Genomic DNA, 209,902 nt, shown 5'->3' on the forward strand with positions numbered 1-209,902 from the left:
CGACACGTGCTGCGTGTGCGTATTGACAACCTAATGAATAATCTATTCGTACAGCAACAGTCTTCTGATTACCTCACTGTCACCGACTTTCACGCCCGACAGACACTCGCCGCAGGGTTATCGTGGCAGAACACGTACAGTGTTGCATGGGAACCACTACCGTCGGTGCGCCAGCGAAGTCGTTCCAGCCGCTTCGTGTGGTCGTGGAGCGCGGCGCGACAGCCGCCGGCATCGCTGTCATCGTGAACACGATACTGCTCGTCGTCGGCGACCGCTTCGTCGATATCCCGGCTGGCTTCGACCCGCTCGAAATCGGGTCGGTCGTCGTCGCGTCCGCCGTCGGCGCGCTCGCAGCGACCGCCGTCTACATCGTCCTCGACAGGGTCGTCGACGACCCAGACCGCGTGTTCACGGCCGTCGCAGCGGTCGTACTCGCACTCTCGTTGCTGCCCGTGTTCTTCGTCGCGCCGACGATGGCCGCTGGCGTCGGAGCGGGCGTCATCGCGCTGCTGGCCCTCATGCACGTCGCGGTCGCGGTGTCGAGCGTCGGGGTATTGACCCACGGTGAGATATTCGACCGAGCCCAGCCGTGAGCACACGGACAGACGGCGAAACCGATGGCGACTGGACGGATTGTGCATGGGTTGCACAATTCACACCGGTTGCACTGAATATCTCTTTCTCCATACATTCGATTGCCTTCGGGTCGACGTTGATAGGTCCACTGGGGGAGCGCTACGGTCGGGACGCGGACGTTGGCGGGCCGGTCCGTCCGACGTCACAGTCATCGATTCGAGCGTCGTTTGGGGGAACGATTCCACCGGACCCGTCGCAGAACGAAGGTGCCTCTGACGCTTCGCGGCACGTCGAGAGCGGGGGTGGTCGAGCTGGCATCGTTGTCCAGCGACCTCGAAGCCGCCACCAGCGGTTTCGTCACGGATAGCGGACAGCAGACTCGTACTCGTCGACGTGCCCGAATATCTTTCTGTGGCCGAGTCCTGCAGGGTGCGGTGAGTCGTTTTCGCCGTCCAGTTGCTACTCGGTTTCGCCGTCCAGTTGCTACTCGGTTTCGCCGTCCAGTTGCTACTCGGTTTCGCCGTCCAGTTGCTACTCGGAGGACTCCGAGACGGGGTCTGCTTCGACTGCAACTGCGCCACGCTGGTACGAATCGAGGCACTCGCTCGCCCACTCCAACACGGCTGGGTCGGTCGTCTCCAACAACGCCCGTGGCTCTCCCTCTTCGTCGACACCGACCTGCACCGTGTCGTCGAGTACTCCCAGGTAGAAGGGGACTGGCTCGTCTGTCTGGTACACCTCGAACCGGCCCGTCTCGACCATCTCGGTCGTCAACGGCGCGAAATCCGGGTCCTCGAACAACGTCTCGACGACCCCCTTGGTGACGACGAACTCGGCGCGGGCGTCGCCGTTGACGATCTTTTGGTGTGCCGCCTCCATCGCGTGGAGGCCAGTCAACGGGAGCAGTATCCTGTCGACCGACGACTCCCGCAGTCCACTGACGTGTTCGTTCACCATCGCCCACGGATTGCCGGGTTCGGCGACGGTGAGCGACGCGTCACGGAGCAACGAGAGGTCGACGTCGAACGTCTCACGGGTCGTCCACTGCAAAAAGGGCTGTAACCGCTGCACTGTCTCGACGGTCTCTTCGAGGTCGCGGAAGCGTTCGATGACCAGTTCTACGCCCGGTTCGACTCTGTACTCTCTGTTCTCCTGTCGAATCCAACCTCGGTCGAGTAGCGCCTCGACGTTCCGTGTAACGGTCGTTCGTGAGGCAGCGAGTTCGGTCCGAAGGTCGTCCCTGCTCGCTCCATCGAACTCGTCGATGACTTCGAGGATGCGGACTCTGTTCGTCGACCGCGAGAGAAATCCGATTTCTTCGATGATGGCGCTCCTGTCGTCCATACCAATAGTCCCCGACTCTACTGTACCGCAGTCAATCATATCAGTCCACGGGCTACCCTGAATTTCGAGGGAATTGGTGCGAGTTACTGTACAACTACTGGACGGCGAGTCGACGTTGCGAAAGAAGAGTGAGAACGTCGCCGTTCAGTCCGAGTCGTCGTCGTCAGTTCCCATGTTCCCGGGCATCTGCGGCAGTGCATCGTCGAAGTGGACGTTCGAGAGACCTTCTTTCGGGCCTTCGGAGACTTTGTCACCGGTCCCGTCGGCCAGTGCTTCCGTCACCGGGTCGACGAGCGAGCCGTTGGGGTCTGCTGGACTGCTGGCGCCGTCGGCCGCACCCCAGTAGTTCTGGGTCGCGTTCACAGTCGCACCCGCGTCGTTGTAGACACCGTAGTCGGTGTTGTTGACGAACGCGTTCTGGTGGATGGCGACGCCTTCGGCCATCGGCGGCGTCTCACATCTGTCTCTCCAAAGGGTGGCCGTACTGGCGACGTTGACGCCGTTGGTGTTCTCCGTGAACAGGTTCTGCCGGACGGTCAAATTGACCGCGTGGTGGGCCCAGAGACCGTCGTCGTTGTTCTGGAAGACGTTCTGGCGGACTTGGAGCGACGCGTCGTCTTCCAACAGTGCGCGGACACCTTTGGCGTTGTCCACGAACGTATTGCCGTCGAGGGTCACGTCCCACTCGGTTCCCCAGGCCGACCCAGCGACCTGAACGCCAGTGAACGAGTTGTTCTCGATGGTGCTGTTGCTGACGGTCACGTCGCTCGATTCGAGGTTGATGCCCCACTGACCGTCACGGGCCGTGACGTCCTCGACGCTCCCGTTCTCGACGGACAAGAACCGGATGCCGAACGACCAATCCGTGACCGTCACGTCGCGGACCGTCACGTTCTGCCACTCGTCGGGCGTCCCGCTCGGCGGGCCGATGGCGGTCTCGGGACCGCTTGCATCGTCGTCACCGTCGATGGTGTGGCCGTTCCCGTCGAAGGTCACGTCGCTGGCGGCGATTTCGATGCAGGTCTCTGCGGTACTGTTCGTGATGTCGGTCGTGAGTTCGTACTGTCCTGGCTCGTCGATGACTCGACACGAAGTCACCTCGGTAGCGTCCACAGTCGACGTGTCCGTCGATAGGTCGGTGGAGGGCGTGCCGACGGTGGCGTCGGGGGAGACGCCAACACCGGCCGCAGCGAGGGGACTCAGGACGAGCAATCCGGCGATTGCGAGTATCAGTGTGTGTCGTCGAAGCATGTGTCGACAGCGTAACTTCTCCCAGCGGTGTCATTGTTACCAGTGTGGTAAGCCGCGTCAACGGTCGGAACAGTACGTAAACCCGGACCGTCGACGCTTGCGCAGCGTTCGCCGCCGAGGGCCCCCGACGTGCCAGACTCCCGACCGTCCCGGTACCGCTGTGCGGCCGAACCAATCGAACTCGGTCGGTCAAAAAAGTCTTCGACGGTCGACTTCCTCGCTACTGCTCGCGGCTACGCCGCTCGCAATTACGCGGTTCTCGCTCGCTACGCTCGCTCCGAACCGCGCTATCCTTCGAACCCATCTTCGAACTTGAACGTCCCGTTGCGCTGGACGATTTCGCCGTCGACCTCGATGTACGAATCCTCGCTCATGTCGACGATCATGTCGACGTGGACGGCGGACTCGTTCTGTTCGTTGCCCTCGCCGACGGTCGCATCGTAGGCGCGGCCGACGGCCATGTGGACGGTGTCGCCCATCTTCTCGTCGAAGAGCATGTTGTACGTGAACACGTCGATGTCGCGGTTCATGCCGATGCCGAGTTCGCCGAGTCGCTTCGCGCCCTCGTCGGATTCGAGGACGTTCTTCAGCGTCTCCTCGTTCTTCTCGGCCTCGTACTCGACGACCTCGCCGCCTTCGAAGACGAGGCGGACACCGGTGACCTCGCGGCCCTGGTGGTACAGCGGCTTGTCGAAGAGGACCTCGCCCTCGACCGAGTCCGGAACCGGCGCGGTGAACACTTCACCGCCGGGCAGGTTGTTCTTGCCCGTGTCGTTCAGCGTCGGGTTGTCCTTGACGGACATGGTCACGTCGGTGGTGTCCCCGGAGACGATGCGGACCTCGTCGGCTCCGTCGAGAATCTCGACCATCTGCTGCTGGAACGCGCCCTGTTCGTCCCAGTCCTTGTTGACGGCGTCCCAGACGAAGTTCTCGTAGCCTTCGGTGCTCATCTCGGCGAGTTGCGCGTTGGCACCGGCGGGGTACTGTGTGAGCACCCACGTCTTCGAGAGTCGCTCGTTCAGGAGCGGGCGGCGGGCCTTCTCGTAGTCGGCGAGGACCTTCGGGTCGATGTCCGACTTCTCGGTCATGTTCGCGCCGGCGCGGATGGCGATGTAGCAGTCCATCTCCTCGAACAGGGCCATCTCGTGGCTCGGCAGGTCGAAGTCGGTGTCGTCGCTGTTGCGCAGGTACGCCCGCTTGAAGCGGTCGCCCGTCCGCTGGCTGATGGCGAGCGGATTCGCGCCCACGTCGGCACACTCCTCGAACAGCGCCGTCACCAGGTCCTCCGCGACGGGGTGGGCGTCGATGACGACGTTGTCCCCTTCGCTGAGTTCCGCGGAGTGGCTGGCGACAATCTGTGCGTGTTCACGAACTCGTGGGTCCATGTCTCAGAAGTCGTCGTGGGGGTCGTTTACCGGTTTCGAAAGGCGAGGGCTTTCGTTCACGGGTTTCTGGCTGACAGAAGTGTTCTCCGGAGCGTATCGCGGTAGCATCTGACACACGTCCACCGCGTTTTTGTACACTACCTTCGATTGTCACCGCAATGCCCTCTACAGACTCCCCGACCGCGGTCTTCTTCGACCTCGACGGGACCGTCGTCGAGTTCACGCGAAGCTACGGCGACGTGCTCGTCGAGACGTTCGAGGCACACACCGACGACCGTCCCGTCGAACTCGCCGAAGCGTACAACGAACACTTTTTCGCCCGCTTCGACGCGGTCGAACCCGAGCCAGTCCTCGGCGCGATGCGCGACGCCGTCGCCGAGACCGGTCACGACCTCGACCCGGAAGCCCTGCGTGACACCCTCCACGAGAAAGAACTCGACATGACGGCTGTCTCCGACGAGGCGCGTGCCCTGTTCGACGAACTCGCAGAACGCCACCACCTCGGCGTCCTCACGAACGGCGTGCCCGAGTGGCAGCGCAGTAAACTCGCACACCACGGCCTGACCGACCGGTTCGAGACGTTCGTGGCGTCCTACGAAGCTGGGGCGCACAAGCCGGATTCCGCGCCGTACGACCTCGCCCGCGAACGCGCACCCGACGAGATTTCGCGGTTCGTGATGGTCGGCGACGACTACGAACCGGACGTACAGGGCGCGAGAGATGCTGGATTCGAGGCGATACATCTGGACCGTGGAGTGGAGTCGGTCGTCGTGCCAGACATCGAGTCCTTGGGGCTGTTGCGGGATTTCTGAGGGTATCGAACGTGGTAGTCGAAGTCGGTGGCGGATAGGTGGTTCAGCACTTTCTGCGACAGACTTAGAGCGCTGGGTCTATCGGTGGACAACGCAGAGGGGTCACACCTCAGGCGGACTTCGCTTTCGCTCGTCTATACCCAGTTACGGAGAAATACAGGCCGATAGCTATCGTGAACAGCCACAGTGGGTCTGTGAACAGGTCGGTGAGGTACGCTACTGGGGGTTCACCGATAACCGAAGCGATGAGGACGCCAATGATGGCGAGAACGGCGATAAAACAACATCCGATAAGTGCCGTGTCGTGGAGGGCAGACCGACGGTTCATGCAGAATATCTATCGAGATAGCTCATACCTCTTGTGCCGTTAGACTCGCACTCTCGGTCTGTCACTCAGTCGAACCCACTAACCAGCGTCGCCAGCCACTGCGCCGGGTCGCCTTTCTCCCGAACCTCCACCGCCTCGACCCACTTCACCCACTGGAACCCGCGCCTGCCGGGCGCGACCAACCGCACCGGAAAGCCGTGCCCGTGCGCCAGTCGCTCGCCGTCGACGTGGGTCGCCAGCAGGGCGTCACGGGCTTCCTCCACGGGCAAACTCCACCGGTAGCCAGTCACGGACCGGAAGCGCACCCACTTCGCCCCTTCGTCAGCCGCAGCCGCATCCAGCAAGTCGCCCACTCTCACGCCCTGCCAGTCGTGGTCGGAGTACCAGCCGCTCGTGCAGTCGAGCAGTGCGCGCTCGGTGTTGCCATCGTCGCTGCCGGGCAGGTCAGCATACGCGAGTTCGAGCGGCGAGTCGACCCGACCACGAACCGACAGTCGCCAGTCGTCCACCTCGACCGGCGCGGGGTCGTCGGCGACCCAGCTCGTCACCGGGAAGGCGTTCCCGTCGTCGCTGCCGTCCTCGCGCGACCCGGTGAACCGCCGCGAGGGGACGAGCGCCTGCCCGACGCTTTGCTGGAGTCGCCAGACGACCGCCCCGCCGACGAGCAGGCCGCCCAGTTTGAGTGCTTCACGGCGGTCCCGCACCGTTTCGCGGTCGGGCAGGCGAAAGCGCGCCAGCAGGTGGACCGCGAGTACCGGAAGCAAGAGCGCGCCGAGGTAGCCGTGGAGCACGAGCAGCGTGAACCCAGGAATCGGCGAGTCGACACCCAGAATCCACAACACGCCAGTTCCGAGCGCCGCCAGTGCCAGCACCGACAGCAGGACCGACACCGCGATAGTCCGGTTCCAGCTTCCGGTTACGCGTCGCCACACCCGCCGGAGTTTCACCCCCACGAGGGCCACGAGGACCACACCACCGACGCCGTGGACGACGAAGAGCCAGCCGTCGTCCGGGCGGGCAATCAGGCTCCAGACGCCAGTGATGGCCTCGACGAGGACCACAGCGAGGATGGCCGCGTCGACGACGCTCGGCGTCGGGACGACAGACTGGCGAGTCATCGACGGGAGCTATGGACCGGACAGAAATGAGCCTACGGGCGAACCGGATTCACAAGTGGCCGAAACCAGGGAGTCGGGTCAGCAGTCGTTGACCTTGTCGAGTTCTGCCTCCCCGGCGTCGCGCTCCTGTTTGGCTTCGAGGGGATTGCCCTCGTCGTACGCTGTCGCGGCCTGCTCGAAGTGGTCCGAGGCAGCGACGAGGTGGTCGGTCTGGCAGTGGGCGCGGTCGAGGTGTTTGGTCACCTCTGTCGGCGCGTCGGCCGGGATGGCGTCGAATTCGCTGTTGGCGGTGGTGAAGTGCGCTTTCGCCTTGCCGATGGCTGCTTTCGCCTGGTCGCCTTCCCGTGCGTCGATGTGGTCGTTCGCCGCCACGAGGTCTTCACGGCCGAGCAACACCGCCTCGTAGCCGGTCGCCAGCCCGAGGAAGCTGTCGACGCTCACGGAGAGCGACGAGAGCGGCCCCTCGATTCGCTCGTACTCCACGGCGTCGAGCGCGGCCAGTCGGTCTTTGTCCATCGCGTTCGCCGCCTCGGTGGCGGTCGTGACGCGCGCTTCGGCCTCGGCGACTGTCGACTTCGCGTCGCGGACCATGGTGAGCGCTTCGCCGTACTGCTCGGCTTTGACGGTCGTCTGAATCTCGTCCAGCCGTGCTGCGGGGTCGGCGTCTTGGAACGTCCCGAGCACACGTGCGAGGGAGTCCATGACGGTCGCGAGATTGCGAAGTGTCTCGATGTCTTTTTTCTGATCGGCGGTCGCCGTCCCCGCCGCGGCGTCGAGTTCGCTCCGTGCCGACTCGACGACTGCGAGCGTCGCCTCGACGTCGTACTCGACCGCAGTCGGGTCGTTCTGGAGTTGTTCTTCGGTCTCGGAGAGTTTGTACCCGACCCGATTGAGCGAGCCCACGGCCTCTTTAATGTGTGAGTCGGCCTGTGCTGCGCCTGATTCGGTCGCTTTCTCCTCGCCCTCGGCGGTACTGTCGCCGCCGTCGTTGCCTGCGTTGCTGCCACCCGAGCCGCCACCATCGCTCCCACCGGAACCATCGTCGGGGCCATCGCCTGTGGGTGTTTCCTGACACCCGGCGAGTGCGCCCACCGACCCGACGAGAGCGACCCGGAGGTAGTCGCGTCGCTTCATGGAGCGAACTACGGCTGGACGTACATGACGCTTTGGGCCAGTTACAGGAGTACAGACACGACGCCGAACAACACCAGCACCCCCAGCACGTCACAGGTGTTCGTGACGACCGGGATGACCACGTCGTCGGGGTCGAGCCCCAGCCGATAGGCCACGTACGTCGCCGCGAGCGTGATGACGACGGCGAGGACGGCCAGCACTGCACCGGAGACGAACGCCACCGTCACGACCGTCGTCGGGCCGAGTTCTGCCCCGACGGTCAGACTCGTCAACACCCACGCACCAGCCCCGACGAGGGGAAAGAGCGACAGCGCGAGCGCGACCGTGGCGAGTGCGTTCCCCACCAGCGTGTCGTCGGTCAGGTCGAATTCGACCGTCCCGAGGTGGACCGCCGTCGAGAGTCGCGCCGCGAGGATAGAGCCGAGGTTGCCCGCGGTCCCGATGGTCACCGGCACGAGCACGAGGAGCGACGGGTTCTGGAGCAAGGTGTCCTCGATGCTCCCGAGGACCAGTCCAGACGCGATTTCGACGGTCGAGAGCGCGAGCAACAGCGGGAGCATGGCGCGCGAGATGTCGCGGACGGTCCACTGCTCCGGCATCTACCACCCTCCGAGACCCAGCACGATTTCGACCGCGAGCAGGAGGAAGGCGACCCCGAACAGGTCACCCGTGGTCGTCACCAGCGGGCCGACCAGTGTGTCCGGGTTGTACCCGCGCCGGTAGCCCGCGAAGACGACGCCGACGACGGCGACGGTCAGTGCGATTCCGGAGAGAACGCCCGCGAGTGCCGCGATGGCCAGCAGGACGAGGAGGGGCGCGACTTCGCCCGACGGAAGCAGTGTGAGAACGAGGTAGACAGCAGTCGCCGCAAAGAGGCTCACGAAGACGCCGTTGGCCAGCGCGGCCGCGACGGCCCCGCGAAGTCGGTCGTCGGTGAAGTCGACGTACGGGTCGACCAGCCCCTGATGGAGCCCGGTCGACAGGCGTGCACCGAGCGAGCCGTAGACGTTCCCGCGCGTGGCCAACAGTGCGGGCACCAGCACGAGCAGGCCGTCGACCTGCCCCAGCTGGTCCCGCATCCCACCGAGGACGACGCCAGCGACGAGGCCACCGACGACGCTCGCCGACAGCGCCGGCACCGCCTCGCGGAAGGCGTCCCGTGCCACGTCGGGGATGCTCATGTCTCTCGAATTGCAGGCTGATGGGATAAAAGGAGGCGTCCCGGGTTTTTTGCCCGTCGCTCCGCGACTCTCTCGCATGAACGCGGACGACCGCCGAGCCATCGCGGACGTACTGCGAGAACGTGCCCGGTCGATGCGCGAGACGGCCGTGGCGGGGTTCGACCCGGCTCCCGAACTCGACCCGCTGGTCACCGAGCCCGCGTTCTATCAGCCACAGTCGTTCCCGGAAAGCGTCGCCGACCAGTTGAACCGACTCGCTGGCTGTGCGGGCATGGTCGTCGTCGACGATGGGTGCGCCCTCTGTACCCAGTTGGGCTACAAAGACGGCTGGATAACGCCGGGGGGCGCACAGGACGAGGGCGAGACACTTGCCGAGACGGCCGTTCGTGAGACACGCGAAGAGACGAACGTCGAGACCGCCATCACGGGTATCTGCTACCACCGCGACTTCGCCATCGACTACGGGCACGACGAACTGATTCGCGTACCGCTCGTCGTGTTCGTGGGCGAGAAACTCGGTGGCCGGCGCGCGACGCCCGCCCACCGCGTACCGAGCGGCGAGCCGGAGATAACCGACGTGGCGTGGTTCGGGCCGGACGAACTCCCCGAGGACCTGCAGGACAGAGAGCGTATTCGGGAAATACTGGAGTGATACTCTGGTCCAATCACCGGTTATTCTGGTTAGGATGACTGAAATTCCGGAAACCGATACGCTCACCACGTTTTATGAATCACCTCGAAAAAACCCGGGTGATGACTCGCCGTCTCTCACTTCGCGCCGTCGAAGCCGCGTGTTTCGTCGTCGCCGCACTCACTGCTGTTCTCAGTCTCCGAGACCCCGTTCTCGGCTATCCACCCCTCACGTGGGGGACCTTCCCGTTCGCGTTAGCCGCGCTCGCGACTGGGTTCGCCGCCAGCGGGGCTGTCTCGCTCCGTGATAGACAGGTCGAACGTGCAGCGGGCGCGCTGCTCGGGCTGAGCGGTGTCTTCGTCTACACGCTGATTCGGCGGCACTGGTACGAGACGGCGGTGCTGGCGGCGCTCGGCTGTGGCCTCCTGCTCGCGGTCGTGGTCTACCGAGCGGGCGGCGTCGAGGAGTTTCTGCCCGAGGACGTGGTCGGACTCCTCGCCCACCGAGGCGAGGGGCAGGAAGAGTAGGCTTGGATACCGTTACTCCACGTCGTTCTCGCCATCCTCACGAACCGCTCAGTGGCTGTCCGCTACGGTCTGTACTGATAGCAAACGGACGCCGATACCGCCTCCCGAAGACTTACTCTCTCCCGAGCGAATCCGCCGGTAGTGAGCGACCCGCACTTTCTCCTGACGAACGACGACGGTATCGACGGCGACGGGCTGGCTGCCCTGCGAGACGAACTACTCGACCTCGGCGACGTGACGGTCGTCGCGCCCGCCGACAACCAGTCCGGCGTCGGTCGGAAACGCTCGAAGTACACCACCCGCCGAGAACACGAGTGGGGCTACGCCATCGGCGGCACCCCGGCGGACTGCGTGGCCTACGGTCTCCGTGGATTGGACACGGAGTTCGACGTGGTCGTCTCCGGCTGTAACCACGGCCCGAACATGGGCGCGTACGTCCTCGGCCGCTCGGGGACCGTCGGTGCGGCGATGGAGGCCGCCTTTCTCGGGACGCCTGCACTGGCCGTCTCGGCGTACCACAACGTCGAGTTCTTCACGCACCCGCCGGAGGAGTACGACTTCTCGACGCCCGCCAGAATCGCCTGCGACCTCCTCGCCGACTGCCTCGCGACGGACGTGTTCGACCGCGTCGACGTGCTGAACGTGAACGCCCCCTGTGACGCGGCCGACCCCCTGCTGCGCATCACGCACACCGACGGCGACTTCGACGTGCGGGTCGAGCACAGCCACCCCGACGAGGTCGACGACGACATCGGGTTCGAGGTTAGCGATGGCGAAGAACTCGTGCGCCTCTGGGACAAGTTCTGGCCACACGTCGAGGGGTACGCGAACCCGCTGCCCGACGTGGACGCGGTCCGCGAGCGCTACCCGGTCGGGAGCGACCGCCGGGCCGTGTTGGACGGGGAAGCGAGTGTCTCACCGCTCTCTGCGCCCAGAGAACCGACACACCACGAGAAGTTGGACGCTATCGTGGAACAGATGAACGCGCGGTAGTCGCGTCGACAGCTTCGTTCCTCACTTCTCCAGTACCGCCTTGTAGTACACGCCAGAATCGTTGTACCTGACAGTCTCGACCGACCACGGCGTCCCGACACACGCGTCTCGGAGTCGCTCCGGTGACACCAGCAGGAAGTGTAACGTCCGCCCGACCAGTCGCTCCTGGTCGCGCTCGTACTCGAAGTGGAACGCGCGGTGAGCGACGCCCCCACGCGGGTCCGGCCGGTAGCCGAGCATCTCGTCTGCGTCGTCGAGTTCGCTCGGGTCGTAAGTGTCGACGATGGCCGTCGCATCGCTCGTCGTCACACGGGCGAACTCGGCGAGCAAGGACCGGATACCCGCGATGGACCCACCGAGGCTCAACTGTGTCCCGTTCGCCAGCAGACTCGAAAATTCGTCGTCGGGGTAGGGCATCTCGAACATGTCTGCGACCTGTGCGTCTTCGACGCCGCGCTCGCGGGCGGTTTCGACCGCGCCGGGACTCACGTCGAAGGCGGTGACAGGCACGTCGTGGCGCTGGTAGAACAGCGCGTACTGGCTGCTGCCACAACCCACGTCGAGGACCGGGCCGTCGAGCGATAGGAGTAGTTCCGCCTGTTCGTCGGCCATCTCGTCCGTGTCGCGGAAGTAGTTCGCCTCGATGTGGCCGTCGGTGGTGTCCGCACCGTCGACGTAGCGACAGTCGCCGCGCAGGCCGCCGCGCTGGTAGTCGCGCATCGCCACTCCCAGTGGGTCTGCTATCATGGGCCTAGACGTTCTTTGCCACATTCCATAACTCTGCAATGATTGGTGGTACCACCTAGCGTCGATGCCAGGGTGTCGGGTTGCTTCTCGGTGGGTTGGGTTCCTCACGGGCCGATGTCACACTCGCTGCGAGCGATATGGTCTCGTTAGTGCGGACAACTATCACACGTATTTATTTACAAACAAGAAAATTAAACGTCAAATCAGGATGATAAAATTACTCAAAATCTCCGGTTTCCTCGGACTGGCGACGATGATGCTCGTCGGCCTCTACATGGGGATGCAACTCGAAAGTGGCAGCGGCGACGCACTTTGGCTGGTTCCGGGACACGCCCACCTCGGCGTCCTCTCGATTCTCGCCATCGTGACCGGGTTCGCCATCGACGCGTTCGGGGTGGTCGGGCAGATTCGACAGGCAGTCACGGGGACCTACCTGCTCGGACAGTGGGGACTGCCGCTGGCCGTCTGGGGGGTTGCATACACCGAAAACCCGATTATCGGAATGTCTATCATGCTGTGGGGAACGCTCCTCGTCGTCTCGATGCTGCTGATGGCGTATCAGGCCGACACGGTCGACCACGAGGGTCGCGACCGAATCGCGGCCAGTGCCCCGGCGGACGACTGACCAGCAGCGACACGAGTACCCGTCACTGCGCCTTCTCCCTCCCACCGAGTCCGAGAACTCCGACGAGAGCCAGCGAGCCCACGAGCGATGCCAACAGTACGGCGAACGCGGCACGGAAGCCCGCGGTGTCGGAGACGATACCGACCGTCGCCGGGGCGACCGCGCCGACGCCCATGATGGCGGTTCGGACCACGCCGAGCGCGCCACCGGCCACCTCGTCGGGGACGAGTTCGACGAGATACGCGCCGCGGACCGGCCGGAAGCCGTGGCTGCCGAGGCCGAAAGCGACGACTGCGCCGCCGAGGACGAGGACGCCGGACTCCGGAACCGCGACGGCGACGGTCAACCCGAGCGTCGCCAGTGCGAGGGTCCCACCCGTGACGGCCAACCGGCCGACTCGGTCGCTCATCTCGCCGGTGACGACCTGTACGAGGCTCACGAGGAACAGTGCCGAGTAGATGGCTCCGGCGGTCGTCGCCGACAAGTTCCCTGCCTGCTGGAGGTACAGCGGGAGGAACGCCACCGCGCCGTTGTAGGTGAACGAGAACAGCACCGTCACGCCGACGAAGATGAGGAACCACCGGTCGGCGAAGAGGGTCCGATACGCGGCGAGGCCGCCAGCACCATCGTCGCCGTCTGCCCCATCGTCGGGCAGTCGCCGTGGTACTCGCCACGCGAACAACAGTGCCAGCACGATTCCGGAGAGTCCGCCAGCGAGGAATACCTCGTGCCAGCCCGGCGTATCGCCCGCGAGTGCCCAGACGATAGCTGCCGGAGCGACCACGCCACCGAACGCGCCGAAGGTGTCCATGACGCCGAGTGCCCGGCCCGTCCGGTCGCGGTACACCCGCGAGAGCAACCGGACCGAGACGGTCTTGTGCGCGCCCGTGCCGACACCGACGACGACCATCGCGGCGACGAGGACGGCGAAGGGGAGCGAGACCGAGAGGAAGAACGCGCCGAGAGCGGCCAGCACTGCGCCGGCGGTGACGACACGGACGCCGCCGATTCGGTCCGCGAGCGCGCCGGAGGGGAACTGCATCGCGGCGTAGGCCAGCATCAGCGCGGTGAACGCACTCCCGACGACGGCGTTCGAGACACCGTAGGTGTCCCTGAGCGTCCCGAACAGTGGTGGAAACGCGTATCGGAGGAACTTCGCGAGGAACCAGATGAGTGCGGTCAGACAGAGCGCGTCGAAGCGCGCGAGTCGTGCTCGCACGTGTGATTACCCGAACGGACCGCCGCCGCCGCCGAGGCCGCCCATGCCACCGCCGCCACCGCCTTGCTTCTGCATCTTCTTCATCATGCGCTGCATGTCGCCGTCCATGCCGCCCTGGAACTGCTTCAGGGTGCGCTCCATCATCTTGTGCTGCTGGAGCAGTTCACGCACCTTCTCCTCGGGCTGGCCGGAGCCACGCGAGATGCGCTCGACCTGTTTCTGGCCGATGCCACGCGGGTTCTCCATCTCGCCGTCGGTCATGGAGTCCATGATGACCTCGAAGCTGCGCATGCGCTCTTGGGTCACGTCCATCGCGTTGTCGGGCAACTGGTCCTTGATGCCGCCGCCGAAGCCGGGAATCATGTCGAGGACCTGGTCCAGTGGACCCATGTTGTTCATGGCGTCCATCTGCTTTTTCATGTCCTTCAGGGTGAAGTTCCCCTTCATCATGTCCTCGGGGTCCCAGTCGTCCTCCTCGTCCTCCTGGGTCTCCTGCATCGCGATTTCGACGCGGTTGACCAGCGACTTCAGGTCGCCCATGCCGAGCAGTCGGGAGATGAACCCTTCCGGCTCGAAGCGTTCGATGTCGCGGACCTCCTCACCGGTCCCGAGGAAGGCGATGGACGAATCTGTCTCGTTGACAGCGGCGAGTGCGCCACCACCTTTCGCGGTACCGTCGAGCTTCGTGATGACGACGCCGTTGATGCCGATGGCCTCCTCGAACTTCTGGGCCTGTTCCTTCGCGGACTGACCCATCGCCGCGTCGATGACGAGCAGGTTCTTGTCGGGGTTGGCGACGCCTTCGATGCGCTCGATTTGGTCGATGAGTTCCTGATTCAGGCCGTCACGACCGGCGGTGTCCACGATGCGGATGTCGGCGTCTTTCGTCGCCTCCATCCCGTCACGGACGATTTCGAGTGGGTCCTCGGCGTCGTCGTCGCCGTAGAAGTCGACCTCGGCGCGACGTGCCATCTCTTTCGACTGGTCGTACGCACCGGGCCGGTCCGTGTCAGTCTGGATGATGGCCGGGCGCATCCCCTTCTTCGAGAACCACCACGCTATTTTGGCCGCGCTCGTGGTCTTCCCTGACCCGTACAGGCCAGCGAGTAGGATAGTCTGTCCTTCGAGCGGGAGTTCGGTCGACTCGCCGACGAGTCCGACCAGTTCCTCGTAGACGATGCGGAGAACGAAGTCACGCGCCGGCGTGCCTTTCGGCGGCTCCTCTTCCAGCGCGCGCTGTTTGATGTTCTCGGAGAGTTCCATCACCAGGGAGACGTCGACGTCCGCCTGCAACAGCGAGCGCTGAATCTCCTTGACGATCTCCTCGACGTCCTCCTTCGAGATTCGGGACTTCCCGCTGAGCTTGTCGAGGGTGCTCCGCAGGGATTCCCCCAAGTCGTCGAGTACCATTAGTTATGCTCCGTTAGTAGAGTGAGGCGTTAAAGCCTTTTTCTCGATTACGGGCCCTATCTCGCGGTCGACCCCGGTTCCAGCGACGACTGCTGGTACTGCGCGACTGCTCGCGGGGCGGCGATAGTCCAGCCGCCGAAAACAGTCCCGAACAGCAGAATCACCGGGATAGAGGGGCTGAACAGGTACACGACCGCCCAGAGGAAGCCGGCGGGGAGGCCGACGACGAGGGCGGTTCTGAGCGACACACCGCCCGCAGGTCTCGCGAAGTGCCACGCGAGGCCGCCGCCGACCGACGCCCCGAGCCACTGGACGACGGTCCACGCGGTCCCCTCCGGCCCGGTGATGGCGAAAACTGCGGCGATTGCCGCGACGACGGCCCCGAGACCGAACACTCGTTTCGGGTCGTCGAGCCAGATGGCGACGCCGAGGAACCCGACACCGACGACGATGCCGACGAGCACGTCGGCCAGGAAGTGAACACCGAGGACCAGTCTGGTCGCCGCGACCAGCACGACGCCTGCGGCCGCGGCCAGCCACCGCGCCCGAGCGGTGCCGACCGTGAGAACCGACGCGAGTGCTCCGAAGACGACTGTCGTTCCGAGGGCGTGCCCGCTCGGGAACGCGTAGCCGGTCCCGGTCACGAGGTTCGCGACGGGCCCAGCGACAGTCGGTGGAACCCACTCGGGTATCGTCACCGAGCCCGCACCTCCCGGCCGTGGGGCGCGATAGACGTGCTTCAGCAGGTCGATGGTGGCGAACGCGCCGTAGGTCGTCGCGACGGCAAACGCGCCACTCTTCGGAGTTCGAACCAGCGACTTCGTGGGGCCGGCCAGATAGACCGCAGAGACGACGATGACGAGGAACCACGGGTCGCCCGCCTGTGTGAGGACCCCAGCGAGAATCTGTACGGCGAGTCGTATCTGTGGGACAGAGAGCCCGAGTGACCGGTCGACCGCGAGGGTCTGCAGCACGAACGTGAGTACCAGTCCGAGAACCAGCGCGACGGCGACGAGTAGTCGCCCCGTCCGACGGCCGGTACTACCGCCTTCTGGGCGCTCCATACCCGGCTGTAGGGGTCTGTCGTAGTTGTATGCGTTGACGTGATGGATACCAATCAAATACGCTTATGGTATGTTATGACGTAGCACAACTTGTGGCGTCGTGCCACGATACCTGTCATCCCACGGGTCGTGTGTTCTTTGCCAGACCACGGCCAACCCGCTGAGTCCCCGTTTCAGTCGCCGAACCAAAACTCGTTGCAGCGGACGCTTTTGTCGCTCCCATCCCATGGTTCACACATGCCAGAGACTGGCCCAGTGGTCGGCGAACAAGCCGTTCTGGACGTAGCACTCGCTCGCTGACAGACTATCTCCACCTGAAACGGTGGCCTTTCGGCTCGACGTCGAATCGTGACGCAACCAGCAGTGAGAAACAGCCTGAAAGAAGATGGGACGAGGGTTTCGTCTCGAACTTATTCCTCGGTCTCGTCGCCGAGGAGTCGCTCGACCATCACGTCGGGGTCGAACCGTTCGAGGTCGTCGTAGGCCTGGCCGACACCGAGGAACAGGATGGGTTTTCCGGTGACGTGCGCGATGGAGATGGCCGCCCCGCCGTTCGAGTCGGCGTCGGCCTTCGTGAGGATGGCCCCGTCGATGGTGGCCGCCTCGTCGAACTTCTTCGCGCGCTGGACCGCGTCCTGCCCGGCGACGGCCTCGTCGACGAACAGCGTCATGTCCGGGCCGACGACCCGGCCAATCTTCTCTAGCTGGTCCATCAGACCCTCGTTCGTGTGCAGGCGGCCTGCCGTGTCGCCCAGCACGATGTCGATGTCGTGCGCCTCGGCGTACTCGACGGCGTCGTAGATGACCGCCGCCGGGTCACCGCCCTGTTCGTGGGCGATGAGCTTCTTGTCGAGGTTGTCGGCGTGCTCGCGAATCTGTTCGTTCGCGCCGGCACGGTAGGTGTCACCGTTGGCCAGCACGGTCGACAGCCCGCGGTCTTCGAAGTACTGCGCCAGCTTCGCGATGCTGGTCGTCTTCCCGACGCCGTTGACACCGGTAAAGACGATGACGAGGGGCTTGTCGCCCTCGGCGATACGCTGGTCGAAGTCGAACTGCCCGACCGAAATCACGTCGTACAGCGCGTCGCGCAGTGCGTCCTCGACGATGGTGCCGGTCGAGGTCGTGAATCCACGGCGTTCGCCGACGAGGTCGGCTTTGACCTTGTCGAGGATTTCTTCGGCGACGCTCATCTCCACGTCGGCCTCCAGCAGCGCCATCTCCAGCTCCCAGAGGGGGCCTTCGAGGTCGTCCTCTTCGATGACGACCTTCCCGGTCGCTGCCGCCTTCAGCTTCGACCCGAAGCCGGTGGACTTGCTCGACGAGGTGTCGTCGTCCTCGTCTTCGGCCGGCGATTCGGTCGCCGCGTCCGCGGCGTCGGCTTCGACCGGCTGCACGTCGTCCTCGTCTTCGAGTCGGTCGGTCGGCGCTGCCTCGGCGTGTCCCGGTTCGGTCTCGTCGACCCGAGGGTCCGCACTGGGGACTGCGTCGGTGTCGGCCGATGCTGGTTCCTCGTGCGTCGGCTCGCTCGCGCCAGCACTCGCGGCTGGCGGCCCGCTGTCGCCCGATTCTGGGTCGGCGTCGTGGACGGGTTCCGGTTCCGACTCGATGTCGGACTCGACTGCGTCTGTGTCGGCCGCTGCATCGGCCGCTACAGGCTCCGTCTCTGCGTCGACCGCTTCCGCGTCAGCCGCGTCCGCCTCGGCCTCGACGTCGTCACCCTCGGCTTCTTCGGCTTTCTCTTCGGCCGTCTCCTCGACGTCCTTGCGGAAGTTCCCCAGCTTCTTCTTCAGGCTGTCGAACATCTATCTACTCGTCGTCGCCTTCTTCCTCCTGCATCTGCTGCATCTGCTGCATCTGCTGTTGCATCTGCTGCTGTTGCATCTGCTGCATCTGCTCTTCGAGCTGGCTGCTCTCGCCTTCGAGCTCGGAAATCTCCTCCTCGACGCCCGCGATGCGGTCGTCGATGGAGTCCTGTTTGTTGTCCAGCGTGTCGATGGCGCTCTCGTGGTCCTGCTCGGCTGCGTAGCCGCCACCGAGACCGACGACGACCTCGTCGATGTCCTGCACCTCGGCGCGAACGTACGCGTCGCCGCCGATGGGGACTTGCACGGTCGAGCCGGTTTCGAGCGTTTCGAGTGCCTCTTTGGCCTCGTCCATCTCGGACTGCTCGTCGCGAAGGTCCTCGATTTCGCCTTCGAGTTCCTCGATTTCGGCCTGAATCGCCTGAATCTCCTGCTGGAGCTGCTGGGCCTGACCACCGCCGCCTCCACCCATCATTGTGCTTCGACCTCCTCGACCTCGATCTGCGTGCGCTTGAGGTTGTGCTTGCTGCCGAAGGTCGCGAACGTGTGCTCACGTGCGACGTCCTCGTTCTCGGCTTCGATGGTGGTCTCGAACGGGCTCATCCCGTCTCGTGTTTTGTACTTCCCGCGGACAGTAAACTGACTCATGCGTCTGTCTCGGAGAGCGAGATGGAAGAATCTTCCCTTATCGGACCTCGCCGAAGGCGTTTTTACTGTCCGTTCAGCTCCCCGAATACGGTCGTCTCACCCGGCTGTCGCGGTGTGCTGGGAGAAAAGGCTCGTAGAAGACCGACTGCTCGTCGGAACCGACGGCGTCGAGGCCGCGGAAAACGTAGAATCGCGCGCTCAGTCGATGAGACCGAGCGCGTCCTCGATGCGGCCGAGTTCTGGCCCGGTGGTCTCCTCGCCAGCGACGTAGCCGTTGTCGTTGACGACGAGGCCGGAGCCGACCAGCGGCGCACCGTAGTTGATGGTCCCCACGTCGGCGGGAACGCCGAGGTGGTCCTCCAGGAAGTCCAGTTCTTCGTCGGTGGACTTCGGGTGACAGAGGACGCCCTTGTTCGTGGCGACCGCGGCGGTGCCGACCGTCCGGACACCTGCGAGGTCGCCGCGTTCGACAGGGACACCGAGGGTGTCCTCGACGATGTCGACGGCCTCGTCGGAGAGGTCCGGGTGGGCGTACGCGCCGGTGTCGTTGGCGAGTATGATGTTGCCGGCGGCGTTACGCCGACCGGGCAACTCGCCGACGGGCAGGTCGACCACGTCGGCGATGCGCTCTCGCTCTCGCTCGGTGACGCGGCTGGTCACGACCAGCCCGTTCGAGTTTCCGGCAACGAGCGCGCCCACGGTGGACGAGCCGGCGATGGTCGTCGGAATCGCGGGTACTTCCAGTTCGTCGGCCATGGCGTCGCGGACGGACTCCTCGATGTCTGGTCTGCAGAGGAAACAGACATCGGTGGCCCGCGCGAAGACGCCGACGTACGGCGACCCGGCGAACGCGGTTCGTAGCACGTTACTCCGCGTGTTCGGCTTCCACGACGACCTCGCCCTCTTCGTCGAAGCGGGCGGCCCGGACGCGAAGCTTGCTCGGGGGCTTCTTGCGACCGCGCGACCAGATGGCCTCGTTGATGGAGGGGTCCAGTCGGACCTGCTCGGACTCGACCTTGAAGTGCTGGGCGAGGTGCTCACGGATGAGCGTCATCGCCTTGTCGGCGCGCTTGTGCTTCGGTTCCGCGGTGGCGTCACGGAGCGGGACGGTGACGACGCGCTCCTCGAAATCGCTGGAACTCATTATTCGTCGGTGTCGTTACGCCGCCAGTTTCGGCGCTTGTGGTTGCGCTGGACTTCCATGTCGGTCTTGAGCATGACCCACGCTGGGACACGGCTGTTCTGACGCTCCAGTTTGGAGAGTCGCTTTTTCTTGGCCTTCGATTTCTTACCCATAGTGGACGGAGATATCCTTGCCGGGCTTAAAATGTTGTTCTTTTCGACCCGGGACTGTGCCCGAGACGCTTGCTCACTGCTCGCACGCGGTGCGTGTCTTCTTGCACCGGCTAACAGCTTTGGCAGGTTAGTTTCCCGTCTCCGTCGCCTCTTTCCGGTGAACGATGACCGACGAAAGTGACACGCCCACGTGGACGCGTCGTGCAATCCTCGCCGGGGCCGCCGGCACCGTGGCGACGACGGCCGCAATCGACACGGTCACCGCACAGAGCAGTCGGCAGTTCGTCTTCGAGGAACCGAGCGACTTCTCGGGTGAGTACGAGGGGAGCTGGCTCGTCGTGGTCGACCAGACCGACGGCGACGCGAGCGCGGCCGACCAGTGTCGCGACACCACCTGGAGCCCAGACGAGCGCCGGACCTACGAGGCCGTCCTCACGACGCGACTCGCCCAGAACCCCGAAGACTCGAACGGGGCCGAGGTGACCGTCGTGAGTAGCGCGACCGACGACGACATCCAGCCGGGCACCGTCTACACCATCAGCTCGGCGACGGAGTGCAGTTCGGGCTACGTCACGGTCGACGCAGAGTTCGTCCCCGACGAACAGGCTCCCTACGGGACCGAAACGACGGTACCGACCGACCCGGGTGCGGGTTCCGGACCGATACCCGGATTCACGGGCGCAGGGGCGTTGGCGGCCGTCGCGGGGCTCGCAGGCCTCGCTCGCTGGCGAGACTGACACGTATCGACTCCGGCAAGGAACGCTCAAACGGGCGTTTCAGGTAAGCGAGTCGATATACTCGCTGGACGCCTCTGGTCGCACATGCGAAGCTGGAACCGACGGGACGTACTCGCGCTGGCGGGTGCGCTCTCTCTCCCTGCCCTCACCGGCTGTCTCGGGGCCGGTGGCAACGGCGTGACACCGGGACTGCTCGTCTCTAACCTTTCCCGCGATACGGACCCGACCGTCTCGGCCGACGACCTCCGTGCACAGGTCAGGGCGAACACCGCGTTCGCGCTCGATCTCCACCAGTCACAGGTCGACGCGGACGACACTGGGAACCTGTTCCTCTCACCCATCAGCGTCTCGCTCGCGATGGCGATGGTGTGGGCTGGCGCTCGCGGTGAGACGGAGACGCAAATCGCCGAAACGCTCCACTACCTCGGCGACCAGTCCGACCTTCACACGACGTTCAACCGACTCGACCTCGCACTCGAACCGCCGGAAGACGCCGAGGACGACGCGTTCCGGCTCGACCTCGTCAACGCGCTCTGGGGGCAGGAGTCGTACCCCTTCTCGGACGACTATCTCGACACCCTCGCGGTGAACTACGGGGCTGGACTCCGGACGCTCGACTTCGCGACGGCCCCCGAAAACGCGCGTGAGACCATCAACGAGTGGGTCGCCGAGCAGACCGAGGACCGTATCGAAGACCTGCTCGCCGAGGGGACCATCGACGACGGGACACGCCTCGTCGCCACCAACGCGGTCTACTTCAAAGCGAAGTGGGCCCACACCTTCTCGGCGGGCACCACTACCGACGGGGCGTTCACCGCCATCGATGGGAGCGAAGCCGACGTGCCACTGATGCGCCAGACCGCGCCGTTCCCCTACGCCGATGTCGATGGGACGCAAGTCGTCGAACTCCCGTACGTCGGCGAAGACGTGAGCATGGTCGTCGTATTGCCACCCGAGGGCGAGTTCGCCTCGTTCGAACGGTCGCTGGACGCCGACGGCCTGCACGGACTGTTCGACGCACTCGAACTGAGCAGCGGGACCGTCGTCCTCCCGCGGTTCACGTTCGGCTCGAAAGTCGGCCTGAACCAGACACTCGCAGACCTCGGGATGCCCGACGCCTTCGACCACAACCGTGCGGACTTCAGCGGGATGGTCGAGGACGGCACCCAGCAAGACCTCGCTATCACCGACGTGGCACATCAGGGCTTCGTCGCGGTCGACGAAGAGGGAACCGAGGCGGCCGCGGCGACCGGCGTCGTCGGCGGTGTCACCTCGATGCCCCTGGAAGAGTTCGAGTTCGTCGCCGACCGACCGTTCCTGTTCGCCATTCGTCATCGCGAGACGGATTCGGTGCTGTTCCTCGGCAGAATCGTCGATGCCGCGACGGCGCAATGAGCAGGCCGGTGAAAAGTGTGCTTAGAGCGGAAATCGTTCGACCGTCTCGTACTTCGGCCCGTCGGGTGTCAGCGTACTCTTCGTGAGGTTGACGCACTCGACACGCATCTCGCCAGCGTCGGGGTCGCCCTCTGTCACACACTCCTGTACCATCTCTTTCCCCCCAGAATGTTCCATCCGAGCGACGGTGAGGTGTGGCGTGAAATCGTGGCCTTCGGCATCGAAGCCGATGGCGGTCGTCTCCGCCTCGATTCCCTCGTGTAGCGTGACCATCTCTTCGGTCCCATCGCGGACGCCGAGCCAGACGACGTTGATGTAGTTGAGCGACGGGAACACGCCCAACCCGCCGAACTCGGCGTCGAAGGGGTCGACATCGGCGTGCTCGACACCGCGTTCGATGGCCTCGACGACTGCGGGCAGTCGGGCTTCGCTGACCTCGCCGAGGAACTTGAGTGTCACGTGTGTCTGCGTCGGGTCGGTGAAGTTCAGGCCGGTCGCGTCGTCGAGACACTCTTGGACCGACTCGACCTCCGTCGCGAGGGCGTCGGGGAGGTCGATACTGACAAACAATCGCATGGATTACCAGTCGACGGACTGTAACTTGAACCTGTCTTCCGTTCAATCGAGAGACGGAGGCGCGATGACGTGAATCGACGACGACCGCCGATGGGCCGTCGCAGGGTCGCATGGCGTCTGAAACGGTCAACCTTAACCGTCCGCACACCCAACCGCGATTTATGACTGACCGCGAGCGAGACCACGAATTCTCCGAGGGGCAAGGCTTCTCCGAACCCTACGACGAGTTCGACCTCGACCCACCCGAACTCGGTGTCGACCCATCGAAGGTCGACCCCGTCGACTCGCGCGTCCTCACGGACCTGCTCGACCGGGAGAACGTCGACGCGGATGCGGTCGACGCGAACGAACTCGTGGACGTGGGCCTGAACTACATGAACATCAACCGGCACGAACAGGCCGCGGACACGTTCGAACGCGCCGCCCGCTTCGCCAGCGAGGACCCGGTGAAGCAGGAAGCGTGGGTGAACAAAGGCGTCGCCCACGCCGAGATGGAAGAGTGGGACCAGGCCATCGGGGCGTATCAGGAAGCACTCAAAATCGACGAGGACGGCGACCACGCGGCCGACGCGCACACGAACATGGCGTACGCCCTATGGGAGTCCGGCGACGTGTCGCTGGCGCTCGAACACGCGGAACGCGCCGTCGAAATCGACCCGCGCTTCCCACAGGCGTGGTACAACCGCGGCTTCTTCCTGCAAGAGCGCGGCCTCTCCGAGGAAGCGGTCAACGCCTTCGACAACGCGGTCCGCCTCGGGATGCGTACCCCCGACCTGCTCGAAGAGAAGGCCCGCGCGCTCGAAGAACTCGGCCGTGACGAGGAAGCCGAGAAACTCGCCGACGAAGCCGAAGAACTCCGCAAGCGTGCGGAGGAAGAGATGATTCAGGAATGATAGTCAACGAGCGAGAGACCAAAGAGGGCCTGCTCGTCTCCGTCTGCGACGACGACGTGCTCGGCGAGACGTTCGAGGAGGGCCAGATTTCGCTCACCGTCAACGAGGAGTTCTACGGCGGCGACGAAGTGGACGAAGACAGCGCCGTCGATAGTCTCCGCCGGGCGAGCGTGGCCAACATCGTCGGCAAGCGCTCGGTCGACGTGGCGGTCGAAGCGGGTATCATCGACGAGGCGAGCGTGCTGGCCATCGAAGACACGCTGCACGCGCAGTTGCTGCGGTTGGGCTGACCGTTCTCTCTGTCCTACAGTTCGAATCGGTAGGTGTCCCATCCGGGCGTCACGGTTACGTCGTCCGCTACCTGTTCGCCCCACGAGAGCGTCGTCTGTATCTCGTCACTGTGGGTCCGTCCGACGAGTTCCAACGTCGCCGCGTCGTCGAGCAGCGGGTCGGCAACGAACATGGTGGCCTGTTTTCGGTCGGTTCCGAACCATCGCCACGTCCGTTGGTCGTTGGATTCAGGGGAAAAGACGCCCACCCCGAACGTCGGTTCTGGCGACGCGCCGACGTCGTAGACTTGCACAGTGTCGCCCTCTGCGTCCCTGAAAACGAGCGTATCGCACGCCACGGCCAGTCGCCTGCTGTCTGCTGGCCCGGGAGTCGGTGCGTCGGAAAAGTCGAGGATGAGTTGTGTCGAGCCGTTCGTAACCCGGCGCGTGGGACCGGTCGCCAGTGTCTCGTCGACGATATCGAGGTACGTGTCTCCGTACGACTCGCCGGGTTCTAGCTGCGTCTCCTCGTGCCACTCGTTGAACGATGTTACGAGTACGGCGTTCAGCTCCGGTTCGTACATGCGCCGTGTGTCCCGACAACAGCGACGGAACCGTTCGGGAGAGCGTTCGAGAACCGGGTTCCCCGCATCGGGACGGATCGCACGGTCGTCGAACCCTGGCAGGACGGCCGGGACGAAGTCGGTCTCACCGGCCCGAGTCGCGCGATACCACTGCGACTGCTGCTCGAACGTCAGGTCCGCGTAGGAACGCTCGGCCGTCACCGTCTCGTCGGCATAGACGGCCGAGTAGTCGGTCACGCCGTCGAAGGGTCCGTAGTCGAAGGTGGCTGGTTGCTCGACAATCGGGGAGTCAGCCAGGACGTACACCCCGTCGCCTACGGCGTCCCGAGCCATCTGGATTGCCCGCTCGACGTCGCCGTGAAATGCCTGGGCAATCCAGAGGTAGACGACCGGTCGGCCGTCGATGCGAAGGTAGTTCGGTTCGTCGAAGTACGTCTCGGCGAGGTAGGCGAAGTCGTCCGCGAGTTGCCGTCGCTCGCCAGGGTCGTCGAAGTCGACGGGTATCGTCTCGAACCGTCCAGTCGGTTCGTAGAGGATGGAGAACACGACGTCGCGCCACCGCGCGGCATCGAGGACGGACTCTCGTAGGGTCTCGTCGGAGTACGACTCTGGTCCCCACCAGCTAACCGAGAACCAGTCGATTCCATGTGTGGTCGCCCACTCGACGTGCTGGTTCACTACTGCCTCGTCAGCCGAGTCGTACTCGCCGAGGATCGGAGAACTGCGGTAGCCACTCGACCAGTGCGGTGGCTGCCCGCCGTACCAGGGGTAGTAGTGCGCTCCCACGAGTGCGTCGGTCGCAGTCGGTGGTGGGGTCCGTGTGGTCGTCCCTGTCGACGTATCCGTCCCACGGACCGCCGTCTTCGTAGTGGTGGTCGACGGAGCGGGAGTCGCAGTCGTCGAGGCCCGGGTCGGCCCCAGCGTCGGTGATTCTGTCGTGTCAGTCGACCGCTGCTCGGTCGTCACCGTCGAGTCGTTCGAGGGACCAGACGAACAGCCACCGAGTACACCGAGGCCCAGTGACGAAACCGCCCCGAGGAACCGACGACGGGGTGTCGAGTCGTTCACGAGGCGGCTGTTCAGTCGCTTGGTTGAAACGTTTTCGGGCAGGTCGATACCATCTACCGGTTCCCACCCGACGAAACCGGTTCTGGTTTCGAGAGCCGTCGATACCGAAGGACAGTTGGGCCTCTGGCCCCGAATACCCTACAATGAGCACGCAGACGACCGACCCCCTCGACGTCGAACGCATCCGCGAGGACTTCCCCGTCCTCCAGCGCAGTTTCGACGGGACGGACCTCGTCTACCTCGACAACGCGGCGACGACGCAGACGCCGGAGCAGGTGGTCGACGCCATCGCGGACTACTACTACAACTACAACGCGAACGTCCACCGCGGCATTCACAACCTGAGTCAGGAAGCCTCCATCGCCTACGAGGAGGCCCACGACCGCGTCGCCGAGTTCATCGGCGCGAACGGCCGTGAGGAGATCGTCTTCACGAAGAACACGACCGAGGCGATGAACCTCGTCGCGTACTCGTGGGGACTGAACGAACTCGGGCCCGGCGACGAAATCGTCCTGACCGAGATGGAACACCACGCCTCGCTCGTCACGTGGCAGCAAATCGGGAAGCAGACCGGGGCCGAGGTGAAGTACATCCCGGTCGACGAGTCGGGCCAGTTGGACATGGACGCCGCGGAAGAACTCATCACGGACGACACCGCGATGCTCTCGGCCGTCCACGTCTCGAACACGCTCGGGACGGTCAACCCGGTGTCGGACCTCGTCGACCTCGCGCACGACCACGACGCCCTCGCCTTCGTCGACGGGGCACAGGCCGTCCCGACGCGGCCGGTCGACGTGCAGGCCATCGACGCCGACTTCTACGCCTTCTCCGGGCACAAGATGGTCGGGCCGACCGGCATCGGCGTGCTGTACGGGAAAGAGCACGTCCTCGACGAGATGGACCCGTACCTCTACGGCGGGGACATGATCAAGAAAGTCACCTTCGAGGAGTCGAAGTGGAACGACCTTCCGTGGAAGTTCGAGGCGGGCACGCCCAGCATCGCGCAGGGCATCGCCCTCGACGCCGCTATCGACTACCTCGACGACATCGGCATGGAGCGCGTGCAGGCCCACGAGGAGATGCTGGCAGAGTACGCCTACGACCGTCTCGACGAGTTCGGTGACGTGGACATCTACGGACCGACGCCCGAGCAGGGCCGCGGCGGCCTCGTCGCGTTCAACCTCGGCGAAGTCCACGCCCACGACCTCGCCTCCATCGTCAACGACTACGGCGTGGCCATCCGTGCGGGCGACCACTGCACGCAACCGCTGCACGACAAACTGGGCGTCGCCGCGAGCGCCCGCGCGTCGTTCTACATCTACAACACTCGCGACGAGGTCGACGCGCTCATCGACGCCCTCGGTGAAGCCCGCGACCTGTTCGCCTGAATCGGTACGATTTGCTGCACCGACGGCAACTGTTTTCACCTGTCCGGCCGGTCGTCGCACATGGACCACACCGCCATCGCCGAGCGCGCCGAGACGTACTTCGGCGGCCTCTCGCCAACACACGACTGGCACCACGTCGAGCGCGTCGTCGCCAACGCGGAGCGACTCGCCCTCGACACCGACCGAGCCGTCGACGAAGACGTGCTGGTCGCGGCCGCGTGGCTCCACGATATCGGTCGCAAGCGCGAGGCCGCAGGCGAGATTACAGACCACGCCGAGTGGGGTGCGACGGAGGCCCGAGAACTGCTCCCCGAGTTCGGGGCTGACGCGGCGACAATCGACACCGTGGCGCACTGCATCCGCGCCCACCGGTTCTCGAACGACGTGACGCCCGAAACCACCGAGGCAAAACTGCTCTGTGACGCCGACAACCTCGACGCCATCGGGGCGGTCGGGTTGGCCCGGACGTTCTCTCACGCCGGCGAACACGGCCGGCCCATCCACGACCCCGACCTCCCGCCAGAAGCCGACGACTCTGCGGCCGGCGAGACCTCGATAAACCACGTCCACGCGAAGCTGCTCCGAATCGAAGACCGGATGTACACGGCTGCAGGCCGTGCGATGGCCGCGGAGCGACACGCCTTCCTCGAAACGTTCGTCGAGCGCTTCGAGCGCGAAGTCGCCGGCGAGCGGTGAGTCACCCGGCGCTTGCACGCCGAAACCACTACCACGCTGCCCGAACACTGCCAGACATGGACTCGTCGCTCGAACGGCACTTGCTGGCACTCCAGTTCCTCCTGCTCGGGCTGCTCGTCGTCTCCTTCGCCCGGTACGCCGCAGGCCTGCCTGCGACTGGTATCGGTGCGGTCGACGCGCTGGCGTTCGCCGGGGCCGCCGTCGGTGTCCTGGGGATGCTCGGGGCGCACTGGGCGGGCGACGACACAGACGATTCAGCTGCCTCCGACCACTCTGACGACGCAGCCACTGGTGAAGCCGATGGAGCCGCGGAGGAGCAGTCTGAGCGCAGCGAACGCCTGATTCCGTCGACGGAACACGAACCGGCTACGACCCACGAGACCGAGCGAGTCGAGCGCACCGAGTACGAACCGGGACCGTCAGCCGACGAGGATTCCGACTGACACACGCAATGATGCCGACCGAATAACTCAGCCGTCGTCTGCGAGCCAGCGGGCGAGGCCGAGGGTCCCGCCGGCCGCGGCGACTGTCGCGAGGACGCCGAAGCCGGGCGTCGACCCACCCTCGTCGCCGTCGCTCCCGGTCGCCGAGGAGTCGGTATTCGTGGCTTCCGTCGTCGCGTCGCCGCCGTCGGCCGAATCGCTGTCTGTGGTTGCGGTCCCGTCGCTGGTCCCGCCGTCGCTATCGCTTCCGTCGTCGGGTTCGCTGGTCGTCTCGACGACGGGCTTAGGACGAGCCTCCATCGTTGGCGCTGGTTCGCCGTCACTCGACGGTTCGGCGAACACGAACAGCTGTCCGCCCTCGCCCTCGTTGTTCTCGTCCCGAGAGAGACTCGGGTCGTAGTAGCTCGCACCGACCACGCCGTCGTGGATGGGTTTCGCCGACCAGAACGAGGTCGTCTCAGCGTCGCTCCACACGCCGAGGACCTGCGGTTCAGCGAGGTCTGATACGTCGTACACCGCGACGCCGCCCGCGTACCACGAGGCGTACAGACGGTCGTCTCGCACACCGAGGTTGTGTGCGGTCGCGTTCGAATCTGGCCCGGCCGGCGTCTGGATGATGCTCTCTCTGGTCTCACCGTCGCGTGACCACAGCTCGATACCGCCGGGACCACCGTCGAGGTCGGTCTCGTCGTTGTCCCACGCTTCCTTCCCGACGAACACGGCGCTCGCGTCGCCGTTTGGCAGGACGTAGTGACTGTTCCCCGGCAGTTCGAAGAACTCCGGATTGAGGCCTTGGGCCGAACTTATCTCGGAGAGGTACGCCACGTCGTGGCCACCGAGGCGCGTAATGGCGCTCGGATTCGCCGGGTCGGACACGTCGACCAGCCACGTGCCCGCGTCCCAGTACGCGACGTACAGCACGTCGTCCTGCACGAAGATGTCGTGGGTCTGTTGGAAGTTGCTCCCGACGCGCTCCCAGTCGCTGTTCGACTGCGTCGCCGACCAGTCAGCGACCTTCGTCGGGTCGTCGTCGCGTACGTCCCAGATGATGGTCGGGGACCCGGGCGTGCTCCCGCCGGTCAGGTAGACGTAGCCGTCCGCGAGGAAGCAGTTGTGTATCCCGTGGTTCGTCCGCTGGAAGGCGACACGCTCCGGGGAGGCAGGGTCGGAGACATCGTAGAGGAAGAAGCCGACGAGGTCGCTTCGGCCGGTGCCACTGTTCGGCCCGGCGACGAGCAGTCGGTCCTCGTCGTACTTCACGTCGAAGATGTCGAGCATCGGTCCCTCGCCGTTGACCGTGAGGTCGCGCTCTTCGGCGAGGACGGACGGGTTCTCTGGGTCGCTCACGTCGACGACGGCGAAACCGTCCTGCGTGGCGCAGAAGACCGTCTCGCCGGACTCGTCGGTGACGACCTCACAGACGCCGTCCAGTTCGATGCTGGCGGTCGCGTCGAGCGACGGCGGCGTTCGGGCCGCCGGGGTCGTCGAGGCAGGTGCGGGGTGTTGGTCGGTCGCGCTGCCGGTAGCGGCGACTGCCGATGCGGCCGTCGCCGTCGCCGTGAGGGCGAGTCCACTGAGAACCTGTCGCCGGGTCGGGACGAGCCGGTCGGTGGCGGAGTTGGGGACCATGCTACTTCGTGACGGTCGTCGAGACTATAGTCATTTATCAAATATCTGTTTTACCAACCTCGGCCGGTGTGCGGTGAGTGCCCCGAAACGTGCCCATCGTCGGGGTGATTCGCCACCGCTTCACACGCTGCGGAACGTTTTTCCGCTGCACAACCGTAGCGGCCCACAACAATGGGAATGGGCTCGGACATGTACCGGCAGCAGATTCTCGACCACTACAAGAACCCGCGGAACTACGGTGAACTGAAAGAGCCGACGTTCACGCACGTGGGCGAGAATCCGATGTGCGGCGACGAGATTACGATGGACGTACAACTCGCTGACGACGGCGAGACCATCGAAGCGGTCGCCTTCCGCGGGGATGGCTGTGCCATCTCGCAGGCGTCTGCGAGCATGCTCTCCGGCGAACTCCACGGGAAGACGCTCTCCGAACTCGCCGAGATGGACCGCGACGACGTCGTCGACATGCTCGGCGTCGAAATCTCGCCGATGCGCATTAAGTGCGCCGTCCTCGCCGAGAAGGTGGCACAGGATGGCGCGGAGATGTACCAGGGCGAACTCGAACTGGAGAAGACGACGACGGAAGACGACGACGACTGACTCCGTTCCCGTCGCGGTTTTTCCTGCTGTCGTGCGTTCCCACCTCCCGGGAGCGTCGTCTCTGCGTTCGGTCGTCTCGGCGATTTCACTCTCCTCCTTGGCCGATGCCAACGCCCCTCAATAATCAACAGAATTATGTTAATTGGCGTCTGTTAGCTGTTCGTATGTCTGGAACGGTGGCTTCAGAACCGGTGGCAGCAGAGGACGACAAGAGCGAAATCGTGGCCGCGGTCGCGTCACTCATCATTCCGGGGTTGGGACAGTTCTACCTCGGGGACACGCAGCGTGGACTCATCTGGTTCGGCGCGACCGTCGCGTGGAGCATGCTGAGTTTCGTGATGACGTTCTTCCTCATCGGCATCCTGATGTTCTTCGCCCTGCCCCTGTTCAACATCGGGGCGGCGGTCGACGCGTACATGCAGGGGTCGAAGTGACGGAGAACGGGTCGAAGAAACGAAATTAAAACCGCTGCTGCCGCCCGGGGTGGGCGGTGTGGTGGTGTTTTTGATGGTGGTGTTTCGGTGGTGGAGTCAGACCAGAATCGACCGGACACGGTCGACGAGCGCGCGCACGGGACTGTCTTGTGTCGGTCTCGCTCGGGGGCCGCTGGCGTGTCGCCGGTCGCTCGTAGTTTGGTCGTCGAGTATCGTCTCGTATCGCTGTCGGAGTGCCTGAACCTGTGTCTCGCGGGCAGCGAGGTCGCGTTCGAGGTCGGCGATTCTGTCTCTGAGGGCGTCGGGGTCCTGCTCGGCTCCGTCGAGCTGCTGGGTCACGTACCCCGAGTCACTGGGTGGATGGTGGGTGTCTCGGGCCACGTTCGTCCTTCGGTTGCGACACACAAGAAACGGTGGCAGACCCTCGAACGACGGGCGTCAGACTACTGTGAATGAATTAACGTAACTCAAATTTTACAACCGTTTTCGTCTCGAATCCGGTCCTTTCTCTCGTCTCACTCCTCCCCGGCGAGATGAGCCAGCACGCCGTCGGTGTCGCCAGGGACGGCTTCCGGGTCGGCACCCGCGGCGGCCGCGGCGTCGGGGTCCTTCAGCAGGTGGCCAGTAGTGAGGCAGACGACGCGCTCGTCGGCGTCGACTGCGCCGGATTCGCGGAGTTTGCGCAGGCCGGCGACGCTGGCGGCGGAGGCGGGTTCGACGCCGACGCCTTCGCCCGCGAGGTCGCGCTGGGCCGCGGTAATCTCCTCGTCGCTCACGGCGACGGCGGTGCCGCCGGTCTCGCGGATGCCCGGCAGGGCCTTCGGCGCATTGACCGGGTTGCCGATGCGGATGGCCGTGGCGATGGTCTCGACCTCGTCCCAGCGCGTCGTGTCCTCGGCCCCGTTCTCGATGGCTTCGACCATCGGGGCCGCGCCTTCGGCCTGCACGCCGGTCAGCTTCGGCACGTCCTCGGGATCGAGTTCGTCCGCCTGCACGAGTTCGCGGAAGCACTTGTACAGCGCCGCGGTGTTGCCCGCGTTGCCGACGGGGAGGACGATACGGTCCGGGTAAGTTCCATAATCTTCCAGATGCGCTTCCAGAATCTCCAGCCCGATGGTCTTCTGGCCCTCCAGTCGGAAGGGATTGAGCGAGTTGAGCAGATACGCCTCGCCCCGACCTGCGAGGTCCTGCACGATGTCGAGGCAGGTGTCGAAGTTCCCGTCGACTTCGAGGATTCGCGCGCCGTGCAGGGCGGCCTGTGCGACCTTCCCAGCGGCGACTTTTCCGGCGGGCAGGAGGACGAGCGTTTCGAGGCCGGCACGCGAGCCATAGGCCGCGAGCGCGGCACTCGTGTTGCCTGTCGAGGCACAGGCGAGGCGGTCGACGCCGAGTTCCTGTGCGACGCGGACACCCATCGTCATGCCGCGGTCTTTGAACGACCCGGTCGGGTTCATCCCCTCGTGCTTGACGCGGAGGCTCTCGACACCCACGTCTGCTTCCAATCGAGGCACTTCGTACAGCGGCGTGTCGCCTTCGGGGAGCGTGACGCCCACCTCGAAGGGCAGTGCCGCAGAATAGCGCCAGACGCCACGACCCTCGAAGTCGTCGAAGGTCGGCAAGTCGGCGTAGCGGGCTTCCAGCAAGCCGTCGCAGTCACAGGTGTAGCGGACCTCGTCGAAGGGGGCGTACGTCTCGCCGCACTCGATACAGGCCAGCCAGACGCCGTCTGCGGCCTCGTCGGGTTCGGCCGGGGCGTCGGCGGTCAACGTGAGAGCACTCATTATCGGCGGATTGGCCTACGTGGGGAAAAAGCCGAAGGTTCCTGCGAACCCTGCCGTGGTGGGCTGTGACACGATTTTGGCACTCAGGCCGTGCCGTCGAAGCCCTCGATGACCTCGTGGACGTGTTCGACCCACTGGTCCAGTGAGTCGTGGAGCAACTGCTTCGCCTCCGGCAGCGACTCGGCGGTGTACTGGTACACGTAGCCGCCGGAGTCGAGCAGTCGTCGTTCGCGCGTGGCGAGGCCGCGTTCGAGGAGCGTCGACAGCGACCGATTCACGTTCGAGCGGTCACGTTCGAGCTGGTTCGCCAGTTCCTCGACCGTACTGCCCGGCTGGTCGATGAGCAGCAGATACGTCCGCGTCTCGTGTTCGTGGATGCCGAAGACGCAGCTCATGACCTCCCGAAAGTTCGGGTTGGGCTGCTCGATGAGGTCCCCGAGGTCCTCCGGCGTCGCGTCTGCCATACGCGAGAGAGGGGGACCGTCGACCTAAAGACTATTCCCCGACGGCAATGTAGCCCTGCTTCTCGATGCACAGTCGCATCTCGGCTTCCGTCTCGTGTTTGTGCAGGGTCGTCGGCGTGTCGCAGTAGAAGATTTTCCCGTCGTGACGCAGCGTCACGTCGTGTTCGGACCCGAGCAGTTCGGTCGTGATAACGACGCGACGACCGTCTTTCAGCGCGGACAGTATCTCGTCGGCGTCGAGTTCGCCCGCTTTCGCTCGGAGTGGTTCCGGCATCGTGTGTCGGGTCGTACTGCGAAGCGTCACCACCTCATTGTTTCGACTCGACCTATCAGGGTAACCGATTGGTTAGTTGGGGAGTGCACGGATTTCGCCCACCCGCAACAGGGATATCGACCTCACAGCGCGTATATACGGCCATGGTAGAAACTACGACTCCCACAGCGACTGAACTGTCCACGAAGATGAAACAGTGGCAAGGTGGCGTCGTTGCAGGGCTGGTCGGTGGAGCCCTCTTCGGCATCCTGCTCACCTTCGAGATGCGCCCGGCTATCGAGAGTGCCATACCGGCACTGTTCGGTCTCTCCGGTGGACTCTGGGGCTGGATCGTCCACATGTCCATCGCGGCCGTCCTCGGCGTGGTCTTCGCGGCCATCCTGACGAAGATGCCGACCGTCGGCAGGGACATGCAGAAAAACGTCGCGGTCGGCCTGGCCTACGGCTTCGTCCTGTGGGTCGTGCTGGCCGTCTTCGTTATGCCCGTCTGGCTCGACGCCGTCGGGTTCGCCGGCGCGCCCGTGGTGCCCAACGTGAACTACACCAGCCTCCTCGGTCACCTCGTCTACGGCGCGGCCGTCGGCGCGGTGTACCCGCTGGTGACCTACGCGAACATGGGCACCGAGGCCCGGACTGGGACGCAACCGCAGTAAGCTGGCTGCGACCCACTACCCCCGTTTTTCGAGACACACGAAACCGTTACCTCGTGCTGGCGATGCTACCTCGTGCCGGCGATGCTGGTACAGACTCGCGCTAGCTGGCTGAGCGCAGCAGTCGGCACGCGCGCCTCGTCCTTAGCCGCGACAGGTATCGTTTTCTGGATGCACTCGATAGCGACGAGTATGGGCTCCACCGAGCAGGGAGATGCGTCGGCCGACGCGGAAACACGCTGGGTCGTCCAGTGGTCCGAACCGTATGGCGACAATCAGGTGAAGCGGGTCGTCGACACCGAGGACGACGCCGAGGCCGTCGTCGAATCGTGGAAGGAACAGTACGAACCGGTCGAGGACGAACCGGGTCTCTACCGGGTCGAACTGGGCGGAGAGGTGTACTTCACGAAAGTTGAGGTCCCCTACGGCCCGCTGCCCGAGGACGAATAGCAGAAACAGTCGGTCAGTAGCCGTTGACGAGCGTCGACATGAGCGCCTTCTGGGCGTGCAGGCGGTTTTCGGCCTGTTGCCAGACGACCGAGTGCTCGCCTTCGACGGTCTCGTCGTCGACTTCTTCGCCGCGGTGTGCCGGCAGGCAGTGCATGACGTAGGCGTCGCTGTCGGCCAGCAGGTCACCGTTTAGCTGGTAGCCGTCGAACGCCGCGAGTTTCTCGTCGCGCTCGGCCTCCTGTCCCATGCTGACCCACACGTCGGTGTACACCACGTCGGCGTCCGCGACCGCTACTTCGGGGTCAGTGGTCGTCTCGACAGTGCCAGTGTACGACTCGGCCGTCTCCAGCGTCTCGTCGTCGAGTTCGTAGCCTTCGGGCGTCGCCACGGTGAGGTCGACACCAGCCATCGCACAGCCGACGGCGAACGATTGGGCGACGTTGTTGCCGTCGCCGACCCAGGCCGCCTTGACGCCGTCTAAGCCGCCGAACAGTTCCTTCATCGTGAGCAGGTCGGCGAGCGTCTGGCACGGGTGGGCATCATCGGTCAGTCCGTTGACGACCGGCACGTCGGCGTAGGCCGCGAGTTCTTCGAGGTCCGAGTGGTCGAACAGACGCGCCATGATGACGTCGACGTAGCCAGAGAGTGCGCGCGAGGTGTCCTTCAGCGGCTCACCGCGGCCGAGTTGTGTGTCGTCCGGGCCGAGGAAGATGGCGTGGCCGCCCAGTTGCGTCATCCCCGTCTCGAAGGAGACGCGGGTGCGCGTCGATGGCTTCTCGAACAGCATCGCCATCGTCTTGCCCGCGAGGTCGGCGTGGCTCTCGCCCGCGCCCAGTTGGTGCTTGTACGTGCTCGCCAGGTCGAGGACCGATTCGAGGCCCTCCGGCGAGAGGTCGTCGACGGTCAGGAAGTGATTCGGTGGCTGTGCAGGCATCGGTGTTGAAGTGTCGGTGTTGGTGCTCATTGCAGGTCGCCGCAGACGGTTTCGAGGACCGCGACGGCGCGGTCGTACTCGGACAGTGCGAGACGTTCGTCAGGCGCGTGGTCGAGGTCCGAGTCGCCCGGGCCGTAGGTGGCCATCGGGCAGTCCCACGCGCCAGCGAACAGGTTCATGTCGGCAGTGCCGGTCTTTCTGAGGAGGCGCGGGTCGCCCCCTCGCTTGCGGATGGCCACGCGGAACGCCCGGCCGACCGAACTCCGCGGGCTGACCATCACGGGCTGAATCTCGTCCGTCCACTCGATGGTGCCCTCGCCGAGCATGCCTTCGACTGTCTCGCGAATTTCGTCGGGAGTGGTCCCCGGCGGGAGGCGGAACTGAACGTCGGCTTTCGCAGACATCGAGAGACCGTCGTCGGCGACGCCGCCCTCGAACCCGACCGGTTTCGCGGTCACGGACTCGAAGACCGACTCGTCTTCGGCCGACTCGAAGGCCGCCGCGACCTCGTCCCACCACGCCATCGCGTGCTGGATGGCGTTCGTGTCCGGGCGCGAGGTGTGGCCGGAGGCCGTCTCGATGCGGTAGGTTCCAGAGACGAGGCCGCGGTAGCCGAGCGTCACGGCGTCCCAACTCGACGGCTCGCCGTTGATGACGCTCTCGGGAGCCTCGCGGTCCTCGACGAGGAAGCGCGCCCCGCGCGAGTCGGTCTCCTCGCCGACGACGCCGACGAAGGAGACGCCCGTGTTCACCGCGGCGACCGCCATCGCACACAGCGGCCCGGTGGCGTCGACGCTGCCGCGACCCCAGAGGACCGATTCGCCGTCCTCGCGCTCTTCGACTCTGACCGGGATGTCGCCCGGCACGGTGTCGATGTGCGAGGTGAGCAAGACCGAATCGTCGGCCGGAGCGCGCACGTTGCCCACTTCGTCGAGGTACGCCTCGCGGCCGTTGTCCTCGAAGAAGTTCTTCAGGTAGGTGGCCGCACCCTGCTCTTCGCCCGAGGGCGACGGGATGGACACCATCTCCACGAGCAGTTTGCGAGCGGCTTCCTCGCTAACTTTCGTCGTCGTCGTCACACTCATTTGCCTCCCTCCTCCAGTATTGCAGCCATCGCGTCGACCACCGCGTCGGCGTGGTCGCGCGTGAACGTCAGCGGCGGCAGGAAACGCACGACGCGGCGACCCGCCGGAAGTGCCAGAATCTGGTGCTTCAGCGCGAGGTCGCGCAGCATCGCGTTCGCGCCGCGACCCACGTCGACGCCGACGAGCAGGCCACGGCCGCGTACGTCGTTCACGGGCAGTTCGTCCAGACGCTGCTGGAAGTACTGACCGACCTGTCTCGCGTTCGTCGGTAGGTCGGCCTCCACGAGTACGTCGAGCGTCGCGGCGGCCGCCGCCGAGACGACCGGCCCGCCGGAGAACGTCGACCCGTGCGGTCCGGCGTCCTCGGCGACCCAGTCGTTCACGAGCGTGGTGCCCATCGGCAGCCCCGAGGCGAGGCCCTTCGCGTTCGTCAAGATGTCGGGGACGACGCCCACGTCTTCGCAGGCCCAGAACGTCCCGGTCCGCCCGAGACCGGTCTGGACCTCGTCGAAGATGAGTGCCGCGCCGTGGTCCCCGGTCGCTTCACGTGCGGTCTGCAGGAACGACGTGGTGCCGGGGTTGACGCCACCTTCGCCCTGCACGGGTTCCATGATGACCGCCGCGGTGTCGTCGTCGATTGCCTCGCGCAGTGCGGCGTCGTCACCGTAGTCGACGAACTCCACGTCCGCGAGCAGCGGTTCGAACGGCGTGCGGTACTTCGGTTTCCACGTCGCCGACAGCGCGCCCATCGTGCGGCCGTGGAAGCCCTTCTTCGTGGCGACGATTTTCGTGTTGCCGGTGGCGCTCCGGGCGAACTTCAGCGCCGCCTCGTTGGACTCCGTTCCCGAATTGCAGAGCCAGACGTTGTCGAGGCCGGGCGGTGCGACGGCTGCCAGTTTGTCGTACACTGCGTCCTGTGCGCTCGTCGGATACGACGCCTGCACGAACAGCAGGTCCGACACCTGCTCTTGCACCGCCGAGACCACGTCCGGGTGACAGTGACCGACCGGCGTGCAGGCGTAGCTGGCACCGGCGTCGAGGTACTGCGTGTCCTCCTCGTCGTAGAGGAACACGTCCTCGCCGCGGGCGAGGCGGATGGGTTTGCGCCCGTAGACGAAGCCGTTGGGCATCAGGCGGACACCTCCGGTTCGGTGTCTTCGTTGCCATCCAGTGCCGCGGGCAGAATCGTCGTCCCGTCGCCTGCCAGTGCCGATTGAATCGGTTCGGCCGCGTTGGCGCTGGCGACGACGACCGACGACGCACCGCCAGTCAGCGCCTCCTTCGCCGCCATGACTTTCTTCGTCATGAAGCCTTCCGCGGCGGTTTCGAGCGCATCCCAGTCGGTGGCTGTCTCGACCGCGTCGATGCGCGTCGATTCGTCGTCGGGGTCGGCGTAGACGCCCGAAACGTCCGTCAGGACGACGAGGTCCGCACCGAGTGCGCCCGCGACGGCGGCCGCGGCCCGGTCGGCGTCGGCGTTCACCGGCGTATAGCCACCCTCGCGCTCCTCGCCCAGCATCGGGACGGTCACGACTGGCGTGTAGCCGCCGGACAGCAGGGTGTCGAGGAGGTCCGCGTTCACTGACTCTATCTTGCCGGAGTGGTCGCCGCGTTTGATCTTCTTCTTCCCGTCTTCGAGGACTCTGACGGCCGACTTGCGCTTGCCCGCCAGGAGCTGGCCGTCGACCCCAGAGAGGCCGACCGCGTTCACGCCCTGATTCTGCAGGCCGGCGACGAGGTCCGTGTTTAGCTTCCCGGGCATGACCATCTCGAAGACCTCCATCGTCTCGGCGTCGGTGAACCGCCCGACGACGCCAGAGGGCGTCTCGACGTAGGTCGGTTCCATGCCGAGACGTTCGAGCGTCTCGTCGACCGCAGTCGAACCGCCGTGAACCACGACGACCTGTTCGCCCGAGTCGACGAGGTCTTTCACGTCGGCGAGTGCGCCTTCGGGGTCGACCGCGCGGGCACCGCCGATTTTGACTACTGTGGTCATTTACGGACTCCCCACGGGGTGCAGCCCCATGAATTCGAGACCGGCCGTCTCCTCGAAGCCGAGGGCGACGTTCGTCGCGTGAATCGCCTGCCCGGCCGAGCCTTTCATCATGTTGTCGATGGCAGAGAAGACGACGACGCGCTTGTTTTTCGCATCTATCTCGAACCCCACGTCGGCGTAGTTCGTCCCCGCGAGCGCCTTCGGTTCGGGGTAGCGATACGACCCGGAGCCACCGGCGACGAGGCGAACGAACGGTTCCTCCTCGTAGGTACCACGATAGGCCGTCCAGAGGTCCCTCTTCGTGACTTTTGAACCTGGGAACACGTGACACGTCGCGCTCGCGCCGCGAACCATGTCCACGGCGTGGCAGGTAAAGGAGACATCGAGGCCGAGCCACTGCTCGATTTCCGCCTCGTGGCGGTGGCCGGTCGGCGCGTAAGGGCGCACGACGCCCGAGCGCTCGGCGTGGCTGGACGCCTCGCCGCCGCCCGCGCCGCCCTCGCTGCTGCCGACTTTCACGTCGACGACGACCTGCGCGCCGTCAAGAACGCCTGCGTCGGCCAGCGGTTTCAGGCCGAGGATGGTGGCTGTCGCGTTGCACCCGCCGGAGGCGATGAGGTTCGCGCCCGGCAGGTTCTCGCGGTTCACCTCGACCAGTCCGTACTCTGCCTGTTCGAGCTTCTCTGGGCAGGTGTGCCCGCCGTACCAGTCGTCGTACTGTTGCTCGGTCGCGAGTCTGAAGTCTGCCGAGAGGTCGACGACGGTGTCCGAAGCCTCTTGGAACGACTCGATGTGTTCCATCGTGACGCCGTGGGGCGTCGCCGCGAACAGCACGTCGACCGATTCGAGGTCGTCCGGTTCGGTGAAGCGAATCTCGCTCCCGCGCATGTTAGGGTGGATGCTCCCGATGGACTTGCCAGCGTACTGGCGACTCGTCACCTGCGTCACGTCGAAGTTCGGGTGGCCGAGGAGCAGGCGAAGCAGTTCGCCGCCGGTGAAGCCGGAGCCGCCGACGACGGTGGCTGTCTTGGTCACCGCTTCCTCGGCGGTCGTGTCGGCGACGGCCATCAGGCGGTCACCTCGGCTGTCGTGTCTGTACCCGACCCGTCACCGACGACCGATTCCAGCCAGTCGACGACGGCAGCAGGCACGTCCACGCTCACGCAGTCGTTCAGCGACTTGAACTCGACCGTGTGGTTCACCTCGTGGACCGTATAGCCCTCTTCAGTCTCCATCAGGTCGATTCCGAGCAGGCCGCCGCCGACGGCGGCCGACGCTTTCTCGACCAGTTCGAGTGCTTCGTCGTCCAGCTCGAACTCCGCGGTTTCGGCACCCTTCGCCGCGTTCGTCAGCCAGTGTTCCGAGGAGCGGACCATCGCCGCGACCGGTTCGCCGTCGGTGGCGAGGACGCGGATGTCGCGGTCCGGCTTGGCGACGAACTCCTGCACGTAGAACACCTTGTGCTCGTAGTGCCCGAGCGTCGCCTTGTGCTCCAGGATGGCCTCTGCGGCGCTCCTGCTCTCGATTTTAGCCATGAGTCTGCCCCACGAGCCGACGACCGGCTTGAGGACGCAGGGGTAGCCGAACGACTCGATGGCTTCCAGCGCCGCGTCCGTCGTGAAGGCGACTTTCGTCGCCGGCGTCGGGACGCCTGCCTTCGCCAGCGCGAGGCTGTTCTTCGCCTTGTCCGCACAGATGTCGGCGGTCGTCGGCGAGTTCACGACCGGGATACCCCACGCCTCACAGAACTGCGTGGCGTAGAGGCTCCGCGAGGTCGCCAGACAGCGGTCGAGAACCACGTCGAGGCCCTCGAACTCGGCCGGCGGTTCGGTCAGGTCGAACTGCAGTTTGCGAACGTCGAGCTTGACCACGTCGTGGCCGCGCTCGCGCAACTCCGCAAGCAGGAGTTTCTCGTCCCGGCGGATGCGGGAGTAGAGGATGCCTACGTTCACGGCTACTCCCCCCAGTCCTCTTCGAGCTCGGGTGCCACGTCGAGGACCGGCGGGTTGGTCTCTAGCACTTCGAGTTCCGCGCCACAGGTGGTACAATCGACTATCTCTCCAGCTTCCAGACTGTCGTGCAGGGTCACGTCCGCCCCACACTCGACGCATTCTGTCATCACCTGTATGAGGGCGACGAAATCACTTAAGAGTTTCGAACTTACCAAATAATTTACAAAAGCACTGATGGCTCTAACTGGTTGTTAGGGGGTTATGAAGCACCAATCCGATTCTTCGTGTCGGATTGTAACTAATTTCGTCCTCGGGTGAGGACTGGTGGTTGTGGCTGTCGTGGTGGCAGCCGTGGACTGTGGAATTTAGACATAGGACGTCACCTCGTCGGTCAACGACGCGTGGGCGTCGTCGAGCGCGGTCTGTTTCGCTTCGAGCGCCTCGATGTCGGTCGAGAGCGACGATTCGGCCGCTTCGAGCGCGTCGCGGACCGCGGCGGGCGCGGGGCCACCGGCCGAGTCGCGCATCTTCACGCTCTCAGCGGGGTCGAGCGCCGCCTCGACGGCCGACGCGTCGACGTAGGAGTCGAGCGACTCGCCGAGGACCTCGTTCGACGCGGCATCGAGCGCGTCGAAGTCCCCACCGAGTTCGCCCGCCTTCGCAACGAGTTCGTGCGCGGTACGGAACGGGATGCCCTCCATGGCCAGCAGGTCGGCCACGCCGGTCGCGGTCGAGAAGTTCGACCCGGCCGCCTCGGCCAGCGCCTCCTCGTTCCAGGTCGCGGTCGCGATACCGCCCGCGGCCACGCCGGTCGCCTCGGTCACGGCGTCGACCGCGTCCCAGACGTGCGGCGTCGCGTTCTGCAGGTCGCGGTTGTACGCGCGCGGCAGACCTTTGAGCGTGGTCAGCAGCCCAGTGAGCCCACCGGTCGCGTCGCCCGCGACCGAGCGGACGAGTTCGAACGTATCGGGGTTCTTCTTCTGGGGCATGATGGACGAGGTCGACGAGTAGTCGTCCGAGAGTTCGAGGGAGCCCTGATTCGAGAACAGGACAACGTCCTCAGCCAGTCCCGAGAGCGTCGTCGCGAGGTTCGCCATCGCGGACGCGACTTCGACGAGGAAGTCACGCGCCGATGCGGCGTCCATCGAGTTCGTCATCACGCCGTCGAAGCCGAGCAACTCGGCCGTGCGGTCGCGGTCCACGTCGAACGGAGTGCCCGCGAAGGCGGCCCCGCCGAGCGGACTCTGATTGACGCGCGAGAAGGCATCGAGTAGACGAGCCGTATCGCGAGCCAGTGCCTGCTCGTACGAACAGAGGTAGTGCCCGACCGTCGTCGGCTGGGCGTGTTGCAGGTGCGTGAATCCGGGCATCACCGTCTCGGCGTGCTCGGTCGCACTCGACAGGAGCGCGGCGCGCAGGTCGCAGACGGCCTCGACCGCTTCGAGTACGTCCTCGCGCAGGCGGAGGCGAATACACGTCGCCACCTCGTCGTTGCGCGAGCGGGCGGTGTGCATCTTGCCGCCGGACTCGCCGATTTGTTCGATGACCGCCGTCTCGATGGCCTCGTGCACGTCCTCGCCGTCGGGCAGGGACGCGTGGCCTTCGATTTCGACGACGTTCAGCGCCTGCAGGATTTTTCCTGCGGTCTCGTCCTCGACGATGCCCTGTTCGGCGAGCATCACGACGTGGGCGCGGTCGACCGCGAGGTCGGCCTCGAAGATGCGCGCGTCGTCCTCGAGCGAGGAGAGGAAGCCGCGGGCGGGGCCGCCGCTGAAGCGGTCACCGCGAACGGCCGTCTGCTCCCCGTCGAGTCCAGTCATCTCAGTCGTCTGCGTGGAGTTCGACATCTGACTCCTCCTCTGTGACGTTCTCGGTCACCGCGTTGGCGAGGCGCGACTGGAAGCCGTGGTACTTGGCCACACCCGTCGCGTCCTCCTGCTCGATGCCGTCGACCGTCTCCGTGTTGAACGAGGCGGCCGACTCGGAGTAGACTGCGTACTCGGACTCGCGGCCGACCGGACGGACCGTGCCGCCCTGCAGTTTGACCGTCACCGAACCGGTGACCGTCTGCTGGCTCTGGGCGATGTAGGCGTTGAGCGAGTCCATCAGGGGTGCGTCGACGAGGCCCTCGTATGCCTTCTGCGCCCACTGGTTCTCGATTTGGGGCTTGAAGTCGCGCTCGTCCTTCGTGAACACGAGTTGTTCCAGCGCCTCGTGCGCGGTGAGGAGCACCGTCGCGGCCGGGTGCTCGTAGTTCTCGCGGACCTTTAGCCCGAGCATGCGGTCTTCCATCATGTCTGTGCGGCCGACGCCGTACTCGCCCGCGAGTTCGTTCAGGTACTCGATGAGTGCGACCGGCTCCATCTCCTCGCCGTCGACGGCGACGGGGTAGCCCTGTTCGAAGTCGATAGTGAGCGTGGTCGTTTCGCTACCGGGCGCGGTCGTCCACTCGTAGATGTCCTCCGGCGGTTCGTAGCTCGGGTCTTCGAGGTCCTTGCCCTCGACCGAACGACTCCAGAGGTTCGTGTCGATGGACCAGTCGCCTTCGTTGCCGCCCTCGACGGGCAGGCCCTTCTCGGCGGCGTACTCCTGCTCCCAGTTACGGGTCAGGCCGAGTTCACGAACCGGCGCGATGACCTCCAAATCGGAGCCGCGCCAGACCGTCTCGAAACGAAGCTGGTCGTTGCCCTTGCCCGTGCAGCCGTGGGCGATGCCGGAGCAGCCCTGTTCCTGTGCGACCTCCAAAATCGCCTTCGCGATGACCGGACGGGCCATCGCGGTCCCGAGCGGGTAGCCCTGATACGTCGCGTTCGCGGTCACGGAGTCCATGCAGAGTGCCGCGAACTCGGCCTTCGCGTCGACGATGTAGTGTTCGAGACCGAGTGCCTCGGCGGTCTCTTTCGCCTCGACGAACTCGGCTTCCGGCTGCCCCACGTCGACCGTGACGCCGATGACCTCGTCGTATCCGTACTCCTCTTTGAGGAGTGGGACGCAAATCGTGGTGTCCAACCCGCCCGAGAAGGCGAGTGCGACCGTTCCCTTACCGTTCGATGCTGTCGTGCTGTCCGATGTGTGCTGTGTCATTCTGTGTCTATGTGACTGACGGACGGATGTCCGCCGTGTTGAGTTGCAAACTGTGCGCCGCGACGGTGAGAAGTTAAGTAGGCCCTATCGGGCCGGTCGTCGTCGCGGTCGTCGGACAGCAACACCGCTCGCGGAGAACGAAGGCGCGAGGTGACTGCGGTGTTGCTTCATCGTACTCACTCATAGAACCACCCTCCTATTAAAACCTTGTGGGACAGCAAATGTTACAGGTGTGTGAATCTCTCACTCGATGTGTGTTGGAACTGGTTTTATGTCCATTGAGTTGCGTGGTAATCGTATGTTCGACAACCGTGGCGACATGGACGTGGAGTCCTTGTTACAAATCGTCGTCGTCCTCGTCGTCGTCTGGCTCGTGCTGGAAATCGTCGGCGAACTCCTCGGCGTCCTCGGGTGGTTACTCGGCCCGTTCAAGCCGTTACTCGGGTTGGCCATCATCGCACTCATCGTGCTGTGGCTAATGGACCGCATCTGAACGACCGAGCGACGAACCGCCGCAGTCACGCTTCGATTGGCTGCTAGCCCCGCGACTATCGATTCGACGTTAGTACATTTTCCTCGGAGCTTCTTCGCTGTCCGTTCACTTCGACAATCGCCTCTGTGTCAGCGCGTCACCGTCGTCGCGACCGACTTCGAACCGGTATCCTCATCCCGCTCACCCTGTAGCATTCGACCGTGTACAGCCTGAACGTCCCCGTCCCCGGTCGGGTCTCGCGCATCGCCAGCGACCTCCGCCCGGCGATGTTCGGGTTCCAGAACATCCGCACCGACCACACCCTGCTCGCGAAGCGACTCGGCGACCCCGACCACTTCGACGGCCGCGAACACGAAGTTCGGCGCGCACTGCGCGGCCAGCCGAGTTTCGAAGTACAGGTCACCGGCATCGAGTGCTTTGAGCGACCGACGAAGGGCCCTGCTCCCGTGGTCTACCTCGCCGTCGAGAGTCCAGAACTCGTCCGACTGCACGAGTCGCTCTGCGAGGAGTTCGGCACGGCCACCGGCCTCGAAGGCGAGGACTACGTTCCACACGTGACGCTCGCACGCGACGGAGACGTGGAGACGGCGCGACGACTCGCCGAGCGCGACATCGAACCGGTGACGTGGACCGTGACGGAACTGGAGATTTTCGACGCGCGGTATCGCGAAGTCGCGGCGCGAATCAGCCTGCCCGCGTGAGGTAGTTGTCCATCGCACCGGGGCCACAACCAGAAAGAACCTAGATACTTTTGAGCCGTTACTCCCAACGCTACGACATGCTCTCCCGCGAGAACGCCGTCATCGGGTCGTGCATCCTCATCGCTGGTCTCATCGTGTACGTGACCGGTGTCAGCGCGAGCGGCATCGTGTCGCCCCGAACCGCTGTCTTGCTGTTCGTCGGCGTCGTGCTCCCGTCGCTGGTGAACGGGTATCTGGACAATCGGACTCGGCAGTCCGAGAACTGAGAGCGATTTTGCAGGCTACGGCTGCGGCGGCGGCCCGTCGTACCGATCCATGTCCTGGTAGAAGTTCATCATCGCGAACTTCAGTTTCTCCGGCCCGATGTCGATCATCTCGTCGCGCTCTTCTTTCGGGAAGGTCCCGTGGACGCTGTACTTGCCCATGTCCGAGCGACTCTGTTTGGTGTAGCGCTCGTCGAGCAGGATTCTGACGCCGATGTCTTCGGGCGACCGGATGACTCGCCCGAGTGCCTGTCGCGTCTTCCTGACCGTGGGAATCTCCACGGCGTACTGCCAGCCGGGGTCGTCCACGTTGGGACGGTCGAACGCCTTCCCGTAGGCCTGTTGCACTGCCTCGGCCCGGTCGTCAAGGTGCGGATACGGCACGCCGAGCACGACCACGGTAGTCGCGTCGTCGCCGTCGAAACTCACGCCTTCGGCGAGCGTGCCCCAGAGTGACGTGAGCAGGACGCCGTCGTCGTCGCTGGTGAAGTCCTCGCGCAAGTCTTCCGCCGAGACGCCAGCCTCGTCGAGGTAGACGGTCGCGTCGCCCTGCTGGCGGAGTCGCTGGGCGTAGCGCTCGGCCTCGGCGTAGTTCGGTGTAAACACGAGCGTGTTCCCGGGCGTGAACCGTACCGCGTCGTGGAGCGCGTTGCCCACTTCCTCCTGCACCTGCGGGTCGTCGCGCGCGCTGGAGAACAGCGCAGAAGTCGAGACGGCGTACGTCCGGCGGTTCTCCGGCGGGAACTGGAGTCCATACGCCATGTTCACCGGGTTCGTCAGCCCGAGGACGTCCTCGGTCACGTCGAACGGTCGCAGCGTCGCGCTCATCAGCACCGTGGCGTGGACTTCCTCGAACAGTTCGCGGGTGACCTCCTGCGGGATGCAGGTGTACAACTCGGCGCGCCCGTACACCTCGTCGGTGCCCTGGTCGCGCCGGACCGAGACGACCGGATGCAGGCCTTCGTCGGTCCCCTCGCGCATCCACGCGCCGACGAACACGGCCGCTTGCAGGGTCTGACACTCCTGTCGCGTCGTCGTCTCGCCGTTCTTGTACGCCTCTTCGTACTGGTCGTCGAGGTCTTTGCCGAGCATCACCGCCGCCTCCAAATCGGACTTGTAGCCCGACCCCTCGTACCGCTGGAGGAAGCCGATGGTCAGGTCGTCTCGGCCGGACTCGTTGGTGACCGCCACGTCCTCCCAGTTGTCGCCGACGCGCTCGCGCTCGCCGAAGCCGAACGAGTCTTCGTACGTCTCGACCAGTTCGTCGCGGAACGGCCGCAGGACGTTCGCGGCGCGCAGTGCACGTGAGTCGTCGGCCTCCTCCAGTTCGTCCAGCGCCTGATTCAGCGTCTGCTCGGTGAGCGTGCGCGTCGCGTGGTCCCGCGCCGCGCTCTCGACGTTGTGCGCCTCGTCGAACACCGTGATGACGTCTTCGGGGTCGCGGCCCAGCCACCGGAAGAACTGCTCGCGAATCATCGGGTCGAGCAGGTGGTGGTAGTTGGCGACGACGAGGTCGACGCCCTCCATGCCTTCCTTCAGGAGTTCGTAGCCGCACATCGTGCGCGCCTCGGCGAAGTCGTACACGTCGTCGGGCGTGCGCACGTCGTCGAACAGCCAGTCGTAGAACTCGTCGACGTTCCCGACGAGGTTCTGTTTGTAGTACTCACAGACGTTCTTCTCGTCGGTGATGGACTCGACACGCTGGGCCACGGAGTCGAGTTCGTCGACGACGGCTTCGCGGGCTTCGACCGCCCGGTCCTCGCCGTCTTGCGCGTCGGAGAGCAGTTGTCGCTCGCGCTCTCGCAACTGGGCTTCCTCCTGTCTCGCGTCGACGAGTTCGCGGGTGTTGTCCCGCAGGACCTGACACTCCTCGTAGCCCACGTCGATGTGGCACATCGCGGCCTTCCCCTTGAACACGACGGAGCGAATCGGCTCCTGTCGGGTGATGGCGCGCGCTTCCTGCACGAACTGGCGCATCTGCTGGTGGACGTCGGTCGTGATGACGACCGCCTTGTCTGCATCGCGTGCGTACTCCAGCGCGGGTACGAGCGCCGACAACGTCTTGCCCGTCCCGCAGGCCCCCTCGAACAGGACGTCTTGCCCCCGTTCGAGCGAGGTGTGGATACGGTCCATCGCCTCGCCCTGATTCTCGTAGGGCTCGTCGTAGGGGAAGAATCGGAGATACGCGTCTACCTCGGACACATCGTTTCGTACCGCGTTCTCGCTAAAAAGGGTTCGCCTGCTGTCTGCGGTACAATCGGTGCGGACATTTCGGTCGCTTCCTGCATATCCTGCCGTCAATCCCTGACAGGTTCGATATCGATATAGAGGCTGTATCGTTCTCCTTCGCTAGGTACGAAGTCGCGATTCGAATCTTCTGGAAGGTTTTGCTCATATATCGTGAGCGTACCAGCAACTGAATCAGTACCAAGTTCGAATACGATGAAGACGAGTTCTGTGTCGTGGCCCTCAAATGAATGAACTTCGTTCAGCGTCGTCTCGAACACGACCGAGCGAGATGAATGCTGGTGACTCTCGTTTTCTCGGTCGTCTATCTCGATTTCCAGAGAAGCGCCGTCTATCTCTTCGGCGAGATTCTCTACGAGCAGTTCTTCGAGAACGAGTCTTCCAGCGTCGACCTCGAACCCGGCGGCATCAGTACGGTCGGGATATTCGAGGCTGAAACGCCACCCCACGTCCTCCCCCGGGCCAGGACCGAAGTCGGTTGTTTCTTCTTTCCAAGCCTGTGTCTGGATTTGCACCGAATTCATCTCTCTGTTATCGGACTTCCTTCGTTTCTCCGTGCGTAGTTATTATCGTCTTTTCCTGTTCCTACTGAATCCGAAATCACGCGAAAGTGCTCGTTCAGCCTCGCGTCGCCGTCTTTTCCCGACTCGCCTGTACACTCCCTGCCGCAGCCATAAGGTACCACGGCACATACCTCTCCCTGATGCCCATTCCCGGCTACGACCTCGACGACATCGAGGAACACCTGCGCCAGCGAATCGACGACAAAGAACTCCGCGAACTGCTCACAGAGGAAGAGTGGAAGCGCCATGAGGAGGGCGAAGACCTCGTCGACTTGCTCGACGAGGAGGACATCGAGCGGTTGCTCGTGAGTGGCGACGACGGCGAAAACTGAGTCGCGAAGAACGAGCAGTAGACTGCTGATTACCCGTCGAGTCCGGCCATCGGCGAGTCGAGCATCTCCGGTTCGATGTAGACCTTCTTGATGGCCTCGTCGTGTTCTTGCAGTTCGTGTTCGATAGCCGTGATGGTGTCGTCGATGTCTTCAGTATCCATGTCCGCGTCGAAGGCCACGTCCGCGGTCACGATGAGGCGGTTGGGGCCAAAGTAGACCGTCCGGAAGTCTTCGACCTTCTGGACGCCCGTGTGGTCTCGGACGATTTTCCGGAGCGGATTCTCCTCGTCCTCGGGCAGCGACTCACCGAGCAGCAGGCGTTTGTTCTCCCACGCCAGCGCGACGGCGAAGCCCATCAGCATGAGGCCGATGAGGAACGCTGAGACGGCGTCGTAGATGCCGTCGCCGGTCACGCGCGTCAGGTAGACACCGAACAGGGCGATACCGGCACCGGCCATCGCGATAGTGTCCTCGGTCAGCGCGGTGAGCGTCGTCACGTCGCTGGTCTTCTTGAACGCCTCGCGGAAGGTCTCCCAACCGTGTCGTTCCATCTGTATCTTCATCGCCTTGTACGCCTTCGCGAGGGCCCACGCCTCGAAGACGATGGCACCGATGAGGACCGCGTAGTTCACCCAGATGCCGGGGAAGGTGAAGCCGAGCAACGTCTCCGAGCGGAGTTCGGGTGGTTTCGGGTGCATGATGGCGTGGTAGCCGTGCTTGGCGGACTCCCAGCCCGCGATACCGAACAGGAGGACGCTCACGAGGAACGAGTAGAAGAACTGTGCTTTCCCGTAGCCGAACGGGTGACTACGCGTCGATTCCTTGCCCGAATACCGGATACCGACGAGCAGGAACACCTGGTTCCCGGTGTCGGAGATGGAGTGATACGTTTCGGACAACATTGCCGGACTTCCGGTGATGGTCCAACCGAAGAACTTCAGAATCGCAATCGCGCCGTTGGCGAACAACGCCGCGAGGACGACCGACTTGCTTGAGGCCATTGAAAAGGCACGCGCAGGCCAGCAAAAAAGCGTTTCCGTTCTACTACGCTGACACGTACTCCCAAGTCGACCCGTCTTCGCCCGGACCAGACACGCCGGGGAGTCGCGGGAGACGCGGGCGCAGGAAGTCCCACCACGCCTCGGCGTCGTCGTAGCCAGCACGATATTTCGGGTACACTTCCTGTTTGAACGCTTCGGCGGTGACGACGCCCTCTTCAGAGAGATGCTCCCACGCGGCGCGCACCGCGTCGCGTCGCCAGTCGATCATCATCTCGCTCACGCCGGGGACGTCCATCCTGGTGACGGCCTCGTCGACGGCTTGCTCGCGAGCCTCTTCCGGGTCGAGCGAGCCACCCACGCCTGGTGTGCCGACCGGCGCGAAGTACGCCGTAAGTGTGGTGTCGCTGTCTGTCAGTTCTTTGGCCTGCAACTCGCCGTCTGCGACGAGGTCGTCGAGCAAGCCGACGGCGATATCGGGGTCGATGTCGGTCTCTGCGGCGACCTCGCGTGCCGTCCGCGGCGCGGCGTCGTCGAACGTGGCGAGGACGACGGCGTCGGCGACGCGGCGTGCACCCTCGTGGCGCTCGCGCTCTTTGGACATGCTAGACCCTTCAGGAGGCGAGACCAAATCGGTTTTTGTTCGACGAAAATCACGTCACCCCTCGTCGCGTAGCCAGCGGCATGCTCGTCATCTGCTCCGACACCCACGCTGCAGACGGGTCTGCCATCACTGGCCGCACGCGCGACGCCATCGAGGAAGCCGACCTCGTCGTCCACGCGGGCGACTTCACGACGGTCGACTCGCTTGCGGCCTTCCGCGAGTCGGCCGACCGATTCCTCGCAGTCCACGGCAACGCAGACCGACCTGCCGTACAGGAACGCCTCCCGACGGCACGCGTCTTCGACTACGGCGGCGTCCAGTTCGCACTCACACATCGGCGAAACGGCGGCGACACCGGACTCCGGATGTTCGGGCGCGAGGGGGGCGCACAGGTCGTCGTCTCCGGGCACACCCACCGCCCGCGCTTCGTCGAGACGCCGGACGTGGCGCTACTCAACCCGGGCAGTCACGCCGACCCGCGAGGGAACCGACCGGGGCACGCAGAGCTAACGGTCACAGACGACGGACTCAGTGGGAAACTCGTCGAACCGGACGGGACGGTGTTCGAACGATTCACCGTCCAGTCGGCTAGGCGCGCGTGAGACTCCGAAATAATGAGCGAGATTCAGGGCTAGAGTCGGTGTCTCATGCCAGACTCAGGTCCCCGGGTCGTGTATCACAGCAGTGGAGGGCCGAAGTCACCGGGGCGCGTCTGTACAGAGGACACCCGGTTCAAAGTAGATACCGTAAGCTCAAACAGGTATTTTAGTGAGCTGACAGCCGGAAGCGGCGGAACCGCCGTCTGCGGCCGTGCAGAATCGACAGACAGTGTCTACCGCTGTTCCGTGTACCAGTAAGCGAACCCGGCCGTGAGGACGAGCGCGCCGCCGAGGAAGAACGCGATACCCGGCGAGATGGCGGTCGCGGCGTCGACGGTCGACCCGGCAGCCTGCGTGGTCGTGTCGATGGTCGTCGTCACGGTCTCGGTCGTGTTGTTCGGGTTGTTGGCGACTGGCGGTTCACTCGGTCCTGGTGCGGGGCCACCGGCGGGGGACTTGCTCCCACCACCGAAGAGGCCACCGTCGCCGAACAGTTCCTGGACGCCCAGCGCGCCCACGGCGAGCAGTCCGAACGCGCCCAGTAGCCGCGAGAGCGCGGCCTTCAACCCGGTCGACTCTTCGGAGCCGCCGGCGAACACCACGAGGGGCTGGTTCGACGGTGCGTACACCTTCATCTCGCGTCCCTTCGCGGAGTAGGCGGTGTCGACGACTTCGATTATCTCGGCGCTTTCGAGCTTTTCGAGGTGATACTGTGTGTTCTGGAGCGACGTATCGACGCGGTCTGCGAGCTGCGACGGTGTCGCCGGCTCGTCGTGGAGCGCGGTCAGTAATTCGCGGGCGGTAGACGACGAGAGGGCTCCGATTAAATCGTCGGCATCGTCGCTGTCGAGGCCGATAACGCGGGGTTCCGCGTCCTCGGCCGCCGACGTGTCTGGAGTGGAGGGCAACAGGTCGGCCATACGAGAGGCTAGTCATCGGTTGGCATGAAGGTTTGTATATGTTTCGCGTACCCACCCGGCGAAAGCCCTAATAACGGTCGACAAGCACGTATTGGTATGCAGACACTGCTTCCGGCGCAGCTCGGCGGGCTCTTCGACGACCCGTTCACCCTCGCCGTCGTCGGCTTCTTGCTCGCCCTCATCTTCTTCTTCTACCTGATGTTCCGGCGGACGATGCTGAGTTTCCGCGAGGGCATACAGAAGGGCTCCGGCAAAAAGTAAGAACCGCCGACCACTGCCCGTTCTGCCCGATGCTGGCCCGCTCGCGTCAGCTACAGCGCCGACTCGACGCGGTCTGCGACGCTCACTACGTCGTCCTCGTCGACGTTCCAGTGCGTACAGAACCGCACGATTTGTTCGCCGAACTTCGAGCCGAGTACGTCCACGTCCTCGCACGCGGCCAGCAGGCCGTCGGCGTCGAGACCGGACTCGGCGGTGTGGACCAGCACGATGTTCGTCTCGGGTTCGGGCACGCGCAGGCCCGACACGCCGTCGAGTTCGGCAGCCAGCGTCTTCGCGTTCGCGTGGTCGTCGGCCAGTCGCTCCACGTTCGAGAGTGCTTCGAGCCCTGGCGCAGCGATGATGCCCGCCTGTCGCATCCCGCCGCCGAACAGCTTCCGGGTTCGGCGGGCGCGCTGAATGAACTCTTCGGGTCCGGCGAGGATAGAGCCGACCGGCGCACCCAGCCCCTTCGAGAGGCAGAACATCACCGAGTCGACCGCTTCGGTCATCTCGGCGACCGGCACGTCGTGGGCCACTGCTGCGTTGCACACCCTCGCGCCGTCTAAGTGGACCGGCACGTCGTGTTCGTGCGCTGCCTCGGCCGCCGCCGCGATGTCCTCGGGTGCGATGGCGATGCCGCCCTTCGAGTTGTGCGTGTTCTCCAGCGTGAGCAGTCCCGTGCCCGGCCGGTGGAGGTCTTCGGCGACGTAGCCCTCGTGAATCTGCGCTGGTGTCGGAATCCCTCGCTCACCGCCGTCGAGCGTGCGAACCTGCAAGGTCGATAGCTGGGCCATCCCACCCAGTTCCCACTTCACGACGTGGCTTTCGCGCTCGGTCAGGACCTCCTGCCCGCGCTCGGTGTGCGTGCGAACCGCGATTTGGTTGCCCATCGTCCCGGACGGAACGTACAGCGCGGCCTCCTTGCCGACGAGGTCGGCCGCCTCGGCTTCGAGTTCGTTCACCGTCGGGTCTTCGCCGTACACGTCGTCGCCGACTGTGGCGTTCATCGCGGCTTCACGCATCGCCTCGTCGGGCTTCGTGACCGTGTCACTGCGTAGGTCGAGCATAATCGTGGATTCTGTGGCGGACGAGAAATAGGCGGTGGTCGCCGTTTTCTGAGTGGGTTCTGGTTGCTGTTTCTGTCGTCGATGTTGTCGGTGTCGAGCAGCAGTTTACGAACCACGACGGTACATGACCGCACTGCCGTCCTCCCCTGCTCCCCGCGTCCACAACCTCCCCATCCGATTCGCCAGACATCACTACGTTCTGTCTGGCTCATCCCTCGCGCGACTACGGCTCGCAGTCTTCGACATGCTCGCCAGCGCGCGCCAAACGGCTTGTTCGGTTTCCGTTGCCGCCCCCGTCCCGTCAACGATTTACACCCTACCGACGAAGCCTCTCGTATGAAGATTGAGTACGACCGCGACACCTGCATCGGGATGTTCCAGTGTACCGCCGAGTGGGAAGGGTTCGAGCGCGACGAGGACGCCGGGAAAGCGGTTCTCGTCGACGGTGAGGAGACGGAGGAGGACGTGTTCGTCCGTGAAGTGCCAGAGGACGCGGAACTCGACGCGAAGTTCGCGGCACGAACCTGTCCGGTCGACGCCATCGTGGTGTACGACGACGACGGCGAGCAGCTCATCCCTTAAATACCCTCGGCCCCTCATCAATTAGGCCGAATATACGCGCGTCAGCGCCCGAGAACCGGAAAAACGTGCGAAGTTCTTTACGTTCCGCCACGCAAGCGATATCCATGACTTCAGGGACGCGGGTCTTGCTCGTCGATGGGGACGACGGCAGGGCAACAAAGACGGCCGAGGAACTCTCGGCAGGTGGATTCAGCGTCGACACCGTCGACTCCGTCGATAGCGCACTCGCGGCAGTCGGTGACGAGCGCCCGGGCTGTCTCGTGAGCGAACTGACGCTGGACGACGGCACAGGACTGGATTTACTCGAAACCATTCGAGCGGTTCACGGCGACCTCCCCTTCGTCCTGTGTACGGCCGACGGCGACGAGGCCGTCGCGGAGCGAGCGGTCACCGCAGCGGTCGACGGCTACGTCCGACGCGAGGACGACTGGACCGAGCGACTCACCACACGAGTCGACGCCGTCGGCACGACCGAGGCCGAGCGGCCGCCGCTCGACCCACTGAAAGAGCGGGCACTCGACGAGTCGCCCGTCGGTATCACCATCGCGGACGCGAGCGCACCCGACCTCCCGCTCGTCTACACGAACGACGCGTTCGAACGACTCACGGGCTACAGCCGTGAGGACGTCATCGGGCGCAACTGCCGATTCCTGCAGGGAGCGGATTCGGACCCGGCCGCCGTCGACGAGATTCGTGACGCCATCGAGACCGAGTCTTCGGTCTCGGTCGAACTCGTGAACTACACCCAAGACGGCGAGCGCTTCTGGAATCGCGTCGACCTCGCGCCCCTGCGCGACGACTCGGGCGAAGTGACACACTTCGTCGGCTTCCAAACCGACGTGAGCGAGCGCGTCGACGCCGAACGGACGGCCGAACACCGTGCGGCCCAACTCGCCGCCGAGCGACAGGGGCTCCAGCACCTCCTCGAACGTGTCGACGGCCTCATCCAGCAGACCGCCGGGTCGCTCGTCGAGGCGACGACTCGCCCCGAAATCGAGCGCAAGATGTGCGAACTGCTCGCCGACACCGACCCGTTCGTCTGTGCGTGGAGTGGCGAACCCGACCTCGCGGACGGAAGCCTCCAGCCGAACGCGGTCGTCGGTGGTGAGCGAGACGGCGAGACGCTACAAATCGACGGAAGTGACGACCCCATCGAGCGCGCACTCGAAACCGGCGAGGTCCAAATTGGGTCGAAAGACGACCTCGCAGACGTGGCGTGGCACGAATCCCGGTGTGGCGAGGAGTTCGCCGGGGTCGCGGCGATTCCTCTGACCTATCGTGACGCCCGCTACGGCGTTCTCGTGGTGTACACGCCCACCCCGTCCGTCCTCGACGGTCGCGAAACGACCATCCTCGCCGCCCTCGGGCGGATGGTCGCGACGGCTATCTCGGCCGCCGAGACGCGCCGGACACTCACCACGGACAACTTCGTCCAACTCTCGTTCACCATCTCGGACCGGTCGGTGTTCTTCGTCGACATCGCCGAGCGAGCCGACGCGAGTCTGACCTACGCTGGGTCGGTGTACCGTGAAGGCGACTCGCTGGGCATGTTCTTCACCGTCGAGACCGACGACCCGCACCGCGTGGTCGACCTCGCCGAGGAGAACGAGAGCGTCCGCGAGACCAAGATAATCACGGAGAACGAGGGTGTGAGTCTCATCGAGTTCACGGTCGCCAACACCGGCTTGCTCTCGACCCTCGTCGAGTACGGCTCGGACGTGAAAGGCATCTCCGCCGAACCGGGGAACGCGACCATCGACCTCGAACTCCCCCGCGAGGCCAACGCCCGGACCATCGTCGAACACGTCGAAGCGCAGTTTGACGGCGTCGCCCTCGCGGCCTACCGCGAACGCGAGCGACCCGCGACGACGAAACAGGAGTTCATCGCGGCTACCGAGGACCGTCTCACCGACCGCCAGTTGACTGCGCTTCAGCGTGCGTACTTCGGCGACTTCTTCGAGTGGCCCCGCCCGACCAGCGGCGACGACCTCGCGGAGTCCATGGGTATCGCCCGTTCGACCTATCACCAGCACCTTCGGGCGGCCGAGCGCAAACTCGTCGGCGAGTTCTTCGACCGCTCCTAAGCGTTAGTCACGGTTCCGCAACCTATTGTTTCGCCGAGAAAAAAGTTATGCGACTCGCTAGCAACACATCTCTTACACGCTATGTCGACAGACGACCGACACTCCCGCGTCCGCGAGTGGGCAGAACTGCTCGGTGAGACGGTTCCAGCATCGGCCACGAACCGCATGTGGGCCGCCCGGCCGTCGGGCGACCGCGAAAACTGACCGGTCGTTCCGCGATTACGCGATCTTGTCGTACTGCTCGGAGAGCTTCTCTGCAGCCTCGCCGAGCTGGTCACGCTCCAGTTCGGAGAGGTCCCACTCGACGATTTCTTCGACACCGCTACTGCCGAGCTTGACGGGGACACCGAGGCCCACGTCGTTCTGGCCGAACTCGCCCTGCAGCTTGACCGAGGCGGGCAGCACTGCGCCCGTGTCGTTGAGGATGGCCTCGACCATGTGAGCGACGCCGGTCGCCGGACCCCACTGGGTCGCGCCCTTGCGCTCGATGACGTTCATCGCGCTCTCTTTCAGGTCGCCCAGAATCTCCTCCTTCTCGTCGTCGGAGAAGGCGGGGTCGCGGCCGTCGACGCGAACCTTCGAGAAGACGGGGACCTGCGCGTCGCCGTGCTCGCCCAGAATCGTCGCCTCGACGTTCTTGACAGGGGCGTCGAAGCGCTCGGAGAGGACGTAGCGGAAGCGTGCCGAGTCGAGTCGGCCACCGAAGCCGATGACCTTGTTCCGGTCGCGGTCGCCCGTCTCGTACAGGTGCCGGTTGAGCAGGTCGACCGGGTTCGATGTCGTCAGCGTGATGAAGTCGTCGTTGTGCTCGGCGAGCGAGGACCCGATGTCCTCCATGATGGGCGCGTTGTCGCCCGCGAGGTCGATGCGGGTCTGGCCGGGCTGGCGCGGGATGCCGGCCGTGATGACGACGACGTCCGAGCCGGCGGTGTCGGCGTAGGTGCCCTGCCGGACTCTCGTGTTCGAGTCGTACGCGATGCCGTGGTTGGTGTCCGCGGCCTGCCCGACTGTTACGTCTTCTTGGTCCGGAATGTCCACGAAGACGAGTTCGTCGACCACGTCACGAAGCGCGAGGTTGTAGCCTGCGGCGGCTCCGACCGTGCCGGCCGCGCCGACTACGCTAACTTTCGCCATAACGTGCGAACGTCCTCCCGGTAGCTCGTTAAACGTGTCGAAGTCGGCAGTGGTCTCGGTGGATATGCGTCGGGTTACGGTCGCCTGAGTCCGCTTCCGTGGTGACTGGCGTGTTGAAAGCGGTCCGTTTTCGCCCCTAGGCACATTACCACGCCGCGAATCGTCGCCCGTATGGCCCTCCTCGATAGACGACGCTTCCTCCAGGCGACGTTCGCAGCGGGACTGTCGGGTCTCGCTGGGTGCACGAGCAGTCTTCCCGACCTCCCCGGCGGCGGTGGGACGCCCGGCTACACGGACTGGGTGCGAAATCACCACGACACCGAGGGGCGGGGTGTCCGAACGGGCGTACACGCCATCGACCACACCGCCTTTCGAGCGAACGAACAGCACTTCTCGGCCGAGACGTACCAGCACTACGAGGACACTACTGGGCCGCACTTCGACGGCCTTGCGCACGACTCTCTCGACACGACTGCCGTGCCCCTCCCCTCGGGCACTGGCGTCTTCACCGGGTCGTTCGACGCCGACGCGGTCGCCAGCCGTCTCGGGTCGACGTGGTCCGAAGGCACCACACACGAGGGCTTCGACATCTACACCGCCGAACACCAGATGCGGTCGGGGCTCGCGCTCGCCGACGGAACTGCCATCGTCCGGAGTACCCCGCAACAGGCGGCGATGAAGGCTCTCATCGACGTCGGTACCGGCTCGGGTCCACGGGCGTACGAGGAGAACGACGACTTCGCCACACTGACCGACGAACTCGGCGAGTCGGCGATGGTCGAGGGCGTCGTCCGCGACCGGGTGCAGATGGCCGAACCCCAACGCCGACGCTTTCAAAACGCAGTCGCAGACGGCTACACCTTCGACCTGCACGGCGAGACCTACGACGCACGCCTCGTCGTCGTGTTCGACGAGGCAGCGAACGCCGCGACCGAGCCGGTTCGACAGTACGTCGAGTCGGACCAGTCGAATCGGCGGAACCCGGTCGTCTCGGCGTCGGAGTTCTCGCTCTCGAAGTCGGGTCGCGTCGTCGTCGCCACTGGCAGCGGGAAGACGAGCGAGGTCTTCCTCTGAGCCGTCCGCAGGCTTTTCCTCTGTGACGGTCGTCTGTCCCGACATGAGCGAGTTCGACAAGGAAGCGGAGCGCGAGAAGTTGCGACAGAAGTTCGCCGAGGAGGAGAAAGACCGCCAGTCGACACAGCGGATGAGCGAACTCCTCTTGCAGGGCGCGACGATGACGAACAAGCACTGTGACACCTGCGGTGACCCCATCTTCCGCTACGACGGGCAGGCGTTCTGTCCGAGTTGTCAGGCTGCGGGCCAGCAGGCACAGCAACAACAAGTTGCCGAGCAAGGACAGCAGCAGGCGCAGGAGCAGGCGACACAGCAGGCAACCCAGCCCCAGCAGTCCGAGCCGGCCGAGGAACCCGCCGAAACCGACGCAGACGAGGAAACGGCCGTGACCGAGTCGACTGCCGGCGCGACCGACCAGCGACCGGCACAGCCCGACGCTGGTGTCCGACGTGCCGAGCCATCCCGGACCGACGAACCTCGCGGTGGCCGTGGGACGTCCGACAGCCGAGGCGACGCCAGCACCCCGGAACAGGCCCGCCGTGGAACTGACGCCTACGACACTCGCGACGTTCGTGACGCCCGTGACGCCCGTGCCGACGCCTCGCGACTCGCCGGTGAGTTCGGCGAAGCCGAAGCCTCCATCGCCGAAACTATCCGCTACTTCAGCGACGCAGCCGCGAACACGGACGACCCGGCCCGCGCTCGTGAGTACCTCGCGACGGTCAAGGAAGCGGCACAGGCACTGTCTGCCCTCCGCCGGTAACCGTGCCGTCTCGCAGTCCCCGTGACGACGCCCACACCGCTGTGCGATTCGGCGTCGCCATCTTCCTCGCCCACTTCGTCCTCCGCGTGCTCGAGTCGACGACTGGGTTCGGCCTGTACGCGGGGCAGTCGTTGGGCCAGGTCGGCAGTTCCGCCGCGCTCGTCGCCCTGTTCACCGCCGTGCTCGTCTACAGCGGCTTGCGAGTCGCCCCACGCCTCGGCTGAGACAGTCGCGGTGTTCGTGTCGCAGCCTCGTGTCTCGTCAGCCGGCCACTCAATGCTCTTCGTCGGTCCACCCGAACCACTGGACGAACGTCATCACGAACCAGACCATCCACAGGGTGAACGCGACCAGTCCCGCACCGTATCGGATGCTCGGCGCGACGTCGAGGAGTTGTCCACCGAGAAGAATCGCTATCGTCACCACGAGTCCGGGGGCGGTTCGCCGAATCGCCCCGCGGACCGCGTCGCTCACGGTTCGTACTGACTCCCGATGACCTCGCGGATGCGTTCAGCGGTCACCGCGCCGACCCCGTCGACTTCCAGCAGGTCGTCCTCGTTCGCGCACATGACTTCTTCGACGGTGCCGAAGTGGGCCATGAGCGAGCGGGCGGTGACGGGGCCGATGTCGGCGATAGCGCTCACGACGTACTCCTGTTGCTCGGCGAGCGTCTTCTTCGACTTGCCGCCGTGGACCGAAATCGCGCGGTCGTTCGTCTCCTGCTCGCGGCCTGCGATGACCGCCAGCAGGTCGCGGGTGTCGGCCTCGCTCTCGGTCCGGAGGACGCTCACGCCGAAGTCCACAGCCAAGGACGCGAGCGCGCCCCGGACCGCATTCGGGTGGATGTCGCGCGTCCCGACCAGACTCTCCTCGCCTTCGACGATGAGGATTGGTCGGGCGTAGTGACTCGCCATGTCGCGGACCTGTTCGAACACGGAGCGCTCGCTGCCGACGAGGGTGTCGAGGAAGTCCTCGACCGACTTTCGCTCGACGGCGACGCGGTCGGAGAGCACGTAGTCGCCGACGGCGAGCGTTTCGAGCCGGGTCGTCACGTCCTCGCGCGTCGAGAGGTCGCGCGGAATCGAGGAGTCCATCTCGCGCTGGTCGATGACGATTTCGACCGTGTCGTCGTCGGGCCGTTCGGCTTTGGCGACGACGCCGTCGGCTTCGTTCTCGGCGGACTGGTCGGCGGTGCTCTCGCCGGTGGTCGCTGTCTCGTCGTCGGCGTCTTCGCTCGCTTCGTTCTCGTCGGCTTCGTCGTCCTCGTCGCTCGCGGCGAAGTCCTGCAAGCCAGGTTGCGTGTCCTGTGCGGCGCTCGCCGCACTGCCCCCGTCTCCGCCTCCGCTCTCGCCGTCACCAGCGAAGTCGGCCAGTGCCGACTGACTGTCGTCGAGTTGTTCCTCGACGTTCTTGGCGACGCCTTTCAGCTTCCGGAGTTCGGACTCCATCTGCTTCTCCTTACGACGAGAAATCCAGAAGTACGCCTCGTCGCGCGTATCCTCGGCCATCAGCACGACGACGCGACCCTCGTCCTGTCGGCCGGTTCGGCCTTTGCGCTGAATTGAGCGAATCGCGGTCGGGACGGGTTCGTAGAACAGCACGAGGTCGACTTCGGGCACGTCCAGCCCCTCCTCGGCGACGGAGGTGGAGACGAGCACTTCGAACTCGCCAGCTTTGAACTGCTCCAGCGTCTCCTGTTGCTGTTTCTGGGTCATCCCGTCGGAGCCTTCCTTGTCGCCCTGCCCGACGAAGCGCCGGGTGTCAAAGTGGTTCGAGAGGAACTCGGTCAGTGCCTCGGCGGTGTCGCGCGACTCGGTGAAGACGATGATTCGCTCGCCGTCTTCGATACCGAGCGTCTGGGCCAGGAGGATGCGTGCCTCTCGATATTTCGGGTGAATGTCGTCGAAGTTCTCGGTTCGGCGGATGGCCTCTCTGACCTTCGGTTCTGAGACCATACGCTGACTGGCCTTCGATGCGCCAGAGGCCCGCGCGGCGTTTTCCTGTCGCTCGAAGTATCTGCGAGTGGCTTCGACGCTCTGGGTCTCGACGTATGTCACGGCCGTCCGCAGTTTGCGAATCTCCGCGAGCAGGCTCATGCCCTTGAAGCCCGCCGACTGGTCGTTGTCAATCATCTTGCGCAACTGCGCCTGTATCTTCTGAACCTGTTTTTCGGAGAGGTCCGGCGATGTCGCGCGAGTCACGCCGATTTCCTTGAGTTTGCCGAGGCGGTCGGCGATGACCTCGTTTATCGCGTCACGAATTTCGATGACCTCCTCGGGGAGTTGTATCTTCGTCCACTCGACCTCCGTGTCGTGGGTGTACTCGGACACGTCGGCGTCGTCCTCGGTCATCACCTCGACCTCGATTAGCCCGAGGTTCTCACACACCTCCAGAATCTCCTCTTCGTCGCCGCCGGGCGACGCGCTCATGCCGGTCACGAGCGGGTCGGCGGCGTCCTGGTGGTACCGTTCTGCGATGTAGTTGTAGGCGTAGTCGCCGGTCGCGCGGTGACACTCGTCGAAGGTGATGTGTGTCACGTCGCGCAGCGAGATTCTGCCACCGACGAGGTCGTTCTCGATGACCTGCGGCGTCGCCATGACGATGGTCGCGTCTTCCCAGAGCGCGGCACGGTCGTCGGGGCGTACGTCGCCGGTGAATACGACGACTTCCTCGTCGTCGAGTTTCATCGCCTCGCGGTAGAACTCCGCGTGCTGTTGCACGAGCGGCTTCGTCGGCGCGAGCAACAGCGACTTCCCGCCAACTTCGTGCAGCCGTCTGGCGGTCACGAGCAGACTCACGGTCGTCTTGCCCAGTCCGGTCGGCAGACAGACGAGGGTGTGGTCGTCGGCGGCGGTCCCCGCCAACTGCAACTGGTAGAGCCGTCGCTGGAGGAAGTTCGGCGTGAGCAGCGGGTGCTCGACGGAGGCCTCGTCGGTGGCAGCCATCGCCCCACAGTTGTGCGGCCTGCCGGTTAAGGGTTCGGCGACCGGAGTGTAAGTAAAATACGCCTCGTCGAGCGAGTTCGCTTTAAGTTGTCTGACGCGGGCGCGCACCGCCGCTACCCGCGGCTGGTCACTTGTGAAAGAGCACCGGCCGCGTATCCACGGCCGGCGAAGCCCCGCGACGACGGGGGAGATGGGGGGAGTGGGGGGGTCCGTCGTCGCGGAGCGTCCGCCACGACGGAGTCCGAGCGGCCGTTCGGCCGCACGTCGTCGGGATATCCGACAGTCGCCGTGGCTGCCGGTGGTGTGATTTGGTCGATATTAAGTCTACCGAGTTTGACCGAAATTTTTGCGGGAAGTGAACGCGTCGTGGGCCGCTCGGTCTCAGTCGAGTGCTTCGAGGACGAGTTCCAGCACGAGTTCTTCGTCGCCGACGACTGCTGCGACGACGGCCAATACGAGCAGTACGACCAGTGCCGCGACGATGAGTTCGAGCAGTGTCATACCATCCGGTACGTGGTCGGTATCGATACAGAATGTTTGGCCAAGATACCTAGCCCGTCGCTATCAGACCGGTAGCGACAGCACTTCGGTGAGGTAGAGTGCGCCTGCGGCGGCGACCGACGCTGCGATCGGAATCGAGAGGTTGTCGTCGATGACGTAGGTGGCGACGACCGGTTTCACGCCGTCGGCCAGCGTCGCCGCCAGTGCGGCTGCGACCGCCGCCACCGGCGGCAGGAACGGTAGCGCGAACGCCAGCGAGACGAGGAACATCGCGGCGAGCACGCGAAACTGCTTCACGGAGCGTAACTCGCCGGTCGAAAGCAGGCCGCTGATGGGGTCACCGATGGTCAGCATGTACATCGCCGGAATCGCGACGTTCGGCTCGAAGAAGAGTCCCGCGACCGTCCCACCGATGATGTACAGCGCGTAGCCGGCGAGGTTGTCCTGCTCGTACTCGCGAGTGAGTTTGTCGAAGATGACCCAGTCCAGTCCGACGAACAGCCGCACAGCTTCGAGGACGAGCGCACAGGCCATGGCGACGACCAGTATCCCCTGTACCCACGACCACGGGAGGGTCGGGAAGCCGGGCTGCTGGCCGAGTAGGTAGGCCGTCGGCAGTATCGCCCCGCTCGCGTGCACGATGCGGCGCTCGACCTCGCTTCGCATCTCAGAGGTCGTCGAAGCTCCGGTCGCCGCTACGGAGGTCGGTCAGCACGTCGACGAGGTCGTCGGTGTCGACGCGCACCTGTTCGGTCGAGTCGCGTTCACGGATGGTCGCCGTACCGGCCGGGTCGGCGTCGAAGGTGACACAGAACGGCGTGCCGACCTCGTCCTGCCGGCGGTAGCGCCGACCGATGGAACCGGAGTCGTCGTAGGCGACCGAGAGACCGGCCGCGCGCAGGTCACTCGCGAGTGCCTGGGCTTCGTCGGCCACGTCGTCACCCATCGGGAACACACCGACGACTGTCGGTGCGACTTCGGGTTCGAGCGCGAGGTAGGTCCGTTCCTCACCCGCAACTTCGTCCTCGCGGTAGGCGTGGTGGACGACGGTGTACAGCGCCCGGCCGACACCGAACGACGGTTCGACGACGTGTGGCGTGATGTGCTCACCGGCTTCGGTCACTTCGTCGACGCTGAAGCCGACCTTCTCGGTCGGGAGTTCGTACGATTCGCCGTCGACTTCGACTTCGACCGTGTCGCCGTCGAAGGCGGTCCGGTCGCGCTCGGCGAGCGTCTGGAGCGCCTCCGAGATGTCGGCGGCTTTGCCGCCGAACTCCGGGCCGAGGTAGGCCATGTCCGGGTCGACCGTCGCGCGCTCGACCGTCTTCGGCTCGTCGTACTGCTTGAATATCGTGTAGTCTTCGTTGCTGTGCTCGGCGTGCTTCGAGAGGTCGTAGTCGCCGCGGTAGGCGAAGCCGGCGAGTTCGATCCAGTCACCGTCGATCTGCCCTTCTGCGTCCCAACAGTCCGCCGCGTAGTGGGCGCGCTCGCCAGCGAGATGCTGACGGAAGCGGAACCGGTCCATGTCGACGCCGACGCGGTCGTACCACTGCTTGGCGAGACCGAGGTAGTAGGCGACCCACTCGTTGGCGATGGTGCCGTCCTCGACGGCGTCGCCGATGCGCATCGTCGTCGGCTCACCGCCATCGGCCTCCTGCATCTCGGCGGAGTACAGTGGCGCCTCCACGTCGGAGACGGCGGAGAGGTCCGGGTGGTCCTCCTCCGGGTCGACGAACAGTTCGAGTTCGGCCTGCGTGAACTCACGCACGCGAACGATGGACTTGCGCGGCGAAATCTCGTTGCGGTACGCGCGACCGATTTGCGTGACACCGAACGGGAGCTTGTTCCGGGCGTACTCCTTCAGCTGCGGGAACTCCACGAAGATGCCCTGTGCCGTCTCCGGGCGCAGGTAGCCCGGCTGTGAAGAGCCGGGGCCGATGTTCGTCTCGAACATGAGGTTGAACTCGGTGACCGCCTGGCCGGCGAGACCGGCACCACAGGACGGACAGACGAGTTCGTACTCCGCGATGAGTTCTTCTACTCGGGGGATGGGGTAGCTCTCGGCGTCCTCGATGTCCGTCGCGTCCTCGACGATGTGGTCGGCGCGGTGGCTCTCGTGACACTCCGGACACTCGACGAGCATGTCGTCGAAGCCGTCGAGGTGGCCCGAGGCTTCGAAGACGGGTTCGGGCGCGATGGTCGGGGCGTCGATTTCGAAGTTGCCCTCGGCGATGGTGAAGCGGTCACGCCACGCACCTTCGACGTTCTGCTTCAGTGCGGCACCTTGCGGGCCGTAGGTGTAGAAGCCCGCGACGCCGCCGTAGGCCGTGTTCGACGGGAAGAAGTAGCCCCGTCGCTTCGCCAACTCGGTGACTTTCTCAGCGTCAGTCATACAGGGCCTCCACGATGTTGATGTCGCGCACGATGCCGACGAGCTGGTCGCCCGAGACCATCGGAATCTGCTCGATGTCGTGGCGGATGAGGAGTTTCGCGGTCTCCTTCGCCGTCTTCTTCGTCGAGACCGTGATGAGGTCGTCCGTCATGAATTCGGAGACCGGTTCGGCCGGAATCTCGACGTTTCGGGTCGGCAGGTAGCGGTTGCCGACCGCCTTGATGCCTTCCCACATCCACTCGTCGTCCTCGTTCGCGATGGAGTCGCCCGTCTCGTCCTCGCCTTCGACGATGCGGGCGACCTCGATGATGTCCACTTCGGTCAGCATACCCGTCATCTCGGCTTCCTCGTCGAGGACGATAGCGTAGGGGACGTTCGCGTAGTACAGTTCGCGCTCTGCGACCGGTAGCGGCGTGCCCGCGTAGGTCGTGTTCACGTCGCGACTCGCCAGGTCACCGACGACCGCGTCGGTCTCGGCCTCGCCCTTCGCGATGGCGTGAATCACGTCGGTGACGGTGATGATACCTTCCAGTTCACCGTCGACGACCGGCACACGCCGGGCGTTCTCGTCGACCATCAGACGCGCGACCTCGGTCAGGTCAGCGTCGTCCGTCGTCGTCGGCACGTCCTCCATCAGCAGTGCCAACTGGTCCTCGTCGGGACGCTCGATGAGGGCGTCGCGCGAGACGAGACCTCGGTACTCCTCGCCGTCGTCGGTCTGTTTGACGACCGGCACAGAAGAGAAACCGTGCTCTTGCAGGTATTCGAGCACGTCGTCGCGGGTGCCCGGCAACTCGACGGTCACCAGTTCTGCGCGCGGCGTCATCGCGTCGGCTACTTTCATATCCGCGATATAGGACGAAACGGCGCATAAAGCCCTTGTTTCGTGTGCGTGATTGTGGCACGTCTCGCCACGGCGACGTTTATATATCAGGCCGCCATCGCTTCTATTGTGTCTGAAAAGAGAAACGTCGTCCTCGCACTCTGCCTCCAGTTCACCTTTCTCGCCGTCTACAGCACGCCGTCGCTCCACCCGTTGGTGTCTCGCGCGCTGTTCCCGTTCGTCGCGCCGCTGACGCACGGCCTACCGGCCGTGTGGACCGCCGTCGCCGCCGCCGGCGTGCTCGATTGGCTTCCGAAGCCCGGATGGGTCGTACTCACAGCTGGACTGCTCGGCGTCGTCTACTACATCGAAGCGCTCGCGCTCGTACGACTGGGCGAAGGAATCGCGCAGGGACTCGGCCGACGAGCGTAAAAATCGAAAGTCAGACCATTTTTCGGACCTATTCGAACGCGGCGATACCCGTGAGGTCTTGCCCCAGAATCAGCGTGTGGATGTCGTGGGTGCCCTCGTACGTGTACACCGTCTCCATGTTCGCCATGTGGCGCATCGGCGAGTAGTCCGACGTGATGCCGTTGCCGCCGAGCATCTCGCGGGCGATTCGGGCCTGGTCGCGGGCCATGCGGACGTTGTTGCGCTTGGCCATCGAGACGTGCTGCGGGCGGAGTTCACCGCGCTCTTTCAGGTCGGCGAGACGGTGGGCGAGCAGTTGTGCGGTCGTAATCTGCGTCGCCATCTCGGCCAGTTTCTCCTGCTGGAGCTGGAACCGGGCGATGGGGCCGCCGAACTGCTCGCGGTCGACGGCGTAATCGCGTGCAGTGCGGAAACAGTCCATCGCGGCCCCGACCGCACCCCACGCAATACCGTAGCGGGCCTGGGTGAGACAGGAGAGCGGCCCCTTCATGCCGGAGACGTTCGGGAGGACGTTCTCCTCGGGGACGAACACGTCATTCAGGCCGAACTCGCCCGTGATGGAGGCGCGAAGCGAGAGCTTCTCGGTGATCTTGTTGACCGAGAAGCCGTCGCGGTCGGTCTCGACGAGGAACCCGCGAACCGGGTTGTCGTCGCTGGTCTTGTCGCGCGCCCAGACGATGGCCACGTCGGCGATGGGTGCGTTCGTAATCCACGTCTTCGAGCCGTTGAGGACGTAGCCGCCGTCGGCGTCTTCGGCGCGTGTCTCCATGCTGGACGGGTCCGAGCCGTGCTGGGGTTCGGTCAGGCCGAAGCAACCGATTTTCTCACCGCGGCCCATGTCCGGCAGCCACTCGTCTTTCTGCGCGTCGCTGCCGAAGGCGTGGATGGGGTACATGACGAGTGCGCCCTGGACGCTGGCCATCGAGCGCAGGCCGGAGTCACAGGCTTCGAGTTCCTGCATCAGCAGGCCGTAGGCCGTCTCGGAGACGTTCGGCAGGTCGTAGCCGTCGAGGTTCGGCGCGTAGAAACCCATCTCGCCCATCTCGGTGATGAGTTCGGTCGGGAACGTGCCCTCCTCGTAGTGCTGTCCGATGTCCGGGCGGACGCGGTCGTCGACGAAGTCGCGAGCGGAGTCGCGAATCATTCGCTCTTCCTCGCCGAGTTCCGCTTCGAGACCGACGTAATCGAGCATACTACGGCTCGGTCGGCCTCGCAGAAAAGTACTCCTGTATCGTCGCAAGTGTTGCCGCGGCCCTCTCGAACGTCGAACCCAGTGGTGCAGTCCGTCTCCTCAGTTCACGCGCTGTTCCAGCACGCGCTCGCCACTTTCGGCGCAGATGAGCGCGACCACATCGTAGGAGTTACAGCAGGACTCGACGGTCTCTTCTTGTATCTCGACGCGGCCACCACCGGGGCACTCGTCGAGGAACACGCGCAGGCCGTTGAGGACCGCACCGCGGGCGATGGGGTCGAGTTCGGCCCAGTCGTCCGTGGCGACTCGGGCGAGGACGTGCGCCCCGGCCACGTCGACGCGCAGGGCGGTCCGCGAGGGCCACTCGCCGACGCGCTGGCCGTTGCGCTCCAGCAGGACCGCCTGCTCGTGGTACTGCACGTCGTACTCGCCGGGGTCGAGGCCGAAGACAGTCCGGACTTCTTCCGGGTCGACCTCTTCGTCGGTCTCGACGAGGTGTTCGTCCCACGCCTCGGCGAACGACTCGCTCAGACAGAGGTCGTCGATGTCCGCACAGGGTTCGACCGCACCCGCGTCGGAGAGGAAGGTTTCGGGGTCTACGTCGCGCACATCGCCCGCTTTCGGCATCGGATGTTCCGGCTCTTTGCCGAACCACGCCAGCAGCCAGTCCGGCATGTATCGCTTCGTCAGTTCGGGTGTTCCCGGGACGAGATAGCCGCGGAGCCAGATTGCCGCCGCACTCAGCGCGAGCACGACGAGGGCACCGGCGATGGCGACCTGCGTGCTCGCCACGGTCGTCAACCCGACCGCGACGACCGCACTCAGCACCAGTGCGATGAGCGAGTTGACGGTCGTACACGGCCAGCACCGGTTCTCACCGGTGTACTCGGGTCGACGGAGTCCGGCGAATCCGGACGTGTGTGAGTCTGCCATACACGACAGAGCGAGACGGACGAAAAAAGGTCTTTCTGTCAGCGATTGCCAACGACTATTTTCGACGATTTTGACTGTTCAGTCGGACGTTGCTGTCGAACTGGCAGTCGTGTCGGCACCCTCGCGGACCTGCCGGACGTAGGTGACGAAGTTGTCGAACAGGGGCTTGGCCTCGCAGGCCTTCCCGTAGTTCTCTTCGGTGATGCCGTCGATGACTTCCTGTTTTCGGGCGTCGTCGAGGTCGTCCTTGCGGCGCGTGACGTCTTCTGCGGTCACCGTGTCGTACTCCGGGTGGAACTGTACGCCGAAGACGTGCCCGCGCCGGAAGCCGTGGTTCCCGTAGTCGTTGCGGGCAGTCTCTTCGGCCCCGGGTGGCAGTTCAACCACGGCGTCGGAGTGCGTGGTGAACACGGTGAAGCGTGATTCGAGGCCGTCGAACAGTGGGTTGTCACCCACGCGCTCGACCTCGCGGTAGCCGATTTCGTACTCGCCCATGTCGGCCACGCGGCCACCGAGGGCTTCGGCCAACAGTTGGTGGCCCCAACAGACGCCCAGACAGGGGAGACCGCGGTCTGCGGCTTCTCGCACCCACTCCTTCGTGGGTGTAATCCATGCTTCGTCCCAGTAGACGGACGAGCGTGACCCCGTGACGACGACGCCGTCCCAGTCATAGTGGTCGGGCAGGTGGCCGTCTGTCGCGTCGAACTCGACCAGGTCGGCGTCGAGTTCCCGTCGGAAGTTCCGTCGGGTGTTCTCGTCGCCGTGGGCCGCGTTCAACAGTGCGATACGAACTCGACTCATCGTGTATAGAAGGGTCACTTTCCGGGAAGTGCGTTACGCTCCGGCGAGCGTTGCCGCCGTCGCGGCGACCGGCACCCGAAAACCCCCGGTTACGGCCGAAATCGGCCAGTACTACCGCCTCTGGCCGGATTCCCAAGGTGTGTAGGAGCGGTCGCCTTGAGACATCACGCCATAGCTATAGTTGCCGTCATCCCCTCGACGGACCTGCACCGACTAATAACTAACACCCCACCCCACCCCACCCCACCCCACCCCACCCCACCCCACCCCACCCGTCCTTTCCACCAATTGCGACCGTGCCAACGTCGCAATCAGGTCCCTGTTTCCTGTCCTACGAACTCGAGCAGCAAGTCGTTGAGCGGTCGCGACCGTTCGACGTTGACGAAGTGACCAGCGCCCGGAAACTCCTCGTGCCGACCACGCGGGAGTCCGTTCGCCAGTTCCGCCGCCGCAGTTTCGTCCAGTAGCTCGTCCGCACCGCCCGAAACGACCAACGTCGGCAGCGTCACCTCGTACAGCGGCGTCGCGTCGAAGTCGGAGAGCGCGGCGGCCTGCTGGTCCCACGTCTCGCGGTCGGCGTCCTCGGTAGTCCGCCACTGGGCGATGCCGTCCACTACGTCCGGTTGCTCGCGACAGAACTCGGCCGAGAGCACCGAATCGAGGGTCTCGCGACACGCATCCTCGTCGCTCGGGTCGGCGAAGAACGGTTCCGGGTCGTATTCGTTGCCGGTCGCCGCACCCGAAACGAGCGTGAGACTGCGCGCCCGGTTGTGCCGACGAGCGTACGCCAGTGCGACCATCGCACCGAGGCCACAGCCGATGAGGTGGACGTTGCGCGACCCGTGGTCGGCCAGCACGGCTTCGAGGTCGTTCGCGAACTGTGCCATCGACATCGGACCGCGCGGTGGGTCCGACTGGCCGGTCCCGCGCGTGTTCCACACCAGCGACTCGAACGGGCCGCCGACGGCGGCGTGTTGCCAGCCCCACAGCCACGCGCCACAGCCGATATCGGGAATGAACGCGACCGTCTCCCCGTCGCCGTCGGTCTCGTAGTACAGTTCGGTCCCGTCTCGGTCCACGGTAGGCATGGTGGAAGCGACGCCGTCGCCGCGGAAATAGCCACGGAACCTGGGTTCCAGTCGTCGTCGTAGTCGTCGCTGGGTCAGCCCTCGTCGACGAACACGTCGACGACGGCGTCCTCGTTCGCCGGAGTGAGACGGACGCCGACGACGTTCCCGTCGCCGTCACGCTGGTAGGACTCGCCGACGACTGCGCTCCTGCCGCGGGCGAAATTCAGCCGTGGCGGGTCGGCGTACGGACGCTCGAACCGTACCGAAATCTGGCCGTCGTCGCCGGCCGTCTGCCCGCGGTGGACGTCTATCGCTGGCGTGTTCCCGCCTGTCCGCGTGTCGGGGCTGGAGATTCGCCACGAATTCTCGCCGTCGGCCCAGTTGTCCTTGACGAGGTTCGCCCCCACGTCCGCGCTCGCGACTTCGACGACCGCAGGTGCGCCGTTCTGCCGAATCGCGTTTCCGTGAACGCGAACGCCGCCGTCTTCGATGCGGATGGCGGGCGGCGTCGGGTCCGTCGTCCGACCGTTGCCGACGACGTAGTTGTCGCTCACCTCGTTGCCCGTGGTTCCTCGCTCGCCGTCGATTCTGATGCCGAGTGCGCCTGCGCCTTGCACGTAGTTGTCGCGGACAGTGCTCTCGCGGGTCCCTTTCAGCCGAATCCCGGCCAGCCCTGGCTCGTGTATTCGGTTCCCAGCGACGAGCCCCCGACTCGTGGACACGAGACGGATGCCCTCCCGTGCGACACCCGAGATGGTGTTCTGCTGTATCGAGAGGTCGCGCACGTCCCCGGCGACGACGACGCCGCGGCCGCTGTAGTCGTACAGTTCGTTGTTCCGAATCGAGAGATGGCGGCCGCCGTCCGAGTCGACGGCGATGCCGGCGAACGCTCGCCGAGGCGTTTCGAGGCCAGACGCGTCCTGATAGCTGACGTTGTTCTGGATACTGACGTTCCTGAACCGGTTCGGGCCGCGGACGTGGCAGAACGACTTGTGTGCGCCGTACCCCACGTTGCCGACCACGCTGAGGTAGCTCTCGTTGGTCCCGGCACCGGTTTGCTGTGCTGCACCGACGAGGCTGCCCTCGTAACTATCGCCGAGCAGGTTCCCGAAGACCGAGACGGCTATGGCGGTGTAGCCGCGCCGGTCGTCGTCCCAGAGGTCTGCGGAGATAGGGCGGTCGAGGCCGTCCGAGACGACGTTTCCGAAGACGAGTTGCCGGTCCCCTGCGACCTGCACACCGCGGTCGCCGAAGTCGTAAATCTGGTTGTGTGAGATACGGACGTTCGAACTGCGCCTCGTGACACTGACGCCACTCCCACCGTCGCCGTGGCTTCGTGGGTGCGTGTTCCGAATCTGGCAACCGTCTATGTGGACGTTCTCGGCATTCACGACCGAGATACCGTGCAGCCGCGTCGCACCGTTCGACTGGCCCGCCCGGTTGCCGTGGTAGCCGACGCCGTGGATGGTGACGTTCTGGACTCTGTCGTGCTCGCCGACCCGAATCCCGCCGACATCGGCACCGTCCGCGGGCTGGATCAGTGTCGGAATATTGGGGCCGTACACGTGCACATCGTCGACGTCGATGTCCAGCCACTCCCGGGTACGGTACGGGGCGTTCGCCGCCGAGATGGAGATGACGTCACCGGGTGCGAGGTTGCGGAACGCGGTTTCGAGTTCGTTCCGCGTCCGGACCACGATGTCGTTGCCGGCCGATTCGACGTGGACCGCCGCACTCGGCCACAGAGAACCGGCCAGTGTGGACGCCGCAAACAGTGAGCAGAAGGTCCGACGTGGAAGCTGCGTCATACATCGACGGTCGGAGAGAATATGTGTAATACTTCGGGTAGTTTGTCCACGAACCAGCAACGTAATGCTTCCTCAGAAATGTTGTCTGTTAGTTATTTCTGAGCCAACTCGGCAGTCGTCTCACCTGACCCGAGGTGGCTCCTCCCGGCCCATTCGGACGCCTTTTCTTCCGGCACCGAATGATTTCGAGGTATGCACGCCATCAAGGACAGTGTCCACGACTACATCGAGGTCTCTCAGCTCGTCGCCGACCTGCTCGATACCCCGGCGATGCAGCGCTTGCGCCACGTCAAGCAGCTCTCCACGGTCCGACTCGTCTACCCTTCTGCGAACCACACGCGCTTCGAACACTCCCTCGGCGTCTACCACCTCGCGCGACAGGCGTGTCGCCACCTCGGCATCGACGGCTCGCGCGCCGAAGCGGTGCAGGCCGCCGCGGTCCTCCACGACGTGGGCCACGGCCCCTACGGCCACCAGAGCGAGGGCATCATCGAGCGCCGCCTCGGCCGTCACCACGACGAGGTCCACGACCTGCTCGCACGCGACGAGGTCGGCGACGTGCTCGAATCGTACGGGCTCGACACCGACGCCGTCGCAGACCTCATCGACGGCCAGGGGAAGTTCGGCCAGCTCGTCTCCGGCGAACTCGACGTGGACCGGATGGACTACCTCGTCCGCGACGCCCACCACTCCGGCGTCCCGTACGGCACCATCGACCAGGGCCGTCTGCTCCGCGCCCTGACGTTCATTGACGGCGACCTCGCGCTCTCGGAGGGCAACCTCGCCACGGCCGAGTCGATGCTGGTCGCTCGCGCACTGATGAACGCGACCGTCTACCGCCACCACGTCTCGCGCATCACCGGCGCGATGCTGGAGAAGGTGTGCGAACGCCTGCTCGACGAGACGCCCGTCACCACCGAAACTTTCGCCCGTATGTCCGACGGCGACCTCCTCGCCGAACTCCGCCGACACGACGAGACGACGGACGTGGCGGCTCGCCTGGCCACCCGCGACCTGTACAAGCGCGCCGTCTGGGCCGAACTCGACGACGTGCCAGAGCGCGTCATCGACGCCGACCACGACACTCGGCGGGCGCTCGAAGCCGACATCGCTGCGGAAGCCGGTGTCTCGCCCCCGGCCGTGCTGCTCGACGTCCCCGGTCGCCCGTCGATGCCGGAGTCCTCGACTCGCGTCGTCGTCAACGGCGAAGTCCGTCGACTCCACGAGGAGTCGCCACTGGTACAGGGCTTGCAGGCGGCCCAGTCTGTCCAGTGGCGACTCGGCGTCTACTGTCCGGAAAATGCCGTCCCGGCGGTGAGGGACGCCGCACTCGACGTGCTCGACCTGCCCGAATCGGGCACGCGACCGTCCGGGTCGCGCGACTGGCCAGCGTAATCGACGCCCGCACTCGATTCCTGTCGGCACTGATTAGTTAGCCAATACGTTTACAGTGGTGGGGTTATGAATGATGCATGGGGTTAGAACCCCGAGATCGGATCAGTCGTTGCCTCCTGACCGATGTCCTGCTCGGCCGGGACCGAGCGGGAACTGGGATACGCCACTATCATTTCGTCGGGTACGCGCCCCGCGGACGGGCCTTCGGCCCACGCGGGGGCACCCGGCGTTTCGTTTCAAAAACAGCAGAAACTCAGTAGCCTGCGGTCTGTTCGTATCGCTCGTGTACCGGTCGCTCGACGGGTTCGACGACGCCTTTCTCCATCGCCTGATTGTAGACGCGGCCCCAGTACGAGGCCTGCGCGAATGTCGCGTACGTCGTCCCGAAGAAGACGCCGACGAGGAAGACGAAGACCGAGAGTAGCATGACGATGTACATAGCGACGGCGAGTCCGAGCGAGAGGACGAGGTACTTCGCGTAGTGCCCGGTCAGCACGAAGTCGGGGACACGACGGGACGTGTACGTCTCGCTGATGCTTCCGGTTGCCGCGAACACGGTCGTGATGGCTGGCGCGAGGGCGAAGACGACGGTGTTGACGGCGATCGCAGCGACGTAGTTCTCGGTGAAGAGGAGTACGTACCCGAGGAGGAAGAGAACCCCGAGGGGGAGCCCGGCCACGATTAGCACGAGTCCTTTCCCGAGCAGGTCACCGTACTCTTCGAACTCGGGCTGTTCGTCGCCCAGCGCCGCCGCCCGCCAGAGGCGATACTGGTACCCACTGGAGACGAGCCCCGGCAGGATGAGGAACGAGAAGAACAGGCAGACGCCACCTTTCAGAATCGGCATCCAGCCACGCGCTCGCGGGAACGAGAACGCGAAGCTGAACGGTCCCTGACTCTCGGTGCTCACGGCGACCCCCCTGCGTGGACTAGACGATTGGCTCGACCTGTCGCTGTCCTGTCTCCTGACATCGGTCGGGTTGACTCGCTAACAGGTCAAAAAACCGAATCCAAGGTAGAAAGGGAACCGCCTCGCTGTCCCTGCTCAGGCGTTCAGCACGGTCCGCAGTACGTCGGGCGCGGACGCCAGCGCCTCGTCCAACTTGTCGGCGTCTGGACCGCCACCCTGTGCGAAGTCGGCCGGGCCGCCGCCGCCACCGCCGACCTTCTGGGCGAGTTGGCCGACGACTTCGCCGGCGTTCACGTCAGAGCCCTCGGGCACGGCGACGACGAACTGCGCACCTTCCAGGCCGGAGCCGATGACCGCGATTTTGCCCTCTTCGACGAGCGCGTTGGCCATCGCGCGAAGTTCGTCCGAATCGGCGTCGATGCGCTGGACGACCGCGGGCGTGTCACCGATTTCGACCTCTTCGGTGTCGGCCCCGCCGGATGCGCGGGCCTCGGCGAGTTGCTCTTTGAGGTCTTCGATGGTCTTGCCTCGGGCCTTCCACTCCTCGAAGAAGCGCTCGGCCGTGTTCGGCACTTCCTGCGGTGTCACGTCCAGCACGTCGGCCGCCTCGTTCAGGGCGTCCTCGGTCTGCTGGGTGGCCTCGATGGCGGCCGTCCCGGCGGCGAAGGTGATACGCTCGACACCGTCTTGCACGCGCTCGGTGTTTTGAATCTTGATAGTGCCGATGTCGCCGGTGCGGGCGACGTGCGTGCCACCGCAGGCCTGTACGTCCTCGGCGACGTGGATGAGCCGGATGTTCGTGCCCGGCGGAATCCCACCCTGGTACAGGTCGAAGCCGTGTTCCTCCTCGGCCTCGTGGCGGTGGGGCCACTCCTGTTTCACGAGTGTGTTCTCCATCACGAGTTCGTTCGCGAAGTGCTCTATCTCCTTTATCTCCTCGCGGGAGATGCGCTCGAAGTGGTGCATGTCGATGCGCGAAGAGTCGACACCCTTCTGGGCACCGGCCTGTCGGATGTGCTCGCCGAGCACCTGCCGCGCCGCGTGGATGACGACGTGTGTCGCGGTGTGGTTGCGCATCAACTGGCGACGGCGCTGGGTGTCGAGTTGGCCGCGGACGAACTCGCCCTTGCCGGGGTCGCGGTTCGTCCGGTGGAGGATGACGCCATCCTGAATCTGGACGTGTTCGACTTCCACAGAGAGGTCGTCGGTACTGAGCGAGCCGGTGTCGGAGGGCTGGCCACCGCCCTCGGGGTAGAACATCGTCTGGTCGAGGACCACGTCGTAGCCCTCCTCGCGCTCGAACACGTCGAGGACGACGGCTTCGAACTCGGTCCGCTGCTGGTCGTCGTAGTAGAGGCGGTCCGTCTCGGGCAGGTCCGCGAGGCGGTCGTCCGCGTCACCGCCCTCCTCGTCGAACGCCTGACCGCCGTCGTGGCGCTGGGCGACGAGTGAGTAGAAGTCGTCGGGGACGTTCACGCGTGCCCCTTCCTCGTTGGCGATTTCCTCGACCATGTCCGGCTGGATGCCGTGACTGTCGTACAGTTCGATGAGTTCCGTGGTCGGAATCGGCTCGGACTTGCGAGCGTACTCCTCGGCGAGTTGGCGCACCTTCCGGCCGCCGCGTTCGAGGGTCTCGTGGTACTTCTCGACCTCGTTGCGGACGATTTCGCGGATGGTGTCGCGGTTCTTGTAACCGAGGCGCTTGGCCTGCATGTCGACGAGTTCGTCGAGCGGCGCGTCGACGCCGACGTTGTCACAGAGTCGCTTCGTACGCCGAAGGACCATCCGGGCGAGGTAGCCCGTCGAGACGTTCGACGGGACGATACCGTCGCCGAACATGTATGCGAGGGTCCGACAGTGGTCGGTGATGGCGTAGATGTCCTCTAGCGGCTCCATCAGGTCGACCAGTTCGGCCGTCTCCACGTCGAGTTTCGCGGCGATGGTGGACCGAGCCGTCTCCATGTCTTCGGCCTCGTCGATGTCCATGTGGCCCGCCAGTTTGGCGGCCCGGTGGACGAGTTCCTCCTCGTCGTCGGTGAGTTCGATTTCGGCGTTCTCCTTGAGGAACTGAATCATGTCGGGGTAGACCGCCTCGTAGACGGTCGGGGTCCCCTGCGACATCCACGTCCATCGCTCCAGCCCGTAGCCGGTGTCGACGATGTACGTGTCCATGAACGAGTAGCGATTCCCGTCTTTCATCTCGTACTCGCCCTCGGGGTCCTGTTCCATGCACATGAAGACGAGCGTGGCGAGTTCGGCACCCTTGTAGATGACCTCGATAGCCGGTCCGGCGTTGCCGCCGCCGACCCACGGGTCCTCGATGTAGACGATTTCGTCGAGATTCGCGCCGAGCGACTCGAAGAACTCGTCGCAGTACTGGACCGTCTCGTCCTTCCAGTACACTTCGCCCTCGTACGCGTACTCCTGCTCGGCGTCCTCACGCGTGTTGAACGCGTGGTGGGCCATCATCTCGAACGCCATCGTGTGGCGGCCCGTCTTCCCGACGTTGTCGATGTCCTGCATTCGGATGCAAGGCTGACTGATGGTCAGCGGGTTCGCCGGCGGTGGCGTCTCGCCCGACGTGACGAGCGGCTGGAAGTCGTAGATAGACGCCTGCGTGAGCAACACGTCGTCACGCCACCGGTTCGCGGCGACTGGATAGGGGTCGATGCGCTCGTGGCCGTGTCCCTCGAAGAAGGAGAGGAAGGCCTCGCGCATCTCTTCCAGCGTGTACGCCTCCGCGAACCCGGGGTTGTCGATGAAACTGTAGTCCTCGCAGGGCGGCTCCCCACACGTCTCCCGGTCGTGGTCGCGCGTCCAGAAGTTCGCACCGCAGTCGGTGCACTCCCGTCGCACGAAGTCCTCCGCCTCGAAATACTCGAGACGGTACTCCTCCTCTAGGCTCATTCGTACCGCACAGTGGCCTTTCAGTCGGTAAAACAGTTCCGCAACGGTCCACGGCCGCGCTGGCTCGCGGTTTTCTGCTCTCCACGCCGTCCGTCGATTCCGCGTCTGGAACCGACTGCTCGCACTCGAACACCCAACACGTTCGAACGAATCCTATTGCCCACTGACCACGTCTAGTGCACCATGTCCACCGAACGGAGTGGCCTGCTCGACGGCATCGGCCGGAGCGACTGGCGCGACCTGCTCCGCCTCGTCGGATTCGTCCTGCTCGTCAACCTCGTCGGCGGTGCTGCCGCGGTCATCGGCGGTCCCGGGAGCGACTGGTTCGCGAGTCTGGAGAAACCGTGGTTCTACCCGCCAGGGTGGCTGTTCGGCGTCGTCTGGACGCTCCTGTTCACCCTGATGGGTATCGCACTGTACATGGTCTGGGAAGCGGGGTGGGACCAGCGAACGGTCCGCGTCGCGGTCGCCGCGTTCGCACTCCAGATGATGTTCAACGTCGCGTGGACGCCCGCGTTCTTCGGGTTGGAGAACCCCGGACTCGGACTCGCGGTCATCCTCACGCTCTGGCCGCTCGTCGTCGTGACCATCTGGGCGTTCGACCGAGTCGACCGCACCGCGGCGCTGTTACTCGTCCCGTATCTGTGCTGGGTGACGTTCGCAGCGGTCCTCAACGGGGCCATCTGGTGGCTGAACTGACGACGGGGACCGACTCGGGAACCAATCAATCGGGCGGCAAGATTATCACGCAGTATCGTTTATTCGTCTGGTAACTACCCACAGGTTAGGTACCACGGTGGGTGTGACCAACCCCATGACGGACTCCCCTCACGTCGTCGTGACCGCCGAACGCACCGCCCGTCGAACGGCGGTAGCGACGGCGCTCGCCGACACCGATACCTGGACCGTCGACGAGGTGGCTCCACCGTCACTCGCCACCGAGTGCGAGGCGGCGGACTGTCTCGTCCTCGCCGACGACGCCGCGATGGCCCACGTCGCCGCCGCTCACGATTCTGCCGACAGTTCCGTCGTGCGTGACGTCACAGCCGTAGTGTTCACGGATACGACGCCAGACAGCGTCTCCTGTCGCGCGGCCGGCTACGTCCGCGACGACGGTCCCGACGCAATCGGCCGACTCGTCGACGAACTCTGCTGGCGGCTCGGCGCGGCAGCGGACGCGACCGAGCCACCCCAAGCGGACCCCAGCCTGGAAGAGAGCCACGCGAAGATAGAGCAACTCCACGACGTGGCCGCCGAAATGGTCGCCTGCGACACCGAGGAAGCGGTGTACGAGGTCGCAGTACGTGCTGCCGAGGAGATCCTCGACCTCGACATCGTCGGCATCGACGTGGTCGAAGACGGCTACTTCGTGCCACAGGCGCTCTCGGAAGAGATGCGCTCTGCGGGCTACCAGCGCCTCTCGGTCGAGGAAGGCATCGCGGGAAAGACGTACAGATCCGGCGAGACCATCGTGGTCGACGACGTACGCGACCATCTCGACGCGAATCCGGTCGGCCCGTACCAGTCGGTCCTCTCGGTTCCGGTGGGCGACTTCGGTCTGTTACAGGCCGGCTCCGCGTCTCTCGGCGCGTTCGACGCCCGGGACAGCGAACTCGCCGAACTACTCGCCTCGCACGCCGCCGAGACCGTCGAACGACTCCGTGCCGAGGCACAACTCCGCCGCGAGCGTGACCGCCTCTCTGCGCTGTTCGAGAACGTCCCCGACCCCGTCGTCAGGTACGCCTACGAGGACGGGTCGCTTCGGGTACAGGAGGCGAACTCTCAGTTCGAGCGTGTCTTCGGCTGGTCGACCGACGAACTGCAGGGAGAAGACATCGACGAGTACATCGTTCCCGATGGGTACGAAGCCGAAGCCGACGACCTGAACGAGAAGCTGATGGCAGGCGAGAGCATGCACGTCACGACGAAACGCGAGACCAGCGACGGGGTCCGCGACATCCTCCTCCACGTCGTCCCGTTCGAACGCGGCGAACGCAGCCTCCACGGTTACGCCATCTACACGGACATCACGACGGAGAAACAGCGCCAGCGCGAACTGGAACGCCAGAACGAGCGCCTCGACGCCTTCGCCAGCATCGTCAGTCACGACCTGCGCAATCCGCTCTCTATCGCCCGCGGCTACGTCGACCTCGCGGAGGACACGGGCGACCCCGAGTTCTTCGAGGAGATTCGCTTCGCGCACGAGCGCATGAACAACCTCATCGACGACCTGCTCTCGCTCGCCAAACAGGGCGACGTCGTCGGTGAATCAGAGCCTGTCAGCTTACAGGACGTGGTTACGAACGCGTGGTCCGGCGTCCAGACCGGAGCGGCGACCGTCTCAGTCGTCGAGGAAACGACCGTCGTAGCTGACCGCGAACGTCTCGTGGAGTTACTGGAGAACCTCTTTCGAAATGCAGTCGAACACGGTTCGACAGACCATCGGACTACGTCCGACGACGCCGTGGAACATGGCGTTCCACGAGCCTCCGGCGATGCCGGAGACGCAGTCGAACACGGCTTGCTGGACTGTGAGGACTGCCTCGCCGTCACCGTCGGTGCGACGCCAGGCGGCTTCTACGTCGCCGACGACGGCTGTGGCATCCCCGCCGACGAGCGCGATGCCGTTCTCCAGTCCGGCTACACGACGAGCGAACAGGGAACCGGTTTCGGCCTGACCATCGTGCAGGAGATCGCCGACGCACACGAGTGGGAGGTCGCCGTCGACGAGAGCGAGGCTGGCGGTGTGAAGTTCGTCTTCTCCGGCTGCAAGCAGTCGGTCGACGCAGACACGACTGTCTGACCACGATACGGACTACTCCACGTCGAATCAGTTCTCAGTTGGAGACCGCGGCGTCACGTCCGAGTAGCCTATGAAAGAGCTGTGAGTGGTTGGTCGCGTCCGAGAGGAGGTCGTCTAGGAGTTCGTCCGCCCGCGCCGCCTGTTCGTCTACGCACTCGGCGAGGTCGGTGTACTCGTCGCTGCTCGCGAGTTCTGCACGTGACTTGCGCGCTTCGAGAATAGCCTTCTTCGACACCTGTGCGTAGTACTCGCGGAGTTCGCGGTCGTACGCCATCCGGTGTTCGAGTCGGGTGAGACAGCGATTCAGCGTCGCACGGTCGACGGGCTTGACGAGGTAATCGTCGAAGCCCATCTCGATTATTTCGAAGTCGGGTTCGACCGCAGTGACGATGACGACCTGACAGGCGTAGCCGTCGGCGCGAATCTGTTCGAGGACTTCGTCGCCGGAGCGCCCGGGCAGTCGGCGGTCGAGGACGACGATGTCCGTCGCTTCCGTCACGGCGGTAATCGCCGAGGCGCCGTCCGCGACTGTGTGGACGCGCCACTCTTCGCCCAGCCACGAGGCGTAGAGGCTTGCAAGCTCCGTGTTGTCCTCGACGACGAGGACCTCTGTCGGGTCGTCGCTCATGGTCTCACCCCTTGTGTACTCATGCATGTGAGAACTAACGATAAAAGTCTCGGCCGCCAACATGCTCTGAGGCTTGATATTTCACGCCGAACGTGACGAATTATCTATTACTCGGTGGTAACAGCGAGAACGCCCTACTCCAGCGCGAGCGACGCCAGCAAGGCTTCGAGCTGGACGCGCTCACTCGCTCCGGTCGTGATGCGGTACTCGGCCTCGCCGACGCGGTCCATCAGCCTGACCGCGGCCTGTTCGGAGAGGTCGAACTCCCACGCAGAGCGGTGGAGTTGGTCGATGATGTCGCCGCCCGCGAGGCCACGCTCGGTCAGCAGTTCGTCGAGTTTCGCCCGCGCGGCGATGAAGTCGCCCGCGATTGCGTCGGTGACCATCGCCTCGACTTCTTCGGGTCGAGCCGTCGAAGTGATGGCGTACACCGTCTCCTCGGTCACCTCGTCGCCCATCACGGAAGCGGCCTGCAGCGCGTTGATGGCCTTGCGCATGTCGCCGTCGGCGGCGTACACCAGCGCGTCGACGCCCTCGTCGGTCAGCGGAATGTCCTCTTCGCCAGCAATGTAGCGAATCTGCTTCGCGACCGCTTCGTCCGCCAGCGGCGAGAACCGGAACACCGCACAACGAGACTGAATGGGGTCGATAATCTGGCTGGAGTAGTTACACGAGAGGATGAAGCGCGTGTTGTTCGAGAACTGCTCCATCGTCCGGCGCAGGGCGGACTGTGCGTCCGAGGTCAGCGCGTCGGCCTCGTCGAGGAAGATGATGCGGTAGTCGTACCCGCCGAAGGAGGTCCGCGCGAAACTCTTGATGCGGTCGCGGACCACGTCGATACCGCGCTGGTCGGAGGCGTTCAGTTCGAGGAAGTTCTCGCGCCAGTCGTCGCCGTAGATTTCTTTCGCAATACTGACCGCTGAGGCAGTTTTCCCGACGCCGGCGGGCCCTGCGAACATGAGGTGCGGCAGTTCGTCCTTCGAGATGTAGCTCTGTAGCCGTCCCAGGATATCCTCGTGACCCACAACGTCGTCGAGGGAATCGGGGCGATACTTCTCGATCCAGACTTCGGTACGGCCGGTGGCCGGCGCGTCCGTCTCCTCGGCCTCGCTCATGGCCGAAGGGAAGGCCGGTTCGCTCATAAAGCCCCCGAGACGACCCGTGCGCCCAAGTAACTCATTCACGTGATATGACTATATACGTATATTTTATCTTCTCATCTACCGTCTATACATGCATGAGATACACCTCAGGCAAACGGAGAGTTCTCGTACTCTTCGTCACGTTCCTGCTCGTCCTCGCATCGGTGCCCGGACTCGTCGCCGGAGAGTCGGCCGTCGCCGGGACCTACGTCGTCGACGAAGGCGAGACGGTCGACGGACTCGAAGTCGTCGGTGCGACCGTCGTCGTCCGCGGGACGGTCGACGGCGACCTGAGCGGTGCGGCCGCCGACGTGCGCATCGAAGACACTGGCGTCGTCACGGGCGACGTGAACGTCGGCGCAGCCAGCGTCACCATCGCGGGACGCGTCGACGGCGACGTGAACGTCGGTGCGGCCACGCTGCGACTGCTCGACGGGGCAGTCGTCGGTGGCAACCTCGCCGCGGGCGCTTCTGACGCGACCCTTGCCGGTGAGGTGACGGGTAACGTCGAACTCGGCGCGGACACCATCCGTGTCGACGACACGGCCGTCGTCGGCGGTGACTTCCGCTACGATGGCGAACTCGACCGAGCCGAGGGTGCCAGCATCGCCGGCACCGTCGTCCGCGACGAGGAACTCGGCGGTTACGAGTTCTCGCTCGCCCCTAGCTGGGCGGAAGGCCTCATCGACGGCTTGTTCACCGTCTACGCCTTCGTGGTGAACCTCGTGGTCGGTGCCCTGCTCCTGCTCGTGCTGCCCGGGTTCTCCCGGCGCGTCTCGGACCAGGTTGTAGCCTCGCCCCTCAAGACCGGCGGTGTCGGCCTGCTGACGCTGTTGGCCGTCCCGGTCTTGCTCATCGCCCTCGCGCTGACCATCATCGGCATCCCGTTCACCATCGTGGGCGCGCTGCTGTTCGCGCTGGTCGCGTGGGTCGCGGCTATCTACGGCCGCTTCGCCATCGGTTCGTGGCTCGTCGCGAAGGCCGGCGGCGACAACCGCTGGCTGGCGCTCGTCGTGGGCCTGCTCGTCGGTGTCGTGTTCGGCTGGGTGCCGTACGTCGACGGTGTGCTCGAAGCACTCGTCTTCCTGCTCGGCCTCGGCGCGCTCGCGCTGGTGCTGTACCGCGATTTCCAGTCGCGTCGTCAGCGTCGGACCGTGGCTCCGGACTCGCGGTCTGAGGGCCTCGGTGACGACACGGACGACGTGTCGACCGCGTAGTCGACCCACAGACCACCGGTCGCTGCTTCTTACTCCGGTCGGACGACACGCTTAGGCCTGCCCACTCGCAACTCACATCCATGCAGGTCACCGTCGACGTCAAAGGCGAGGACACGTACGACCTCGACCTTCCGGACCCGACCTACGCCGACTGTCTCGCCGAGGTCGGACTCAGCCCCCACGAGGTGAGTGTCCTCGTGGACGGCCGCCCCGTCCCGGAGGACCAGCCGGTCGAAACGCCCGAGTTCACCGTCTTGCGACTCATAAAGGGTGGGTAGCGTGGCGGTCGGGTTCTCGCTCGCGAACGTCGGCCCCGGGCCAGACCCGTGTTCGCTCGACGACCTCGCGGCCGACCACGATTTCGTCCTCCTCCTGTTCCAGCGCGACCACTACTGTACGAACTGTCGGAAACAGGTCCAGCAGGTCAGCGACCGCTACGACGAGTTCCAGCGACGAAACACCGAAGTCGTCTCCATCGTGCCGGAACCTCGTTCGAAGGTACAGGAGTGGCAGGACAGCTACGACCTGCCGTATCCACTGCTCGCCGACCCCGAGGCGGCGACGGGCGACGCCTACGACCAACCGGTGCGATTCGGTCTGCTCGGGAAGGTCAGCGACTTTTTCGGCCGGATGCCCGAAGCCGTGTTGCTCGACTGTCGCGGCGACGAGCCGAGGGTCGCGTGGGAGTACAAGAGTCGGTCGACGTTCGACCGTCCAGACATAGACGACCTGCTCGCTGCTGTCGACGACCAGCGCGGGCAACCGACCTGAAAAACACGATGGAAGTTCGTACCGCGAAATCGACCGAACGAGAACGTGTCGAAGCTGTTCTGGACGCGGCGATGCTCCAGACGGGCGAAGTCGCCTCGAAAATCGACCGCGATGACGTACTGGTAGCCGTCGACGACGGTCGACTGCTCGGTGCACTCGTGCTCACGCCGGATGAAAACGGCCAACACATCGACGCCATCGCGGTACGACCGAACCGCCGCGGGCAGGGCATCGGTCGGGCACTCGTCGAGACGGCCAGTACCAGCACCGACCGACTCACGGCGGCGTTCGACCGCGACGTGCGACCGTTCTACGAGTCACTCGGCTTCGAGATATGCGAGCGAGACGGACGGCTCTGGGGCGAGTGGTCGTAACGAGAGCGGCACGAGTAGTGATTCCGTAGAAGTCAGCGATAGCCGCGGTCAGACCAGTGAGGCGACCAGTTCCCGGCCGTCTGCCAGCAGCGCGGTCACGCGGTCCGAACTCGGCGCCTCGGCGTAGACGCGCATTTTCGGTTCGGTGCCGGATGGTCGGACGAGGACCCACGAACCGTCCTCCAGCAAGAGCTTGAAGCCGTCTTTGGTGACCACGTCGGCCACCTCGACGCCGGCGACTTCCTCGGGAATCTCGTCGCTCAACTCGTCGACGACACGGGCCTTTTCGCTATCGGGGCAGTCCACACTGACCTTGCCCTGTTTGATGTCGCCGTATTCTGCGAGCAGGTCGTCGACCCGGGCGTCGTAGGCGCGTTCGTGTTCGACGGCTCCGGCGAGCAGGGCCATCAGGACGCCGTCTTTCTCGCGAATGTGGCCACGGATGGAGAACCCGCCCGACTCCTCGCCGGCCATCAGCGCATCGGACTCGCCCATCGCTTCGGCGACGTACTTGAAGCCGACCGGGACCTCCACGACTTCCTGTCCGTGGGCCTCGGCGATGCGGTCGAGCAGGAACGTCGTCGAGACGGTCCTGACGACCGGTCCCTCGTCGGATTCGAGCAGGTAGTCGTACGTCGCGGCGAAGAACAGGTTCTCGTCCAGTAGGCCGCGCTCGGGCGTGACGACTGCGATTCGGTCGGCGTCGCCGTCGTTGGCGATACCGAGGTCGGCGTCACGCTCGCGGACCGCTTCCACGAGTTCCTGCAGGTTCTCGGCGCTCGGTTCGGGCGAACCGCCGCCGAACTCGGGGTCGGTCTCGCAGCGGATTCGCTCGACCGTCGCGCCGGCTTCTTCGAGCAGTCGGTCGGTCGTGTCGCGGCCGGAGCCGTGCATCGCGTCGTAGACGACGGTGAGTCCAGAGAGGTCGTCCGGGACGAGGTCGCGAGCGTGGGCGAAGTGGGGTTCGACGAAGTCGACCTCTCGGACGTAGCCGTACTCGTCTTCGGGAAGCGGGTCGGGTTCGGCCAGTCGTTCCTCGATGGCTTCGGTGACCGCCGGGAGGGCAGGCGCGGCGTCGTCTGGGATGAACTTCACGCCGTTGTACTCTGGCGGATTGTGACTCGCGGTGAGCATCAGGGCACCGGCGAGGTCGCGGTGGCGAATCTGCCACGCGGTGAGCGGCGTCGGCCGGTCCCGGTCGGGCAACACCACGTCGAAGCCGTTCGCACAGAGGACTCGCGCCAGTTCCTCGGCGAACTTCGGCGACGACTCACGGGCGTCGTATCCGACGGCGACGGTCCCTCCGGCGTGGCCCTCGTCGCGGAGGTAGGTGGCCACCGCCTGTCCGACCATCCGAACCCGGGGTACGGTGAACTCGTCGAGTGTCGCACGCCAGCCGTCGGTGCCGAACGAAATCGCGTCCATGTGCGTCTCGTCGCCCGCCGCCGCGATAAAGCCCAGCGACTGTGTGAAACTGTCTGGGGACGCTTCACTTTCACTCCGCTTGGACCAAACCTTTCACACACCCGTTCGATATCACCAATAGCGCCCGTTAGCGGCGCGAGTCCCGACTGGGGCGCGACACACACCGCTCTGTGTCGATAAACAACGTCCGGCGGAGGTGTACACAAGATTCGCAATAGCCTCCGCGCGACACTGGCGACGGGCGGCGTCACCCTGCTGGCACAGGGGATGCAGACCGGTTGGATTCTGATCGCCATCGCCGTGTTCGCCCCGAACGACGAACAGTCTGAGTGATACCGGCGGTCGCTGGCACGACCATCGGTTCTTCTTCGTTTCGTACCGCTCTCACCGGGCTACCGGTCGCGGTATCCGACGGCTGTGAGTTACTCTCGCACGATAAAATAACTTTAGTTTCGCTACGGTGCCAGCGGATTCCGTCCACCGACAGACCACTCACTGGGCCGGCACTCGGCTTACTCTCTCGGCCGTCCTACATTCATCACGGAGTTGGAACCATGCCGATAGAGAAGAAAGCGACACCGACAGAAGAAAAAACACACGTCGAGCACGGCATCGACCTGCCGGCCCACATGGCGTTCATCGACTGGGTGGAAGACCATCCGGCCGAGGCGACGGTCGAGTTCAAAGCGACCGGTACCACGTCGACCGTAGCGGGCCACACCGAGTCCACGGTCGGCGAGTTCGTAATGGGCGACCAACCGAAAGGGACCGACCGCGAGCACACAATCGAGTTCGGCCTCCCCGCGGAGCTAGAGGAGGCGATGGGGTTCACGGAGGTATCGGACCACTGTGAGGCCGTCGAGGCCGCGCTCGCTGGCCTGACCGCGTGCATCAACGGGACCATCGAGTACAACGCCATCCGCGAGGGTATCGCCGTCGAGGACGTGACCACGACGGTCGCCGTCCCGGTCGACACCCGCGTGCTGCTCGGTATCCACGACGTGGACCGGGCCGACGAGATGCTCGGCGACCTCTCCATCGAAGTGCAGGTGACCGGAACGGACCTCACGGAGGCCGAAATCGACCGTATCAAGACGTTCCCGCAACGCTCGCCCGTGTTCAACCTGCTGACCCGGGCACACCCGTCAGAGCCGGCCGTCCACGTAGCGACCTGACACGAAATAGGCCGAACTGACGCCCTTTTATTCACGCGCTCCCGACCAGTGCGCGATGAGTGGTAGTGAGACGGGCGGCGATCCGACGGTACTCGCGGTCTCTGGCAGCCTCCGCGAGACGAGTTACACGCACACTGCGCTGATGCACGCACTGGTCGCGGCGGAGACGGCAGGGGCCGAGACGAGCATGCTCTGCCTTCGCGAGGCCGCCCTGCCGATGTTCGACCCCGACGAAGACGACCAGAGTGTCGAATCCTACGTCCGGCAGGTCCGCGAGGCCGACGCGGTCATCCTCGGCTCGCCGGTGTACCACGGCTCGTACTCGGGCGCACTGAAGAACTTCCACGACTTCTGTAGCTTCGACGACTACGAGGACACCGCCGTCGCCCTGCTAGCAAGCGCCGGCGGTGGCTCGTACGGCCCGACACTCGAACACATGCGCAGCACGGTCCGTGGCGTTCACGGGCACGTCATCCCGCAACAGGTGGGCATCCGCAGCGCCTACGACAAGTTCGAGGACGACCCGGATGCGCCCGACGGCCGCGCGTTCACCGACGACGACATCGCCGAGCGAGTCGCCACGCTCGGCACGGAAGTCGTCGCGATGGCCCGTCGCTTCGGTACTGGCTGTGCCGAACAGCCACCCAAGACGGACGACTGACAGCACGGACGAGTCCGTTCTCGGCCACGTCGGCCCAGCCTTATCCTGCATCCCGCCCTATAGCGAACCTGATGACAGACCAGCCCCACCTCGGGTTCCTCTGTTCGCCCGACCACTCGGTGTTCGCGGGCGTCGCCGCGTCGCTCCGCGAGCGAGGGCTGTCGGTCTCGTTCTACGACCCGGACGCGCCACTGTCGACCGAGACGGTGCGAGGGCTCGACGCGGTGGTGAACAAGAAGACGCGCCCGGCATCGTACGTCACACTCCGGCGGGCGGCCGCGCTCGGGGTCCCCACGTGGAACGACTTCGTGGTCTACTGCGTCTGCGGGTTTCGGCTCGTCGGACTCCACGCACTTGACGCCGTAGGCTATCGAACGCCACCGGTTTCGTTCGACCCGCCAGCGGATGGTGACTACGTCGCCAAGCAAGCGCGAAGTTGGGACGGCGTCCCGATTCGGAACGGCGAGGGCGACTTCTACCAGCCGCTGCTGCGCACCGACGCGCGTGACCTGAAGTACTACGGGGTGTTCGACGGCGAGCGAGTCCACGTCCGCGTGCTCGAAGTCACGTCGAAACTCGACGGTGAGAAGCGCGTCCTCGGGCGGCGAGAGCCGGACCCGGCCCTCGCAGCGAACTTCCGCGACCTCTTCGACAAAACGGGGGCATTCGCACTCGGCGTCGACGTCGTCATCGCTGACGGCGACCCCTACGCCGTGGACGTGAACGCCGCACCCAGTTTTCGCGGGACGGGTCTCGACGCGGCCATCACGGACTCCATCGCGTCGCTGCTTCCCTGAGGACGCTCGGCGGCTGTCGTCAGTCCTCGTCGGTGTCTCCCACCAGTGCCAGCTTCGCTCGCCGCGAGAACTGCTTTATCTCGTACTCGCGCGACATCGCCGCCGACTTCGAGTCGAACTGCTCTTGATACCGAAGTTCGACCGGGGTCCGCCCACGAGTGTACTTCGCGCCCTCACCCGCGCCGTGTTCGGCGACGCGCCGCTCGACGTCCGTCGTGTAGCCGGTGTACAGCGTCCCGTCGGCACACTCCAGGACGTAGACGTAGTGGTCACTCACGGGGCCGGGTTGTGGCCACAGCGATAGAAAGGCTTCGCGTGGTGGTTGTGTGTGGTGGCTTTGTGTGCGACGGGTTGCTCAGGCTGCGTGGGAGCGTCGGCGACGGGCTTCTTCCGCGATGCCCGCGTTCGCAGAGCAGCTCACACACGCGAGGATTTGCCCGTGTTCGTCGGAGAACACTCGGGCGAACTGTTCTGAGACGTGCGCGCCGCAGTTGTCACACGATGGCATGGTGGGAGCCGGACGTGGTGTCCGGTACCACGTGCTTGGATTCACATCACTAAATACGTATTCCAGATTATCACCCAAATTCGCCGATAGAGAAGTTTAATTTGTTCAATTCTTGCTCCAAACAACGAAATTTTGGTACAGTTTTCGAAAACGTAAATATTTGTTTCGAAACCACACATTCGGCCTGTGCGCTCGCGCTGCAGCCCTGCCGCGGCAGCCGTCGTCGCGGGGTGCGCGCGAGGGAGGACCGGCGCGAATTTCCCCCATTTTGGCCTATCGGCCGGTGGGATTCGGCCTATCGTCGTCGTCGCATCGAAATCGACAACGGGCGACGGGGGGTGCAGCGCAGTCGGTCGGTTTCCGTGCCCACCCCGACGCTGTATTGCGATTTTCACCGATAATTACCGCTGGAACGTACTCGTTCCGAGAACGCGAGGTCTCCGCTACACGCCCGTCTCAGGCCTTATCCAGGGGCTATACAGCAAGTATTATAAAGGGGGCATGGGAAAAGCCGGTTGTATGGCAGACCTCATCGTCAAGGCAGCCGTGAAGGAAGCGCTCAAGGACAAGAACGTCGCATCGGACTTCTACGACGCGCTCGACGAGGAAGTGCAGGAGCTTCTCGACGACGCCGCCCGCCGCGCCGAGGCTAACGACCGGAAGACGGTCCAGCCGCGCGACCTGTAAAGCGGTCTCCCCGCTTTCTAACCGTTTCTACGAACCCCAGAGCCGCGGCACTCGCGATCATCTGGGTGAACACGATTCGTGAGAGAGCCGTCAGTATGCGTGTCGTCAGTCGTCGCGCCGGGTCACGTCGACGCCGTCCTCGCGACCGACGTGGACCTCGTCCGCGAGGCCGACGAACAGCCCGTGTTCGACGACACCCGGGAGTGCAGCGAGCTGCTGCGCCAGTTCGCCAGGGCTCTCGACGGTTCCGAAGGCACAGTCGAGCACGACGTTCCCGTTGTCCGTGACGACTGGCCCGTCTTTTCGCTCGGCTTCGCGGAGCGTCGGCTCGCCGCCGAGGCCGCCCACGGCGTCCGCGACGGTCGGTCGCGCGTCGGGGAGCACTTCGACTGGAACCGGGTAGTCGAGCGCGTCGACCAGTTTCGACGGGTCGGCGACGACGACGAACCGGTCGGCTGCCGCGTCGACGATCTTCTCCCGGGCGTGGGCCGCCCCGCCGCCTTTGACCAGTGTGAACCCGTCGACCTGGTCCGCGCCGTCGATGGCGATGTCGACGCCCGAAACCGCGTCGAGGCTCGTCAGCGGAATCCCGGCGTCGAGTGCGAGTTGGCGCGACTGGAACGAGGTGGGAATCCCCTGTACGTCGAGGCCCGCGTCGACCGCTTTCCCGATGGCTCGGATGGCGTGGGCTGCGGTCGAGCCGGTGCCGAGGCCGACGACCATCCCGTCTTCGACGAGGTCCGCCGCGTGTTCGCCCGCACGTCGCTTCTGGTCCGTCGTCCCGCCGGTGTTCTTCATGGCTGCGTGTTCTCGGCAATGGGGTAAGTGGTTTCGTGACTAGTGGCTGTGTGGGTCGTGGTGGTTTCGTGGTCGCTCGTCGGTGTGTCCTCGTCTGTCGTCGTCGCTGGTGGTGCTGGTGGCGAGAAGCAGTTCACGAATCACGACGGAACATGACCGCACCGCCTCCCGCGTACCTCTCGCCACAGCCTCCCCATCCGATTCGCTCAACTCGCTATGCTCACGGGTCGTTTTACTCCCCGTTCGCAACGAGGCGACTCCGTCGCCTCGCACCGCTCGTCTCACTCATCTCTGGTGAGAGCAAGCTCTCACTTGCAGTCGTTCGCAGGCTCACGACGACCTCGCGCGACGACACGGCTGGCGTCTCGGCGTCCTCGACGCCAGCCCCAGCGCGCGCCATGCCGGTCGTAACGGTTCACATCGACGGCTGCCACTCGACTGCTGTGCAACATGGTCTCGTACGGAGACACGCTTTTGCCGTCTCCGCCTCTCCACAGATTTATGAGTTCTACTGGAGCCGACGGGCCGGCCGTTCGGCTTTCCGAGGTACGCAAGACGTACCAGGTCGGGGAACCGGTCCACGCGCTGGACGGGGTATCGCTCGATATCGGTCGTGGCTCGTACACCGCCGTGATGGGGCCGAGTGGGTCGGGGAAGTCGACGCTGATGAACGTCATCGGCTGTCTCGACACGCCGACGGAGGGGACGGTCCACGTCAACGGCGAGGAGGTCACGGCGATGTCCGACAAGGAGCGAACCCGTATTCGGGGTGAGCAGGTCGGCTTCGTCTTCCAGACGTTCAACCTCATGCCGCGACTCACCGCGGTCGAGAACGTGGCGATGCCGCTCGTGTTCAAGGGTGTCGGGAAGTCGGAGCGCCTCGACCGTGCCGCGAAGTTGCTGGAGCGTGTCGGCCTAGGTGACCGGACTGACCACGTCCCGAACGAACTGTCCGGCGGGCAGCGCCAGCGTGTCGCCATCGCGCGGGCACTCGTCGCCGACCCGGCCATCATCCTCGCCGACGAGCCGACCGGGAACCTCGACACGGAGACGGGCGAGCAGATCATGGCGCTGTTCGAGGAACTGAATCAGGAGGGGAACACGGTGCTGATGGTCACACACGAGCGCGACATCGCCGAACACGCAGAGCGAATCATCACGCTCGTCGACGGGAACGTCGAGTCCATCGAGGAACTGGCCGGCGCGGGGGCGCAGGCGTGAATCCGAGTACCGGCCTCCGGATGGCGTGGCGGGCAATCCGCGGCCACAAACTTCGCTCGACGCTGACCACGCTCGGCGTCGTCATCGGCGTCGCCGCGGTCATCACGTTCGTCACGTTGGGGGCCTCGCTCTCGGCGGGCATCGTCGGCGAGATTAGTCCCGACGAGCAACAGAACATCTACACGTGGGCTGCACCCGAGGAGAACGAAAATCAGGGACCGGGTGCTGGCGCACAGCCAGTGTTCACACAGCGTGACGCCGACGAACTCGCCAAACAACCGGCCATCAAGGAAGCCTACGGCTACACGCCATTGCCCGCGCAGACGGTGAACTCGGGTGACCAGCGTATCCCCAGACAGGACGCAGTCGTCGCGACTGGTCCCGCCTACCTCGACGAGGACGAAATCGCCGAGGGGAGACGTTTCGAGATGGGCAGTCGTGAGGCTGTCCTCAATCCGGCGATGGCCGGTGCGTTCGAGGAGAACGTCACCGTCGGCGACGAGATTACGGTGACGCTGCTGGGCGGCCAGAACATCAACGCGACGGTCGTGGGTATCACCGAGACCTCCGAGGCACGGTCGCCATTCGAGGGGTTCAACCCGTCACCGCGGGTGTACCTCCCCATCGACCCGTACTACACGAGCTTCGTCGCACAGGGACAGGAGACGCCGCGCTTCGCGACGCTCGTCATCGAAGCCACGAGTGCCGGCAACGTCGACACCGCGAAAGAGCAGGCCAGAGGCTACCTCGACAGTGACCAGTCCGACGCGGAAGGGCTCGCGGGTGACGACTTGGGCTACCAGCTACAGACCAGTACGGAACTGCTCGGCCAGTTGCAGGAAGTGCTGAGCCTGCTGGAGAACTTCGTCATCGGCATCGCGGCGCTCTCGCTCGTCGTCGGTTCCATCGGCATCGCCAACATCATGCTCGTCTCGGTCACGGAGCGAACCCGCGAAATCGGCATCATGAAAGCCGTCGGCGCACAGCGCCGCGACATCATCGGCCTGTTCATCACCGAAGCGGTCATCATCGGTATCATCGGGTCGGTCATCGGGACGATTCTCGGCGTCGCGGTCGGCTACGCGGGTGCCCAGTACATCGGCGTTCCCCTGACCTACCCGGTCGAGTGGTTCGGTATCGCCATCGCGGTGGGCATCCTCGTCGGCGTGCTCGCTGGGCTGTATCCGGCGTGGTCGGCGGCGAAGACCGACCCCATCGACGCGCTCCGGTACGAGTAGGCGCGGTTTCACCTTTCCAAACGGCTATCTCTCCTGCTTGCATCGAATCTAGTGCAATGTCTGGCGACGGCGACACACGGGACAGCGACGCGCACGAGGACGAGAGACGCGACGAACGTGCCGTCCTCGACCGGCACGTCGACCGCGCGTTCACCTGCACGACCTGCGGGTACACGAATCACCACGAGGTGCCGCTCTTGCAGGGACGAATCGAGGCGACCTGTCTGAACTGCGGCGACTGGACGATACAGTTCGCCGACGAGTCGGAAGTGGCCGCGGCCGCGCGAGCAGCCGCCGAGGAACTGGCAGGCGAGACCCTCACCGAGCGACAGGCGCTCGTCTACGTCCTCCGCGAGACGATGGACGTGGACCGCCAGACCGCTGCCGACGTGTTGGACAGTTCGCCCTCGAACGTGGACAACCTCCAGCGACGAGCAGCCGAGAAAGTGAAAGACGCGCGGCGAATCGTCGACGGCCTCGATGAACTCGATGAACTCGATAGCGAGTGAGGTGGCCCCGGAAACGGGCCGAACGCCTTTGGTCGCCGCCCGAGCAGGGTGGGTATGGCAACTGTCCCCGCTGTCCTCCTCCTCGTCGCCGGCGTCGCGTGCGCCGTCCGACCGCGCACGCTGGCCCGACTCGAAGAACGAATGGACCCCGTCGGCAGTGATTGGTGCTGGGAGAATCCCCAGCCGACGCCGCGGAAGGTGAAAATCACGCGTGCACTCGGCGTCGTCGCCTCGGTCGCCGCGGTCGGCTGGCTGACACTCGGCTGAGTTACGCGACTAACCCGTACCCAGCCGCTGCCACCAGCAAAAGAACCATACCCACGACACACGGACCACCGGGTATGGAAACGGTGTCGCTCGACTTCGGCGAGGACGGGCTGGTCCCCGTCGTGGCACAGGACGTGGAAACCGACGAAGTGGTGATGCTCGCCTACGCAAACGAGGAAGCGGTCGAACAGACCCGCGAGACCGGCCGTGCGCACTACTACTCGCGCTCTCGCGACGAGTTGTGGGAGAAGGGCGCGACGAGCGGCCACACACAGGAAATCGAGGAGATTCGCGTCGACTGCGACCGCGACGCCCTCGTTTACCGCGTCGAGCAATCGGGCGGTGCGTGTCACACCGGCTTCGAATCGTGTTTCTACCGCACTATCGACGGCGAGGAGGTGGGAACCCGTGTCTTCGACCCCGACGACGTCTACGAGTGACGCGGCCGACGAGGTACGCGAGGCGGAGACTGCGCGCGAGGCGGCCCGCGAAGCGGTCGAATCCCGCGGCCGAGGCGAGCTACAGACGGTCGCCGACGCACACGACGAACTGACCACGCTGCTCGACCGGTACGAAGACACGGCGACGGGGTCGGGTAATTTCCAGTCCTACGTCGAGTTCCAGGACAAGTTCGCTCGCACCGTCGAAGAGCTGTCCGAGGACATCCCGAACCGAGACGCCTTCGAGACGGCACTGGAGCGCGTCGACAAGCGTCGACTCAGCGACTCTGACTTCGCGGCGGCCCGCGACGCGCTCGCCCCGGCCCGCGAGGCGAACGACCTGCTCGACCGCGAAGAAGCCGCCGAGGAACGCTACCGCGAGGCCGAGCGCGCGGCCAAACGGCGACTGCACGCGGTCGGCGACGAAATCGAGTCGCTCGAACGACTCCAGCGACTCGGTGACGCCGACCTCGACGCGCCGGTCGAGGACCTACGCGACCCGATGGAGACGTACGACGAGGCGGTCGTCGCGGCGTTCGTCGAGTTCCGACAGCAAGCCAGCGCCCGTGAGTTGCTGGAGTTCGCCACCGATGCGGCCGCGTATCCGCTGCTCGACATCGCGGCCCCGGCCGACGAACTGGTCGACTTCGTCGAACAGGACGCAGTCGGTGAGGAGACGGTCCCACGACTGCTCGAACTGGCCGACTACTCGCGCTCGAAGCTGGAGCACTACGTCGACGACCCGACAGAACTCACCCGCACGGTGGCGACCAGACAGACGTACCTCGACCGACTCGACGGGCGCGCCCTGCAACTGGGCTGGCCGCCGGGGCCGGCCGGGGAACTGCGCCGTCGCTGTGAGGAGCGGATTCCGCTGGTCGCGCGCTTCGCCGACGAGGACGTGGTCGCCACGCTGCGGACCGTGCGCGACCTGACGTGGCGCGACGACTACGGGCGGTTGCAGACCGCGGCAATGGCCTTCTCCGAACTGGACGACGACGAGCGCGAGCGACTCGCGTCGGGAGCGGTCGAGCGCGAACTCGACGAGTTGCGGGCGGAACGCGAGGACCTGCAGCAGGTGCTCTCGTAGGGGAGAAACAGAGAAGCCGAAAGCAGTTTTCAGGCGTAGGGGAGAAACAGAGAAGCCGAAAGCAGTTTTCAGGCGTAGGGGAGAAACAGAGAAGCCGAAAGCAGTTTTCAGGCGTCGGTCTTCGCACCGAGCAGTGCTTCGTACATCGAGTCGACCAGTGCCTTCGCTCGGGCTTCGTCGCGGGCCTCGGCGTAGATACGCACGAGTGGTTCGGTGCCCGACGGTCGGGTGAGGACCCACGCATCACCGTAGTCGAGGCGGTAGCCGTCTTTCGTGTCGAGGTCGGCGTCCGAGTCCTCGGCCTTCTCCTCTGCCGCGACGAGCATCTTGGTCCGCTCGGCCTCGGTCTTATACTCGATGTTCCGGCGGACGTTGTGGTAGCCGCTGTACGGTTCGACGATTTCGCTGACGGGAGCGTCGGCGACGAGTTCGAGGAAGCGCGCCGCGGTGTACGCGCCGTCGCGGGTGAGTCGGTAGTCGGGGAAGAAGATGCCCCCGTTTCCCTCGCCGGCGACTGGGACGTGCTCGTCGCGGGCTTCGAGTTCCTCGATGCGGGTGATGATGTTCGTCGAGCCGATGGGCGTCAGTGCGAGGTCCGCGCCGACGTCGTCGACCACGTCCACGACGCGCTGGGAGACGTTGACCGCCGAGACGGTGGTATCCTCCGGGCCGAGGACGGCCGCGGTGAGCGCGGCGAGGGTCGCGTCGCCTTCGACGTAGTCACCTGTCTCGTCGTAGAAGATGGCGCGGTCGGCGTCACCGTCGTGGGCGATACCCACGTCGGCGTCCGTCGCGCGGACGAGGCGGCCGAGGTCGTCCAGATTTTCTGGAACTGGTTCCGGGTTGCGCCCGGGGAAGTGCCCGTCAGGCTGGGCGTTGACCGTCACGACGCGGCAGCCGAGTCGGCGGAAGAACTCCGGCGAGGTCAGCGAGCCTGCGCCGTGGCCAGGGTCGAGTGCGACCGTGAGGTCCGCGTCGGCGATCTTCTCGCGGTCGACTGCGTCGAGCAACTGGTCGACGTAGCGCTTGCTGGCGTCGTCTATCTGCGTGACGTGGCCGACTTCGTCCCACGTCACCTCCTCGAACTTCTCGGCGAGGAACAGTTCCTCGACGCGTTCGAGGTCCGCGACGGCGAGTTCCACGCCGTCGGAGCCGATGAGCTTCACGCCGTTGTACTCCGGCGGGTTGTGGCTGGCCGTAATCATCAGTGCCGGGAGTGCCTCCTGCTCGGCGTACACCTGTGCGCCCGGTGTCGGGACGACGCCGAGTCGGTCCACGTCCACGCCGACGCTGGTCAGTCCGGCGACTGCCGCGTCGACCAACATCTCACCCGTCGCCCGTGTGTCGCGGGCGATAGCCACGCGGTCGACGTCCCACGCGGAGCCGGCCGCCTTCGCCACCCGCATGACGAAGTCGGGCGTCAGCTCCTCGTTGGCGACGCCTCGCGTGCCACTCGAACCGAATACTTTCATTCAGGTGGTGCTGAGTGGTGCGAGACAAAAGTGGTTCCGAAGCGTCCCGAGTGAGACAGTCGCAAACGGAACTGTGCGGGTTCGTGGCCGGTTCGGCTGGCGATTTCGTTTCTTCGAACCCGAGTACCTGTTTGTCTGTCGCTGGCAGTCGGACACGACTGGGCGACGACGACCAGGCAATCACTCTGGCGCGCGCTGGCGAGCGTGCTTCGCGCAGCGAAGCCGCAAGCCGTAGCCGCGCGAGGGATGAGCGAAACGAACAAAGTGAGTGGAGCGAATCGGATGGGGAGGTTGTGGCGGGAGGACGGGAGGGGCGGTGCGGTTATCTCCCGTCGGCAGTCGTGAAGTGTTCCCACAACCAACCACCGACGGTCAATTACAAATCAGAACGAGCGACGACGAAGACCACACGAGAGTTAGGCCGAACACAGTGGCGAAAACGAAAACGGACCGATTCAGAAGTTAGAGACGACTTCCGCCATACAGCCGTCGCCGGGTTCGTGGTACGAGAAGTGGTCCGGCACGTAGTCGACGTTGTGGTCGGTGTAGTTCGACGGCGGCGTGCCCTCACAGCCTTCTTCGCCGACGGCCGAGTCGAACTCGCCGGTCGAGTACGCCCAGTTCAGCACGCCGTCGTCGGACTTCCAGTAGTTGTCGACGTGGCCAGCCACGGCGGCGATGTCGTCGCCGTACTCGCCGGAGACCGAGACGGCGTCGTTGTCGGCGGCGGCGCCGAGCAGCGTCGCGGACTTGATGGAGCCTTGTTCGCCGAGGCCGTTCAGTTCCTGGAGCGTCGAGACGAGGACGCGGCCGCCGAGTGAGTGCCCGATGAGGCGTACGTCTGCGCCGGTCTGCGAGCGGTAGTACCGGATGAAGTTGGCGAGTTTCTTCCCGTTTCGCTCGGCGATGTCCGTCGCAGGCCACCAGTCGGTCGTGCTCGTGTCGGAGTCGTAGCTGAAGCCGATGACGGGGGCATCGTAGCCGTTGTTCCGCAGCGACGTTTTGACCGTCTGGAAGTGGTCGGGCGCGGCCGACTGTTCGACCAGCCAGCCGTGGATGGAGATCATCACTTCGTTGGGGTCAGGGCTGGTGCCGTAGCCCGGGATGTCGCCGACGGTGCTGTAATCCCACGCGGTGTGGCCGTCGGTCAGCTGGTCGCCGTACCACCAGTGGATGTCGAAGTGGCCGCGTGTCGTCGCCCGCGGGAAGTCGGCGGGGCCGGAGATGTTCCCGTCGTCGCCCTCGAACGCCGCCGCAGACCCGGTGAAACCGGCGAGACCGACCGCGCCGACCGTGGCTGTTTTCAGGAATCGTCGTCGCGTCGAGCCCGCACCGTCGCCCTGGTCGTTAGAAACCATGTCTCATGGCACATGGTAACAGACATTAAGTTTTTTCCGAGTTTAGAAAACGGAATTAGAGTTTCTTTGCGGTGCCGTAACGCACGCTGGTCGGTGGGCGACCACCACACGCCGACGGTCGACCACTCCACACTGCGTTCGACCGAGCGAACCACACGATTTTCACGCCCGGCGGCCCCACACACAGGTATGAGCGCCGAGAAGGACATCAGCCTCGACGAGAAGCGGGTGTACGAGGGCGACCAGCGCGAGCGCGAAGCGTTCGTCGCCTGCGCCATGGGCATCGTCCGCGTCGAAGTCGTCGACGAGCGCGTCGGCACGTTCTCCCTCGCACACCGCTGTGACGCCCGCGACGTGGCGGCGGGCGACGGCGGGCGAATCGCGGTCGCCACCGACGAGGACGTACTCCTCGCGGGCGGGACTGGGTCCGACGAGGGCGACGGGGAGTCCCCCGACTTCGTCGAGACGGGCTTCGGCCCCGCCGTCGCGGTCGGCTTCGACGGCTACGACCTGCTCGCGGCGAGCGAGGACGGGCTGGTCGCCCGACTCCGCGGCGCCGTCACGCGCGACGACTGGGCGGAAGTCGGTGCGCTGGACTACGACGTTCGTGCTATCGACGGCGACCTCGTGGCGGCCGCAGACGGTGTCTACCGCGTCAGTGGCGAACTCGACCACGTCGGCCTCGACGACGCCAGGGACGTGTCAGCGGTCGGGACGCCGTGGGCCGCAACTGGCACCGGACTCTACTACCTCGGCAACGGCTGGATGGATGCCCTCGACGGCGAGTTCACGCTCGTCTCCGGCGACGGCGAGCGTCGCCACGCTGCCAGTCGAGAGACGCTGTACGAACACGTCGACGGTGACTGGCGCGAGGCCACGACCCAACCCGAACACCCGCTCGCCGGCCTCGCCTCCGGCGAGACGACGTACGCCGTGACACCCGGCGGGGAGTTCCTCGCCGAGGCCGACGACGGCTGGCGCGTGCAAGTGCTGGGAATGCCGGACGTGACCGGGCTCGTAGTTCGGCAGGCGTGACTAGTTGTAGCAGGAGAGACATATCTGCTGTCGATACTTCTCTCGGCGCAGATGGTTTCTCGCCGCAACCTGCTCGGTGCCGTCGGTGCCACCGGTGCCGGTGCTGTCACCCTCTCTCGCTTCGACCTGTGGCCAGAAGTGCCAGATTTTTCTGGACCTGAACCACCGTCGGAGGCAGTCCTCTGTGCTGTCGACGTACAGAATAGACACGAAGAACCCCACACGGTCGAGATTCAGGTCGAGCAGAACGGTGAAATCGTCACCGAGACCTCGCGTGACCTCCCCGCGATGGAGAACCGGCACTTCCCACCGGGATTCGCCGTCTCGGAGCACTTGCCCACCGAACTGGGACAGTTCATCCTGACGGTGACACTCGACGGCGAAACGACCCAGCGTTTCGACAGCGCTGACAGTGACGACGGCCACTACTGGCTCTACGTGTTCGTCGACGGGCCGACGGACATCGACATCCTCGCACCAGTGAATCCATCCACCGCCTGCCCGCCGGACGCGCCGTAACGAAACTGGAAAGACCCCAGCCACTGACCCACCGAGTATGATTATCCCAGGCTCCGGGTCACAGGCACTCGCGGCCGACCTCGCCGCGATTCTCGACGAGGACCTCGCGCCCGTCGAGTACGAGCGCTTTCCGGACGGCGAAGTCATGGCGCGCATCGGCGACGTGTCGCCCGACCGCGCCGTGGTAGTCGCCTCGACACCGACGAGCGATTCCCACCTCGAACTGCTCCAGTTACAGGACGCCGCCCGAGAAGCGGGCGCGAACGACATCGTGACCGTCCTGCCGTACATGGGCTACGCGCGCCAGGATAAGGTGTTCAAGCCGGGCGAGCCCATCTCCTCGCGGGCCGTCGCACGGGCCATCTCGGCGAACACCGACCACGTCATCACGGTGAACCCGCACGAACGCGCCGTCTGTGACTTCTTCGAGCCGTCGGCCATCGCACTCGACGCCGCGAGCGTCCTCGCCGACCCGCTCCCGCACGACCTCGTCGAGCCGCTGTTTCTGGCCCCCGACGACGGTGCCATCGACATCGCACAGACCGTCCGCGACACCTACGGCACGGGCGAAACGGACTACTTCGAGAAGACGCGGCTGTCGGGCAGCGAGGTCGAAATCTCGCCGAGTGACGCCGCCGTCGCGGGCCGCGACGTGGTCGTCGTCGACGACATCGTCGCCACCGGTTCGACGATGAGCGAGTCTATCGCTGTGTTGAACGAGCGCGACGCGGCGCGCGTCTACGTCGCCTGTGTCCACCCGCTGCTGGCCCAGAACGCCGTGACGAAGCTGGCGCGGGCCGGCGTCGAGCGCGTCATCGGGACGGACACGCTCGAACGCCCCGTCTCACAGGTGTCCGTGGCGAAAGTTGTCGCCGAGGAGCTGTAGGAATAAAAAGCCGGATTCTTTATACTTCCCGTCGCAGGATGTGACTACGTACCGCACGGTAGGCGGTGGGTGTCGCAATGCACGGGTTACTACACAAATCACTCAAGGGTTACGTGGGGGAGTACATCGACGAGATCACCTGGAACGAGGTCCTCGCGGCGGCGGACATCGAGCCGAAACTCTACTTGCCGGTGTCGCGCTATCCGGACGAGGAGTTCACGGACGCTATCGTGGCCGTCGCCGAGGCCACCGACCGCGATGAAGACGCGATTCAGCGCGAGGTCGGCGAGTACCTTGCGCCGGAGTTGCTGAAGACGTTCAAAGCGCACGTGAAGTCGGGGTGGGAGACGCGGGAGGTCATCTTCACCCTCGAGAACATCTACGCACAGATTCGCAAACAGGACGGCGAGTCGGCGTTGCCGACGGTCGCGACCGACCGCATCGACGCGGACACGTACGTCGTCAACTACCGCTCCGGCAGAGGACTCTGTGCGCTCGGTGAGGGAATCATCCTCAGTATCGCCGACGAGTTCGACGACGAGGTGGCGCTTTCACACGACGTCTGCATCCACGACGGCGGCGACCACTGCGAACTCACCGTCGAGTTCGCGTAGGCCCGCCTGGACTCGTCAGGACTCGATTTTGGCCGCGATGGCTGCCACCGCGAGCAGTGCCGCCAGCGTCGCTAGCGTGCCGACGACGCCGATACCCGGTGTCGGGACGGCCCAGCGCTCGGTTTGCTCGGCACTGCTCGCTGCCCGGTCGGCGTCGCTTTCAGCGACCGACAACTGGACCGTCTTTCCGCCGACGCGGACGGTGTGGTTCCCGGGTTCGTCGAACGTCGCCTCAGCCGTGTACGTCGCCTCTCGTCTGGGACCGAGCGCGACCTGTTTCGCGAACTGTAACTCGTCGTCGAGGTAGAACTCGATGGACCCGGCGGCGGGCCACGCCCGGTCGTTCGTCACGGTCGTCGTCACAGTGAACGACTCGCCGACTGCGACCGTGTCGGGGGCGTCGACGGCCGTGACGTTCGCGGCGGCGGGCCGCTTCACCGTCACGTTCAGCGTCTGTTCTGCCGCCGTGACGGAGTGGTTTCCGGGCCGGTCGAACGTCCGGGTGAACGTCACCGTCTCGCGTTCTTCGGGTGCGAGTGTACCCTCAGTCGTATTCACCACGCTGTCGTCGACCACGAACGCGGCGTCGTAGGTGCCCGTCCGTTCGCCGATGTTCACGACGGAAGCGGTCACGCTGAGCGTCTCACCGGTCGCCAGCGTCACCGTCTTGCCGACGCTCTCGTTGCGGAACTGACCGGCGACACGAACCGACTGGTCTGTGACCTCGTACTCCATCACGGCGGGGACGACGCCGAAGAGTCGACTGTGGACCGTTCGCGACCACGTCTCGGGTGATGCATCCGTCGTCGTGTACTGGATCGCCGTGGACTCGACACCGGGCGTCGACACGCGCTCGACCGCGGCGAGGACGTCGTCGTTCGTCACCGCGTCGTCGTACGAGTTCAGGCGTCGAATCACGTTCTGGAACGTCCGGTTCTTGCCCGTCGAATCGCGAATGTCCCGGTCGACGACGCCCGTGACCAGCGACCCCTTCAGGTACGGCGTCGACTGGGTCCACGTCTCCGGGGCCACGAGTACCGAACTCTCGTGCGGTTCCTGCTTCCCACGAGCGAGCTTCTGTCGGAACTCACTGAACGAGATGTGTCCCTGTTCGAACGCGAGTAACGCCGCGTAGTAGTCTGCGCTCCCCTCGACGAGCCAGCGCGCACTCTCCGTCGTCTCGAACTCTTGGCGCGTGTGGAAGTACTCGTGGAGCCAGACGTTGTCGGGCGAGTCCAGCCGCGCCTTCGAGACGACCCACGCGTCGTCGTCACCGAGTTGGAGGCCGGCGACGCGCCAGCGAACCGTGGTCGGGGCTGCAATCATCACGACTTCCGCGTCCCGTTCGCCGACGCGTATTCGCTCGCTCGCGTTCGCCACCGCGTCGAGGATGTCGGTCGGTTCTTCGCCTAACTCGGCCTGTTGGGGAACGACGAGTCGAACGTGCTGGTCACGGACCGTCGTGCTGTACTCCTGCATCGGCCCGAGGTAAGCCATCTCGCCGCCAGTCGCACCCTCCCCCGCGACGGTGACACGCTTGTCCAGCGACACCGTGCCGGAGCCGAGCCACTCCCACGAGGTGCCCATCTGTGGGACACGCACGATGGCCCAGTCGCCGGCGTCGACGAAGGTGTACGTGGTCGGCGTGTCGGTCGTCACGGCCGACGAGTCGGCCGAAGTCGCTGGCGTCTGCTCGCTCGCCACGTCGGTGGTCTTCGCGGCCGACCGTCGTGGTGCGTCGACCGCGTGGTTGCCACCCGCGGTGTCGGTGGCAGGGACGAGCGACGGCGTCCGCTGTCCGGAGTCGCTCGTCACGTTCGCGTCCATGGTGAACGTGATGGTGGCCGTGCTCGACTCACCCGTCCACTCGTAGGTCTGTACGCCAGCCTGCGTGAAGCTCTCCAGTTCGGTCACGTCCGCGTTCTGCTGGAGCTTCACCGACATGGTCTTCACTTCGGACGGGACCCGGTAGACGACCTCGGCCTCGATTTCGCCGGGTTCGTTCGGTGTCAGCCGTAAGCGTAACGTCCGCTCGATGTTCGTCGTTGTCGAGTCGTTCAGGTCGACGCTTTCGTGCCCATCGACACGGTCGACCGTGTCGAACAGGACGCCGTCGTGGGGCGGCGTCGCTGTGGGTGTTGGCGTCGCTGCCGGCGACTCCAGGGCGACGACGCCGGCGGGCAACGACACGAGAACGACGAGGACCAGAGCGACCCGACGATACACGGCCAAATCCACGGACACTGGAAAAATGACTCTTGTGCCTCTTTCCCTCGGTTCGTCGTCAGTATCGACTGGCACGGCTGTACAGCAGTGCGACGCCGAGGACCACCATCGCGATGCCCCAGTAGAGCGACGGGCCGGGGAGGACGATGAGCGCGAGTGTGACGAGACCGGACGAAATCAGCGACCAGCCGAGCGTGTCTGCCATACCGTCGCTACTCGCACCCGACGGAAAGGGCCACGGCCGGAATACGCAAGCCCCGTTTCAGGCCTGTCGATTCTTGATTCAGGCTTCTGCTTCGGTGAGTCGTTCGAGCGCGAGCGTCATCGTAACGCCTTCGACCTCCCAGTCCTTGCGGTGACCGTCGTCGACGTCGCCGAACTCGGCGGCGCGGACTTCCTCGGCGATGAGGTCCTCGTGCTGCCGGACGAGGTCCGAGATTCGGTCGTCGTGCACGTTCAGTTCGAGGCGAACCTGCGCGTCGATATCGAGGTCCATCTCCTTTCGCATCTCCTGCACACGACGGATGACCTCGCGGGCGTAGCCCTCGCTCTCGATGTCCTCGGTGAGCGTGGCGTCGACGTAGACGACGCCCTTCTCGTCACCTTCGACGGCGAAGCTGCTGCCGGTGACGCCGTCGGGCGTCTTCGTGACGAACTCGACCATCTCTTCGGTCACGTCGTCCTCGCCGACAGCCTCGCGCAGCGCGTCGAGGTCCGGGCCGGTGAGTTCGGCGTCGTTCAGCGCGTTCATGACTTCGGGGGCGCGCTGGCCGAAGGCGGGGCCGAGTTTACCCATGTCGGCGCGGGCCGAGTACTGGAGTTCGCCCCACTCCTCGTCGGGCGAGACGAGTTCGACCTCGCGCGAATTGAGTCGGTCGGCGAGCAGGTCGCGGTGGCGCTCGACGGCCTCCGCAGCACGTGCGTCGCTCGCGGCGACGACGATGCGCGAGACGGGCCAGCGAAGTTTGCGGTCGGCCTGCTGGCGCGCGTTCGAGCCAGCCTCTTCGACCGCACGCAGGAGCGTCACGTCAGTCTCCAACTGTTCGTCTGCCCAGAACTCGTCCACTTCGGGCCAGTCGCACATGTGGACGGTGTCGTGGCCGGACTCGCCGGTGAGGGTGCCGTAGATTTCCTCGGCGACGAACGGCGCGTACGGCGCGAGCAGTTTGACGACTTCGCCGACGACGTGGTAGAACGTCGCGTAGGCGGCCGTCTTCGAGTCGCTGTCTTCCTCTTCCCACATCCGCTCGCGGACGACCTGGATGTAGAAGCGAGAGACGTCCTCGACGACGAATTCGAGGAGGGAGTCGACCGCGCGGTCGGGTCGGCGGTGTTCTTCCCACTCCTCGGTCATCTCCGCGACGACCGACTGGAGGCGGGCGAGCAGCCACTCGTCGACGAGTTCGGTCTCGGCATCACGCAGGGAGACGGCTTCGGGGTCGAAGTCGTCCATGCGCATGTACGGCAGCGGGAACCGGAACACGTTCCAGAGGATGTTCAGGTCGCGCTGCATCGTCTCCATCTCGTCCCACGAGAAGCGCATGTCCTCCTCCTGCGGGTTGCGCGAGAGCAGGAACAGACGCATCGCGTCCGCCCCGTGGCGGTCGATGGCCTCGCTCGGTTCGACGATGTTCCCGATGGACTTCGACATCTTGCGCCCGTCCTCGGCGAGTGCCCAGCCGTGCATGACGACTTCGTCGTAGGGGACTTCGCCGAGTGCGGCACTGCCCATTCCTAACTGAGACCAGAACCAGCCGCGGGTCTGGTCGTGCGCCTCGATGATGAGGTCGGCGGGCCACAGTTCGTCGAACTGGCTGTCGTCGCTCGGATAGTCGAGGGTTCCCCACGAGGCCACCGAGGAGTCGAGCCACACGTCGAACACGTCGGGGACTCTGGTGTACGTCGTCCCGTTCTCGGTGATGGTCAGGTCGTCCACGGTCGGCTTGTGGAGGTCGACTTCGCTTGGGTCAACGTCCTGGTCGACGCGCTCGGCGAGTTCCTCGCGGGTGCCGACGACGACCACGTCGTCCATCTCTCCCGACCAATCCTCGGGAACCCAGATGGGGATGGGGATGCCCCAGTAGCGCTGCCGGGAGACGTTCCAGTCCGGCGAGCCCTCGACGAAGTCGCGGAAGCGCTTGTCGCGGGCCGACTGCGGCCACCACGTCGAATCGTCGATGTTGTCGAGCAGGTCGTCTTTGATGTCGGAGACGGTGATGAACCACTGGTCCGTGACGAGGCGGACGATGTCCGTGTCACAGCGCCAGCACTGTCCCTCACCCTCGACGAGGTACTGCTCGTCCTTGGCGAGCAGTGCGCCCTTCGCTTCGAGGTCGGCGATGACGTTCGCGTTCGCGTCACGCACGAACTGGCCAGCGTACTTGCCAGCCTGCTCGGTGTAGACGCCGTCGCCGCCGACGGGACAGAAGATTTCCAGACCGAGTTCGGAGCCACGCTCGAAGTCCTCTTCACCGTGCCCGGGTGCGGAGTGGACCATCCCGGACTTGTCGTTGGCGTCGGGGTAGTCGGCGGTGTAGACCTGCCACGCGTTCTCGTCGGCCGGTCGGTCGGGGACCTCCTCGGCCAGCGGTCGCTCGTACTCCCAGCCGACCATCTCTTCGCCGGTGAGTTCCTCGACTATTTCGTAGTCCTCGTACCGTCCCTCCTTCAGGACTTCCTCGATCTGCGGCTCGGAGACGTAGAGCACCTCACTCTCGCCGTCCCTCTCGGCACGGACGCCGACGTAGTTCGCGTCTTCCTCGACAGCGACGAACGTGTTCGCCGGGATGGTCCACGGAGTCGTGGTCCAGATGACGAGGTTGCCCTCTCGCTCCGTGAGCGGGAACTTGACGTAGATAGCCGGTTTGTGCACGTCGTGGCGCTCGACCTCGTTGTTGGCGATGGCCGTCTCACACCGCGGGCACTGGTTGATGGAGCGTTTGCCCTGCTCGACGAGGCCGCGGTCGTGGGCCTTCTGGAAGCCCCACCACGCAGCCTCCATGTACTCCGGCGAGAGGGTCTTGTACGGGTTGTCCCAGTCCATCCAGACGCCGAAGGACTGGAAGTCCTCGTCCATCGCCTCCAGGTTCCGGTTGGCGAAGTCCTTACACGCCTCGATGAAGGCCTCCTCGCCGTACTCCTCGATGTCTTTCTTGTTCTCGAAGCCGAGTTCCTCCTCGACTTTCGTCTCGATGGGGAGGCCGTGCATGTCGTAGCCCGGCCGGTCAGTCACGTCGAAGCCCTGCATCCGGTAGAACCGGATGAAAGCGTCCTTCAGCGACTTGTTCCACGTCGTGCCCATGTGCGCTGCACCCGATGTGTACGGCGGGCCGTCGACGAAGAAGAACGGCTCGCAGTCCTCTCGGTGCGTCTTCGTCTGCTCGTAGGCATCGACCTCGTCCCAGTAGTCGAAGACGCGGTCTTCGACGGCCTGGGGGTCGTACTGGTCGGATACCTCCCCGAAGCGTTCCATATGCGGGGCTGACTCGCTCCTACAGTAAAGGGGAATCGGTCCTGCAGATGGTGATTCGGTGGGACGAACAGAGAACGAGTGCAGACTGATGGGCTGAATTATCCCACGACTAACATGAGCAGTTCCAGCACGCCGACCGAACCGGCGACCAGTTGCGCCTCCGATTTGGTGAGGCCATCGTGACGAACTGCGAGACCGTTCGCGATGATGTACGCTGCGACGACGATAGCCCCCGCTTCCAGCAGCATCGGAACGACCGTCCGGCCGCCGTCGACGGTCGCTTGCACCTGCTGGGCGAACGTTTCGGGGTCGTTCGAGAACTGCTTGCCGGAGAGGCCCCAGACGACCCACGCCAGCGAGAGCGGAATCTGCAGGAGCATCGGGGCCCGACTACACCCCGCGACGACGAACGTCTCACCGAAGCCGCCGCGCCCACCGAGCAACTTCACCCCGAGGTGGAGGAGTGCACTGCCGACCAGCCAGAGGACGAAGACACCGAACAGCAACGAGACGACGAGTCTCGGTGTCGCACGAGACATCGCGGCTCCGAGTCCCGGCGGCGGATTCCGTATCTGTCCGACGATGGCCTGGAGGGCGAAGACCGTCCCGACGGTGAGTACGATCATCATACTCCCGACGACGAGGAACGCCGCACGGAGGCCGACCTGCTCCTCTCGGAAGCAGCGTTCAGGGTCCGTGAGTAGCGTCACGTAGCGCGTGAGAACCATACCTCTCGCTGTCGAACGGGACGATAAATGTCTTCTGCTGGACCAGAGCCCGCGTTACTCGTCGTCGGTCAACTCGAACGTCGTCTCGTCGCCGTCGATGACGAGCATCGACCGATTGTCCCCTGTCCGGAAGATACTCTCCGGATACTCGTGTGTCTCCGCGACGCGTTCCGTGGAGAAGATACTCCCCATATCCCCTTCTGACATACACGAAGAATCGTAATCAGCTGACATGAGTCTGGCGGCCGTTTCCGTATAAATTGCCGGTACTATCATGGTCAGCCGACGTTTCGGGAGAACAGTTCGATTCGGTTAGTCTGCGAGCGCCTGCAGGACGCGCGGGCGGAGTCGCTCGTAGCCGACGACGTAGACGGCGGCGTAGAGGACGAGCAGGCCGATGACTGCGTACCAGATGGTGAGGACGGACAGTCCCTCGGTGAGGTAGCTGTGCCAGCTGGCCAGCTCGGCGGCCGTCCCGAGGGCCGCCAGTGCAGCGGCGACGACCGCGTACACCGCGATAGACGCGAGTTCGGGTACCAGTTCCGCGAGTATCGAAAGCATAGATGGCAACAGTGCGCCGCGACGTATTTGCGTTTCGGCTCGATTTACCACAAAAGTTTTACTGAAACCACAATTGAAGTCCGGTATGAAACACGGAAACACAGATTATCCGCGACTCACGAAACTCGGCTTCCTCCTCGGTGTCGGCCTGTTCGCCGCCGGGGCTGGCGGTGAAATCGTCGGTCACGCCCTGTTCGGAACGTTGCCCGGATGGGAGGACGCGCTCCTCACCGATTCGGTGTTCCTCGGTATCGTCGTCGCCTTCGTCTCCGTCTTCGGCTTCGGCATCGTCATGCCGCTGCTGGAGTGAGCGTGGCGACGTTTCCCGACCCGGATTCTCGGTTCGTCGTCGAAGCCGACTGCACGCGCTGTGACGCGCTCGTCGACTGCCGAGAACGAATCTCGTGGGGCAACGGGCCGCGCGACGCCGACGTGGTGGTCGTGGGCGAAGCCCCGGCCGCGGGTGCCCCCGACGCCGACCACTGGCAGGGCGGCAACTGGACCGGGATGGCCTACACATCGCGACACTCCGGCCAGCGCGTCCGCGAGTTGCTAGCCGATGCTGGCCAATCAGATGCGTACTTTACGAACGCTGTGAAGTGCTTCCCCTGCGACGGCGAGGGGAGCAACCGCGAACCGACAACTGGAGAACTCGAACACTGTCGTGACCACCTCGACGCGGAACTGGCCGAAGTTGACCCGCAGGTCGTCGTCCCGACTGGGAAACACGCGACTGAGACCGTGTTCGCCTTCGACGACCAGCGACTCGACGGTTTTCTGGAGAGGGTGCTGAAGCCGGTCGAGTCGCGCGCGCTCGGCCGTACTGTCGTCCCGATTCTGCATCCCTCCTACCAGGACGTGTGGGTGTCGCGGCTGGGGTATGAGTCCGACGAGTACGTCGCCGCTCTCCGAGAAATACTTGCCTCGCTGATCGGCTGAGTTTCCGTCATCACGCGCCACGGAGTACGTAGACACGGCCTTCGCCGGTCGCGATGCCGGTGTTCACCAGTCCACTACCGTCGAACAAGACGAGACTTGACGACGGAGCCTGCGGGAGCGACCAGTTCGTCACCTTCTCCCCCGTCTCGGCATCGAGTTTGTGAACTGTCCCGCCGTCCGTCGATGTCGGCAGATAGACGAACTCGCCGGTCACGGTCGGTGTCTGCGGTGACCCACCATCGAACGAGAACTCCCAGACGACTTCGCCGTTCGTCGCATCGATAGCGCGAAGTCGCTCGCTTTGTGACGGGACGAAGTAGACTGTCCCATCTCCGTACGCCGGTGGCGAATGCGCCGTTTCGCCCGTCGCCACGTCCCACTGCTCGCCCCCGGTGACCATGTCCATCGACCGAAGGGTCCCACTCTTCTCGGTGACGCAGAGACCCTGGTCGGTGACGACGGGAACCGCGTACGACTCCGTCTGCAAATCGGTTATCCAGTCCATGTTGCCGGACTCACGGTCGATTCGGTAGACGACCGGGTCGTCGCCGGTGGTCGCGGCGTAGACTGCCTTCCTGGCGATTGCAGTACCAAATGGTCCCGGGTGGTCTCCACCGGTGGTCCACTGCTGCTCGCCGGATGTCGCGTCGAGTGCGACGACACCATCGTCACACACGAACAGGTTGCCGTCGGCGTAGGTCAGGCCCGTCTGCGGCCGACCAATCCCATACGCCGCCGACCAGTACTGTTCGCCGGTCATCGCGTCGACGGCTCGCGTCTGACCTGCTGTCGTCAGAAACACTGTCTCGCCAACCTGCGTCGGTATCGCCTTGCCGTGCATCTCGGGCACCACCCACTGGCGTTCCGCCGCTCGTGTGAACGAGTGAAAGCCGGACGCTGTTTGGCTGTCGGCCGGCGTCTCGACGCCGAGGACGATTCCGTCGTCGGTCCAAATCGGCTGCTGGTCGGGATACCCACCGCTTTGGAGGAAGGGTTCGACGGTCGCATCGTCGGGAAGGTCGCTCGCGTTCGGCCGCCCGCTCGTCCGCCCATGGTCAGCCCCGTAGGTCGACCACCCGGCGGCGACCCCGCCGCCGACCGGTGCAGGCGTCCACTCTCGTTCCGGTGACGAGGACAACAGACTACACCCAGCGGACAGCGAGAGAACACCAGCTGTGACTGCGTGCAGGAATCGCCGTCTCGTGGAAACGGGAATCACGCACCGATTGTCACGCACTATACTTGTTTGTTCCCCGACGGGAGCTATTTTCCGCACAGGCTCGAACGACCACGTATGCCCGTCCCCGACGAAGGCCAGACCGACACCTTCACGCGAACGTTCACCCGCGAGGACGTTCGCCAGTTCACCGACGTGTCGGACGACCGTGGCGAACACCACCTCGAACCGAACGACGACGGCAGGCTCCTCGTTCACGGGCTCCTGACGGCGACGCTTCCGACGAAAGTCGGCGGCACCTACGACGTGCTCGCCCAGCGGATGGAGTACGAGTTCCCGCGGCCGGTGTACACCGACGAGGAGATCACCTGCGAAATCACCTTCGAGACGGTCGAAAAGCGCGACAGTCGCTACCACGTCGAGGCCGAGGGAGTCTGTCGCAACGAAGCGGGGAAGGTCGTTTTGCGAACCGAGTTCGACGGCGTCATCCTCCAGTGAGCCGCCGGAACCGCTAACACGCCGGGACTGGTACGGGTTGGCGTGCCTTCCGAACACTGGGTCTTCGACGGCCACACCGACGTACTGCTCGACCTCCACCTCACCGAGCGTGGCGGCGGCCGCTCGTTCTTCGAGCGAGGCGACCAGGGCCACGTCGACCTGCCGCGGGCCGCCGACGCGGGCTACGGCGGCGGCTTCTTCGCTATGTTCACGCCGAACGACGAGATGCCCGACTTGCAGCGGACCGACGACGGGTACGAGATGGCACTCCCCGAACCCATCTCGACCGAGCGCGCCCAGTCGTTCACCGACGAACTGCTCTCTCATGGGGAGCACCTCGACGAACTGGCGAGCGACGACGAGTTCCGCATCGTCCGGTCACTGGCCGACTTCGACCGCTGTCGTGACGACGGCGTCGTCGTCGGTATCTTCCACCTCGAAGGGGCCGAAGCGGTCGAACCGGACCTGTCGAACCTCGCTACTCTGTACGACCGGGGCGTGCGCTCCATCGGGCTGGTGTGGAGTCGCCCGAACGACTTCGGCCATGGCGTGCCGTTTCGGTACCCGGCGACACCGGACATCGGTCCCGGACTCACCGACGCCGGGCGCGCACTCGTCAGGGCTTGCGAGGACCGGGGCATCGTCGTCGACCTCGCGCACCTGAACGCGGCCGGATTCTGGGACGTGGCCGGGGCGTGTTCGAACCCCTTGGTCGTGAGCCACACCGCGGTCCACGCCATCTGTCCCGCGACGCGCAACCTCACCGACGACCAGTTGGACGCCATCGCCGACTCCGGCGGTGTCGTCGGTATCTCGCTCGCAGTCGAGAACCTGCGCGAAGACGGCGACCAGGTGCTCGACACGCCGGTTTCGGTCGTCGCCGACCACGTCGAGTACGTCGCCGACCGCATCGGCATCGAGCACGTCGCGCTCGGGTCGGACTTCGACGGCTGTACGATTTCTGACTCGGTCGGCGACGTGACCGGCGTCCCGAAACTGCTCGCCGAACTCGAATCGAGAGGCTTCGACGATGCCGAACTCGCCGCCTTCGCTCACGGTAACTGGCGACGAGTGCTCGACGCGTGGTGGTGAATCAGTGTTCGATGTGGGCCGACACTGACGCTCTGGCGCGCGCTGGGGCTGGCGTCGAGCATTGCGAGACGCCAGCCGTGTAGTCGCGCAAGGGATGAGCATCGCAGGCCGAAGGCCGAGACGCGCAGTCGGATGGGGAGGGTGTGGCTGCGGTCATTTACCGTCGTGATTCGTGCCTTACTCGGCTGAACCATCACTCACAGCACCGCCAGAGTCGTGATTCGTGAACTGCTCGGCAGAACGAAAGACGACGACAGCAACAAATACTCACCACGAAGCCCCCGATACTGCGACACTGAACCCGATACTGACGACTACTCTTCTCCCAAAAACCGCGACGCCGCACCACGAAACAGCCCGTCCACCGCTTCCTCAGAAAGCTCCCGCGACAACAGGTGTGCCCGCTCTCGCTCGTACTCGTAGGGCACGTTCGGGTAGTCGGAGCCGAACATGACCGACCCGGCGAGGTCTTCGAACACGACGTCGTCGACGCTCTCGGGGTCGAAGTCGAACAGGTCGGGCGCGTCGGCGGACATCGCGACCGCCGTGTCGAGGAACACCTGGTCTTCTAGCAGTGCCTCGTCGACGAAGCCGCGCACGTCGTCGACGCCCATGTGGGCACAGCAGACGCGCACGTCGGGGTAGGAAGCGACGAACTCGCGGAACTTGTCCAGTCCGACGGCGTCCGAATCCTGGAAGTTCGGGGCGGTTCCGGCGTGGAAGAGGACCGGCCGGTCGTACTCCGCGCAGAGTTCGAACGCGGGGTCGAGTCGCGGGTCGTTCGGGGCGGCGTCCTGCACCGGACACTGGAGTTTCAGCCCGCGTGCGCCGCCGTTCAGGGCGTCTCGAACGACGCCGCGAACGTCGTCTTCGGGGTGGACCGTGGCGAAGGGAACCGCCATCTCGGAGCGGTTCGCCTCCTCTAACACCCAGTCGTTGAGTCGGGCAGCCATGTCGGCATCGTGGGCGTACGGGAGAGCCAGGTAGCGGTCGACGCCAGCCTGCCGGAGGACGGACTCCATCGCGGTCCGCTCGGTCGGGTGGTCGCACACCCAACCGAGGTCACGCTCCAGCGCGTCTCTGATGGCGGCCATCAGGCGCTCCGGCATGAGGTGGACGTGGGCGTCGGTGGCGGGGGCGAAGGACATACTCGTGACTGCGCCGTCTGCGACTATCATCCTTCCCCTGTGGGGCGAAAAATCGGCCGCGAGTCGGTCAGTTCTCCTCTGTCGTCGAGAGGAGTGGGTGCCCACGATGCTGGTAGCACGCGTTCCCGCCGAACGGGACGGTTCGCAGGCACGCGCTCCCGTCCTTGCACTCTCGGTGGCAGAGGTACTCTCCGTCGTCTCTCGTCGGCACTGCGTTTTGGCTCTCAAACACTGCTCTCTCGAAAGAGTGGGGTCGCCGTCGACAAGGGCTGAGTCCTTGCAAGTGCAGGGACGACCGACCGGGAAACCTTGATACGCCGGCCGCGAGTCCCCCCGAACATGGACGACTGTATCTTCTGCAAGATCGTCGCCGGGGAGATCCCGAGTCGCACGGTGTACGAGGACGACGACGTGTTCGCGTTCCTCGACGTGAACCCGCTCGCCGAGGGGCACACGCTGGTCATCCCGAAGGGCCACCACGAGACCATCGAAGACCTGCCCGCAGACGTGGCCACGAGCCTGTTTGCGGCGGTCCACGAGCTCACGCCAGCCGTCGAGGACGCGGTCGACGCCGACGGCTCGACGGTCGCGTTCAACAACGGTGAAGCCGCCGGGCAGGAAGTCCCGCACGTCCACTGCCACATCGTGCCGCGTTTCGAGGGCGACGGGAACGGGCCGATCCACGCGCTGTTCGGCGGGCCTGGCGAGATGGAAGACGACCAACTCGACGCGGTCGCAGAACGAATCAAGCAGTACTGAGCCGACCCGTCGCTCGACCACTGCCCGCCGACCGCACATTTTTTAACAGATGTCGACACAGTAATTTGCATGTTGCAAGAGGACCAGTCCGCCGCCATCGTCGGCGTCACCGGCGGCGCGGGCGCGACACGGCTCACCGTCGAACTCGCCGCGACGCTGGCGCGTGACGGTCGCTCCGTCGCCGTGTTCGACGCTGCATTCGCCACGCAGGGACTCAGCCAGTACGTCCACGGCCGCATCGACATCGACGTGACGCGACTGCTCACCGACGAGTCGGTCCAGCCCCGGGACGCGATGATCGACCTCGGTCTCGACACGCCCGCCGATGTGGCCGTCTGTCCCGCCTACGCCCCGTTCGAACGCCTCGCCCGGGCGAAGTCCGGCGCGGCCGCCGACCGCTTCGGCGAAGTCATCCGGCAGGCGACCGAGGTGTACGACCACGTGCTCGTCGACACGCCGCCCATCGCGGACAACCCCTCCATCGCCGCGGTGAACGCGGCCGACCACGTCGCCCTCGTGACGCCGCCGTCGAAACGCGGCGCGGACTCCCTCCAGCGGACCCGCGACCGACTCACCGACATCGGGGTCGACCCGCATCGCGTCATCGCGAACCGGGCGAAGACCGGCGAGGAGCACCCGGTCACAGACGCCGCGGTCACGATTCCCGAACACGAGGTGACGGGTGTCGCTGGCGCACCAGTCTGTGTCGACGGCGCGAGCGACGAGTTCGCGCAGGTCGTCGCCACCAGCGCAGAAGCCGTGTTCAACACGCAACTGGACATCGAGTTCCCGCGTGGTGGACTCCGAGGGCGGCTCTCGTCGCGGTTCTGAGGAAGGAAAATTCTTCTCGGAATCGGTCACCGAACCGCATCGGGGTCGACGCCGTGGCCTGGTCCGGCGACCTGAATCTCTGGCCCACGAGAGAGTGGAATCACGTCTTCGTCGAGCAATTGGTTCCCGTCCAAATCGACGTGCGAGAAGCCGCCGATACCGGCGACGACGTGGGCACTGGTGCGGATGCCGACCGCGCTTTCGAGCATACAGCCGACCATCAGGTCGACGTTCGCGGCCCGGGCGACGCTGGCGATGTCGGCCGCGCCGAGCAGTCCGGACTTGCCGAGTTTGATGTTGAACACGTCGGCGGCCTCGGCGCGAACCAGTCGAACCGCGTCGCTCGGGGTGAACAGGCTCTCGTCGGCGGCGACCGGCACAGCGAGCCGTTCGCGGGCAGCCGCGAGGCCGCGTACGTCGTCGGCCGGAACGGGCTGTTCGACCAGTTCGAGCGAGACACCCTGTTCTTCGACTGTGTCGACGAATCGTTCGGTCTCCTTCGGCGTCCAGCCCTGGTTCGCGTCGACGGCGATGGCGGCATCGGGTGCACCTTCGGCGACGGCGGTGACACGCTCGGCGTCGCGTTCCGCGTCAGTCCCGACTTTCACCTTCAACTGGTCGAAGCCCTCGTTCGTGGCGCGAGCCGCCCGCATTCGGGCTTCGTTCGTCGGGCAGATACCGATAGTCAGGTCGGTCTCGACCGTCTGCGGCGCGCCCCCGAACAGTTCCGAGAGCGGGATTCCGCGCTCGCGGCAGTAGGCGTCGAGGATGGCCGTCTCGACGGCGAACGTCGCAGAAACCATTCCCGGGAACGTGTTTCTGACCTCGGCGACGAGTTCGCGGTAGTTGGCGACTGACTCACCTTCCACGAGGTCGGCGGCGGCCTCCGCGGTCGCCAGTGCTGCCTCGCGGGTCTCGCCAGTCACGGGCGGGTCCGGGTTACAGTCACCGACGCCGACGACGCCGTTTTCGGTCTCGACGCGGACGACGACGCTCTCGGCGGCGTGTTGCGTGCCGAGCGAAATCTCGAACGGTTCCCGCAGGGGCAAATCGAGCGGGTCGACCGAGACACGCTCGATACGCATCACAGCACCTCCTGCACCTGTTCGAGCAGTATCTGCGGGCCGGTTTCGGTGTAGACGTTCGCGGCGGGGTAGGGATACTCGACCTCGTCGGGGTCGCCCCACGTCGAGACGGCTGCGACCGTCGCGTCACAGACCGACTCGATGAGTGCGGCCTCGCTTTTGACGCTCGGGACGGAGAACCGCTCGAAGTCCTCTCGGCTCTCACGGTCCGGTTCGTCCACGACGACGACGGCGTCTGGCCACGCGCCGTGGAGCAGGCCCATGGTGACGCCGGAGTACGCACGGTGCGAGAGCGCGGCCTGTCCTTCGACGAAGACGACGTCGTGCGCTTCGGCCACGTCACAGACCATGTCCTCGACGACGCCCGCGGTGAAGTCGGCGGGGACGCGGTCGACGACCACGCCGCGGTGTGCGCCGACCATCTGGCCGGTCTGGCCCGTGGCGACCCAGCCAGCGTCGATGCCAGCATCGCGGGCGGCTTTGTAGAGTTCGAACGTGGTCGTTCGCTTGCCGACCGCGCAGTCGGTCCCCATCGTGAGGACCACCTCGGCGTCCACGTCGTCGACGCGGCCGTCACCGACGCGGAGTTCGTCGTCCGCGGGCGGCTTTCGCACGTCGTACAGGTCGACGCCGCACTCTTCGGCGACGGCGGTCCACTCGGAGTCCTCGCTCAGGAACGTGTGGAGGCCGGAGACTACGTCGCAACCGGCGTACATCGCGTCGCGAATCTCGCTCTCCCACGCCTCGGGGAGTTCGCCACCTGCCGGAGCGACGCCGATGACGAGTGCCTCGCACTCGGGGGCTTCCTTCATCGCGTCTTTGACGGAGGCGACGACGGGCACGTCGGGTGCGTCGTCGCGGTCGAGCACGTCACGTGCGGTGGTTCCTGCGCGAGTCGAGTCGACGACCGCTCGCGCGTCGAACAGTTCACCGTGGAGCACGACTCCGTTCGCCGTCTTGCCGTGGGGCGTGCCGAACTCGCCCTCGGCGAGCACGACTGCGGGGACGGGTGGGTCGAACGAGCGTCGTAGGTTCATGCTCTAGCGTCACGTATCGTGGCGCAAATTCCCCCTCCCTCTCATAGAAGGGGCGGCGGCACAGCCACTGAATCGACAGAATCGTCCCGATGGCCGGACCGAACACGTTTTTGGTGTCCGGGCACGTCACAAGTTCACATGGGTACGCACGGGGACAACGTGACGGGGTCGCGTCCGGCCGACGACACCGCAACCGGGGTGCGGGTTACGCTCGACATCTGGCATCCAAACTGCTGGACACTGGAAGTGACCGAGGAGACCGACGGCGGCCTGCTCGGTCACGGCGTCCACACCATCGACGGGCGAGCGACTGGCCGATTCACGGCCTACGGCGAGACGACCGAAGACGTAGACGAACTCATCGCGGCCATCGACGCGTCGCCGCTGACCGACTCGGTCTGGGAGACCGACGACCATGCGACGCAGGCAGACCTCATCGAGGGGAACGCGAGTCGCGGTATCGTCGTCGAGTACGACATCGAGAACAGCATCAACGACGCGCTCGTCAAGCGCGGGTTCATCCCCGACGAGTCGGTCCGGATGGTCGGCGGTCGCGAGTACTGGACCGTCCTCGTCAACGAATCGCGTGGAACCGTCCACGAACGACTCGAAGAGATTCGCGCGGAGCTCGGAGCCGACATTCGGGTCGAACTCATCACCGCTCCGTCGTCGGGCACCGGCATCTTCCAGACGACCGACCTCTCCGAGCGCCAGCGTGAAGTGTACGAACTCGCCCGGACGATGGGCTACTACAGCTGGCCGCGTGAAGTCAGTGCGGGCGACCTCGCCGAGGAACTGGGCATCTCGAAGGCGACACTTCTCGAACACTTGCGCAAGGCCGAGGCGAAACTACTCGGTGCGTAGTCGGCGGCGATAGCCCGACCCCCTTTCATCCTAGGGGGCGGTGCTATGCAGGATATTGACCCATGAGTACACATGTCATCCTCACAGGGCAGAGAGGCCAATAGCCTCTCTCGTGACATCGGGTTGTTCGGTGCGATGAGTACCGTCGTCGCGGGTACGCTCGGTGCTGGACTGTTCGTCACACTGGGAACCGCGTCGAAGACGACCGGACCGAGCGTCATCCTCGTCGTCGTCCTCTCGGGCCTCCTCGCCATGGCCATCGCGGTCAACTACTCGTGGATGGCGACCATCTTCCCGGGTGCAGCCGGGTCGTACGCGTACATCTCCCGGACGTTCGAGAGCCGGTTACCGGGGTTCATCGTGACGTGGTCGAAGTGGCTGGGCTACATGGCCGCCGACGCCGTGTTGGCGCTGGGATTCGGAACCTATCTTCAGGTGTTCTATCCGGGCGTCGACGCCGCGCTCGCTGGCTTCGCCTTGTTGACCGTCCTCTTCTTCGTCAACCTCGTCGGCTCGAAGGGCTACAGCGTCTCCCAGAACATCATCTTCGGGGTCTTGATGCTCTCCTTGCTCGTGCTGGTCGTTCCGGGCACGGCCAACGTCGACACGGCGAACTACCGGCCCTTTTTCACCGGCGGATTCGACGGCTTCTTCGCCGCCGCCGTCCCGCTGTTCTACGCCTACATCGGCATCGCCGTCGCGGGCCAGATGGGTGCGGAGGTGAAGAACCCGTCACGGAACCTCCCGCTCGCGATGGCCGGCGGGACCGCAATCCTCGTCCTGCTGTACGTCTGGACCGCCGCCGTCATCTACGGCGTCGTCGGCGACTACACCGTTCTCGCTAACTCGGAAAAGCCACTGGCCGACGCGGCCGAAGTGTTCCTCGGTGACACCGGCACCGCCGTCGTCGCCTTCGGTGGCCTGCTCGCCACCGCGTCGAGCGTCCACGCCGTGATGGCCGCGGGCATCAAGATGCCGTACTCGTGGGCGTGGGACGAGGTGTTCCCGCCGCAGTTCGTCGCGACCAGCGACCGGTTCGGCACGCCGCACTTCTCACTGCTCACGCTGTACGTCGTCGCCGCCGCGCTGACGTTCTGGAGCGGCGGCCTGGACCGCGCCATCGCCATCGCGACGTTCAGCTACCTCATCGCGTACGCCACCGTCTCGTTGACGGTGCTGTACGTCCTCTACACGAAGTCCAGTCTCGCAGAGAAAGCGGGCTTCGACCTCGGTGCGGGGATGTACGTCTCGGCCCTCGTCGGGGCGCTCGGTGCGGGCGCGCTGGTGACGCAAGCGGCCAACTGGACTGGACTGCTCGGCATCAACCCCTTCGACCTCTCGTCGTTCGCGCCCATCCCGACGCTGACCATCTACATCCCGTGGATGATTGTCGGTCTCGTCATCTTTGCCATCTTCTGGCGACTCGGTGAGCAGCGCAACACCGACGTATCGGCCATCCTCGACACGCTTCCCGGCGTCTCCTCACAGGAGCACGACCCGAACGTCGGAGGGATGAGCGATGACTGAAACCCACGTCGACCCGGACGAGACCATCGACCTGCTCCAAAATCTCGTCCAGATTCCCAGTCCCTACTTCGAGGAACACGAGTGCGCCGAGTTCGTCTACGAGTGGCTCGACGAACGTGGTCTCGACCCGGAGTACCACCACGTCTCCGAACCGGACATCACCGAGTACGAGGGTGACAACGTCGTCGCCCGGCTGGAGGGCAGCGACCCCGACGCGCCCACACTACTCTTGAACGCCCACATGGACACGGTGAAACTCGTCGAGGACTGGGAGGAAGACCCCTGCTCCGGCCGCATCGAGGACGGCAAACTGTACGGACAGGGGTCGTGCGACATGAAGGGTGGCCTCGCGTCGGTCATGGTCGCGTTCGCCGAACTGGCCGAGTATGACCTCACAGGCGACGTACTCCTCACGGCCGTCGTCGACGAGGAAGGCCCGTACGGCCTCGGCACCGACCGTCTCATCCGCGACGGCTACACCGACGACGTGGACATGGCCGTGGTCACCGAACCCGGGCCAATCCTCGCACAGGAAGACCTCTCGAACCCCGCGCTCCTGCTCGGTGCCCGCGGTCGCTACCTGTACGACATCACGGTTCGCGGACAGGCGGCCCACGGCTCACAGCCGTACAAGGGCACCAACGCCGTGGTCGACGCCGGGAAGGTCGCCGACGCGCTGGACAACCTCGACGTGGGCTCGCACGAGAAGCTGGGCGACGGCTCCACCTGTCCGCTCCTGCTCGACGGCGGCAGCCAGACCCTCTCCGTGCCGGAACGGGCCCACCTCATGGTCGACCGCCACGTCGTCTTGGGCGAGACCGAGGAAGACGTGCGAACCGACGCGAGAGACGCCATCGACGCGCTCGAACTCGACAGCGAGGTCGACGTGAACTTCCGCGAAGCGCCCGACCCGGGCATCAAGTACGGCCCGTACGTCACCGACGAAGACCACCCGCTCGTCGGCGCGCTCCAGCAGGCCTCGCGCGACGTGACGGGCGAAGAACCCGCACTCGGCTACTTCGCCAGCGTCGGTGACTTCAACTACCTCGGCGACCGGGCCGACCTGCCTACCGTCATCGTGGGTCCCGACGGCGAGAATATCCACAGCGCGGGCGAGTTCGTCTACACGGACGAGGTCGTCGAGGTCGCGGACATGCTGGTCGTCGCCGCCGAAAACCTCCTCTGTTAGGGGCTTTCACCCCGCTTCGGTGTCCGCGCACCAACCAGTACGGTTTTCTCCGCTTCGTGTCAATGGTCTAATTAATGAGCGTTCGTGAGAAGCTTCGTGGCGACGTCGAGGGGTATCCCGACGTCTCCCGCTACGTCGACGATTCGTCGACACACCACTGTTTCCCGATTCGACACCTCGCCCTCACCGTCGGCGGTGGCGCTGGCCGACGCGTCGATTTCGAACCGGACACTGCCGAAGACCGCATCGAAGCGACCGGCGTGAAGTACTACTTCTGTGAGCGTGGCGTCTGCACCGTCGGCGAGCGCGCGCTCACGGCCGTCGACGACTCCGGCAGTTCGTGGCTGCTCCCGTACCGGGAGATGGGGTCGTTCGGCCACGACGTGGAACAGTCGAGCAGTTCGAGTCGAGTCCCCTTCCGGGCCGAGGAGCGTCAATTTCGGTTTCAACTCTACTTCCTGCTCGGCGGGACGTTCCACACCGTCTCATCGGTCGACTTCGAGAGTGAACCCGGGGACCTTGACGTCGGCGCTATCACGACGTTCGTCCGGTCGAAAGTGCTGCGCGAGGACTGACCCCAACGGTCGACCAGTCCCAGGTCACTCGGTCGCCGCGCCGACTGCCCGCTCCGGCGGTCGCTGGTCGCCGTCACCTTCGAGGATCGATTTGAGTTCGACGAGCTCTTTCCGAAGTTGGCGGCGCATCATGTAGCGCATCACCGGGCGGAACACGGTGAACATGAACTTCGTGAACCGACCGTCTGCACCCGTCTCGATGGTGTTCGAAACGTGGGTCTTCCCGTCGACCGCCTCCAGTTCGAGCAAGCCGTCGAAGGCAAACGGCCCTTCTGGTGCCGTGATGCCGAGTCGCGTCGGCGACTCGTACTCGGTCACCTCGAACGTCATGTCGTGGGTCTTGCCGCCGTAGGTGTACTCGCTCTCGTAGCGGTCGCCGACACCGGTGCCGTCGCCGGCGACGCGCGTCGTCTCGCCGACGCCGACGACCCACTCGCTCATTCGTTCGACGTTCGAGATGTATTCGAACACGTCCGCTACCGGTCGGTCGACGGTGACGGTGGCTGTAGCCTTCATCTGCGAATCAACGATTTCTAGAGGGTTTCGACGACAATAGTCGTATCGTCGAGGTGAGCGACCGACACTCCTCACGTGTGCGCGCCACCCATCACTTCGACTATACCTCATCTCGACGCAGCGCCTAGGCAGACACGTGTCCACCGTCTCATCCGACATCGAACAGCGGCTGACGAGCGACCCACCCCGGATCGCATACCTCGCGACGGCGACCGACGACCGCCCGCACGTCGCGCCAGTCTGGTTCTACTACGCCGACGGCGTGGTCGAAATCGTCACGACCGGGCGAAAACTGGCGAACCTCCGGGCGAATCCGCGGGTATCGCTCGCGGTCAGTTCGGAACGAGCTGGCGTACCGGAGTGGACTGTCACGCTCCGAGGCACTGCGAGCGTCGTCGACGACCCCGATGCGACCAGCGACGCGAACGCACGAATCAATCAGAAGTACGGCGCGCCCGACGACGCGTGGGACGAGAACACGCTCGTCCGCATCGTAGTCGGGTCCGCGAGTCTGCGGACGTACTGAGTGGCGTCGCCGTGGCCCGACTGCGTTCACCCGAGCAGCCGTGCGATTCCCATTCCACCACCCCCGACGACGATAGCCAGTCCGTCGTCGAGTCCAGCGCTTCGGAGTCCACTCGCACCGACGACCGAATCGGCTTCCCAACTCCCGGTCTCCGAGCGGGAGAAGACGGTCTCGTCTGCGACTGCGAGTGTCGTTTCGCCAGCCGAAGCGACCGAAGACAGTCGCTCGTCGGTCACGCGCGTTGGCGTCCAGCGGCCGTCGTCGTACCGGTGGACGACGCCATCACTGGTTGCGACGAGGCAGGCGGTGGGAGCGACAGTGGCGAGATCGGTCGGCGTGCCGTCCGCGTCGATGCCGACTCGTTCGATATCGGCGGTCGCCGACCCGAGCGAGAAGACGCCGTCGTTCGTATCGCAGCAGAACCCGGCGTCCGTCGACGGTGAGTCGGCCGCGTCACAGAGTGAGACACTAGCGATACTCGACCCGCTGCCGGGTTTGACCGGGTCCTTCCACCGGCAGTCGCCGTCCCGGTATCGGCCGCGGAGGAGTTCGCCCGAGCCGGTCGTGAGCACGAGCGTCGCGTCACCGGCAGCACCGCCGACGGCCACGTCGGTCCACGTGTCCGTTCGGCCCTGCGGGGCGGACCAGTCGACGTGCTGGCCGGATTCGATGTCGATACGGCCGAGCGCCCCGCCGTCTCCAGCGACCCAGACCGCCTCGCCGTCGGCCGTCGCATCGACGGCTGTGAGGTCGTGGCTTCGTGCCGTCGGGCCATCGGTCAGGACGGGTTCCCAGTCGAGAACCGGTCCGTCTCCATCGCCCGACTCGGCGGCGTCGTTGTGCGTCCCCGCGAGGAGGACGCCGTCGTCGCCGACCACGTAGGCAGTTCCCTCGGTGACGACCACGTCGGTCAGGTCGGCATCCGTCGGGAGGTCGACCGGTCGCCAGTCGGTTTCTATACTGGTCGCTTCTCGGTCGTCTGGTCCGTCGTTTGTACCGTCTGCATCGTCTCCGTCGTCTGCCGTCGGTTCGGCTGCTGTGTCCTCCAGTGTCGTGTCCGCTGTCTCACCTGCGCGACCGCTCTCCGTCCGAGTCAGGAAGTAGTAGCCGACGAGCGGGAGCAGGTAGCTGGCGAGCGCGACGATGGCGAAGCCACGGTGGACGACCGTCAGCGTCCCGAACGCGGTCATCGCTGCTGTCGCGAGTCCGTGGACCCACGTCTTGACGTATCGGCGAACGAAGGCGACGAAGTCGGTCGAACCGTGGTCTATCGGCATTGTGTCCCTCTGTCGACGCGTCGTTTGCTGTCGGGTCGGTCTTCGACCGTGCGGAAGAGACGTTCGTTCGGCGTGGCGCAGTCGGACCGGGTCGTCGGCGAATTTCGGTCCGTGTCGGTCGCGATAGAGGCAGATTCCAGTTGCAGCGTGAAAAGGCCGGAGACTAATTGTTGCCCGGTCGAAATGAGCGACCCAGTAGAGCCGTCGGTCAGTCGATTTCGTACCGCTCGAACGTCAACACCGCCCGGTGGAAGGCCGCCTTCGAAACCGCGGCGGCCAACGCAGCTGTCGAACAGAGTCCCACGAGTCGGACGACTGCGACCGGGACGCCGAGCGACTCGGCGACGACGGTCGGCGTGGCGACGAGCGCCGGCAGACAGACGAGGCCGAGCAGGACTGGGAGGGCCGCGAGCCGCAGGAACGAGCGCACCCCCATCTCAGAGTACACGGTCTTCGAGACACCGGGCATCGGGACCGGCCAGAACTCGTCGTAGGGGATCCGCGTCCCGAGAGCGGCACCGAGTGTGGACCCACAGATGCAGAGGGGCAACCCGAGTGCAGCGAGGACCACGACCTCGACCACACTCGCAGCAGTCGTCAAGCCCGTGGCAGCAGTCACAGCGACCGTCACCGGCGCACCGACCGCGACACCGGCGAGGACGATTCCCCGGACGAACTGCTCGGCACGAACCGAGGTGAGCGTCAGTGAAAGCGTCGAATAGTCGACGGTGAACGCTTGCAGACCGAACGCGATGCCGGTTCCAGCAGCGAGCAGCCAGGCCAACACGACGACGAACACCACCGGCATGGTTCCCGTGTCGAGAAGAGGCATGAAGACGATGGGAAGGACGAGCAGGATGTAGCCTGCAGTCAGCAGCCCCTGCGGTGCGCGGCGTTCCTGTACCCAGCGTCGGCGTGCCACCGTGAGGGTCGGCCGTGTGACGCGGTCACCGAATAGCCACACGGCGAGGCCGGTGCCTCCGAACGCTGACGCGCTCTCGACCGACCCACGGTCGTCGAGAGGAGCGTTCCACGTTCGCGATGCCAACGCGAGCGCCGCGGCGAACAGTACCGGGATGCCACCGCCGACGAGGCAGACCGCGGCGAGCGTTCGACTCGGCGTCGCGTGCACGACCGATGTGCCCAGCAGCGCCGCGTCGACGAACCACGCAGTCGGGAGCGCGTGCGCGTCGACCCACCCGACCAAGCGAGAGACGGACCACCCGCCCACGCCGAGAACCGGCACCCCGACGACGAGACAGAGGACGGCCATCCCGGTGACTACCCGTCGAGTACGTCGATTCGCGCGTCTTCGCCACGACCATACGCCGAGGGCGACGGCGAATCCGACCGTCACACCGGCCATCGTTACCAGTCCGACGAGTCCGACGACGGAGAGTGGAATCGTGAGGAGTGTCGTGCTCGGTTGCCCGTGAACTACGAGTCCGACTGCGACGCCGACGGCCGGCACGACGAGCAGAACGACGAGTTCTGCGGCGACGACGAGCGCCATGCCGAGGACGATGTCACGCGTCGTCACCGCCGTCAGGAGCAGGTCAGTCTGTAACCGTGCCAGCAGGCTGGTGGTCTGTCGAGCGGCGTGCCAGCAGAGACCGACCGACCCCGCAGCGATGCCCGCGAACAGTCCGTCGCCAACGGCTGGTTCGACACCGTGTACTGCGACGACGGCGGCGAGCATCACCGCGACCAGAGCGGCCGGTCGCAGCGTCGACGACGGGCCGTTCTTCCGCGAGCGTCGTACCCGGTCGACGCTGGCGATGCGGACGCTCCGGCGGAGTGTCAGGAGGGCGCGCATGGCGAATAGTGTACGCCAACAGACTATATCTGATTATGTATAGTTTGGTACGCCGTCACCAGAAGTCGTCCGCGCCGCTCATCGTCTCCGCGAGTGCGTCGCGTTTGTGGACGGCGGCGTTGCCCGAGCGCGACAGCGCGTCGGTCACTACGTCGTCGGCACCCGAAATCGGGTCGTGGGACTCCACGAACGCGGCCAGCACGAAGTCGGCCTCGCTCGCGCCGGTCAGTGTCCGGGCGTCTGCCCGCGAGAGGTCTGCCGTCAGCCAGTCACGGACGATTCGGCGACCCTGCGGCGACAGCGGCGACACGCCGTCGAGACCGAGCAGGTGCAACACTTTCGCAGCGACCATCGGTGCGACCCCGGCCTCGTGGCCCGCCGCGTCGATGGCCGCGCCACCGGCGTATGCGTCGACCACTTCTGCCGCTTCCGCCGCCTCGCACGGGAGCGCCTCAGCATACGGGTCGAGTCGGTCGACCAGCCTCGCGGCCGACTCGTCGACGGTCGCCACGCCGCGGTCGCGCTGCTCGGTCGTCACACAGAGTCCGTCCGCGATGTCGGCCAACCCCATACGTACCTGTTCGGGGCGTATGAAATAAAAAGGGTCGGTTCGGACGCCGTTCTCCCGGTCCCTCCCGACGCGAACCTACCGGTAACCGGTTGGTTCACCGTCGCCGAGTCGGGTAATTTCCGCGGTTTTCTCACTCGTTTAAATATCCGTTCGCCGCGAAGGTGCAAGTATGAGCAAAGCACAGCAGTCCTGCCCCGAATGCGACGGCCACCTCACGACCGACCGCGACGAGACCATCTGTGGCGAGTGCGGCCTCGTCGTCGGCACCGACCGACTGGACCGCGGGCCGGAGTGGCGCTCGTTCAGCGAGGGCGTCGCCGAGGGCAAGCGAACCGGTGCACCATTGACTCGGTCGCGACACGACCGCGGACTCTCGACCGAAATCGGCTACCGCGACGGGAACGGTGTCCGGCTGACGGGCCGGAAGCGACGACTCGTCTCCAGACTTCGGACGCAGCACAACCGGGCGAGAATCGCCACCAAGACCGACCGAAACCGGGTGTACGCGTTCACCGAAATCCGCCGACTGGTCGGCGCGCTCTCGCTGCCACGCCCCATCCGCGAGCAGGCGTGTGCACTGTTCGAGTCGGCGCAGGACGAGGACCTGTTGCGGGGGCGTTCGTTGGAAGGATTCGCCGCCGCGACGGTGTACGCGGTCTGTCGCGTGAACGGCATCTCGCGGACGGTCGAAGAGGTCGTCGCGGACGCCCGGTCGGACGACGGCGAACTTCGGGCGGCCTACAGCGCACTCAACCGCGACCTCGGCCTGCCGACCGGGCCCATCGACCCGACGGAGTACCTCGCGCGCTACGCCAGCGTCCTCGACTTGCCGCAGTCGGTCGAACGCCGGGCGCGCGAACTGTCCACCGAGGCAGTCGAGGACGGAGTTGCTTCAGGCCGGAATCCGAGCGGCTTCGCGGCCGGCTGTCTCTACGCCGCGGCGAAGCAGGAGAAACGCGTCTCACTCACACAGCAGGCAGCAGCGGACGTGGCGGACGTGTCGACCGTCACCGTCCGGTCGGCGTATTACGCGGTCGTCGACGAGGAGTAACCGTCCGCGCGAGTCGGCGGAACGACTCGGCAGCCGTCGACTCTGGTTCGACGTCCCGCACCGGCCGGCCAGCACGGCCCGCCCGCGCGACGTGGTCTGACTCCGGAATCGTGGTTACTGGCGCGCCGAGCGCTCGCTCGACGGCGGCGGTCGGCGGGTCAGCCCCGGTCCGATTCAACACGACCGCAGCCAGCCCAGCGTCGAGTTCACGAGCGAGTGCCCGTGTTCTGAGTGCGTCGGGCAGTGCGAAGGCGTCCGGGCGCGCCACAAGCACGGACCGGTCCGCGACGAGCAGCGGAATGCCCGCGTCGGCGGCCATCCCGGCCGGGCAGTCGACGATGACGTCGCCGTACGCCCGTTCGACCGCCGTCACGGTCTCGACCAGTTCGGTTACGTCGGCAGCCCGCGCCCCAGCGAGCGAGCGACCGCAGGGCAACAGTTTGACTGGGCCGTCTTCGCGGACCGCCTCGATTGAGTCTGCCCGACCGGCAAGCACGTCGTGGAGGTCCGGCCCGTGGGCCGAGGGAAGGTCCGCCATCCCGAGGTCGCCGTCGACGACGACTGCGCCGGTCTCAGCCCCGAGGTTGTACGCGACGGTCGACTTTCCGACGCCGCCTTTCCCACCGGTCACGGCGAGTTTCATCGCTCCTCCAGTGCCGCCGACAGTGCTGCGGTCCGGTCGGCGACCAGCCGAACGTTCGCCCGGTCCCGGTCGGTCACGGTCTCACAGTTCGAGAGCCCGTCGAGCCACGCCGTGACAGCACGTGGCGGCTTCGGTCGCTGCACAGCAGTTGCCCCACTGCTCGGAACGACGTCTCCCGGCGGCGTCGGGTCGCCGAGTGTCCGGACCAGCCCTTCGGCGGTGTAGTCCGTCGTCGCCGGCGTGTCGTCTGTAGCCGCCGACAGCGGCGTCTCGTCGACGACTCCTACGACCGAATCCTCCGAGTCTGAGACCGCTTCCGGACTGGCGAAGCCGACGCCACGGCTCCCCATCGCTGGCACCGTCACTGTCACCTGTACCCCGTCCCAGCCCGCCTCCGGAACACCCTGTCGGCGGGGCGGCCACACGGGGTCCAGCCCGCTTTCGAGCGTCACTCGCCGTGGCCGTGTGCCATCGTTCGTGAGCGTCGCCGCGACGAACGTCACGCAGTCACGTCTCTCGGTTCTAACGTCCAGTTCGACCATGGCCACGCTTGCCGCCTACTCGGGTTTAAACCGTGACGACGGGCGCGTCGAGGACGGTGGCAGCCGTCTCGGCCGAGTCGAAGCGGTTGCACGTCAGCACGACTGGCGCGCGCAGCGACGCGATGCTGACCAGGGCGAGCGCCTGCGTCACCGGGTCGGGAGTCGTCGTGCCCTGTCTGCACGCCTCAGTCGCCCAGTTCGGCAGTGTCGCCATCGCCGCTTCGAACTCGTCGGCCACCTGCGCCGCCAGCCACGCGTCGGCCGCCCGGGCCAGATTGTCGCGTCGGTCGACCAGTCGAAGCCGACGCTGCTGGGCGTCCCAGCCGTCTCTCGCCGCCTTCCTCGCCTGCGTCAGCGTCTGCTCAGCGGCGATTCGGTCCGTCTGTACGTCGGTGAGTTCACGGAGTGCAGCCTCTCGCTCGGCTTCGACGGCTTCGGTGTCGGCGTCCAGCTCTCGTCGGGCCTGCACCTCGCCCTGTAACGCCGCGACTCGCTCGGTCAGTTCGTCTTCCCTCGCGCCGACCGTGGCCACGCGCTCGCGGGCGGCGGCGTGGTCGACGAGCGGTGTCGCACTCTCGTCGATGAGCGCGTCGAGTCGGGCGAGTTCGGCCGCCTGCGGCGGTTCGACCCCACGACACCTGGCGACGGCGGCGAGTGCTTGCGTCGACTCGAACGACATTCCGGGTTCGACGAGGCCGACGTGGTCGTGGACCGGCCCCGGTTCGGGACAGTCCACAGAGAGTCCGGCTACCGACTCGCCGCGAACGGCCCGAAGGACCGCCATCGCGTCCACGCCAGTGTCTCGCAAATCGAGTGCTCGGCCGGCCCGCTCCCACGTCTCGCCGACGATTCGGACTGGTGGTGCGGGTCGCTCCATACTCACAGCTCTCGGTCTCGCATCGTCGCCACGGACGGGTGTTCAGTACCGGTCGAGAATTTCTCGTACGGTGTGTAGGGAGACTCACGGGCTTCGTACGCCTCCGCTGCTGCCCGTGCCCGCTCGTACGCCGACTCGAACTCGTTCAGCGGCTCGGTTCGTTCGACCTGTACCGCGTCGCCGTACTTCTCGCGCAGTCTGAGTACACAAAAGGCACCGAACTCCGTCCGTTCGAACAGTGCTGCACGCCCCAATCGCCGGACGACCGTCTCCTCGTGGGTGGTACAGACGTTTCGAAGGGTCTGGCGCGCCGCCTTCGAGTACGTGATGACGAGGAACACAAAATTGTGTTCTTAGATATGTGTAAAAAAGTGTTCGGTCCCGCGTCGAACTCACTCCGAGAGACGTTCGGCCGACAGTTGCTGTGGCGCGTCGGTCCACAGTTCTCTGGCGCGCTCACGCGCTTCGGTCGGGCCGGCGGCGACGACGACGACGCTTCGTGCATCCTCTTCCTCCAGACTGTCGCTGACACGATACACCGCGAGGTCTGCCACGTCGAACTCGCTGACGTAGGTGCGAATGATGGCCTGTACCTGCTGCTCCATGCTTGCGAGGCCGACCTCGCCGCGCTCGAACGCGCCGAGGACTTCTTCGACGTTCCGTATCGCTGAAATCCGGTCCATCAGGTTCGTCGGTGCAGAGTGCGCGGGTCGGCACCTTCGCCCTTCTGGTTCGACGACCGCATGCTACGACTCCGCCGCCAGCAACTCGAACAGCGGCTGGATGTCCGTCGCCGTGTAGTGGCGAAGGAGTTCGTGCAGTGCGCGACGTTCGCGGTCGTCAGTCTCGCCGCGGTCGCCGCCGTCGTCGCTGGCTTCGTCGTCGCTGGCTTCGTCGGTGTCGTCGCACAGGCGCAGGTATCGCTCGCCGAAGTACGGCACGTCCTTGTTCGTCACGACTGGGTCGGCCACGTCGCCGCGGTAGCGCGGATGCTCGGCCCGCCAGTCCGGCGGATGCAGCGAGTGAGTGTAGCAGTCCCAGTGCGTCTCCGGCACGTCCGCGTTGTCCTCCAGACTGCCAGACGGCGTGAGGTTCACCACGTCGATATCGTCGAAAATTCGGTTAACCCGCTTTGAGAGCGCCAAATCGTCACTGGCAAGCACGGCACGACCCCGTAGGTGCCTCGTGTCGAAGTCGCCCCAGTACAGCACGAGCGTCGACGGGTCGCGCGACTCCACGAAGGTACAGAAGCGGTCGAGCAGCGCCGCCTCGTCGTCTCGACTGCTTCCCTCTCGGAACAGCACTTCGACCTCGCCAGGAACGTCCTCTTGCGGCGCGTAGCCGACCCCGATACAGAGCAACTCGACGTGCGAGGAGTCGTCGAGGTCGATGCGCTCCTCGGGTTCGGTCGAAACCGTCTCGATGTCCACCGCGACGATGCCGCCGGTCCCCAGCCAGTCGGTGCCGGCGGCCGCCTCCTCGTTCCCGAAGAATTCCGGTGGCTCGTCGAGTCGTTCCGCCTCCATCGCACCCCGGTTCGACCCCAGCATCGTCTCTCCACGAAACACGTCACCCTCTGCCCGCTCGAACAGGTAGTATGCGTCCGTCTCGATGTCGTAGTAGTCGGTCTCTTGCGCCCAGATTTTCAGGTCGAACTCCTTGCCCAGCCAATCCTCCAGCACGTACTTCTCGTCGCCGTTGTCGAACCGGTTCACGCCGCAGACTCGACACACCATGTCGATGTACTCGCCGTCGACGATGTCCCGCTTCGACGTTCGTGGATAGTCCATATTTCGTGTTGGTCGTCCTTCGCCTGCATCCCGCAAAATGGTGTTCGTCCGCCCGATGCCGCCGGTTCCGTGGCTGTTCTACGTCGTCCGCAGGTGGTCGGTGCGCGGTTCGTACACCTCGCCCTTCTGCTTCAGCTTCTCTATCTCGTGTTCGGCCTTCGAGTGGTCCATGCCGATTTCGTCGGCCCGCTCCATCACGACGTCGACTGGCGCACCGTCGTCGTAGTCCTCCTCGATGTCACCGATGAGCTGTTTCAGGTTCTTGATGCGGTCACGCTGGCTCTTCGACGTGCCCGTCTCGATGACGTCCGCGTCGAACTCGCCCGTCTCCGGGTCGACGCCGATGTTCTGCAGACACTCCCGAACGATGGTGATGACGCGGTCTGCGTCCTCCGCCTCGACCGTATCCGACAGCCGCATCCGCGCCGACGCCTCCGACAGCCGAACCAGCGCCTCCAACTTCCGGGCCGTCACCGGCACCGGCGCGTCCTCGTCCTGCCCCTTCGAGCGCAGGTCGACGTAGAAATCGCGGATGGCCTCCCGTGCTTCTTCGGTCATCCGCGGGTAACAGTGCTGCTTCGAGTACGCGATGTACTTCCGAACCAGGTCCGGGTCGATGTCCGGGTCGACCTTCTCGGTCATCCGCTCGACCTCCGCGGGGTCGACGTCGTGGTTCGTCATGTTCGTCTGCTGCGTGTGCAACTCACCTGCGTAGTTCGTGTTGATGATGTGCTCTGCGAGGTCGCGGTCCTTGTCCGGGTTCGGGTTGTCCGTCACCGTGAAGATGAGGTCGAACCGCGAGATGAGCGCCGGCTCAAGCTCTATCTGCTCGCCGATGGGTTCGTACTGGTCGAAGCGACCGTACTTCGGGTTCGCCGCACCGAGCAGCGAACAGCGCGACTTCAGCGTTGCGTTGATGCCCGCCTTGGAGACGGAGATTTTCTGCTGTTCGAGGGCCTCGTGCATGGCGGAGCGGTCTTCGGAGTTGTGAACGACCATCCCGTTGGCGACGAAGTTGTGGGTGCCTTCGACGGTAAGGTCGTAGACTTTTGCACCCTGACGCGCCTCAATCTCCTCCAGTTTCTCTCTAAGTTCCGTTCGAATCGATTCGGTTCTCGAAATACTTCTCTCCCTGACCTCATCGAACCTGTCAGTCTGGACTGTTTCGCTGAACCAGCGTGAGACTGTAGACCCAGCGACGTCGAGGTCAGAAGCGATGGTCTGGAACGAGATACCGTAGCGGTCTAATTCCGTTCGCAGGGTTTCCCAGTCTGTTGCTTCACCGGGATCAGTCGAGAGTATCTGTTTTGCTTGCTCGATTGCTTCCTCTCTTGAACAGTTGAGTCTCTCGGCGATGTCTTCTCTGAGAAGCGTTACTCTATCGTCTTCACCTGTCGCTGAAACGCTGTCGACGGACGCAACACGTCGCCACTTCACGTTTGCTCGGACGAGACTGCTGAAGGTGTCAAGGTCGGTCTCTGCGACGGATGTGATGATGTCCGTAAGCCGGTTCCTTACTGTCTTTTTTAGAGACTTGCTGTCGCCCCACTTCGACGAAATCTGTTGTTGGGAGAACGCTGTTCCTTCTGCGAGTTCTGTCTGTGATATGTGGTAGCGACTCTTGAGCAGGTCGAGATCACTCCACTTAGCGTCCGTTACTTCACCGAGGTCTTGATTCGCAGTGACCCGTCTCGTCTCGAACCTCCGAAGGACCGTCCGGGCAAGTCGAATCGAGATGTTTGCATCTTCGTTTTCGAAGTTGCAGTACGTCGCGTCGTCGATTCCGCACTCAGACTGATACAGCCTGAGTGACGTTCGAGCGTCCTTAAGCACAGAACCACAGTTCGGTATAACGTCTAGAATCGTCCGGTCGCCAGATACCCGTGCGACAGCAGCCTGTAAGGACTCCTGTTTTCTGGCCAGTGTGAATCCGATTCTGTCGTGGAACCGAGTCAGAGAAGTCGCGTCGGTAATCGTCAGGACGTGTAGGTCGAGTCTATCCCTTGCAGAGCTCTCACGTTTTTCTAGCTGGCACGTGACTCCGAACTCCAGAAGGAGGTGTTTCACTCCCATGAGGAGTTCGTAACTCGCGGAGTGGATACGGACGTGGCGTTCGCCGACCGACGCTTCACTGTCGGCGAGCGCACGGACAAACGCAGCCTTCGTCTCCCGAGATGCTTCGCTCACGGATTCGGGAAGGCGCTTTCCGTCGTACGTTTCCAGATTCATCCCGGCGTTGATTACGTAGTCGGCGTGGCTTTTACCCGGTAATCGAACCGTTTGGACACCGTCATCGCGCTGCTCGCTCGGAGGACGAATTGGTGTCGCGTCGAATGCACCTTCACAGACTTGCTCAAAGTCGGAGAGAAGCTCTTCTTCAGCGTTCGTGAACCGGATTCCATACACACCCGCGTCCCGGTCGTAGTAGAGGTTCCCGTCACCGGCGAGATAGCCGAGTACAGCACCGAGAGCAGGGGTAATCGAATTTTCAGGGATGGGAGAAGCCGACTCGGCTGTCATGGTCCCACCGTCGGTGAACTGCGATGGAATCTCACGCGGCACGTACGTCCAGTCACCTGCTTCGAGTTCAGCGGCGGGACGTTCGACACGCTCCCCATCCTCTGAGACGAAGAACGGATGGTCTGCAGTCGCTGTCAACTGCTCTCCGGTCTCAAGTGTTACCTCGGTTAATTCGTCTGGGGCCTCGTACTCGTGAATCGCCGTAATCGGGCGACGAACGAGCGAGCCATCCTCGTCCATCGTCCATGCTTCGAGGTCGCCTCCACGAATCGTTCTTCCATTGTCTAATCCTTCTATCTCTCCTTCTTTTGCCAATTCGTGCGCGAGGTCTCTGATTCGTGAAATTCGTCCGTCTCCGAGGTGGACTATACTCTCTCCGGTGACACAACGCATCTTGTCGAGTTCGTCCACTGCCGCAATTCCTTGGTCTGCAAGCACCAATGCGCCTGCCTCGAGCGTCCACTGCTGCCCGTCGCCGAAGTCATCCCTCACAGCTGCAGCAGTCAACCCTGCACTGGAGCTACCTTTCCCAGACGTGTACACCGACCGTGGTGCAATATTCTGTATATATCCTAGCATCTGGGACTTACCCGTACCAGGGTCCCCTATCAGCAACATGTGCAGGTCGCCACGAATCCGTGACCCGTCGGGGAGGTGTTTCGTGACGCCGGAGAACAGTTGCAACATCATCGCGAGTTTCTCCTGGTCGTAGCCGAAGATGGACGGGGCGATGGAGCCGACCATCTGCTCGTAGATGTCGGGTTCGTTCGAGAGGGCGACGATTTCCTGTTTGTCCTCTTCGGTTATCTCCATGTCCTCGAACTGCTCGTCGTCGACGTGGACGGAGATGCCCTCCATGAAGTGGTCGAAGATGGGCGACTTCTCCTGCTGGTTGCCCTGTTGTTCGAGGCGGAGGATGCCGGTGGCGGCGACGTGGTCGCCGGGGGTGACTTCGCCCGTGATGTCGTCCTCGATTTGGATGTCGAGCGCTTGTGGTGTCTCGCCGCCACGGAGGCCTTCGGGTGATTCCTGCACGCGGAGTTTCTGTGCGTCGACGAACTCGGACTGGTCGTGGTTGAGGACGAACGGGCCCTGTCGTTCACAGCCCTGGCACTCGTGAGGTTCCTGGAAATTCCCGGTGGACTGTGGGATGCGGGTGAGGGTGCCACAGCGCTGGCACTCGAAGGCGGCGACTTCCATCTTCGATTTCACGTCGGTCGCCTTGCGGACGATACCGCGGACCGTGATGAGGGTGCCGACGTCTTTCGAGCGAATCTCACGGATTTCGGTCGAGTCGGGGAGGGGGTCGATGCGGACGTGGGCCTGCCCGAGGCTCACGTCGATTGGGAGGTCGTACAGGCGGAGGGCTTCCTGTGCGTACTCCTGTAGCTGTTCGGGTTGGTTCCGGTAGTCTTCGGCGAGGTCACGGTCGAACTGGAAGAGTTCTTCCCAGTCGACGAAGAGCGAGCGCTGCTCGTTGGGGTAGTTCTGTGCCAGCGTCCCGATCTCGTCGCGGTAGTAGTCGCGGTAGAATTCGAGAAACGCGTCGACGAGTTCGGCGTTGTCCCCTGCGGCCATTGGAACCGACTAGGGGTGTCTCCACCTATGAAGGTTGGCAAAGCGGGCCGAAAGTGAGTGACGGGCGGCGGCCGATGAGGGAGTTCTACAGCAGTCGCGGCCGACGGTTCAGTACCCGACGATGATCCCGGCGCGTTCGAAGACGGCGTAGCCGACGACTTCGGTGGTGTGACGGACTTCGCTGTCGGCGCTCTTCCCTTCCTCGACCTTCACGTCGACACCGGAGCCGCCGAAGTTCCGGTACCGGAGGCCGGCAGTGTCACCGCCGTCGGTCGTCTGCTGTGCGGCGAGGAAGACGGGCGTCGCGCCGAGGGAGTCGCCGAAGTCGATGTGGTGCCACTCGTGAGTCACGGTGTTCCCGGTTTTCCCGACCAGTACACCTGTGCCGTCGAGGTGGCTGTTTCCAGTCGCGAGAGCGACGTAGCCGACTGTCTCGGTTGCGTGGCCGCCACGGGACTCTTCTTCCTGCAATTTGACGCTGAACCCACCAGCATCGACGTTCTTCACACGGGTTACGACCGGGTCCAAATCGGCGACCGTCTGGGTCTGGGTCAGCACGACTGGTGCCGCCCCGAAGGCGGCGCTGAAGGCGACGAAGTCGTCGCCCTCGTCGACCGAGACGGTCCCAGCTTCGAGCGTCCGGCCGTCGACGAGCGTGTGGACGCCCGATTCGACCACGAGGTACGAGGCGGTCTCGCTCGTGTGGCTGCCGTCGGCGACGAGCCACTCCTCGAATCGGAACTCGAAGCGGTCGGACTGGACGTTTCTGACTCGGACGTGCAGCGCGTGATTCCCGTTGTAGCTCGGCGGGTCCATCACGACGACGGGGGTCGCGTACGAGTGGTCGAGGACGACCGTGTGCCACTGGTCGCGGGTCGACTGTAAGACGGTGACGCTGCCGGTCTCGCCGACGGCGGCCCCGGTTTGTGTCTCGACACCGAGTGCCCGGTCGACCTGCACGAGGCCGTAACCGGTGTCGGGGTCGACGCCCGCGGCGCCGATGTCGCGTGCCGTCTCGACCAGTCGGGCACGGACGTCTGCAGGCGAGAGGTCACGGTACCCGTCTTGCAGGTCCTGTGCGAGGACGAGCGCCGCCGTCGCGGAGACGTGCGGGGTGGCCATCGACGTGCCGCTCTTCCACGAGTAGTCGTCGTCGCGGTCGGTCGAGTAGACGCTGACGCCCGGACCAGCGATGTCTACAGCCGGCCCCTCACTGCTCCACGTCGGGGTGGTGTCTTCGTCGTTGGTCGCTGCGACGGCGATGGCGTCGGCACACTTCGCCGGGTAGCGAACGTCGTCTGTCGTCGCGTCGCCGTCACCGACGTTCCCGGCGGCTGCGACGACGACTGCACCCGCAGCGGTGGCGCGGTCGACCGCGTCACAGAGGCCCCCGGGAGTCGGCCCGCTCAGGCTCATCGAGAGCACGTCCGCGTCGTCGTCGGTGCCGATGACGCCGTCCGGACCTTTGACGGCCTCGTCCATCCCGGTGATGATGGCAGAGTACGTGCCACTCCCCGAGCTATCGAGTACTTTTATCGAGTAGAGCTGCACGTGCGGCGCGACGCCGACGACACCGAGACCGTTGTCTTCACCGGCGATCGTCCCGGCGACGTGGGTTCCGTGGCCGCTGTCGTCGTTCGCTGCGTTCCGGCCGTAGCTGAGTGTCTCGGCCGGCCAGCAGAACACCCACCAGCAGTCCTCGGTGTTGCTCGTCGCGTCGACACCCCAGTCGACGACGTTGTTCCGGAGGTCTTCGTGGTCCCAGTCGATGCCGGTGTCGATGACCGCGACCTGCACACGTGACTGGTCAGCCGGAGTTAGGCCTGTCGCCGCGACCGCCTGTGCGTTCACTTGTCCGATACCCCACGGCGTCGTCTGTCCCTCTTGGGCCGTCACCGGCCCGACCGTCGCTATCGCGTCCGGATAGACGGCAGCGACGTGTGGATTCCGCTCCAGTCCGGCGATTGCCTGAATCGGGACGTTCGCGTACACGACGGGGAGCAGGTCGACCGAGTCGCCGCCGGTAATCTGCCCACCGAGTGCCAGCACTGGCTCGATGGAGCGGACGCTGTCGTCTTCGAACACCACGATGACTTGCATCCGGTCGGCGATTCCGTGGTCAGCACTGGCGTGGCCGGCACCGGTCGCGGTGCCGGCGACCGTCGCCAGAACGACGACGAGTGCTAGGGCGACTGCGAGGCCCCGATGTGCCGTCGTCCCTCGGCGTCCCGTCGTCCCTCGTCGCCGCATCACACCTCGGCTCATCGCTCACTCCACTGCCGTGACGTTGTCGTCGCTGTGTCGCTCCCTGTCGTCGCCGGCGGTTCGTCGTTCCCCCCGTATGCTCGTGTCATTGGTTCCCCCTGTGGTGGCCTCCTCGTCACCCCCCGGTCGACGAGGAGAGTCCTCTCATTGGTGCGAAAGCCACCGGCCGTTATGAGCATTCTCGACCCGTAACGTGGTCACAGAGCCGGACTCACCGTCGTCGCCGTAATCCCCGACTGGTCAGTACGAAGCTACAAGGTCGGGGCGGGCCGAGTCCGAACTGATGCGTGCCCGTCTCCGTCGCTACGCCCCGTACATCGTCCTCGCGGTCGTCTCGCTCCTGTTGCTCGCTGCGGGCGGTGCCTACGTCTACTTCGACCTGCTCGCGTACGACGCGGCGGAGCCAGTCTCGACGGTCGAAGCCGACTACGACGTGACGGTCGAACGGGCACACGGTGGCTACGTCATCCGCGACACGGATGCCGACCCCGAGACGGTCGGTCTCGTCTACTACCCCGGCGGCCGGGTCGCGCCGAACGCCTACGTCGAACCACTGGCGGCGCTGGCCGCCGACCACGACGTGGTCGTCTACGTCCCGAAGATGCCGCTCAATCTCGCGGTCCTCGGTCAGGGGAAAGCGAGCGACGTGATTCGCAGCGACGAGACGGTCACGGACTGGTACGTCGGCGGCCACTCGCTCGGCGGCGCGATGGCGTGTCGCTACGCCGCGAACAACCCTGAAAACGTCGACGGCCTCGTCCTCGGTGCCTCGTACTGCGACTCGAACGTTTCGGCGTCAGGCCTCGCCGTGCTGGCCGTGACCGGCACCAGAGACGGTGTGTTGAACCGCGAGCGATTCGAGGACAGTCGCTCGAACCTGCCCGCAGACGCCCAGTTCGTCAGTATCGAGGGGATGAACCACTCGCAGTTCGGGAACTATGGCGGCCAGTCGGGCGACTCGACGGGGATGATTTCGACTGCAGACGCACACGACCAGTTCGTCGACGCGGTCGTCGAGTGGCTGTGTGGTGAAGAGGAAGCCGTGAACTGTCCGGGCTGACTGCGCGTTCGCTCAGAAGTGAGACTACGGTTGCTCGCTTCTTCCGCAAAAGTGGGACCTCGGTTGCTCGCTACACTCGCAGTCTATTCCCATTTTCTCGTCACTCTATTCCTCAAAGATGGGACCGTCGAAGACTAGCGACACTCGTCTCCGAGGTCCATTTCTTCCCATCGTTCCGAAATGGGACCGCCGAAGACTCGCTTCGCTCGTCTTCGAGGTCCATTTCTTCACTTCGTTCAGAAATGGGACCGCTGAGAATTGAACTCAGGTCCAGACGTCCCAAACGTCCGAGGATACCACTACCCTACGGTCCCGTAGTCACTCGTTTCGCCTGTCCGATGTAAAGGGTTTCGTTCCGTCGCAACCCCACCCATCAGTTACCACACCTCTCGATTTATCCGACCAGCAGCCGTTCTCACAGTCATGGTCACGACCGTCGAACTCGCAGTACTCGTCCTCGTCGTCGCGTTCGTCGTCGGTGCGCGACGGGTCGTGAACACGGTCAAACCGTTCGTCGTGAACGCCGTGGTCGGGCTCCTCGTGCTGTTGCTCGCGGCGTGGTTCGGGTTCGGCATCGCGGTGACGCCGCTCGTCTTGCTCGTCGTCGCACTCGGCGGTGCGCCCGGCGCGCTGCTCGTGTTGCTCCTGCACGTCTTCGGCGTGGCATTTCTAGTCGCGCCGCTCGTTCCCGTCGTCTGAAACCGTATTTTCGCTCGCTCAGAACAGCGTCCAGATGCCGATCGTCGTGACGACTGCGAACACCAGTTGGAGCGGCGTGCCGACCTTCGCGTAGTCCGAGAAGCGGTAGCCGCCGGGGCCGTAGACGAACAGGTTGGTCTGGTAGCCGACGGGGCTCATGAAGGCGGTCGATGCGGCGAACGTCACCGCGAGCACGAACTGGTACGGCGTGCTGCCGGGCACCTGCGCTGCGGCGTCGAAGGCGACGGGAATCATCAGCACGACGGCGGCGTTGTTCGAGATGACGTTGGTGAGCGCCGCGGTCAGCACGTAGAACAGGCCGAGGACGGCGATGGCTGGCAGGACGACCGAACTCTGGACGAGCAAGTCGGCGAGGAACTGCGCCGCGCCGGTGTTCTGCATCGCGGTTCCGAGCGGGATGACGCCCGCGAGCAGGATGATGACGTCCCACTGGACCGCGTCGTACACTTCGCCGGGTTTGAGACAGCCCGTCAGCACCATGGCGAGCGCGCCGCCGAGTGCCGAGACGAGGATGGGGAACACGTCGAGCGCGGCGAGGCCGACCACGGCGAGGACGATGCCGACGGCGACGGGAATCTTCTCCTCGCGGTAGTCGTGGCGTTCGATCTCCTGTGCGACGATGAAGTCGCGGTTCACGTCGAGTCGTTCGATGGAGTCGGCGGTCGCCTGGACGAGCAGCGTGTCGCCGACGCGCAGCACGATGTTGTCCATCCGCTTGCGGATGAGTTCACCACCACGCCGCAGCGCGAGGACGGTCGCGTCGTAGCGCTGGCGGAAGTTCATCGAGGCGAGCGACTCGCCGACGAGGTCGGAGCCGGGCGCGACGACGACCTCGACGAGGTTCTCCGTGGCCTCGGCCAGTTCGAGTTCCTCCTCGGTGATGGTCACGTCTGGGAGCATGTCCAGTCCCTCCACGTCCATCAACTCGACTAGCGTGTCGCGGTCGGTCCGGACCATGAAGATGTCGCCGGACTGGATTGTCTTCGGGCCGAGCGGTTCGAGGAACACTTCGTCGCCCCGGACGAGTTGCACGAGGTCCACGTCGAAGTCGGTCTCGACGAGCGCGTCGCGGACGGTCTGGCCGACGAGTGGCGAGTCCTCGCGGACGCTAACCTCGGTGAGGTAGTCGGCCATGCGGAACTCCTCGGTGAGGTCTTCTTGCGGTTTGATGCGCTCGGGGAGGAGGTGGCGACCGATGGTGAGGAAGTAGACGAAGCCGACGACGGCGACGATGGCACCGAGCTGTGTGAACTCGAACATCGAGAAGCCATCTGCCAGCCGTGCCGCTTCCGCAGGTGCATCGGGTGCACTGGCGATGTCGCTGGCCACCTGACTAGCCAGGATGTTCGTGGAGGTGCCGATGAGGGTGAGCATCCCGCCGAACATCGACGCGTACGAGAGCGGAATGAGCAGTTTCGATGGTGAGGTCTTGCCCTTGTGGGCGATGTCGGTGACCATCGGGAGCAGGATGGCGACGGCTGCCGTGTTGTTGATGAACCCCGAGAGTGGGCCGACGACGCCCATCGTCGCGCTCAACTGTTTGGTCTCGTCGTCCTCGGTGTAGGCCGCGATTTTCCGCCCGAGAATCTGAATGATGCCAGTTCGTTGCACCCCGTCAGAGAGGATGAACATGGCGAGCACGGTGATAGTCGCCGTCGACGCGAACCCGGCGATACCGTCGTTCGGGTAGTTCCCGAACACCTCGATTGGCCCCGCAATGAGCCCCAACGCGGTCAACTGTTCGGTCAGTGGCGTGACCACGAGGAGCGCGACCATGATGCCGATTGCGGTGATGTCTACCGGCACGGGCTCGGTGGCGAACAGGACGAGTGCCACGAACACGAGGGCGAAGACGAAGAGAGCATCAGGTGTGAGCGCGACCACATGTTCCGAACGATGGGACGGCAGAAAAGCCTACGGAAGTGCTGTTTTTCGCACGGCGATACGGCGACGGTAGTCGAGGGACTGGCTTGGTCAGTCCGGCAGCGCGTCTGCGATGTCCTCGTCGGAGGCTTCGCCCGAACTGCTGGCCTGTTTGGTTCGAGTCTCTGACTCTGCTGTGGACCCGGTGGTCGAATCGCCGGCCGATGTGGTCTCTGTCGGGTCGGCGAGCGTCAGTGTCTCCGTGCTGTCGGCCACATCCCGGTCGGTGGCGCGACTCCGTCGGGTCGGCACGAGGTGTTCGGCGTCTATCTCTTCGAGCACGGTCTCGTCGAATATCTGTTCGAACGTGAGCTGACGGTGCTGCCCGTGTGAATTCGGGTCGAGGTGGAAGTGCGCGACGGCCCCGACCGAGCGAAGCCTGCCGGCGAGGACGTGACAGAACTGGAAGACGACCTCGGTTTCGTTCGCGGCGAGTAAGCCTGAGAGCGAGTCGAAACAGACCGAAATCTCGTAGCCGGCGTCGGTCCAGACCTGACAGAACTGACTGATGCGCTGACCGAGTTCTTGCAGGTCGCTCGGGTCGGAGACTGCGGCCTCGACGAGCGGGTCGGCGAAGTTCGGCTCCCCGGTGGAGACGGTCCGAATCGTCTCGCCCACCGTGATGGCCCCACGCTTCGCCGGCTGGCGGCCACCGGAGAGACCGGCGAAATCGAGTGTGTCTGTCGACTCTGTGGCGAACGAGACGACGAGCTCCGCGCGTCGTTTCGACTCGCAGACGTGCATCAGTCGGTCGCAGTGCTCACCCGCCTCTCCTGCTGTCATCTCGTCGAGCAGGAGGACGCATCGCGGGTCGCCTGCGCGTGCTTCCTCTGTCATACTGGCTCCCAACCCACCGGACTCCGCATCCGAGTGACTGGACGAAAAGTTGTCATGGAAGATGAAAGAGTTTCTGGCTAATCAGTCGTCCAATAACTTCGCGATGTCTTCGTCGGACGCTTCGACGATTTCGTCCGGGCGACTGTACTCGCCGTCGCCGACGATGGAGTAGTTCGCCTCTTCGCCCCAACTGTCGGCGAGTGCGGCGATGTCGCCGTCGGTCGCCTCCGCGAACTCCTCGATGACCGGTGCGTCGGTCGTTTCGCCGATGGTCGTATCGAAGATGGATTGGAACGTCGCGACCGTCTGGTCGTCGTGCTGGTCCGGTTCGAGGTGGAAGTGTGCCAACGCGTCGACCGACGACAGCCGGCTGTTCAGGACGTGGCAGAACTGGAAGACGACCTCGGTTCCAGCGTGTTCGAGCAGTTCAGAGAGCGAGTCGAAACAGACGACGATGTCGTACCCGTCGGCGTCCCAGCGCTCGCAGAAGCGACTGATGGAGGTCCCGATGCCCTGCAGGTCACCTGGCTCTGTCACCGCGTCCATGGGCACGGGTGCGCCGAAGTCCGGTCCGCCCTGTGCAGCCGAGCGCAGGACATCTCCGACGGAGATGATCCCCTTCTTCGCCGGCTGGCTGGCAGAAAGACTCCCGAACCCCGTCTTCTCGGCCTGTGCCTTCGGCAGCGAAACGGTCAACTCGGCACGGCTGTTCGCGGGAATCTTCTCCAGCAGGTCCTTACAGTGTTGGCAACCGTCCGGGTCTTCCGTCAGGAGGACGTTCCCGGTGTCCCTGATAGTGTCGATGTCCGTCATGGTAATCGTAGAGAGCCCCCCAGCTCTGTGGTTGATTCGAGAAAAGAGTGGTACTGTATTGATAGCTTCGGCCGGTTGAAAGGTTCCTAATGAGCGTTGTGGCCCACGTTTTCGGGTGGCGATGTGGTGACGCGTGGCGTGCCGTGGTCCGCCAATCGGGGTCTCCGCGGCGTCTCGTTCAGCCGGAGATACGACTATGTGTCTGGAAATAGTCGGTCTCTCTATATGTCTACAGCCGCGCCGTCGACCACGAACCACAGGGGAGCGGTCGCGGCCGGTGCAGCGGTCTACGCCCTGTTCGCCGTGTCGATGTGGTCCCTCGGATTCATGCAGTTATTACGGTACGCCACCATCTCGGTTGTGCCGTGTGGCGCGCTCGTGCTCGTCTTCAACTCGAAACCCGGGACGGCTGGGGTGTCTGTACTCGCTGCTGCGTCCGCGAAGCACGGGAAGGTGCTCGCGGCCGGTTTGGTGACGTACGCCGTCTTCGCCGCCTCGACGTGGTACTTCGGGTTCGTACAGGGGCTCCGGTACGTCACTGCGTCGCTCGTCCTGGTCGGCCTCGTCGTGCTCGTGCTCGAAACGGTCCGTCGCAGTTGGGTCTGACGGGCGGCAGTCGCTCTCTCTTCGGATACCACTCGGTTCGCGAAAACTGTCCGACCCGGCAGTCCCCTATAACTCCTGGTCCTTCAACTCGATGTCGCCGACGACCTCGAACGGGTGTTTCTCCTTGCGAACCCCGTCGAGAATGGTGAAGGCGTCACCGGGCGTGAGGAAGTGCGTACAGACGACGCGGCCGAGGTCGGTCGGTTTGAAGCCCTCGATGAAGCCGTACTCCAGTAGCTTCCCGATGGCGTGTTTCGTCGGGACCTTCCCGAGCATTCGGTCGTTGAGTCGCTTCGCGCCCTTGCCGGCGACGGCGATGTTCGCCAGCGTCTCTTCGATGGCGGCGTCCTCGTCGTACCGGGTGACGACCGGCTCCATCTGGCCCTTGAGCAGTTTGAAGGCGACTTCGTCCTCCGACATCTCCATCGAGTTGTGGTACGTGCAGTCGGGTTCGACCAGCATGTACACCGTCCCGCGGTCGTGGTAGTCCGGGCGACCGGCACGGCCGAGCATCTGGCTGAACTCCTGCACCGAGAGCCACTCGATACCCATCGCGAGCGAGTCGAAGATGACCTGTGAGGCCGGGAAGTCGACACCGGCGGCGAGCGCGGCCGTGGTGACGACCGCCGAGAGTTCCTGGTTACCGAACTTCCGTTCGACCTGTTTTCGCTTGCCGTAGTCGAGGCCGGCGTGGTAGGCTGCGGAGTTGTAGTGGAGCTTTCTGGAAATCTCGTGACAGCGTCGTCGCGAGTTGGTGAAGATGATGGTCTGTCCGCGATAGCCCTTCGACGACTTGCGGTCGAACTCTCGCTTCACCAACCGATTGGCGATTTTCACCTTCTCCTGACTGCCTGCGAACGTGACGTGGCGTTCGATGGGTACCGGGCGCTCTTCGAACTCGATGAGTCGCGCTCTGAGCTTCTGGGACAGTTCCTTCGGGTTTCCGACGGTCGCAGAGAGGTACACCCACTGCGCGCCGCCGTAGTTCGTTTTCACCTTCTCGCGCTCGTCGCTGTAGTGTTTGAGCCGGGAGATGAGGCCATCGAGACGATGGCCGCGACCGTCCTCTTTGAGCGTGTGGACCTCGTCGATGACGACGGTGCCGATGTCGCCGAGGTCTTTCCCCGAACGAAGTGCGTGGTCGATACCCTCGTAGGTGCCGACGATGACGTCCGCGCCGGGGTCGAACCGATTCCCAGAGTCGGAGACGCGACTCGCGCCGACCCGGATGGTCACGTCGACCATGTCGCCATACCGGTTCTCGAAGTCCTCGTGCTTCTGGTTCGCCAGTGCGACCAGCGGCACGAGAAACAGCATCTTGCCCTGGCCGTTCAGCACGCGGTTGATGCCGGCCATCTCGCCGATGAGCGTCTTCCCGGTCGCCGTCGCGGACACGACCAACTGGTCAGTGCCGTCGAACAGGCCGTTCTCCACGGCCAGCGACTGCACCGGAAGCAGTGTTTCGAAGCGGTTTTCGAGCAGTCCCTGTAGGCCGGGATGCAGGTTGAGCGAGTCGGTGCGGACGGGGTCGACCTCGTCCGTCGTCGCCGAAATCTCGTCGAACTTCGTCAGGCTCGGGTCGAGTTCGCCCTTGAGCAGGTTGGTGATTCGTTCGAGGTCCTGCACTTCGAGCATCAACTCTTCGAGTCGGTCGCGGGCGGCCGCGGTGAACTCGCCGTGGTACGATAGTTCCTGTTCGAGTTCGCGGCTGGCGCAGTCGACACAGATGTAGTCCTGACCCGATTTGACCGAGGTCGCTTCCGTGATTGGCGAGTACCGGCCGTCGCTGGCGCAGTAGCGACAGGTCCGGACGACCTTCGCCGAAAGCTGGTAGCCGTCGAGCATTGCCTGTAACTCGCTGCGCCCGGCCGTACTCGTCTGTTCGGAGATACGGATTCGCGCCGCTCGGCGTGCGATTTCGACGAACTCGTCGGGGTTCCGTGGCTCCTCCGAGGACCCGCGGATGACCCGAAACTTCCCGGGCCGGGGTCCGGCGCTGGTCTCTTTGAGTTCCAGCTTCGACCGGAAGACGCGGTCGCCGTCGCGCTGGACGACGGCGAGGTAGTTACCCCCGGTCTGGTGGAGGAACAGGGTGTCGACCCGCTGGACCTGTGTTGACACGCGAGACGGTACGTGTGAGGGGTATTTCAGGGTTCTGCGTTCGATTCGTTCTGCGGGGGTCGCCACCGCCCCGGCGGGTGAACCGCCACGTCGCGTTCGCAGACGACGAGGTCGCAGTAGGCCACCGCAGAATCGTACTCGCGGAGTTTGCCCCGGTAGCTCGCGGCGGCCCTCGCGGCTTCGGCAGCGGTCCGCCGGTCGTCGAACTGTAGCCCATCGACCGGCACTGGAGACGACCCAGTCTTCGCACAGATGACGTGGTAGGGACCACCCGGCGCGTGCAGCGTCTGGAGGTGGGCACGGAGGTCGGTCAGCCCGTCGGTGCTGGCCATCGTTCGAGTCACTGGTTCCCACTCGATAGCCAAATAACTAGTTGTTTTAGGTTGGCCAAAAGCAATGTTCTGTGCGCCTCTCGAATCCTGAGAGCGTATTCCGCTACATTTTTTAGGGTGGCCTAAAGAGTTGGTGTCGATGACTGACGAAGCGGCTCGAATCCGTGCGTTGCGCGAGACGGCCGAATCGCTGTCGACGGCGAACGGCTCGTACGTCGTGGCCTGTGCCGTCACCGGCCACCGACCAGACCCTGTGACCGGCGCAGAGTTCGAGACGCGCGAGGACGCTGAACGGGCGGCCGAGGCGACCGAGGACTACCAGTCGGCGATGTGTTCCCTCGACCCGGACCGGCCTCGTTACCGTCCAACCGTCTACGAAATCGACGACGAAACCCCGCTCGAACTGGCCTCGACACGCTCGCGGACCGAGGGCCGCCGTGCGAACGGCCTCCCGTCGACGAGCGAATCCGTGACCGTCAGCAGCGGTCGAGACGGCGAGTGGCTCCAGATGGAGAACGCCCCGCTCATCCACCTCGGGCGCGACGACGGGCCATTCGAGGACGACGTGGTTGCGCGCCAGCTAGACGTGAAACTGTAGCTGCGAGGGTGCCCCGTTGCCGGAAATGTGTCGATTATCGACTGTCGTCGCCGTCTTCGTCCGATTCCGACGACTCGCCGAACAGGCCGCGGAACAGGCCGACTGCCGCTCTCGACTTCGTCGTGCTGGGTTCGCGCTGTCGCTGTGCCATGTTTTTTAGGCTGGCCTAAAGCGTAAAAAGCGTACCGGAAGCTGTTGGCTCGGAATTACTCCCGCAACTCGATGGTGTCGTCGCCGTTCGGCACCGCACAGAGGAACGCGCCTTCCTCATCACTCTCGTTCCGGTACCAGTGGACGGTTCCCGCAGGAATGAGCAGCGAGTCGCCCGCCTCGACGGTGTACTCCTCGTTACCGATGCCGACGACGTACTCGCCAGCCAGCACGTACTGCTCGTGTTCGACCGCGTTCGTGTGCTTCGGCACTTCGGCACCGGGAGCCAGTGTGAACCGCCGGATGGCGAAGTTCGGCGCGCCGTGTTCTTCTGCGACGAGAACGCCCTTTTGCAGGCCCTCGGCGGCGTCTACGGGTTCGTAGTCGATATCTGCTGCACGGCGAACGAGTGGGTCGACGTCGCTCATACCGTGTCGCTACGACCGGGGGCCACTTAGCGGCCGTCGTTCTGTTCGACACCCCGACGGCTTTCCCCTCGCCGTGCCCCATCGCGGCCACCCATTTATGCCCGTCCCACGACTATATCCCGATATGCGAAGTTTCCGTATCGGGTCGCTGTTCGGCATCCCGATAAAGCTGGACCTGACGTTCCTGCTGGTCCTGCCACTGTTCGCCTATCTCATCGGGAGCCGCGTCGGTGAGGTCGCCGAGATGATGAACCTGGTGTTCAGTGCAGAGCTAGCCACCGGGCCACTCACGACCGGGTCGACGCCGTGGGTCGTCGGGACAGCGGCAGCTATCGGCCTCTTCGCGGGTGTCGTCCTCCACGAACTGGGCCACTCGCTCGTCGCCATGCGCTACGGCTATCCCATCGACTCAATCACGCTGTGGATCTTCGGCGGCATCGCCGCCCTCTCCGAGATGCCCGAAGACTGGAAGGAGGAACTCCAAATCGCCATCGCCGGGCCGCTCGTCTCCATCGCCCTCGGTATCGCTTCCGCCGTCGGCTTCCTCGTCCTCCCGTCGGGCTATTCCGCCCCACGGTTCGTCCTCGGCTACCTCGCGTTAATGAACATCGCCCTCGCCGGGTTCAACATGCTGCCCGGCTTCCCGATGGACGGCGGCCGGGTCCTTCGCGCCCTGCTCGCTCGGACTCGCCCCTACGCGAGAGCGACGCAAATCGCCGCCGAAGTCGGGAAACTGTTCGCCATACTCCTCGGCCTGTTCGGCCTCTTTACCGGCGGCTGGCTCCTCATCGGTATCGCCTTCTTCATCTACATCGGCGCGTCGACCGAGGCCCAGCAGGTCGTGATGAAAGCCGCGTTCCAGAACGTCACCGTCCGGGACATCATGACGCCGTGGGACCACCTCAAGACCATCGAGGTCGGTGAGAGCGTCGCCACCCTCGTCCAGCGCATGTTCTCCGAACGCCACACCGGCTACCCGGTCCTCGAAAACGGCGAACTCGTCGGCCTCGTCGCGCTCGAAGACGCCCGCGACGTGCCGCCGGTCGAACGCGACGCCTACCGCGTCGAGGAGATAATGACCCGCGACCTCGTCACCATCGGCCCCGACGCCGACGCGATGACGGCCCTCACGACGATGCAAGAGGAGGGCGTCGGTCGCCTGCTCGTCACCGACGGCTTCGGCGACCTCGTCGGCATCATCACCCGAACCGACCTGATGACCGCCTTCGACATCATCAAACAGAGCGGGTCGACGAGTCCACAGCGGCAGGTTCGGACGGCTGACTGAGTACGGGCCGGAAACGAAATTTCAAAAAATTGTCTACTTCAGCACGCTGTTGCAGAATACCGGGCCATGGTGTTCGATACAGCCGGCTCTGTCGAAGTTGGTTGTGAAAGAATTTTGAAGGGTCCAGGTGCGAGAATCGAACCCGCGTCTCAGCCTCCACAAGGCTGAAGGATAGTCCACTACCCCAACCCGGACACTGCGTACACCACTTCGTACCCGACCAGCGTAAAAATACGTTACGACTCTGTGGTACTGCGACAGACAGACACACGCGCAGCGGGACCGGGGCGTTTTTGCCGTCGACGCGGCTACTGGTGTCCAAGCGTGGCCATCACGGACAAGATATACGTCAAGAACCACCGCCAGCTCGCCTCTGCGCTGGACACGAACATCCCGAAGGGGGCGTTCAAGGGGGCGACGCTGGACATCCTGTTCAACGGTGGTGAGGACCTGGAGAAGTTGGACGAGGCGACTCGTGAGCGCGTGATAGACTTCTCGAAGGACTTCATGGACTGTGGCTGCAAGAACGCGCCGTACTGCGGGCATCCCGAGCGCAAGTTTATCATCTACCTGTTGGAACTGCGCGCCGAGGGACTGCCGCCGTCGTCTATCGTCGACGTGATGACGGACGACTACATGGTGTACGCCTACGAGGGCGACGTGCTGTCGTTCTTAGACGATGGGGTCCGAACGCTGGAGGCGATGGAGGAACTGGCGCGGGTCGACGGGAACGAGGAGATGCAGCGGCGCGCCCGGGAGACGAAACGGCAGTTATCGGGCTGAGGCGCGAAGCGAGAGCGAGAAAGAGCGAGAGACAGATTCTGCGGTCAGTCGCTGAGTCGGTACGGCGAGTCTTCGTCTGGGTCGTCGCCGAGGTCTAAGTCTTCGAGGTGAATCACGTCTTCGGGGTCGTCGGCGGCTTCCAGACTCTCGCGCAACTTCGTCACGTACGCTTTGTGCTCGTCGAGTTGTTCGCGGAGGTGTTCGGCTTCGAGCTCGAGGCGTTCGTGTTCGCGGACGAAACTCTTCGGCACTTTCACCTTCGGCGGCCACTCCGAGACGTCCCCGCTCGACTCCGGGGCCTCGTGTTCTGGGACGACGACGACCTGACCGTCGTGGGCGACGAGCATGTCGACGTAGTCACGGAAGACGGCCGAGAGGGAGATGTCGCGTTCCTCGGCGATCTCCTGTAACGTCTCGAAAGCGTCCTCGTTGACGCGAAAGGAGATCGTCTTGTTCTTGTTGCCCATGTTGCACGACACTACGGCCGTGGGGCTACTTGAAGTTTCGTCAGACACTCACCGAACTCGCTGCGGGGCTGCAGAAAAAGGAACCGCGTGACTCCGGGGTCCGGCCGTTCAGACCGTGGCTTCGACTTCTTCGTCGTCGTCGCCGTCAGTCTCGTCGGCTTCGTCGGCCGTCGCGCCCATGCTCTGGAGTGCCGCGACGACCTCGTCGTGGTACATGTCGAGCATTTCGGGGTCGTAGTGGTCACGCGCCATCGCGGCGTACTCGTTGGTTTCGTCCTCGAAGGCGTCGAGGCGGTCGAGCGTGCGCTCTGCCGTCTCGACGACCCAGCGGTTGCGGGTGGCCTCGTCCACCGCGGTGATGGACTCAGGCCGCAGAGAGACGTTGACGCTGCCGTCGTCGGTCTCGAACGTGCGCGGCTTGCCGACCACCGAGACGTACGCCGGCGGTTCGGTGTCGCGCAGGAACGAGGCCGCTTCGGGCTGGTACTGCCCGGCGTACACGAAGAACGTGCCCGTCGGGTCGACCACGCGGCCGCGCCAGTACTCGGAGTCCTCGCCGATGTCCTCCGTCTCGGTGAGGGTGCCGACGACGAACACGCGGTTTGCGCGGTCGCCAGTCGGCAGGAGCGCGAAGTTGGGAGCGCGCTCGTCGTCGGATTCTTTGAACGTGTACGCCGCGTCGTTGAACTCGCGTGCGAAGACGCGCTTTGCGACTTCGCGGGTAGGTGCTTGACTCATTTACATCGACCTCGCGCGGATGAGAGCCGCTTCTCCACTCGGACTGTCCGTGAGCTCTTCGAGATCGTCGACGAGGACGTACCGACCGAAGGTCGGGCCGGAGACGCGGTAGTACGTCCCCATGATCTTCTCGCGAATCTCGTCGGCGACGACCGTCGTGTCGAGCGCGTCCATGGCCATCTGCTTGGCTTCGTCGAGGCTGATTTCGGCCACGTCCTCGGTCGCTTCCTTGTTGAAGATGACCTCGTGCGCGTCCATGCCGTCGTCGATGACGGCCTTGATGCGCAGGTCGAACTCGCCGTCGCCCTCGCCGTGTTCGGCACAGCGGCCGTTCTGGAGGACGCGCGTGCAGTCCTCTTCGGGACAGCGCTTGATGAGGCCGCTCCCGGACTGGATGTCCACGAGCGCGCCCTCGACGGTGGTCGAGTCGTCGCCGACTTCGACCTCGTGGTCGAGTTTCTCGATGCCCGTCGTCCGGTTGAGCTTGACCGAGAAGTTACCCTCGTACTCGTCGCTGACGACGTTGGTCAGCCGGTAGGACGCGCCCTCTTCGAGTTCCTCCAGTTCGGAGGTGGTGAACGCGATGAACTTCATCGTGCCCGACTCGTCGCCGAGGAGGCCGACCTGTCCGACCGCGTCGGAGCGGGGTTCCCACAGCTGGGTCACCTTCGCTTCCACGTCGAGCCACTGCTCGTCCTGGTCGATGTCGTTGAGGAGCATCTGTTCGCTCCCGCCGCCACTGGCGACCTCGTCCCGGTCGATACCGGCCTTGTCGAGGTAGTGGCTGCGGACGGAGCGGACCGCTTCGTCCATCGGGACCTTGAACTCGTTGACGAGGTTGTTCAGGCGTCCTTCGACGTCGTCGACGGACACGTCGTCCAGATGCTCGGAGAACTGTTCGTGTATATCTTCCGCGTGCTGGCGCACATCACTCATGGTGTCTCTCTGTCTCCGCGTGTGTTCCTGTGGGAGACGTATCGACGTTGGTTCGGGATGGTATTTAAACTAGGCCTTCCGCGGAGTGAAAGTGAAACTGGTCGGCTATAGCCGTCGATTTAGCTGAAACACTGCTTGCACGCTCCGGGCGAATTATGTCTGTCCGTTACCACATATTCGCCGTGCCCCGTCCCTCCATCACCGTCGCACTGGCAGTCGTGCTCGCGGTTTGTCTCCTCGGTGCTGGCTGTCTCGGCGTCGTCGACGCGCCCGGAGACGAACAGACGCCGACCACGACGAGCCAGTACGGGACCGTGACGTATCCTGACCTCCCCGCAGAGTGGACGAACGACTCACTCCGCGAGTTCGCCCTCGCGTACGAGGAATCTCACGTCGTCGAGCGCGTCAGAGAGCGGGCGATGGGTGAGATTCAGCGAATCGACTACAGCGTCTCGAACGTGACCGTCGAGGCGAACGAGTCCAGCGGGACCGTCGTCCACCTTCAGTACATGGTCGGCGTCCGAGCGAAGGTCGGCGGCGGCAACGTCGTCGCCTCAGACACCCGCTATTCGGTGACGTACCGATTCGACGAGGGGCGGGTCTGGCGCGCGTCCGAGACGGGCCTGTCGCGGCCGGACCAGCACGTCCGGACGAACGGCACGCGCGTGGCTGCTTGAAGTAGACCCAATCCCCGTCACCGACGTACCTTAGTGGCCCGCCCCGCTATCATCGACCAGTAATGCGTCCGTTCGTCCCCGGGAGGTGCCCCCGTGCCCAACAGTGACGGCCCCAGTGGGTTCTTCCGCAAGGCTCTGCGCTCCGCAGGCCGCCAGTACGCGAAGTCGCGCGAGGAGTTCACCACCGGCCGGAAGGTGAGCAGGCTTCCGCGCGACGAGTACGACCGGGTCCAAATCGTCTGTCGGCGCTACGCCGAAGAGCGCGCGGTCCCGCTGAACAAGGCGGCGGTGCCCGAATGCTTCGACCCGGAGAACCCCGACTGTCAGGGCTGTCTGGAGGACATCCGAGAGGGGGTCATCGAGACGTGGTGACTACTGTTGCCCTCGTTCTCGCGGGTGGGACCGGCACGCGACTCTACCCGGCGAGTCGGAGCAATCGACCCAAACAGTTCCTCGCGTTCGACGGCGACGACTCGTTGCTCTCAGAGACCGTCTCCAGAGTCGGCTTCGCCGACGAGACGTACGTCCTGACGAGCGACGACTACGCCGAACAGGTGCGCGAACACGCACCCACTGCAGGTGTCCTCGTCGAACCCGAGGCGAAAGACACCGGCCCGGCACTGGCCTACGCGGCCCGGCGAATCCACGAACAGGTCGGCGACTGCGTCCTGCTCTGTGTGCCGAGCGACCACCTCGTCGCGGGCGACTTCGAGACTATCGCGACCCGGGCCTGTCAGGTTGCAGTGGAAACGGGGGGGTTGGTGACGATGGGCGTGACCCCGACTCGCCCGGCGACTGGATACGGCTACATTGAGCCTGAATCGAGCGACGGCGACGACACGGACCCCTTCACCGACGGCTACGCGCCCGTCTCAGAGTTTCGCGAAAAACCCGACGTGGACACGGCCCGGGAGTTCGTCGCGGCGAACTACCTCTGGAACGCGGGAATCTTCGCGTGGACGCCCAGTTCGTTCCTGCGCGAGTGCGAGGAGACACCGCTCGAACCCATCGCCACTGCAGAAGACGCCGAAACCGGCTTCGCCGAGGCCGAGGCCGTCAGTGTGGACTACGCGGTCCTCGAACGAACCGACGAGGCCTACGTCGTCCCAGCGGACTTCGACTGGGACGACCTCGGCTCGTGGGACGCCTTCGAGCGATTGCATCCCGGTGAGAACGCGGTGCTCGGCGATGCCCTGACCGTCGACGCGAGTGGGAACGTCGTCGCTGGTGACAAGCACGTCGCGCTGGTCGGCGTCGACGACCTCGTCGTCGCGGCGTACGACGACCGAGTGCTCGTCGTGCCGAAAGACGAGACACAGCGTGTGCGCGAGGTCGTGGCGAAGTTACGAGAACAGGGACAGTTCTGACGGTTCTGGCCGATTCTGTGTGATTTTGTCTCTCTTTCTTAGCTCCGCGTCCGGCCGCCGTCGACCGGAATCGACGTGCCGGTGACGAAACTCGCCGCGTCCGAGGAGAGGAACGCGACCACGTCGCCGAGTTCCATCGGGTCGCCGATGCGGTTCATCGGGATGTCCGCCGACCAGTCAGCCAGCCCTTCTTCGTAGCTGTCGTACTCGCCGCGGTCCATCGACTGGTCGATGAGTTCGCGGATTCGGGCAGTTTCGTGCGCCCCGGGCATGACCACGTTGGCTCTGACATCGGGTGCCCACTCTCGCGCGATTGTATCCGACAGGCCGACGACCGCCCGGCGAACTGCGTTCGAGAGGACGAGGCCGTCGATGGCCTCCTGCACACTCGTCGAGGTAATCGCGGTCCACGTCCCGGCGTCGCTCTCGACGAGGTGCGGGTGCGCCTCCTGCAGCGTCCAGACCGCACTCATCACGAGCAGGTCGTACGCCGCGTAGAAGTCCTTCTCCGTCATGTCGACGAACGCGCCCGAGGGCGGCCCGCCGGCGGAGGTGACCACGTGGTCGAGGCTGCCGTACGCTTCGACCGTCGTCTCGACGAGGTCAGTGATGTCGTCGGGGTCGGTGATGTCGGCGTGGCGGGCGAGCACGTCGCCGAAGCCGTACTCCTCTATCTCACTCGCGGCCTCGTCCAGTCGGTCGCGGTCGCGGCCACAGATGGCGACGTTCGCGCCCTCGCGGGCGAGTGCCTTCGCGCTGGCGAGGCCGAGTCCGGACGAACTCGCGGTGACGAGCGCCGTGTTGCCTTCGAGATTCAGGTCCATGCGCCGAGCAACGAGGGCCGGCCCCTAAATTCCTGAGTCCCCGGCGAATTCGACTCGGTACGACCGTCGACTGCCCTCGGTGAAGAATCTCGAAGAACGTACATGTTTCCGTAATGTCGAGCTTTCTCGTCTAGCACTGGCGTTCAGTACGGGTATGCAGAAGACTTATAACTCTTTTCAGACATGACTGTATTATGAAGAAATTTGTCCCCCTGGCGCTGGTCGCACTCGTCTGCCTCTCCGGGTGTGCTGGCGTCATCGGCGACGACAGCGCGTCCGCGCCGACCGAAGTCGACCCGACCGCTACCACATCTGCGCCGACCGAAGTCGACCCCGCCGACGCCGACCTCCCGCCCGGCGTCAACGAGTCAGGCGTCACAAATGCCTCCGTGCTCGTCTCGGCCCACGAGGATGCCCTGCAGCGTGAGGGATTCGTCATGCGCGGCTACTTTGTGGTGGATCCCTCGGAGCCAGGTTCGAGAAACGTGACTATCGACACCACCGTCGCTCCCGGCGGCGAGCAGTTCGAAATCGAGTCGCTCCACGTCCAGTATCCAACCGACGAGCGACGCTCTGCGGACGCGACTCGAATCGTCTCCCACATTTGGGGTAACTCGTCGACGATAGTGCGACGGTATTCGGTGAACGGCACGCCGACGAACCCACCGCGGGAGATTCGCTCCCTTAGCTTCGATAATCGGCCGACGAAAACCTTCCACTACCAGGAGGCGCTCACCTTCGGGAACCCGAACTTCACCGTCGACAACGTCGTCACCCACGACGGGCACACGTTCACGACGCTCGTCGCCGACGGGACCTTCGAGGCGAGAAATGGGACGGGGAACGTCACCGCTCGGTTCGTCGTGGACGAACGCGGCATCATCCACGAGTCGGTCATCGACTGGGATGGCGGCACCCGAAAGGTCCACCACGAGTACCAGATCGTGAAACTCGGGCCGGACCCGCCCGAGGCACCAGCCTGGACCGACGACGCCGTAGAATTGGAGACTGGCAATACCTCGGAATCTGGGACGACGACCGAATCACTGGTGAGCGCGACCGATGCATCACTCGACAGCTATCCGGTTGCAGTCCGAGCGAGCGTCGCTCGATAACGAGATTCCTGTTTTCCAGCCGACGGAGACAGATGCCACGCGGTCCAAATTTTCGTATGCGCCCGCATCTTCGACGGTATGTGATACCGGCCGGTATCTCGGACCACGAGAAAGCTTATGACTCCGAACATACGTGACTGAATTGTGAGAAAATTTGCCCTCCTGGCGCTGGTCGCACTCGTCTGTCTCTCCGGGTGTGCTGGCGTCATCGGCGACGACTCCACGTCGGCGCCAACTGAAGTCGACCCTGCCGACGCCGACCTCCCGCCCGGCGTCACCCAATCCGGTCTCGACGACCCGACGGCCCTCGTCGCCGCCCACGAGGAGACCCTGAACAGCGACGGGTTCGTCCTGCGAGGCTACTTCGAGCGAAACATCTCGGACGCAGGATATCGGAACACCACGATTCACGCGACCGTCGGCCCTGGCGGGGAACCGTTCGAAGTCGAGACACAGCAGACCCTCTCTCGTTCCGGGAAGCAGAACGAGACGGCCACACAACACGTCAGTTCCCACATCTGGGGGAACGCGTCGACCATCCTGCAACAGGTGACTGTCGGCGACGCCACGAAAACTGGACAGAAGCAGCGTCTCTCGCCAGCACGGTCCCCCACGAGAGCACCACAGTACGAGACGTATCTCACGGTTGGAAACCCGAACCTCACCGTCGAGAAGGTGGTCGAGCGTGACGGTCACACGTTCACCACGCTCGTCACTGACGAGACGATAGAAGCAGACAACGGGGTCACCGTGAACCTCAGCACCCGATTCGTCGTCGACGAGCGCGGAATCGTCCACGAAGCGGTCATCGACACGGAGGCTGACGGAGTCTCGGACCACCACGAGTACCGAATCGTCGAACTCGGGCCGGACACACCCGACGCGCCCACGTGGACCGACAACGTCTCAGAATCCGGGACGACCACGGCGTCACTGCTGAGTGCGGTGAAGACGCCGAACGACTTCTCTCGGTCCGCAGTCCGAGCGACCGTCGCTCGATAACGAATCTCCGTTTCAGTCCGCCGAAGGCAGTTTCAACAGGGCTCTATTTCTGCGACACGCTCGCGTCCTCGACGATGCGGTAGATGCCCTGTGCGAACTGTTTCATCCCGTAGTAGACACAACCAGCCCAGATGAGAAACGACGGCAAGGCCGAGACCCACGTGTCTATCGAAGAGAAGAGGACCGTCGCGATAGTCGAGCCGACGATGATGATGACAGCACCGACGAGGCCGAAGATGGCCGCCTGCTCGACTGTTTCGTCTCGAGTCATGTCACCGAACAGTTAGCGGGGCGTAATAAATTTCGTCGTCTCTCGGCCGGTGCCTACTGCCCGCCGCCTTTCGCCACGTCGGCCTCTACCATCGCGACCGAAATCGGCAGGCCGAACTCGCCGTCGTCGGTAATCGGGAACTCGACGACGGAGACGACGGCCTCGTCGTTCAGGTGTCCGTAGACGTGCGGGAACTCGTTCTCGTATTTGACCTCGGCGTCGAGTTTCGACTCGTCGATGCAGACCAGCAGGCAATCGTCGGGGAAGTCGTTCTCGGGGTGGTTGGCGACGGCTTCGACCTGTTCGGGCTTCGAACAGTGGATAAAGCCCTCGCTGTCGAGGCTGTCGGGGTGGTACGAATCCGGGTCGTCGTCCCAGTCCGCTTCGGGGACGATGTGTAAGATGAGGCCCATACTGCTGTCGTGGCGGCCGAGGCCCTAATCGCTGTCCGTCTGTCGCCGTACTCGAACGGTCCCGTCGGTCGTCACGCTGACGAGCAGGTCCTCGCGGACTTCGCGACCGTCGACTGCGCTGCCGGCTCGGTCGTTGATGACCTTCATCAGGTCAGGTGCGGTGTGGGGTACTTTCACGTCGACCTCGTCACAGGTCTCGTACACCTGTGCGGGGACGTCGTACAGGTCGGTTCCGGTCGGTACCTGTACGCGAACCGGCGCGGCCAGTGCGTCGGCGAACGCGACGGTTTCGCGTGCTTTCTCGACGTTCTCACGTGCGGTCGACTCGACGCTGGAGATGTTGGCTCGCGAGGTGCCGAGGCGGTCGGCGATGGCGGCCTGCGCGAAGCCGCGCTCGCGCAGTGCCAACACTTCTGCCTGTCGACGCGTCAGGACGCTCGCGTCGGCGTCGAAGCCAGTTTCGTCGAGTAGGATGTCTACGTCTGGCAACTCCTCGCCCATGCGCGACGGTAGGGGCCGAAATGCGAAAAATGGGTCGGACCGCGAACGCTCCAGTATGCCAGAGAGAATAGCCGAGTCGGTGGACTGTCCGTGTGTGGAAGGCGGGGTATGTCGGCCGTTACTTGCCCCAGAAGTTCTCACGACTACCGAGTCGGTCGCGGCGGCTGGACCGTCCATCCCGGCCACGGTCACTGCGGCCTCGACCGCTCGACTCGGCCCCGTCGTCCTCGTCTTCCTCTTCCATGGGGAGACGCTCGATGGGGTCAGCACGGGCGTGATTGCTGTGGACTTTCGTTATCTTGACTTTCGCACGGGCGTCGGGCAGGATGCCGTCGACCATCACGATGAAGCCATCCTCGGTCCGGCCGACGCCAGCACCGGACTCGTGGATGTCTGTCACGTCCACGACGACCTCCTCACCGGGCTTGACCGGCTGGGTCTTCAGGTCCGAGATGGGCTGGTCGTAGTTCTGGCACCACTCCATCCCGCCGCGGTCCCCGTAGTGTGCACATCCCATCCCCGCGATTCGTTCCTCGAATCGGGGGCAATCGTCCGTGAGTGGACAGTCCGGCATGGCTTCGTGTAACGAGTGCGCTGCCTAAACGCTTGCCCTTCGTGGAATCGGCCCGAACCGTTAAACGAGTCCCACGCTTGCTCTCGACACAGTTACGTTTCAGTAGATGGCAGACACCCGCCCGCAGTCTGTGGCGGTGGTGGTCGTCCTCGCGCTCGTCTGTGCGCCACTGGTCGGGGGTCCGGTGGCGGCAGACCAGCAGACAGCGGGACCCGACACCCCACCGGTGCAGCCACGGTCGGGGTTGGTGGGAGCCACGGCCGGTCCGGGGATGCACGTCACGTACGTCGTGTCGGCGCTCCCTGACGACCCCGGCCGGGTCGCAGTTCGCGCCGAGTTCGAACTCTCTTCAGCGGTGACGCGAGTCACCGCGACGTTCCCGGCCGCAGCGACACACCGAAGTGAGACTGGCTTCGAGCCGGTTCAGAACGAGTCGAGCCCGACAGACCTGCGCTGGGGCGGTGACGACCCGACCCCGACCGTCTCCTATCGTGTCGACGCGAGATTGGTCGCCCACGGCGGCGTCGAGTCCGTCGATACGCGAGAGTGGTCGTTCCTCTCCGAACGTGCCGTCGGACTCGCCGACGTGAACTGGTGGTATCGTGGACCCAGACCGCCGAGTTCGCGGACTTTCGCCCTCGCACCCGGAGTCGACGGTGTCGCCGGCGACGACGTGGCACTGCTCGGCGAGACCACGGTCAGCGAGCGGCAGATTTCTGGACACACGTTCCGACTGGTGGTCGCAGACGCGGCTGCAGCGGAACCGTCGCAGGCGGCCACCGCCGACCAGTTGGCCTCGCTCGCCGAGTCGTTCGAGGGCTTCGGTCGCTCGGCCGAGCGGACGACGGTGTTCGTGCCACCAGCCCGGATTCGCCAGGGTGGTCTGGCGACGGTTCGCCACGGCCCCGAGCGTGAACTCTGGGTCCGCGGCGGCCCGGAGACGCTCGCCCACGAATTCGTCCACACTCGCCAGTCTTTCCGACCGGTGCGAGGCCGCAACGGCCCGGCGATGACGTGGCTCCTCGAAGGGATGGGGGACTACTACGCCAGCCTCCACGAACTCCGGCAGGGCCGACTCGACTACGCGACGTTCCGCCAGCGAACGACCACCGACAAACATGCCGACGCGGTGCTGACCGACGAATCGACGTGGGCTGGCGGTGCGGTCGCGTACGCGAAAGGTCGTCGGGTCGTCGCCGCCCTCGACGCGAAACTGCGGGTCGAGACTGGCGGCCAGCGGAGTTTCCGCGACGTGTGGCGTCGCATGAACGCACACGAGGGCCGAGTGTCGTACGCCGACTTCTGCCGGATGGTCAGCGAAGTCGCCGAGGCAGGTGCCCGAGACGGCGGACCGAGCGTCGAGTCGAGTCCGAGTCCGACTGCCGAACCGACCGACTTCGACGCGTGGCTCGACCGCTACGTCCGTGGCGACGAGGCACCGTCGGTGCCCAACCGGCCGTTCATGCTCGTCGTCGACCAGTCGGCCGACCCGGACGGTGATGGTCGGTCGAACGCTGCGGAACGCCGCGATGGGCAGCACCCGTTCGCTACCGGCCCAGCACCGGTTCTCGCCGAAGAAGCCGCGGCCGTCGTCACGTATCTCAGCTTCGACGACGTGTCGGTCGCGGGCGGTCCATCACCCTCGGACGGTCGGATGGCTGGAGAGGAACCGGTCGAAACGGCCGCAGACACTGGGCAGACCTCACCGACCGCAGCCTCACCGGATCTCGCCCTTCCATCACCGTCTCTCGGGCCTGAATCGGTCACGAGCGCCGCCGTCGTCTCGATTATCGCGGCGGCCATCGTCTGCGGGCTGTTCGGTCGGCGTCTCGTCTGGCAGTGAGAGGTCGTTCGTCGCCGGGAAGCTGACGCCTGCAGCACACGGCACGCGAGACGCTGGCCGGGTCGCCGCAGGCGACACTGTTTCACCACTGCCGCCCTCACCACCGGGTATGAGTCGCCGGGTTCCCGAAGTCGCCATCGTCGTCGGCGTCCTCCTCTCGCTCACGTGGCTGGTGTTTCCGCCACTCGTCGGAGAGTACGAACTCCTCACAGAGCCAGTGCCGTTTCTCGGCTACGTGACCGTCGCCGTCGCACTCTGTTACCCGTTCGCGGCCTACACCTGCTGGCGAGCCGAAGACCCGGACGACACCCTCTTGCCGCGGCCGATTCTCGCCGTCGCTGCTGTAATCGGTGCTGGCTGCGCCGTGGTCGGGGCAGTCGGCGGTGCGCCACTGCTTGGCCTCGTCGTGGGGCTGCTCGTCGTGGTTCCACCGGCCGCCTACGCGCTGGCGTACCACGCTATCTCGCCGCCGCCGCAACCGACGCTCGCCGCCGGGGCCGCCCTCGCCGTCGCGGCAGTCACTGCAGGCCTCGTCGTCGGCCAGCCATACAGAGCGGGACTCGTCGCGGTGCTCGCGTTCGTCCCGGCACTGGCCGCGTTCGACCGACTGGCAGGGAATCGACTCCCTGCACAGGTGGTCATCGGCGGGACCGCACTCGCCACGCTCGTCGTGTCCGGTGTCGCCCTCGCACTGGCGAGTCCGCTGGCACACATGCTGGCAGCGGGGCTCACGGTCGCGTTCGGCGGGCTAATCGCGGTCCGAATCGTCGGTGAGAAGGGACGGTCGGTCGTGTAATCTCGGGGAATCTCGGAAAAACGGTCGCTATCTCGACTGGAAACGGTGCCCTTCGCGGGTTACGCCAGCGGCGTGCGCTCGACGACCTGTCCGTCGTAGGTCGGATACTGCTCGACGATTTCGCCGTCGTCGAGGTCGCCTTCCTGTATCATCTCTTCGAGCAGCCACCACGCGACCTCGACGTGGTTCGACTTCGCGGTGTAGAACTCCTCGGGCACGCCCAACGCCTCGAATACGTCGGCGTCGGTGTACGTCTTCCCGTAGACGAGCGTCCCGTCGTCGGTCACGTCGTCGAACTCGCGCCGGACGTTCTGCGCCATGCGCTTCAGGCGACGACGGTGCTGGGCGGCGTCCTTGAAGACGGAGGTACAGAAGTACACCTGCGGGTGCTCGCCCATGACCTCCAGAATCTCGTCTCGGTCGCCGTCGACCGCGGACATGTGGCCTTCCTTCAACTCGAAGCCCTTCTCCTGCATCCGGCGGTAGTTCCCGTCGGACATCTCGAACTCGTTCACGTTGCAGAAGTCCGCCGCGCCCTCGTCGAGGAAGTCGAGGAACTCGGTCTCGGGGCGGATGCCCGGAATCTCGAACGCAGGCGTCAGGCCTTCTTCGCGGGCGATGTAGAGTATCTCCTCCCACTCGGTGCCGTGCATATCGCCCCAGAGTTCCAGCGGCGGGTGGAAACGAATCTCGTCCAGTCCCGCTTCGGAGAGGCGGCGCATGTTCTCGCGCCCACCGGGAATGCCGGTGTAGAGGTGCGTGTGGTGGTCCTCGCCGAACTCGTCTTTGAGCAGCGAGAGATAGTGACACGTTCGGTCCATCGCCTCCTGCGGTTCGCCGCCCGTGATGGACGTGCCGAGGGCATCCATGCGCTTGGCCTCGGTGATGACGTCCTCGTCGGACTCGACGAGGCGTTCGTTCGCGTACACGTCGGTGACGTTCTTGCGGTTCTCCCCGAGCGGGCAGTAGAAGCAGTCGCGCTGGTCACAGTAGCCGTAGACGAACATGACCATCTTCCCGCCCTTGGCGCACTGTTCGCAGCCCTTCGAAATCATTCGTTGTACAGGATAACCACGTGGAGCGGGAAAAAGCGTGCGAAACTGGTTACGGCCTGTATCGAGTCACATGGTACGATTTCACGGTGTTGAGACAACCGTTATGTTTCTCTCCCTGTACGGTTCCGTATGAGCCATCTGCGACCCGGCGAACAGCTAGTGGGTGCGTACCTCGATGTCGTCGAAGAGTGTGACCTCGTCTCGTACAACCAACGCTCCAGAGAGCAGGGGACCCAGTTCGAGTTAGACGTACTCGGAGTCCACTCAACGGACGACGCACAGACCGTCTTCGCCGCGGAAGTCGTGACACATCTCGACGGGTCGCTCTACGGTGGGACTCCGTCGTCGGAGAGATGGACGGAATTCGGAGGGCAGGCGTATCAGGCGAGCCTGGACAAAATCTGGGAGAAGTTCGAGCGAGTCGACGACTACCTGTGCACCGTCTTCGACGATGCCAGCGGGTATCGACTGCAGCTGTGGGCACCAAAGGTCAGCGAGGGCTATCTGACGGATGGACTGGCGAAGCTGGCTTCGGAATTTGAGGACGAGTACGGACGAGAAATCGAACTTATCGTGAACGACGAGTATTCGGACCGAATCGAAACACTGGAGACAAAGGCTGCGGCGACGACCAAGGACTTCGGACAACCTGCGTTTCGCTACCTGCAGATTCTGAATAATTTGCAGTAGCGGCAGCACCGTCTCTACTTCCTGTAACTACGGCTATCTAGGCAACTGATTCGTCTCGACCACGGCGGCGAACTCACCGGTCAGGCATCACTTCGACACGATGGCCCTCCTCGGCGGAGCGGTGCCCGCTCGTCGCATCGCGACGAACCTGTCTTCTGGGCATAACGTTTAGATGGATCCCACGAGTCGGTACGTCGAAGATGCAACCCCCACTCCCGGTGCTGGTCGCGGGTGGCTTCCTCGTCGCCGTCGTTCGGGCGCGGCTGAGCGACCCGGCGGACCTCGGAAGCAGACTCGGCGGTTCGTACGAACAGCGCGACTACCGCACTGGCCACGGTGAGGACTTCGACGGCGATGGAATCGGTGACCAGACCGGTCCGAATTCGGTCGACATGTCGGACGGTAGCTACGGCACAGACGACGTAGACGAGACGAGACGAAAGACGTGGAACGATAGCGGTGTCGAGTGAACCGGGTCGCGTCAGTTGTCGCCACCGACCAACTCGTGGGTCGGCAGGACCGCCGCGAACTCACCCGACAGATGCGCCAAGGCGGCGCGATGACTCTCCTCGGCCGAGAGGTGCCCGCCGCCGGGAATCGCTCGGTCGAACGTCGCCGTCGCGTCCGAAACGAGTGCAGGTGAAAACCCGAGGTTCTCGGCCATCCGGGTCGTCGTCGAGACGCAGTGGTCGGTGGTGAACCCACACAAAACGAGGCGGCCATGCGGGGTGTCGCGGAGCCACGATTCGAGGTCGGTGCCGATGAACGCGCTGTTGACGTTTTTCGAGAACACCGGTTCGCCGTCCTCGGGGCCGAGACCCTCGATGAACTCGTTGCCCGGTTCGTCCGGGGCGAGCGGTGACCCTGATTCGGTCGAATCGTGCTTCGCGTGCGCGACCGGCCAGCCGCGTTCGCGCCAGGTCGAGAGCAGTCGCTCGATGTTCGTCTCTGCATCCAGGGTCGACCGCGCTTCGCCCCAGTGTGGGTCGTCGAAGCCACACTGGGCGTCGACGACGAGCAGGACATCGGGCGTTTCGTCGGTTTCTGTCCTCGTCATTCTCGAATCTCCAGCGGGCACTCGCCGAGTTCCTCCTCACCGTCTGGGAGCATGTACTGGGTCCACTCGTGGCTCTCGTCGTCTTCCCACTCGCCGAGGTGGGCGTGCGGGCAGACGGCGTCGTAGTCCTCCAGTCGGCCCTGAATAATCTCGCGGGCGCGCTCGCCGGCCTCGGTGTCGCCGGTCACGCCGTCGAACACGGCGCGAGGCTGAATCGTGACTTCCAGTCCGTGCGGGTTGTGTCGGCTGTGTCGCCGGCCGTAGCTCGGGGCGCGGGCGGTCGGGAAGATGGGGACGCCACCGAAGCAGAACTCGAACTGGTGGTGGTCCGGGTCGTTCGGAAACTCCTCGGGCCACGGTTCGGGGTCGGTGTCGTGGAGATGCTGGAGCACGTCCCAGTACTGCCGGTGCCACTCATCTTCCGAGAGTTCGGCTCCATCGTGCTGGAAGAAGGCGACGAGTGAGGCTCGTGGCGCGTGGTGTTCGTACGTCTGGAGGTACGCGAGTAGCACGTCGCGGAAGGCGTCGAGCGACTCGTCGTCGAGGCCGGGGACGAAGGTATACAGCGCCCAGCCCCTCTCCTCGGAGTCGACGCCGAAGTAGCACGGGAACGGCGTCCCGTCTCGTTCGCCGAGCATCGCACTCCGGAACTCGTCGTAGTGTTCGACGGCCCAGTCTGGCAGGGTGCCCGCGTCGAGTCGGTCGTGCAGTCGCTCCTGGTCGAACAGGCGCGTGACGCTCGTTCCCGTCAGCTGGTCCGTTCCGCCGGTGACGGCCCGCTGGCTCATGGCTGTGAGTTGGACTCGGTCGGCTTGTACCTGTCGAGGACTGGCCTCCCTATGGCGGCCCACGCGTTGGTCTCCATCCCCCGCTCACGAGGGCGTGTGGCGCGGTACCGCGGGTGTCGAAAACGCAGGTGCCGAAGCCTTAAACGGGCGCGAATCATAGCCAGCGATATGCAGCACGTGAAGATTCCGCAGGACCGCATCGGCGTGCTCATCGGTGAGGGCGGTGAGACGATGCGACGGATCGAAAACCGTGCCGGTGTCAGACTCGACATCGACTCGGAGAACGGCTCTGTCGCAGTCGATCAGGTGGGCGACCCCATCGACGCGCTGAAAGGTCCGGACATCGTCCAGGCCATTGGTCGTGGGTTCCCCCCCGAAGAGGCGCTGACGCTACTCGACGACGAGATGCGTATGTTCGACCTCATCGACATCGACGCCGCTGCTCGGAACAAGTCCGACCTGAAGCGCAAGAAGGGCCGACTCATCGGTGAGAACGGCCGGACTCGCCAGCTGATGGAAGAACTGACCGGCGCGAGCGTCGTCATCTACGGCTCGACGATGGGCGTCATCGGTGGTCCACAGGAGGTCCAAATCGTCCGCGAGGCCGCGGAACGATTGCTCGACGGCGCACCCCACGGTTCTGTCTACTCGTTCCTCGAGCGCAAGCACAACGAACTGAAGCGCAAGGGGATGGACTACCACCGGTTCTCCGGTGGGAGCTAATCGGCTAGTCCGCCTCTCGTCGCACCGAAACCACCAGACTGCACGCCGATGCACCGTTCTTTCGTCGCCGCCCGCGAGTCGAATCGCTCGTTGAATCGCGCGATTTTCCGCGTGTTCGCCACTGGCTCGAAGTAGTATATAAAGGTGGTGTGTCGCAGTGTCTCATACTCCCCGAGGAGTACGCCACAGGGCACCTTCTGCAGCAACCTCCGGTAGTTTTATATAGAAGCACAAACAATCCATCGAGTGACCATGGCGCAGCAAATGGGCAACCAGCCCCTCATCGTTCTCTCCGAGGACAGCCAGCGAACATCCGGACGTGACGCACAGTCGATGAACATCACGGCCGGCAAGGCCGTGGCCGAGGCCGTACGGACAACACTCGGCCCGAAAGGCATGGACAAGATGCTCGTCGATTCGTCGGGCGAAGTCGTCGTCACGAACGACGGCGTCACCATCCTGAAGGAGATGGACATCGAGCACCCGGCGGCGAACATGATCGTCGAAGTCGCCCAGACCCAGGAGGAAGAGGTCGGCGACGGGACGACCTCCGCCGTCGTCGTCGCGGGTGAACTCCTGAAGAAGGCCGAGGAACTCCTCGAGCAGGACATCCACGCGACCACCCTCGCCAACGGGTACCGCCAGGCCGCAGAGAAGGCCAAGGAAGTCCTCGACGACGCCGCCATCGACGTCGACGAGGACGACCGCGACTACCTCGAGAAGATCGCCGCCACGGCGATGACGGGCAAGGGCGCAGAGTCCGCGAAGGACACGCTCGCCACGCTCGTCGTCGACGCGGTCCTCGCCGTACAGGACGAGGACGGCATCGACGCCGACAACATCAAAATCGAGAAGCTCGTCGGCGGCTCTATCGAGAACTCCGAACTCGTCGACGGTGTCCTCCTCGACAAGACGCGCGTCCACGACAACATGCCGTACTTCGTCGAAGACGCGAAGGTCGCCGTCCTCGACGACGCACTCGAAGTGCGCGAGACGGAAATCGACGCAGAGGTCAACGTCACTGACCCCGACCAGCTTCAGCAGTTCCTCGACCAGGAAGAGAAGCAGCTCAAGGAGATGGTCGACAAGCTCGTCGACGCTGGTGTCGACGCAGTGTTCGTCGGTGACGGCATCGACGACATGGCCCAGCACTACCTCGCCAAGGAAGGCATCCTCGCGGTCCGCCGCGTGAAGGACTCCGACGCGAAGCGCATCGCCCGCGCGACCGGCGCACGCGTCATCTCGAACGTCGACGACATCGAGGACGACGACCTCGGCTTCGCCGGCAACATCAGCCAGCAGGACGTCGGTGGCTCCGAGCAGATCCTCATCGAGGACGTCGAGGACGCGAAGTCCGTCACGCTCCTCCTCCGCGGCGGCACGGAACACGTCGTCGACGAAGTCGAGCGCGCAATCGACGACTCGCTCGGCGTGGTCCGCGCGACCATCGAGGACGGCACCGTCCTCCCCGGCGGCGGCGCACCCGAAATCGAACTCGCACTCGAACTCCGCGACTTCGCCGACTCCGTCGGTGGCCGCGAGCAGCTCGCCGTCGAGGCGTTCGCTGACGCGCTCGAAGTCATCCCGCGCACCCTCGCCGAGAACGCGGGTCTCGACTCCATCGACAGCCTCGTCGAACTCCGCTCGCGCCACGACGGCGGCGAGTACGCGGCCGGTCTCGACGCCTACACCGGCGACGTCATCGACATGGAGGAAGAAGGCGTCGTCGAGCCGCTCCGTGTGAAGACGCAGGCAATCGAGAGCGCGACCGAGGCAGCCGTCATGCTGCTGCGCATCGACGACGTCATCGCCGCGGGCGACCTCTCCGGCGGTCAGGTCGACCCCGACGACGGCGGCGACGGCGGCCCGCCGGCAGGCGGCCCCGGCGGTATGGGCGGCATGGGCGGCATGGGCGGTATGGGCGGTATGGGCGGCGCGATGTGAAGTTCGGTTAGCTAGCTCACACCCCCAACACCCGATTCCCGCACCGCACACCGACCGATTTCGTTCTTTTGTTCGAGGCTACGTCGAGTAGCGGTGGCGCAATTCTCCAGACCAGTCGGTGGTTCGTCACCAGTACTCGTACGACCGACAAGACAGCCCCAACACTCTCGGAATCCATAATATCGAGATGTACAAAGCATTTACCCCTGGTTCCAAATAGGGCAGTCGTGCAACGCCGCCGTACCTACCTCGCTGCAGTCGGTACCGCCATCGCGACAGCTGGTTGTTTCGGATTCGGAGGGTCGAACGAGGACGACGATTCCGGTCCCGACGGCCAGGCCGAGATTACTGGAACGGATACCACCACCGACTCCGATGTCCAGTCGTTCGGCGACCCGCTCTCCGCCGGCGACGCGGAAGTGACGCTCTCGAAGCCGGCTGTGCAGGACTCGTACTTCGCGCAGCTCGCACAGGATACGATCGGCGTCATGGCCGTCGACGGGATGCGGTTCGTCTTCGTCGCAGTCGAGTCGACTGGCGACACCGCCCCCGAACTCGACGACTTCTCACTCGAAGCGGGCGACTACTCGGGCCGTGGCTGGACGGCATACGAGTCGGTCACGCCGGCGCGAAACCCGACCGGCGACGGTCCATACGACCCGGAAAGCGGGAGTGGCTGGCTCGGATTCGCCGTTCCCGCACCGCTGCAGGAAGACCACGTCATCTCGCTCTCCGTTGGCGGCGAGACCGTCCGTACTCGGCTGCCCGACTCGGCTGGGAAGGCGCTCGAATCGCCGGTCGCCGAGTTCGAGATAACGAACTTCTCGGTTCCCGAATCGGCATCCTCGGGTGACACCGTCAGCGTCTCACTCGACGTGAAGAACTCGAACGACACGGCTGGCGTCTTCCACGGTGCGTTGAACGCGCCGGAGACGAAGCTTCTGAACCTCGAATTCGAAGCCGGTGCCTCCACGACGTGGGAGGGTGAACTCACGGCGGAGGCGAACGACGAAGAGAACAACGAGATGGACCTCGTGCTCTACGCTGTCGGTGCTCGCGAGAAGGCCAGCGTCTCGCTCGGCGACGCCTGACGGTTCCGACCTGCGTTCTGTTGCTGACGTGATTTTGCGTGTCTACGGTCGTCGCCGAGTTCGGCACTGGCGAAGTCGTCGAACTGCCGGCGACACGCTGTGTCCGGTCGCGCAGGAGAAACAGTCGTTTCAGTTTGTAGAACGTACTTGGTGAACAGGTTGGTAGAGGCCATGCGAGTCCCCGACTCGGTCCCAGCTAGCGACGCGATTCCAGTCTCTGCCAGACTCTCGAATCAGGGTGGGTTCGGGACCTTCAGAGCCGCACTCAACCGCTTCGGACAGCCGATGGACGACTGGTTCCCCGTGGTGGTCGAGTTCGCCAGGGAGAAGCCTCCGGCAATCGACTGGACGGGCGCACTGCCCCACGAGGCGGCAGCCGGCGAGGAGGTCTCGTTCGAATTCGTCACCGCGTCCGAGTCTCAGGAGTTCACCGTCGCCGTCGAAGCGTGACCAGCCCAGTACGCGACGACGTGACGGTGAAACCGACTTTTGAGTCTGAAAAAGCCATTTACCTGTTTACCCGCTGGTATGAGATATGCAACGCCGCCGTACCCTCCTCGCAACGCTCGGCGCGGCAGTCGCCACTGCGGGCTGTTTCACGGGCGACGACGGTCCCCCGACGGACACGAGTCGACGCGAGACCGACTCGCGCGACACGCAGTCCGAGACGAGAGACTCGGGCACGACCGGGACGACGCCGGACCAGTCCCCACAACCGTTCTCCGAACCACTCGACGTCGGTGATTCGAGCATCCAGCTCACAGGCCCGGTCGTCCAGCACTCGTTCTTCCACCGGCTCACTCCAGACTCGCTCGGGGTCACCGGCGCACCCACGGACCACCAGTTCCTGTTCATCGGCGTCGGAATCGAGAGCGAGCCTCGACCCGGCGCGTCCGAGTTCACGGTCACGACGGACGAGACGACTGCGACGGCGTGGCGGTCGTTCGAGAACCAGCGCGTGGCCGACCTCGGCGTCGCGAACGGTGACTACCCGTACTCGGCAGACGGCGAGGACGGCTGGCTCGGCTTCGACCTACCGGCCCCGCTCTCCGGTGAGCCGCGGTTGGAGATTTCGGTCAATGATGGCAGTGCGGCGACGAGTCTGCCCCAAGGGACGGTGGCCTCGCTGGGGTCGCCACCGCCCTCGTTCACGTTCGACGAACTGTCGTACCCGGAAGAGGTCGAGTCAGGCGAACCGATTCGGGTCCGGACGACCGTGACGAACGAGGGTGCGGGTGCGGGTACGTTCCGTGCGGTCGTCAACCAGACTGGCCCGACGAACGCACCGCACACGAACGTGACACCGCTCGAACCGGGGCAGTCCGCGCCGTGGGAAGTGAGCTTCGGTGCACAGGGGGCCGACCGCGTGACGTTCCGGTTCCGCAGTGCCGACACGGCGTCTGAACACGAGGTCCAGGTCGGGTCGGGCGGGACGACGACTGTCTGAGTCGCTCAGGTCGAATCTTCTTCGGTACTCGAATCGCACGGTGGCCAGCCGACCGGCTGGAGATACGGCCGCTTGCTCTCCTGTGCGATGTCGTCCCACGGGACCCGGCCCTCGTCCACGATGTGGTCCGGGTCGAGTGCGGCGTCACGCAACACCGTGTTCGCGGTGAACCCCGGGATGCGGAGACTGTGCCCTTCGCCCGCTTCCGGTGGACCGCCGGCACACGGGTCGGGAATCGGTTCGAACCCGTTCGGTGCACCGACGACGATGCGGCCGACGTGGCCGAATATCTCGTGCGGGCCACAGAAGTAGTCGTAGACGCCGGCTTCTTCGAAGCGGTACAGCCAGTACCCACCGGTCGGCATCACCGGCGACGAAAAGGGTGGCACGCCGTCGGGGACGCGAGCTTTGTAGCCGAACCCTGGGTGGTACCCAGAGACGGTGTGATGGCCCGTGACGAAGTCGAACTTTACGACGTCGCCGGAGTCGATGGCGAGTCCAGTCGGACAGAAGTAGAACTCCGGTATCGGCATCCCCTCGCGTGGTCGAATCAGGACCTCGACGGTCGCGTCGGGTTCTACGGGCGGTTCGACCTCGCCAGAGGCGGCCGGGAAGCCGTAGGTGGGGTCGATGTCGGCGTCGGCCGTGTCGTCGGTCGTGGTGAACAGTTGCCCTGCGGTTCAAGCCGAGCCGACACCGGCAGTCGCGGCGAGTGCGGTTCCGGTGAGGGCGGTTCGAAGGACGGTCCGTCGGTCGAGTCCAGGCTGCGTATCGCGTTCGTCTTCGTTCGTGGTGGGTGACACCAATCCTCTCGTCTCGTGGTCGAAGATTAGTTAGATTTCTGGCAAAATGCGCGATATCGACAACCTACCCCCGCTAACGACTCGTTTGTCGGTGTCTGCAACAGTGCTTCGACGAATAACCCGGAGTTGGAATGTCGACGAATTTCTGACAGCAGTCGAGAACCGGACGAATCGGCACCGATTTCCGAACGACGGTGGCCGTGACCGGCCCTTCCGGTTCGGTTAAGTGGTCACCGGCAAAATTCGCGGACGATGCAGACGCTTCTCCTGAGCAGTGACGACGTGGACGAGAACGCCCAGATGCCGGACGTCATCCGGGCAGTCGAAGACGCGTTCGCGGCGTACGAGCGCGGGAACGCACAGATGCCGGCGAAGTCGTACATCGACCTGCCGCAGTACGACGGTGACTTCCGGTCGATGCCCGCCTACCTCATGGCGGACGACTGGGACGCCGCCGGCATCAAGTGGGTCAACGTCCACCCGAACAACCCCGAGGACTTCGACCTGCCCACCGTGATGGGGACGATGATCTACTCTGACCCCGAGACTGCGTTCCCGCTGGCCATCATGGACGGGACCGAACTCACGATGAAGCGGACCGGCGCGGCCGCCGCCGTCGCCACCGACTACCTCGCCGTTTCCGACGCCTCCTCGCTCGGTATCGTCGGTGCTGGCGTCCAGTCCTACACGCAACTCGACGCCATCTCACAGGTCAGAGACATCGAGACCGTCGTCGTCAGCGACGTGAACGACGAGGCCGTCCAGCGCTTCATCGACCGCTACGACGACGACTTCGACGTTCGGTCGGGGTCCATCGCCGAGGCCGCGTCCTGTGACGTGCTCTCGACGGTGACGCCGGTCGAGACGCCCATCGTCTCCGCCGACGACCTCGGTGAGCACACCCACGTCAACGCCATGGGTGCCGACGCCGAGGGGAAGCACGAACTCGCCGACGAGGTTCTCTTGAACGCGAAACTGGTCATCGACGACTACGACCAGACCACCCACTCCGGCGAAATCAACGTCCCGTTCCACGAGGGCACCCTCACCGACGACGACATCTACGGCGAAATCGGGCAAATCGTCACGGGCGTCATCGACGGTCGGACCGACGACGACGGCGTCACCGTCTTCGACTCCACCGGCCTCGCGATTCAGGACGTGGCGACCGCTCACGTCGTCTACGAACACGCCGACGAGAACGACAACGGCACGCCGTTCGACCTGCTCGGCCTGCACTGAATCATCTCGTGCGGTAACATTCAGTGTTCGAACGCCGTCGATGAGTGTTGGCACCTAAGACAATGTGTCGGAATTTTGATTAAAAGAAAATGGCGAATATAGACGTAAATACAAGATTAAGCACACGCAGTTGGTCTTTGAGTCCTACCAATTTCTTCGTTATTTCTTTCATTCTATTTCTCCATCTCCGAATAGGAGAATCAATAGAACTTTTATTGGAGTGAGAAGGATGATGCTAGCATGCAAGCAGGAGTTATGGCTTGGGTCCACGGGGAATTTGATGAATTGTCGTCCCAGAATTCAGTACATACACAAGACGGGATGGAGTTTTCGCAATCCTTGCAGATTGAACGAACAACTTATTTAGAAGATGGACGGCCAGTTTTTCATGGCCGAGCAGCAATCGAAGTTATTGAAGAATACGAACAAGGCCATATCGACGATGAAACCGGTGCAATCGAGACTATGACCCGAGGTGAGCGTAAGTGCAAGTCGACACATTTCTTAGTCATTCCTGACACACTTATGGTCGTTGAGAGTGGTGACGGCGACTTCGCATTTGAACTGATCCGCGATGCACTTCCTGGAGTCAGGGTTCGTAGAGCTACGATCGATTTAAACGAGTTTGCTGAACGTTATTATCGCAGCGAAGGTGTCGACCCATGGCAGGTTGGATTCTTTGGGAACTCCGGACAGGCTGAAAAGGGTGTCGTCTACGGTGAGGACGTCTTCGATGATACAGAAATTGGGGAATTATTGTCAAGCTGTCAGCTGAATCAGCTCGGACTTCGATATGAAGTCGATGGAGTTTCGATGAAGGTGACGATTGCTAGGAGTGGATACGTTGAAGTGTATTTACCCACCGGGTTAGATGGTAACGAGTTCGCTCAATACCTCTGTGATGAACTTGATGAATTTGTAGTGAAGTCGGAGTAAAGAACGTGTTTGATTCAAGGGTCCCGCTCGCTACGTTTCTTCGATGGTCCACCTCTCTAGTGAAAACTGGAATACGGCTTGTTAGCAAACTTTGGAATTGGGTGTGGAACCAACTAGAACCTTACATTGGATTTATTGCAGTTGCAATTACATTACTCGGGTTTGCGTGGTACTCCTGGAAAACAACCCCCCCTCTGACTCCGAATCAAGGGGCAAGCCTCACGCTTCTAGATATCTTGAAAGTATTTGGCTCATTGCTCCTTTCGGCTCTCCTTTTTTGGCTATATCATCGAATGGCAGGAATTCAGGAAAAACAGACCACGATTATGAATGCAGAACTAAGGCCAGTTTTACGGATTCCTGACTGGGAATCGAAAAAAGACCAGATTAAATTTACTATTGAGAACGTTGGGAATGGTATCGCAGAGAATCCGGAGGTTCTAGTTCACCTACTGTGTTACAATTCATTTGGAAAGAAGGAATATTGTCCGAGATGTCCTGTTGAGAAAAACCAATTAGTGACTGTTCAGGACGAGACACCGGCGATTCTTTCCCCCACCGATGGCAACAGTCAGCACACTGTAGGGACAGAAATTTATCTATCCTCTTGTCAAAATTCTAGCTTGGACCGAGCATTCTCAGAAGTCCTTTCAGAAATTTCTGCAGAAAAAGACTTCGATAATCTTTACTACCAAATCGAAATTGGGTATGATCATTCCATGGCAGAGTTAGAACGTGGCCATCTCTTTCTTCGCCCACGCCGAGCATCTCTTACCGGGCCCAAGTCTTTCGAAGAACTCCACCAACGGAGTTCTAATATTAGCACGGATTTCTCCCGGTTCACTATAGACGATGGGTACCCATTTCGGAAGGAGGGAACCCACTATTTCGAAAGAAGTGAGCGCTAACCCCAATTCTCAATGGCCTTTCCACTGCGATAAATTATTTTGTGCGATACAGTACTATCGTGGCTTAGAATCAGTAACCAGTATCGAGTGCGATTTTCACTTGAAGACGGTTCACAACAGCGCTCCCTTCTTCGAATGCAACGGACAGTGTTTCAGTTGAGACTCCACGAAACTTACCCTTAGTTTCCACACGGAGGGCAATCTGTTTATATTCTCTATCTGTCTTGAGATCAAAATAGGCGGTAGTTCGATCAAAAGAATATGAAAAAGAGTCTTCATCATACGCTGGCTTTACTATGATTGGATTAGGGCATTCGATGCGGACGCACCGCTCCCTAGGGTTGTATACAGTCAGTGTTGCCCTCCCTGACCCGTTTTCAAGCATCAAGATGTCCCCAGTCGCGTATTCATTTCCTTCCTCGTTTTTTGCAACAAGGGTTGCAGACGAGGAACGGTCAACTGAGTGCCGAAGATGATTTCCAGTTTCGAGAACTCCAACTAAAAGAACGGGAACGACAGCCATCAGAACAGCCGTGACAAATGGTTGGCTATCTATTCTTCCTACCCAACCAAAAAATGAGAAAGTAATTGGAAGAACTGCAAGACGATCGCCCAACCACAGAAAACCACCAATGATAATAGCGAAGACTGCTGTTATCCTCGTGTAATTAAGGGCAGCCTGTAGGCGAACTTGTTCAATTGAGGAACGTGCAGATAACACAATCTCAAGAGGTCGACTTCAGTGCGGCCTCGAACTGCTGGAGTACGTACTCACGCAGTGTAGAGTTGTCAGTCCTTATATGGAGCTGGTCGTCACTGTAAACGACCGTTGTTTCTTTTTGTTCTCCTCTATCATAGTAGCTAAAACGGAGCTTTGCCCGGTCTATCGGGTATTCATCAAGTTTAGTCTGGCCATTCTCTGTGATTTGGATTGTTGAACCGTCGGGCTTAATGGCACGAACATCAATCCAAACATCTGCTCTCTTAATAAACTCTCGAATTGACTCTAACTCAGGGTAAAAATCGTCTTGAATTATATTGCCAGGGCCACCTGATAGCTCGGCAAGGTACTCTCGGAACCGTTTGAAGATCGTCTTTGGTCGTGGTCGGTCGTCTGACGAGTTGAGAATTACAAGCCCTGAATGGATGCGGAGCTCAATTGACCCACTTGCAGTCGTTGGGGAACCGAAAAGTGGTTCAGACTCGTAGGTGAAAGAGTAGACTTGTTTTTCGACTTCATCAAATGGGGAGTCATCCAGTAGCACTTCATGTTCGCTAGGAGCTTCAAGCTCAAACTCAATCTCCGCTAAAGTGCCGATTTCACCGTCTGTGGCCTCTACTAGTCCTATATTGCGGACTTTCCGGACACTGTCGACACTCATCTGTAGTCCCTCGCATCGAGAGATGAGGGTTCAGGAAGCATACGAGTTGTGGTACCCTACTAATACTAATTAATTTCCGTGCTCGTGGCTTCCCCAAATTAAGTCGTATTCATCTGCATCCTCTTCTCGAAGGTCTGCATACTCGGTAACCAGCTCACGAAGGGGAAAGTCAAGTTCCGCAGATTCCGGGAGATTCGCCGCTCGGCGGTGGAGTTCAGCGAACCACTCTGGGTGAACGTACTTGTCCTTTGGAATCATATCCTTCCATTCATTGTAGAGGTCAATTAGCCGCTGCATGAAGAATAATGACAGTAGCGCCCGGACCAATTTCGTATTGTTCTCAATATCATCTTCGACTTTGATATGTACTCGTCCAGTATTATACTGGGGTTGTTGGGTTCGAATATTGGCCGTAATTTCATAGCCGTGGAATGAGAATGTACCTTCCAACTCTTGGAAGTCATAATTCAGAAGAATGCCTTCAATTACTGGAAGTCCCTTTGTAATATCGTCGGACCCTCGAACTTCATTCTCCTCACCGTGGGCACTGATTGTCCCAGAAAGTGCAGCGTCGTTGAGACTCTCTATAAATACTCCATTGATCGTCCGACCTCGGTCGTACTGGTTGACAAGGTACATAAGGAATTCAGTATCGAACTCAAATGGTTTAAGTTGCACATCACCACCCCAGTTCTCTCGAAGTGATTTTACGAGATTAGAAACCTTCCCTTGACTTCCCTGAATGAACGCAAAGTCAGGGTCGTCCCAGTAAAGATATGAGTTCTTCGTTGATCGCTCCCAGCCCGAGGTTGGCTCCCCTTCAGAGTCTACCAACTCGTCAGGTTGGTCGTAAGTCTCTTGTCGATATTCCTTGGCTGCGATATCAGCCGCAACTTGATGGAGTTCTTCCTCCAGATTTTCGTACTCGTCAAGATATTCGTCGAAATCAATATCTACGAAACCGGATCGTTTGTCGCCCGGTTTTCCTCGCTCGAAAGTATTGAGCGAATCAACTACAGATCGATCGAGTTCTGAGTCGGAGATGGCCGGCGACGTTTTGTAGATCCCGTTGAATACCAATGTCCCGTCGTAATCGAACTTCTCCGGCTGTTGCATGGCCCGAGATTTCACTCGCATGGCATAAATATGTTCTACTTCGTGATGGTTGAACGGGCGATATACGCTCAGTACTTCCGGATAAATACTTCCGACTTCTACCCACCTGTACGGGAAGCGGGTCGGACACGGGACCACTGTTGAGTACCAATCCGAATCCAAGATAATCCTCATCGTGACGATGTCGGAATTTCAGGATATCCAGATGTTACCTACCACGAATCAACTCAGTCACTTTTTCGAGCGCCCAGATGAGGACGATGACCGGCAGGACAGGCAACAGCAAGAGGGCCAACAACCCGAACATCACCCAGCCGATGAGCGACATGTCGACATCACTGTGCGGTCCCGTCGGTGGGGTGACGGTCCGCAGTACCTTCTTCGGGACCGATTCCGGTGTTACGGGGGTGTCGGGAGCCGATGCTGCAGTAGCCATAGTCGTAGAGAGGGTTCGAAAACGGATAAGGTCGCGTTCGGGCGTGTCTGAGACACGCGTCAGCAGCGGTCTCAGGCGAAATGACGGCGACTACTCCTCGACTTCGAGGTCGATGCTCGGCCGGAGCGGGACCGCACCCACGTCGTGGTCGTCGGTCTCGGTCTCGACCACGATGTCGGCGTCGAACTCGCGGGCGAGGAAGGCTCGGGCGTCCTCGTAGGCGCGTTCTTCGTCGACTTCGGCGCGCTGGGCGAGGCGTTCGTCGTCGCTCTCGCGGACGAGGTCGACCAGTTCGCCGACCAGTTTGTTCACCTGATTGCCCTTCTCGCGCAGGTCGGGGTTCTGCATGACCTGTCCCATCGCGGCACCCTGGTCGCCGCCGGTCTCGCGGACGGCCGCGAAGACCTCCCACTTCCAGTCGGCGGCGGTCGTGATGCGGACCACGTCGGGCTCTGCTTCGGGGACCTCCTCGTCGGCGTTGGCCAGCGAGCGCTGGATGCCTTTGATGTCCTCGGTGAGTCGCTCGACGATAGCCTCCTCGGCGACGGCCTCGGGACTGGTGAGGCTGTCGTCGATTTCCGGCCACTCGGCGTCTTCGGCGGGCGTGCCGGTCAGGCGCTCGTGGAGTTCGTTCGCCATGAACGGCACGAACGGCGCAAGCAGGCGCAGACGTGTCTCCAGCACCTTTCGGAGCGTCCAGCGGGCACCGGCGCGGTCCGTGTCGGTCCGGCGGCGGTACCAGCGCAGGTTCTCCTCGAAGTCGTAGAACGCGGCCTGACTCGCGGCGCGGGTCTCGAAGCGGTTCATCGCCTCGGTAACGGCCGTGACCGTCTCCTGCAGCTTCGTCAGCAGCCAGCGGTCGACCTGTTCGAGGTCACGCTCGCCCTCCGTGGCGTCGATGACCTCCTCGGCGCGTCGCCAGAAGCGGTCGAGTTGGTCGCGGGTGCTCGACACTTGTTCTGCGCGCCAGTCGTAGTCCTGCCACGGTTCGGCCGAGTTCATCAGGAAGAAGCGGACGGTGTCCGCGCCGTACTTCTCGATGGCTTCCCCGGGGAGGACGACGTGGCCCTTCGAGGACGACATCTTCTCGCCTTCGAGCAGACCCATGCCCATCACGGTGATACCCTGTGGCCAGTCGGACTGGTCGAACAGTTCCGCGTGGTGGAACAGGTAGAAGGTCAGGTGGTTGTTCACCAGGTCGTTGCCGGAGCAGCGGTAGTCGACCGGGTACCAGTAGTCCCACTCCTCGCGGAGGTCGAGTGCCGTCTCGCTCGGATTCTCGACCGCCTCCTCGCCGTAGAACAGCGTGTCGAAGAACTGCTGGTCCATCTCGTCGGGGTCTACGTCCTCCAGCCGATGGGCGAACGTGTAGTACGCCATGTAGATGGTCGAGTCCGACAGCGGTTCGATGACGAAGTCCTCGTCCCACGGCAGGCGCGTACCCAGCCCGTAGTTCCGGATGCACGGCCACTCGTTCAGCCAGTCGATGGTGTGGTCGTACTGTTCGCGGGTGTTCTCCGGAATCGCGTCCAGTCCAGCGACCGCGTCGTGGGCCTTCTGCTTCCACTCGGCGTCGTTGTAGCGGAGGAACCACGTGTCCTGTTTGGCGACTTCGACGTCGCCACCACAGCGACAGACGACTTCCTCGGAGAACTCCTGCATCGTGGCGAACTCGCCCGAGTCGACGAACTGCTTCTTGAACTCGTCGCGCACGTCTTCGACGACGCCCCCGGCGTAGTCGCCGTAGGTGTCGAGCAGTTCACCGGCGCGGAACTCGGCGTTGTACAGGTCGTTCGTCACGTCGTGCAGGGCGGGGTCCTCGCTGGACGTGATACCCGCCTCTTCGACGGCGTGCTTCGCGGGAATCTCGCCGTAGCCCTCGATTGCGAGGATGGGGACCGGTTCGATGGCGGCGACCTCGTCGGGGTCGATGCCGTACTCGGTCATCTCGTCGGCGGCCTCCTTCGCCTCCTGCAGCGCCAGGTAGTCGTCCGGCGAGTGCGCCGGAACGGACATCACGACGCCGGTCGCGTTGTCGGCGTCGACGAAGCCCGCGGGCAGGACGAGTACGTCGTCGCCCGTGACCGGGTTCTCGACGTGCGTACCGACGAGGTCAGCACCAGTATACTCGTAGCGAATCTCCACCTCGTGGCCCTGCAGGTCGAGTTTTTCCGCGGCAGTCGCCGAAACGAACCAGTTTTCGCCGTCGACTTCCGCGACGACGTAGTCGGCCTCGGGGTCGACGAAGGCGTTCGTCACACCACGGACCGTCTCCGGGCGCAGGGTCGCCATCGGCACGGACACTGCGGCGTCGTCGATTTCCGCACCGAACTTGACCAGCGTGTACTCCTGGAACTCGGCGTTCTCACCCTCCAGCAGGTCGTGCGTCGTCACCGGCTGCTCCTCGTCGATGCAGTACTTGACGGGGTGCAGGCCCTTCTCCAGCAGGCCCCGCTCTTTCAGGGTGCGGTACTGCCACGCGATGAACTTCGAGTAGCGCTCGTCGTTCGTCGTGAACTCACGACGCCAGTCGACGGAGAGGCCCAGTTGCTTCATCCCCTTCTTGTAGTGCTCCTCGATGAAGTGGTGGGCGAAGCCCATCGGGGTCTCCAGGTCGGTGAGGGTGTCCTCGTCGACGTTGTACGTGTTTTTGAGGACGTCCATCTGCTTCGGTTCGCGCTTCTTCAGGCGCTCGACTGCGCCGATGATGGGTGTCCCTGTGACGTGCCATGCGATGGGGAACAGGACGTTGTCGCCCTGCTGTCGTCGGTATCGCGCGTACACGTCCGGCACGGTGTACGTGCGGGCGTGGCCGATGTGCATCCCACCGCTCGGATACGGGTAGGGGACCGTGACGAAGGTCGACTCCTCGTCGGCTTCGGGGTCGGCTTCGTACCGGCCCGCTGTGCGCCAGCGGTCCCGCCACTCGTCTTCGAGCGACTGCGGGTCGTAGGTCATGCGATGGAGTACAGCGGGACGGGGTAAAATAGCTATCAACTCGCCGCGGCGGGCGCATCGCGCCCTATCGCAATAATTGCCGCGGGGTGACACTGCGACCTGTCTGGCCCTGCTGGCCCACACGAACTAAGTCACCTCCAGCCGAGCTGCAGCTCGTGGGCGAGTTCGCACGCGCCATACAGGAGACGCTCCGCGACGAGTTACGAGCAGCGCGTCCGACGTACGACTGGTCGGTCGAGTTCCCGGTGAACGGGACGCCGGTCGACGTGGGTGGCGAGTCCGAGACGAGCGATACGCTCGTCGCCTGTGAAGTCGAGATTCGCCGGGCCGACCCGGCGAACAACACGGTCAAACTGTTTCGCTCGCTCTCCGAGGGCGTCCTCGACGACTACGACCGAATCGTCGTCTGTCAGGCCTTCACCGCGTACTACGACCTCGCCAGTGGCGGCGTGAGTACGAAGCGCGAGAACGCCGAGTTCGTCGGTCACCTCGCCGAAGACGTCTTCGAGCGGGTGACGTTCGTCCCGGTCGAGTTCGCCGTCGACCCGCCGAAACGCGGCGGCGAGTGGCCAGAACAGTGGGAAACTGCGGTGACCGAGACGGCTTCGACGGTCGCCGCGCTCCTCGAAAATCGATAACCGGTCGCCTGCTCAGTTGATGTCGATGCGGTGGCCTTCGTCTTCGTCGGCCTCCTCCTTCGGGAGTGTGATGGTCAGTGTCCCGTTGTTGTACGACGCCGCGATGCCGTCTTCGTCGACGGCTTCCGGGACGCGGAGGCTCCGACTGACGGACTGGCGACGCTCGCGGTGGATGTACGTCTCTTCGTCTGCTTCTTCCTCGACGTCCTCACGGCTGGCTTCGAGTCTGAGGCGACCATCCGAGAACGTCAGGTCGATGTTCTCTGTGTCGTAGCCGGGGAGGTCCGCCGTGACCTCGTACTCGTCACCGTGGTCTTGCATGTCGATGGGGATCGATTCGAACGAGCGCATTCCTGGGCTGTCGAACTGACGGCCCATCCGGTCGAACATGTCCTCGATTTCCTCGAACGGATTTCGTCGCATTACAGGCGACTCATACTCGCGCGGCGACCTTAAAATCGACTCCCGGCGTGGCGGCTGTCGGGTTAAAACCCACACCCCGGTTGGCAGAACCTTCTCGGTAATCGGTGTCGTAGAGAGGGCTGACACTTCGATGGATTTCGACCTCCCGACACGACGCCGCGTCCTCCGTGCAACCGGTGGAACGGCACTCTTCGGACTGGCTGGTTGTCTTGGCGACGACGGTGGCACAGACACAGGGACGAGCGACGGCGGCCTCAGCGGTCCACAACCGAGCGCCACCGTCGACATGATTCAGAGCGAAGACGGCAGCGAGAACTACAACGACCCGCTCGTCGTCTGGGTCGAGAACGGCGGCACCGTCACGTTCGTGATGGACAGCGGGAACCACTCGGCGACGGCTTACAGTGAGGAAAACGACCAGCCGCGGCGGATTCCCGAGGGCGCGAACTCGTTCGACAGTGGTGTCTTGCTGGACGAAGGCGAGACGTTCGAACACACGTTCGAGACCGAGGGCGTCTACGATTACTTCTGCATTCCGCACCACGGGATGGGGATGGTCGGCAGCGTCATCGTCGGGCAGCCGAGTCCCGACGGACAACCCGGTCTCGCCGAGCCACAGTCGAGCCTGCCCGGCGACGCGGGGTCGGCCATCAGCGAGGTGAACCAGCTGGTCCGCGACGCACTCGGCGACGGGTAAGAAGGCGGCGGGTTCAGTGAGGACTCACTCCAGCACGTGGCGAACGTCGTAACTGCCGAGGATACGGACCCAGCCCTCGTCGACGATTCCTTCGACGGCTTCGATGGCCGACTGCGTCCGGTCTTCGTACAGTCCCGACTCGATGTCGACGTGGAAGACGTAATCGCCGAGTCGTTCGCCCGACGGGCGCGATTCGACCCGACTCAGGTTGATGTCGCGCTCTGCGAACGGCTCCAGTAGGCGGAGCAGGAGGCCGGGATAGTTCGTGTTCGGGTAGACGACGAGCGACGTCTTTCCACCCGCTTCCGAGCGGTCGGCCGGTGGCGCGACGACGAAGAAGCGAGTCGCGTTCGAGGTCCGGTCCTGCACGTCGGCGGCCAGAACCTGCACCGTCTCGTCGGCGTTGCCCGGGTGGGCGATTGCTGCGACCGTCTCGTCTTCGCGGGCTCGCTCGACACCCTGTGCCGTACTCGCGACCGGTTCGTGGGCCACGTCGGGATACTCCCGCTCCAGATACTCACGACACTGTGCTAGCGCCTGCGGATGGCTGGCGACCGTCTCGAACGACTCGCCCTGTGCCAGTAGTGCGTGGCGAATCGGCGTGACGACCTCCTGCACGACCGAGACCTCGAAACTCGCTAGCGCGTCGAGTGTCTCCGTGACACTCCCTTCGATGCTGTTCTCGATGGGGACGACGCCGCGGTTCGCGTCGCCCTCCGCCACGGCTTCGACGATGCTCGTCACCGACTCCCGAAACGACACTTCGGCTCCGTCGGCGACGGCTCGCGCCGCTCGGTGCGAGTACGTCCCCGCCGGTCCCAGCGTGACGACTGTCATGCCTCGGCGTAGCGCTGGGGACGGGAAAAGTACGTCGGGCCGACGGTGGCGACTGTCAGCGAGGTGGCGGACGACGAATCCAGCGCGTCAGTGACGTGGCGTCTCGTCCGTCGTGAGCGTTCGGAGGGTAATCCGTCCCTCGCCGATGGTTTCGACTTGCTCTGCCAGAATTATGTGTAACCCCTCGTCGTCCGTCTCGACGGCGTTCCGAACGGTGCTCGATGGCACCACATCGTTGAGGTCGACGTGCGCCCGCCCGTCACGCACGTCGGAGACGGTTCCGACGAGTTCGCCGTCCGCTGTGAAGACGTGCTTTCCCTCGTCGGTCGGGCGGAGGGCTCGGTTCATACGAGTCGCTATCCACTCGGCATACCTGAGTCCTCGACCTAATTTGTTACCCGTCTCGGATATAAAAGGGAGAGACGTTAGCGGTTCAGCGTGTGGATGGCGTGACCGAGTGCGTTCTCGGCAGCCTCCATCACAGCTTCGGCGAGCGTCGGGTGCGTGTGGACCGTCGCGGCCACGTCTTCGAGCGTCGCGCCCATCTCCAGTGCGAGCGACAGTTCGGCGACGAGTTCACTGGCCTCGGGACCGACGATTTGTGCGCCGAGCAGGAACCCAGAGTCCTCGTCGGCGACGACGCGGACGAAACCGTCGGTCTCGCCCGTCGAGAGCGCGCGACCGCTGGCCTGGAACGGGAACTTACCGGTGGCCGGTTCGAAGCCCTGTTCCTCTGCCTGCTGTGCCGTCAGGCCGACCGTCCCGATTTCGGGCTCGGTGAACACGGCCGCGGGCATGGCGACGTAGTCGAGTGCGGCGGGTTCGCCGGCGATGACCTCGGCGGCGACCTGCCCTTCCTTCGATGCCTTGTGGGCGAGCATCGGTTCGCCGGCCACGTCACCGATGGCGAAGATGTCGTCGTGGCCGTCGACGCGAGCGCGGTCGTCCGTCGCGAGGAAGCCCTTCTCGTCGGTCTCCAGACCGGCGGCTTCGAGATTGAGACTGTCGGTGACCGGCTGGCGGCCGACCGCGACGAGTACCTTGTCACAGTCGAGTTCGAGTGCCTCGGCTTCGGCTTCAGCAGCCTGTCCGCCGTCGGCGGCGGCCGGGCTGGCCGTGACCGTGATGCCGTCTGCGTTCTCCTCCCAGTCGGAGGCGGAGTAGCCGAAGTGGAAGTCGATGCCGAGGTCTTCGGCGTGCTTGCGCACGATGCGCGAGATGTCGTCTTCGTACGGCGGCAGCACGTCGTCGAGCATCTCGACGACCGTCACGTCACTGCCAAGTTTGGCGTACACCGATGCGAGTTCCATCCCGATGTAGCCGGCACCGACGACGACGAGGTCGTCCGGCACGGCGTCGAGTTCCAGCGCGCCCTTCGAGGAGAGGACGTAATCCTCGTCGAACTCGAAGTTTGGAATCTGGATGGGGCGCGAGCCGGTCGCGATGATGCAGTGTTCGAACTCGATGGACTCCGAACCCTGTCCTTCGCCGCTGTGGACGATGCGGACCTTGTCGTTGCCCGCGAACTCCGCCTTGCCCTCGACGAGGTTGACGCCGTTTGCCTTACAGAGCTTCTCGACGCCACCGGTGAGCTGATCGACGACGCCGTCTTTCCAGTTCACCATCTGCGAGAGGTCCACGGCCGGGTTGGCGTGGATGCCCATCTCCTCGGCGTTGCCCGCGTCGTGGGCGAGCGAGGATGCCGTAATCATCGCCTTCGACGGGATGCAGCCCCGGTTGAGGCAGGCTCCGCCGTAGGCGTCCTTCTCGACGAGCGTGACGTCGAGTCCAAGCTGTCCGGCGCGAATCGCGGCCACGTAGCCACCCGGTCCCGCGCCGATGACCAGTACGTCCGTTCCTGTCGTGACGTCTCCGACGACCATTACTCTAGCACGCGCAGGGCAGCCATAAAAAGCCGCAGGAACTGCACCGACCGACGAGTTCTTGGTCGCTGAGGTGTGTGTCTGTTTGCCGACTCGGGGGCTGTCACGGGAGTCGGTCGGTTTTCACCTACCCCTGCCGCGGCGGCAGCCACAACTCCTCCAGCGACGGCAGGTGCTTCACGTTGTACAAAACCTTCAGTTCCCGCGTAATCGGCGTCCCGATACACGAGAGGTGAATGCCCTCGTCGGTCAGTTCCTCGGGCAAGACGTGGTCGACGAATATCTCTAGCTCGCCCTCCATGACCCTCACCGCGCAGTTCGCACACGCCCCGCCGCGACAGGAGAAGGGCCACGACAGGTCGTTCTCCTCGGCGGCTTCGAGCAACGTGTCGCCCGACTCGACGAAGAACTCGCCGTGGTCTTCCTCGTCCAATCGGGCACGTCTGGCCTTGCGGAACAGGTCGTCGTGGCCGAGGTCCCAGCCGTGGTCGGAGAGAATCTCGTAGTTGAGGTACTCGACGCGGGAGACGGCCTTCTCGGGCGTGTCGTCGACGACGACCTCGCCGTCTGGACTGGCCGTCGCGTCGCCACTGGCTGTGTCGGTCCAGTCGCTCGACTCTTCGGCGGTGAGTTCGTCGTACGCGGTCATCACGAGCTGGAACTCGCGCACCGACCCGCCCTGGTCCGGATGCGCCGTCTTCACTCGCTGGCGGAACGCGCGCTCGATTTCGTCGTCGTCCGCATCGGGGTCGACACCGAGCACGTCGTACGGGGACTCCACACGTCGACTAGCGACAAGAGTAACTTAAACGTCTCTCACTCGGCGAGGCGTGCCGACGCCGGTCGAAAAAAGCCGCTACCGTATCCTCACTCCAGCAGCAGGAGCGTCGGGTTCTCGAGGTACTTCTTGACCTCGTTGGTGAACATCGCGCCGTCCGCACCGTCGATGATGCGGTGGTCGAAGCTGAGCGAGAGGGTGAGGACGTGGCGAATCTCGATGGAGTCCTCGCCGTGCTCGTCGGTCACGACGCGCGGCTTCTTCTTGATGGCCCCGAGCGCCAGGATGGCGGCCTCGGGGTGGTTGATGATGGGCGTGGCGTACTCGCCGCCGATGCCGCCGATGTTCGTGATGGTGAACGTGCCACCACGCATCTCGTCGACGGAGATGGAACGCTCGCGGGCCTTCGAGACGAGTTCGTTCATCTCGGAGGAGAGTTGGAGCAGTCCCTTGCGGTCGGCTTCCTTCACGACGGGCACCATCAGGCCGGCGTCCGTCGCGGTGGCGACGCCGACGTTGTAGTAGTGCTTCTTGACGACTTCGCCGTTCTCCTCGTCGAGCGAGACGTTGACCTGCGGGTACTCCTTGAGCGCGGCGACACACGCCTTCATCACGAAGGGCATGTAGCTGAGCTTGATGTCGTCCTCGGCCGCGACCGGCTTGAGTTCCTTGCGGGTCTCGACCAGTTTCGTCACGTCCACCTCGTCGTGGTGGGTGACGTGGGGCGCGGTGTACATCGAGTTCGCCATCGCGTCGCCGATGGTCTTGCGGACGCCGCGGTAGGGTTCGCGCGTCTCGCGCTCGCCTTCCACGACCTGTCCGCCGGCCATCGCCTGTGCGTCGGCCGACTGCGCCTGCTGTGCAGCTTCGGCGTACTCGCGGACGGCTTCGGGCGTGACGAACGCCTCTCCGTCGCGCTGTTCGCTGGCGGGGACGGCGTTGATGTCGATGCCCTCCTCTTTCGCCAGCTGACGTGTGGCCGGTGCCGCGAGCGTCTTCTCGCGGCCGGGTTCGGCCTGTCGCTGGATGGTCTGGGCCTGCTGGCCGCCTGCGCCGCCACTGCTGCCAGCGTCGGCGCTGGCCGGTTCCGAGGGAGCCTCGGTGCCTGTGTCGGCTTCGGCCGTCGCGGGTTCGGACGCCGGTTCGCCACCGGATTCGGCGTGCGCTCGGACGTCCTGCTCGGTGATGCGACCCGACGGGCCACTGCCGGAGACTGCGCCGATGTTCACGCCCAGTTCGCGGGCGAGTCGGCGGGCACTCGGCGGTGCGAACACGCGACCCGAGGGCGTCTCGACTTCCTCGCCTGCGTCGGCAGACGCGGATGCATCGGATTCGCTGGCGGCGTCGGCTGCCTCGCCCTCGTCGGCGGCGGGTTCGTCCGCGCCGACGGCGTCGAGGTCGTCCTCGCCTTCGACGTTGAAGACGATGATGACGTCGCCGACGGGGACGATTTCGCCCGCCTCGGCGCGCAGTTCTTTGACCGTGCCGTTGTACGGCGAGGGCACCTCGACGAGTGCCTTGTCCGTCTCGACCTCCGCGACCGGCTGGTCTTCGGTGACGGTGTCGCCTTCTTCGACGAGCCACGACACCAGTTCGCCCTCTGCGACCCCTTCGCCCACGTCGGGCAGTTTGAACTCTCGTGCCATCTTAGAAGTCCATCGCCTCGCGGATGCCCTTCTTGATGCGTGCCGGCTCGGGGAGGTAGTAGTCCTCGAGCGCGTAGAGCGGGAACGGCGTGTCGAAACCAGTGATGCGCTTGACCGGCGCTTCCTGGTACATCAGTGCCTCTTCCTGGATGATGGTCGCGATTTCGCCGCCGAGGCCGCCCGACTTGGGTGCCTCGTGGACGACGGCCGCGCGGCCGGTCTTCTTGAACGACTCGACGATTGTGTCCTCGTCGAGCGGCGAGATGGAGCGGATGTCGACGACTTCGGCGTCGATGCCGTCCTCGGCGAGTTCCTCGGCCGCCTCGATGGTCGGCCGAGTCATCGCACCCCACGTGTACACGGAGATGTCCGAGCCTTCGCGGCGGACTGCGGCCTCACCGAGCGGGACCTCGTAGTCGCCGGTCGGGACCTGGTCGCGGAACGCGCGGTAGATGAGCTTCGGTTCGAGGAAGACGACCGGGTCCGGGTCGCGGATGGCCGCGATGAGCATCCCCTTCGCGTCGTACGGCGTCGAGGGAATCTGCACTTTGAGTCCGGGCTGGTGGGCGAACATCGCCTCCGTCGACTCGGAGTGGTGTTCCGGCGCGCGGATGCCACCGCCGTAGGGCGCGCGGACGACCATCGGACACGTGAAGCGACCGCGGCTGCGAGTGCGCAGGCGCGCGGCGTGGCTCACGATCTGGTCGAACGCGGGGTAGATGAAGCCGAGGAACTGAATCTCGGGCACCGGCTTGAGGCCGTAGGCGGCCATACCGATGGCCGTGCCGACGATACCGGACTCCGCGAGGGGCGTGTCGATGACGCGGTCCTCGCCGAACTCGTCGTAGAGGCCTTCTGTGGCGCGGAAGACACCGCCGTTCTTCCCGACGTCCTCGCCCATGACGATGACGTCGTCGTCGTTCTGCATCTCGGTGGCCAGGCCGTCTCGCACGGCCTGCACCAGCGTCAGGTTCTCCGTCTCCGTTTCGGTTTCTTGCGTAGACATTGTCAGTGTTCGAGGAGTGCGTCGTCGCCGAACTCTTCACGGACTTCGTTGAACCACGCGAGCTGCTCTTGCAGCTTACGCGGCATGTCGGCGTAGACGTGCTTGAAAATCTCTTCCGGCTCAGGACGTTCGACGGCTTCGGCCGCACTGATGGCGTCGGCCACGTCGTCCTCGATTTCGCCTGTGATGGCGTCGACGCGCTCGTCGTCGAGTAGGCCGTGGTTGCGAAGGAACGTCTCCATCCGCGGGATGGGGTCCTTCTTCTTCCACTTCTCGACCTCGGCGTCGTCGCGGTAGACCGACGGGTCGTCCGCGGTCGTGTGCGCGCCGAAGCGGTACTGGACCGCCTCGATGAGCGTCGGGCGACAGTCGTCTGCGCCCGGGTTCTTCGCCTTGTTCACGGCGTCGCGTGTCACCTGATAGACGGCGAGCGGGTCCATACCGTCGACCTGGACACCGTCGATGCCGTACGCGGTGGCCTTCTGTGCGATGGTCTCAGACGCCGTCTGCTTCTCTCGCGGGACCGAGATGGCCCACTGGTTGTTGTTACAGAAGAAGACGTTCGGCGTGTCGAAGACGCCCGCGAAGTTGAGTCCTTCGTGGAAGTCGCCTTCACTCGTCGCGCCGTCACCGAAGTAGGTGATGAACGCGCGGTCTTCGTCCTTCAGCTTCGAAGCCCAGGCAGCGCCGGTTCCGTGGACGACCTGTGTCGCGATTGGGACCGCGACGGTGAAGATGTTCAGGTCGTCCGGAATGGCGTTGCCTTGCTCGTGACCCATCCAGTAGAGGAGGGTTCGTTTCAGAGAGAGTCCACGGACGAGTGCGGCTGCGTGTTCCCGGTAAGAGGGGAACAGCCAGTCGTCGTCGTCCAACGCGTGGGCGCTGCCGACCTGTGCGCCTTCCTGCCCCGAGAGGGGCGGGTAGGTGCCCATGCGACCCTGCCGCTGCAGGCTGACGGCCCGCTGGTCGAAGTGCCGGGCCAGTCGCATCTGTTTGTACATCTCGATGAGCTTGTCATCGTCGATGTCCGGCACCTCCGCGTCGTCAAGGACTCGACCCGCGTCGTCGAGTATCTGTACTCGGTCGCGGGGGTTGTGCTGTAGCGTGCTCACGGGAGAACCCACCTTGACATGTGTGACACGTCTCCCGCTCGCGTTATATCGTTTTCGTAAAAACGTTGCTTTCGGTCCCATTCTTGCCACACAGTCACAAAGATTTTCGATAATCGGCAAAAATCCACACGAGTTTAAAATTCACGGCGCATATCTGCTGTGCCTGTTGGACTATCACGGTTTTCCCGGCGAGATTCTGGACGTGTGGGCGGCTTTCGTCGTGGGTCTCGGTATCGGATACCGTGGCGTCGTCGGGTGGTTTACTCGGCAGAGAGTTGCTGTTTCGGTGGTTTGTCTTGGTGGGGTACTTGTTTGCCGTCGATGTGGGTCTGGTCGTCGTCGGTGTCGGCTTGGCTGTCGTCACGGTTTCTGGTGTTGGGAAGCAGTCCACGAGTCACGACGGAAAATGACCGCAGCCACAACCTCCCCATCCGATTCCTCACGCCACTCGCTTCGCTCCTGACGCTCGTCATCCCTCGCGCGATTTCTGCTCGCAGTCTCGCTCTCGCTCGACATGCTCACCAGCGCGCGCCAGAGTGGTCGTGAAGAATCAGTCGCCAGCAGCCCGGCGCGCCTGCTCTCGTTGCTCGCGGTTCACTGCGTTCACCGCTCGCTAATCGGAGGCCACTCTCCGAGCGGCCTCCCTCGCTTCCTGAACGCTCTTTCCGTCGCGCAGAATCGCGTCGACGAACAGTTCGCCCGCTTTGTACGACGAGCGAACCATCGGGCCGGAGGCGCAGTAGAGGAAGCCGAGTTCGTCCTCCGACACCGCTCGCCACGTGTCGAACTCGTCTGGGTGGACGTAGCGTTCCACGTCGAGGTGGGTGAGCGACGGCTGGAGGTACTGCCCCAGCGTCACCACGTCCACGTCGATTTCGTGGAGGTCGGAAAGCGTCTGGTAAATCTCGTGGGCGTACTCGCCGACGCCGAGCATCAGGCTGGTCTTCGTGTAGATGTCGGACTCGCGCGAGACTTGTTCGAGCACGGAGAGCGATTGTTCGTAGCCGGCGCGGCGGTCCCGAACCGGCCACTGGAGGCGCTCGACCGTCTCGACGTTGTGCGCGATGACGTCCGGGTCGGCGTCGATGATTTTCCGGACGAGGTCGGGTTCGCCCTGGAAGTCCGGAATCAGCACTTCGACGAGGATGCCCGGGTGACGCTTCTTTATCTCTCGGATGGTCTCGGCGAAGTGGCCCGCACCCTGGTCGGGCAAGTCGTCACGGTCGACCGACGTGAGGACGACGTAGTCGAGACCGATTTCGGCGATGGCCGAGGCGACGTTCGCGGGTTCGTCGGGGTCGAGTGGGTCCATCCCGCCGGTCTCCACGTCACAGAAGTTACACCCGCGTGAGCAGCGATGACCCATCAGCATGAACGTCGCCGTGCCGCCGTCGCCGCTCCCGTTGCGACCGCTCCAGCACTCGCCGAGGTTCGGGCAGTTCGCCTCCTCGCAGACGGTGTTGAGGTCGTGGTCGCGGAGGGTGCGCTTGATGTCCGTGAACTCTCTGCCCGCTGGCGGTCGCATCTTCAACCAGTCGGGCTTCCGCGAGCGGCTCATGTCCACTACTGTGCGTGGCGCGGTGAAAAAGCGTGGGGATTCCGCCCCTCCAGTGGAAAACTCGACACTAGTGAAGGGTTTCCATCGGTGATTGACGACAGAGTTTTGTGTCTGGGACGTACCAGTCAGATACTAGTGAATGTTCGACGTGTCACGTGATGACATCACCAGTGGGTCGATTCCACAGGTGCTCGTGCTACTGGCCGCACCTCTCATCGTGCAGAACCTCGTCCAGTTCGCACAGCTCGTCGTCGACGCGTTCTGGGTCGGACAGATCGGTGAGAACGCGGTCGCCGCCGTCGGACTCGTCTTCCCGCTCACGTCGGTCCTCTCCGCGTTCGTCCTGATTCCACTCGTCGGCACACAGGTCCTCGTCTCACAACGGGTCGGTGCCGACGACGAATCGAGCGCTCGCCGTGGCGCGTTCAACGCCGTCCTACTCAGTCTCGCTCTCCTCGTTCCGCTCTCCGCTATCGCTATCGTCACGTCGGGACCGCTCATCCAGTCTGTCGTCGAGATTCTCCAGCCCGACTCGCCGGTCGCCCCGCTCGCCATCTCCTACTTCGTCGCCTACACGTTTGGCGTGCCGGCGATGGCCGTTTCGGACGCGACAGAGGGTGCCTTCATCGGGTGGGGTGACTCCCGGGTCGCGCTGTACGTGAACGTCGTCAGCGTCGCGGTCAATCTCACGCTCGACCCGTTGCTCATCTGGGGTATCGGTCCCTTCCCGGAGATGGGCGTCCAGGGTGCCGGACTCGCCACCGCAATCGGCTACACGGTCGGGATGCTCCTCGTCGTCGGCTTCGCACTCGGGCCGCGCGACAGTTTCTCGTTCACCCGCGCCACCGCCGTCTTCGACTTCGGGGACTGGCGCGAACTCGTCGACATCGGCCTGCCGAGCATGGGCCAGCGACTCGCACAGGACGCGGTCAGACTCACCCTCGTCAGCGTCGTACTGGCCGCTGGCGGTGCCGCAGGGTTGGCCGCCTACACGCTCGGTGCGCGCATCTCCGCAATTGCGTGGATTCCGGCTGGCGGGCTCAAGCAGGCGGCCCAGTCCATCGTCGGGCAGAACCTCGGCGCGGGCAAGACTGGTCGGGCGCGCGAGACCACGTGGACCAGTGCGGGCATCATCGTGGCCGCGATGGTCGTCGTCGGTGTGATACAGTTCGCTATTCCTACGGAAATCGCGACGTTCTTCGTCCCCGACATCACGCCTGACGCGCTCGAACTCACCGTCGACTACCTCCAGATTCTCGCGGTCGGCTACTGGGCCATTGGGGCGACGTACGCCTTCCGCGCGGGCTTCGACGGGGCGAGAAAGACCCGGACCAGCATGCTGACCTCGATGGCGCAGTACTGGGGTGTCCGCCTGCCGGTCGCGCTCGTCGGTGTGTACGTCCTAGACTACGGCGTCGTCGCCGTCTTCTGGGGCGTCACGCTCTCGAACGTGCTGGCGGCCATCGGTCTGGCGGTGTACTACCGCTACCTGACCGCTGGCGGCATGTTGGAGCGGGCAGCGGACCGGGCGTCTGAGTCGGCGAGCGGGTGACGCCGCCGTTCTGGCCATCGCCGTCGTCGCCCCGGAACCATCCCCGGACCACTTTCGCTCCGCGACGGAAACGTTCTTGACACCGCGGAACTGGTTGTGGAACGAGAATGGAGGTCGCCGAGGTCGTACCAGATTTTGCCGACGCCTTCGCCTTCGAGGAGTTCAACCGGATGCAGCGCGAGACGCTGCCCGCGTTGCTCGACTCGCGGGAGAACGTCGTCGCGAGCGCGCCGACAGCGAGCGGGAAGACCGCGCTCGCCGAACTGGCCATCTGCCAGGCGCTCGACGTGGGGGGTACCGCGCTGTTCATCGCGCCGTTGCGCGCACTGACGAACGAGAAAGAGGCCGACTGGGAACGCTTCGAGGAACTTGGCTACTCGGTCTACGTCGTCACAGGCGAGCGCGACCTGAACCCGCGTCGGGCCCGGCATGCTGACATCCTCGTGATGACGCCGGAGAAGCTCGATTCGGCCACGCGCAAGCACGACACGACCCGCTACGACTTCATCACTGACATCGACGTTTGCGTCATCGACGAGGTCCACCTGCTCGATTCCGATAGACGAGGAGCGGTCCTCGAAGTGACCATCTCGCGCCTGCGCCGTCTCTGTGCGCCCCGCGTCGTCGCCCTCTCCGCGACGATGCCGAACGTGCAGGACGTGGCGGACTGGCTGGACACACCGCCGGAGAACACCTTCGAGTTCGGCGACGACTACCGCCCGGTCGACCTGAACGCCGGCGTGAAGACGTACAGCCACGGCGAGAACTCCTTCGCGGACAAGTACCGCCGACTGTATCGCGCAATCGACCTCGCGGAACCGCACATCAACGACGACGGGCAGGCGCTCGTCTTCGTCTCCTCCAGACAGGACACTGTACAGGCCGCGAAGAAGGCCCGCGACGAGGTGGCCGAGCGCGACGTGGCGATGGGTGCCCGCGGCGACTACGACTTCCACACCGAGACGCAGGAACTCGACAACGACACCCTCCGGAACTCCTGCATCGACGGCGTGGCGTTCCACCACGCCGGACTGTCGAAGAACGACAAAGACCGCGTCGAGGAGTGGTTCAAGCAGGGGAAACTCAGCCTGCTCTTCTCCACGTCGACGCTCGCGTGGGGCGTGAACATGCCCGCCCGCTGTGTCGTCATCCGCGACACGAAACTCCACGACCCGCTCGAAGGCGAGGTCGACATGAGTCCGCTCGACGTGCTCCAGATGCTCGGCCGGGCCGGTCGCCCGGGATACGACGACGTGGGCTACGGCTGGGTCGTCTGCGACGGGAGCGACGCCGGAAAGTACCGACGACTGCTCCGCGAGGGCAAGGAGATCGAGAGCCGACTCGCAGGTAACCTCGATGCGCACCTCAACGCCGAAATCGCGATGGGGACCATTCGCGACTTAGACGACGTGATGGCGTGGCTGGAGACCACCTTCTACTATCAGCGCGCGCAGTCGAACCCCGACGACTACGACTTCGCCAGCCTCCGTGAACGAGTTCGTGGCGTCCTCGAATCGCTCGTCGAGAGTGGCTTCGTCGAGACCGGTGACGACCTCTCCGTCTCGGCGACTGGCCTCGGCGTGCTCGCCTCGAAGTACTACCTCCGACTGGAGACCGCGAAGCGCTTTGCAGACCTCGCGAAGCACGACGGTATCGGCGAGAAAGCGGTATTGGGAGCGGTCGCGACCGCCGCCGAGTTCGACAGCGTGAGCGCCCGACAGGCCGAGAAGGAGTCGGTCGACGCGATGCTCACTGGGCAGAGTACGGGCGACATGGACGCGGGCGGCCGCAAGGTGCTCGCCATCCTCGTCGGGTCGATGAACGGGACGACGCCGGCCGACCTGCGCTCCGACGCGTGGGTCATCAAGCAGAACGGCCTGCGCCTGCTCGCCGCGCTGCAGTCGTTCCTCGACCGTTTCGCCGACCCGCACGCGACCAACGTCGCCAGCCGGGTCGAAGCCCGCGTCGAGAACGGTGTCCCGCCCGAGGCAGTCGGCCTGACCGCCATCGACGGCGTGGGTGCCGGTCGCGCGAGCAAGCTGGCGAAAGAGGGCCTGAAGACGCCCGGCGACGTGGTCGACGCGGGAATCGCTGGACTCGTTTCGGCTGGGCTCTCCGAGGGTGTCTCCGAGCAAATCGAGTCGGCCGCGGCCGACCTCCCCGCCGTCGACATCGACTGGGGCGGCTTCCCCGACACCATCGCCCGCGGCGAGAACGAGATGTGCGACGTGACGGTTCGGAATACGGAGGGCGGCGCGAACGCAGGAATCAGAGTGACCGTCAACGGCGTCGAGATGAGTGCGACCGAGACGTATCTCGGCGACCCCGCGACGGTCCCTGTCGGCGTCTTCGGTGCGACTGACGACGAACTGACCTACGAAGTGTCCGTCGCGTTCCCCGACCTGCCGCTCCTGCCGGTGACCGAGACGCGGACGGTTCGCGTACAGGACTGAGTCGCTCCTCGCTCCTCGGCCGTCGCCAGCAGCGACCACGGTGCACGCGCGACTCCGCTGAGCACAAACTTTTCCTCCGTTCGATAGGTATCGGCGTGTATGCAACCTCCGGCGGAGCGGCGGGTCGACGTGGTCCGTCTCTCCGGTGCGACAGACGGCGGCCCCCTGTCACGACTATCGAGTCGGGTCGGGCTGTCGTCCGGGGAATCCCCGACGCTCCGGGCGGTCCCGGCTGGGCGCGGGTCGGCCATCGTGGCGGCTGCCGAGGAAGACTTCGGTCCGGAGCGGCGCGAGCACTACCTGTTCAAGTGGGTCGCTGTGCCCCTCGGCGTGACGCTCTTCGCCCTCCAAGGACTCTGGCTACTCGGACTCAGTTTCTGGTTCGCCGGCATCGCGGCGCTCGTCTCGCTGTCGCTCGTGTGGTGGATCGACCTCGCGAGACCAGACCGGGAACCGTCGGAAGTCATCGCGACTGCTGTTCCGGCGGCCGAAGCCCGGCGGCGTTGGGACGTCAGTGTCGCAGCAGCCGGGTGGGACGCTGCCGTCGATGAGGCGGCGACTGAGCCGACGACGGTGAGCGAGGAGGCGAGTCGGTGACCAGCACAGCGACCCCGGCAGACGCCGTCCGGCCTCGCGTCGACGTCCTCCGCGTCCCCGACACCGACGACGGGCAGGACACCTCCTATCTCGCGGTTCCCGCTGGCGACGGTCGCCCGCGCGTCGACGCGGCCCGCGACGAGGCCGGCCGCCGACTCGGCGCGAGTCGATTCGCACGCTGGGTCGCGGTTCCGGCCGGCCTGTGCATCCTCGGGACCGTCGTCACGTTCGGACTCGCACTGCCCTGGTGGGCCGCGTTCGTCCCGGTCACCGCCTATCCGTCGGTGCTCTGGTGGTTCGACTTCGACGACCCGTTCGATTCGGTGCCGGACCTCGTCGCCGTCGACTGTTCGGTCGCCGACGCCAGTGAGCGGTTCGAACCGCTCGAACTCGACGACTCGGTCGGTGTCGAACGTGCAGCCGAGGAGCCGGCCCGGGCGGCCGGAGCGGACGAACAGGCCGAGCTGGACTGACCTGTTTTCGACGCGCTCGTACACGAGAAAATATCAGTCTGGCACCATACTGTCGACTCGTGCCGCCCGTCAGTGACGAAGTCTTCCGTGTCGACGTGCTCCGCTATTCGCGCGACGACGACGGAACGGACGACGACAGACACCGTGCCGTGCCCGCTGGCGAGGGCGACGAACACGTTCGAGAGCGGGAGATGGCCGCGAAACGAGTGTCCTTCTCGAACCGTCTGATTCCGTACAGCCTCGCCCTCGGAGCGACCAGTCTCCTCACCAGTTTCGCACCGTCGGTCGGGCTGCCGTCGTGGACCGGGTTCGTCGCATTGCTCGCCATCCCTGCGCTCCGGTGGTGGATCGACGAGTCTCGGGGCTTGCGCGAACCGGTTCCGGACCTCGTCGCCGAGGACGTACCGGTCGAAACCGCGAGACGTGAGTTCGGCGCTCACCTCGACGACTCAGTCGCCGACCGCGCAGTCACCGAGGGCGAGGCCGTGACCGCGACCGCGACGATGGCCTCGCCTGCGGAACCGGCGTCTCACTCTCCGACGCCGAGCAACTCGTCGACCGTCCCGAGCAAGTCCGCGGGCGAGTCGACGACGACTTCGGCTTCGGAAAGGTCGACCGAGTCGTCCGCGCCGGAGCGATAGCCTACGCACGTCGTCCCGGCGGCGACTGCCGACGCGACGCCGTGTTCTGAATCTTCGACCGAGACACACTCCTCGGGTTCGCAGTCGACCTGCTCCGCGGCGTACTCGAAGATGTGCGGTTCCGGTTTGCCGGGGGCGTCCACGTCTTCGGCACTGACGATGGCGTCGAACTCCAGTCCGAACCGCTCGCAGACCCGGTCAAGCCAGTGATGCGGCGACGAGGAGACGAGCGCGATGGGGATACCCGCCTCGCGGCGTTCGGCCAGCCACGCGGCGAAGCCTGGCAACAACTCGACGTGTTTCGTGTAGATGTCGACCGCGGTCTCGTCGAAGCGGGCGATCCAGTCGGCCTTCGAGACGGCCACGTCGTAGCGCTCGTCGAGGTAGTCGTAGATTTCGCGGTAGTTCATCCCGGTAATCTCGCGGACCGCGATCTCGTCGTCGGGGACTGCCCACGGGAGAATCTCGTTCTCCTCGCGTTCGACCCAGTAGTCTTCTGAGTCGACCAGTACGCCGTCCATGTCGAACAGCACCGCACGGTGGCTCATGGTTGGTGGTCGCAGGGAGGGTATTTCCCTTTCGGGGAACGGGAAGTTTTGTGACTGTTCGCTTGGGGTTCAGTCGTGGCTGTTCGGTCAGTTGGTGCTGTGTCTGCTTGTTCGGCTGGTGCTGTGGCTGCTCGTTCGGCTATCGCTCCGGTTGTTGCTGAGGACGGGCAGGTCACGAATCACGATGGTACATGACCGCACCGTCGCCTCCCACGCACCCCACATCCACTACCTCCCCATCCGATTCGCCGGGCTTCACTACGTTCCGCCGGGTTCATCCCTCGCGCGATGTCGACCCGCGGCCTTCGCAGGGCTCAGGCACGCGACTCAGCGCGCGCCACCCGGAAAGTCGGCAGTCGTTGCCGTGCCAGAGTTCAAGTACCAGCCCGCGGCCATCGTCGCCATGTCTGCCTCAGTCCGCCTCTTCGCGGGGGATTGCACCGTCGTCTTCGACGGCGACCGGCGAGAAGAGCACCGCGGCAACGTCGTCGTGGTGGTCAAACCCGACGACACCGTGTTGGTCCACGATGCACGCGGCTACCAGCCAGTCGCGTGGCTCACCCGGGCCGCGGAGGTGTTCGTCACCCACGACGACGCCCTCGACCTGCGGGCACGCGACGGCGACCAGAAGCTGTTCGTGAAGTCCCATCACCTGCACCTCGCAGGCTCGTACCGGACCAGTGCGGCCGGAACGCCTGCGGGGCCGTGTCCCGACTGCGACGGCGCACTCGTGCGAACCCGCCGTGCCGTGACCTGTCTCGACTGCTCGCGCCACCACGGCATTCCGACGGACGCGACGGTCCACGGCGGGCGGTGCGACTGTGGTCTCCCACGGATGCGCGTCGAGCGCGGCGCGCCGCTGGACCTCTGCGTCGACCGCGAGTGCGAGTCGCTGGACGACGCAGTCACGGAGCGGTTCGACCGCGCGTGGGACTGCCCCGAATGCGGCGACGACCTGCGAATCATCCGTCGCGGTGGCCTGCTCGCTGGGTGTGACGCCTATCCCGACTGCGACACCGGCTACTCGTTCCCCTCGGGGTCGGTCGCCGGGACGTGCGACTGTGGCCTGCCGGTGTTCGAGACGGCTTCGGGCCGACGGTGTCTCGACAGCACGTGCGAGGAGCAGGCGAAGGAGGTGCAGGCCAACCCGGGTCCGTGATAGCCGCGGAGCGGGGGCGGAGCCGTACCGACTCGCCCCGGACCGTCATCACTTTGCCCGCCCGGAGCACATCCCTGTCTATGAACGGACACCTCGACGGCGACGTGGTCCACGTGGGCCAAGACGCGCGCCAGCGGTTCCACGACTCGCGGGGCTACGGCTACCCGCTCGACGGCAACGACGTGGCGCTCGCGCCGGTCGAGGCCGCACACCTGCTGTACCGTGACGACCTCGATTCGGTCGACGGGATGGGCTTTCGCGAGTTCATGCGAGAGACGACCGACCCCGGCTTCGTGCCGCAGTTTCTGGTCTACGCCGACCTGCGCGAGCGTGGTTTCTACCTCTCGCCCGCCCGCGCCGACTGGCTGAAGCGACTCGACGCCGGCGGCGAGGATTTCGTCGTCTACCCCCGCGGGAAAGGCCCCGGCGACGGCGAGGCGCTGTACCGGGTCCGCGTTATCGGCGAGCGCGAGGAGATCTCCGCCAGCGACCTCGGCGACTGCGTCCTCGCCGTCGTCGACGAGGAGTCCGAAATCACCTACCTCGATACGGACCACCCCGACATCGAGGGAACCGCAGGCGTCGACCTGCCCGAGAACGTCGACTGCGACCTGCTCGCCGACCGCGCGACCTGCTGGAACCCACCCGACCGACTGTACCACGAGGGCTTCTACGGGACGCCCTTGTCGGGTCGTGACGCCGACTTCGACGCCGTGCAACTCTCGCTCGTCGAAGCCGCGTATCTGGCGACCCACGGGGCGCTCGACGCGAGTCCGGAGACGGTTTGCGAACGCGGCCGCGAGGTCGAAGGCGAGCGATTCGACCGCCGCCTGCGGGTGTACGCCGCCTTGCGCGAGTTCGGTGTCGTGCCCAAGACCGGCTTCAAGTTCGGCGCGGACTTCCGGACCTACGCCGAGTTCGAAACCGTCGACGACTTCGGCCACTCCGAACTGCTGATTCGCGTGCTGCCCGATGGGCACGTCTTCGCCCCGCGTGACCTGGCGCTCGACGTGCGACTGGCGAACGGCGTTCGCAAGGAGATGGTGTTCGGGTTCGTGGAAACGAACGACGATGGGTCTGCTGGCGACGTGACGTGGCTTCGGGTCGGTCGATTGACGCCCTGAAAATTGACTCGTTAGGACTCGCTCACCCCTGACGAAGTTTACTCGCACGAGTGGGCAACGTTCACGCCGTTGCCTGAGTTCTCATCACTTTTGACCTCAAGGCCAGTGAGTGAGGCGTCGCCACAGTTCACACTAACGACGGCGAGAACCTCCTTTTCGGATTGGTAGACAACGATGATGACAGCAAAGGGGGAAGAAAATTCCGTGATGTTCCTCTCGGTTCCCTGGCCAGGCTGTAACGTGTATTGCCCGTGATTTCGCGCTGAATCTGGTACCTCGACTGACTCAAAATAGCTGCCGTCTCCAGAATTAATCTGTCTGCTACCTTCACCAATCGTGTGATTTCCGACTCTGTCGCCAGGATAGTTTATAGTGAAATTCGTCCCTGGCTCAACCGTGTGGACCTCGAAAGTCTGGGTCGTTTCGCCGTTGTTGCCAACTCGAATCTGGACCGATTGCTCTTGGTCAGTCTGACCAGTGAAGGGAACTGTTGTACAGCCAGCTAAAAACACGATAATTGCCATCACTATCCCGATTACCGGTCTGCGGTCGCACACACTGAAAAATTCGTCTCTTCGACACTTCACTGGTCGCCCAATTTAGACGGGGAGGGTACTGCCTAGAATAGTCTTCCCACATTGATCGGCCAAGCACCCGAAACGCTGGAACAGAACCAACCAGCATGGCGCGCGCTGGTGAGCGTGCCGAAGGCCGCGAGCCAGCATCGCGCGAGGGATGACGAACTCGACGAAGTCGAGTGAGGAATCGGTTGGGGAGGGTGTGGCCGCGGTCTCTACCGTCGTGAGTCGTGAACTACTCGTCGTCGTCAACAGTCTAGACCGACTATCGATTTCACAGACGAAAACGTCAACCAGAACTTCCAGAAACCGACGACGATACACGCGAGAAGCGAAGCTTTTTGCGCGCGCCGGGGCCACTCTCGGGTATTCACATGACGCGCGATTCAGAGTCTTCTACACCCGAGGACGAGGTCCTCACTGACGGCGGCGAGACGGCAGCCGAGGGTGCCGACGAGGTCGCACTCGACCCGTGGGGGTCGTCGACGGTCTCCGATTACAGAAAACTGTTCGAGGAGTTCGGTATCGAGGAGTTCGACGAGGTGCTGCCCGAAGTGCCGAACCCGCACTACCTGATGCGCCGGGGCGTCATCTTCGGCCACCGTGACTACCGGCCCGTCGCCGAGGCGATGCGCGAGGACGACCCGTGGGCCGTCCTCTCCGGGTTCATGCCGACCGGCGACCCGCACATCGGGCACAAGTTGGTCTTCGACGAAATCATCTGGCACCAGCAGCAGGGCGGCGACGCCTACGGTCTCATCGCCGACCTCGAAGCCCACTCGGCTCGCGGACTCACGTGGGGCGAAATAGACGAGCATGCTCGCGACTACATCCTCAGTCTGCTGGCGCTCGGCTTCGACGCCGAGAAGGGCGAACTGTACCGCCAGTCCGACAACCGCGAACTGCAGGACCTCGCGTTCGAACTCGGTATCGAGGCGAACTACTCCGAGCTACAGGCCATCTACGGCTTCGACGGTGAGACGGACGTGTCGCACATGCAGTCGGTCGTCACCCAGATGGCGGACATCCTCTACCCGCAGCTGGACGAGCCGAAACCCACGGTCATCCCAGTCGGGCCGGACCAGGACCCGCACATCCGCCTCGCCCGCGACCTCGCGACCCGGATGCGCTTCTTCAAGGTCTCGAAGGCGTACGCGAGTTTCGAGGCCGACGACGCAGAGCGCGAACTCATCGCCGCCGCGTACGCTGCACTCACGGACGAGGCGGGCAACGGCGACGTACGCTGTGAGGACGCGGCCGACTGGCTCCGCGAGCACCAGCCAGAACCGTCGAGTGCGCGTGAGTCCGCGGTGAAGAAGCTGGCCGCGGCGGGGAAGGAACCGGTTCGCCCGCGCATCCGCTTCTTCGACCGGAAGGCGACCGACGAGGCGTTCGAGGCGCTCATCGAGGCCGTCGAGGGCGAAAAGCGCGTCTACGAGGGCCACATCGACTCGTTCGAACTCGACAGACAGGACGCCGAAGCACTCGCCCGCGAGGTCGAACTCGACAACGGCGGCTACGGCTTCATCCAGCCCTCGTCCATCTACCACCGGTTCATGACCGGGCTGACGGGTGGAAAGATGTCCTCGTCGGTCCCGGCGAGCCACATCAGCCTGCTCGACGACCCAGAGGACGGCTACGACAAGGTGAAGTCCGCGACGACGGGCGGGCGCGAGACCGCTGAGAAACAGCGCGAACTCGGCGGCGAGGCCGACCAGTGTCCGGTGTACGAACTGTACGCCTACCTGCTCGCTGGCGACGACGACGACATCGCGAAGGAAGTGTACGACGAGTGTGTCGGTGGCGAGCGTCTCTGTGGCGGGTGCAAGGAGCAGGCGGCCGAGTTGATGCAGGAGTTCCTCGAAGACCACCAGGAAAAGCGCGAGGAAGCCGAGGAACTGCTCGCAGACCTCGACATCGACTTCGACTCGTTGCGATAGCTGGGCTGGCCAGCCAGCCTCGAATCGCCGCATCGCGTCGTCGCCGCAGTTCGCGCAGAACGTTCACTGCGGCCATCATGACTCTAAATTCACATCTTCTGGGCAAGATATAAATCGCCGGTCCAACATCTCATTGTCGAATGGATTCACGGTCGAGTCGTGACGCGCACGACCCCGTCGTCTGCGCCGACGTGCTCGGTGCCTTCGGGGTATCCAGTGACGAAGTCCGCGACGAGACCGACACGACCGATTCTGCCGACTCGCTCGAAACCACCATCGAGGAGTCGCTGGCGGGAGCCGAACACCCGACCGAGTTCGTCCGCCGGACCGTCGTCGGCGCATCGCGGGGCATCGACGCGCCGGCCCGGTATTGGTCGCACGCGCCGCAGGTGCAGTTCGACGCGGTGTTCGAGGCCATCGGCTGGTCGGCCGAACTCACCGATGCCAGGGGCCGCCCGCTTGATGCGCCCGGCGACGCGCCGGAACCGTGGACCGTCGCGGTGACGGACGCGAACGGCATCACCCGCCAGATGGACTTTTCGTACCCTGACACCGACCTCGACGACTACAACTACCCGGCGCTGGTCCACGCCGTGAACGCCCGACTCCTGTACGGGTTAGAGTGCGAGTTCGTCCAACTCTCGGACGGAACCGACCGCTGGCGGTTCGCGCTCGTCGAGACGGACGAACTCGACCGGATTCGCGACAGCTACGGCCTCCGCGTCGAGGTGTTCGACCGCCCGCTCCTGTCGGCGGTACAGCCGCCGGCGTACGACCCGAACGAAGACGCGGACGACGAGATTCCGCTGCCAGATTGGGTCTCGCCACGGCGCAGTGGCTCTCGATTCTCCGCCGGCCAGACCGAAACGAGCGACCGATGGGACGTCGACGGGTTCACCGACGACATCGCGGCGGTTCGTCCTGACCCCGATTCGGTCCTCGCCGACGACGATTCCGCCGAACCGTTCATCGACTTCGTGGACACCGGCGACGGGGAATCTGGGGTTTCGACCGACTCGGCCGACGAGGGAGCCGAATCAGCCACCACGGACGAGGCGACGGCTGTCGACTCGACTGCCAGCGCTGATTCCAGTGCCTCGTTCTTCGACGACACCAGCGGCTGGTCGTTCGAACCGCGTGGGTCGTCGGGGGTCGACGACGGCGGCAGTGCAGGGACCACCGACGCGAGTATCGCACCCACCGGTACCAGCGCTGCTTCTGGTGCCAGTACAGCCACCGGCAGCACCAACACGTTGGCCACTTCGGTCGACTCCGGCTCTTCGTCGTCCAGCTCCGGCTCCTCGTCGCCCAGCACGGACACCGGCGGCTTCGAACTCGCCGGTGGCTCGCCGGCGGTTTCACGCAGCAGCAGCGACGACGACGCACTCGACGACCTGTTCGACGACATGGCCGACGACGCCGCGACCGAGTCTGCGGGCCGGACTGACCCCGAGTACGACGGGTTCGACGCAGGCGACCTAGAGGCGTTCAAGCGCGGCGCGCGAGAGTCCCGCGTCGAGAACGAGCACTTCGGCGTCGGCGTCCGGCCAGAATCTGAGGACGACCGACTCGCTGCCTACGGTGCGGCCCTCGATGCGGGTGGGCGTCTTACGGTCGGTGGACTGCTCGACGACGACACCTTCGTCCCGACGTTCCCTGCAGCCGAGACCGACGAAGTCCGCATCAGCTACGAGGACAAGTGTGAACTCGACGCGCCGCCGCCGGTCGAACGAACGGAAGGTGACGACGGCTTCGTCTGGGTGAACTCGGGTGGCCTGTCGGAGAAACGGCTGTAACTACGCCTTTTCGACGTACACACAGGGCGTGTCGCGGCCGACGAAACTGTACCCGCGGGCGCCGACTGCGGCCCAGTAGTCGCGGGGACGGGTTCCGAGCAGGTCGCCGATTCTCTGGTAGGAGAGTAGATTGTCGCCGTCGACCACGTGGCCGAAGAGTTGGCGGCGTGCCCCAGCGAACTCGCGGTCGAAGCGGGCCTTCGTGTAGCGGTTCGGGTAGTTGAACACGAGGACGCCGTCGTCGGTGACTCGGTCGTAGAGGGCCGCGACTGCGGTCTCGGCGTCGTCGACGAAGTAGAGGGTGGCCATGCAGTAGACGAGGTCGAACTCCTGGTCCATCTCTAAGTCGGGCAGTGCGTCGACCGCGAAGTGGACATTGTCGTAGCCGTACTTGGCGGCGAGTCGGCGGTTGTCACGGATGACCGACTCGGACACGTCGTAGCCGTAGAACTCGGTATCGGGAAAGCGAACCGCGAGGTCGAACAGGTCGACCGCCGGGCCACAGCCGACGGAGGCGACGGCGTCGGGGCCGCCCGTGGGTCGCTCGGCCATCGGCGGCCATCGGTCGGCGACGAACCGTGCAAGCAGGCCGGGCATCACCTCCCGACCAATGTACGCGATCCGCTCGTAATTCCCCCCGCTGTAGATGTCCTCCCAGGCGGTGGCCGTCCCCGGGTCAGCCCACGTCGCGTCGGTGATGGCGTTCTGTGACACGTTCTACAAAAGGCTGTCAACGAAGATAAGCGAAGAGTCACGTCGCGCTCGGTGGGCCAGATGGGTCGTCGATGTCGAGACAACCACTCTGGCGCGCGCTGTCACCAGCCGAGCGAACGGACGTGAGCGAGTGGTGGTGACGATATCGCGCGAGGGATGAGCGGTGTGGAGGGAACGTAGTGACCGACACACCGCGAATCGGATGGGGAGGGTGTGGCTACGGTCATGTTCCGTCGTGAGTCGTGAACTGCTTCCCCGAACCAGAAACCGCAACAGGTGCGTCATGATTCGCGGACTGCTCCCCAGAAAAGCCGCCTACGCCAGCACCGGAATCACCTCGCAATCACCGCGAGTTCGGCACGTACACGGCCGGTCCGCTCCGCCTGGCGTAGTCTTCGTCTCGCGCGTCGACCGCGGTCCAGTAGCTTCGCGGGCGAGTGCCCAACACGTCTTCGATAGCCTCGTAGGTCAGCAAGTTCTCGCCGTCGGCAACGAGCGAGAACGCCTCGCGCTTTTGGTCCGAGATGTCGTTCCGTGCCCACGCCTGCGTGTAGCGGTTCGGATAGTTGAACACGAGGTGGCCGCCGGGCTCGACACGGTCGTACAGCGCGGTGAGGGCGGCCTCGGCGTCGTCGACGAAGTAGAGGGTGGCCATGCAGTAGACGAGGTCGAACTCCCGTTCAACAGCGAGGTCGGGCAGCGCGTCGACCGCGAAGTGGACGTTGTCGATGCCTTCCTCACGCGCTCGTTCCGTGTTCGCCTCGACGACTGAGGGTGCCAGGTCGTACCCGTAAAACTGCGTGTCGGGGTACTCGGGTGCGAGTTCGAAGTCGACCAGTGCCGGCCCGCAGCCCACGTCGCCGACGCTTTCGGGAACCTCGTCGACCACGCGCTCCACGAACGTGCGGAGGTGGCCGGGCATATCGTCGCCGCCGACGTACGCCCCGCGGTCCCAGTCGGTCGCGGCGTAGAAATCGCGCTCCCAATCGAACGGCATGTGAGAAAGTGACAGACGGCGCAGCAATAGCCTTCCGGTGTTCGAGACGACGGTTCTCGGCGGCTCCGACGCTTGGTCTCTTAGCTGTTACCGAGAAAACATTTAGAAAATGAACATGAGAGTGCAAGGAATTAACTACCGGTACGGTGAACGGGTAGCCATGCCAACCCGGGAGTCCGACGGTGGGAACACGAGGACAGGGGAACTCGGGGCGCTCGCGGACGCCTTCGGCGTCGACACTGCCGATGCAGCTGCGGAGCACAACGATACGGGGGACAGTGAGGCCGTCGGCGTCCTCGACGACCTCTCAGACCGTCACACGACCGACGAACCGACCGACGACAGCGGCGGGTCACTCGACCGCCTCGACGATGCACTCTCCGAAGTCGAGGAGACGGTCGACCCACCCGACGAACCGGACGAACCGGCCACGGGGTCGGTCGACGCGAGCGGTTTCGACTTCGACATCCACACCGAGCGCGACACTGGTGGGTCTGCTCACGAGGAGTTCAAAGCACTCGCCGCCGAAATCGGCGGCTCGATGGTCGACGACCTCGATATGGACGACCTCACACTCGGCAGTTCGGTGCCAGTGTCCGAGTTGATGGCACGAAAGGGGTCGCCGAGTGGGACTGGTCACGGTGGGTCACGTACTCGGAATCGCCAGCAGTCGAGCCAGCCCGATATCGACGACGGCGGGTTCGACTGGGGCAGCTGATTTCGTCGATTCACGTCGATAGTTTACGTCCAGTGTAAACTTTCGCCGCCATTTTCGCCGTTTCGGGTCGTTTTCGTCTCTTCACCGTGGACGGTGCCTTCGAGAAGCAGGTCACTGCTGTCGGGAGTAGTGCTGGCTGTGAAGCCGAGCAATCCCCGAATCACGATGGTGCATACCGCAGCCACTACCTCCCCAACCGATTCGCCGCCTGCCTTCGGCGAGGCGGCTCATCCCTCGCGCGCTCCTCACGGTCTTCGCATTGCGAGGCGACTCCGTCGCCTCGGCGTCGCTCAGACACGTTCGTCCTCGCGCGCCGGAGTGTTCGTGTCCTCGTCGTCGACCCGTCAAACACCTCGTGCAGTCGCTCCCGAAGGCTTTTCTCCGGGCCGACGATACTCACACCACATGGCGACCGACTCCCGCCGCGGTGGTAGCGTGCCAGCACCCGAGCAGTGCGACCGGGGAGTCGGCTTTTTTGCGGTGGACTGAGCGCGAAGGACGCTGGCGAGGACGGCCTCGGCGGACGAAATCGCGCGCTCGTTCGGAATAGCTAACTGACTGACCGGAGCAACCAGACACAAGCAATGCAACTTGCAGCGACACAGGCCGCGGTCCTCGAAGCCGCGAGCGCGACCGACCCGAAGTCGGTCGGGGCGCTGGCCGACGAGGTGGGCGAAAAGCCCGAGTCGGTCGTGGGCGCGGCCTTCGAACTGGAGGAACAGGGACTCCTCGCGGTCGAGGAGCGAACAGCGGAACGAGTCGAACTCACCGAGGAGGCCGAGAACTATCTCGACGACGGCCTGCCGGAGGTTCGACTGTACGAGGCGGCTGTCGAGGCGGGTGCCGACGACGAACCCGTCTCGATGGGACAGGTCATCGGGGCCTCAGGCCTCGGGGACCTCGTCGACATCGCGCTGGCGAACTACGCCCGGAAGGGGTACGGAGTAATCGACAGCGGCGAACTGTCGGCGAACCCGGACGCGGACCCGGCCGAGGACGTGGAAGCGACGGCGCTCGCGGCACTGGCCGCCGGCGAGTCGGTGACCGACACCCAACTCCTCGACCAACTGGAGCGACGTGACCTGATTCGGCGCGTCGAGACGACCGAGCGGTTCGTCACGCTCACCGACGAGGGCGTGACGGCGATGATGGAGGGCATCGAGGTGGCCGAGACGGTCGGCCAGGTCACGCCCGAACTGCTCACCAGCGGCGAGTGGCAGGACGCCGATTTCGCCGAGTACAACGTCGAGGCCGACGCCGAGACGCTCTACGGCGGGAAGAAGCATATCCTGCGCCAGACCGCGGATAGGGTCAAAGACGTACTCGTCGGGATGGGCTTCCAGGAGATGGAAGGCCCGCACGCCGATTCCGAGTTCTGGATCAACGACTGCCTGTTCATGCCGCAGGACCACCCGGCCCGCACGCACTGGGACCAGTTCGCGCTGGACGTGCCGCCCATGAAGGACCTGCCGGAAGACCTCGTGGCACGCGTCGAGGACGCCCACAAGCACGGCGTCGGTGAAGACGGCGAGGGGTATCACTCGCCGTGGACCGAGGACGTGGCTCGCGGAGTCGACCTCCGCGGACACACCACCTCGCTGTCGATGCGGTACCTCTCCGGGGAGGCCGTCGGCGACCTCGAACCGCCACAGCGGTACTTCAGTGTAGAGAAGGTGTACCGCAACGACACGCTCGACGCGACCCACCTGCTGGAGTTCTTCCAGATAGAGGGCTGGGTGATGGCTGAGGACCTCTCGGTCCGTGACCTGATGGGCACCTTCACCGAGTTCTACGAGCAGTTCGGCATCACCGACTTGCGGTTCAAGCCGCACTACAACCCGTACACGGAGCCGAGCTTCGAGCTGTTCGGCGAGCATCCCCGGACCGGGGAACTCGTCGAAATCGGAAATTCGGGCATCTTCCGCGAGGAGGTGCTGCGCCCGCTCGGCGTCGAGTGCGACGTGATGGCGTGGGGGCTCGCCCTCGAACGCCTGCTGATGCTGACGCACGGCTTCGAAGACATTCGGGACGTCCACGGCACGCTGAGTGACCTGGAGTTCCTGCGGAACGCGGAGGTGATTCGCTGATGCCAGTCGTAGACGTAGACCCCGACGAACTCCGGAGACTGACCGGCCACGACGAGAAGTCCGACGAGGAACTGAAAGACGACATGTTCGCGCTCGGCCTCGAATACGAGGGCGAGACGGAGGACGAGAAGTTCCAACTCGAGTTCGCGCCCGACCGCCTCGACCGCCTCTCGGTCGAAGGCGTCGCGCGCTCGCTTCGCTACCAGTACGGCGACGACCGGGGTGTGTACGTCCCGAAGACGAACGACGCCGACTGGACCATCCGCGTCGACGAGTCCGTGCCCGACGAGCGCCCGTACGTCACCGGCGCAGTCGCCCGTGGCGTGAACCTCAGTGAGGAAGGACTCGACTCGCTCATCCAGTTGCAGGAGAAACTCCACGCGACGATGGGCCGAAAGCGCGCGAAAGGCGCAATCGGAATTCACGACCTGACGATGCTGAAAGGTGCTGCTGCTGGTGACGGTGAGACCGGCCACAGCATCGAGTACGTCGGTGTCGACCCCGACGGCGACCGCTTCGTCCCGCTCGACTCCGACAAGGAACTGACGCCCGAGGAGGTCCTTGACGAGCACCCGACTGGCGAGACGTACGCCGACCTCGTCCGCGGCTACGAGCGCTACCCGGCCATCTACGACGACATCGGCCTGTTCTCGTTCCCACCGGTCATCAACGGCCGCCGGACCGAGGTCAGCACCGACTCCCGTGACCTGTTCATCGAGATGACGGGCACCGACCAGTGGACCATCGACAAGATGTGCAACATCGTCTGCTACGCACTCGACGCCCGCGGCGCGACCATCGAGGAGGTCACCGTGGACTACCCGGACGCGGCCATCTACGCCGACGAGGAAGTCGAACTGGTCGACCCCGGCGTCGACCTGGTGCGACCGGACTTCTCGACCAGCGACAAGCACGTCCGGCACACCCGCGTCGAGACGCTGCTCGGTGTCTCGCTCGACCCCGACGAAGTCGTCGACCTGCTGGAACGCGCTGGTCTCGACGCGGAGAAAGGCGAAGACGAGGAGGGCGAACTCCGCTACGACGTGGACGTGCCGCCGTACCGCGTCGACGTGCTCCACCCGCTCGATATCGTGGACGACATCGGCCGTGCCTACGGCTTCAACGAACTCGAACCGCGGTATCCCGAGGTCGGGACCGTCGGCGGCCGCCACGAGCGGACCGGGCTGGAAGACGCGGTCCGCGACCAGCTCGTCGGTCTCGGCTTCGAGGACATGCTCAACTTCCACATGATTTCGGAGTCGGAGAACTACGACCGGCTCCAGCTGGACTACGAGACGGACGACTGCCTCGGGGCACAGCCACCTGTCTCCATCACGGAACCATACAGCGAGGACTACACGATGCTTCGCTCGTGGGCGCTCCCGTCGCTCATGATGGTGCTCTCGAACAACACGCACCGCTCGTACCCACAGGACGTGGCCGAGGTCGGCCTCGCCGCGTACTACGACGAGGCCGAGAACTCCTCCGTGAACGAGCGCCGGACCGTCGCTGGCGCGCTGGCCCGCCACGACGCGTCCTACGAGGACGCGAAGGCGCGCCTGCAGGCGCTCGCGCGGAACTTCGACGTGGAACTCGAAACCCCGCCGACCGAGCACCCGTCGTTCATCGACGGCCGGACTGCGGACGTCGTCATCGACGGCGAGACTGCGGGCGTCATCGGTGAAGTGCACCCCGCTGTACTCGTCGAACACGACCTCGAACTGCCGGTCGCGGCGTTCGAGTTCGAACTGGACGCGCTGCGCTGAAGCCAGCAGAAAACAGTCTATTTTCGGTTTTTCCGGTGCGGATTACAGGTCCGCACCGACCGCGTCTTCGACACTGTCGAAGCCGTCTCGCTCCAGCAGTTCGAGCAAGCCACGGTTGATGTCTCGTGCCAGTGACGGGCCTTCGTACACCAGTCCCGTGTAGAGTTGCACGAGCGACGCGCCGGCGCGAATCTTCCGGTAGGCCCCCTCGGCGCTCGACACACCGCCGACACCGACGACTGGAACGTCGGTTCGCTCCGCGACGAACTGGACCATTTCGGTGGCGCGGTCCTCGATGGGCGCACCGGAGAGGCCGCCGGTCTGGGCGGCGTTCGGGCTCTGGAGCGACGACGGTCGGTCGGTCGTCGTGTTCGTCGCGACGACGCCGTCGAGGTCGAAGTCGTCCACGATGTCGAGCGCGTCCTCGACCGCCGGGTCGGGCAGGTCCGGCGAGAGTTTCACGAGCAGGGGTGAGGCTCCGGCATCGACCAGTTCGCCGACGATGGCCTCCATCTGGTCGCGATTCTGGAGGTCGCGAAAGCCTTCTGAGTTGGGACAGGAGACGTTGACGACGAAGAAGTCCGCGCCGTCGGCGACTCGTTCGTAGGTGTAGCGGTAATCCTCGGGTGCCTCCTCGGCGCTGGCCGACTCGGACTTGGCGAGGTTCACCCCGAGGGGGACGTCGGGGTGGTCCATCTCGCGTAGGCGACGGCCGACGCGGTCTGCGCCTTGATTGTTTAGTCCCATACGATTCACGATGGCACGGTCCTCGCGCAGGCGGAACATCCGTGGCCTGGCGTTGCCGGACTGCGCTTCGGCGGTGACGCCCCCGACCTCGACGTGTCCGAAGCCAAGCGCCGCTAGCGCGTGTGGTACCTCCGCGTTCTTGTCGAACCCGGCTGCGACGCCGACCGGCGCCGGGAACCTCTGGCCGAACGCGTCGACACGCAGGCGCGCGTCGTCGACGCCGTACTGCCGGGCGAGCATCTGCTCCACAGGTGTCCCCTGTACCGTGGATAACAGCCCGTGGACGCCGCGGTGTGCCGTCTCTGCCGGGAGCGTGAACAACACCGGCTTCAGAACGTCGTAGAGACTCATCTACGCGTCTGGGCGTTGCGGACCCGTAAAAGCATCACGGAGCCACGCGTGCAGACCGATGATACGGCGTCAGAACTCGTGTTCGACCTCGTCCTGGTCGGCCTTCTGGATGATGATTTTGTCCTCTCGCACACGCACGAACACCTCGTCGCCGATCTCCATGCCGGCGACTGCGAGTTCGTCCTCGTGCAGGTTGATGTGAACGTTGTGGTATTCGCCGTTTTCGTCCTTGGCACCACTCGGACTCAACTTCTTTTTCCGTACCATCGCGGTAGTCTATCTCGTGTGTTCGCCACACGAGGTACTTAAGTGTTTTCTACGGGTGGAGCGACACGACAGGTCATGCGTACAGAACGTTCACACCTGTCTCCTTTCGTCGGACCCACGAATCGACCGACGGCGACGACCATGATTTTGCAACCAGTATATAAACACACCGTCGCTGTCCCCCGTTTTCGGGGGATATCTTTATGAGTGGTCGTGTGTTGCTGTGACATGGAGGGAAAAACATGGTACGTGAAGACGGTAAGCGAAACTTCGCACTTCGTGAAACGGACGGTGACGAATCGAGTGTCTTTTCGGGGAACACGCCGCGCCAAGCAGCACTGAAAGCGGCACGTCGACTGGAGCCGGCGTCCAGCGAGGACGCCGCCGACCGGATCGAACTCCGACTCCGTGAGAAAGGGACCGACAAGGTACACATCTACGACGGCTGGGCGTGGCGCGAGAACGCCCCAGACGACAAACCCGACTGGATGCCGGGTGACATCACGGAGGCAAACGTCTCGAAAAAAGGAATCGAACACCTCGACGAATAGCCGTGCCCACGCGCGCAGCGCGTGAGTACGCGAAACCAACAATCGTTTCTACTGGGCTTACGCAGTGTCGGGTACGCGGCTCACACCCGACCAGACCGAACGCGAACTGCGCGGAATGACCGGTCGGCCTCCACCCGCGTGACATTCAACCTCGTGAGCTGCTGCTCAGTCACCGTCGATTCTTGGCGGTCATTACCACGGTAAAATACCCTCACGTCACCCGATTCTCACACGTCCCTCGGTTCGACGGCCTTAAGTGTTCGACACCCATCCGTCAGAATGCGAACGACGTGGCGCACACCGCCACTCCCTCTGGCCGCGACCCGGCACGGAGGCAGGACATCTCACGCCATCTCGGCACCGCGATGCGCGGTTCGTTGCCCTTATATATGACTGGGGCTTCAGTTCGAATCACGCTCGCCCGTCGGCTTTGAACGCCGTCGTCGGCAACAGACCGGTGCCCTTAAGTGTAACAGGGCGTTGGGATATTAACGCGAACGACACAACGCGATTCGAGTCACGTTGAACCCGTGGCTTAATCTCGGACGGTGTTCGGTGGGGCAGCCTACCGAACGAAAACGAACTTCGATGGGTTTAATACCTGTCTCGGAGTACGCTTACGTCCGTAAGGAAATGAGGATTTCGCCCCTGCGGTCCGCCGTCAAGACGAAATCTGATGTTAGCTTTGGTAGTTCGGTGACGCCTGATCGGCTTCGTCGGTCGGCTCACTGAACTCGGACCACGCAATACATGGATACACCATTTCGATGGTGTACCCGCCAAGCCCCCCGGACCACTATGGTCTGGGAGCATTCCGGTTGATCCTGCCGGAGGTCATTGCTATTGGAGTTCGATTTAGCCATGCTAGTTGTACGAATTCATATTCGTAGCAGATAGCTCAGTAACACGTGGCCAAACTACCCT

General features: G+C 64.3%; 224 protein-coding genes, 2 tRNA genes and 1 rRNA gene. 102 read left to right on the forward strand and 125 right to left on the reverse strand.

Translation table 11 applies throughout. The features are described from left to right. Positions 1–146 precede the first annotated feature (146 nt). Entirely contained in the window at positions 147–593 is a 447-nt protein-coding gene (locus ACSC1P_RS10125) for a DUF6069 family protein (RefSeq protein ID WP_435360026.1), read from the forward strand. A 514-nt stretch (positions 594–1,107) separates the two neighbouring features. Here the strand turns inward: ACSC1P_RS10125 and ACSC1P_RS10130 are convergent. From ACSC1P_RS10130 to ACSC1P_RS10140, 3 genes are all read right to left on the reverse strand, one after another. Continuing rightward, complete coding sequence (locus tag ACSC1P_RS10130) at positions 1,108–1,920, reverse strand: helix-turn-helix transcriptional regulator (RefSeq protein ID WP_435360027.1); 813 nt, start codon at positions 1,918–1,920, stop codon at positions 1,108–1,110. Positions 1,921–2,064: 144 nt separating this feature from the next. After that, a complete protein-coding gene (locus ACSC1P_RS10135; protein WP_435360028.1) occupies positions 2,065–3,171 on the reverse strand; it encodes a right-handed parallel beta-helix repeat-containing protein in 1,107 nt (368 codons plus the stop codon). A gap of 287 nt (positions 3,172–3,458) precedes the next feature. Beyond that, positions 3,459–4,556: an aminopeptidase gene (locus ACSC1P_RS10140; protein ID WP_435360029.1), complete on the reverse strand. Its 1,098-nt coding sequence runs from the start codon at positions 4,554–4,556 to the stop codon at positions 3,459–3,461. Positions 4,557–4,714: 158 nt separating this feature from the next. On the opposite strand from ACSC1P_RS10140, the gene ACSC1P_RS10145 reads away from it, so the two are divergent. Beyond that, positions 4,715–5,368: an HAD family hydrolase gene (locus ACSC1P_RS10145; RefSeq protein ID WP_435360030.1), complete on the forward strand. Its 654-nt coding sequence runs from the start codon at positions 4,715–4,717 to the stop codon at positions 5,366–5,368. 393 nt (positions 5,369–5,761) lie between these two features. Here ACSC1P_RS10145 and ACSC1P_RS10150 read toward each other — a convergent pair whose 3' ends face one another. From ACSC1P_RS10150 to ACSC1P_RS10165, 4 genes are all read right to left on the reverse strand, one after another. Next, the gene (locus tag ACSC1P_RS10150) at positions 5,762–6,814 is read right to left on the reverse strand and encodes a molybdopterin-dependent oxidoreductase (protein ID WP_435360031.1); all 1,053 of its coding nucleotides are present in this window, start codon (positions 6,812–6,814) and stop codon (positions 5,762–5,764) included. Between the two features lie 78 nt (positions 6,815–6,892). Continuing rightward, a complete protein-coding gene (locus ACSC1P_RS10155; RefSeq protein ID WP_435360032.1) occupies positions 6,893–7,948 on the reverse strand; it encodes a hypothetical protein in 1,056 nt (351 codons plus the stop codon). Between the two features lie 41 nt (positions 7,949–7,989). After that, on the reverse strand, positions 7,990–8,547 hold the full coding sequence (locus ACSC1P_RS10160; protein WP_435360033.1) for a magnesium transporter: 558 nt from the start codon (positions 8,545–8,547) through the stop codon (positions 7,990–7,992). Next, positions 8,548–9,129, reverse strand: coding sequence for a magnesium transporter (locus ACSC1P_RS10165; protein WP_435360034.1), 582 nt, complete (start codon positions 9,127–9,129; stop codon positions 8,548–8,550). It lies immediately after the preceding gene. Between the two features lie 76 nt (positions 9,130–9,205). Here ACSC1P_RS10165 and ACSC1P_RS10170 point away from each other — a divergent pair, with 76 nt between their 5' ends. The 3 genes from ACSC1P_RS10170 (at position 9,206) to surE (ending at position 11,280) form a co-directional block, all read left to right on the forward strand. Next, positions 9,206–9,781 carry an NUDIX hydrolase gene (locus tag ACSC1P_RS10170; RefSeq protein ID WP_435360035.1) on the forward strand — a complete coding sequence of 192 codons (576 nt, stop codon included), beginning with the start codon at positions 9,206–9,208 and terminating at the stop codon, positions 9,779–9,781. Positions 9,782–9,882: 101 nt separating this feature from the next. Next, positions 9,883–10,287 carry a hypothetical protein gene (locus ACSC1P_RS10175; protein ID WP_435360036.1) on the forward strand — a complete coding sequence of 135 codons (405 nt, stop codon included), beginning with the start codon at positions 9,883–9,885 and terminating at the stop codon, positions 10,285–10,287. A 141-nt stretch (positions 10,288–10,428) separates the two neighbouring features. Further along, entirely contained in the window at positions 10,429–11,280 is an 852-nt protein-coding gene (gene surE / locus ACSC1P_RS10180) for a 5'/3'-nucleotidase SurE (RefSeq protein ID WP_435360037.1), read from the forward strand. Between the two features lie 21 nt (positions 11,281–11,301). On the opposite strand, the gene ACSC1P_RS10185 is transcribed toward surE, so the two are convergent. Continuing rightward, positions 11,302–12,027, reverse strand: a complete 726-nt coding sequence (locus ACSC1P_RS10185; RefSeq protein ID WP_435360038.1) for a class I SAM-dependent methyltransferase — start codon at positions 12,025–12,027, stop codon at positions 11,302–11,304. Between the two features lie 208 nt (positions 12,028–12,235). Here ACSC1P_RS10185 and ACSC1P_RS10190 point away from each other — a divergent pair, with 208 nt between their 5' ends. Next, entirely contained in the window at positions 12,236–12,652 is a 417-nt protein-coding gene (locus ACSC1P_RS10190) for a DUF8059 family membrane protein (RefSeq protein ID WP_435360039.1), read from the forward strand. A 22-nt stretch (positions 12,653–12,674) separates the two neighbouring features. On the opposite strand, the gene ACSC1P_RS10195 is transcribed toward ACSC1P_RS10190, so the two are convergent. From ACSC1P_RS10195 to ACSC1P_RS10235, 9 genes are all read right to left on the reverse strand, one after another. Next, positions 12,675–13,871, reverse strand: a complete 1,197-nt coding sequence (locus ACSC1P_RS10195; protein WP_435360040.1) for an MFS transporter — start codon at positions 13,869–13,871, stop codon at positions 12,675–12,677. Between the two features lie 6 nt (positions 13,872–13,877). Next, positions 13,878–15,281, reverse strand: coding sequence for a signal recognition particle protein Srp54 (locus ACSC1P_RS10200; protein ID WP_435360041.1), 1,404 nt, complete (start codon positions 15,279–15,281; stop codon positions 13,878–13,880). Between the two features lie 56 nt (positions 15,282–15,337). Continuing rightward, on the reverse strand, positions 15,338–16,345 hold the full coding sequence (locus ACSC1P_RS10205) for a phosphatase PAP2 family protein (protein WP_435360042.1): 1,008 nt from the start codon (positions 16,343–16,345) through the stop codon (positions 15,338–15,340). 410 nt (positions 16,346–16,755) lie between these two features. Further along, on the reverse strand, positions 16,756–18,147 hold the full coding sequence (gene ftsY / locus ACSC1P_RS10210) for a signal recognition particle-docking protein FtsY (protein ID WP_435360043.1): 1,392 nt from the start codon (positions 18,145–18,147) through the stop codon (positions 16,756–16,758). A 4-nt stretch (positions 18,148–18,151) separates the two neighbouring features. After that, the gene (pfdA, locus tag ACSC1P_RS10215) at positions 18,152–18,619 is read right to left on the reverse strand and encodes a prefoldin subunit alpha (protein ID WP_435360274.1); all 468 of its coding nucleotides are present in this window, start codon (positions 18,617–18,619) and stop codon (positions 18,152–18,154) included. Next, the gene (gene rpl18a, locus ACSC1P_RS10220) at positions 18,619–18,795 is read right to left on the reverse strand and encodes a 50S ribosomal protein L18Ae (RefSeq protein WP_435360044.1); all 177 of its coding nucleotides are present in this window, start codon (positions 18,793–18,795) and stop codon (positions 18,619–18,621) included. The genes pfdA and rpl18a overlap by 1 nt, the downstream gene beginning before the upstream one ends. A gap of 198 nt (positions 18,796–18,993) precedes the next feature. After that, positions 18,994–19,659, reverse strand: a complete 666-nt coding sequence (locus tag ACSC1P_RS10225; protein WP_435360045.1) for a translation initiation factor IF-6 — start codon at positions 19,657–19,659, stop codon at positions 18,994–18,996. 1 nt (position 19,660) lies between these two features. After that, a complete protein-coding gene (locus tag ACSC1P_RS10230) occupies positions 19,661–19,939 on the reverse strand; it encodes a 50S ribosomal protein L31e (protein ID WP_435360046.1) in 279 nt (92 codons plus the stop codon). Next, on the reverse strand, positions 19,939–20,091 hold the full coding sequence (locus tag ACSC1P_RS10235) for a 50S ribosomal protein L39e (protein ID WP_435360047.1): 153 nt from the start codon (positions 20,089–20,091) through the stop codon (positions 19,939–19,941). Before ACSC1P_RS10235 ends, ACSC1P_RS10230 begins: the two co-directional genes overlap by 1 nt. Positions 20,092–20,255: 164 nt before the next feature. Between ACSC1P_RS10235 and ACSC1P_RS10240 the strand changes: the two genes are divergently transcribed. Both ACSC1P_RS10240 and ACSC1P_RS10245 read left to right on the forward strand, forming a co-directional pair. Beyond that, entirely contained in the window at positions 20,256–20,828 is a 573-nt protein-coding gene (locus tag ACSC1P_RS10240; protein ID WP_435360048.1) for a hypothetical protein, read from the forward strand. A gap of 84 nt (positions 20,829–20,912) precedes the next feature. Then, positions 20,913–22,223 (forward strand): serpin family protein, encoded by a 1,311-nt coding sequence (locus tag ACSC1P_RS10245; RefSeq protein ID WP_435360049.1) that lies wholly within the window; start codon positions 20,913–20,915, stop codon positions 22,221–22,223. A gap of 21 nt (positions 22,224–22,244) precedes the next feature. Here the strand turns inward: ACSC1P_RS10245 and thpR are convergent, their stop codons facing one another. Then, positions 22,245–22,799 carry an RNA 2',3'-cyclic phosphodiesterase gene (thpR, locus tag ACSC1P_RS10250; RefSeq protein WP_435360050.1) on the reverse strand — a complete coding sequence of 185 codons (555 nt, stop codon included), beginning with the start codon at positions 22,797–22,799 and terminating at the stop codon, positions 22,245–22,247. 161 nt (positions 22,800–22,960) lie between these two features. Here thpR and ACSC1P_RS10255 point away from each other — a divergent pair, with 161 nt between their 5' ends. Further along, entirely contained in the window at positions 22,961–23,692 is a 732-nt protein-coding gene (locus tag ACSC1P_RS10255) for a tetratricopeptide repeat protein (protein WP_435360051.1), read from the forward strand. Next, positions 23,689–23,982, forward strand: a complete 294-nt coding sequence (locus ACSC1P_RS10260; protein WP_435360052.1) for a DUF424 domain-containing protein — start codon at positions 23,689–23,691, stop codon at positions 23,980–23,982. Before ACSC1P_RS10255 ends, ACSC1P_RS10260 begins: the two co-directional genes overlap by 4 nt. Before the next feature lie 14 nt (positions 23,983–23,996). Here the strand turns inward: ACSC1P_RS10260 and ACSC1P_RS10265 are convergent, their stop codons facing one another. Continuing rightward, complete coding sequence (locus ACSC1P_RS10265; protein WP_435360053.1) at positions 23,997–25,613, reverse strand: glycoside hydrolase family 99-like domain-containing protein; 1,617 nt, start codon at positions 25,611–25,613, stop codon at positions 23,997–23,999. A gap of 143 nt (positions 25,614–25,756) precedes the next feature. On the opposite strand from ACSC1P_RS10265, the gene ACSC1P_RS10270 reads away from it, so the two are divergent. The 3 genes from ACSC1P_RS10270 to ACSC1P_RS10280 are packed head-to-tail and all read left to right on the forward strand — an operon-like array spanning position 25,757 to position 28,140. Further along, entirely contained in the window at positions 25,757–27,001 is a 1,245-nt protein-coding gene (locus ACSC1P_RS10270) for an aminotransferase class V-fold PLP-dependent enzyme (RefSeq protein ID WP_435360054.1), read from the forward strand. A gap of 60 nt (positions 27,002–27,061) precedes the next feature. Further along, positions 27,062–27,697 carry an HD domain-containing protein gene (locus ACSC1P_RS10275; protein ID WP_435360055.1) on the forward strand — a complete coding sequence of 212 codons (636 nt, stop codon included), beginning with the start codon at positions 27,062–27,064 and terminating at the stop codon, positions 27,695–27,697. 56 nt (positions 27,698–27,753) lie between these two features. Further along, on the forward strand, positions 27,754–28,140 hold the full coding sequence (locus ACSC1P_RS10280; protein WP_435360056.1) for a hypothetical protein: 387 nt from the start codon (positions 27,754–27,756) through the stop codon (positions 28,138–28,140). 27 nt (positions 28,141–28,167) lie between these two features. Here the strand turns inward: ACSC1P_RS10280 and ACSC1P_RS10285 are convergent, their stop codons facing one another. Further along, positions 28,168–29,769, reverse strand: coding sequence for an LVIVD repeat-containing protein (locus tag ACSC1P_RS10285; protein ID WP_435360057.1), 1,602 nt, complete (start codon positions 29,767–29,769; stop codon positions 28,168–28,170). Between the two features lie 171 nt (positions 29,770–29,940). Between ACSC1P_RS10285 and sufU the strand changes: the two genes are divergently transcribed. Both sufU and ACSC1P_RS10295 read left to right on the forward strand, forming a co-directional pair. Then, positions 29,941–30,369, forward strand: a complete 429-nt coding sequence (gene sufU / locus ACSC1P_RS10290) for a Fe-S cluster assembly sulfur transfer protein SufU (protein ID WP_435360058.1) — start codon at positions 29,941–29,943, stop codon at positions 30,367–30,369. A gap of 164 nt (positions 30,370–30,533) precedes the next feature. Then, positions 30,534–30,803 (forward strand): hypothetical protein, encoded by a 270-nt coding sequence (locus ACSC1P_RS10295; protein WP_435360059.1) that lies wholly within the window; start codon positions 30,534–30,536, stop codon positions 30,801–30,803. Positions 30,804–30,899: 96 nt separating this feature from the next. On the opposite strand, the gene ACSC1P_RS10300 is transcribed toward ACSC1P_RS10295, so the two are convergent. The 4 genes from ACSC1P_RS10300 to ACSC1P_RS10315 all read right to left on the reverse strand — a co-directional run bounded on the left by ACSC1P_RS10300 (position 30,900) and on the right by ACSC1P_RS10315 (position 33,322). Then, the gene (locus tag ACSC1P_RS10300; RefSeq protein ID WP_435360060.1) at positions 30,900–31,184 is read right to left on the reverse strand and encodes a hypothetical protein; all 285 of its coding nucleotides are present in this window, start codon (positions 31,182–31,184) and stop codon (positions 30,900–30,902) included. A 134-nt stretch (positions 31,185–31,318) separates the two neighbouring features. After that, positions 31,319–32,584 (reverse strand): threonine synthase, encoded by a 1,266-nt coding sequence (thrC, locus tag ACSC1P_RS10305; RefSeq protein ID WP_435360061.1) that lies wholly within the window; start codon positions 32,582–32,584, stop codon positions 31,319–31,321. Positions 32,585–32,667: 83 nt separating this feature from the next. Continuing rightward, positions 32,668–33,048: a helix-turn-helix domain-containing protein gene (locus ACSC1P_RS10310; RefSeq protein WP_435360062.1), complete on the reverse strand. Its 381-nt coding sequence runs from the start codon at positions 33,046–33,048 to the stop codon at positions 32,668–32,670. Between the two features lie 31 nt (positions 33,049–33,079). Further along, complete coding sequence (locus ACSC1P_RS10315; RefSeq protein WP_435360063.1) at positions 33,080–33,322, reverse strand: DUF8001 family protein; 243 nt, start codon at positions 33,320–33,322, stop codon at positions 33,080–33,082. 143 nt (positions 33,323–33,465) lie between these two features. Here ACSC1P_RS10315 and ACSC1P_RS10320 point away from each other — a divergent pair, with 143 nt between their 5' ends. Both ACSC1P_RS10320 and ACSC1P_RS10325 read left to right on the forward strand, forming a co-directional pair. Continuing rightward, positions 33,466–33,975 (forward strand): histidine kinase, encoded by a 510-nt coding sequence (locus tag ACSC1P_RS10320; protein WP_435360064.1) that lies wholly within the window; start codon positions 33,466–33,468, stop codon positions 33,973–33,975. A gap of 189 nt (positions 33,976–34,164) precedes the next feature. Next, positions 34,165–34,422, forward strand: a complete 258-nt coding sequence (locus ACSC1P_RS10325) for a hypothetical protein (protein WP_435360065.1) — start codon at positions 34,165–34,167, stop codon at positions 34,420–34,422. A gap of 13 nt (positions 34,423–34,435) precedes the next feature. Here the strand turns inward: ACSC1P_RS10325 and argF are convergent, their stop codons facing one another. The 9 genes from argF to ACSC1P_RS10370 all read right to left on the reverse strand — a co-directional run bounded on the left by argF (position 34,436) and on the right by ACSC1P_RS10370 (position 43,473). After that, positions 34,436–35,386 carry an ornithine carbamoyltransferase gene (argF, locus tag ACSC1P_RS10330; protein ID WP_435360066.1) on the reverse strand — a complete coding sequence of 317 codons (951 nt, stop codon included), beginning with the start codon at positions 35,384–35,386 and terminating at the stop codon, positions 34,436–34,438. Further along, positions 35,383–36,441, reverse strand: coding sequence for a [LysW]-lysine hydrolase (locus tag ACSC1P_RS10335; RefSeq protein WP_435360067.1), 1,059 nt, complete (start codon positions 36,439–36,441; stop codon positions 35,383–35,385). The genes argF and ACSC1P_RS10335 overlap by 4 nt, the downstream gene beginning before the upstream one ends. Further along, positions 36,438–37,571, reverse strand: a complete 1,134-nt coding sequence (locus ACSC1P_RS10340) for an aspartate aminotransferase family protein (RefSeq protein ID WP_435360068.1) — start codon at positions 37,569–37,571, stop codon at positions 36,438–36,440. Before ACSC1P_RS10340 ends, ACSC1P_RS10335 begins: the two co-directional genes overlap by 4 nt. Further along, positions 37,571–38,437, reverse strand: coding sequence for an acetylglutamate/acetylaminoadipate kinase (locus ACSC1P_RS10345; protein ID WP_435360069.1), 867 nt, complete (start codon positions 38,435–38,437; stop codon positions 37,571–37,573). Before ACSC1P_RS10345 ends, ACSC1P_RS10340 begins: the two co-directional genes overlap by 1 nt. Further along, positions 38,438–39,505, reverse strand: coding sequence for an N-acetyl-gamma-glutamyl-phosphate reductase (gene argC / locus ACSC1P_RS10350; protein ID WP_435360070.1), 1,068 nt, complete (start codon positions 39,503–39,505; stop codon positions 38,438–38,440). Continuing rightward, entirely contained in the window at positions 39,505–40,389 is an 885-nt protein-coding gene (lysX, locus tag ACSC1P_RS10355; RefSeq protein ID WP_435360071.1) for a lysine biosynthesis protein LysX, read from the reverse strand. The genes argC and lysX overlap by 1 nt, the downstream gene beginning before the upstream one ends. A 2-nt stretch (positions 40,390–40,391) precedes the next feature. After that, on the reverse strand, positions 40,392–40,556 hold the full coding sequence (lysW, locus tag ACSC1P_RS10360; RefSeq protein WP_435360072.1) for a lysine biosynthesis protein LysW: 165 nt from the start codon (positions 40,554–40,556) through the stop codon (positions 40,392–40,394). A 198-nt stretch (positions 40,557–40,754) separates the two neighbouring features. Next, complete coding sequence (argH, locus tag ACSC1P_RS10365; protein WP_435360073.1) at positions 40,755–42,236, reverse strand: argininosuccinate lyase; 1,482 nt, start codon at positions 42,234–42,236, stop codon at positions 40,755–40,757. Continuing rightward, a complete protein-coding gene (locus ACSC1P_RS10370) occupies positions 42,211–43,473 on the reverse strand; it encodes an argininosuccinate synthase (protein ID WP_435360074.1) in 1,263 nt (420 codons plus the stop codon). The genes argH and ACSC1P_RS10370 overlap by 26 nt, the downstream gene beginning before the upstream one ends. A 298-nt stretch (positions 43,474–43,771) precedes the next feature. Between ACSC1P_RS10370 and ACSC1P_RS10375 the strand changes: the two genes are divergently transcribed. The 3 genes from ACSC1P_RS10375 to ACSC1P_RS10385 all read left to right on the forward strand — a co-directional run bounded on the left by ACSC1P_RS10375 (position 43,772) and on the right by ACSC1P_RS10385 (position 44,933). Then, the gene (locus ACSC1P_RS10375; RefSeq protein ID WP_435360075.1) at positions 43,772–43,966 is read left to right on the forward strand and encodes a DUF7554 family protein; all 195 of its coding nucleotides are present in this window, start codon (positions 43,772–43,774) and stop codon (positions 43,964–43,966) included. 200 nt (positions 43,967–44,166) lie between these two features. After that, positions 44,167–44,667: a 2'-5' RNA ligase family protein gene (locus tag ACSC1P_RS10380; protein WP_435360076.1), complete on the forward strand. Its 501-nt coding sequence runs from the start codon at positions 44,167–44,169 to the stop codon at positions 44,665–44,667. A 77-nt stretch (positions 44,668–44,744) separates the two neighbouring features. Beyond that, complete coding sequence (locus ACSC1P_RS10385; RefSeq protein ID WP_435360077.1) at positions 44,745–44,933, forward strand: DUF7987 family protein; 189 nt, start codon at positions 44,745–44,747, stop codon at positions 44,931–44,933. A gap of 15 nt (positions 44,934–44,948) precedes the next feature. Here the strand turns inward: ACSC1P_RS10385 and ACSC1P_RS10390 are convergent, their stop codons facing one another. Together ACSC1P_RS10390 and ACSC1P_RS10395 are read right to left on the reverse strand one after the other, a co-directional pair. Further along, a complete protein-coding gene (locus tag ACSC1P_RS10390; RefSeq protein WP_435360078.1) occupies positions 44,949–47,132 on the reverse strand; it encodes an ATP-dependent DNA helicase in 2,184 nt (727 codons plus the stop codon). 95 nt (positions 47,133–47,227) lie between these two features. After that, positions 47,228–47,701, reverse strand: coding sequence for a hypothetical protein (locus tag ACSC1P_RS10395; protein ID WP_435360079.1), 474 nt, complete (start codon positions 47,699–47,701; stop codon positions 47,228–47,230). Positions 47,702–47,880: 179 nt separating this feature from the next. Here ACSC1P_RS10395 and ACSC1P_RS10400 point away from each other — a divergent pair, with 179 nt between their 5' ends. Continuing rightward, on the forward strand, positions 47,881–48,072 hold the full coding sequence (locus ACSC1P_RS10400) for a DUF8027 family protein (protein ID WP_435360080.1): 192 nt from the start codon (positions 47,881–47,883) through the stop codon (positions 48,070–48,072). Positions 48,073–48,101: 29 nt separating this feature from the next. On the opposite strand, the gene ACSC1P_RS10405 is transcribed toward ACSC1P_RS10400, so the two are convergent. Both ACSC1P_RS10405 and ACSC1P_RS10410 read right to left on the reverse strand, forming a co-directional pair. Further along, entirely contained in the window at positions 48,102–49,073 is a 972-nt protein-coding gene (locus ACSC1P_RS10405; RefSeq protein WP_435360081.1) for a cation diffusion facilitator family transporter, read from the reverse strand. A 43-nt stretch (positions 49,074–49,116) separates the two neighbouring features. After that, positions 49,117–49,674, reverse strand: a complete 558-nt coding sequence (locus tag ACSC1P_RS10410; RefSeq protein ID WP_435360082.1) for a hypothetical protein — start codon at positions 49,672–49,674, stop codon at positions 49,117–49,119. A gap of 80 nt (positions 49,675–49,754) precedes the next feature. On the opposite strand from ACSC1P_RS10410, the gene ACSC1P_RS10415 reads away from it, so the two are divergent. Beyond that, positions 49,755–50,276 carry a metallophosphoesterase gene (locus ACSC1P_RS10415; RefSeq protein ID WP_435360083.1) on the forward strand — a complete coding sequence of 174 codons (522 nt, stop codon included), beginning with the start codon at positions 49,755–49,757 and terminating at the stop codon, positions 50,274–50,276. Positions 50,277–50,506: 230 nt separating this feature from the next. Here the strand turns inward: ACSC1P_RS10415 and ACSC1P_RS10420 are convergent, their stop codons facing one another. Further along, positions 50,507–51,193, reverse strand: coding sequence for an ArsR/SmtB family transcription factor (locus ACSC1P_RS10420; RefSeq protein ID WP_435360084.1), 687 nt, complete (start codon positions 51,191–51,193; stop codon positions 50,507–50,509). A 96-nt stretch (positions 51,194–51,289) separates the two neighbouring features. On the opposite strand from ACSC1P_RS10420, the gene ACSC1P_RS10425 reads away from it, so the two are divergent. Further along, positions 51,290–51,454 carry a DUF7859 family protein gene (locus tag ACSC1P_RS10425; RefSeq protein WP_435360085.1) on the forward strand — a complete coding sequence of 55 codons (165 nt, stop codon included), beginning with the start codon at positions 51,290–51,292 and terminating at the stop codon, positions 51,452–51,454. 50 nt (positions 51,455–51,504) lie between these two features. Here ACSC1P_RS10425 and ACSC1P_RS10430 read toward each other — a convergent pair whose 3' ends face one another. After that, on the reverse strand, positions 51,505–52,521 hold the full coding sequence (locus ACSC1P_RS10430) for a threonine aldolase family protein (RefSeq protein ID WP_435360086.1): 1,017 nt from the start codon (positions 52,519–52,521) through the stop codon (positions 51,505–51,507). A gap of 336 nt (positions 52,522–52,857) precedes the next feature. On the opposite strand from ACSC1P_RS10430, the gene ACSC1P_RS10435 reads away from it, so the two are divergent. The 3 genes from ACSC1P_RS10435 (at position 52,858) to ACSC1P_RS10445 (ending at position 55,391) form a co-directional block, all read left to right on the forward strand. Further along, positions 52,858–53,103 carry a ferredoxin gene (locus tag ACSC1P_RS10435; protein ID WP_435360087.1) on the forward strand — a complete coding sequence of 82 codons (246 nt, stop codon included), beginning with the start codon at positions 52,858–52,860 and terminating at the stop codon, positions 53,101–53,103. A 104-nt stretch (positions 53,104–53,207) separates the two neighbouring features. Beyond that, a complete protein-coding gene (locus ACSC1P_RS10440; protein WP_435360088.1) occupies positions 53,208–55,187 on the forward strand; it encodes a bacterio-opsin activator domain-containing protein in 1,980 nt (659 codons plus the stop codon). Positions 55,188–55,268: 81 nt separating this feature from the next. Then, positions 55,269–55,391: a hypothetical protein gene (locus ACSC1P_RS10445; protein ID WP_435360089.1), complete on the forward strand. Its 123-nt coding sequence runs from the start codon at positions 55,269–55,271 to the stop codon at positions 55,389–55,391. A gap of 15 nt (positions 55,392–55,406) precedes the next feature. On the opposite strand, the gene mdh is transcribed toward ACSC1P_RS10445, so the two are convergent. After that, a complete protein-coding gene (gene mdh / locus ACSC1P_RS10450) occupies positions 55,407–56,321 on the reverse strand; it encodes a malate dehydrogenase (RefSeq protein ID WP_435360090.1) in 915 nt (304 codons plus the stop codon). Between the two features lie 171 nt (positions 56,322–56,492). On the opposite strand from mdh, the gene ACSC1P_RS10455 reads away from it, so the two are divergent. From ACSC1P_RS10455 to ACSC1P_RS10465, 3 genes are read left to right on the forward strand one after another with little or no spacing between them, the layout of a single operon-like run. Further along, positions 56,493–57,395 carry a hypothetical protein gene (locus ACSC1P_RS10455; RefSeq protein WP_435360091.1) on the forward strand — a complete coding sequence of 301 codons (903 nt, stop codon included), beginning with the start codon at positions 56,493–56,495 and terminating at the stop codon, positions 57,393–57,395. 43 nt (positions 57,396–57,438) lie between these two features. Beyond that, on the forward strand, positions 57,439–58,158 hold the full coding sequence (locus ACSC1P_RS10460) for an Sjogren's syndrome/scleroderma autoantigen 1 family protein (protein ID WP_435360092.1): 720 nt from the start codon (positions 57,439–57,441) through the stop codon (positions 58,156–58,158). Between the two features lie 41 nt (positions 58,159–58,199). Beyond that, positions 58,200–58,382 (forward strand): hypothetical protein, encoded by a 183-nt coding sequence (locus ACSC1P_RS10465; protein ID WP_435360093.1) that lies wholly within the window; start codon positions 58,200–58,202, stop codon positions 58,380–58,382. Positions 58,383–58,431: 49 nt separating this feature from the next. Here ACSC1P_RS10465 and ACSC1P_RS10470 read toward each other — a convergent pair whose 3' ends face one another. From ACSC1P_RS10470 to ACSC1P_RS10490, 5 genes are all read right to left on the reverse strand, one after another. Next, positions 58,432–58,632 carry a hypothetical protein gene (locus ACSC1P_RS10470; RefSeq protein ID WP_435360094.1) on the reverse strand — a complete coding sequence of 67 codons (201 nt, stop codon included), beginning with the start codon at positions 58,630–58,632 and terminating at the stop codon, positions 58,432–58,434. Continuing rightward, the gene (locus ACSC1P_RS10475) at positions 58,629–61,103 is read right to left on the reverse strand and encodes a DEAD/DEAH box helicase (RefSeq protein WP_435360095.1); all 2,475 of its coding nucleotides are present in this window, start codon (positions 61,101–61,103) and stop codon (positions 58,629–58,631) included. The genes ACSC1P_RS10470 and ACSC1P_RS10475 overlap by 4 nt, the downstream gene beginning before the upstream one ends. Before the next feature lie 564 nt (positions 61,104–61,667). Beyond that, entirely contained in the window at positions 61,668–62,270 is a 603-nt protein-coding gene (locus ACSC1P_RS10480; RefSeq protein ID WP_435360096.1) for a dolichol kinase, read from the reverse strand. Between the two features lies 1 nt (position 62,271). Then, positions 62,272–63,996, reverse strand: coding sequence for a glycine--tRNA ligase (gene glyS / locus ACSC1P_RS10485; RefSeq protein WP_435360097.1), 1,725 nt, complete (start codon positions 63,994–63,996; stop codon positions 62,272–62,274). Beyond that, the gene (locus ACSC1P_RS10490; protein ID WP_435360098.1) at positions 63,989–64,840 is read right to left on the reverse strand and encodes a CBS domain-containing protein; all 852 of its coding nucleotides are present in this window, start codon (positions 64,838–64,840) and stop codon (positions 63,989–63,991) included. Before ACSC1P_RS10490 ends, glyS begins: the two co-directional genes overlap by 8 nt. A 108-nt stretch (positions 64,841–64,948) precedes the next feature. Between ACSC1P_RS10490 and ACSC1P_RS10495 the strand changes: the two genes are divergently transcribed. Further along, positions 64,949–65,251, forward strand: a complete 303-nt coding sequence (locus ACSC1P_RS10495; RefSeq protein WP_435360099.1) for a hypothetical protein — start codon at positions 64,949–64,951, stop codon at positions 65,249–65,251. A gap of 28 nt (positions 65,252–65,279) precedes the next feature. On the opposite strand, the gene ACSC1P_RS10500 is transcribed toward ACSC1P_RS10495, so the two are convergent. The 5 genes from ACSC1P_RS10500 to ACSC1P_RS10520 all read right to left on the reverse strand — a co-directional run bounded on the left by ACSC1P_RS10500 (position 65,280) and on the right by ACSC1P_RS10520 (position 71,055). Further along, positions 65,280–66,443, reverse strand: a complete 1,164-nt coding sequence (locus tag ACSC1P_RS10500; protein WP_435360100.1) for an acyl-CoA dehydrogenase family protein — start codon at positions 66,441–66,443, stop codon at positions 65,280–65,282. 99 nt (positions 66,444–66,542) lie between these two features. Next, positions 66,543–67,376, reverse strand: a complete 834-nt coding sequence (locus ACSC1P_RS10505) for a DUF8054 domain-containing protein (protein ID WP_435360101.1) — start codon at positions 67,374–67,376, stop codon at positions 66,543–66,545. Between the two features lie 78 nt (positions 67,377–67,454). Then, positions 67,455–68,177, reverse strand: coding sequence for a type 1 glutamine amidotransferase (locus tag ACSC1P_RS10510; protein WP_435360102.1), 723 nt, complete (start codon positions 68,175–68,177; stop codon positions 67,455–67,457). A 311-nt stretch (positions 68,178–68,488) separates the two neighbouring features. Continuing rightward, positions 68,489–69,265 (reverse strand): alpha/beta fold hydrolase, encoded by a 777-nt coding sequence (locus tag ACSC1P_RS10515; RefSeq protein WP_435360103.1) that lies wholly within the window; start codon positions 69,263–69,265, stop codon positions 68,489–68,491. A gap of 74 nt (positions 69,266–69,339) precedes the next feature. Beyond that, a complete protein-coding gene (locus ACSC1P_RS10520; RefSeq protein ID WP_435360104.1) occupies positions 69,340–71,055 on the reverse strand; it encodes a right-handed parallel beta-helix repeat-containing protein in 1,716 nt (571 codons plus the stop codon). A 192-nt stretch (positions 71,056–71,247) separates the two neighbouring features. On the opposite strand from ACSC1P_RS10520, the gene ACSC1P_RS10525 reads away from it, so the two are divergent. Then, positions 71,248–72,450 (forward strand): HD domain-containing protein, encoded by a 1,203-nt coding sequence (locus tag ACSC1P_RS10525; RefSeq protein ID WP_435360105.1) that lies wholly within the window; start codon positions 71,248–71,250, stop codon positions 72,448–72,450. Positions 72,451–72,703: 253 nt separating this feature from the next. Here the strand turns inward: ACSC1P_RS10525 and ACSC1P_RS10530 are convergent, their stop codons facing one another. Both ACSC1P_RS10530 and alaS read right to left on the reverse strand, forming a co-directional pair. Next, the gene (locus ACSC1P_RS10530) at positions 72,704–73,360 is read right to left on the reverse strand and encodes a DUF4013 domain-containing protein (RefSeq protein WP_435360106.1); all 657 of its coding nucleotides are present in this window, start codon (positions 73,358–73,360) and stop codon (positions 72,704–72,706) included. Positions 73,361–73,495: 135 nt separating this feature from the next. Next, positions 73,496–76,267: an alanine--tRNA ligase gene (gene alaS, locus ACSC1P_RS10535; RefSeq protein ID WP_435360107.1), complete on the reverse strand. Its 2,772-nt coding sequence runs from the start codon at positions 76,265–76,267 to the stop codon at positions 73,496–73,498. A 183-nt stretch (positions 76,268–76,450) separates the two neighbouring features. Between alaS and ACSC1P_RS10540 the strand changes: the two genes are divergently transcribed. Continuing rightward, positions 76,451–76,966, forward strand: a complete 516-nt coding sequence (locus tag ACSC1P_RS10540; protein WP_435360108.1) for a TspO/MBR family protein — start codon at positions 76,451–76,453, stop codon at positions 76,964–76,966. Between the two features lie 115 nt (positions 76,967–77,081). Next, complete coding sequence (locus ACSC1P_RS10545) at positions 77,082–79,070, forward strand: ATP-binding protein (RefSeq protein ID WP_435360109.1); 1,989 nt, start codon at positions 77,082–77,084, stop codon at positions 79,068–79,070. A 34-nt stretch (positions 79,071–79,104) separates the two neighbouring features. Here ACSC1P_RS10545 and ACSC1P_RS10550 read toward each other — a convergent pair whose 3' ends face one another. Beyond that, on the reverse strand, positions 79,105–79,698 hold the full coding sequence (locus ACSC1P_RS10550; protein ID WP_435360110.1) for a response regulator: 594 nt from the start codon (positions 79,696–79,698) through the stop codon (positions 79,105–79,107). Between the two features lie 134 nt (positions 79,699–79,832). Further along, a complete protein-coding gene (locus tag ACSC1P_RS10555; protein WP_435360111.1) occupies positions 79,833–80,813 on the reverse strand; it encodes a replication factor C small subunit in 981 nt (326 codons plus the stop codon). A gap of 122 nt (positions 80,814–80,935) precedes the next feature. Here ACSC1P_RS10555 and ACSC1P_RS10560 point away from each other — a divergent pair, with 122 nt between their 5' ends. From ACSC1P_RS10560 to ACSC1P_RS10575, 4 genes are all read left to right on the forward strand, one after another. After that, the gene (locus tag ACSC1P_RS10560; RefSeq protein ID WP_435360112.1) at positions 80,936–82,057 is read left to right on the forward strand and encodes a bactofilin family protein; all 1,122 of its coding nucleotides are present in this window, start codon (positions 80,936–80,938) and stop codon (positions 82,055–82,057) included. A gap of 80 nt (positions 82,058–82,137) precedes the next feature. Next, positions 82,138–82,335 carry a ubiquitin-like small modifier protein SAMP2 gene (gene samp2, locus ACSC1P_RS10565; RefSeq protein WP_435360113.1) on the forward strand — a complete coding sequence of 66 codons (198 nt, stop codon included), beginning with the start codon at positions 82,138–82,140 and terminating at the stop codon, positions 82,333–82,335. Continuing rightward, positions 82,328–82,828, forward strand: a complete 501-nt coding sequence (locus ACSC1P_RS10570) for a peroxiredoxin family protein (protein ID WP_435360114.1) — start codon at positions 82,328–82,330, stop codon at positions 82,826–82,828. The genes samp2 and ACSC1P_RS10570 overlap by 8 nt, the downstream gene beginning before the upstream one ends. An 8-nt stretch (positions 82,829–82,836) precedes the next feature. Further along, positions 82,837–83,202: a GNAT family N-acetyltransferase gene (locus ACSC1P_RS10575; RefSeq protein WP_435360115.1), complete on the forward strand. Its 366-nt coding sequence runs from the start codon at positions 82,837–82,839 to the stop codon at positions 83,200–83,202. A gap of 48 nt (positions 83,203–83,250) precedes the next feature. Here the strand turns inward: ACSC1P_RS10575 and ACSC1P_RS10580 are convergent, their stop codons facing one another. Then, positions 83,251–84,627: a phosphoglucomutase/phosphomannomutase family protein gene (locus tag ACSC1P_RS10580; protein ID WP_435360116.1), complete on the reverse strand. Its 1,377-nt coding sequence runs from the start codon at positions 84,625–84,627 to the stop codon at positions 83,251–83,253. 554 nt (positions 84,628–85,181) lie between these two features. Between ACSC1P_RS10580 and ACSC1P_RS10585 the strand changes: the two genes are divergently transcribed. The 3 genes from ACSC1P_RS10585 (at position 85,182) to ACSC1P_RS10595 (ending at position 87,260) form a co-directional block, all read left to right on the forward strand. After that, positions 85,182–85,802 carry an OsmC family protein gene (locus tag ACSC1P_RS10585; RefSeq protein WP_435360117.1) on the forward strand — a complete coding sequence of 207 codons (621 nt, stop codon included), beginning with the start codon at positions 85,182–85,184 and terminating at the stop codon, positions 85,800–85,802. 55 nt (positions 85,803–85,857) lie between these two features. Next, entirely contained in the window at positions 85,858–86,463 is a 606-nt protein-coding gene (locus ACSC1P_RS10590) for an NADPH-dependent FMN reductase (protein WP_435360118.1), read from the forward strand. Between the two features lie 71 nt (positions 86,464–86,534). Then, positions 86,535–87,260, forward strand: coding sequence for an ATP-grasp domain-containing protein (locus ACSC1P_RS10595; protein WP_435360119.1), 726 nt, complete (start codon positions 86,535–86,537; stop codon positions 87,258–87,260). 19 nt (positions 87,261–87,279) lie between these two features. Here the strand turns inward: ACSC1P_RS10595 and ACSC1P_RS10600 are convergent, their stop codons facing one another. Both ACSC1P_RS10600 and ACSC1P_RS10605 read right to left on the reverse strand, forming a co-directional pair. After that, the gene (locus ACSC1P_RS10600) at positions 87,280–87,537 is read right to left on the reverse strand and encodes a GIY-YIG nuclease family protein (RefSeq protein ID WP_435360120.1); all 258 of its coding nucleotides are present in this window, start codon (positions 87,535–87,537) and stop codon (positions 87,280–87,282) included. 78 nt (positions 87,538–87,615) lie between these two features. Beyond that, entirely contained in the window at positions 87,616–87,768 is a 153-nt protein-coding gene (locus ACSC1P_RS10605; RefSeq protein ID WP_435360121.1) for a DUF7563 family protein, read from the reverse strand. Between the two features lie 519 nt (positions 87,769–88,287). Here ACSC1P_RS10605 and ACSC1P_RS10610 point away from each other — a divergent pair. After that, positions 88,288–88,455 carry a DUF1931 family protein gene (locus ACSC1P_RS10610; protein WP_435360122.1) on the forward strand — a complete coding sequence of 56 codons (168 nt, stop codon included), beginning with the start codon at positions 88,288–88,290 and terminating at the stop codon, positions 88,453–88,455. 105 nt (positions 88,456–88,560) lie between these two features. On the opposite strand, the gene rpiA is transcribed toward ACSC1P_RS10610, so the two are convergent. Next, entirely contained in the window at positions 88,561–89,253 is a 693-nt protein-coding gene (gene rpiA, locus ACSC1P_RS10615; RefSeq protein ID WP_435360123.1) for a ribose-5-phosphate isomerase RpiA, read from the reverse strand. A gap of 232 nt (positions 89,254–89,485) precedes the next feature. Continuing rightward, complete coding sequence (locus ACSC1P_RS10620) at positions 89,486–89,653, reverse strand: hypothetical protein (RefSeq protein WP_435360124.1); 168 nt, start codon at positions 89,651–89,653, stop codon at positions 89,486–89,488. A 101-nt stretch (positions 89,654–89,754) separates the two neighbouring features. On the opposite strand from ACSC1P_RS10620, the gene ACSC1P_RS10625 reads away from it, so the two are divergent. The 6 genes from ACSC1P_RS10625 (at position 89,755) to ACSC1P_RS10650 (ending at position 94,018) form a co-directional block, all read left to right on the forward strand. Then, positions 89,755–90,474, forward strand: a complete 720-nt coding sequence (locus tag ACSC1P_RS10625; RefSeq protein ID WP_435360125.1) for an ABC transporter ATP-binding protein — start codon at positions 89,755–89,757, stop codon at positions 90,472–90,474. Further along, positions 90,471–91,712: an ABC transporter permease gene (locus ACSC1P_RS10630; protein WP_435360126.1), complete on the forward strand. Its 1,242-nt coding sequence runs from the start codon at positions 90,471–90,473 to the stop codon at positions 91,710–91,712. Before ACSC1P_RS10625 ends, ACSC1P_RS10630 begins: the two co-directional genes overlap by 4 nt. Before the next feature lie 56 nt (positions 91,713–91,768). Continuing rightward, the gene (locus ACSC1P_RS10635; RefSeq protein WP_435360127.1) at positions 91,769–92,221 is read left to right on the forward strand and encodes a hypothetical protein; all 453 of its coding nucleotides are present in this window, start codon (positions 91,769–91,771) and stop codon (positions 92,219–92,221) included. A gap of 54 nt (positions 92,222–92,275) precedes the next feature. After that, positions 92,276–92,488, forward strand: a complete 213-nt coding sequence (locus ACSC1P_RS10640) for a DUF6199 family natural product biosynthesis protein (protein WP_435360128.1) — start codon at positions 92,276–92,278, stop codon at positions 92,486–92,488. Positions 92,489–92,562: 74 nt separating this feature from the next. Next, positions 92,563–92,928, forward strand: a complete 366-nt coding sequence (hisI, locus tag ACSC1P_RS10645; protein ID WP_435360129.1) for a phosphoribosyl-AMP cyclohydrolase — start codon at positions 92,563–92,565, stop codon at positions 92,926–92,928. Continuing rightward, a complete protein-coding gene (locus ACSC1P_RS10650; RefSeq protein ID WP_435360130.1) occupies positions 92,897–94,018 on the forward strand; it encodes a DUF7118 family protein in 1,122 nt (373 codons plus the stop codon). The genes hisI and ACSC1P_RS10650 overlap by 32 nt, the downstream gene beginning before the upstream one ends. Before the next feature lie 107 nt (positions 94,019–94,125). Here the strand turns inward: ACSC1P_RS10650 and glmM are convergent, their stop codons facing one another. Beyond that, positions 94,126–95,490 carry a phosphoglucosamine mutase gene (glmM, locus tag ACSC1P_RS10655; RefSeq protein WP_435360131.1) on the reverse strand — a complete coding sequence of 455 codons (1,365 nt, stop codon included), beginning with the start codon at positions 95,488–95,490 and terminating at the stop codon, positions 94,126–94,128. 455 nt (positions 95,491–95,945) lie between these two features. After that, positions 95,946–96,848 carry an esterase/lipase family protein gene (locus ACSC1P_RS10660; RefSeq protein WP_435360132.1) on the reverse strand — a complete coding sequence of 301 codons (903 nt, stop codon included), beginning with the start codon at positions 96,846–96,848 and terminating at the stop codon, positions 95,946–95,948. A gap of 189 nt (positions 96,849–97,037) precedes the next feature. Here ACSC1P_RS10660 and ACSC1P_RS10665 point away from each other — a divergent pair, with 189 nt between their 5' ends. From ACSC1P_RS10665 to ACSC1P_RS10680, 4 genes are all read left to right on the forward strand, one after another. After that, complete coding sequence (locus ACSC1P_RS10665) at positions 97,038–97,883, forward strand: HVO_0234 family beta-propeller protein (RefSeq protein ID WP_435360133.1); 846 nt, start codon at positions 97,038–97,040, stop codon at positions 97,881–97,883. 51 nt (positions 97,884–97,934) lie between these two features. Next, positions 97,935–98,402 (forward strand): twin-arginine translocation signal domain-containing protein, encoded by a 468-nt coding sequence (locus ACSC1P_RS10670; protein ID WP_435360134.1) that lies wholly within the window; start codon positions 97,935–97,937, stop codon positions 98,400–98,402. Positions 98,403–98,439: 37 nt separating this feature from the next. Continuing rightward, complete coding sequence (locus ACSC1P_RS10675) at positions 98,440–99,288, forward strand: ribose-phosphate diphosphokinase (protein WP_435360135.1); 849 nt, start codon at positions 98,440–98,442, stop codon at positions 99,286–99,288. Positions 99,289–99,365: 77 nt separating this feature from the next. Next, positions 99,366–99,902: a heme NO-binding domain-containing protein gene (locus ACSC1P_RS10680; protein ID WP_435360136.1), complete on the forward strand. Its 537-nt coding sequence runs from the start codon at positions 99,366–99,368 to the stop codon at positions 99,900–99,902. 15 nt (positions 99,903–99,917) lie between these two features. Here ACSC1P_RS10680 and ACSC1P_RS10685 read toward each other — a convergent pair whose 3' ends face one another. The 6 genes from ACSC1P_RS10685 to ACSC1P_RS10710 form a co-directional block, all read right to left on the reverse strand. Continuing rightward, positions 99,918–102,128, reverse strand: a complete 2,211-nt coding sequence (locus tag ACSC1P_RS10685; RefSeq protein WP_435360137.1) for a hypothetical protein — start codon at positions 102,126–102,128, stop codon at positions 99,918–99,920. Positions 102,129–102,186: 58 nt separating this feature from the next. Further along, positions 102,187–102,333, reverse strand: coding sequence for a hypothetical protein (locus tag ACSC1P_RS10690; protein ID WP_435360138.1), 147 nt, complete (start codon positions 102,331–102,333; stop codon positions 102,187–102,189). Between the two features lie 78 nt (positions 102,334–102,411). Then, positions 102,412–105,600, reverse strand: coding sequence for an isoleucine--tRNA ligase (ileS, locus tag ACSC1P_RS10695; RefSeq protein ID WP_435360139.1), 3,189 nt, complete (start codon positions 105,598–105,600; stop codon positions 102,412–102,414). 98 nt (positions 105,601–105,698) lie between these two features. Then, positions 105,699–106,328: a Yip1 family protein gene (locus ACSC1P_RS10700; RefSeq protein ID WP_435360140.1), complete on the reverse strand. Its 630-nt coding sequence runs from the start codon at positions 106,326–106,328 to the stop codon at positions 105,699–105,701. A gap of 54 nt (positions 106,329–106,382) precedes the next feature. Beyond that, entirely contained in the window at positions 106,383–106,535 is a 153-nt protein-coding gene (locus ACSC1P_RS10705) for a hypothetical protein (protein WP_435360141.1), read from the reverse strand. Positions 106,536–106,640: 105 nt separating this feature from the next. Continuing rightward, positions 106,641–106,889, reverse strand: a complete 249-nt coding sequence (locus tag ACSC1P_RS10710; RefSeq protein ID WP_435360142.1) for a DUF8151 family protein — start codon at positions 106,887–106,889, stop codon at positions 106,641–106,643. Positions 106,890–106,974: 85 nt separating this feature from the next. On the opposite strand from ACSC1P_RS10710, the gene ACSC1P_RS10715 reads away from it, so the two are divergent. Both ACSC1P_RS10715 and ACSC1P_RS10720 read left to right on the forward strand, forming a co-directional pair. Further along, positions 106,975–107,199, forward strand: a complete 225-nt coding sequence (locus ACSC1P_RS10715) for a DUF7860 family protein (protein WP_435360143.1) — start codon at positions 106,975–106,977, stop codon at positions 107,197–107,199. 2 nt (positions 107,200–107,201) lie between these two features. After that, positions 107,202–107,828: a uracil-DNA glycosylase gene (locus tag ACSC1P_RS10720; RefSeq protein ID WP_435360144.1), complete on the forward strand. Its 627-nt coding sequence runs from the start codon at positions 107,202–107,204 to the stop codon at positions 107,826–107,828. A 10-nt stretch (positions 107,829–107,838) separates the two neighbouring features. Here the strand turns inward: ACSC1P_RS10720 and ACSC1P_RS10725 are convergent, their stop codons facing one another. Then, positions 107,839–108,966 carry a PQQ-binding-like beta-propeller repeat protein gene (locus ACSC1P_RS10725; RefSeq protein WP_435360145.1) on the reverse strand — a complete coding sequence of 376 codons (1,128 nt, stop codon included), beginning with the start codon at positions 108,964–108,966 and terminating at the stop codon, positions 107,839–107,841. Between the two features lie 156 nt (positions 108,967–109,122). Between ACSC1P_RS10725 and ACSC1P_RS10730 the strand changes: the two genes are divergently transcribed. Together ACSC1P_RS10730 and ACSC1P_RS10735 are read left to right on the forward strand one after the other, a co-directional pair. Then, entirely contained in the window at positions 109,123–109,503 is a 381-nt protein-coding gene (locus tag ACSC1P_RS10730) for a hotdog family protein (RefSeq protein WP_435360146.1), read from the forward strand. A 42-nt stretch (positions 109,504–109,545) separates the two neighbouring features. After that, positions 109,546–110,595, forward strand: coding sequence for a dipeptidase (locus ACSC1P_RS10735; protein WP_435360147.1), 1,050 nt, complete (start codon positions 109,546–109,548; stop codon positions 110,593–110,595). A gap of 314 nt (positions 110,596–110,909) precedes the next feature. On the opposite strand, the gene ACSC1P_RS10740 is transcribed toward ACSC1P_RS10735, so the two are convergent. Beyond that, positions 110,910–111,743 carry an amidohydrolase family protein gene (locus ACSC1P_RS10740; protein ID WP_435360148.1) on the reverse strand — a complete coding sequence of 278 codons (834 nt, stop codon included), beginning with the start codon at positions 111,741–111,743 and terminating at the stop codon, positions 110,910–110,912. Positions 111,744–111,810: 67 nt separating this feature from the next. Continuing rightward, complete coding sequence (locus ACSC1P_RS10745; protein WP_435360149.1) at positions 111,811–111,954, reverse strand: hypothetical protein; 144 nt, start codon at positions 111,952–111,954, stop codon at positions 111,811–111,813. A gap of 128 nt (positions 111,955–112,082) precedes the next feature. On the opposite strand from ACSC1P_RS10745, the gene ACSC1P_RS10750 reads away from it, so the two are divergent. After that, on the forward strand, positions 112,083–112,502 hold the full coding sequence (locus tag ACSC1P_RS10750) for an HIT family protein (RefSeq protein WP_435360150.1): 420 nt from the start codon (positions 112,083–112,085) through the stop codon (positions 112,500–112,502). 69 nt (positions 112,503–112,571) lie between these two features. Further along, positions 112,572–113,333, forward strand: coding sequence for a ParA family protein (locus ACSC1P_RS10755; protein ID WP_435360151.1), 762 nt, complete (start codon positions 112,572–112,574; stop codon positions 113,331–113,333). Between the two features lie 26 nt (positions 113,334–113,359). Here ACSC1P_RS10755 and ACSC1P_RS10760 read toward each other — a convergent pair whose 3' ends face one another. Continuing rightward, positions 113,360–114,421: a dipeptide epimerase gene (locus ACSC1P_RS10760; protein WP_435360152.1), complete on the reverse strand. Its 1,062-nt coding sequence runs from the start codon at positions 114,419–114,421 to the stop codon at positions 113,360–113,362. Continuing rightward, positions 114,418–115,455, reverse strand: coding sequence for an N-acetyltransferase DgcN family protein (locus ACSC1P_RS10765; RefSeq protein WP_435360153.1), 1,038 nt, complete (start codon positions 115,453–115,455; stop codon positions 114,418–114,420). The genes ACSC1P_RS10760 and ACSC1P_RS10765 overlap by 4 nt, the downstream gene beginning before the upstream one ends. A 138-nt stretch (positions 115,456–115,593) precedes the next feature. Between ACSC1P_RS10765 and ACSC1P_RS10770 the strand changes: the two genes are divergently transcribed. From ACSC1P_RS10770 to ACSC1P_RS10785, 4 genes are all read left to right on the forward strand, one after another. After that, a complete protein-coding gene (locus ACSC1P_RS10770; RefSeq protein ID WP_435360154.1) occupies positions 115,594–116,319 on the forward strand; it encodes a helix-turn-helix domain-containing protein in 726 nt (241 codons plus the stop codon). Between the two features lie 72 nt (positions 116,320–116,391). Then, on the forward strand, positions 116,392–117,846 hold the full coding sequence (locus tag ACSC1P_RS10775) for an APC family permease (RefSeq protein ID WP_435360155.1): 1,455 nt from the start codon (positions 116,392–116,394) through the stop codon (positions 117,844–117,846). Further along, positions 117,839–119,035, forward strand: coding sequence for a M20 family metallopeptidase (locus tag ACSC1P_RS10780; protein ID WP_435360156.1), 1,197 nt, complete (start codon positions 117,839–117,841; stop codon positions 119,033–119,035). The genes ACSC1P_RS10775 and ACSC1P_RS10780 overlap by 8 nt, the downstream gene beginning before the upstream one ends. Before the next feature lie 74 nt (positions 119,036–119,109). After that, a complete protein-coding gene (locus tag ACSC1P_RS10785; RefSeq protein WP_435360157.1) occupies positions 119,110–119,610 on the forward strand; it encodes a hypothetical protein in 501 nt (166 codons plus the stop codon). A 24-nt stretch (positions 119,611–119,634) separates the two neighbouring features. Here ACSC1P_RS10785 and ACSC1P_RS10790 read toward each other — a convergent pair whose 3' ends face one another. Continuing rightward, on the reverse strand, positions 119,635–120,126 hold the full coding sequence (locus tag ACSC1P_RS10790; RefSeq protein WP_435360158.1) for an SRPBCC family protein: 492 nt from the start codon (positions 120,124–120,126) through the stop codon (positions 119,635–119,637). Between the two features lie 136 nt (positions 120,127–120,262). On the opposite strand from ACSC1P_RS10790, the gene ACSC1P_RS10795 reads away from it, so the two are divergent. After that, positions 120,263–120,652: a pyridoxamine 5'-phosphate oxidase family protein gene (locus ACSC1P_RS10795; protein WP_435360159.1), complete on the forward strand. Its 390-nt coding sequence runs from the start codon at positions 120,263–120,265 to the stop codon at positions 120,650–120,652. 26 nt (positions 120,653–120,678) lie between these two features. On the opposite strand, the gene ACSC1P_RS10800 is transcribed toward ACSC1P_RS10795, so the two are convergent. The 3 genes from ACSC1P_RS10800 to ACSC1P_RS10810 all read right to left on the reverse strand — a co-directional run bounded on the left by ACSC1P_RS10800 (position 120,679) and on the right by ACSC1P_RS10810 (position 124,316). After that, positions 120,679–121,929: a hypothetical protein gene (locus tag ACSC1P_RS10800; RefSeq protein ID WP_435360160.1), complete on the reverse strand. Its 1,251-nt coding sequence runs from the start codon at positions 121,927–121,929 to the stop codon at positions 120,679–120,681. A gap of 208 nt (positions 121,930–122,137) precedes the next feature. Next, complete coding sequence (locus tag ACSC1P_RS10805; protein ID WP_435360161.1) at positions 122,138–123,745, reverse strand: hypothetical protein; 1,608 nt, start codon at positions 123,743–123,745, stop codon at positions 122,138–122,140. Positions 123,746–123,800: 55 nt separating this feature from the next. Then, positions 123,801–124,316, reverse strand: coding sequence for a DUF7858 family protein (locus ACSC1P_RS10810; protein ID WP_435360162.1), 516 nt, complete (start codon positions 124,314–124,316; stop codon positions 123,801–123,803). 169 nt (positions 124,317–124,485) lie between these two features. Here ACSC1P_RS10810 and ACSC1P_RS10815 point away from each other — a divergent pair, with 169 nt between their 5' ends. Beyond that, a complete protein-coding gene (locus ACSC1P_RS10815; protein WP_435360163.1) occupies positions 124,486–125,367 on the forward strand; it encodes a transcription initiation factor IIB in 882 nt (293 codons plus the stop codon). Here the strand turns inward: ACSC1P_RS10815 and ACSC1P_RS10820 are convergent. From ACSC1P_RS10820 to ACSC1P_RS10855, 8 genes are all read right to left on the reverse strand, one after another. Next, positions 125,324–126,010 carry a MinD/ParA family ATP-binding protein gene (locus tag ACSC1P_RS10820; RefSeq protein ID WP_435360164.1) on the reverse strand — a complete coding sequence of 229 codons (687 nt, stop codon included), beginning with the start codon at positions 126,008–126,010 and terminating at the stop codon, positions 125,324–125,326. The genes ACSC1P_RS10815 and ACSC1P_RS10820 overlap by 44 nt on opposite strands. Continuing rightward, positions 126,007–126,552, reverse strand: coding sequence for a DUF7857 domain-containing protein (locus ACSC1P_RS10825; RefSeq protein ID WP_435360165.1), 546 nt, complete (start codon positions 126,550–126,552; stop codon positions 126,007–126,009). Before ACSC1P_RS10825 ends, ACSC1P_RS10820 begins: the two co-directional genes overlap by 4 nt. Before the next feature lie 25 nt (positions 126,553–126,577). Then, complete coding sequence (locus ACSC1P_RS10830) at positions 126,578–127,429, reverse strand: DUF7856 family protein (protein ID WP_435360166.1); 852 nt, start codon at positions 127,427–127,429, stop codon at positions 126,578–126,580. Between the two features lie 2 nt (positions 127,430–127,431). After that, positions 127,432–127,770, reverse strand: a complete 339-nt coding sequence (locus tag ACSC1P_RS10835) for a DUF7855 family protein (protein WP_435360167.1) — start codon at positions 127,768–127,770, stop codon at positions 127,432–127,434. A gap of 51 nt (positions 127,771–127,821) precedes the next feature. Beyond that, on the reverse strand, positions 127,822–128,112 hold the full coding sequence (locus ACSC1P_RS10840) for a DUF7854 family protein (RefSeq protein WP_435360168.1): 291 nt from the start codon (positions 128,110–128,112) through the stop codon (positions 127,822–127,824). Between the two features lie 63 nt (positions 128,113–128,175). Further along, entirely contained in the window at positions 128,176–129,219 is a 1,044-nt protein-coding gene (locus tag ACSC1P_RS10845; protein WP_435360169.1) for a hypothetical protein, read from the reverse strand. Between the two features lie 78 nt (positions 129,220–129,297). Beyond that, complete coding sequence (locus tag ACSC1P_RS10850; RefSeq protein WP_435360170.1) at positions 129,298–133,317, reverse strand: LAGLIDADG family homing endonuclease; 4,020 nt, start codon at positions 133,315–133,317, stop codon at positions 129,298–129,300. 108 nt (positions 133,318–133,425) lie between these two features. Next, on the reverse strand, positions 133,426–135,567 hold the full coding sequence (locus ACSC1P_RS10855) for a S8 family serine peptidase (protein ID WP_435360171.1): 2,142 nt from the start codon (positions 135,565–135,567) through the stop codon (positions 133,426–133,428). Between the two features lie 298 nt (positions 135,568–135,865). On the opposite strand from ACSC1P_RS10855, the gene ACSC1P_RS10860 reads away from it, so the two are divergent. Next, positions 135,866–136,642 (forward strand): alpha/beta fold hydrolase, encoded by a 777-nt coding sequence (locus ACSC1P_RS10860; RefSeq protein ID WP_435360172.1) that lies wholly within the window; start codon positions 135,866–135,868, stop codon positions 136,640–136,642. 243 nt (positions 136,643–136,885) lie between these two features. Here the strand turns inward: ACSC1P_RS10860 and ACSC1P_RS10865 are convergent. Then, positions 136,886–136,956 (reverse strand) — tRNA-Pro (locus ACSC1P_RS10865). 109 nt (positions 136,957–137,065) lie between these two features. Here ACSC1P_RS10865 and ACSC1P_RS10870 point away from each other — a divergent pair. Next, positions 137,066–137,341 (forward strand): pro-sigmaK processing inhibitor BofA family protein, encoded by a 276-nt coding sequence (locus tag ACSC1P_RS10870; RefSeq protein WP_435360173.1) that lies wholly within the window; start codon positions 137,066–137,068, stop codon positions 137,339–137,341. A gap of 18 nt (positions 137,342–137,359) precedes the next feature. On the opposite strand, the gene ACSC1P_RS10875 is transcribed toward ACSC1P_RS10870, so the two are convergent. From ACSC1P_RS10875 to ACSC1P_RS10885, 3 genes are all read right to left on the reverse strand, one after another. Next, positions 137,360–139,246, reverse strand: a complete 1,887-nt coding sequence (locus tag ACSC1P_RS10875; protein ID WP_435360174.1) for an SLC13 family permease — start codon at positions 139,244–139,246, stop codon at positions 137,360–137,362. A 90-nt stretch (positions 139,247–139,336) separates the two neighbouring features. Continuing rightward, positions 139,337–140,122, reverse strand: a complete 786-nt coding sequence (locus ACSC1P_RS10880; protein ID WP_435360175.1) for a DUF7504 family protein — start codon at positions 140,120–140,122, stop codon at positions 139,337–139,339. Between the two features lie 81 nt (positions 140,123–140,203). Beyond that, positions 140,204–140,935 carry a DUF7504 family protein gene (locus tag ACSC1P_RS10885; RefSeq protein ID WP_435360176.1) on the reverse strand — a complete coding sequence of 244 codons (732 nt, stop codon included), beginning with the start codon at positions 140,933–140,935 and terminating at the stop codon, positions 140,204–140,206. 225 nt (positions 140,936–141,160) lie between these two features. Between ACSC1P_RS10885 and ACSC1P_RS10890 the strand changes: the two genes are divergently transcribed. After that, complete coding sequence (locus tag ACSC1P_RS10890; protein WP_435360177.1) at positions 141,161–141,541, forward strand: hypothetical protein; 381 nt, start codon at positions 141,161–141,163, stop codon at positions 141,539–141,541. A 66-nt stretch (positions 141,542–141,607) separates the two neighbouring features. On the opposite strand, the gene ACSC1P_RS10895 is transcribed toward ACSC1P_RS10890, so the two are convergent. Both ACSC1P_RS10895 and ACSC1P_RS10900 read right to left on the reverse strand, forming a co-directional pair. Further along, positions 141,608–143,662: a DEAD/DEAH box helicase gene (locus tag ACSC1P_RS10895; RefSeq protein WP_435360178.1), complete on the reverse strand. Its 2,055-nt coding sequence runs from the start codon at positions 143,660–143,662 to the stop codon at positions 141,608–141,610. Between the two features lie 26 nt (positions 143,663–143,688). Then, a complete protein-coding gene (locus ACSC1P_RS10900; protein WP_435360179.1) occupies positions 143,689–143,994 on the reverse strand; it encodes a DUF7552 domain-containing protein in 306 nt (101 codons plus the stop codon). A 139-nt stretch (positions 143,995–144,133) separates the two neighbouring features. Here ACSC1P_RS10900 and ACSC1P_RS10905 point away from each other — a divergent pair, with 139 nt between their 5' ends. Continuing rightward, positions 144,134–144,592 (forward strand): DUF7552 domain-containing protein, encoded by a 459-nt coding sequence (locus tag ACSC1P_RS10905; RefSeq protein ID WP_435360180.1) that lies wholly within the window; start codon positions 144,134–144,136, stop codon positions 144,590–144,592. A 206-nt stretch (positions 144,593–144,798) separates the two neighbouring features. Here the strand turns inward: ACSC1P_RS10905 and ACSC1P_RS10910 are convergent, their stop codons facing one another. Then, complete coding sequence (locus ACSC1P_RS10910; RefSeq protein ID WP_435360181.1) at positions 144,799–145,170, reverse strand: cupin domain-containing protein; 372 nt, start codon at positions 145,168–145,170, stop codon at positions 144,799–144,801. A 124-nt stretch (positions 145,171–145,294) separates the two neighbouring features. Between ACSC1P_RS10910 and ACSC1P_RS10915 the strand changes: the two genes are divergently transcribed. Next, on the forward strand, positions 145,295–146,458 hold the full coding sequence (locus ACSC1P_RS10915; protein ID WP_435360182.1) for a CBS domain-containing protein: 1,164 nt from the start codon (positions 145,295–145,297) through the stop codon (positions 146,456–146,458). Between the two features lie 121 nt (positions 146,459–146,579). Here the strand turns inward: ACSC1P_RS10915 and ACSC1P_RS10920 are convergent. Next, positions 146,580–146,652: transfer RNA gene (locus ACSC1P_RS10920), tRNA-His, on the reverse strand. Between the two features lie 130 nt (positions 146,653–146,782). On the opposite strand from ACSC1P_RS10920, the gene ACSC1P_RS10925 reads away from it, so the two are divergent. Beyond that, entirely contained in the window at positions 146,783–147,241 is a 459-nt protein-coding gene (locus ACSC1P_RS10925; protein WP_435360183.1) for a DUF5814 domain-containing protein, read from the forward strand. A gap of 44 nt (positions 147,242–147,285) precedes the next feature. Here ACSC1P_RS10925 and ACSC1P_RS10930 read toward each other — a convergent pair whose 3' ends face one another. From ACSC1P_RS10930 to ACSC1P_RS10940, 3 genes are all read right to left on the reverse strand, one after another. Then, the gene (locus tag ACSC1P_RS10930; RefSeq protein WP_435360184.1) at positions 147,286–147,708 is read right to left on the reverse strand and encodes a DUF8146 domain-containing protein; all 423 of its coding nucleotides are present in this window, start codon (positions 147,706–147,708) and stop codon (positions 147,286–147,288) included. Positions 147,709–147,816: 108 nt separating this feature from the next. Beyond that, positions 147,817–148,446, reverse strand: coding sequence for an RPA family protein (locus ACSC1P_RS10935; protein ID WP_435360185.1), 630 nt, complete (start codon positions 148,444–148,446; stop codon positions 147,817–147,819). After that, complete coding sequence (locus ACSC1P_RS10940; protein ID WP_435360186.1) at positions 148,447–149,382, reverse strand: replication factor A; 936 nt, start codon at positions 149,380–149,382, stop codon at positions 148,447–148,449. It abuts the gene before it with no gap. A gap of 182 nt (positions 149,383–149,564) precedes the next feature. Here ACSC1P_RS10940 and ACSC1P_RS10945 point away from each other — a divergent pair, with 182 nt between their 5' ends. The 3 genes from ACSC1P_RS10945 to ACSC1P_RS10955 all read left to right on the forward strand — a co-directional run bounded on the left by ACSC1P_RS10945 (position 149,565) and on the right by ACSC1P_RS10955 (position 151,426). Then, positions 149,565–150,059 (forward strand): hypothetical protein, encoded by a 495-nt coding sequence (locus tag ACSC1P_RS10945; RefSeq protein ID WP_435360187.1) that lies wholly within the window; start codon positions 149,565–149,567, stop codon positions 150,057–150,059. 93 nt (positions 150,060–150,152) lie between these two features. Further along, positions 150,153–150,431: a DUF7091 family protein gene (locus ACSC1P_RS10950; RefSeq protein ID WP_435360188.1), complete on the forward strand. Its 279-nt coding sequence runs from the start codon at positions 150,153–150,155 to the stop codon at positions 150,429–150,431. Then, entirely contained in the window at positions 150,425–151,426 is a 1,002-nt protein-coding gene (locus tag ACSC1P_RS10955; protein ID WP_435360189.1) for a mannose-1-phosphate guanylyltransferase, read from the forward strand. The genes ACSC1P_RS10950 and ACSC1P_RS10955 overlap by 7 nt, the downstream gene beginning before the upstream one ends. A gap of 38 nt (positions 151,427–151,464) precedes the next feature. Here ACSC1P_RS10955 and ACSC1P_RS10960 read toward each other — a convergent pair whose 3' ends face one another. Continuing rightward, positions 151,465–152,250, reverse strand: a complete 786-nt coding sequence (locus ACSC1P_RS10960; protein WP_435360190.1) for an SDR family oxidoreductase — start codon at positions 152,248–152,250, stop codon at positions 151,465–151,467. 194 nt (positions 152,251–152,444) lie between these two features. Here ACSC1P_RS10960 and ACSC1P_RS10965 point away from each other — a divergent pair, with 194 nt between their 5' ends. Beyond that, positions 152,445–153,365 carry a hypothetical protein gene (locus ACSC1P_RS10965; protein ID WP_435360191.1) on the forward strand — a complete coding sequence of 307 codons (921 nt, stop codon included), beginning with the start codon at positions 152,445–152,447 and terminating at the stop codon, positions 153,363–153,365. Between the two features lie 144 nt (positions 153,366–153,509). Then, a complete protein-coding gene (locus ACSC1P_RS10970) occupies positions 153,510–154,367 on the forward strand; it encodes a hypothetical protein (RefSeq protein ID WP_435360192.1) in 858 nt (285 codons plus the stop codon). A gap of 43 nt (positions 154,368–154,410) precedes the next feature. Here the strand turns inward: ACSC1P_RS10970 and ACSC1P_RS10975 are convergent, their stop codons facing one another. From ACSC1P_RS10975 to ACSC1P_RS10990, 4 genes are all read right to left on the reverse strand, one after another. Then, complete coding sequence (locus tag ACSC1P_RS10975) at positions 154,411–154,638, reverse strand: hypothetical protein (protein ID WP_435360193.1); 228 nt, start codon at positions 154,636–154,638, stop codon at positions 154,411–154,413. 53 nt (positions 154,639–154,691) lie between these two features. Beyond that, positions 154,692–155,051: a DUF952 domain-containing protein gene (locus ACSC1P_RS10980; protein ID WP_435360194.1), complete on the reverse strand. Its 360-nt coding sequence runs from the start codon at positions 155,049–155,051 to the stop codon at positions 154,692–154,694. 24 nt (positions 155,052–155,075) lie between these two features. Beyond that, entirely contained in the window at positions 155,076–155,552 is a 477-nt protein-coding gene (locus ACSC1P_RS10985; RefSeq protein WP_435360195.1) for a Tfx family DNA-binding protein, read from the reverse strand. 118 nt (positions 155,553–155,670) lie between these two features. After that, the gene (locus tag ACSC1P_RS10990) at positions 155,671–156,126 is read right to left on the reverse strand and encodes a TRAM domain-containing protein (protein WP_435360196.1); all 456 of its coding nucleotides are present in this window, start codon (positions 156,124–156,126) and stop codon (positions 155,671–155,673) included. A 106-nt stretch (positions 156,127–156,232) separates the two neighbouring features. Here ACSC1P_RS10990 and ACSC1P_RS10995 point away from each other — a divergent pair, with 106 nt between their 5' ends. Beyond that, complete coding sequence (locus ACSC1P_RS10995) at positions 156,233–157,969, forward strand: M61 metallopeptidase family protein (protein WP_435360197.1); 1,737 nt, start codon at positions 156,233–156,235, stop codon at positions 157,967–157,969. 109 nt (positions 157,970–158,078) lie between these two features. Then, entirely contained in the window at positions 158,079–158,765 is a 687-nt protein-coding gene (locus tag ACSC1P_RS11000) for a hypothetical protein (protein ID WP_435360198.1), read from the forward strand. Between the two features lie 59 nt (positions 158,766–158,824). Here the strand turns inward: ACSC1P_RS11000 and ACSC1P_RS11005 are convergent, their stop codons facing one another. Continuing rightward, a complete protein-coding gene (locus ACSC1P_RS11005) occupies positions 158,825–159,820 on the reverse strand; it encodes a radical SAM protein (protein WP_435360199.1) in 996 nt (331 codons plus the stop codon). Between the two features lie 129 nt (positions 159,821–159,949). Here ACSC1P_RS11005 and ACSC1P_RS11010 point away from each other — a divergent pair, with 129 nt between their 5' ends. Together ACSC1P_RS11010 and ACSC1P_RS11015 are read left to right on the forward strand one after the other, a co-directional pair. Then, positions 159,950–160,510 carry a hypothetical protein gene (locus ACSC1P_RS11010; RefSeq protein ID WP_435360200.1) on the forward strand — a complete coding sequence of 187 codons (561 nt, stop codon included), beginning with the start codon at positions 159,950–159,952 and terminating at the stop codon, positions 160,508–160,510. Between the two features lie 200 nt (positions 160,511–160,710). Next, a complete protein-coding gene (locus ACSC1P_RS11015) occupies positions 160,711–160,980 on the forward strand; it encodes a hypothetical protein (protein ID WP_435360201.1) in 270 nt (89 codons plus the stop codon). A gap of 11 nt (positions 160,981–160,991) precedes the next feature. Here the strand turns inward: ACSC1P_RS11015 and ACSC1P_RS11020 are convergent, their stop codons facing one another. Both ACSC1P_RS11020 and ACSC1P_RS11025 read right to left on the reverse strand, forming a co-directional pair. Continuing rightward, positions 160,992–161,567 carry a cysteine hydrolase family protein gene (locus ACSC1P_RS11020; RefSeq protein WP_435360202.1) on the reverse strand — a complete coding sequence of 192 codons (576 nt, stop codon included), beginning with the start codon at positions 161,565–161,567 and terminating at the stop codon, positions 160,992–160,994. Next, positions 161,564–162,319 carry a YqcI/YcgG family protein gene (locus ACSC1P_RS11025; RefSeq protein WP_435360275.1) on the reverse strand — a complete coding sequence of 252 codons (756 nt, stop codon included), beginning with the start codon at positions 162,317–162,319 and terminating at the stop codon, positions 161,564–161,566. The genes ACSC1P_RS11020 and ACSC1P_RS11025 overlap by 4 nt, the downstream gene beginning before the upstream one ends. Positions 162,320–162,523: 204 nt before the next feature. Between ACSC1P_RS11025 and ACSC1P_RS11030 the strand changes: the two genes are divergently transcribed. From ACSC1P_RS11030 to ACSC1P_RS11050, 5 genes are all read left to right on the forward strand, one after another. Further along, complete coding sequence (locus ACSC1P_RS11030) at positions 162,524–163,078, forward strand: KH domain-containing protein (RefSeq protein WP_435360203.1); 555 nt, start codon at positions 162,524–162,526, stop codon at positions 163,076–163,078. Between the two features lie 264 nt (positions 163,079–163,342). Beyond that, positions 163,343–165,022, forward strand: coding sequence for a thermosome subunit alpha (thsA, locus tag ACSC1P_RS11035; protein WP_435360276.1), 1,680 nt, complete (start codon positions 163,343–163,345; stop codon positions 165,020–165,022). 227 nt (positions 165,023–165,249) lie between these two features. Continuing rightward, the gene (locus ACSC1P_RS11040) at positions 165,250–166,113 is read left to right on the forward strand and encodes a hypothetical protein (protein ID WP_435360204.1); all 864 of its coding nucleotides are present in this window, start codon (positions 165,250–165,252) and stop codon (positions 166,111–166,113) included. A 171-nt stretch (positions 166,114–166,284) separates the two neighbouring features. Then, on the forward strand, positions 166,285–166,563 hold the full coding sequence (locus ACSC1P_RS11045; protein WP_435360205.1) for a hypothetical protein: 279 nt from the start codon (positions 166,285–166,287) through the stop codon (positions 166,561–166,563). A gap of 85 nt (positions 166,564–166,648) precedes the next feature. After that, entirely contained in the window at positions 166,649–167,560 is a 912-nt protein-coding gene (locus ACSC1P_RS11050) for a hypothetical protein (RefSeq protein ID WP_435360206.1), read from the forward strand. 5 nt (positions 167,561–167,565) lie between these two features. Here ACSC1P_RS11050 and ACSC1P_RS11055 read toward each other — a convergent pair whose 3' ends face one another. Beyond that, positions 167,566–168,093, reverse strand: a complete 528-nt coding sequence (locus tag ACSC1P_RS11055) for a cupredoxin domain-containing protein (RefSeq protein ID WP_435360207.1) — start codon at positions 168,091–168,093, stop codon at positions 167,566–167,568. A gap of 147 nt (positions 168,094–168,240) precedes the next feature. Beyond that, positions 168,241–168,363 carry a hypothetical protein gene (locus ACSC1P_RS11060; protein ID WP_435360208.1) on the reverse strand — a complete coding sequence of 41 codons (123 nt, stop codon included), beginning with the start codon at positions 168,361–168,363 and terminating at the stop codon, positions 168,241–168,243. Positions 168,364–168,615: 252 nt separating this feature from the next. Between ACSC1P_RS11060 and ACSC1P_RS11065 the strand changes: the two genes are divergently transcribed. The 3 genes from ACSC1P_RS11065 (at position 168,616) to ACSC1P_RS11075 (ending at position 171,449) form a co-directional block, all read left to right on the forward strand. Further along, entirely contained in the window at positions 168,616–169,605 is a 990-nt protein-coding gene (locus ACSC1P_RS11065; protein WP_435360209.1) for an ornithine cyclodeaminase family protein, read from the forward strand. Between the two features lie 240 nt (positions 169,606–169,845). Next, complete coding sequence (locus ACSC1P_RS11070) at positions 169,846–170,541, forward strand: hypothetical protein (RefSeq protein WP_435360210.1); 696 nt, start codon at positions 169,846–169,848, stop codon at positions 170,539–170,541. A 293-nt stretch (positions 170,542–170,834) separates the two neighbouring features. Beyond that, positions 170,835–171,449, forward strand: coding sequence for a hypothetical protein (locus ACSC1P_RS11075; protein ID WP_435360211.1), 615 nt, complete (start codon positions 170,835–170,837; stop codon positions 171,447–171,449). A 70-nt stretch (positions 171,450–171,519) separates the two neighbouring features. On the opposite strand, the gene ACSC1P_RS11080 is transcribed toward ACSC1P_RS11075, so the two are convergent. The 5 genes from ACSC1P_RS11080 to leuS all read right to left on the reverse strand — a co-directional run bounded on the left by ACSC1P_RS11080 (position 171,520) and on the right by leuS (position 177,341). Next, on the reverse strand, positions 171,520–171,972 hold the full coding sequence (locus tag ACSC1P_RS11080; protein ID WP_435360212.1) for a hypothetical protein: 453 nt from the start codon (positions 171,970–171,972) through the stop codon (positions 171,520–171,522). Positions 171,973–172,174: 202 nt separating this feature from the next. After that, the gene (locus ACSC1P_RS11085; RefSeq protein ID WP_435360213.1) at positions 172,175–172,831 is read right to left on the reverse strand and encodes a hypothetical protein; all 657 of its coding nucleotides are present in this window, start codon (positions 172,829–172,831) and stop codon (positions 172,175–172,177) included. 69 nt (positions 172,832–172,900) lie between these two features. Further along, the gene (locus ACSC1P_RS11090; protein WP_435360214.1) at positions 172,901–173,947 is read right to left on the reverse strand and encodes a hypothetical protein; all 1,047 of its coding nucleotides are present in this window, start codon (positions 173,945–173,947) and stop codon (positions 172,901–172,903) included. A gap of 208 nt (positions 173,948–174,155) precedes the next feature. Then, positions 174,156–174,383 carry a DUF7535 family protein gene (locus tag ACSC1P_RS11095; protein WP_435360215.1) on the reverse strand — a complete coding sequence of 76 codons (228 nt, stop codon included), beginning with the start codon at positions 174,381–174,383 and terminating at the stop codon, positions 174,156–174,158. A 90-nt stretch (positions 174,384–174,473) separates the two neighbouring features. After that, positions 174,474–177,341 carry a leucine--tRNA ligase gene (gene leuS / locus ACSC1P_RS11100; protein WP_435360216.1) on the reverse strand — a complete coding sequence of 956 codons (2,868 nt, stop codon included), beginning with the start codon at positions 177,339–177,341 and terminating at the stop codon, positions 174,474–174,476. A 155-nt stretch (positions 177,342–177,496) separates the two neighbouring features. Between leuS and ACSC1P_RS11105 the strand changes: the two genes are divergently transcribed. After that, positions 177,497–177,979: a hypothetical protein gene (locus ACSC1P_RS11105; protein WP_435360217.1), complete on the forward strand. Its 483-nt coding sequence runs from the start codon at positions 177,497–177,499 to the stop codon at positions 177,977–177,979. A gap of 12 nt (positions 177,980–177,991) precedes the next feature. Here the strand turns inward: ACSC1P_RS11105 and ACSC1P_RS11110 are convergent, their stop codons facing one another. Continuing rightward, positions 177,992–178,402 carry an Hsp20/alpha crystallin family protein gene (locus ACSC1P_RS11110; RefSeq protein WP_435360218.1) on the reverse strand — a complete coding sequence of 137 codons (411 nt, stop codon included), beginning with the start codon at positions 178,400–178,402 and terminating at the stop codon, positions 177,992–177,994. 130 nt (positions 178,403–178,532) lie between these two features. Here ACSC1P_RS11110 and ACSC1P_RS11115 point away from each other — a divergent pair, with 130 nt between their 5' ends. After that, complete coding sequence (locus tag ACSC1P_RS11115) at positions 178,533–179,099, forward strand: plastocyanin/azurin family copper-binding protein (protein WP_435360219.1); 567 nt, start codon at positions 178,533–178,535, stop codon at positions 179,097–179,099. Positions 179,100–179,123: 24 nt separating this feature from the next. On the opposite strand, the gene pheA is transcribed toward ACSC1P_RS11115, so the two are convergent. From pheA to lipA, 8 genes are all read right to left on the reverse strand, one after another. Then, on the reverse strand, positions 179,124–179,936 hold the full coding sequence (gene pheA / locus ACSC1P_RS11120) for a prephenate dehydratase (protein ID WP_435360220.1): 813 nt from the start codon (positions 179,934–179,936) through the stop codon (positions 179,124–179,126). A gap of 87 nt (positions 179,937–180,023) precedes the next feature. After that, positions 180,024–180,284: a PRC-barrel domain-containing protein gene (locus ACSC1P_RS11125; RefSeq protein ID WP_435360221.1), complete on the reverse strand. Its 261-nt coding sequence runs from the start codon at positions 180,282–180,284 to the stop codon at positions 180,024–180,026. A 77-nt stretch (positions 180,285–180,361) separates the two neighbouring features. Beyond that, entirely contained in the window at positions 180,362–181,819 is a 1,458-nt protein-coding gene (lpdA, locus tag ACSC1P_RS11130; RefSeq protein WP_435360222.1) for a dihydrolipoyl dehydrogenase, read from the reverse strand. A 127-nt stretch (positions 181,820–181,946) separates the two neighbouring features. Continuing rightward, positions 181,947–182,600, reverse strand: coding sequence for a ferredoxin Fer (fer, locus tag ACSC1P_RS11135; protein ID WP_435360223.1), 654 nt, complete (start codon positions 182,598–182,600; stop codon positions 181,947–181,949). Positions 182,601–182,686: 86 nt separating this feature from the next. Beyond that, complete coding sequence (locus ACSC1P_RS11140) at positions 182,687–184,243, reverse strand: dihydrolipoamide acetyltransferase family protein (protein WP_435360224.1); 1,557 nt, start codon at positions 184,241–184,243, stop codon at positions 182,687–182,689. A gap of 1 nt (position 184,244) precedes the next feature. After that, entirely contained in the window at positions 184,245–185,249 is a 1,005-nt protein-coding gene (locus ACSC1P_RS11145; protein ID WP_435360225.1) for an alpha-ketoacid dehydrogenase subunit beta, read from the reverse strand. A gap of 2 nt (positions 185,250–185,251) precedes the next feature. Further along, positions 185,252–186,361 carry a pyruvate dehydrogenase (acetyl-transferring) E1 component subunit alpha gene (pdhA, locus tag ACSC1P_RS11150; RefSeq protein WP_435360226.1) on the reverse strand — a complete coding sequence of 370 codons (1,110 nt, stop codon included), beginning with the start codon at positions 186,359–186,361 and terminating at the stop codon, positions 185,252–185,254. 613 nt (positions 186,362–186,974) lie between these two features. Further along, positions 186,975–187,919: a lipoyl synthase gene (gene lipA / locus ACSC1P_RS11155; RefSeq protein WP_435360227.1), complete on the reverse strand. Its 945-nt coding sequence runs from the start codon at positions 187,917–187,919 to the stop codon at positions 186,975–186,977. Between the two features lie 139 nt (positions 187,920–188,058). Between lipA and ACSC1P_RS11160 the strand changes: the two genes are divergently transcribed. The 5 genes from ACSC1P_RS11160 (at position 188,059) to ACSC1P_RS11180 (ending at position 193,635) form a co-directional block, all read left to right on the forward strand. Beyond that, the gene (locus ACSC1P_RS11160) at positions 188,059–189,471 is read left to right on the forward strand and encodes an MATE family efflux transporter (protein WP_435360228.1); all 1,413 of its coding nucleotides are present in this window, start codon (positions 188,059–188,061) and stop codon (positions 189,469–189,471) included. Positions 189,472–189,578: 107 nt separating this feature from the next. Then, entirely contained in the window at positions 189,579–191,924 is a 2,346-nt protein-coding gene (locus tag ACSC1P_RS11165) for a DEAD/DEAH box helicase (protein ID WP_435360229.1), read from the forward strand. A gap of 99 nt (positions 191,925–192,023) precedes the next feature. Further along, the gene (locus ACSC1P_RS11170) at positions 192,024–192,521 is read left to right on the forward strand and encodes a hypothetical protein (RefSeq protein ID WP_435360230.1); all 498 of its coding nucleotides are present in this window, start codon (positions 192,024–192,026) and stop codon (positions 192,519–192,521) included. Beyond that, positions 192,518–192,994 (forward strand): hypothetical protein, encoded by a 477-nt coding sequence (locus ACSC1P_RS11175; protein ID WP_435360231.1) that lies wholly within the window; start codon positions 192,518–192,520, stop codon positions 192,992–192,994. The genes ACSC1P_RS11170 and ACSC1P_RS11175 overlap by 4 nt, the downstream gene beginning before the upstream one ends. Positions 192,995–193,053: 59 nt before the next feature. Continuing rightward, on the forward strand, positions 193,054–193,635 hold the full coding sequence (locus ACSC1P_RS11180; RefSeq protein ID WP_435360232.1) for a hypothetical protein: 582 nt from the start codon (positions 193,054–193,056) through the stop codon (positions 193,633–193,635). On the opposite strand, the gene ACSC1P_RS11185 is transcribed toward ACSC1P_RS11180, so the two are convergent. Then, entirely contained in the window at positions 193,524–194,183 is a 660-nt protein-coding gene (locus ACSC1P_RS11185) for an HAD family hydrolase (protein WP_435360233.1), read from the reverse strand. The genes ACSC1P_RS11180 and ACSC1P_RS11185 overlap by 112 nt on opposite strands. A 403-nt stretch (positions 194,184–194,586) precedes the next feature. Here ACSC1P_RS11185 and ACSC1P_RS11190 point away from each other — a divergent pair, with 403 nt between their 5' ends. Together ACSC1P_RS11190 and endA are read left to right on the forward strand one after the other, a co-directional pair. Further along, positions 194,587–195,342, forward strand: a complete 756-nt coding sequence (locus tag ACSC1P_RS11190) for a topoisomerase DNA-binding C4 zinc finger domain-containing protein (protein ID WP_435360277.1) — start codon at positions 194,587–194,589, stop codon at positions 195,340–195,342. A gap of 74 nt (positions 195,343–195,416) precedes the next feature. Continuing rightward, on the forward strand, positions 195,417–196,466 hold the full coding sequence (endA, locus tag ACSC1P_RS11195) for a tRNA-intron lyase (RefSeq protein WP_435360278.1): 1,050 nt from the start codon (positions 195,417–195,419) through the stop codon (positions 196,464–196,466). 38 nt (positions 196,467–196,504) lie between these two features. Here endA and ACSC1P_RS11200 read toward each other — a convergent pair whose 3' ends face one another. Next, positions 196,505–196,990, reverse strand: a complete 486-nt coding sequence (locus ACSC1P_RS11200; RefSeq protein WP_435360234.1) for a hypothetical protein — start codon at positions 196,988–196,990, stop codon at positions 196,505–196,507. A 428-nt stretch (positions 196,991–197,418) separates the two neighbouring features. Between ACSC1P_RS11200 and ACSC1P_RS11205 the strand changes: the two genes are divergently transcribed. Together ACSC1P_RS11205 and ACSC1P_RS11210 are read left to right on the forward strand one after the other, a co-directional pair. After that, positions 197,419–198,984 carry a tryptophan--tRNA ligase gene (locus ACSC1P_RS11205; protein WP_435360235.1) on the forward strand — a complete coding sequence of 522 codons (1,566 nt, stop codon included), beginning with the start codon at positions 197,419–197,421 and terminating at the stop codon, positions 198,982–198,984. 140 nt (positions 198,985–199,124) lie between these two features. Further along, the gene (locus ACSC1P_RS11210) at positions 199,125–200,780 is read left to right on the forward strand and encodes a hypothetical protein (protein WP_435360236.1); all 1,656 of its coding nucleotides are present in this window, start codon (positions 199,125–199,127) and stop codon (positions 200,778–200,780) included. Here the strand turns inward: ACSC1P_RS11210 and ACSC1P_RS11215 are convergent, their stop codons facing one another. Continuing rightward, positions 200,781–201,494, reverse strand: coding sequence for a class I SAM-dependent methyltransferase (locus ACSC1P_RS11215; protein WP_435360237.1), 714 nt, complete (start codon positions 201,492–201,494; stop codon positions 200,781–200,783). It lies immediately after the preceding gene. A gap of 343 nt (positions 201,495–201,837) precedes the next feature. Then, positions 201,838–202,491 (reverse strand): class I SAM-dependent methyltransferase, encoded by a 654-nt coding sequence (locus tag ACSC1P_RS11220; RefSeq protein WP_435360238.1) that lies wholly within the window; start codon positions 202,489–202,491, stop codon positions 201,838–201,840. A 160-nt stretch (positions 202,492–202,651) separates the two neighbouring features. Between ACSC1P_RS11220 and ACSC1P_RS11225 the strand changes: the two genes are divergently transcribed. The 3 genes from ACSC1P_RS11225 to pheT all read left to right on the forward strand — a co-directional run bounded on the left by ACSC1P_RS11225 (position 202,652) and on the right by pheT (position 207,062). Next, positions 202,652–203,209, forward strand: coding sequence for a hypothetical protein (locus ACSC1P_RS11225; protein WP_435360239.1), 558 nt, complete (start codon positions 202,652–202,654; stop codon positions 203,207–203,209). A gap of 584 nt (positions 203,210–203,793) precedes the next feature. Then, positions 203,794–205,296, forward strand: a complete 1,503-nt coding sequence (gene pheS, locus ACSC1P_RS11230) for a phenylalanine--tRNA ligase subunit alpha (RefSeq protein WP_435360240.1) — start codon at positions 203,794–203,796, stop codon at positions 205,294–205,296. Continuing rightward, positions 205,296–207,062, forward strand: coding sequence for a phenylalanine--tRNA ligase subunit beta (gene pheT / locus ACSC1P_RS11235; RefSeq protein WP_435360241.1), 1,767 nt, complete (start codon positions 205,296–205,298; stop codon positions 207,060–207,062). The genes pheS and pheT overlap by 1 nt, the downstream gene beginning before the upstream one ends. A 42-nt stretch (positions 207,063–207,104) precedes the next feature. Here pheT and ACSC1P_RS11240 read toward each other — a convergent pair whose 3' ends face one another. Both ACSC1P_RS11240 and ACSC1P_RS11245 read right to left on the reverse strand, forming a co-directional pair. Beyond that, positions 207,105–208,160, reverse strand: coding sequence for a quinone-dependent dihydroorotate dehydrogenase (locus tag ACSC1P_RS11240; protein WP_435360242.1), 1,056 nt, complete (start codon positions 208,158–208,160; stop codon positions 207,105–207,107). Between the two features lie 69 nt (positions 208,161–208,229). Then, positions 208,230–208,427 carry a hypothetical protein gene (locus ACSC1P_RS11245; protein ID WP_267641674.1) on the reverse strand — a complete coding sequence of 66 codons (198 nt, stop codon included), beginning with the start codon at positions 208,425–208,427 and terminating at the stop codon, positions 208,230–208,232. Between the two features lie 242 nt (positions 208,428–208,669). Between ACSC1P_RS11245 and ACSC1P_RS11250 the strand changes: the two genes are divergently transcribed. Then, complete coding sequence (locus tag ACSC1P_RS11250) at positions 208,670–208,978, forward strand: non-histone chromosomal MC1 family protein (protein ID WP_435360243.1); 309 nt, start codon at positions 208,670–208,672, stop codon at positions 208,976–208,978. An 811-nt stretch (positions 208,979–209,789) separates the two neighbouring features. After that, positions 209,790–209,902 (forward strand): 16S ribosomal RNA (locus ACSC1P_RS11255); the annotation flags it as partial.

The sequence above is a fragment of the Haloarchaeobius caseinilyticus genome (assembly GCF_051207395.1).
Lineage (GTDB): Archaea > Halobacteriota > Halobacteria > Halobacteriales > Natrialbaceae > Haloarchaeobius.

Coding starts and splice junctions, on each gene's coding strand:
- ACSC1P_RS10160 (WP_435360033.1), bottom strand. CDS start 8,547: ATGCCGGAGCAGTGGACCGTCCGCGACATCTCGCGCGCCATGCTCCCG.
- ACSC1P_RS10430 (WP_435360086.1), bottom strand. CDS start 52,521: ATGCTCGACCTACGCAGTGACACGGTCACGAAGCCCGACGAGGCGATG.
- ACSC1P_RS10445 (WP_435360089.1), top strand. CDS start 55,269: ATGTCGACAGACGACCGACACTCCCGCGTCCGCGAGTGGGCAGAACTG.
- ACSC1P_RS10890 (WP_435360177.1), top strand. CDS start 141,161: ATGTCTACAGCCGCGCCGTCGACCACGAACCACAGGGGAGCGGTCGCG.
- ACSC1P_RS11145 (WP_435360225.1), bottom strand. CDS start 185,249: ATGTCTACGCAAGAAACCGAAACGGAGACGGAGAACCTGACGCTGGTG.
- ACSC1P_RS10275 (WP_435360055.1), top strand. CDS start 27,062: ATGGACCACACCGCCATCGCCGAGCGCGCCGAGACGTACTTCGGCGGC.
- ACSC1P_RS10765 (WP_435360153.1), bottom strand. CDS start 115,455: ATGAACCTACGACGCTCGTTCGACCCACCCGTCCCCGCAGTCGTGCTC.
- ACSC1P_RS10625 (WP_435360125.1), top strand. CDS start 89,755: ATGAGTTCTACTGGAGCCGACGGGCCGGCCGTTCGGCTTTCCGAGGTA.
- ACSC1P_RS10325 (WP_435360065.1), top strand. CDS start 34,165: ATGGGCTCCACCGAGCAGGGAGATGCGTCGGCCGACGCGGAAACACGC.
- ACSC1P_RS10175 (WP_435360036.1), top strand. CDS start 9,883: ATGACTCGCCGTCTCTCACTTCGCGCCGTCGAAGCCGCGTGTTTCGTC.
- ACSC1P_RS11065 (WP_435360209.1), top strand. CDS start 168,616: ATGCAGACGCTTCTCCTGAGCAGTGACGACGTGGACGAGAACGCCCAG.
- ACSC1P_RS10915 (WP_435360182.1), top strand. CDS start 145,295: ATGCGAAGTTTCCGTATCGGGTCGCTGTTCGGCATCCCGATAAAGCTG.
- ACSC1P_RS11225 (WP_435360239.1), top strand. CDS start 202,652: ATGCCAACCCGGGAGTCCGACGGTGGGAACACGAGGACAGGGGAACTC.
- ACSC1P_RS11070 (WP_435360210.1), top strand. CDS start 169,846: ATGCAAGCAGGAGTTATGGCTTGGGTCCACGGGGAATTTGATGAATTG.
- ACSC1P_RS11055 (WP_435360207.1), bottom strand. CDS start 168,093: ATGCCGATACCGGAGTTCTACTTCTGTCCGACTGGACTCGCCATCGAC.
- ACSC1P_RS10460 (WP_435360092.1), top strand. CDS start 57,439: ATGAGCGAGTTCGACAAGGAAGCGGAGCGCGAGAAGTTGCGACAGAAG.
- ACSC1P_RS10370 (WP_435360074.1), bottom strand. CDS start 43,473: ATGACACAGCACACATCGGACAGCACGACAGCATCGAACGGTAAGGGA.
- ACSC1P_RS11245 (WP_267641674.1), bottom strand. CDS start 208,427: ATGGTACGGAAAAAGAAGTTGAGTCCGAGTGGTGCCAAGGACGAAAAC.
- ACSC1P_RS10980 (WP_435360194.1), bottom strand. CDS start 155,051: ATGGGCCTCATCTTACACATCGTCCCCGAAGCGGACTGGGACGACGAC.
- ACSC1P_RS10755 (WP_435360151.1), top strand. CDS start 112,572: ATGTTGCAAGAGGACCAGTCCGCCGCCATCGTCGGCGTCACCGGCGGC.
- ACSC1P_RS10165 (WP_435360034.1), bottom strand. CDS start 9,129: ATGAGCATCCCCGACGTGGCACGGGACGCCTTCCGCGAGGCGGTGCCG.
- ACSC1P_RS10455 (WP_435360091.1), top strand. CDS start 56,493: ATGGCCCTCCTCGATAGACGACGCTTCCTCCAGGCGACGTTCGCAGCG.
- ACSC1P_RS10575 (WP_435360115.1), top strand. CDS start 82,837: ATGGAAGTTCGTACCGCGAAATCGACCGAACGAGAACGTGTCGAAGCT.
- ileS (WP_435360139.1), bottom strand. CDS start 105,600: ATGGAACGCTTCGGGGAGGTATCCGACCAGTACGACCCCCAGGCCGTC.
- ACSC1P_RS10690 (WP_435360138.1), bottom strand. CDS start 102,333: ATGGCAGACACGCTCGGCTGGTCGCTGATTTCGTCCGGTCTCGTCACA.
- ACSC1P_RS11185 (WP_435360233.1), bottom strand. CDS start 194,183: ATGAGCCACCGTGCGGTGCTGTTCGACATGGACGGCGTACTGGTCGAC.
- ACSC1P_RS10340 (WP_435360068.1), bottom strand. CDS start 37,571: ATGCCCAACGGCTTCGTCTACGGGCGCAAACCCATCCGCCTCGCCCGC.
- ACSC1P_RS10170 (WP_435360035.1), top strand. CDS start 9,206: ATGAACGCGGACGACCGCCGAGCCATCGCGGACGTACTGCGAGAACGT.
- ACSC1P_RS10660 (WP_435360132.1), bottom strand. CDS start 96,848: ATGGTTTCTAACGACCAGGGCGACGGTGCGGGCTCGACGCGACGACGA.
- ACSC1P_RS10440 (WP_435360088.1), top strand. CDS start 53,208: ATGACTTCAGGGACGCGGGTCTTGCTCGTCGATGGGGACGACGGCAGG.
- ACSC1P_RS10885 (WP_435360176.1), bottom strand. CDS start 140,935: ATGACGGACATCGACACTATCAGGGACACCGGGAACGTCCTCCTGACG.
- argC (WP_435360070.1), bottom strand. CDS start 39,505: ATGGCCGTCGCCGACACGACCGCCGAGGAAGCGGTGACCAAGACAGCC.
- ACSC1P_RS11200 (WP_435360234.1), bottom strand. CDS start 196,990: ATGGCAATTATCGTGTTTTTAGCTGGCTGTACAACAGTTCCCTTCACT.
- ACSC1P_RS10395 (WP_435360079.1), bottom strand. CDS start 47,701: ATGAATTCGGTGCAAATCCAGACACAGGCTTGGAAAGAAGAAACAACC.
- ACSC1P_RS11250 (WP_435360243.1), top strand. CDS start 208,670: ATGGTACGTGAAGACGGTAAGCGAAACTTCGCACTTCGTGAAACGGAC.
- ACSC1P_RS10310 (WP_435360062.1), bottom strand. CDS start 33,048: ATGGCAGACGCGACGCCGGAGGACCTCGGGGACCTCATCGAGCAGCCC.
- ACSC1P_RS10230 (WP_435360046.1), bottom strand. CDS start 19,939: ATGAGTTCCAGCGATTTCGAGGAGCGCGTCGTCACCGTCCCGCTCCGT.
- ACSC1P_RS10815 (WP_435360163.1), top strand. CDS start 124,486: ATGAGCAAAGCACAGCAGTCCTGCCCCGAATGCGACGGCCACCTCACG.
- ACSC1P_RS10710 (WP_435360142.1), bottom strand. CDS start 106,889: ATGCTTTCGATACTCGCGGAACTGGTACCCGAACTCGCGTCTATCGCG.
- ACSC1P_RS11050 (WP_435360206.1), top strand. CDS start 166,649: ATGCAACGCCGCCGTACCCTCCTCGCAACGCTCGGCGCGGCAGTCGCC.
- ACSC1P_RS10965 (WP_435360191.1), top strand. CDS start 152,445: ATGAAGAAATTTGTCCCCCTGGCGCTGGTCGCACTCGTCTGCCTCTCC.
- ACSC1P_RS10285 (WP_435360057.1), bottom strand. CDS start 29,769: ATGGTCCCCAACTCCGCCACCGACCGGCTCGTCCCGACCCGGCGACAG.
- ACSC1P_RS11010 (WP_435360200.1), top strand. CDS start 159,950: ATGAGCCATCTGCGACCCGGCGAACAGCTAGTGGGTGCGTACCTCGAT.
- ACSC1P_RS10515 (WP_435360103.1), bottom strand. CDS start 69,265: ATGCCTACCGTGGACCGAGACGGGACCGAACTGTACTACGAGACCGAC.
- ACSC1P_RS10200 (WP_435360041.1), bottom strand. CDS start 15,281: ATGGTACTCGACGACTTGGGGGAATCCCTGCGGAGCACCCTCGACAAG.
- ACSC1P_RS10410 (WP_435360082.1), bottom strand. CDS start 49,674: ATGTCCAAAGAGCGCGAGCGCCACGAGGGTGCACGCCGCGTCGCCGAC.
- ACSC1P_RS10150 (WP_435360031.1), bottom strand. CDS start 6,814: ATGACTCGCCAGTCTGTCGTCCCGACGCCGAGCGTCGTCGACGCGGCC.
- ACSC1P_RS10130 (WP_435360027.1), bottom strand. CDS start 1,920: ATGGACGACAGGAGCGCCATCATCGAAGAAATCGGATTTCTCTCGCGG.
- ACSC1P_RS10525 (WP_435360105.1), top strand. CDS start 71,248: ATGCACGCCATCAAGGACAGTGTCCACGACTACATCGAGGTCTCTCAG.
- ACSC1P_RS10345 (WP_435360069.1), bottom strand. CDS start 38,437: ATGACCACAGTAGTCAAAATCGGCGGTGCCCGCGCGGTCGACCCCGAA.
- ACSC1P_RS10605 (WP_435360121.1), bottom strand. CDS start 87,768: ATGCCATCGTGTGACAACTGCGGCGCGCACGTCTCAGAACAGTTCGCC.
- ACSC1P_RS10400 (WP_435360080.1), top strand. CDS start 47,881: ATGCCCATTCCCGGCTACGACCTCGACGACATCGAGGAACACCTGCGC.
- ACSC1P_RS10785 (WP_435360157.1), top strand. CDS start 119,110: ATGAGCGTTCGTGAGAAGCTTCGTGGCGACGTCGAGGGGTATCCCGAC.
- ACSC1P_RS10190 (WP_435360039.1), top strand. CDS start 12,236: ATGATAAAATTACTCAAAATCTCCGGTTTCCTCGGACTGGCGACGATG.
- ACSC1P_RS10995 (WP_435360197.1), top strand. CDS start 156,233: ATGGCAGACACCCGCCCGCAGTCTGTGGCGGTGGTGGTCGTCCTCGCG.
- lysW (WP_435360072.1), bottom strand. CDS start 40,556: ATGACAGAATGCGTCGAGTGTGGGGCGGACGTGACCCTGCACGACAGT.
- ACSC1P_RS10185 (WP_435360038.1), bottom strand. CDS start 12,027: ATGATAGCAGACCCACTGGGAGTGGCGATGCGCGACTACCAGCGCGGC.
- ACSC1P_RS11205 (WP_435360235.1), top strand. CDS start 197,419: ATGACGCGCGATTCAGAGTCTTCTACACCCGAGGACGAGGTCCTCACT.
- ACSC1P_RS10540 (WP_435360108.1), top strand. CDS start 76,451: ATGTCCACCGAACGGAGTGGCCTGCTCGACGGCATCGGCCGGAGCGAC.
- ACSC1P_RS10555 (WP_435360111.1), bottom strand. CDS start 80,813: ATGAGCGAGGCCGAGGAGACGGACGCGCCGGCCACCGGCCGTACCGAA.
- ACSC1P_RS10475 (WP_435360095.1), bottom strand. CDS start 61,103: ATGGCTGCCACCGACGAGGCCTCCGTCGAGCACCCGCTGCTCACGCCG.
- ACSC1P_RS10255 (WP_435360051.1), top strand. CDS start 22,961: ATGACTGACCGCGAGCGAGACCACGAATTCTCCGAGGGGCAAGGCTTC.
- ACSC1P_RS11095 (WP_435360215.1), bottom strand. CDS start 174,383: ATGGCTACTGCAGCATCGGCTCCCGACACCCCCGTAACACCGGAATCG.
- ACSC1P_RS10580 (WP_435360116.1), bottom strand. CDS start 84,627: ATGGACGCGATTTCGTTCGGCACCGACGGCTGGCGTGCGACACTCGAC.
- ACSC1P_RS10490 (WP_435360098.1), bottom strand. CDS start 64,840: ATGAAAGTAGCCGACGCGATGACGCCGCGCGCAGAACTGGTGACCGTC.
- ACSC1P_RS11030 (WP_435360203.1), top strand. CDS start 162,524: ATGCAGCACGTGAAGATTCCGCAGGACCGCATCGGCGTGCTCATCGGT.
- ACSC1P_RS10985 (WP_435360195.1), bottom strand. CDS start 155,552: ATGGGCGAGGAGTTGCCAGACGTAGACATCCTACTCGACGAAACTGGC.
- ACSC1P_RS10740 (WP_435360148.1), bottom strand. CDS start 111,743: ATGTCCTTCGCCCCCGCCACCGACGCCCACGTCCACCTCATGCCGGAG.
- ACSC1P_RS10700 (WP_435360140.1), bottom strand. CDS start 106,328: ATGGTTCTCACGCGCTACGTGACGCTACTCACGGACCCTGAACGCTGC.
- ACSC1P_RS10635 (WP_435360127.1), top strand. CDS start 91,769: ATGTCTGGCGACGGCGACACACGGGACAGCGACGCGCACGAGGACGAG.
- ACSC1P_RS10385 (WP_435360077.1), top strand. CDS start 44,745: ATGCTCTCCCGCGAGAACGCCGTCATCGGGTCGTGCATCCTCATCGCT.
- ACSC1P_RS10680 (WP_435360136.1), top strand. CDS start 99,366: ATGCACGGGTTACTACACAAATCACTCAAGGGTTACGTGGGGGAGTAC.
- pfdA (WP_435360274.1), bottom strand. CDS start 18,619: ATGGGTGGAGGCGGCGGTGGTCAGGCCCAGCAGCTCCAGCAGGAGATT.
- ACSC1P_RS10800 (WP_435360160.1), bottom strand. CDS start 121,929: ATGCCGATAGACCACGGTTCGACCGACTTCGTCGCCTTCGTTCGCCGA.
- ACSC1P_RS10135 (WP_435360028.1), bottom strand. CDS start 3,171: ATGCTTCGACGACACACACTGATACTCGCAATCGCCGGATTGCTCGTC.
- ACSC1P_RS10850 (WP_435360170.1), bottom strand. CDS start 133,317: ATGGCCGCAGGGGACAACGCCGAACTCGTCGACGCGTTTCTCGAATTC.
- ACSC1P_RS10675 (WP_435360135.1), top strand. CDS start 98,440: ATGATTATCCCAGGCTCCGGGTCACAGGCACTCGCGGCCGACCTCGCC.
- ACSC1P_RS10375 (WP_435360075.1), top strand. CDS start 43,772: ATGTTCGACAACCGTGGCGACATGGACGTGGAGTCCTTGTTACAAATC.
- ACSC1P_RS10940 (WP_435360186.1), bottom strand. CDS start 149,382: ATGAGTGATGTGCGCCAGCACGCGGAAGATATACACGAACAGTTCTCC.
- ACSC1P_RS10505 (WP_435360101.1), bottom strand. CDS start 67,376: ATGGCAGACTCACACACGTCCGGATTCGCCGGACTCCGTCGACCCGAG.
- ACSC1P_RS10705 (WP_435360141.1), bottom strand. CDS start 106,535: ATGTCAGAAGGGGATATGGGGAGTATCTTCTCCACGGAACGCGTCGCG.
- ACSC1P_RS10640 (WP_435360128.1), top strand. CDS start 92,276: ATGGCAACTGTCCCCGCTGTCCTCCTCCTCGTCGCCGGCGTCGCGTGC.
- ACSC1P_RS10415 (WP_435360083.1), top strand. CDS start 49,755: ATGCTCGTCATCTGCTCCGACACCCACGCTGCAGACGGGTCTGCCATC.
- ACSC1P_RS10240 (WP_435360048.1), top strand. CDS start 20,256: ATGACCGACGAAAGTGACACGCCCACGTGGACGCGTCGTGCAATCCTC.
- ACSC1P_RS11090 (WP_435360214.1), bottom strand. CDS start 173,947: ATGCAACAGCCGGAGAAGTTCGATTACGACGGGACATTGGTATTCAAC.
- ACSC1P_RS10960 (WP_435360190.1), bottom strand. CDS start 152,250: ATGGACCTGAATCTCGAAGGCAACACGGCGCTCGTCACCGCGAGTTCG.
- ACSC1P_RS10825 (WP_435360165.1), bottom strand. CDS start 126,552: ATGGTCGAACTGGACGTTAGAACCGAGAGACGTGACTGCGTGACGTTC.
- glmM (WP_435360131.1), bottom strand. CDS start 95,490: ATGAAAGTATTCGGTTCGAGTGGCACGCGAGGCGTCGCCAACGAGGAG.
- ACSC1P_RS10560 (WP_435360112.1), top strand. CDS start 80,936: ATGAGATACACCTCAGGCAAACGGAGAGTTCTCGTACTCTTCGTCACG.
- ACSC1P_RS10805 (WP_435360161.1), bottom strand. CDS start 123,745: ATGCGCGCCCTCCTGACACTCCGCCGGAGCGTCCGCATCGCCAGCGTC.
- ACSC1P_RS10780 (WP_435360156.1), top strand. CDS start 117,839: ATGACTGAAACCCACGTCGACCCGGACGAGACCATCGACCTGCTCCAA.
- ACSC1P_RS10280 (WP_435360056.1), top strand. CDS start 27,754: ATGGACTCGTCGCTCGAACGGCACTTGCTGGCACTCCAGTTCCTCCTG.
- ACSC1P_RS11170 (WP_435360230.1), top strand. CDS start 192,024: ATGCAACCTCCGGCGGAGCGGCGGGTCGACGTGGTCCGTCTCTCCGGT.
- ACSC1P_RS10295 (WP_435360059.1), top strand. CDS start 30,534: ATGTCTGGAACGGTGGCTTCAGAACCGGTGGCAGCAGAGGACGACAAG.
- rpiA (WP_435360123.1), bottom strand. CDS start 89,253: ATGAAGAACACCGGCGGGACGACGGACCAGAAGCGACGTGCGGGCGAA.
- ACSC1P_RS10590 (WP_435360118.1), top strand. CDS start 85,858: ATGAGTGGTAGTGAGACGGGCGGCGATCCGACGGTACTCGCGGTCTCT.
- ACSC1P_RS11220 (WP_435360238.1), bottom strand. CDS start 202,491: ATGCCGTTCGATTGGGAGCGCGATTTCTACGCCGCGACCGACTGGGAC.
- ACSC1P_RS10990 (WP_435360196.1), bottom strand. CDS start 156,126: ATGCCGGACTGTCCACTCACGGACGATTGCCCCCGATTCGAGGAACGA.
- hisI (WP_435360129.1), top strand. CDS start 92,563: ATGGAAACGGTGTCGCTCGACTTCGGCGAGGACGGGCTGGTCCCCGTC.
- ACSC1P_RS10550 (WP_435360110.1), bottom strand. CDS start 79,698: ATGAGCGACGACCCGACAGAGGTCCTCGTCGTCGAGGACAACACGGAG.
- ACSC1P_RS11045 (WP_435360205.1), top strand. CDS start 166,285: ATGCGAGTCCCCGACTCGGTCCCAGCTAGCGACGCGATTCCAGTCTCT.
- ACSC1P_RS11160 (WP_435360228.1), top strand. CDS start 188,059: ATGTTCGACGTGTCACGTGATGACATCACCAGTGGGTCGATTCCACAG.
- samp2 (WP_435360113.1), top strand. CDS start 82,138: ATGCAGGTCACCGTCGACGTCAAAGGCGAGGACACGTACGACCTCGAC.
- thsA (WP_435360276.1), top strand. CDS start 163,343: ATGGGCAACCAGCCCCTCATCGTTCTCTCCGAGGACAGCCAGCGAACA.
- ACSC1P_RS10820 (WP_435360164.1), bottom strand. CDS start 126,010: ATGAAACTCGCCGTGACCGGTGGGAAAGGCGGCGTCGGAAAGTCGACC.
- pheA (WP_435360220.1), bottom strand. CDS start 179,936: ATGACAGTCGTCACGCTGGGACCGGCGGGGACGTACTCGCACCGAGCG.
- ACSC1P_RS10730 (WP_435360146.1), top strand. CDS start 109,123: ATGCCCGTCCCCGACGAAGGCCAGACCGACACCTTCACGCGAACGTTC.
- thrC (WP_435360061.1), bottom strand. CDS start 32,584: ATGAGTGCTCTCACGTTGACCGCCGACGCCCCGGCCGAACCCGACGAG.
- ACSC1P_RS11140 (WP_435360224.1), bottom strand. CDS start 184,243: ATGGCACGAGAGTTCAAACTGCCCGACGTGGGCGAAGGGGTCGCAGAG.
- ACSC1P_RS10425 (WP_435360085.1), top strand. CDS start 51,290: ATGCAGACACTGCTTCCGGCGCAGCTCGGCGGGCTCTTCGACGACCCG.
- ACSC1P_RS10790 (WP_435360158.1), bottom strand. CDS start 120,126: ATGAAGGCTACAGCCACCGTCACCGTCGACCGACCGGTAGCGGACGTG.
- ACSC1P_RS10750 (WP_435360150.1), top strand. CDS start 112,083: ATGGACGACTGTATCTTCTGCAAGATCGTCGCCGGGGAGATCCCGAGT.
- ACSC1P_RS10670 (WP_435360134.1), top strand. CDS start 97,935: ATGGTTTCTCGCCGCAACCTGCTCGGTGCCGTCGGTGCCACCGGTGCC.
- leuS (WP_435360216.1), bottom strand. CDS start 177,341: ATGACCTACGACCCGCAGTCGCTCGAAGACGAGTGGCGGGACCGCTGG.
- ACSC1P_RS10320 (WP_435360064.1), top strand. CDS start 33,466: ATGGTAGAAACTACGACTCCCACAGCGACTGAACTGTCCACGAAGATG.
- ACSC1P_RS10620 (WP_435360124.1), bottom strand. CDS start 89,653: ATGGCGCGCGCTGGGGCTGGCGTCGAGGACGCCGAGACGCCAGCCGTG.
- ACSC1P_RS11005 (WP_435360199.1), bottom strand. CDS start 159,820: ATGATTTCGAAGGGCTGCGAACAGTGCGCCAAGGGCGGGAAGATGGTC.
- ACSC1P_RS10860 (WP_435360172.1), top strand. CDS start 135,866: ATGCGTGCCCGTCTCCGTCGCTACGCCCCGTACATCGTCCTCGCGGTC.
- ACSC1P_RS11075 (WP_435360211.1), top strand. CDS start 170,835: ATGGCAGGAATTCAGGAAAAACAGACCACGATTATGAATGCAGAACTA.
- ACSC1P_RS10155 (WP_435360032.1), bottom strand. CDS start 7,948: ATGAAGCGACGCGACTACCTCCGGGTCGCTCTCGTCGGGTCGGTGGGC.
- ACSC1P_RS10610 (WP_435360122.1), top strand. CDS start 88,288: ATGGCAGACCTCATCGTCAAGGCAGCCGTGAAGGAAGCGCTCAAGGAC.
- ACSC1P_RS10520 (WP_435360104.1), bottom strand. CDS start 71,055: ATGACGCAGCTTCCACGTCGGACCTTCTGCTCACTGTTTGCGGCGTCC.
- ACSC1P_RS11085 (WP_435360213.1), bottom strand. CDS start 172,831: ATGAGTGTCGACAGTGTCCGGAAAGTCCGCAATATAGGACTAGTAGAG.
- ACSC1P_RS10420 (WP_435360084.1), bottom strand. CDS start 51,193: ATGGCCGACCTGTTGCCCTCCACTCCAGACACGTCGGCGGCCGAGGAC.
- ACSC1P_RS10480 (WP_435360096.1), bottom strand. CDS start 62,270: ATGCGAAGCGAGGTCGAGCGCCGCATCGTGCACGCGAGCGGGGCGATA.
- ftsY (WP_435360043.1), bottom strand. CDS start 18,147: ATGTTCGACAGCCTGAAGAAGAAGCTGGGGAACTTCCGCAAGGACGTC.
- pheS (WP_435360240.1), top strand. CDS start 203,794: ATGCAACTTGCAGCGACACAGGCCGCGGTCCTCGAAGCCGCGAGCGCG.
- ACSC1P_RS10845 (WP_435360169.1), bottom strand. CDS start 129,219: ATGGACTATCCACGAACGTCGAAGCGGGACATCGTCGACGGCGAGTAC.
- ACSC1P_RS11190 (WP_435360277.1), top strand. CDS start 194,587: ATGTCTGCCTCAGTCCGCCTCTTCGCGGGGGATTGCACCGTCGTCTTC.
- ACSC1P_RS10595 (WP_435360119.1), top strand. CDS start 86,535: ATGACAGACCAGCCCCACCTCGGGTTCCTCTGTTCGCCCGACCACTCG.
- ACSC1P_RS10335 (WP_435360067.1), bottom strand. CDS start 36,441: ATGAGTGTGACGACGACGACGAAAGTTAGCGAGGAAGCCGCTCGCAAA.
- ACSC1P_RS10545 (WP_435360109.1), top strand. CDS start 77,082: ATGACGGACTCCCCTCACGTCGTCGTGACCGCCGAACGCACCGCCCGT.
- ACSC1P_RS10235 (WP_435360047.1), bottom strand. CDS start 20,091: ATGGGTAAGAAATCGAAGGCCAAGAAAAAGCGACTCTCCAAACTGGAG.
- ACSC1P_RS10830 (WP_435360166.1), bottom strand. CDS start 127,429: ATGGAGCGACCCGCACCACCAGTCCGAATCGTCGGCGAGACGTGGGAG.
- ACSC1P_RS10140 (WP_435360029.1), bottom strand. CDS start 4,556: ATGGACCCACGAGTTCGTGAACACGCACAGATTGTCGCCAGCCACTCC.
- ACSC1P_RS10775 (WP_435360155.1), top strand. CDS start 116,392: ATGTCATCCTCACAGGGCAGAGAGGCCAATAGCCTCTCTCGTGACATC.
- ACSC1P_RS10665 (WP_435360133.1), top strand. CDS start 97,038: ATGAGCGCCGAGAAGGACATCAGCCTCGACGAGAAGCGGGTGTACGAG.
- ACSC1P_RS10435 (WP_435360087.1), top strand. CDS start 52,858: ATGAAGATTGAGTACGACCGCGACACCTGCATCGGGATGTTCCAGTGT.
- ACSC1P_RS10270 (WP_435360054.1), top strand. CDS start 25,757: ATGAGCACGCAGACGACCGACCCCCTCGACGTCGAACGCATCCGCGAG.
- ACSC1P_RS10125 (WP_435360026.1), top strand. CDS start 147: ATGGGAACCACTACCGTCGGTGCGCCAGCGAAGTCGTTCCAGCCGCTT.
- lpdA (WP_435360222.1), bottom strand. CDS start 181,819: ATGGTCGTCGGAGACGTCACGACAGGAACGGACGTACTGGTCATCGGC.
- ACSC1P_RS11115 (WP_435360219.1), top strand. CDS start 178,533: ATGGATTTCGACCTCCCGACACGACGCCGCGTCCTCCGTGCAACCGGT.
- ACSC1P_RS10905 (WP_435360180.1), top strand. CDS start 144,134: ATGACTGACGAAGCGGCTCGAATCCGTGCGTTGCGCGAGACGGCCGAA.
- ACSC1P_RS10975 (WP_435360193.1), bottom strand. CDS start 154,638: ATGACTCGAGACGAAACAGTCGAGCAGGCGGCCATCTTCGGCCTCGTC.
- ACSC1P_RS10840 (WP_435360168.1), bottom strand. CDS start 128,112: ATGGACCGGATTTCAGCGATACGGAACGTCGAAGAAGTCCTCGGCGCG.
- ACSC1P_RS10510 (WP_435360102.1), bottom strand. CDS start 68,177: ATGAGTCGAGTTCGTATCGCACTGTTGAACGCGGCCCACGGCGACGAG.
- ACSC1P_RS11110 (WP_435360218.1), bottom strand. CDS start 178,402: ATGCGACGAAATCCGTTCGAGGAAATCGAGGACATGTTCGACCGGATG.
- ACSC1P_RS10500 (WP_435360100.1), bottom strand. CDS start 66,443: ATGCTCGATTACGTCGGTCTCGAAGCGGAACTCGGCGAGGAAGAGCGA.
- ACSC1P_RS10245 (WP_435360049.1), top strand. CDS start 20,913: ATGCGAAGCTGGAACCGACGGGACGTACTCGCGCTGGCGGGTGCGCTC.
- mdh (WP_435360090.1), bottom strand. CDS start 56,321: ATGGCGAAAGTTAGCGTAGTCGGCGCGGCCGGCACGGTCGGAGCCGCC.
- ACSC1P_RS10260 (WP_435360052.1), top strand. CDS start 23,689: ATGATAGTCAACGAGCGAGAGACCAAAGAGGGCCTGCTCGTCTCCGTC.
- ACSC1P_RS10910 (WP_435360181.1), bottom strand. CDS start 145,170: ATGAGCGACGTCGACCCACTCGTTCGCCGTGCAGCAGATATCGACTAC.
- sufU (WP_435360058.1), top strand. CDS start 29,941: ATGGGAATGGGCTCGGACATGTACCGGCAGCAGATTCTCGACCACTAC.
- ACSC1P_RS10930 (WP_435360184.1), bottom strand. CDS start 147,708: ATGGGCAACAAGAACAAGACGATCTCCTTTCGCGTCAACGAGGACGCT.
- ACSC1P_RS10405 (WP_435360081.1), bottom strand. CDS start 49,073: ATGGCCTCAAGCAAGTCGGTCGTCCTCGCGGCGTTGTTCGCCAACGGC.
- ACSC1P_RS11080 (WP_435360212.1), bottom strand. CDS start 171,972: ATGGCTGTCGTTCCCGTTCTTTTAGTTGGAGTTCTCGAAACTGGAAAT.
- ACSC1P_RS10810 (WP_435360162.1), bottom strand. CDS start 124,316: ATGGGGTTGGCCGACATCGCGGACGGACTCTGTGTGACGACCGAGCAG.
- ACSC1P_RS11020 (WP_435360202.1), bottom strand. CDS start 161,567: ATGACGAGGACAGAAACCGACGAAACGCCCGATGTCCTGCTCGTCGTC.
- ACSC1P_RS10205 (WP_435360042.1), bottom strand. CDS start 16,345: ATGGAGCGCCCAGAAGGCGGTAGTACCGGCCGTCGGACGGGGCGACTA.
- ACSC1P_RS11210 (WP_435360236.1), top strand. CDS start 199,125: ATGGATTCACGGTCGAGTCGTGACGCGCACGACCCCGTCGTCTGCGCC.
- ACSC1P_RS10880 (WP_435360175.1), bottom strand. CDS start 140,122: ATGACAGAGGAAGCACGCGCAGGCGACCCGCGATGCGTCCTCCTGCTC.
- lipA (WP_435360227.1), bottom strand. CDS start 187,919: ATGAGCCGCTCGCGGAAGCCCGACTGGTTGAAGATGCGACCGCCAGCG.
- argF (WP_435360066.1), bottom strand. CDS start 35,386: ATGAGCACCAACACCGACACTTCAACACCGATGCCTGCACAGCCACCG.
- ACSC1P_RS10770 (WP_435360154.1), top strand. CDS start 115,594: ATGGGTACGCACGGGGACAACGTGACGGGGTCGCGTCCGGCCGACGAC.
- ACSC1P_RS10935 (WP_435360185.1), bottom strand. CDS start 148,446: ATGAGTCAAGCACCTACCCGCGAAGTCGCAAAGCGCGTCTTCGCACGC.
- alaS (WP_435360107.1), bottom strand. CDS start 76,267: ATGAGCCTAGAGGAGGAGTACCGTCTCGAGTATTTCGAGGCGGAGGAC.
- pheT (WP_435360241.1), top strand. CDS start 205,296: ATGCCAGTCGTAGACGTAGACCCCGACGAACTCCGGAGACTGACCGGC.
- ACSC1P_RS11125 (WP_435360221.1), bottom strand. CDS start 180,284: ATGAACCGAGCCCTCCGCCCGACCGACGAGGGAAAGCACGTCTTCACA.
- glyS (WP_435360097.1), bottom strand. CDS start 63,996: ATGACTGACGCTGAGAAAGTCACCGAGTTGGCGAAGCGACGGGGCTAC.
- ACSC1P_RS10715 (WP_435360143.1), top strand. CDS start 106,975: ATGAAACACGGAAACACAGATTATCCGCGACTCACGAAACTCGGCTTC.
- thpR (WP_435360050.1), bottom strand. CDS start 22,799: ATGCGATTGTTTGTCAGTATCGACCTCCCCGACGCCCTCGCGACGGAG.
- ACSC1P_RS11000 (WP_435360198.1), top strand. CDS start 158,079: ATGAGTCGCCGGGTTCCCGAAGTCGCCATCGTCGTCGGCGTCCTCCTC.
- ACSC1P_RS10870 (WP_435360173.1), top strand. CDS start 137,066: ATGGTCACGACCGTCGAACTCGCAGTACTCGTCCTCGTCGTCGCGTTC.
- rpl18a (WP_435360044.1), bottom strand. CDS start 18,795: ATGAGTCAGTTTACTGTCCGCGGGAAGTACAAAACACGAGACGGGATG.
- ACSC1P_RS11240 (WP_435360242.1), bottom strand. CDS start 208,160: ATGAGTCTCTACGACGTTCTGAAGCCGGTGTTGTTCACGCTCCCGGCA.
- ACSC1P_RS10855 (WP_435360171.1), bottom strand. CDS start 135,567: ATGCGGCGACGAGGGACGACGGGACGCCGAGGGACGACGGCACATCGG.
- ACSC1P_RS10145 (WP_435360030.1), top strand. CDS start 4,715: ATGCCCTCTACAGACTCCCCGACCGCGGTCTTCTTCGACCTCGACGGG.
- ACSC1P_RS11015 (WP_435360201.1), top strand. CDS start 160,711: ATGCAACCCCCACTCCCGGTGCTGGTCGCGGGTGGCTTCCTCGTCGCC.
- ACSC1P_RS10900 (WP_435360179.1), bottom strand. CDS start 143,994: ATGGCCAGCACCGACGGGCTGACCGACCTCCGTGCCCACCTCCAGACG.
- argH (WP_435360073.1), bottom strand. CDS start 42,236: ATGTCGAACTCCACGCAGACGACTGAGATGACTGGACTCGACGGGGAG.
- ACSC1P_RS11165 (WP_435360229.1), top strand. CDS start 189,579: ATGGAGGTCGCCGAGGTCGTACCAGATTTTGCCGACGCCTTCGCCTTC.
- ACSC1P_RS10315 (WP_435360063.1), bottom strand. CDS start 33,322: ATGCCGGAACCACTCCGAGCGAAAGCGGGCGAACTCGACGCCGACGAG.
- ACSC1P_RS10585 (WP_435360117.1), top strand. CDS start 85,182: ATGCCGATAGAGAAGAAAGCGACACCGACAGAAGAAAAAACACACGTC.